This is a genomic window from Mycobacterium sp., from assembly GCF_965229265.1.
In the GTDB taxonomy this organism is placed as follows: Bacteria; Actinomycetota; Actinomycetes; order Mycobacteriales; family Mycobacteriaceae; genus Mycobacterium.
This window is the reverse complement of the sequence record NZ_CBDDIY010000010.1, coordinates 1,199,558-1,430,243: the sequence shown is the minus strand read 5'-3', so window position 1 is coordinate 1,430,243 and position 230,686 is coordinate 1,199,558. Positions and strand designations below refer to the sequence as shown.

General features: G+C 67.8%; 189 protein-coding genes, 5 tRNA genes and 1 pseudogene (2 of these 195 cut by a window edge). 119 read left to right on the top strand and 76 right to left on the bottom strand.

The window, feature by feature from the left end:
- Positions 1–1,154: the 3' portion of an Ig-like domain-containing protein gene (locus ADBZ9K_RS08700; protein WP_526619676.1), read on the top strand. Its footprint begins 208 nt before the window's first position; 1,154 of the gene's 1,362 nt are visible here — the last part of the coding sequence; its start codon lies beyond the left edge, outside the window; its stop codon occupies positions 1,152–1,154.
- Between the two features lie 13 nt (positions 1,155–1,167).
- On the opposite strand, the gene ADBZ9K_RS08695 is transcribed toward ADBZ9K_RS08700, so the two are convergent.
- Positions 1,168–2,589: a WS/DGAT/MGAT family O-acyltransferase gene (locus tag ADBZ9K_RS08695; RefSeq protein ID WP_526619675.1), complete on the bottom strand. Its 1,422-nt coding sequence runs from the start codon at positions 2,587–2,589 to the stop codon at positions 1,168–1,170.
- 277 nt (positions 2,590–2,866) lie between these two features.
- Here ADBZ9K_RS08695 and ADBZ9K_RS08690 point away from each other — a divergent pair, with 277 nt between their 5' ends.
- Complete coding sequence (locus tag ADBZ9K_RS08690) at positions 2,867–3,286, top strand: ChaB family protein (RefSeq protein ID WP_526619674.1); 420 nt, start codon at positions 2,867–2,869, stop codon at positions 3,284–3,286.
- Here the strand turns inward: ADBZ9K_RS08690 and ADBZ9K_RS08685 are convergent, their stop codons facing one another.
- The 5 genes from ADBZ9K_RS08685 to ADBZ9K_RS08665 all read right to left on the bottom strand — a co-directional run bounded on the left by ADBZ9K_RS08685 (position 3,287) and on the right by ADBZ9K_RS08665 (position 8,526).
- The gene (locus ADBZ9K_RS08685) at positions 3,287–4,582 is read right to left on the bottom strand and encodes an MFS transporter (protein WP_526619673.1); all 1,296 of its coding nucleotides are present in this window, start codon (positions 4,580–4,582) and stop codon (positions 3,287–3,289) included.
- A gap of 68 nt (positions 4,583–4,650) precedes the next feature.
- The gene (locus ADBZ9K_RS08680) at positions 4,651–5,451 is read right to left on the bottom strand and encodes an ABC transporter permease (protein WP_526619672.1); all 801 of its coding nucleotides are present in this window, start codon (positions 5,449–5,451) and stop codon (positions 4,651–4,653) included.
- Positions 5,451–6,272 carry an ABC transporter permease gene (locus tag ADBZ9K_RS08675; RefSeq protein ID WP_526619671.1) on the bottom strand — a complete coding sequence of 274 codons (822 nt, stop codon included), beginning with the start codon at positions 6,270–6,272 and terminating at the stop codon, positions 5,451–5,453. Before ADBZ9K_RS08675 ends, ADBZ9K_RS08680 begins: the two co-directional genes overlap by 1 nt.
- Before the next feature lie 9 nt (positions 6,273–6,281).
- Complete coding sequence (locus ADBZ9K_RS08670) at positions 6,282–7,475, bottom strand: ABC transporter substrate-binding protein (protein ID WP_526619670.1); 1,194 nt, start codon at positions 7,473–7,475, stop codon at positions 6,282–6,284.
- Positions 7,476–7,494: 19 nt separating this feature from the next.
- Positions 7,495–8,526 carry an ABC transporter ATP-binding protein gene (locus tag ADBZ9K_RS08665; protein ID WP_526619669.1) on the bottom strand — a complete coding sequence of 344 codons (1,032 nt, stop codon included), beginning with the start codon at positions 8,524–8,526 and terminating at the stop codon, positions 7,495–7,497.
- A gap of 161 nt (positions 8,527–8,687) precedes the next feature.
- Here ADBZ9K_RS08665 and ADBZ9K_RS08660 point away from each other — a divergent pair, with 161 nt between their 5' ends.
- The 4 genes from ADBZ9K_RS08660 (at position 8,688) to ADBZ9K_RS08645 (ending at position 20,910) form a co-directional block, all read left to right on the top strand.
- On the top strand, positions 8,688–9,410 hold the full coding sequence (locus tag ADBZ9K_RS08660) for a glycoside hydrolase domain-containing protein (protein ID WP_526619668.1): 723 nt from the start codon (positions 8,688–8,690) through the stop codon (positions 9,408–9,410).
- 508 nt (positions 9,411–9,918) lie between these two features.
- A complete protein-coding gene (locus ADBZ9K_RS08655) occupies positions 9,919–19,149 on the top strand; it encodes a fatty acid synthase subunit beta domain-containing protein (protein WP_526619667.1) in 9,231 nt (3,076 codons plus the stop codon).
- Between the two features lie 9 nt (positions 19,150–19,158).
- Positions 19,159–19,551, top strand: a complete 393-nt coding sequence (gene acpS, locus ADBZ9K_RS08650; RefSeq protein WP_526619666.1) for a holo-ACP synthase AcpS — start codon at positions 19,159–19,161, stop codon at positions 19,549–19,551.
- A gap of 21 nt (positions 19,552–19,572) precedes the next feature.
- Entirely contained in the window at positions 19,573–20,910 is a 1,338-nt protein-coding gene (locus ADBZ9K_RS08645; protein ID WP_526619665.1) for a dipeptidase, read from the top strand.
- 70 nt (positions 20,911–20,980) lie between these two features.
- On the opposite strand, the gene bcp is transcribed toward ADBZ9K_RS08645, so the two are convergent.
- Entirely contained in the window at positions 20,981–21,454 is a 474-nt protein-coding gene (bcp, locus tag ADBZ9K_RS08640) for a thioredoxin-dependent thiol peroxidase (protein ID WP_526619664.1), read from the bottom strand.
- Between the two features lie 87 nt (positions 21,455–21,541).
- On the opposite strand from bcp, the gene ADBZ9K_RS08635 reads away from it, so the two are divergent.
- Positions 21,542–21,769 (top strand): DUF3618 domain-containing protein, encoded by a 228-nt coding sequence (locus ADBZ9K_RS08635; RefSeq protein ID WP_526619663.1) that lies wholly within the window; start codon positions 21,542–21,544, stop codon positions 21,767–21,769.
- Here the strand turns inward: ADBZ9K_RS08635 and ADBZ9K_RS08630 are convergent.
- Together ADBZ9K_RS08630 and ADBZ9K_RS08625 are read right to left on the bottom strand one after the other, a co-directional pair.
- Positions 21,720–22,007: a hypothetical protein gene (locus ADBZ9K_RS08630; protein WP_526619662.1), complete on the bottom strand. Its 288-nt coding sequence runs from the start codon at positions 22,005–22,007 to the stop codon at positions 21,720–21,722. The genes ADBZ9K_RS08635 and ADBZ9K_RS08630 overlap by 50 nt on opposite strands.
- Positions 22,004–23,461, bottom strand: a complete 1,458-nt coding sequence (locus ADBZ9K_RS08625) for an MFS transporter (protein WP_526619661.1) — start codon at positions 23,459–23,461, stop codon at positions 22,004–22,006. Before ADBZ9K_RS08625 ends, ADBZ9K_RS08630 begins: the two co-directional genes overlap by 4 nt.
- 150 nt (positions 23,462–23,611) lie before the next feature.
- On the opposite strand from ADBZ9K_RS08625, the gene ADBZ9K_RS08620 reads away from it, so the two are divergent.
- The gene (locus ADBZ9K_RS08620) at positions 23,612–25,348 is read left to right on the top strand and encodes an MFS transporter (protein WP_526619660.1); all 1,737 of its coding nucleotides are present in this window, start codon (positions 23,612–23,614) and stop codon (positions 25,346–25,348) included.
- Here ADBZ9K_RS08620 and ADBZ9K_RS08615 read toward each other — a convergent pair.
- Positions 25,345–25,506: a hypothetical protein gene (locus ADBZ9K_RS08615; RefSeq protein ID WP_526619659.1), complete on the bottom strand. Its 162-nt coding sequence runs from the start codon at positions 25,504–25,506 to the stop codon at positions 25,345–25,347. The genes ADBZ9K_RS08620 and ADBZ9K_RS08615 overlap by 4 nt on opposite strands.
- 232 nt (positions 25,507–25,738) lie before the next feature.
- Complete coding sequence (locus tag ADBZ9K_RS08610; RefSeq protein ID WP_526619658.1) at positions 25,739–27,151, bottom strand: FAD-binding oxidoreductase; 1,413 nt, start codon at positions 27,149–27,151, stop codon at positions 25,739–25,741.
- Between the two features lie 126 nt (positions 27,152–27,277).
- Between ADBZ9K_RS08610 and ADBZ9K_RS08605 the strand changes: the two genes are divergently transcribed.
- Positions 27,278–27,544 (top strand): hypothetical protein, encoded by a 267-nt coding sequence (locus ADBZ9K_RS08605; RefSeq protein WP_526619657.1) that lies wholly within the window; start codon positions 27,278–27,280, stop codon positions 27,542–27,544.
- An 8-nt stretch (positions 27,545–27,552) separates the two neighbouring features.
- Here ADBZ9K_RS08605 and ADBZ9K_RS08600 read toward each other — a convergent pair whose 3' ends face one another.
- The 11 genes from ADBZ9K_RS08600 to ADBZ9K_RS08550 all read right to left on the bottom strand — a co-directional run bounded on the left by ADBZ9K_RS08600 (position 27,553) and on the right by ADBZ9K_RS08550 (position 38,549).
- Complete coding sequence (locus tag ADBZ9K_RS08600) at positions 27,553–28,317, bottom strand: mannan-binding protein (RefSeq protein ID WP_526619656.1); 765 nt, start codon at positions 28,315–28,317, stop codon at positions 27,553–27,555.
- A 17-nt stretch (positions 28,318–28,334) separates the two neighbouring features.
- Positions 28,335–28,928, bottom strand: a complete 594-nt coding sequence (locus ADBZ9K_RS08595) for an Rv1363c family protein (RefSeq protein ID WP_526619655.1) — start codon at positions 28,926–28,928, stop codon at positions 28,335–28,337.
- A gap of 20 nt (positions 28,929–28,948) precedes the next feature.
- Positions 28,949–30,199 (bottom strand): MlaD family protein, encoded by a 1,251-nt coding sequence (locus ADBZ9K_RS08590; RefSeq protein WP_526619654.1) that lies wholly within the window; start codon positions 30,197–30,199, stop codon positions 28,949–28,951.
- Positions 30,196–31,413 carry an MlaD family protein gene (locus ADBZ9K_RS08585; RefSeq protein ID WP_526619653.1) on the bottom strand — a complete coding sequence of 406 codons (1,218 nt, stop codon included), beginning with the start codon at positions 31,411–31,413 and terminating at the stop codon, positions 30,196–30,198. Before ADBZ9K_RS08585 ends, ADBZ9K_RS08590 begins: the two co-directional genes overlap by 4 nt.
- Complete coding sequence (locus ADBZ9K_RS08580; protein WP_526619652.1) at positions 31,413–32,537, bottom strand: MCE family protein; 1,125 nt, start codon at positions 32,535–32,537, stop codon at positions 31,413–31,415. Before ADBZ9K_RS08580 ends, ADBZ9K_RS08585 begins: the two co-directional genes overlap by 1 nt.
- On the bottom strand, positions 32,534–33,577 hold the full coding sequence (locus ADBZ9K_RS08575) for an MCE family protein (RefSeq protein WP_526619651.1): 1,044 nt from the start codon (positions 33,575–33,577) through the stop codon (positions 32,534–32,536). Before ADBZ9K_RS08575 ends, ADBZ9K_RS08580 begins: the two co-directional genes overlap by 4 nt.
- Positions 33,570–34,625 (bottom strand): MlaD family protein, encoded by a 1,056-nt coding sequence (locus tag ADBZ9K_RS08570; RefSeq protein ID WP_526619650.1) that lies wholly within the window; start codon positions 34,623–34,625, stop codon positions 33,570–33,572. The genes ADBZ9K_RS08575 and ADBZ9K_RS08570 overlap by 8 nt, the downstream gene beginning before the upstream one ends.
- Positions 34,622–36,124 (bottom strand): MlaD family protein, encoded by a 1,503-nt coding sequence (locus ADBZ9K_RS08565; RefSeq protein WP_526619649.1) that lies wholly within the window; start codon positions 36,122–36,124, stop codon positions 34,622–34,624. Before ADBZ9K_RS08565 ends, ADBZ9K_RS08570 begins: the two co-directional genes overlap by 4 nt.
- Complete coding sequence (locus tag ADBZ9K_RS08560; RefSeq protein WP_526619648.1) at positions 36,124–36,987, bottom strand: MlaE family ABC transporter permease; 864 nt, start codon at positions 36,985–36,987, stop codon at positions 36,124–36,126. The genes ADBZ9K_RS08565 and ADBZ9K_RS08560 overlap by 1 nt, the downstream gene beginning before the upstream one ends.
- Before the next feature lies 1 nt (position 36,988).
- Positions 36,989–37,870 (bottom strand): MlaE family ABC transporter permease, encoded by an 882-nt coding sequence (locus tag ADBZ9K_RS08555; protein WP_526619647.1) that lies wholly within the window; start codon positions 37,868–37,870, stop codon positions 36,989–36,991.
- Between the two features lie 346 nt (positions 37,871–38,216).
- Complete coding sequence (locus ADBZ9K_RS08550; protein WP_526619646.1) at positions 38,217–38,549, bottom strand: hypothetical protein; 333 nt, start codon at positions 38,547–38,549, stop codon at positions 38,217–38,219.
- On the opposite strand from ADBZ9K_RS08550, the gene ADBZ9K_RS08545 reads away from it, so the two are divergent.
- Positions 38,500–40,968 (top strand): PE family protein, encoded by a 2,469-nt coding sequence (locus ADBZ9K_RS08545; protein ID WP_526619645.1) that lies wholly within the window; start codon positions 38,500–38,502, stop codon positions 40,966–40,968. The genes ADBZ9K_RS08550 and ADBZ9K_RS08545 overlap by 50 nt on opposite strands.
- A 53-nt stretch (positions 40,969–41,021) precedes the next feature.
- On the opposite strand, the gene ADBZ9K_RS08540 is transcribed toward ADBZ9K_RS08545, so the two are convergent.
- A tRNA-Lys gene (locus ADBZ9K_RS08540) sits at positions 41,022–41,094 on the bottom strand.
- Positions 41,095–41,249: 155 nt separating this feature from the next.
- Between ADBZ9K_RS08540 and ADBZ9K_RS08535 the strand changes: the two genes are divergently transcribed.
- Positions 41,250–42,467, top strand: coding sequence for an Ig-like domain-containing protein (locus ADBZ9K_RS08535; RefSeq protein ID WP_526619644.1), 1,218 nt, complete (start codon positions 41,250–41,252; stop codon positions 42,465–42,467).
- Here ADBZ9K_RS08535 and ADBZ9K_RS08530 read toward each other — a convergent pair.
- The 3 genes from ADBZ9K_RS08530 to orn form a co-directional block, all read right to left on the bottom strand.
- The gene (locus ADBZ9K_RS08530) at positions 42,464–43,786 is read right to left on the bottom strand and encodes a hypothetical protein (protein ID WP_526619643.1); all 1,323 of its coding nucleotides are present in this window, start codon (positions 43,784–43,786) and stop codon (positions 42,464–42,466) included. The genes ADBZ9K_RS08535 and ADBZ9K_RS08530 overlap by 4 nt on opposite strands.
- Before the next feature lie 196 nt (positions 43,787–43,982).
- Positions 43,983–44,055: transfer RNA gene (locus ADBZ9K_RS08525), tRNA-His, on the bottom strand.
- A 32-nt stretch (positions 44,056–44,087) separates the two neighbouring features.
- Positions 44,088–44,723 carry an oligoribonuclease gene (orn, locus tag ADBZ9K_RS08520; RefSeq protein ID WP_526619642.1) on the bottom strand — a complete coding sequence of 212 codons (636 nt, stop codon included), beginning with the start codon at positions 44,721–44,723 and terminating at the stop codon, positions 44,088–44,090.
- 114 nt (positions 44,724–44,837) lie between these two features.
- Between orn and ADBZ9K_RS08515 the strand changes: the two genes are divergently transcribed.
- A complete protein-coding gene (locus ADBZ9K_RS08515) occupies positions 44,838–46,412 on the top strand; it encodes a helicase HerA-like domain-containing protein (protein ID WP_526619641.1) in 1,575 nt (524 codons plus the stop codon).
- Here the strand turns inward: ADBZ9K_RS08515 and cmrA are convergent, their stop codons facing one another.
- Entirely contained in the window at positions 46,413–47,219 is an 807-nt protein-coding gene (gene cmrA / locus ADBZ9K_RS08510) for a mycolate reductase (protein ID WP_526619640.1), read from the bottom strand.
- A 35-nt stretch (positions 47,220–47,254) separates the two neighbouring features.
- On the opposite strand from cmrA, the gene ADBZ9K_RS08505 reads away from it, so the two are divergent.
- Complete coding sequence (locus tag ADBZ9K_RS08505) at positions 47,255–48,580, top strand: MFS transporter (RefSeq protein WP_526619639.1); 1,326 nt, start codon at positions 47,255–47,257, stop codon at positions 48,578–48,580.
- On the opposite strand, the gene ADBZ9K_RS08500 is transcribed toward ADBZ9K_RS08505, so the two are convergent.
- On the bottom strand, positions 48,577–49,332 hold the full coding sequence (locus ADBZ9K_RS08500; protein WP_526619638.1) for an MmpS family transport accessory protein: 756 nt from the start codon (positions 49,330–49,332) through the stop codon (positions 48,577–48,579). The two genes, ADBZ9K_RS08505 and ADBZ9K_RS08500, sit on opposite strands and share 4 nt — an antisense overlap.
- Positions 49,333–49,469: 137 nt before the next feature.
- Between ADBZ9K_RS08500 and ADBZ9K_RS08495 the strand changes: the two genes are divergently transcribed.
- The 3 genes from ADBZ9K_RS08495 to ADBZ9K_RS08485 all read left to right on the top strand — a co-directional run bounded on the left by ADBZ9K_RS08495 (position 49,470) and on the right by ADBZ9K_RS08485 (position 51,820).
- On the top strand, positions 49,470–51,344 hold the full coding sequence (locus tag ADBZ9K_RS08495; RefSeq protein ID WP_526619637.1) for an alpha/beta hydrolase family protein: 1,875 nt from the start codon (positions 49,470–49,472) through the stop codon (positions 51,342–51,344).
- 62 nt (positions 51,345–51,406) lie between these two features.
- On the top strand, positions 51,407–51,616 hold the full coding sequence (locus ADBZ9K_RS08490) for a hypothetical protein (protein WP_526619636.1): 210 nt from the start codon (positions 51,407–51,409) through the stop codon (positions 51,614–51,616).
- A 48-nt stretch (positions 51,617–51,664) separates the two neighbouring features.
- Positions 51,665–51,820 carry a hypothetical protein gene (locus ADBZ9K_RS08485; protein ID WP_457224941.1) on the top strand — a complete coding sequence of 52 codons (156 nt, stop codon included), beginning with the start codon at positions 51,665–51,667 and terminating at the stop codon, positions 51,818–51,820.
- On the opposite strand, the gene ADBZ9K_RS08480 is transcribed toward ADBZ9K_RS08485, so the two are convergent.
- Entirely contained in the window at positions 51,817–52,494 is a 678-nt protein-coding gene (locus tag ADBZ9K_RS08480) for an SACE_7040 family transcriptional regulator (protein WP_526619635.1), read from the bottom strand. The genes ADBZ9K_RS08485 and ADBZ9K_RS08480 overlap by 4 nt on opposite strands.
- Positions 52,495–52,546: 52 nt before the next feature.
- Here ADBZ9K_RS08480 and ADBZ9K_RS08475 point away from each other — a divergent pair, with 52 nt between their 5' ends.
- Genes ADBZ9K_RS08475 through ADBZ9K_RS08440 form a run of 8 tightly spaced genes read left to right on the top strand, consistent with a single transcriptional unit; the run spans position 52,547 to position 61,781 of the window.
- Positions 52,547–54,097, top strand: coding sequence for a carboxyl transferase domain-containing protein (locus ADBZ9K_RS08475; RefSeq protein WP_526619634.1), 1,551 nt, complete (start codon positions 52,547–52,549; stop codon positions 54,095–54,097).
- A 2-nt stretch (positions 54,098–54,099) separates the two neighbouring features.
- Positions 54,100–56,070, top strand: a complete 1,971-nt coding sequence (locus ADBZ9K_RS08470; RefSeq protein ID WP_526619633.1) for an acetyl/propionyl/methylcrotonyl-CoA carboxylase subunit alpha — start codon at positions 54,100–54,102, stop codon at positions 56,068–56,070.
- 13 nt (positions 56,071–56,083) lie between these two features.
- Complete coding sequence (locus ADBZ9K_RS08465; protein WP_526619632.1) at positions 56,084–57,247, top strand: acyl-CoA dehydrogenase family protein; 1,164 nt, start codon at positions 56,084–56,086, stop codon at positions 57,245–57,247.
- On the top strand, positions 57,244–57,723 hold the full coding sequence (locus ADBZ9K_RS08460; protein ID WP_526619631.1) for a MaoC family dehydratase: 480 nt from the start codon (positions 57,244–57,246) through the stop codon (positions 57,721–57,723). The genes ADBZ9K_RS08465 and ADBZ9K_RS08460 overlap by 4 nt, the downstream gene beginning before the upstream one ends.
- On the top strand, positions 57,723–58,541 hold the full coding sequence (locus tag ADBZ9K_RS08455) for an HpcH/HpaI aldolase/citrate lyase family protein (protein ID WP_526619630.1): 819 nt from the start codon (positions 57,723–57,725) through the stop codon (positions 58,539–58,541). The genes ADBZ9K_RS08460 and ADBZ9K_RS08455 overlap by 1 nt, the downstream gene beginning before the upstream one ends.
- Before the next feature lie 60 nt (positions 58,542–58,601).
- Positions 58,602–59,657: a pyruvate dehydrogenase (acetyl-transferring) E1 component subunit alpha gene (gene pdhA / locus ADBZ9K_RS08450; RefSeq protein ID WP_526619629.1), complete on the top strand. Its 1,056-nt coding sequence runs from the start codon at positions 58,602–58,604 to the stop codon at positions 59,655–59,657.
- Between the two features lies 1 nt (position 59,658).
- Positions 59,659–60,675, top strand: coding sequence for an alpha-ketoacid dehydrogenase subunit beta (locus tag ADBZ9K_RS08445; RefSeq protein WP_526619628.1), 1,017 nt, complete (start codon positions 59,659–59,661; stop codon positions 60,673–60,675).
- On the top strand, positions 60,672–61,781 hold the full coding sequence (locus tag ADBZ9K_RS08440; RefSeq protein WP_526619627.1) for a 2-oxo acid dehydrogenase subunit E2: 1,110 nt from the start codon (positions 60,672–60,674) through the stop codon (positions 61,779–61,781). The genes ADBZ9K_RS08445 and ADBZ9K_RS08440 overlap by 4 nt, the downstream gene beginning before the upstream one ends.
- 3 nt (positions 61,782–61,784) lie before the next feature.
- Here the strand turns inward: ADBZ9K_RS08440 and ADBZ9K_RS08435 are convergent, their stop codons facing one another.
- A complete protein-coding gene (locus tag ADBZ9K_RS08435; protein ID WP_526619626.1) occupies positions 61,785–63,560 on the bottom strand; it encodes a DUF1214 domain-containing protein in 1,776 nt (591 codons plus the stop codon).
- Between the two features lie 45 nt (positions 63,561–63,605).
- Here ADBZ9K_RS08435 and ADBZ9K_RS08430 point away from each other — a divergent pair, with 45 nt between their 5' ends.
- Positions 63,606–64,889, top strand: a complete 1,284-nt coding sequence (locus ADBZ9K_RS08430; protein ID WP_526619625.1) for an HNH endonuclease signature motif containing protein — start codon at positions 63,606–63,608, stop codon at positions 64,887–64,889.
- Positions 64,890–64,891: 2 nt separating this feature from the next.
- Here the strand turns inward: ADBZ9K_RS08430 and ADBZ9K_RS08425 are convergent, their stop codons facing one another.
- Positions 64,892–65,638, bottom strand: a complete 747-nt coding sequence (locus ADBZ9K_RS08425; RefSeq protein WP_526619624.1) for an enoyl-CoA hydratase — start codon at positions 65,636–65,638, stop codon at positions 64,892–64,894.
- Between the two features lie 19 nt (positions 65,639–65,657).
- Positions 65,658–67,742, bottom strand: a complete 2,085-nt coding sequence (locus tag ADBZ9K_RS08420) for an acyltransferase family protein (protein ID WP_526620837.1) — start codon at positions 67,740–67,742, stop codon at positions 65,658–65,660.
- A 128-nt stretch (positions 67,743–67,870) separates the two neighbouring features.
- Here ADBZ9K_RS08420 and ADBZ9K_RS08415 point away from each other — a divergent pair, with 128 nt between their 5' ends.
- The 5 genes from ADBZ9K_RS08415 (at position 67,871) to ADBZ9K_RS08395 (ending at position 74,046) form a co-directional block, all read left to right on the top strand.
- Complete coding sequence (locus ADBZ9K_RS08415) at positions 67,871–68,530, top strand: cysteine hydrolase family protein (protein ID WP_526619623.1); 660 nt, start codon at positions 67,871–67,873, stop codon at positions 68,528–68,530.
- A 3-nt stretch (positions 68,531–68,533) separates the two neighbouring features.
- A complete protein-coding gene (gene fdrA / locus ADBZ9K_RS08410; protein WP_526619622.1) occupies positions 68,534–70,096 on the top strand; it encodes an acyl-CoA synthetase FdrA in 1,563 nt (520 codons plus the stop codon).
- On the top strand, positions 70,093–71,511 hold the full coding sequence (locus ADBZ9K_RS08405) for an oxamate carbamoyltransferase subunit AllG family protein (protein WP_526619621.1): 1,419 nt from the start codon (positions 70,093–70,095) through the stop codon (positions 71,509–71,511). The genes fdrA and ADBZ9K_RS08405 overlap by 4 nt, the downstream gene beginning before the upstream one ends.
- The gene (locus ADBZ9K_RS08400) at positions 71,508–72,872 is read left to right on the top strand and encodes a carbamate kinase (protein ID WP_526619620.1); all 1,365 of its coding nucleotides are present in this window, start codon (positions 71,508–71,510) and stop codon (positions 72,870–72,872) included. Before ADBZ9K_RS08405 ends, ADBZ9K_RS08400 begins: the two co-directional genes overlap by 4 nt.
- A gap of 79 nt (positions 72,873–72,951) precedes the next feature.
- Positions 72,952–74,046, top strand: coding sequence for a GGDEF domain-containing protein (locus ADBZ9K_RS08395; RefSeq protein ID WP_526619619.1), 1,095 nt, complete (start codon positions 72,952–72,954; stop codon positions 74,044–74,046).
- A 7-nt stretch (positions 74,047–74,053) separates the two neighbouring features.
- On the opposite strand, the gene ADBZ9K_RS08390 is transcribed toward ADBZ9K_RS08395, so the two are convergent.
- Positions 74,054–74,737: a TetR/AcrR family transcriptional regulator gene (locus tag ADBZ9K_RS08390; protein WP_526619618.1), complete on the bottom strand. Its 684-nt coding sequence runs from the start codon at positions 74,735–74,737 to the stop codon at positions 74,054–74,056.
- Positions 74,738–74,819: 82 nt separating this feature from the next.
- Between ADBZ9K_RS08390 and ADBZ9K_RS08385 the strand changes: the two genes are divergently transcribed.
- Positions 74,820–75,776, top strand: coding sequence for an NAD-dependent epimerase/dehydratase family protein (locus ADBZ9K_RS08385; RefSeq protein WP_526619617.1), 957 nt, complete (start codon positions 74,820–74,822; stop codon positions 75,774–75,776).
- A 37-nt stretch (positions 75,777–75,813) separates the two neighbouring features.
- Here ADBZ9K_RS08385 and ADBZ9K_RS08380 read toward each other — a convergent pair whose 3' ends face one another.
- Genes ADBZ9K_RS08380 through ADBZ9K_RS08360 form a run of 5 tightly spaced genes read right to left on the bottom strand, consistent with a single transcriptional unit; the run spans position 75,814 to position 80,305 of the window.
- Positions 75,814–77,046, bottom strand: a complete 1,233-nt coding sequence (locus ADBZ9K_RS08380; protein WP_526619616.1) for a bifunctional 3,4-dihydroxy-2-butanone-4-phosphate synthase/GTP cyclohydrolase II — start codon at positions 77,044–77,046, stop codon at positions 75,814–75,816.
- A 34-nt stretch (positions 77,047–77,080) separates the two neighbouring features.
- Positions 77,081–77,842: an SDR family NAD(P)-dependent oxidoreductase gene (locus ADBZ9K_RS08375; protein WP_526619615.1), complete on the bottom strand. Its 762-nt coding sequence runs from the start codon at positions 77,840–77,842 to the stop codon at positions 77,081–77,083.
- A gap of 2 nt (positions 77,843–77,844) precedes the next feature.
- Positions 77,845–78,978: an LLM class flavin-dependent oxidoreductase gene (locus tag ADBZ9K_RS08370; protein WP_526619614.1), complete on the bottom strand. Its 1,134-nt coding sequence runs from the start codon at positions 78,976–78,978 to the stop codon at positions 77,845–77,847.
- Positions 78,979–79,017: 39 nt separating this feature from the next.
- Entirely contained in the window at positions 79,018–79,461 is a 444-nt protein-coding gene (locus tag ADBZ9K_RS08365; protein WP_526619613.1) for a heme-binding protein, read from the bottom strand.
- Between the two features lie 49 nt (positions 79,462–79,510).
- Positions 79,511–80,305 (bottom strand): IclR family transcriptional regulator, encoded by a 795-nt coding sequence (locus ADBZ9K_RS08360; protein WP_526619612.1) that lies wholly within the window; start codon positions 80,303–80,305, stop codon positions 79,511–79,513.
- 228 nt (positions 80,306–80,533) lie between these two features.
- Here ADBZ9K_RS08360 and ADBZ9K_RS08355 point away from each other — a divergent pair, with 228 nt between their 5' ends.
- The 5 genes from ADBZ9K_RS08355 to ADBZ9K_RS08335 all read left to right on the top strand — a co-directional run bounded on the left by ADBZ9K_RS08355 (position 80,534) and on the right by ADBZ9K_RS08335 (position 85,680).
- Entirely contained in the window at positions 80,534–81,397 is an 864-nt protein-coding gene (locus tag ADBZ9K_RS08355; protein WP_526619611.1) for an isocitrate lyase/PEP mutase family protein, read from the top strand.
- Positions 81,390–82,649, top strand: a complete 1,260-nt coding sequence (locus ADBZ9K_RS08350; protein ID WP_526619610.1) for a 3-isopropylmalate dehydratase large subunit — start codon at positions 81,390–81,392, stop codon at positions 82,647–82,649. Before ADBZ9K_RS08355 ends, ADBZ9K_RS08350 begins: the two co-directional genes overlap by 8 nt.
- The gene (locus tag ADBZ9K_RS08345; protein ID WP_526619609.1) at positions 82,646–83,158 is read left to right on the top strand and encodes a LeuD/DmdB family oxidoreductase small subunit; all 513 of its coding nucleotides are present in this window, start codon (positions 82,646–82,648) and stop codon (positions 83,156–83,158) included. The genes ADBZ9K_RS08350 and ADBZ9K_RS08345 overlap by 4 nt, the downstream gene beginning before the upstream one ends.
- Positions 83,159–83,222: 64 nt before the next feature.
- Positions 83,223–84,197, top strand: coding sequence for a squalene cyclase (locus tag ADBZ9K_RS08340; protein WP_526619608.1), 975 nt, complete (start codon positions 83,223–83,225; stop codon positions 84,195–84,197).
- Positions 84,198–84,534: 337 nt separating this feature from the next.
- A complete protein-coding gene (locus tag ADBZ9K_RS08335; RefSeq protein WP_526620835.1) occupies positions 84,535–85,680 on the top strand; it encodes a Fic family protein in 1,146 nt (381 codons plus the stop codon).
- Positions 85,681–85,778: 98 nt separating this feature from the next.
- Here ADBZ9K_RS08335 and ADBZ9K_RS08330 read toward each other — a convergent pair whose 3' ends face one another.
- The 4 genes from ADBZ9K_RS08330 to ADBZ9K_RS08315 form a co-directional block, all read right to left on the bottom strand.
- On the bottom strand, positions 85,779–86,675 hold the full coding sequence (locus ADBZ9K_RS08330; protein WP_526619607.1) for a nucleotidyl transferase AbiEii/AbiGii toxin family protein: 897 nt from the start codon (positions 86,673–86,675) through the stop codon (positions 85,779–85,781).
- Positions 86,672–87,259 carry a type IV toxin-antitoxin system AbiEi family antitoxin domain-containing protein gene (locus ADBZ9K_RS08325; RefSeq protein ID WP_526620833.1) on the bottom strand — a complete coding sequence of 196 codons (588 nt, stop codon included), beginning with the start codon at positions 87,257–87,259 and terminating at the stop codon, positions 86,672–86,674. Before ADBZ9K_RS08325 ends, ADBZ9K_RS08330 begins: the two co-directional genes overlap by 4 nt.
- A gap of 202 nt (positions 87,260–87,461) precedes the next feature.
- Positions 87,462–87,535: transfer RNA gene (locus tag ADBZ9K_RS08320), tRNA-Arg, on the bottom strand.
- 84 nt (positions 87,536–87,619) lie between these two features.
- The gene (locus ADBZ9K_RS08315; RefSeq protein WP_526619606.1) at positions 87,620–87,973 is read right to left on the bottom strand and encodes a hypothetical protein; all 354 of its coding nucleotides are present in this window, start codon (positions 87,971–87,973) and stop codon (positions 87,620–87,622) included.
- A 305-nt stretch (positions 87,974–88,278) separates the two neighbouring features.
- Here ADBZ9K_RS08315 and ADBZ9K_RS08310 point away from each other — a divergent pair, with 305 nt between their 5' ends.
- The 13 genes from ADBZ9K_RS08310 to ADBZ9K_RS08250 all read left to right on the top strand — a co-directional run bounded on the left by ADBZ9K_RS08310 (position 88,279) and on the right by ADBZ9K_RS08250 (position 108,542).
- Entirely contained in the window at positions 88,279–89,484 is a 1,206-nt protein-coding gene (locus ADBZ9K_RS08310) for an alpha/beta hydrolase (RefSeq protein WP_526619605.1), read from the top strand.
- A 142-nt stretch (positions 89,485–89,626) separates the two neighbouring features.
- On the top strand, positions 89,627–91,111 hold the full coding sequence (locus ADBZ9K_RS08305; protein WP_526619604.1) for a wax ester/triacylglycerol synthase family O-acyltransferase: 1,485 nt from the start codon (positions 89,627–89,629) through the stop codon (positions 91,109–91,111).
- Positions 91,111–92,754 carry an HAD-IB family hydrolase gene (locus tag ADBZ9K_RS08300; RefSeq protein WP_526619603.1) on the top strand — a complete coding sequence of 548 codons (1,644 nt, stop codon included), beginning with the start codon at positions 91,111–91,113 and terminating at the stop codon, positions 92,752–92,754. The genes ADBZ9K_RS08305 and ADBZ9K_RS08300 overlap by 1 nt, the downstream gene beginning before the upstream one ends.
- The gene (locus ADBZ9K_RS08295; protein WP_526619602.1) at positions 92,751–95,087 is read left to right on the top strand and encodes a glycerol-3-phosphate 1-O-acyltransferase; all 2,337 of its coding nucleotides are present in this window, start codon (positions 92,751–92,753) and stop codon (positions 95,085–95,087) included. Before ADBZ9K_RS08300 ends, ADBZ9K_RS08295 begins: the two co-directional genes overlap by 4 nt.
- 15 nt (positions 95,088–95,102) lie before the next feature.
- Positions 95,103–97,109 (top strand): bifunctional copper resistance protein CopD/cytochrome c oxidase assembly protein, encoded by a 2,007-nt coding sequence (locus ADBZ9K_RS08290; RefSeq protein WP_526619601.1) that lies wholly within the window; start codon positions 95,103–95,105, stop codon positions 97,107–97,109.
- A gap of 120 nt (positions 97,110–97,229) precedes the next feature.
- Positions 97,230–97,718 carry a single-stranded DNA-binding protein gene (locus ADBZ9K_RS08285; RefSeq protein ID WP_526619600.1) on the top strand — a complete coding sequence of 163 codons (489 nt, stop codon included), beginning with the start codon at positions 97,230–97,232 and terminating at the stop codon, positions 97,716–97,718.
- A gap of 212 nt (positions 97,719–97,930) precedes the next feature.
- On the top strand, positions 97,931–99,190 hold the full coding sequence (locus ADBZ9K_RS08280; protein WP_526619599.1) for an ATP-grasp domain-containing protein: 1,260 nt from the start codon (positions 97,931–97,933) through the stop codon (positions 99,188–99,190).
- A gap of 88 nt (positions 99,191–99,278) precedes the next feature.
- A complete protein-coding gene (locus tag ADBZ9K_RS08275; RefSeq protein ID WP_526619598.1) occupies positions 99,279–100,097 on the top strand; it encodes an EamA family transporter in 819 nt (272 codons plus the stop codon).
- Between the two features lie 65 nt (positions 100,098–100,162).
- Positions 100,163–101,836: an energy-dependent translational throttle protein EttA gene (gene ettA, locus ADBZ9K_RS08270; RefSeq protein ID WP_526619597.1), complete on the top strand. Its 1,674-nt coding sequence runs from the start codon at positions 100,163–100,165 to the stop codon at positions 101,834–101,836.
- A gap of 53 nt (positions 101,837–101,889) precedes the next feature.
- Complete coding sequence (locus tag ADBZ9K_RS08265; RefSeq protein ID WP_526619596.1) at positions 101,890–106,770, top strand: NAD-glutamate dehydrogenase; 4,881 nt, start codon at positions 101,890–101,892, stop codon at positions 106,768–106,770.
- A complete protein-coding gene (locus tag ADBZ9K_RS08260) occupies positions 106,763–107,176 on the top strand; it encodes an acyl-CoA thioesterase (RefSeq protein WP_526620831.1) in 414 nt (137 codons plus the stop codon). The genes ADBZ9K_RS08265 and ADBZ9K_RS08260 overlap by 8 nt, the downstream gene beginning before the upstream one ends.
- The gene (locus ADBZ9K_RS08255; protein ID WP_526619595.1) at positions 107,173–107,808 is read left to right on the top strand and encodes a DUF8010 domain-containing protein; all 636 of its coding nucleotides are present in this window, start codon (positions 107,173–107,175) and stop codon (positions 107,806–107,808) included. The genes ADBZ9K_RS08260 and ADBZ9K_RS08255 overlap by 4 nt, the downstream gene beginning before the upstream one ends.
- A gap of 89 nt (positions 107,809–107,897) precedes the next feature.
- Complete coding sequence (locus ADBZ9K_RS08250) at positions 107,898–108,542, top strand: DUF1345 domain-containing protein (protein WP_526619594.1); 645 nt, start codon at positions 107,898–107,900, stop codon at positions 108,540–108,542.
- On the opposite strand, the gene ADBZ9K_RS08245 is transcribed toward ADBZ9K_RS08250, so the two are convergent.
- Together ADBZ9K_RS08245 and ADBZ9K_RS08240 are read right to left on the bottom strand one after the other, a co-directional pair.
- Positions 108,539–110,089 carry a glycoside hydrolase family 13 protein gene (locus tag ADBZ9K_RS08245; protein WP_526619593.1) on the bottom strand — a complete coding sequence of 517 codons (1,551 nt, stop codon included), beginning with the start codon at positions 110,087–110,089 and terminating at the stop codon, positions 108,539–108,541. The genes ADBZ9K_RS08250 and ADBZ9K_RS08245 overlap by 4 nt on opposite strands.
- Before the next feature lie 7 nt (positions 110,090–110,096).
- Complete coding sequence (locus ADBZ9K_RS08240) at positions 110,097–110,492, bottom strand: globin (RefSeq protein ID WP_526619592.1); 396 nt, start codon at positions 110,490–110,492, stop codon at positions 110,097–110,099.
- 131 nt (positions 110,493–110,623) lie between these two features.
- Between ADBZ9K_RS08240 and ADBZ9K_RS08235 the strand changes: the two genes are divergently transcribed.
- From ADBZ9K_RS08235 to ADBZ9K_RS08225, 3 genes are read left to right on the top strand one after another with little or no spacing between them, the layout of a single operon-like run.
- Positions 110,624–111,256 (top strand): HNH endonuclease signature motif containing protein, encoded by a 633-nt coding sequence (locus ADBZ9K_RS08235; RefSeq protein WP_526619591.1) that lies wholly within the window; start codon positions 110,624–110,626, stop codon positions 111,254–111,256.
- Positions 111,257–111,273: 17 nt separating this feature from the next.
- Entirely contained in the window at positions 111,274–111,513 is a 240-nt protein-coding gene (gene ctaJ / locus ADBZ9K_RS08230) for an aa3-type cytochrome oxidase subunit CtaJ (RefSeq protein ID WP_526619590.1), read from the top strand.
- Positions 111,500–111,979 carry a DUF5130 family protein gene (locus ADBZ9K_RS08225; RefSeq protein ID WP_526619589.1) on the top strand — a complete coding sequence of 160 codons (480 nt, stop codon included), beginning with the start codon at positions 111,500–111,502 and terminating at the stop codon, positions 111,977–111,979. Before ctaJ ends, ADBZ9K_RS08225 begins: the two co-directional genes overlap by 14 nt.
- A 107-nt stretch (positions 111,980–112,086) precedes the next feature.
- On the opposite strand, the gene ADBZ9K_RS08220 is transcribed toward ADBZ9K_RS08225, so the two are convergent.
- Positions 112,087–112,443 (bottom strand): HNH endonuclease signature motif containing protein, encoded by a 357-nt coding sequence (locus ADBZ9K_RS08220; protein ID WP_526619588.1) that lies wholly within the window; start codon positions 112,441–112,443, stop codon positions 112,087–112,089.
- Positions 112,444–112,529: 86 nt separating this feature from the next.
- Entirely contained in the window at positions 112,530–115,115 is a 2,586-nt protein-coding gene (gene pepN, locus ADBZ9K_RS08215) for an aminopeptidase N (RefSeq protein WP_526619587.1), read from the bottom strand.
- 85 nt (positions 115,116–115,200) lie between these two features.
- Here pepN and ADBZ9K_RS08210 point away from each other — a divergent pair, with 85 nt between their 5' ends.
- From ADBZ9K_RS08210 to ADBZ9K_RS08180, 7 genes are read left to right on the top strand one after another with little or no spacing between them, the layout of a single operon-like run.
- Positions 115,201–115,809 carry a mycothiol-dependent nitroreductase Rv2466c family protein gene (locus ADBZ9K_RS08210; RefSeq protein WP_526619586.1) on the top strand — a complete coding sequence of 203 codons (609 nt, stop codon included), beginning with the start codon at positions 115,201–115,203 and terminating at the stop codon, positions 115,807–115,809.
- 49 nt (positions 115,810–115,858) lie between these two features.
- The gene (locus ADBZ9K_RS08205) at positions 115,859–117,268 is read left to right on the top strand and encodes a purine-cytosine permease family protein (RefSeq protein WP_526619585.1); all 1,410 of its coding nucleotides are present in this window, start codon (positions 115,859–115,861) and stop codon (positions 117,266–117,268) included.
- On the top strand, positions 117,265–117,717 hold the full coding sequence (locus ADBZ9K_RS08200; RefSeq protein WP_526619584.1) for a nucleoside deaminase: 453 nt from the start codon (positions 117,265–117,267) through the stop codon (positions 117,715–117,717). Before ADBZ9K_RS08205 ends, ADBZ9K_RS08200 begins: the two co-directional genes overlap by 4 nt.
- The gene (locus tag ADBZ9K_RS08195; RefSeq protein WP_526619583.1) at positions 117,714–118,667 is read left to right on the top strand and encodes an isopenicillin N synthase family dioxygenase; all 954 of its coding nucleotides are present in this window, start codon (positions 117,714–117,716) and stop codon (positions 118,665–118,667) included. The genes ADBZ9K_RS08200 and ADBZ9K_RS08195 overlap by 4 nt, the downstream gene beginning before the upstream one ends.
- Positions 118,668–118,690: 23 nt before the next feature.
- Positions 118,691–119,164, top strand: coding sequence for a ribose-5-phosphate isomerase (locus ADBZ9K_RS08190; RefSeq protein WP_526619582.1), 474 nt, complete (start codon positions 118,691–118,693; stop codon positions 119,162–119,164).
- A gap of 3 nt (positions 119,165–119,167) precedes the next feature.
- Complete coding sequence (locus tag ADBZ9K_RS08185) at positions 119,168–119,959, top strand: Fpg/Nei family DNA glycosylase (protein WP_526619581.1); 792 nt, start codon at positions 119,168–119,170, stop codon at positions 119,957–119,959.
- 47 nt (positions 119,960–120,006) lie between these two features.
- A complete protein-coding gene (locus ADBZ9K_RS08180; RefSeq protein WP_526619580.1) occupies positions 120,007–121,698 on the top strand; it encodes a cation:proton antiporter in 1,692 nt (563 codons plus the stop codon).
- 68 nt (positions 121,699–121,766) lie between these two features.
- Here ADBZ9K_RS08180 and ADBZ9K_RS08175 read toward each other — a convergent pair whose 3' ends face one another.
- Both ADBZ9K_RS08175 and ADBZ9K_RS08170 read right to left on the bottom strand, forming a co-directional pair.
- On the bottom strand, positions 121,767–122,645 hold the full coding sequence (locus ADBZ9K_RS08175) for a DUF1542 domain-containing protein (protein WP_526619579.1): 879 nt from the start codon (positions 122,643–122,645) through the stop codon (positions 121,767–121,769).
- A 53-nt stretch (positions 122,646–122,698) separates the two neighbouring features.
- Positions 122,699–123,880 (bottom strand): serine hydrolase domain-containing protein, encoded by a 1,182-nt coding sequence (locus ADBZ9K_RS08170; RefSeq protein WP_526619578.1) that lies wholly within the window; start codon positions 123,878–123,880, stop codon positions 122,699–122,701.
- A 305-nt stretch (positions 123,881–124,185) separates the two neighbouring features.
- On the opposite strand from ADBZ9K_RS08170, the gene ADBZ9K_RS08165 reads away from it, so the two are divergent.
- From ADBZ9K_RS08165 to ADBZ9K_RS08150, 4 genes are read left to right on the top strand one after another with little or no spacing between them, the layout of a single operon-like run.
- A complete protein-coding gene (locus ADBZ9K_RS08165) occupies positions 124,186–125,814 on the top strand; it encodes a metallophosphoesterase (protein WP_526620829.1) in 1,629 nt (542 codons plus the stop codon).
- A gap of 55 nt (positions 125,815–125,869) precedes the next feature.
- Positions 125,870–127,447, top strand: coding sequence for a S53 family peptidase (locus ADBZ9K_RS08160; protein WP_526619577.1), 1,578 nt, complete (start codon positions 125,870–125,872; stop codon positions 127,445–127,447).
- Positions 127,444–128,628 carry a zinc ribbon domain-containing protein gene (locus ADBZ9K_RS08155; protein ID WP_526619576.1) on the top strand — a complete coding sequence of 395 codons (1,185 nt, stop codon included), beginning with the start codon at positions 127,444–127,446 and terminating at the stop codon, positions 128,626–128,628. The genes ADBZ9K_RS08160 and ADBZ9K_RS08155 overlap by 4 nt, the downstream gene beginning before the upstream one ends.
- Positions 128,625–129,362, top strand: coding sequence for a hypothetical protein (locus tag ADBZ9K_RS08150; RefSeq protein ID WP_526619575.1), 738 nt, complete (start codon positions 128,625–128,627; stop codon positions 129,360–129,362). Before ADBZ9K_RS08155 ends, ADBZ9K_RS08150 begins: the two co-directional genes overlap by 4 nt.
- 4 nt (positions 129,363–129,366) lie before the next feature.
- Here the strand turns inward: ADBZ9K_RS08150 and ADBZ9K_RS08145 are convergent, their stop codons facing one another.
- Both ADBZ9K_RS08145 and ADBZ9K_RS08140 read right to left on the bottom strand, forming a co-directional pair.
- Positions 129,367–131,037, bottom strand: a complete 1,671-nt coding sequence (locus ADBZ9K_RS08145) for a PecA family PE domain-processing aspartic protease (protein ID WP_526619574.1) — start codon at positions 131,035–131,037, stop codon at positions 129,367–129,369.
- 42 nt (positions 131,038–131,079) lie between these two features.
- Positions 131,080–132,828 (bottom strand): hypothetical protein, encoded by a 1,749-nt coding sequence (locus ADBZ9K_RS08140; protein ID WP_526619573.1) that lies wholly within the window; start codon positions 132,826–132,828, stop codon positions 131,080–131,082.
- A 304-nt stretch (positions 132,829–133,132) separates the two neighbouring features.
- Between ADBZ9K_RS08140 and ADBZ9K_RS08135 the strand changes: the two genes are divergently transcribed.
- The gene (locus ADBZ9K_RS08135) at positions 133,133–134,548 is read left to right on the top strand and encodes a hypothetical protein (RefSeq protein ID WP_526619572.1); all 1,416 of its coding nucleotides are present in this window, start codon (positions 133,133–133,135) and stop codon (positions 134,546–134,548) included.
- Positions 134,549–134,679: 131 nt separating this feature from the next.
- Here ADBZ9K_RS08135 and ADBZ9K_RS08130 read toward each other — a convergent pair.
- Positions 134,680–134,750 (bottom strand) — tRNA-Gly (locus ADBZ9K_RS08130).
- A 136-nt stretch (positions 134,751–134,886) separates the two neighbouring features.
- Between ADBZ9K_RS08130 and ADBZ9K_RS08125 the strand changes: the two genes are divergently transcribed.
- The 5 genes from ADBZ9K_RS08125 to clpX all read left to right on the top strand — a co-directional run bounded on the left by ADBZ9K_RS08125 (position 134,887) and on the right by clpX (position 139,421).
- A tRNA-Pro gene (locus ADBZ9K_RS08125) sits at positions 134,887–134,960 on the top strand.
- Between the two features lie 61 nt (positions 134,961–135,021).
- Entirely contained in the window at positions 135,022–136,482 is a 1,461-nt protein-coding gene (gene tig, locus ADBZ9K_RS08120) for a trigger factor (protein WP_526619571.1), read from the top strand.
- Between the two features lie 106 nt (positions 136,483–136,588).
- Positions 136,589–137,176: a ClpP family protease gene (locus tag ADBZ9K_RS08115; RefSeq protein ID WP_526620827.1), complete on the top strand. Its 588-nt coding sequence runs from the start codon at positions 136,589–136,591 to the stop codon at positions 137,174–137,176.
- Positions 137,169–137,831, top strand: coding sequence for a ClpP family protease (locus ADBZ9K_RS08110; protein WP_526619570.1), 663 nt, complete (start codon positions 137,169–137,171; stop codon positions 137,829–137,831). The genes ADBZ9K_RS08115 and ADBZ9K_RS08110 overlap by 8 nt, the downstream gene beginning before the upstream one ends.
- A 309-nt stretch (positions 137,832–138,140) precedes the next feature.
- The gene (clpX, locus tag ADBZ9K_RS08105; protein ID WP_526619569.1) at positions 138,141–139,421 is read left to right on the top strand and encodes an ATP-dependent Clp protease ATP-binding subunit ClpX; all 1,281 of its coding nucleotides are present in this window, start codon (positions 138,141–138,143) and stop codon (positions 139,419–139,421) included.
- A gap of 26 nt (positions 139,422–139,447) precedes the next feature.
- Here clpX and ADBZ9K_RS08100 read toward each other — a convergent pair whose 3' ends face one another.
- The 3 genes from ADBZ9K_RS08100 to ADBZ9K_RS08090 all read right to left on the bottom strand — a co-directional run bounded on the left by ADBZ9K_RS08100 (position 139,448) and on the right by ADBZ9K_RS08090 (position 143,402).
- A complete protein-coding gene (locus tag ADBZ9K_RS08100) occupies positions 139,448–140,104 on the bottom strand; it encodes a C39 family peptidase (protein WP_526619568.1) in 657 nt (218 codons plus the stop codon).
- A gap of 119 nt (positions 140,105–140,223) precedes the next feature.
- On the bottom strand, positions 140,224–141,048 hold the full coding sequence (fdhD, locus tag ADBZ9K_RS08095) for a formate dehydrogenase accessory sulfurtransferase FdhD (protein WP_526619567.1): 825 nt from the start codon (positions 141,046–141,048) through the stop codon (positions 140,224–140,226).
- Positions 141,036–143,402, bottom strand: a complete 2,367-nt coding sequence (locus ADBZ9K_RS08090; RefSeq protein ID WP_526619566.1) for an FdhF/YdeP family oxidoreductase — start codon at positions 143,400–143,402, stop codon at positions 141,036–141,038. The genes fdhD and ADBZ9K_RS08090 overlap by 13 nt, the downstream gene beginning before the upstream one ends.
- 222 nt (positions 143,403–143,624) lie before the next feature.
- On the opposite strand from ADBZ9K_RS08090, the gene ADBZ9K_RS08085 reads away from it, so the two are divergent.
- Entirely contained in the window at positions 143,625–145,799 is a 2,175-nt protein-coding gene (locus ADBZ9K_RS08085; RefSeq protein ID WP_526619565.1) for a glutamine synthetase III family protein, read from the top strand.
- 13 nt (positions 145,800–145,812) lie between these two features.
- Here the strand turns inward: ADBZ9K_RS08085 and ADBZ9K_RS08080 are convergent, their stop codons facing one another.
- Both ADBZ9K_RS08080 and ADBZ9K_RS08075 read right to left on the bottom strand, forming a co-directional pair.
- The gene (locus tag ADBZ9K_RS08080) at positions 145,813–146,580 is read right to left on the bottom strand and encodes an SDR family oxidoreductase (protein WP_526619564.1); all 768 of its coding nucleotides are present in this window, start codon (positions 146,578–146,580) and stop codon (positions 145,813–145,815) included.
- A gap of 130 nt (positions 146,581–146,710) precedes the next feature.
- The gene (locus ADBZ9K_RS08075; protein WP_526619563.1) at positions 146,711–147,217 is read right to left on the bottom strand and encodes a nitroreductase family deazaflavin-dependent oxidoreductase; all 507 of its coding nucleotides are present in this window, start codon (positions 147,215–147,217) and stop codon (positions 146,711–146,713) included.
- 183 nt (positions 147,218–147,400) lie between these two features.
- Between ADBZ9K_RS08075 and ADBZ9K_RS08070 the strand changes: the two genes are divergently transcribed.
- From ADBZ9K_RS08070 to ADBZ9K_RS08045, 6 genes and pseudogenes are all read left to right on the top strand, one after another.
- Entirely contained in the window at positions 147,401–148,213 is an 813-nt protein-coding gene (locus ADBZ9K_RS08070; protein ID WP_526620825.1) for a PfkB family carbohydrate kinase, read from the top strand.
- A gap of 285 nt (positions 148,214–148,498) precedes the next feature.
- Complete coding sequence (locus ADBZ9K_RS08065; RefSeq protein WP_526619562.1) at positions 148,499–150,442, top strand: 2-oxoacid:acceptor oxidoreductase subunit alpha; 1,944 nt, start codon at positions 148,499–148,501, stop codon at positions 150,440–150,442.
- Positions 150,439–151,515, top strand: a complete 1,077-nt coding sequence (locus ADBZ9K_RS08060) for a thiamine pyrophosphate-dependent enzyme (protein ID WP_526619561.1) — start codon at positions 150,439–150,441, stop codon at positions 151,513–151,515. Before ADBZ9K_RS08065 ends, ADBZ9K_RS08060 begins: the two co-directional genes overlap by 4 nt.
- Before the next feature lie 18 nt (positions 151,516–151,533).
- Positions 151,534–152,112: a molybdenum cofactor guanylyltransferase gene (gene mobA, locus ADBZ9K_RS08055; protein ID WP_526619560.1), complete on the top strand. Its 579-nt coding sequence runs from the start codon at positions 151,534–151,536 to the stop codon at positions 152,110–152,112.
- A gap of 1,064 nt (positions 152,113–153,176) precedes the next feature.
- Positions 153,177–153,401, top strand: a pseudogene (locus ADBZ9K_RS08050) (transglycosylase family protein); the annotation flags it as partial.
- Positions 153,402–153,582: 181 nt separating this feature from the next.
- Positions 153,583–154,074, top strand: a complete 492-nt coding sequence (locus ADBZ9K_RS08045; RefSeq protein ID WP_526619559.1) for a transglycosylase family protein — start codon at positions 153,583–153,585, stop codon at positions 154,072–154,074.
- Between the two features lie 26 nt (positions 154,075–154,100).
- Here the strand turns inward: ADBZ9K_RS08045 and ADBZ9K_RS08040 are convergent, their stop codons facing one another.
- Positions 154,101–155,267, bottom strand: a complete 1,167-nt coding sequence (locus ADBZ9K_RS08040; RefSeq protein ID WP_526619558.1) for an FAD-dependent oxidoreductase — start codon at positions 155,265–155,267, stop codon at positions 154,101–154,103.
- Positions 155,268–155,303: 36 nt separating this feature from the next.
- Between ADBZ9K_RS08040 and ADBZ9K_RS08035 the strand changes: the two genes are divergently transcribed.
- From ADBZ9K_RS08035 to proB, 13 genes are all read left to right on the top strand, one after another.
- A complete protein-coding gene (locus ADBZ9K_RS08035; protein WP_526619557.1) occupies positions 155,304–157,325 on the top strand; it encodes a S9 family peptidase in 2,022 nt (673 codons plus the stop codon).
- Positions 157,326–157,349: 24 nt separating this feature from the next.
- On the top strand, positions 157,350–158,606 hold the full coding sequence (locus tag ADBZ9K_RS08030) for a saccharopine dehydrogenase family protein (protein ID WP_526619556.1): 1,257 nt from the start codon (positions 157,350–157,352) through the stop codon (positions 158,604–158,606).
- Between the two features lie 93 nt (positions 158,607–158,699).
- Complete coding sequence (locus ADBZ9K_RS08025) at positions 158,700–159,308, top strand: DUF937 domain-containing protein (protein WP_526619555.1); 609 nt, start codon at positions 158,700–158,702, stop codon at positions 159,306–159,308.
- 75 nt (positions 159,309–159,383) lie between these two features.
- Positions 159,384–162,035: a valine--tRNA ligase gene (locus ADBZ9K_RS08020; protein ID WP_526619554.1), complete on the top strand. Its 2,652-nt coding sequence runs from the start codon at positions 159,384–159,386 to the stop codon at positions 162,033–162,035.
- A complete protein-coding gene (folC, locus tag ADBZ9K_RS08015; RefSeq protein WP_526619553.1) occupies positions 162,032–163,456 on the top strand; it encodes a bifunctional tetrahydrofolate synthase/dihydrofolate synthase in 1,425 nt (474 codons plus the stop codon). Before ADBZ9K_RS08020 ends, folC begins: the two co-directional genes overlap by 4 nt.
- The gene (locus ADBZ9K_RS08010) at positions 163,453–163,854 is read left to right on the top strand and encodes a DUF4233 domain-containing protein (protein WP_526619552.1); all 402 of its coding nucleotides are present in this window, start codon (positions 163,453–163,455) and stop codon (positions 163,852–163,854) included. The genes folC and ADBZ9K_RS08010 overlap by 4 nt, the downstream gene beginning before the upstream one ends.
- A 6-nt stretch (positions 163,855–163,860) precedes the next feature.
- Positions 163,861–165,312 (top strand): peptide MFS transporter, encoded by a 1,452-nt coding sequence (locus ADBZ9K_RS08005; protein WP_526619551.1) that lies wholly within the window; start codon positions 163,861–163,863, stop codon positions 165,310–165,312.
- Between the two features lie 111 nt (positions 165,313–165,423).
- Entirely contained in the window at positions 165,424–165,834 is a 411-nt protein-coding gene (gene ndk / locus ADBZ9K_RS08000) for a nucleoside-diphosphate kinase (protein WP_526619550.1), read from the top strand.
- A gap of 292 nt (positions 165,835–166,126) precedes the next feature.
- Entirely contained in the window at positions 166,127–168,979 is a 2,853-nt protein-coding gene (gene rne / locus ADBZ9K_RS07995; protein ID WP_526619549.1) for a ribonuclease E, read from the top strand.
- 169 nt (positions 168,980–169,148) lie between these two features.
- Positions 169,149–169,460, top strand: coding sequence for a 50S ribosomal protein L21 (gene rplU / locus ADBZ9K_RS07990; protein WP_526619548.1), 312 nt, complete (start codon positions 169,149–169,151; stop codon positions 169,458–169,460).
- Positions 169,461–169,478: 18 nt separating this feature from the next.
- Positions 169,479–169,745, top strand: a complete 267-nt coding sequence (rpmA, locus tag ADBZ9K_RS07985) for a 50S ribosomal protein L27 (RefSeq protein ID WP_526619547.1) — start codon at positions 169,479–169,481, stop codon at positions 169,743–169,745.
- A gap of 74 nt (positions 169,746–169,819) precedes the next feature.
- A complete protein-coding gene (gene obgE, locus ADBZ9K_RS07980) occupies positions 169,820–171,268 on the top strand; it encodes a GTPase ObgE (protein WP_526619546.1) in 1,449 nt (482 codons plus the stop codon).
- Positions 171,265–172,398: a glutamate 5-kinase gene (gene proB, locus ADBZ9K_RS07975; protein WP_526619545.1), complete on the top strand. Its 1,134-nt coding sequence runs from the start codon at positions 171,265–171,267 to the stop codon at positions 172,396–172,398. Before obgE ends, proB begins: the two co-directional genes overlap by 4 nt.
- 4 nt (positions 172,399–172,402) lie before the next feature.
- Here proB and ADBZ9K_RS07970 read toward each other — a convergent pair whose 3' ends face one another.
- The 3 genes from ADBZ9K_RS07970 to ADBZ9K_RS07960 are packed head-to-tail and all read right to left on the bottom strand — an operon-like array spanning position 172,403 to position 174,529.
- Complete coding sequence (locus ADBZ9K_RS07970) at positions 172,403–173,083, bottom strand: hypothetical protein (protein WP_526619544.1); 681 nt, start codon at positions 173,081–173,083, stop codon at positions 172,403–172,405.
- Positions 173,084–173,095: 12 nt separating this feature from the next.
- A complete protein-coding gene (locus ADBZ9K_RS07965) occupies positions 173,096–173,929 on the bottom strand; it encodes an NAD-dependent protein deacetylase (protein ID WP_526619543.1) in 834 nt (277 codons plus the stop codon).
- A 30-nt stretch (positions 173,930–173,959) separates the two neighbouring features.
- Positions 173,960–174,529: a YdcF family protein gene (locus ADBZ9K_RS07960; protein ID WP_526619542.1), complete on the bottom strand. Its 570-nt coding sequence runs from the start codon at positions 174,527–174,529 to the stop codon at positions 173,960–173,962.
- Between the two features lie 164 nt (positions 174,530–174,693).
- Between ADBZ9K_RS07960 and ADBZ9K_RS07955 the strand changes: the two genes are divergently transcribed.
- A complete protein-coding gene (locus ADBZ9K_RS07955; RefSeq protein WP_526619541.1) occupies positions 174,694–176,736 on the top strand; it encodes an NAD(+) synthase in 2,043 nt (680 codons plus the stop codon).
- On the opposite strand, the gene ADBZ9K_RS07950 is transcribed toward ADBZ9K_RS07955, so the two are convergent.
- The 4 genes from ADBZ9K_RS07950 to ADBZ9K_RS07935 are packed head-to-tail and all read right to left on the bottom strand — an operon-like array spanning position 176,737 to position 178,813.
- Positions 176,737–176,910, bottom strand: coding sequence for a hypothetical protein (locus ADBZ9K_RS07950; protein WP_526619540.1), 174 nt, complete (start codon positions 176,908–176,910; stop codon positions 176,737–176,739).
- A 10-nt stretch (positions 176,911–176,920) separates the two neighbouring features.
- Positions 176,921–177,577, bottom strand: coding sequence for a cation efflux transmembrane domain-containing protein (locus tag ADBZ9K_RS07945; RefSeq protein WP_526619539.1), 657 nt, complete (start codon positions 177,575–177,577; stop codon positions 176,921–176,923).
- Positions 177,577–177,906, bottom strand: a complete 330-nt coding sequence (locus ADBZ9K_RS07940; protein WP_526619538.1) for an ArsR/SmtB family transcription factor — start codon at positions 177,904–177,906, stop codon at positions 177,577–177,579. Before ADBZ9K_RS07940 ends, ADBZ9K_RS07945 begins: the two co-directional genes overlap by 1 nt.
- 52 nt (positions 177,907–177,958) lie before the next feature.
- Positions 177,959–178,813 carry a ribokinase gene (locus ADBZ9K_RS07935; protein WP_526619537.1) on the bottom strand — a complete coding sequence of 285 codons (855 nt, stop codon included), beginning with the start codon at positions 178,811–178,813 and terminating at the stop codon, positions 177,959–177,961.
- 734 nt (positions 178,814–179,547) lie between these two features.
- Here ADBZ9K_RS07935 and ADBZ9K_RS07930 point away from each other — a divergent pair.
- The 5 genes from ADBZ9K_RS07930 to ADBZ9K_RS07910 are packed head-to-tail and all read left to right on the top strand — an operon-like array spanning position 179,548 to position 191,069.
- The gene (locus ADBZ9K_RS07930; RefSeq protein ID WP_526620823.1) at positions 179,548–186,531 is read left to right on the top strand and encodes a PPE family protein; all 6,984 of its coding nucleotides are present in this window, start codon (positions 179,548–179,550) and stop codon (positions 186,529–186,531) included.
- Between the two features lie 57 nt (positions 186,532–186,588).
- Complete coding sequence (locus ADBZ9K_RS07925) at positions 186,589–187,473, top strand: TIGR04255 family protein (protein ID WP_526619536.1); 885 nt, start codon at positions 186,589–186,591, stop codon at positions 187,471–187,473.
- Positions 187,470–188,717: a glutamate-5-semialdehyde dehydrogenase gene (locus ADBZ9K_RS07920; protein ID WP_526619535.1), complete on the top strand. Its 1,248-nt coding sequence runs from the start codon at positions 187,470–187,472 to the stop codon at positions 188,715–188,717. Before ADBZ9K_RS07925 ends, ADBZ9K_RS07920 begins: the two co-directional genes overlap by 4 nt.
- Before the next feature lie 17 nt (positions 188,718–188,734).
- Positions 188,735–189,619, top strand: coding sequence for an AAA family ATPase (locus tag ADBZ9K_RS07915; protein WP_526619534.1), 885 nt, complete (start codon positions 188,735–188,737; stop codon positions 189,617–189,619).
- 4 nt (positions 189,620–189,623) lie between these two features.
- Positions 189,624–191,069, top strand: a complete 1,446-nt coding sequence (locus ADBZ9K_RS07910; protein ID WP_526619533.1) for a vWA domain-containing protein — start codon at positions 189,624–189,626, stop codon at positions 191,067–191,069.
- Positions 191,070–191,075: 6 nt separating this feature from the next.
- On the opposite strand, the gene ADBZ9K_RS07905 is transcribed toward ADBZ9K_RS07910, so the two are convergent.
- Genes ADBZ9K_RS07905 through ADBZ9K_RS07890 form a run of 4 tightly spaced genes read right to left on the bottom strand, consistent with a single transcriptional unit; the run spans position 191,076 to position 196,640 of the window.
- On the bottom strand, positions 191,076–192,323 hold the full coding sequence (locus ADBZ9K_RS07905; protein WP_526619532.1) for an NAD(P)/FAD-dependent oxidoreductase: 1,248 nt from the start codon (positions 192,321–192,323) through the stop codon (positions 191,076–191,078).
- The gene (locus ADBZ9K_RS07900) at positions 192,320–193,711 is read right to left on the bottom strand and encodes an NAD(P)/FAD-dependent oxidoreductase (RefSeq protein ID WP_526619531.1); all 1,392 of its coding nucleotides are present in this window, start codon (positions 193,709–193,711) and stop codon (positions 192,320–192,322) included. The genes ADBZ9K_RS07905 and ADBZ9K_RS07900 overlap by 4 nt, the downstream gene beginning before the upstream one ends.
- A complete protein-coding gene (locus ADBZ9K_RS07895; RefSeq protein WP_526619530.1) occupies positions 193,708–195,138 on the bottom strand; it encodes an FGGY family carbohydrate kinase in 1,431 nt (476 codons plus the stop codon). Before ADBZ9K_RS07895 ends, ADBZ9K_RS07900 begins: the two co-directional genes overlap by 4 nt.
- On the bottom strand, positions 195,138–196,640 hold the full coding sequence (locus ADBZ9K_RS07890) for an amino acid permease (protein ID WP_526619529.1): 1,503 nt from the start codon (positions 196,638–196,640) through the stop codon (positions 195,138–195,140). The genes ADBZ9K_RS07895 and ADBZ9K_RS07890 overlap by 1 nt, the downstream gene beginning before the upstream one ends.
- A gap of 139 nt (positions 196,641–196,779) precedes the next feature.
- On the opposite strand from ADBZ9K_RS07890, the gene ADBZ9K_RS07885 reads away from it, so the two are divergent.
- From ADBZ9K_RS07885 to ADBZ9K_RS07860, 6 genes are all read left to right on the top strand, one after another.
- Positions 196,780–197,541: a GntR family transcriptional regulator gene (locus tag ADBZ9K_RS07885; RefSeq protein WP_526619528.1), complete on the top strand. Its 762-nt coding sequence runs from the start codon at positions 196,780–196,782 to the stop codon at positions 197,539–197,541.
- A gap of 69 nt (positions 197,542–197,610) precedes the next feature.
- Positions 197,611–198,243, top strand: coding sequence for a nicotinate-nucleotide adenylyltransferase (gene nadD / locus ADBZ9K_RS07880; RefSeq protein ID WP_526620821.1), 633 nt, complete (start codon positions 197,611–197,613; stop codon positions 198,241–198,243).
- Entirely contained in the window at positions 198,240–198,623 is a 384-nt protein-coding gene (gene rsfS, locus ADBZ9K_RS07875) for a ribosome silencing factor (RefSeq protein WP_526619527.1), read from the top strand. Before nadD ends, rsfS begins: the two co-directional genes overlap by 4 nt.
- Positions 198,620–199,288 carry a glucosyl-3-phosphoglycerate phosphatase gene (gene gpgP / locus ADBZ9K_RS07870; RefSeq protein WP_526619526.1) on the top strand — a complete coding sequence of 223 codons (669 nt, stop codon included), beginning with the start codon at positions 198,620–198,622 and terminating at the stop codon, positions 199,286–199,288. The genes rsfS and gpgP overlap by 4 nt, the downstream gene beginning before the upstream one ends.
- Positions 199,278–200,090: a diglucosylglycerate octanoyltransferase gene (gene octT, locus ADBZ9K_RS07865; RefSeq protein ID WP_526619525.1), complete on the top strand. Its 813-nt coding sequence runs from the start codon at positions 199,278–199,280 to the stop codon at positions 200,088–200,090. Before gpgP ends, octT begins: the two co-directional genes overlap by 11 nt.
- 3 nt (positions 200,091–200,093) lie before the next feature.
- Positions 200,094–200,957: a DegV family protein gene (locus tag ADBZ9K_RS07860; protein WP_526619524.1), complete on the top strand. Its 864-nt coding sequence runs from the start codon at positions 200,094–200,096 to the stop codon at positions 200,955–200,957.
- On the opposite strand, the gene ADBZ9K_RS07855 is transcribed toward ADBZ9K_RS07860, so the two are convergent.
- Positions 200,944–201,495: a YceI family protein gene (locus ADBZ9K_RS07855; protein WP_526619523.1), complete on the bottom strand. Its 552-nt coding sequence runs from the start codon at positions 201,493–201,495 to the stop codon at positions 200,944–200,946. The two genes, ADBZ9K_RS07860 and ADBZ9K_RS07855, sit on opposite strands and share 14 nt — an antisense overlap.
- Positions 201,496–201,702: 207 nt before the next feature.
- Complete coding sequence (locus ADBZ9K_RS07850) at positions 201,703–202,770, bottom strand: NAD(P)H-dependent amine dehydrogenase family protein (RefSeq protein WP_526619522.1); 1,068 nt, start codon at positions 202,768–202,770, stop codon at positions 201,703–201,705.
- Between the two features lie 155 nt (positions 202,771–202,925).
- Here ADBZ9K_RS07850 and car point away from each other — a divergent pair, with 155 nt between their 5' ends.
- The 4 genes from car (at position 202,926) to holA (ending at position 209,830) form a co-directional block, all read left to right on the top strand.
- A complete protein-coding gene (gene car, locus ADBZ9K_RS07845) occupies positions 202,926–206,453 on the top strand; it encodes a carboxylic acid reductase (RefSeq protein WP_526619521.1) in 3,528 nt (1,175 codons plus the stop codon).
- Between the two features lie 96 nt (positions 206,454–206,549).
- A complete protein-coding gene (locus ADBZ9K_RS07840; protein ID WP_526619520.1) occupies positions 206,550–207,359 on the top strand; it encodes a ComEA family DNA-binding protein in 810 nt (269 codons plus the stop codon).
- Between the two features lie 3 nt (positions 207,360–207,362).
- Positions 207,363–208,817 (top strand): ComEC/Rec2 family competence protein, encoded by a 1,455-nt coding sequence (locus ADBZ9K_RS07835; RefSeq protein WP_526619519.1) that lies wholly within the window; start codon positions 207,363–207,365, stop codon positions 208,815–208,817.
- A 59-nt stretch (positions 208,818–208,876) separates the two neighbouring features.
- Complete coding sequence (gene holA, locus ADBZ9K_RS07830; protein WP_526620819.1) at positions 208,877–209,830, top strand: DNA polymerase III subunit delta; 954 nt, start codon at positions 208,877–208,879, stop codon at positions 209,828–209,830.
- Positions 209,831–209,845: 15 nt separating this feature from the next.
- Here the strand turns inward: holA and rpsT are convergent, their stop codons facing one another.
- Complete coding sequence (gene rpsT, locus ADBZ9K_RS07825) at positions 209,846–210,106, bottom strand: 30S ribosomal protein S20 (protein WP_526619518.1); 261 nt, start codon at positions 210,104–210,106, stop codon at positions 209,846–209,848.
- A 288-nt stretch (positions 210,107–210,394) separates the two neighbouring features.
- Between rpsT and ADBZ9K_RS07820 the strand changes: the two genes are divergently transcribed.
- From ADBZ9K_RS07820 to ADBZ9K_RS07810, 3 genes are read left to right on the top strand one after another with little or no spacing between them, the layout of a single operon-like run.
- Positions 210,395–211,936, top strand: a complete 1,542-nt coding sequence (locus ADBZ9K_RS07820; RefSeq protein ID WP_526620817.1) for a circularly permuted type 2 ATP-grasp protein — start codon at positions 210,395–210,397, stop codon at positions 211,934–211,936.
- Positions 211,936–212,913, top strand: coding sequence for an alpha-E domain-containing protein (locus tag ADBZ9K_RS07815; protein ID WP_526619517.1), 978 nt, complete (start codon positions 211,936–211,938; stop codon positions 212,911–212,913). The genes ADBZ9K_RS07820 and ADBZ9K_RS07815 overlap by 1 nt, the downstream gene beginning before the upstream one ends.
- The gene (locus ADBZ9K_RS07810) at positions 212,913–213,752 is read left to right on the top strand and encodes a transglutaminase-like domain-containing protein (RefSeq protein ID WP_526619516.1); all 840 of its coding nucleotides are present in this window, start codon (positions 212,913–212,915) and stop codon (positions 213,750–213,752) included. Before ADBZ9K_RS07815 ends, ADBZ9K_RS07810 begins: the two co-directional genes overlap by 1 nt.
- Before the next feature lie 223 nt (positions 213,753–213,975).
- On the opposite strand, the gene ADBZ9K_RS07805 is transcribed toward ADBZ9K_RS07810, so the two are convergent.
- Positions 213,976–215,523 (bottom strand): PepSY domain-containing protein, encoded by a 1,548-nt coding sequence (locus ADBZ9K_RS07805; RefSeq protein WP_526619515.1) that lies wholly within the window; start codon positions 215,521–215,523, stop codon positions 213,976–213,978.
- Between the two features lie 97 nt (positions 215,524–215,620).
- Positions 215,621–216,448 carry a ribonuclease Z gene (locus ADBZ9K_RS07800; RefSeq protein ID WP_526619514.1) on the bottom strand — a complete coding sequence of 276 codons (828 nt, stop codon included), beginning with the start codon at positions 216,446–216,448 and terminating at the stop codon, positions 215,621–215,623.
- Between the two features lie 360 nt (positions 216,449–216,808).
- Between ADBZ9K_RS07800 and glnT the strand changes: the two genes are divergently transcribed.
- The 3 genes from glnT (at position 216,809) to ADBZ9K_RS07785 (ending at position 219,737) form a co-directional block, all read left to right on the top strand.
- Positions 216,809–218,179, top strand: a complete 1,371-nt coding sequence (gene glnT / locus ADBZ9K_RS07795) for a type III glutamate--ammonia ligase (protein WP_526619513.1) — start codon at positions 216,809–216,811, stop codon at positions 218,177–218,179.
- Positions 218,179–218,937, top strand: coding sequence for a creatininase family protein (locus tag ADBZ9K_RS07790; protein WP_526619512.1), 759 nt, complete (start codon positions 218,179–218,181; stop codon positions 218,935–218,937). Before glnT ends, ADBZ9K_RS07790 begins: the two co-directional genes overlap by 1 nt.
- Positions 218,938–218,999: 62 nt before the next feature.
- A complete protein-coding gene (locus ADBZ9K_RS07785; RefSeq protein WP_526619511.1) occupies positions 219,000–219,737 on the top strand; it encodes a TetR/AcrR family transcriptional regulator in 738 nt (245 codons plus the stop codon).
- Positions 219,738–219,740: 3 nt separating this feature from the next.
- Here ADBZ9K_RS07785 and ADBZ9K_RS07780 read toward each other — a convergent pair whose 3' ends face one another.
- Positions 219,741–220,745, bottom strand: coding sequence for an aldo/keto reductase (locus ADBZ9K_RS07780; RefSeq protein WP_526619510.1), 1,005 nt, complete (start codon positions 220,743–220,745; stop codon positions 219,741–219,743).
- A gap of 109 nt (positions 220,746–220,854) precedes the next feature.
- On the opposite strand from ADBZ9K_RS07780, the gene ADBZ9K_RS07775 reads away from it, so the two are divergent.
- Complete coding sequence (locus tag ADBZ9K_RS07775; RefSeq protein WP_526619509.1) at positions 220,855–221,286, top strand: CBS domain-containing protein; 432 nt, start codon at positions 220,855–220,857, stop codon at positions 221,284–221,286.
- Positions 221,287–221,304: 18 nt separating this feature from the next.
- On the opposite strand, the gene ADBZ9K_RS07770 is transcribed toward ADBZ9K_RS07775, so the two are convergent.
- Positions 221,305–221,901, bottom strand: a complete 597-nt coding sequence (locus ADBZ9K_RS07770) for a type II toxin-antitoxin system PemK/MazF family toxin (RefSeq protein WP_526619508.1) — start codon at positions 221,899–221,901, stop codon at positions 221,305–221,307.
- Positions 221,902–221,970: 69 nt separating this feature from the next.
- On the opposite strand from ADBZ9K_RS07770, the gene lepA reads away from it, so the two are divergent.
- From lepA to ADBZ9K_RS07755, 3 genes are read left to right on the top strand one after another with little or no spacing between them, the layout of a single operon-like run.
- The gene (gene lepA / locus ADBZ9K_RS07765) at positions 221,971–223,881 is read left to right on the top strand and encodes a translation elongation factor 4 (RefSeq protein WP_526620815.1); all 1,911 of its coding nucleotides are present in this window, start codon (positions 221,971–221,973) and stop codon (positions 223,879–223,881) included.
- 5 nt (positions 223,882–223,886) lie between these two features.
- Complete coding sequence (locus ADBZ9K_RS07760) at positions 223,887–224,645, top strand: sensor domain-containing protein (RefSeq protein WP_526619507.1); 759 nt, start codon at positions 223,887–223,889, stop codon at positions 224,643–224,645.
- A gap of 39 nt (positions 224,646–224,684) precedes the next feature.
- On the top strand, positions 224,685–225,398 hold the full coding sequence (locus tag ADBZ9K_RS07755; RefSeq protein WP_526619506.1) for a sensor domain-containing protein: 714 nt from the start codon (positions 224,685–224,687) through the stop codon (positions 225,396–225,398).
- Here the strand turns inward: ADBZ9K_RS07755 and ADBZ9K_RS07750 are convergent.
- Positions 225,376–225,984 (bottom strand): TetR/AcrR family transcriptional regulator, encoded by a 609-nt coding sequence (locus ADBZ9K_RS07750; protein WP_526619505.1) that lies wholly within the window; start codon positions 225,982–225,984, stop codon positions 225,376–225,378. The genes ADBZ9K_RS07755 and ADBZ9K_RS07750 overlap by 23 nt on opposite strands.
- Before the next feature lie 81 nt (positions 225,985–226,065).
- Here ADBZ9K_RS07750 and ADBZ9K_RS07745 point away from each other — a divergent pair, with 81 nt between their 5' ends.
- The 4 genes from ADBZ9K_RS07745 to ADBZ9K_RS07730 all read left to right on the top strand — a co-directional run.
- Positions 226,066–227,001 carry a TIGR03564 family F420-dependent LLM class oxidoreductase gene (locus tag ADBZ9K_RS07745; protein WP_526619504.1) on the top strand — a complete coding sequence of 312 codons (936 nt, stop codon included), beginning with the start codon at positions 226,066–226,068 and terminating at the stop codon, positions 226,999–227,001.
- A 90-nt stretch (positions 227,002–227,091) separates the two neighbouring features.
- Positions 227,092–228,402 (top strand): NtaA/DmoA family FMN-dependent monooxygenase, encoded by a 1,311-nt coding sequence (locus ADBZ9K_RS07740; RefSeq protein ID WP_526619503.1) that lies wholly within the window; start codon positions 227,092–227,094, stop codon positions 228,400–228,402.
- Positions 228,399–229,802: an LLM class flavin-dependent oxidoreductase gene (locus tag ADBZ9K_RS07735; RefSeq protein ID WP_526619502.1), complete on the top strand. Its 1,404-nt coding sequence runs from the start codon at positions 228,399–228,401 to the stop codon at positions 229,800–229,802. The genes ADBZ9K_RS07740 and ADBZ9K_RS07735 overlap by 4 nt, the downstream gene beginning before the upstream one ends.
- A gap of 120 nt (positions 229,803–229,922) precedes the next feature.
- Positions 229,923–230,686, top strand: partial view of an amino acid permease gene (locus ADBZ9K_RS07730; protein ID WP_526619501.1) — the 5' portion only. The gene runs 790 nt beyond the window's last position; the window shows 764 of its 1,554 coding nt (coding positions 1–764); it begins with the start codon at positions 229,923–229,925; its stop codon lies beyond the right edge, outside the window.

The window sequence follows — 230,686 nt, the reverse complement described above, 5'->3', positions numbered from 1 at the left end:
CTCTCAACCCGTCACAGACCACCGGTCAGGTCAGCGGAACGATCACCGGCACCCTGGGGGCGGTTGATCCCGAAAGTGACCCGATGCTGTACGGAGTCCTCCAGAATCCCCAGGAGGGCACCGTCAGCCTCAACCCGGACGGCACCTACACCTACACGCCCGGATCAGACTTCGACGGTCGCGACGTGTTCATCGTCGCAGCCCGTGACATGGCCACCCCGGCGCTGAACGTGCTCGATCCCTTCGGTAACGGCATCACCGAAGCGCTGGTCATCGTTCAGCAGACCACCGGGCCCTTGGTGAACTACGAGTTCACCTTCAACCAAACGAGATACTGGTGGGGTGTTCAGCGGTGGACTCCGGAGGCCGAGCTCGGGCTGGAATGGGCCGCCTACAACCTGGCAGACGAAGTTGTGCCCGCCCAGCCCGTGACGCTGACCATCACGGCCACCGCCCAAAAGGTCGAGAAAGGCCTGGCTTCCGCCTCCAGCCCCCTCACCGCTAACACCGCCGGGTTTTTCCCCACGGTGGTGCAATCCCGAATCCAAACCGGCTCGCCCTCGGTGACCAAAGACGGTAAGCCAGTCCCCGACGGCAATGTCACGGTCAACTTCAACAACAGCTGGGGATATGAGGGCGTGGTGGGAGAGGGCCAGTACGACTACGAATCGGTGATGATGCACGAGCTGATGCACGCCTACGGTTTCTTGTCCGACGTCCGATCGGCCGGTAAGAACGGCGGCGCAAACGAAACCTGGTCAACCTTCGACAAGTTCATCACCAATATCAGCGGCGCACCCGCAATTGACCCGACCACGTACGCCTGGAAGGAGGCCTTCAATCCGAACCTGACCGGAGGAAACGGCGGCCTGTACTTCTACGGCACGAACGAGGCCGGCGCCTTCGGCGGAAAACCCGTACCGCTCTACACGCCCGCAGAATGGGATGCCGGTAGTTCGGTAACCCACCTCAATGACGCCTATTTTGACAACAACACCAACCCGAACGACCCGCGCTACATCCAATTGATGAATGCCAAGGACGAGGCCGGGATCAAAGCTCCCAACTATCTCAGTTCGATCGAGATCGGCATTCTCAAGGATCTTGGATACACCATGGCTGCGGCGGTGGTGACCGCACTCTCACCGCTCTGACCGGGGCGCCGGGCTAGCCGTTCGACAACAGCAGCAGATCACCCTTGCGTCGGGAGCGCCCGGCCGAGGTGGCCAGCTTGTGCAGCCGCTGCACCCCGCGCGCGATGCCGGCGGCGAGCTCGTCGACGTCGGCGGCGGTGTCGAAGTCGGCCAGTAACCCGAAGGCCAGCTCGTCGGCGTAGCTGAAGATGGCGATCCCGGTGCGGAAACCCGCCGCGATCGGCGGGATGGGTAGCAGCCGAACGACCTTGTGCCCCATGATCGTCAGGGGCTGGCGTGGGCCGGGCACATTGGTCACCACGGTGACCACCGACCGTTGCGGCAGCCGCGACAACAGCCGCACCGTCCACGCCGTTACCGGGAACGGGATCAGGCTGGTCGCCCACACCAGCACGCTGCCCGCCTGGCGCTGGCCGCTGGACTTGGCGATGGTCAGCCGGTCGTGCACGGCCCGCAGCCGCTGCAGCGGATCGGCGGTGTCGACGGGCAGCAGCGGCAGCATCAGGGACACGCGATTGTCCGAGACGTCCATGGCGTCGGTGGCCCGCACCGAGACCGGGACCAGGGTGCGCAGCGAATCCGGGCGGGGCTGCTGACCGCGACGCAGCAGCGCGGCTCGGTAGCTGTCGGCGACCGCGGCCAGCGCGACGTCGTTGATGGTGGTGCCGAAGGCGTGCGCGATCTCTTCGACATCGTGCATCTTCACCGCAGCCGAGCTGTAGCGGCGCAGATCACCGATCGGGCCGTTGAAGGACGACCGGGCCGCCGGGCGCAGCATGCTGGCGGTGATCTCGGCTGCTCCGCCCGCCGCCCGGAGCGTCACCTTGCCGGCGGTCAGGCCAAATCGCACCGAATCACCAACCCAGTCAAGGGGATTCAGACTTGGCATCGACACGCCGGTCCGCCGTGTCGATCGCTGGGCGGCACCGATCGAGCTGGCGAAGCTGGCGACGTCGGCCTCGTCGCACAGCCCGATGAGCAGGTTGCTGGCCGAGATGCCGTCGGCCAGCGCGTGGTGGACCTTGACCAGCAGTGCCCAGCGGTCCTGCGCCAAGCCCTCGATCACCCAGCACTCCCACAGCGGCCGCTCGCGATCCAGCCGGCGCTCCATGATGGAGGCGACCTCGGCGAACAGCGCCGTGTCGTCGCCAGGGTGCGGCAGAGCGGTGTGCCGCACATGGCGAGTCAGATCGAACGTCGGGTCGTCGACCCATTCGGGTGCGACCAGATCCAGGGGATGGGTGCGCAACACCTGGATGGCTCGCGGGTTGGTCAGGCAGCGCGCACCGATGGTGTCGCGCAGAACGCCGAATTCCGGTGCGGGGCCGGCCAGTACCGCGACGCCCCCGATGGCGAGACTGACGTGGTGGTCGGTGTCCTCGAGCTGCAGGAATCCTGCGTCCAAGGTCGTCAGGTGCTGGACCTTCGGAGCCATGTTCAGCCTCTCCCTATCCGCGTAGTCATCCAGTCTGCTGCTGGCGGCGCCGGGTCGGGAGGGCCGGAAGTCATCGGTTGGTGGGCCTGCGCGACGGCGGGTGATAGCTCGACGACGGCCGTCGGAAAAGGCCGAAGCCCGAGCTGCCGTGGAGTCGGGTTTCACGGCAGCTCGGGGCTGACTGGGATATCGACGGACGGGCCGTGGGCGTTACCGAGCGGAGCTGGAGTTTTTTTCCGGCGGGGCGCGGGTAGTCGGCGGGAACGGAGGTGACGACATGCCCAAGACCACCAAGAGCGGCGCCGCCAAGAAGCGCGAGCTGCCCAGCACGTTGCGAAAATCCGATGCCAAGGCGCAGCGGACCTTCGCCAAGGCCCACGATTTTGCGGCCCAGGAATACGGCGAGGAGGAGCGCGCGCATCGGGTCGCCTACAGCGCCCTGAAGCACAGTTACGAGAAGGTCGGCGACCACTGGGAGCCCAAGGACGCACCGGGCCCCTCCGACTCCCGCGCGCGCAGCGGCGGGCCCAACCCCAGCGGCGAGAGCGCTGAGGGCGTCAACGCCACCGCGACCAAGAAACATCTGCTCGAGGTCGCGCGGCGGCTGGATATCCGCGGTCGCTCGTCGATGGATAAGGCCGAGCTGGTGTCGGCGATCAAGAAGGCGAACCGGCGCGAGAGCAACCGCAACCGCTGATCAACGACTCCGACGCGGGGCAGCGGTGTCCAGTTCGGTGTCGGTGAAGAACTCCAGCAGGTATCGGCTCTCCTCGATGTCGCCGATGGTCCGGCGGGCTTTCTTGCGGGTGACCAGGATGCCGACCACGGCCAGCGCCCACACCGCGTACTGCACGCACCACGCCAGCCGGAACGAGTCGAACGAGTACCCGCCGTTGGCCCCGATGATCATGCCCATGGCCTGCATTACCAGCAGCGAGGCCAGGAAGCCGCCCATGTTGACCGCACCCTGCGCGGTGCCCAGCGTGGATGTCGGGTTGAAGGTGCGCGCGAAGTCGAAGCCCACCATGGACCCCGGACCGCCGACCGAGATCACCACGATCAACACAACCAGCAGCCAGTGCGGAGCCGGCGCGGGCAGCGCGATCACGACGGTCCAGATGAGCGCGTTGCTGGCGATGATGCCCAGCACGAGGTGCGAACGCCGGTGCGGGTGCCGGCCGGTGAGGACGCCGATCACCACCCCGGCCACGATCGCGGAGACCACCGAGACGATCAGCAGGGTTCCCGCGGCCTTGCGGGAAAGGTTTTGCGCCACCATCAAATACGGCACACCCCACATCAGCGCGAACACGGTGACCGAGAACTGAGTGCCCATGTGGGTGAAGAAGCCCAACCGGGTGCCCGGGCGCAGCCAGACCGTGCGCACACTGGCCAGTGTGTCGCGCACGCTGGTGACCGGGTCGTGCACGGTAACCCCGGCGGGGGTGTTCTTCACCAGCAGCGCGGTGAGCACCAGCGACAGCACGCCCAGTGCCGCGACGGCCGTGTAGGCCGTGGTCCACCCCGAGCCGGCCAGCAGGGACAGGAACGGCACGGCGGACAGCACCTGCCCCAGCTGACCGGAGATACCGGTCAACTGGGTGACCAGCGGAATCTGGCGCGGCTTGAACCAGTGCGGGACGAGTCGCAGCACCGAGATGAAGGTGAACGCATCCCCGAGCCCGACCACCGCGCGGGCGGCGATCGCGGCGGGCAACGATTCGGTGAAGGCCAAGGTGAGCTGTCCGATCACCATCAGGGCGCCGCCGGTCAGGATCATCACCTTGGATCCGTACCGGTCCAGCAGGACACCGCCGGGGATTTGGGCGCCGGCGTAGACGATCACCTGCAACACCACGAAGGTGGACAACACGCCGGGGCTCGCCGAGAACCGCGCGGCGGCGTCGAGCCCGGATACGCCCAGGGTGGTCCGGTCCAGAACGGCCACGACGTAGGCCAACAACCCGGCCGACCACACAATCCAGGCCCGCACTGCCCGTCACCTTTCGCCGATCCGCCCCTCCCATCATCTCCCGGCGACGCAAATCGATTCCCGGGCGGCTACACCCGGGTCGAGGCGGGGTCGCCGCCGAAGCGCTGGGCCAGCCACACCGGTATGACCGCCAGCAGCGTCAGCGTCGCGGCCACGACGTTGATCACCGGTGCCTGGTTGGGCCGGAACAGGTTGCCGAAGATCCAGATCGGCAGCGTCTGCACCGTTGGTCCGGCGGTGAACGTCGTCACCACGATCTCGTCGAAGCTCAGCGCGAACGCCAGGATCGCACCGGCCAGCAGCGCGCCGCGCATCATCGGGAACGTGACGTAGCGAAACGTCTGCCAGTTCGAGGCGCCGAGGTCGGCTGAGGCGTCCTCGAACCCGGTGCCCAGCCGGCGCAGCCGGGCCTGGGTGTTGTTGAAGACGATCACGATGCAAAACGTGGCGTGTCCGACGATGACCGTCGCCAAGCCCAGCGTGACCCCCAGCGCAGAGGTGAACGTCGCGTTCAGGGCGATACCGGTGACGATGCCGGGAAGGGTGATCGGCAGCACCACCAGGAAGCTGATCGTCTGCCGTCCGAAGAACTGGTAACGCTGCACGGCAAAGGCCGCCATGGTGCCCAGCACGAGCGCGAGCAGCGTGGCACACAGGCCTACCACCACCGAGTTGCCCAGCGAGTGCCACATGCCGGAGCTGTTCCAGGCGTCGGCCCACCACCGCAGGGTGAAACCGGTGGGTGGGAAGGCGAACGTCTTGGACGAGTTGAACGCGTTGAGGACGACCAGAAGCAGTGGGGCGTAGAGGAATACCAGAACCAGCACGGTCCAACCCCGGACCAGGCGGCGCATCGCTGTCGAGAGCATCAGACGTTCTCCAGCGCACCGGTGCGTCGCATGGCGAGCAGGTAGAGCACGATCGCGGCCAGCGGGATCAACGACAGCGCCGCCGCCAGCGGCTGGTTGTTGGCCGTGACCAGCTGCCCGTAGATAATGTTGCCCAGCATCTGGGTCTTGCCGCCGACGATGGTCACCGCGATGTAGTCACCCATCGACAACGAGAACGTGAAGATCGAACCGGCCGCGATCCCGGGGAACACCAACGGCGCCACCACCGTCCGCAATGTCGTCAGATCGGAGGCGCCCAGGTCGGCGCTGGCGTCGATCAGCGGGTTGGGCACTCGTTCGAAGGCGGCGAACACCGGGATCACCATGTAGGGCAACCACAGATAGGCCAGCGTGAGCACCGTGGCGATCAGCCCGTAACCCGGTGTGTAGCCCGCCGCCCAGTTCAGCGGGCCGGCCGGCGACAGCAGCATCCGCCAGGCATAGGCCTTGACCAGATAGCTCGCCCACAGGGGAGTGGTGACCGCGACCACCAGGGCCAACCGCACCCGGGGTGAGGCCACCTTGGCCATGTACAGCGCCAGCGGCACCGCCAGCACGATGCAGATCACGGTGACGCTCAGCGCGATTCCGAGGGTGCGCAGGGTGGCCGTGCGGAACACCGCATCGGTCACCACCCGCACGATGTTGTCGCTGGTGTAGGACCGAACCACCGCGCCGGTGAAGGTGTCAGTGCTCCAGAACGCCGAAAGAAGCAGTACGCCAAGTGATCCCAGATAGGCCACGACGAGCCAGGCCAGCGGCGGAACCAGCAGGAACGCGAGGCGGATTCGCCGGCTCACCGGAGTGCGTCAGCCCTTGATCTGTTGCCACTTGTCGACCCACTCGCTGTAGGCCGTGCAGTTGTCGCCGCTGCCGTCCACACACTGCTTCTGCGGTGTGGTCCAGTAGCTGATCTTCTCCGCATAGGCGGCGTCGGTGGCGTGGTAGGTGTCGCAGAAGGTCTTGTCCGCGGTGAACTCGCAGGCCTTGGTCTGGGCCGGGGCCTCACCGAAGTACTCGGCGACCTGGGCGTTGATCTGCGGCGAGGTGATCCAGTCCATCCACTGGTACATGCAGTTGGGGTTCTTGGCCTTCGACGAGATCATCCAGGTGTCCGACCAGCCGGTCGACCCCTCCTTGGGCAGCACGGTGGCAATCTTGACCTTGTTGTCGCTAGTGAGCATGTTGGCGATCACCTGCCAGCTGGTGCCGATCACCGAGGTGCCCGACTCGAAGGCCTGTACCTCCTTGGTGTAGTCCGACCAGTACTCGCCGATGTTGGCGTGCTGGGCCTTGAGCAGATCCACCGCGGCGCCCAGCTGATCCTCGGTCAGGGCGTACGGATTCTTGATGCCCAGTTCGGGTTTCGTCTTCGACAGGTACAGCGCCGCGTCGGCGATGTAGATCGGCGAGTCGTACGCGGTGAGCTTGCCCTGGTATTCCGGCGCGCCGGGGAACACCGCGCCCCAGGTGTCCGGAGCGTCCTTGACGACGTCGGTGTTGTACATCAACAGGTTGGCGCCCCAGCCGTGCGGGATCCCGTACATCGTGCCGTCCACGGAGTTCCACGCCTTGTTCTTGAGGAACGCGGAGATGGTGTCGTAGTTCGGCACCAGCTTGGTGTTGACCGGTGCGACGTCCCCGGCGTAGATCAGTCGCAGCGTGGCATCACCGGAGGCCGACACGCCGTCGTACTGGCCGGTCCGCATCAGCTGAACCATCTCGTCGGAGGTGTTGCCGACCTTGACGTTGACCTTGCAGCCGGTCTTCTGCTCGAAGGGGTGCACCCAGTCGACCTTGGGGTCGTTGGAGCCGTCCTCGGCGTAGCCGGGCCAGGCGATCAGGTTGAGCTGGCCCTCGCCCTGCCCCAGCGCCGACAGCGGCTCCATCTTGGGTGGCGCGCTGGAGCCGCCTCCGCCGGATGGGGTGGAACTCGAACAGGCGGCGACCAGTGCGGCGCACGCGGCCAGTGCAACCGCGAGCCGGCGGGTGGTGGTTGTCATGGCGAGCTCCTTCGTTGAATCATGCGGACAAGGCGCGCACGGCGGTGTCTGGCCAGGCCAGCACCACCGATGCGCCGTGGGTGATGTCGGTGGAGGCCTCGGCCGACAGCAGGGTGGCGGTCAGCCGCACGCCGGAGGCGTCGGCGGCGATACGGGTGATCGGACCGGCGTAGACCACCTCGGCGACGTCGGCTGTGACAGTGCGCATTCCGGTGGGAACGGCGTCGCCGGGGGCGAGCACCAGGATCCGCTCCGGGCGGACCGCGAAGGTTCCGGGCCGGCCAATCAACGCTTCGGCGGTGGCGCCGTCGACCACATTCGAGGTGCCGACGAAGTCGGCTACGAATCGGTTGGCCGGGTTTTCGTAGACCTCGCGGGCGGCACCGACCTGTTCGATGCGGCCGTTGTTGAACACCGCGAGCCGGTCGCACAGCGTCAGCGCCTCATCCTGATCGTGGGTGACGATCACGAAGGTGATGCCTACCTCGCGCTGAATGGCCTTGAGCTCCACCTGCATCTGCTCACGCAGCTTGAGGTCGAGTGCGCCGAGCGGCTCGTCGAGCAGGAGCACCTTCGGCCGGCCGACGAGAGCGCGGGCCAGCGCGACGCGCTGCTGCTGCCCGCCCGACAGCTGGGTGGGCCTGCGCGCGGCGTGCCCGGACAGCCGCACCATGTCCAGGGCCGCGCCGGTGCGCTCCCGCCGTTCGGCTTTGGGCACCCCTTTGACCTTCAGGCCGTATTCGACGTTCTGGGCCACGGTCATGTGTGGGAAGAGTGCGTAGTCCTGGAAGACGGTGTTGGTGTCCCGCTTGGCCGGCGGCAGGGCGGTGACGTCGACGCCACCGAGGTGGACGCTGCCCGCGCTCGGCTGCTCGAAGCCAGCCACCATGCGCAGCACGGTCGTCTTGCCGGACCCCGACGGGCCCAGAATCGCGAACAGCTCGCCGTCGTCGACCGTCAGGTCCGCGCCCTCGACCGCGGTCACCTCGCCGAACACTTTCCGCACCCCGCGCAACTCGATCTGCGGAGACGGAGAAGGGCCGGGCGGCATGGGTGGATAGTACGGATTGCGTTGTCGGGGCGCACCCCGATGACCGACATCGCCGGTCATGGCGGCCCTACGCCACCGGATTCGCCACCGTGCGCGCACAACACAGATGTGACCAGTGGCGATCATGTGGTTATTGGGGCAGTTGTCGTATTCTGAGGCGCGTGTCCGTGTCGCGACGCGACGTGCTGAAGTTGGCCGCCGCAACCCCGGCCGCGTTGGGTCTGGGGGCTCTGGCGTCGGTGCTTGCCCCGTCATCGGCATCGGCCGAGCCGCTGGGGGTGCTGCTGGACTACGCCGCCGGTGTGATCAGCGCGAGTGACCTGAAGGCCTCCGGTGCGCTCGGTGCGATCCGCTACGTCTCCGACCGCCGCCCCGGCGGGGATTGGATGCTCGGTAAGCCGATCCAGCTGCCCGAGGCCCGTGATCTCTACCAGGCCGGCCTGAAGATCGTGTCGAACTACCAGTTCGGCAAGGCGGACACCGCGGACTGGCTCGGCGGTCAGCAGGCGGGGATCGCGCATGCCAAGCGGGGCTGGCAGCTGCACACCGCCGCCGGCGGCCCGGTCGCGGCCCCAATCTACGTCTCGATCGACGACGATCCCACCCCCGAGCAGTACCAGCAGCAGGTCGCGCCCTATCTGCGGGCCTGGGAATCGGTGATCGGGCACCAGCGGGTCGGGGTGTACGGCAACTCCAAGGTCATCGACTGGGCGCTACAGGACGGCATCGGATCCTGGTTCTGGCAGCACAATTGGGGCTCGCCCAAGGGCTACACCCACCCGGCCGCGCACCTGCACCAGGTCGAGATCGACAAACGCCAGGTGGCCGGCATCGGGGTCGACGTGAACGACATCCTCAAGCCCCAATTCGGGCAGTGGGACTGAGCAAAAACAAAACTTACCGACTAGTAAGGTTTTGCCAGCAAACTTTCCAACGCCATTCTGGTGAACGATTGTCGACTGAAAAACCGAGCAAGTGCTTGGCTGGACGGTTTCGCGCGGCGCGGCTGGCAGGGAATTCGTAGGTAACGATTCCATAACAATCGTGCTTTGATCTGCGCAGTTGTTCCTACTCGACCGTAACCACCTGCATGCAGGACGTTTGTCCCGGATGGTCCGGTCGCCCGTTCGGCCCCGTGTTACCCAGCATGCTGTTACCCGCGCGTAGAACTCGTCAGTAACCAATATCCGGCGGAAAATGGTGGGCGTTCTTATGCCACTCTTAGTACAGCCGGTTTGTCCGCAGACCCCTCGCCCGCAGGGATCGCGCGGGCGCCGTGATTCGACGGGGAATCGCCGAGAACCGCCTCCGCCAGGCCAGCGTAGGTCCCAGGACACATGAAGCGATGCGCGACGACAACGCGATGATGAGCACGACAGGGAGACACACAAGGTGACAATCCACGAGCACGACAGGCTGTCCATGGGCGACGGATCACGGCGCGGCGATGCCACCCAGACCTCCACCCACGCTCTGGTCGACCGCCTCAACGCCGGGGAGCCCTACGCCGTCGCCTTCGGCGGGCAGGGCAGCGCCTGGTTGGAGACCCTCGAAGAGCTGGTCACCTCGGCCGGCATCGAATCCGAGCTCGCGACGCTGGCCGGTGAGGCCGAGCTGCTGCTGGAGCCGGTGGCCAACGAACTCGTGGTGGTCCGCCCGATCGGTTTCGAGCCGCTGCGCTGGGTGCGCGCGCTGGCCGCTGAGGAGCAGGTGCCCTCGGCCAAGCAGCTCACCTCGGCCGCGGTGTCGGTTCCCGGTGTCCTGCTGACCCAGATCGCCGCGATCCGGGCGCTGGCCCGCCAGGGCATGGACCTGGCCGCCGCCCCGCCGGTCGCGGTGGCCGGCCACTCGCAGGGCGTGCTGGCCGTGGAAGCCCTGCGCGCCGCGGGCACCAAGGACGTCCAGCTGCTGGCGCTGGCCCAGCTGATCGGCGCGGCGGGCACCCTGGTGGCCCGTCGCCGCGGCATCTCGGTGCTCGGTGACCGCCCGCCCATGGTGTCGGTGACCAATGCCGAGCCCGAGCGCATCTATGAGTTGCTGGAGGAGTTTGCTCAGGACGTCCGCACGGTGCTGCCGCCGGTGCTGTCGATCCGCAACGGCCGCCGTTCGGTCGTCATCACCGGAACCCCCGAGCAACTGTCCCGGTTCGAGCTGTACTGCGAGCAGATCGCCGAGGCCGAGGCCGCCGACCGCAAGAACAAGGTGCGCGGCGGGGCGGTGTTCGCGCCCGTGTTCGACCCGGTCCAGGTCGAGGTGGGCTTCCACACCCCGCGCCTGGCCGACGGTGTCGAGATCGTCGGCCGCTGGGCGCAGGCGGTGGGCCTCGATGTCGAGCTGGCCCGCGCCCTGGCCGATGCGATCCTGGTGCAGCAGGTGGACTGGGTCGAAGAGGTCACCGCCCTGCATGAGGCCGGGGCGCGCTGGATTCTGGACCTCGGTCCCGGGGACATCCTGACCCGGCTCACCGCCCCGGTGATCCGCGGCCTGGGCATCGGCATCGTGCCGGCCGCCACCCGCGGCGGGCAGCGCAACCTGTTCACCGTCGGCGCCGTGCCCGAGGTGGCCAAGCCCTGGTCCAGCTACGCGCCGTCGGTGATCGCCCTGCCCGACGGTTCGGTGAAGCTCTCGACGAAGTTCACCCGGCTCACCGGCCGCTCGCCGATCCTGCTGGCGGGTATGACGCCGACGACCGTCGACGCCAAGATCGTCGCCGCGGCGGCCAACGCCGGGCACTGGGCCGAACTGGCCGGCGGCGGCCAGGTGACCGAGGCCATCTTCGACAAGCGCATAGAAGAGCTGGCCGAGCTGCTGGAACCCGGCCGGGCCATCCAGTTCAACTCGCTGTTCCTTGACCCGTACCTGTGGAAGCTGCAACTCGGCGGAAAGCGCCTGGTGCAGAAGGCCCGCCAGTCCGGGGCGCCGATCGACGGCGTGGTCGTCAGCGCCGGCATTCCCGAGTTGGAGGAGGCCGTCGACCTCATCGACGAGCTCAACACCGTCGGTATCGCCCACATCTGCTTCAAGCCCGGAACCGTCGAGCAGATCCGTTCGGTCATCCGGATCGCCGCCGAGGTCCCGACCAAACCGGTGATCGTGCACATCGAGGGCGGCCGCGCCGGCGGTCACCACTCCTGGGAAGACCTCGACGACCTGCTTCTGACCACCTACTCCGAGTTGCGCGGCCGCTCGAACATCACCGTCTGCGTCGGCGGCGGCATCGGCACGCCCGAGCGGGCCGCCGAATACCTGTCCGGCCGCTGGTCGGCGGTCTACGGCTACCCGCTGATGCCGGTCGACGGCATCCTGGTCGGCACCGCCGCCATGGCCTGCCTGGAGGCGACCACCTCGCCGGCGGTCAAGCAACTGCTGGTCGACACGGCCGGCACCGACCGCTGGGTCGGGGCCGGAACGGCCGTGAACGGCATGGCCTCCGGGCGAAGCCAGCTCGGTGCCGATATCCACGAGATCGACAACGCCGCTTCCCGGTGCGGCCGGCTGCTCGACGAGGTCGCCGGTGACGCCGAGGCAGTCGCCGATCGCCGCGACGAGATCATCGCGGCGATGGCCGTCACCGCCAAGCCGTACTTCGGTGATATCGCCGAGATGACCTACCTGCAGTGGTTGACGCGCTACGTCGAGCTGGCCATCGGTGACGGCAACTCCACGGCCGACACCAAGACCGCTGACTCGCCGTGGCTGGACATCACCTGGCGGGACCGGTTCGCCGAGATGCTGCAGCGCGCCGAGGCGCGGCTCAACGCCGCTGACACCGGCCCGATCCCGACGCTCTTCGACGACGTCGCGCTTCTGGAGAACCCGCAAGCGGCCATCGCAGCCCTGCTGGCCAGCTACCCCGACGCCGAGACGGTGCTGCTGCACCCGGCCGACGTCCCGTTCTTCACCCAGCTGTGCAAGACGCCGGGCAAGCCGGTCAACTTCGTCCCGGTCATCGACAAGGACGTGCGGCGCTGGTGGCGCAGCGACTCGCTGTGGCAGGCCCACGACGCCCGCTACACGGCCGACCAGGTGTGCATCATCCCCGGCACCGAAGCGGTCGCCGGCATCACCCGGGTCGACGAGCCCGTCGGCGACCTGCTCGACCGGTTCGAGAAGGCCGCCGTCGACGATGTGCTGTCCACCGGCGCCCAGCCGGAGCCGGTCGCCTCGCGCCTGCGGGTCCGCACCGATGTCACCGGCCCGCTGGCCATCGTCCTGGATTCCCCCGACGTGCTGTGGGCCGGCCGCACCGCGACCAACCCGGTGCACCGCATCGCCGCGCCGTCGAAGTGGCTGGTTCACGACAACCGTTCTGCGACAAACCATTCCACCGGGGCTCGGCTCGAGGTGGTGGCCGCGGACCGCGTCGTGCTGAGCGTGCCGCTGTCGGGCACCTGGATCGACATCGCCTTTAGCCTGCCGGCCACCGTCGTCGACGGCGGCGCTCCGGTGGTGCGCACCGAGGACGCCGCTGCCGCGATGCGGGCGGTGCTGGCCATCGCCGCCGGGGTCGACGGCCCCGACGCCCTGCCTGCGGTGGTCAACGGTTCCACCGTGGTCACCGTCGACTGGGATCCGGAGCGGGTCGCCGACCATACCGGGGTCACCGCGACGTTCGGATCCCCGCTGGCGCCGACGCTGACGATCGTCCCCGACGCGCTGGTCGGTCGCTGCTGGCCCGCGGTGTTCGCGGCGATCGGCGGCGCGGTCACCGAGTCCGGTTTCCCGGTCGTCGAGGGTCTGCTGAGCCTGGTGCACCTGGACCACGCGGCCCAGCTGCTCAAGCCGCTGCCCAAGGAGCCGACCCACTTGACCGTCACCGCGACGGCTTCGGTGGCCACCGACACCGAGGTCGGCCGCGTCGTCCCGGTCACCGTGAACGTCACCGACGCCAACGGGATGATCCTGGCGGTGCTCGAAGAGCGCTTCGCCATCCGGGGTCGCACGGGTGCACGGGAACTCAGCGACCCGGTGCGGGCCGGGGGAGCGGTGTCGGAGAACGCCACCGACACCCCGCGCCGTCGTCGTCGCGACGTCACCATCGGTGCGCCGGTCGACATGCGCCCGTTCGCGGTGGTCTCCGGTGACCACAACCCCATCCACACCGACCAGGCCGCCGCGCTGCTGGCCGGCCTGGATTCGCCGATCGTGCACGGCATGTGGCTCTCGGCCGCGGCCCAGCACGTGGTGACCGCGACCGACGGCAAGCCGATTCCGCCGGCCAAGCTGATCGGCTGGACCGCCCGTTTCCTGGGCATGGTCGCACCCGGCGACGAAGTCGACTTCCGCGTCGATCGCGTCGGAATCGACTTGGGTGCCGAGGTTTTGGAGATTTCGGCCAAGGTCGGTACCGACCTCGTCATGAGTGCGACCGCCCGGCTGGCGGCACCGAAGACGGTGTATGCGTTCCCCGGCCAGGGCATCCAGCACAAGGGCATGGGCATGGAGGTCCGTGCCCGGTCCAAGGCGGCCCGCAAGGTGTGGGACAAGGCCGACAAGTTCACCCGCGACACGCTGGGCTTCTCGGTGCTGCACGTGGTGCGCGACAACCCGACCAGTCTGATCGCCGCCGGTGTGCACTATCAGCATCCCGAAGGCGTGCTGTATCTGACGCAGTTCACCCAGGTCGCGATGGCGACGGTGGCCGCAGCCCAGGTCGCCGAGATGCGCGAGCAGGGTGCGTTCGTCGAGGGCGCCATCGCCTGCGGTCACTCCGTCGGCGAGTACACCGCGCTGGCCTGCGTGTCGGGCGTCTACGAGCTGGAGGCGCTGCTGGAGGTGGTGTTCCACCGGGGCAGCAAGATGCACGACATCGTCCCGCGGGACGAGCTGGGTCGGTCGAACTACCGACTGGCCGCCATCCGGCCTTCCCAGATCGACCTGCCCGACGCCGAGGTCACCCAGTTCGTCGCCGAAATTGCTGAGCGGACAGGTGAATTCCTGCAGATCGTGAACTACAACCTGCGCGGCTCGCAGTACGCGATCGCCGGCACGGTGCGTGGTCTGGAGGCCCTGGAGGAGGAGGTCGAGCGGCGCCGCGCGATCAGCGGCGGCAAGCGGTCGTTCATCCTGGTTCCCGGCATCGACGTGCCGTTCCACTCCGAGGTGCTGCGCGTGGGTGTCGACGACTTCCGCCGGGCCCTGCAGCGGGTGATGCCCGAGGCTGCCGACCCGGCACTGATCGTCGGGCGTTACATCCCCAACCTGGTGCCGCGGCCGTTCACCCTGGACCGCGACTTCGTCCAGGAGATCCGGGATCTGGTGCCGGCCGAGCCGCTCGACGAGATCCTGGCCGACTACGACACCTGGCGTTCCGAGCGGCCGCGTGAGCTGTGCCGCCGAATCGTCATCGAGCTGCTGGCCTGGCAGTTCGCCAGCCCGGTGCGCTGGATCGAGACCCAGGACCTGCTGTTCATCGAGGAGGCCGCCGGCGGTCTGGGTGTCGAGCGCTTCGTCGAGATCGGCGTGAAGTCGGCGCCGACCGTGGCCGGCCTGGCGAGTAACACCTTGAAGTTGCCCGAATATGCTCACAGCACAGTGGAAGTGCTCAACTCCGAGCGCGACGCCCCGGTGCTGTTCGCCAGTGACGAGGATCCGGCCACCGACGAGCCCGACATCGATGACGCCCCGGCGGCGGAGGCGCCTGCCCCGTCCGCCGCGGTCGAGGCCGCGCCGGCACCCGCGCCGGCCGCCGCGCCGTCGGGCGGTCCGCGCCCCGACGACATCGGTTTCGACGCCGGTGATGCGACCCTGGCGCTGATCGCGCTGAGCGCCAAGATGCGCATCGACCAGATCGAGTCGCTGGACTCCATCGAGTCGATCACCGACGGTGCCTCCTCGCGGCGTAACCAGCTGCTGGTGGACCTGGGTTCGGAGCTGAACCTCGGCGCCATCGACGGTGCCGCCGAGGCCGATCTGGCCTCGCTGAAGGGGCAGGTCTCTAAGTTGGCCCGCACCTACAAGCCGTTCGGCCCGGTGCTGTCCGACGCGATCAACGACCAGCTGCGCACGGTGCTCGGCCCGTCCGGCAAGCGGCCCGCGACGATCGCCGAACGAGTCAAGAAGACCTGGGAACTCGGCGACGGGTGGGCCAAGCACGTCACCGCCGAACTGGCGCTGGGCACCCGTGAGGGCAGCAGCGTGCGCGGCGGTGCCCTCGGCGGACTCCACGAAGGTGCGTTGGCCGACGCGGCCGCGGTGGACAAGGCGATCGACGCCGCGGTGCTTTCGGTGGCCGCGCGCAAGGGCATTGCGGTGTCGCTGCCCTCGGCCGGCGGCGGCGCCGGCGGCGGTGTGGTCGATTCGGCCGCGCTTACCGAGTTCGCCCAGCAGGTCACCGGCCGCGACGGTGTGCTCGCTTCGGCCGCCCGCCTAGTGCTGGGGCAGCTGGGTCTGGACAACCCGGTGACGGCCGCGCCCGCCGCCACCGATGCCGAACTCGTCGACCTGGTGACCGCCGAACTCGGTTCGGACTGGCCGCGGCTGGTCGCCCCGGCGTTCGACGCCAAGAAGGCGGTGCTGCTCGACGACCGGTGGGCCAGCGCCCGCGAGGATCTGGTCACGCTGTGGCTGGCCGACGAAGGCGATATCGACGCCGATTGGCACAGACTCTCGCAGCGCTTCGAAGGTGCGGGCAATGTCGTTGCCACCCAGGCCAACTGGTGGCAGGGCAAGGCACTGGCGGCTGGCCGCAACATCCACGCCTCGTTGTTCGGCCGGATCGCTGCGGGCGCGGAGAATCCCGACAGCGGCCGCTACAGCGACGAGGTCGCGGTGGTCACCGGTGCCTCCAAGGGCTCGATTGCCGCGTCGGTGGTCGCCGGTCTGCTCGACGGCGGCGCCACGGTGATCGCGACGACCTCCAAGCTCGACGACACCCGGCTGGCCTTCTACAAGAAGCTCTACCGCGACCACGCCCGCTACGGCGCGTCGCTGTGGGTGATTCCGGCCAACATGGCGTCCTACTCCGATCTGGATGCGCTGGCCTCGTGGGTCGGCACTGAGCAGACCGAAAGCCTTGGGCCGCAGTCGATTCACATCAAGGACGCACTGACCCCGACGCTGCTGTTCCCGTTTGCCGCACCGCGGGTGGGCGGTGACCTGTCGGAGGCGGGTTCGCGCGCCGAGATGGAGATGAAGGTCCTGCTGTGGGCCGTCGAGCGGCTGATCGGTGGGCTGTCGTCCATCGGCGCGGAGCGCGACATCGCCTCGCGGCTGCACGTGGTGCTGCCCGGCTCGCCCAATCGCGGCATGTTCGGCGGTGACGGCGCCTATGGCGAGTCCAAGTCCGCACTGGACGCGGTGGTGAACCGCTGGAGCGCCGAGTCGTCCTGGGCGCAGCGGGTCAGCTTCGCTCACGCGTTGATCGGATGGACCAAGGGCACCGGCCTGATGGGCCACAACGACGCCATCGTCGGCGCCGTCGAGGAAGCCGGGGTCACCACCTACAGCACCGACGAGATGGCCGCGATGCTGCTCGACCTGTGCTCGGTGGAGGCCAAGGTGGCCTCGGCCAACGCGCCGCTGAAGGTGGACCTGACCGGCGGGCTCGGCGACGTCCAGCTCGACATGGCCGAGCTGGCCGCCAAGGCCAGGGAGGAGATGGCCACCGAGGCTGACGCGTCCGACGACGAGTCGGCTGCGGGCACCATCGCCGCCCTGCCGTCGCCGCCGCGCGGCTACACCGCGTCAACCCCGCCGGCGTGGGCCGACCTCGATGTCGACCCAGCCGACCTGGTGGTCATCGTCGGCGGTGCCGAACTCGGCCCGTACGGTTCGTCGCGCACCCGTTTCGAGATGGAGGTCGACAACGAACTGTCGGCGGCCGGTGTGCTCGAACTGGCCTGGACCACCGGGCTGATCAAGTGGGAGGACGATCCCAAGCCTGGCTGGTACGACGTCGCCAGCGGTGAGCTGGTCGACGAGGCCGACCTGGTGGAGCGTTACCACGACGCGGTCGTGGAGCGTTGCGGCATACGCGAATTCGTCGGCGACGGGGCTATCGATCCCGACCACTCAGCGCCGCTGCTGGTCAGCGTCTTCCTGGACAAGGACTTCAGCTTCGTGGTGTCGTCGGAGGCCGACGCCCGCGCATTCGTGGAGGTCGACCCCGAGCGCACCGTCGCCCTTCCGGTCCCGGATTCCTCGGACTGGCAGGTTATTCGTAAGGCGGGCACCGAGATTCGGGTGCCGCGCAAGACCAAGCTGTCGCGGACGGTGGGCGCCCAGATTCCGACCGGCTTCGACCCGACGGTCTGGGGCATCAGCCCGGACATGGCCAGCTCGGTGGACCGGGTGGCGCTGTGGAATATCGTCGCCACCGTCGACGCGTTCCTCTCGTCGGGCTTCACCCCGACCGAGTTGATGCGCTGGGTGCACCCCAGCCTGGTCGCCAGCACCCAGGGCACCGGCATCGGCGGTCTGTCGAGCATGCAGACCATGTTCCACGGCAATCTGCTTGGCACCGCCAAGCCGAACGACATCCTGCAGGAGGTGCTGCCGAATGTCGTTGCCGCCCATGTGATGCAGTCCTACGTCGGCGGTTACGGCGCGATGGTTCACCCGGTCGGCGCATGTGCGACAGCGGCGGTGTCGGTCGAGGAGGCCATGGACAAGATCCGGCTCGGTAAGGCCGATCTCGTGGTCGCCGGCGGGTTCGACGACATGACGCTGGAGGCCGTCACCGGCTTCGGCGACATGGCGGCCACCGCCGACACCGAGGTCATGCGGGCCAAGGGCATCAGCGACTCGAAGTTCTCCCGCGCCAACGACCGGCGCCGGCTGGGCTTCCTGGAGGCTCAGGGTGGTGGCACCATTCTGCTGGCCCGCGGTGACCTGGCGCTGAAGATGGGTCTGCCGGTACTGGCCGTGGTCGGCTACGCGCAGAGCTTCGGCGACGGTGTGCACACCTCGATCCCGGCTCCCGGGCTCGGCGCGCTCGGTGCTGGTCGCGGCGGCAGGGATTCGGTGCTGGCCCGCTCACTGGCCAAGCTCGGCGTCGGACCCGACGACATCGCGGTGATCTCCAAGCACGACACCTCGACGTTGGCCAACGATCCCAACGAGACCGAGCTGCACGAGCGGCTGGCCGACTCGATGGGGCGCTCGGCAGGCGCACCGCTGTTCATCATCTCGCAGAAGAGCCTGACCGGTCACGCCAAGGGCGGTGCCGCGGTGTTCCAGATGATGGGTCTGTGCCAGGTCATGCGCGACGGTGTCATCCCGCCGAACCGCAGCCTGGATTGCGTCGACGACGAGCTGGCCGGTGCTGGTCACTTCGTGTGGGTGCGCGAGACCCTGCGGCTGGGCGACAAGTTCCCGGTCAAGGCCGGTCTGGTCACTAGCCTGGGCTTCGGTCACGTGTCGGGTCTGGTCGCGCTGGTCCATCCGCAGGCTTTCCTGGCCTCGCTGAGCGAGCAGGAGCGGGCGGACTACACCAAGCGGGCCAACGATCGGGTATTGGCCGGTCAGCGCCGGCTGGCGTCGGCCATCGCCGGCGGACGGCCGATGTATGAGAAGCCTGCCGATCGCCGCTTCGACCACGATTCACCGGAGAAGCGCCAGGAGGCCGCGATGCTGCTCGACCCGGACTCCCGCCTCGGCGGTGCCGGCACCTACGTGCGTTAAGGTTCCCGCGTGGCGATAGTCGGTGTGGGTCTTGATCTGGTGTCCATTCCGGAGTTCGCCGAGCAGGTCGACCAGCCGGGAACGGTGTTCGCCGAGACGTTCACCCCCGGTGAGCGCCGCGACGCGGCCGACAAGAGCTCGGTCGCGGCGCGGCACCTGGCGGCCCGCTGGGCCGCCAAGGAGGCGGTGATCAAGGCCTGGTCGGGATCTCGCTTCGCGCAGCGCCCGGTGCTGCCCGAGGGCATCCACCGCGACATCGAGGTCATCACCGACATGTGGGGCCGGCCCAAGGTGCGGCTGACGGGGGCGATCGCCGACCACCTGGCCGACGTCACGATCCACGTGTCGCTGACTCACGACGGCGATACCGCCGCCGCGGTGGCCATCCTGGAGACCGCATAGTTTCGGGCTAACGTCGATGCCATGAGTGATCTCGTCGAACGTGTACAGGCCGTGCTGCCCTCGGTGCGAAACGACCTCGAGGACCTGGTCCGCATCCCGTCGGTGTGGGCCGACCCGGCCCGCCGCGACGAGGTGCAGCGCAGCGCAAACGCCGTTGCCGACCTGCTCACCGCGGCCGGTTTCGCGCAGGTCGAGATCGTCAGCGAGGGCGGCGCACCCGCGGTGATCGCACGCCATCCCGCCCCGGCGGGCGCGCCGACGGTGCTGCTGTACGCCCACCACGATGTGCAGCCCGAAGGCGATCCCGCGCAGTGGGATTCGCCGCCCTTCGAGCCGAGCGAGCGCGACGGCCGGCTCTACGGGCGCGGCAGCGCCGACGACAAGGCCGGGATCGCCACGCATCTGGCGGCGTTCCGGGCCCACGGCGGCGCCCCGCCGGTGGGGGTGACGGTGTTCGTCGAGGGCGAGGAGGAGTCGGGTTCGCCGTCGCTGGGCCGGCTGCTGGCCGCGCACTCCGACAAGCTTGCCGCCGACGTGATCGTGATCGCCGACTCGGATAACTGGACCCCGGAGATCCCGGCCCTGACGGTGTCGCTGCGGGGCCTGGCTGACTGCGTCGTCGAGGCCCAAACGCTGGACCACGGGCTGCATTCCGGTATGTGGGGCGGGGTGGTGCCCGACGCGCTGGCGGTGCTGGTGCGGCTGTTGGCCAGCCTGCACGACGACGACGGCAACGTCGCGGTGGCCGGCCTGCATGAGGCCAGTGCCGCCGACGTCGACCGCGGACCGGACTGGGTGCGGGCGGAATCCGGCGTGCTCGACGGCGTTCACGAGATTGGTTCGGGCACTGTGGCGCAACGGTTGTGGGCCAAACCCGCGATCACGGTGATCGGTATCGACACCACGCCGATCGCCAAGGCCTCCAACACCCTGATCCCGCGGGCCAGCGCGAAGGTCAGCATGCGGGTCGCCCCGGGCGGTGACGCCGCCGCGCACCTGGACGCGTTACGCCGCCATCTCGAGCAGCACGCCCCCTGGGGCGCGCACGTCAGCGTGACGCCCGGCGACGTCGGCCAGCCCTATGCCATCGACGCCAGCGGGCCGGTCTACCAGGCCGCCCGCGCCGCGTTCCGTCAGGCGTGGGGCACCGACGCCGTCGACATGGGCGTGGGCGGCTCCATCCCGTTCATCGCCGAGTTCGCGACGGCGTTTCCCGACGCCGCGATCCTCGTTACCGGCGTGGAGGATCCGGGCACCCAGGCGCACAGCGTCAACGAAAGCCTGCACCTGGGCGTGCTCGAGCGCGCCGCGATCACCGAGGCACTGCTGCTGGAGAAGCTGGGGGAGCTTCCGATCTAGGCCGGCGGGCAGGAGCGAAGCGACCCGGGAGATTTACACCGGCGGGCAGGAGCGAAGCGACCCGGGAGATTTACACAGCGATGTCCCGGCGCAGTTTCGCGACGTGGCCGGTGGCCTTCACGTTGTACTGGGCCACCTCGATGTTGCCCTTCTCGTCGACGACGAAGGTCGAGCGGATCACGCCCTGCACTTTCTTGCCGTACATCATCTTCTCGCCGTAGGCGCCCCACTCGCCGAGCACCTTCTTGTCCGGGTCGGACAGCAGCGGGAACGTCAGCTCGTCCCGGTCGCGGAACTTGGCCAGCTTCTCGGGCTTGTCGGGGGAGATGCCGACGACGTCGATGCCGGCCCCGTTCAGCTCGGCCAGGCTGTCGCGGAAATCGCAGGCCTGCTTGGTGCAGCCCGGCGTCATCGCGGCCGGGTAGAAGTACACGATCACCTTGCGGCCTTTGAAGTCGGACAACTTCACCGTCTCGCCGTCTGCGTCGGGCAGGCTGAACGCCGGCGCCTTGTCGCCGACGGCCAGGCGTGTTGTGTCGGTCACCTACTGGTTCCTTCCTCCACCGGTGCATCGTGGTTGGCCCGGGTTGCTCTAGGGTAGTTCGGCAGGGCGGCAGTTTGGAGGACGGAAGTGGTGGACCGGGATCCCGAGGTCATCAAGGCCGAGATCGACCAGGCGCGTGATCGGCTGGCGTTGACGGTCGACTCACTGGCTGTACGGGCCAATCCCCAGCGCATCGCCGACGACGTGAAGGCTGCGTTGCTGCGGTTCGTGAAGAAACCCGCTGTGACCGCGGCGCTGGCCGGGGTCAGCGTGGTGACGGTCGTGCTGGTGGTTCGCCGGATCCGGAACGGCTGAGGCGCGAGCGCGCCATCCGCCACAGCCGCAGCGGCAGCAGTCCGAGCAGCGGGGCCCGCTTTCCCAGATCGTCGGTGTCGCGCCGGTTGAAGGCCGCCGCGTAGCGGGCGGCATCCTCGGCGCTCGGGTAGGTCTTCTGTCCGTCGGTGTCGCACCCGCGTTCACAGTCCCAGCGCAGCACCGGCCCGTCGGCGACGAAGATGATCCGATGCCCCAGCAACCGGCAGGCCGCACTCACCGCTTGCCCTGGTCGGCGGAGGTCAGCGGGGCGGCGATGTCCTCGAGCTGGCGGCCCTCGGCCTTGACGCCCCACACCAGTTCCACCAGACCACCGATGGCCATCACGGCGGCCCCGGTCAGGAATGCCACGGCGACCAGGCTGCGCTCACCGGACTCGATCAGTTGCCCGAACAATAGCGGCCCGGTGACACCGCCGATCGCGGTACCGACCGCATAGAAGAACGCGATCGCCATCGCGCGGGTCTCCATCGGGAAGATCTCGCTGACGGTGAGGTAGGCCGCGCTCGCACCGGCCGACGCCAGGAAGAAGCAGACCACCAGCACCGCCATGAACAGCCACAGCCCGCCGGTCTCGGCGACGAACACCACCGTCAGCACCACGGTGATCACCGCCGACCCCAGGTAGGACAGCGTGATCATCGGTTTACGCCCGACGGTGTCGAACAGCCGGCCCATCAGCACCGGGCCGGCGAAATTGCCGGCCGCCCAGATGATGAAGAACACCGGCACGACCCCGGAGGCCACGCCGTAGAAGCCGTTGAGCAGGGTGCCGAGGTTGAACGTGACCGCGTTGTAGAGAAACGCCTGCCCGATGAACAGCGCCAGCCCGAGCACGGCGCGCTTGGGGTAGCGGGTGAACGCCACGTGGGCGATCTCGCGGAACCCGATCGTGTGGCGCTGGTGGATGGTCAGTTCGCGGTCCGGTTCGGCCAGTTCGGCACCGGTCCGGGCGGTGACGTCGCGCTCGATCCCGTCGACGATGCGTTCGGCCTCGTCCTCGCGGCCGTGGATGAACAGCCAGCGCGGGCTTTCCGGAACGTTGCGCCGCACCAGCAGCACCACCACACCGAAGATCGCGCCGATGCCGAAGGCCAGCCGCCAGCCGATGTCCAGCGGCAGCCAGGATTCGTTGAGCAGGACCAGCGAGCCCGCCGCACCCAGGGCCGCGCCCAGCCAGTACGACCCGTTGACCACCAGGTCGACCCGGCCGCGGTTGCGGGCCGGAATGAGTTCGTCCACAGCCGAATTCACCGCTGCGTACTCGCCGCCGATGCCGGCGCCGGTGAGGAAGCGGGTGAGGAAGAAGTACCACGGCGCGAATGAGAAGGCGGTGGCGACGGTTGCGGCCAGGTAGAGCGCCAGGGTCAGCATGAAGAGCCGCTTGCGGCCGAACCGGTCGGTGAGTTGGCCGAAGACCAGTGCGCCTAGGCATGCGCCGACGACGTAGATGGCCGCCGCGAGGCCGATCTGGCCGGCGGTGATGTCCAGCCCGCTGCCTGGGTCGGTCAGCCGCGCGGAGACGTTGCCGACCATCGTGACTTCGAGGCCGTCGAGCACCCACGCGGCGCCCAGCCCGACGACCACCCGCCAGTGGAATCGAGACCACGGCAAACGGTCGAGCCGCGCAGGCACGGCGGTGGTGATCGTCCTGGTTTCAGCACCCGTGGTCATCGTCGGCCCCTTGCGACTCACTGCTCCGGCAAGTCCGGGTACCCCGGCCGAAACGGCGTTAAGCGCCTCAGAGTGGCGCACACCACATAACTCATTTACATAGTTAATGAATGTTTTGGCTATCCCTGCACCTGGGCGAGAGGACAGGCGATGACCACAGATGCAACGGTGACCGGTTCGCCGGTCGTGGAATCCCCCCAGCAGGCGGTGGCCGAGACCGCGCTGCGCCGCAAGCGGATGGACCACCAGTACAAATGGGTCGCGCTGTCCAACACGACCTTGGGTGCGCTGCTGGCCTCGATCAATTCCTCCATCGTGCTGGTCTCCCTGCCGGCGATCTTCCGCGGTATCGGCCTCAACCCGTTGGCGCCCGGGAACGTGAGCTACCTGCTGTGGATGCTCATGGGCTACCTGGTGGCCACGGCGGTGCTGGTTGTCCCACTGGGCCGGCTGGGCGACATCTTTGGCCGGGTGCGCATCTACACGCTTGGCTTCGTCGTGTTCACCGTCGCGGCGATCGCCCTGTCCTTCGACCCGTTCCACCTCGGTGGCGGAGCGGTCTGGCTGATCGGCTGGCGGGTGGTTCAGGGTGTCGGCGGGGCGATGCTGATGGCGTGTTCGGCGGCGATCCTCACCGACGCGTTTCCCAGCCGTCAGCGCGGTATGGCCCTCGGCGTCAACCAGGTGGCGGCCATTGCCGGGCAGTTCCTCGGATTGTTGATCGGCGGGCTGTTGTCCGAATGGGATTGGCGGGCGGTCTTCTGGGTCGGGGTGCCGCTCGGCTTGGCCGGAACCATCTGGAGCGTGCGGTCTTTGGTCGAGGTGGGGGTGCGTACACCGGCGCGGCTGGACTGGGCGGGCACCGTCCTGTTCGCGGTCGGCTTCACCGTGCTGCTGGCGGCCATCACCTACGGCATCCAGCCCTACGGGGGGCACCCCACCGGCTGGAGCAACCCGTGGGTGCTGGGCGCGATCGGTTCCGGTGTGCTGATGCTGCTCGTGTTGTGCCTGATCGAGCTTCGCGTGCGCGCGCCGATGCTCGACATCCGGCTGTTCCTGTCGAAACCGTTCGCGTTGGGGAACCTCGCCGGGTTGATGGCCGCCCTCGGTCGCGGGGGCCTGCAGTTCATGCTCATCATCTGGTTGCAGGGCATCTGGCTGCCCTTGCACGGCTACAGCTTTGAATCCACCCCGCTGTGGTCGGGCATCTACCTGCTGCCGATGACCCTTGGCTTCCTACTGGCGGGTCCGCTGTCGGGTGCCCTGTCGGACCGGTTCGGGTCACGGCCCTTCGCGATCGGCGGCATGGTGCTGATGGCGCTGACTTTCGTTGCGCTGGTACTGATTCCGGTGAATTTCAGCTTCTGGGTGTTCGCGCTGTTGATCTTCCTCAACGGTGTGGGCGGCGGCATCTTCACCTCGCCGAACTCGGCGGCGGTCATGTCCAGCGTTCCGACGGCCGAGCGGGGCGCAGCTTCGGGCATTCGGGCCACGTTCACCAACGCGGGCATGTCGTTGTCGATCGGGATCTTCTTCTCACTGATGATCGCCGGGCTGGCCGCGACTCTGCCGGCGACGCTCGGGGCGGGGCTGACCCAGCAGGGCGTCCCGGTCGCCGACGCGCACCGCATCGCCGAGCTGCCGCCGGTGGGCAGCCTGTTCGCGGCATTCCTCGGCTATAACCCGATCGCCGAACTCATGGGCCCCACAGTGCAGCAGCCGGGCGTCAACGCGGCGGTCCTGACCGGCAAGGACTTCTTCCCGCACTTGATTTCGGGACCCTTCCACGCCGGCCTGTCGGTGGTCTTCGTCGTCGCCGCGGTCATGATGGTGATCGGCGCGGCCGCCTCGTGGGTCAACCCGGGGCGAAGCGCCGAGAGCGTCTAGCGCCGGCGCAGCCAGTCGCTGAGGGATCGCCGCAGGCCCGGGGGATTGGCCACCAGGCCCAGCCGGCTGCAGTTGCTCACCTGCACGGGCGCCATCTGCGCCGCAGGCGGCCGAGCTACCTCGGAATCGCGGTGTTCGACGGAGTTGTCCGGCACCATGTGGCTAAGTCCTCACTACATCACTGGACATGCTGTCCGGGGTGGCTGCTTGGTCAGTTCAGCTAACGCCGACTATAACACCGGGGCTGACATCAGTGCAGCGCAATGGGGCCGCCACCAAATTTCGACCATCCGTCGGTTATCTCCCTAGGTGGGCTCATCTGCATGTTCTTCCGGTTTCGACGGTTGCCAGCAATATTGACAGCGACGAAGATCACGGCGGATGCCGAGGTCAGCCGAACGGGGCCCCGGCAACGTCGCCTGCTGGCGCCTGGGTGAACACCACCCCGGGGTTCAGGATGCCCGCCGGGTCGAAGCTGGCTTTGATGCGCCGCATCAGCGCCAGCTTGGCCGGGTCTTCCAGTTCACAGAAGTAAGGTGCCTTGGCCCGCCCGACACCGTGTTCGCCGGAGATCGCACCTCCCAGCGACATGCCCAGGGCGAAGATCTCGGTGAGCAGCTTCGTACGCAGCTGGGGATCCTTGCAGAACAGCACGCCGTGGACGTTGCCGTCGCCGGCGTGGCCACAACCGCTCATCCCGGCGCCCTCGGCCAGTGCGATATCGCGGGCGCGGCGCAGGAACTCCGGCATCAAGGCCCTCGGCACCACGACGTCGACGATCTCGTCGACACCCATCGCCTTAGCGGTCCAGAACACGTTCTCCCTGGCCTCGATCAGCCGGCGCGCCGAGTTACCTTGCAGCACATAGGCATCGAGTGCACCCCAGTCGCTGAGCAGCCCGCCCAGCGTCTCGGCGTCCTCCGCGAGCCGGTCGGCGTGGTTGTTCTCCAGGGCCACCACAAGGTAGGCCTGGCACGATTCACGGATCTGCTCGGGGATGCCCAGCTCCAAGTTCTCGGCGTTGACGATCGCGGCCATCACCACGTTGTCGATGTACTCCACGATGGTCGGGTTGAGCCCGCTGGAGATGATCTTGGGCACCGCGGCCATCACCTCGTCGAAATCGCCGAAGGGGGCCAGCACGGTGGCGCCGTGCGCCAGCCGGGGCACCAGTTTCACGGTCACTTCGGTGACCAGGGCCAAGGTGCCTTCCGAGCCGATGATCAGCTGGGTCAGGTCGTAGCCCGTGGAGATCTTCGACATCTTGCCGCCGGTCCGGATGATCTCCCCGGTGGGTAGCACGGCCTGTAACCCGAGCACGTTGTGGCGGGTGACCCCGTATTTCACCGCACGCATGCCGCCGGCATTGGTGCCGACGTTGCCGCCGACGCTGGAGGACAGCTCACCCGGGTACACGGTATAGCTCAACCCGGCCTCGGCGGTCCTGGCGTCCAGCTCGGTCAGGGTGACACCGGGCTGGACCACCGCGACGTGGTTGTCGGCGTCGATCTCCAGGACCGCGTTCATCCGCTCGAACGAGATCAGCAGGCCGCCGGCCACCGGCTGGGCCGCACCAGACAGCCCGCAACCCGATCCGCGCGCGGTGACGGGCAGGCCCTCCTCGGTGGCCACGGTCAGCAGCGCGGCGACCTCGTCGGCGGTGGCCGGCTTGGCAAGGTAGGCCGGGCGCTGCGGCGGGATCGTCAGCGCCTCGTCGTGGCTGTAGTCCTCGGAGATCGCCTCACCGGCCAGCAGATGGGTCTGCCCCACGATCCCCGACAAGCGTGCCGCCAGCTCGGCCATGGCCAGCCTCCTTTTCCTTTAGACGGCAGCGTAGTACCGCCCGGGCGAGGGATCGGCGGCCCGGCTCACCCGCTTCGAGGCCGAAAGTCCCTTACCCCAACCGAGCCGGCTGGCCATGATGAAGCCATGAGTGATGAGGCGGTCGAAGTCGTTTCGTGGGATCCCGAGGAGCACACCGATCTACCCGGCTTCGCCCATGGGCTCAGCCGCTACGGCAGCCACTGGTTCGATGTCGGCGTGTCGATCGTGCCGGGGGAGACTCCCGCGCTGGAGGCTCTCGACAAGGTCTTCGCCAAGCTGAAGGAACTCATCATCGCTGAGTCCCCGACCATCTCGTATTTCAGCGTCGACGTGCGGGTCGCATCCCAGACGCCGGTGCCCCACCCGAAGTAAGCGCCGGGCTAGACGCGCAGCGCCGCGGCCAGCGCCGACAGCGGGATGTGGGCTTGGACGGTGCCGCCGTCCATGAACCACTGCATGGTCCCGGGCGCGAAATCGATTGGCTCGTCGTGGCCCACCGGATAGTCCGGCAGATAGAGGATCAGTTCGTCGGGGGTGATGGCCCACGCCTTGTAGCCACCGGAGTACACCTTGTCCGGAGTCCAGCGACCGGCGACGAACGGATAACTTCCGGGGGTGTGCGCCGGGGGTGCCTGATCGAGCGCGGCTTCGATATAGGGCCGCCCCAGCGACGGAATCGTGGTGTGGGGATCGGAGACCACGTCGGAGAGCCGCAGTCGCCGCCCACTGGCCGTGTCGAAGGTGAAGGTGCGATAGGCGTTGTTGGGCTGGGGTCCGTCGGCGTGATAGTCCTCGTGGAAGACCACGCTGAGCAGGGTGCCGTGGCGGTAGATCTGGTAGTTCTCCTCGCCGAAGCTGTCGGCCACCATGTGCGCGCCCACGGTTGTCCAGTTGGTCACCAGGGTGCGCAGATAGTCGCGCACCACCGGGCCTGTCGCCGGGTCGTCGACGAGTTCGCCGGGCACCGCAACCTTGATGTCGCGGACGGCATTTCGTTCGGAGGTCACCGCGGTGTGGCAGTACTGGCCGTCCCAGTCACCGCCCAGCTCGCCGCAGAAGGATGCGGCGGACGCCCACGCGGGGGCCGCACCGGAGACCACCGTGGCACCCAGCAGCACCACCGTCGCCGCGAGTCTGATCAGCATCGACACCGCGACCCGGCTCAGAGCAGCTGCACTTTGCTGGCCAGCCAGCGACCGTCGACCTTCTCCATGGTGATCTTGATTCTGCTGCGGTCGATGCGCGGATCGGGCACCGCCGCGTTGGTGACGGTCTGATCGATGAAGACCAGCACCACAACCTTGTTCGTGGACTCGGACTGAATCGCCGAATCCACCACCACGCCGTGTGCGGTCGCCTTGTTGTCGATCAACAGCTGCCGAAGCTGCACGCTGGATTGGGTGTACATGTCCTTGAACTCCCCGGTGGCGCCGTCGAGCACCTCGCGGAAGTTCTGGTCGACGTTGGTCGAATCGATGCTCGTCAACACCTGGGCGTAGGCCAGGGCGGCCTGCAGGGCTTGTTGACCGGCCTGCTCGACTTGGTGCTCCTGCCACTGCCGCCAGCCCAGAAAGCCGGAAACCGCAAGCGAGACAACCAATAACACCGGAAGCACACTGCGGCGCAGATACCGGCCCCACGGCCGGCGGGCCTTGCCGGGCCCATCCTCGGCATCCTGCTCGTCGGCGTCTTTGGTTGCGACGTCGGTCTGGTCGTCCTCGGTATCGAGGTCGTTCTCGGTCGTGGTAGCCACCATCGTCTCCTTGGCTGCGGGTCTCAGTGCGGCGGTTCTATCGGAAGGACGGGCCCGCCGTAGGGGGTGGGAATGGTGTAGCGGCCCGGTGGTGTCGGATCGGTGCGGCGCCCCAGGTCCGCCCCGGGCGGCGGACCGGCGGTGTCGTCACCGGCTGGTCGTGGTGCGTTCTTGGCGCCGCGTATCCCGACCGCGGGATCGTCGTCGCGGCAGTAGGTGTACATGAAGGGCTCGGGATAATCGGCGGCCGACGGTGGAGAAGCCGGTGTGCCGTAGTCGCAGGCGTAGCGGGGGTAGAAATCGGCCGTGGCCCAGATGCCGTTGTCGTGGATGGTGCTGTTCAGGGCGTCCAGCAGCGATCCGCGGTAGTCGGGGAAGAGCGCGTTGAGCGCCGGCACCCGCAGGTAGAGAAGCTGCGCACTGGTGACGGTGCTGCCCAGTAGTTGCACCATCGTCTCGGAATTGTCGGCGAAGAGGGTGTCGACGGCCGACAGGGTCTGCGGTGCCCGGTTGATCAGGCGGCGGTAGCCGTCCCGCATCCCGGCCACGCCGGTCAGCGTCTGATCCAGCTCGCTGGTCATCGCGGTCAGGCCGGCGTTCTTGTCGGCGGCCAGGTCCAGCACCACCCGGCTGGTCTTGATCAGGCTGGTGGTCTCGGGCAGCACCGAGTCCAGGGTGGAGAGCAGGAATGTGCCGCCGTCGACGATGGCGGCCAGCTTGCGCGGGCCCTGATCGGACAGGCTCAGCTCCCGTTTGATGACCGCCATCTTGCGGGGATCGACCTGCGCCAGCATGCCGTCGGCGTCGGAGAGGAACTGCGCCATGCTCAACGGGACGGTCGTCCGGTCCGGCCCGACGGTGCTGCCGCCGTGTAGGTAGGGCCCGTCGTCGGAGTCGGCTTCGAAGTTGAGGGTCTGCTCACCGCCGGCGGACAGCGCCGAGACGTGCACGACGCTGGACGCCGGAATCTTCACCGTCGAGGTGATGTCGGCGACGGCGTTCACCCCGCCACCGGTGATCTGCAGTGACTGCACCTGGCCGATGCGGACCCCGCGCAGCGCGACGTCTTGATGGGGAAGCAGCCCACCGGAATCCGGCAGCTGCACGGTGACCCGGTACGACGACGCGAACGGCGTCACCCGCAACGCTCCGGCCAGCAGGTACGCGGTCGCCAGGATCAGGGTCAGGCCCAGCCCGGCGACCGATAACCAGGTCTGACGCTGGTGGGCCGCCCGCACCACCCGGACGACGGCGTTGGCGATCGTGTCGATCATGGCGGCGGCGCCGGTGCTAGCGGGTCCGTCGCGGCGGGGGGCGGGGCGGTCGTGATCGCCCCGGGGATGTCAGGATCCGGAATCACCGGAACCTGAGGTGAATTCGGCCCGCGGCCCACCACCCGTTCCTGCAGACGCCACAGCGTGTACTTCAAGGAGCCGGCGAACTGATTCCAGTTGTAGCGATGGGGTCCGTGCAGGCCGCTGTCGCCGGGGAAGCCGATATCGGGTATCGATCCGAGCACCAGTCGGTCGAGGCTGCCGCTGCCGGCGACGGCGAAGCCGGACGTCGCCTTGATCAGCGGCGGCAGCATCCGGTTCAGTGCCAGCCAGCTGGTATCCGGGCTCACCGCAACGTCGTTGAAGGCTCCGGCGACGGTGTTCAGGTCGGCGATCATGCTGCGCCCGCTGGTGTCGGTGCCCCCGATCGACGGGAACCTGGCCAGCAGCGCCGCGGTGTCACCGGCTTGCACGGCCAAATCGGACAGTTGGGCGGTGTTGGCGGCCAGGGCGTCGGTGGCGGGGCCTGCGGCGGCCATCACCTCGGTGATGCTCTGTTCCTTGGCGTTGAGCTGGTCGGCCAGGCGCGATATTTCGGTCATCGCGGTTGACATCTGCCCGGACCGCGAATCCAGCGTGCCCAGTAGCTGATTCGACTTGCGGATCAGGTCTGCCAGTGCCTGGCCCCGGTCACCGGTCGCCCGGCCGAAACCGTTGATGATGTTGGTGAAGTTGCGGATCGATCCGCCGTTCACCAGCACTGCCGCCGAGCTCAGCATCGACTCGACCGTCGCCGCCGACGCCGTCGAGTCCAGCCCGATGGTGTCGCCGTCGCGCAACAGGGGTGTGTTCGGCCCGGGTGCCGGCGGCGGCTGCAGGGCGACGAAGACGTCGCCCAGCGGTGTCGCCGTCCGCAATTCGGCGGTACTGCCCACCGGCAGCTGCACTCCGGTGCTGATCCGCAGCGTGGTCACGGCGGTGTAGTTGCGGGCGACCATCGACTCGACCTGGCCGACGTCGGCACCGGCCAGTTTTACCTTGGCCTTGGCCGGCAGGTTCAGCGCGTTGCCGAACACCGCGGTCAGCCGATACCCCGCCGAATCCAGCCCGGGGGCCGGAAGGGGAACGCTGGCCAGCCCGTTCGTGGCGCATCCCGAACTGACGACGGCGGTGGCCAGGACAACGGCGAGCGCGGCTCGGCCCCGGGTGGCCATCACTTCTGTCCCATCGCAGCCATGCCGTCCAGCACGTAGGTCAGCCCGAAATCGGGCCCGAAGTCCTGCAAGGTTCCGGTGCTGCAACCCAGCTGCCGCAGGCCCATCAGGTTGCAGACCTCCTTGGTCCACTGGCTGTCGAAGACAATCTTGTCGACGAGCGCGTGGCCGCGCACGGCGCCGTTGGCCTGGTCGATGCTGTTGTAGATGTTGTCGGCGACCATCGGTGCCAGGTCAAGCAATTCGGCCATCTCGCGTTGGTTGTCGGTGGCGGTCTTGGCCAGCGTGTTGCCGTTGCGCAGGGCTTGTTTGATGGAGTCGCGGTGGGTGTCCATGAGGTCGGCGGCCTGCTGGGCCAGTTGGTCGAGTTTCTTTCCGGTGCTACCGGTGCCGATGTCCTCGTCGGCCAGGATCTGGCTGGCCAGGTGCAGGGTCGACGCGAACTCCCGCAGCTTGGCGTCGTTGGCGGCGGCAGCCGCGAATAGCGAGCTGACGTTGCCGACGATGCTGGTGATCTGCTCGCGGGTCTGGGCGCCGCCGTCGCTGCTCAACCTCAGCGCGGTGGACAGCTGGTCGAGCGCGTGCTTGATCTGTGCGCCGTTGCCGTCGACGGCCGCCGCGCCGCTGTTGATCACGTCGGCCAGCGGACCGCCGCCCTGGCCGTCACCGCCCAGCGATTTGGTCACCCGGTCCAAAACGCCGAGCACCCGGCTGAATTCGACCGGTGTCCTGGTGCGGGTCAAACCGATGGTGTCGTGGTTGCGCAGGGTCGGCCCGTCCCGGTAGGGCGGGGTGAGCTCGATCTGGCGGTCGGTCAGAATCGACGTGGACACCGTGACGGCCTGGACGTCCACGGGGATCTTGACGTCGCGGTCGACGGTGAATTCCACCTCGACATAGCCACCGCGCGGGGTGATCTTGGTGATGGTGCCGACCGGCATGCCCAGCACCGCCACCACATTGCCCTCGTACAAGCCTGAGGCGCTGTCGAATTGGGCGGTAACGGTGATCGGCTCTGGCTTGGCACCCCAATACCACCATCCGATGCCGACCGCGGCGAGCACGGTCAGCACGGCCGCGGCGATGGCGGCGATTCGGATTCCGGTTCTCGCCCTGGCGCTCACTTGCAGTCCTTGAAATACGGGATCATGCCGAACTGCTGTGCGCGGCCGCTGATCGCGCACATCCACGAATCGACGAGGGCGCCACCGGATGCGGTGAAGTTCACGGCGTTGCCGTCGCCGCTCATATTGGCGATCTGGCGCAGCATGACGGGACTGACCTGCAGGATGTTGCGCAACAGGTCGTCGTGCTCGGCGATGAGGTTGGTGAGCTCGCGGGTGTCCCGGACCAGAGCGTCCACCTGGGGCCGGTCGGTGACGACGATCTTGTCCAGGATCTCGACGAGACTGGTCAGCGATTGCATCATCGCGTGGAAAACCACACGGCGCGCGACGAATTGGCCCAGCAGGTCCTGCCCCTGGTTGACCAGGGTGCCGAGGTTGGCCTGCTGGCTGCGCAGCGTGTTGGTGACCTGCTCGGTGCTGCGCAGGAGCTGGCCGAGCTGGTCGCGGCGCTGCGCGATGATCGAGGACAGCGTGTCGATGTTGGCCATTGCCTGCGGCACCACGGCGGGCATGCCTTCGAGTTGCTTGCCCAGCAGGCTCAGTGACTGGGCGAACCGGTCGGAGTCCACCTGCTCGAAGGTGGTGGTGGCGTCCTTCAAGGCGGCCTGCAAGTCGTAGGGAACTTCGGTGTGCGCCAGGTCGAAGGTGCTGTGGGGAAGGGAGCCGTCACCGGCGGGCTCCAGCGCGAGGTACCGCGAGCCGAGGATGGTGGCCACCTTGATGACGGCCCTGGAATCGTCGCCCAGCGCAATGTCCTCGCGGATCTTCAAGCCTGCCTCGACGTGGTCACCGGCCAGCTTCATGCTGCTGATGGTGCCGACCGGTATGCCGGCGACGGTGATCGGGTTGCCGACCCGCAGCGCGGCCGCCTGCAGGAATTCGGCGGTGTAGTGCCGGAACCCGACGCCGACGGTGTGGACGATGACCATCGCCGCGATCACCACCGCGACCACCGCAACGGCGATGAACCCGAGCCAGGTCTTGTTGTAGCTCTCCAGCGGCCGGGATCGCCAGCGCCCCAAGCTTGATTCAGCCATTGCCGGTGTTCCTGCACTTCGGCGTGTGCTGGGCCTGGCCGCCCGGGGTGGCGGCGTTGACGATGATCGGCACGACGTCGTTGAGGCCGGGGAAGAATCCGAGGATGTTCGCATCGCAGGCGTACCCGTTGCCGTAGGCACCCTGGTTGCCCATCCGGGTGAGTCCCTTCAAGACCAGTGGGATGTTGTCGGCGAAGAACGCGACCTGGGGTTCGACGCTGAGCAGGTGCTGCACCGTGCCGGGCTGGCGTTCGATGAGTTGGGTGAACGACGGGTACACGTCGTTGGCCGATGCCGAGAGGCGGTTCATCACCCGCGCCATCGACCCAGCCGCCGCAACGAGTTCCGGCCGGCGCGCGTCGAGGGCGGCGACGGTGTCATGGGCGGAGGTGATGATGCCGTCGAGGTTGGCGTTCTGCATTGCCAGGTTGGACACCACCTGGTTGAGGTTGGTGATCACCTCGCCCAGCGCCTGATCCTTGCCGGCGAATGTCTCGGTGAGCGTGGTGGTCTGGGTGATCAGGGTGGCCAGCGAGGCGGTGTCGCCCTGGAGCGACTGGATCAGCGCCTTGGTGAGGTTGTCCGCGTCGCGGGGGTTCAGCAGGCTGAACAGCGGCTCATAGCCGTTGAGGAGCGCGGTCACGTCGAAGGACGGCTCGGTGCGCTCCGGCGGGATCACGCTCCCGGGTGCCAGCCGTTCGGGGCTGCCCGCCGAGCCCAGCGACAGGCCAAGGTAGCGCTGCCCGACGATGTTCTGGTAGGTCACCGAGGCCACGGTGTTGCCGAACAGCGGCTGGTCGTCCTGGACGACGAACGACACCCTGGCCAGTTTCCCGTCGAGGTCGATCTTTTCGACCCGACCCACGCGCACGCCGGCCATCCGGACGTCGTCGCCCTCCCGGAGGCCATACACGTCGGTGAACACCGCCGAGAAGGACGACGTGTTGCCGGCCACGTCCCGTCGCAGGCTGACGTAGACCAGCCAGGTGACGGTCAGGGCGGCGACCATGAACAGTGACAGGCCGATCAGCGGCGCGCGGAATTTCACCTCGGCCCTCCGGCGTCGGGGGAGTGGGTCAGCGACACCGTGGTGCCGCGGGCGACCGGGCCCAGCAGCAGTTCGGTGGCTGCCGTTGCGGGCCCGCCGGTGATGACGCTCAACGCGTTTCGTTCCTGTTGGCTACCGACGGGCCCGACGGTACCGCCGAACGACGATGGCGTGATCGAGGCGTTGCCGGGGTCGGCGCTGCCCGGCACCGGCGGGGAGGGGGTCATCCCGGGCGGCAGCGGCGGGTTGGGGTCTTGCAGGTTGGGGATCGGGTTGATCAGCGGTGGACCGACGGCGATCAGGTTGCCGTCGGCCCCGACGACGGTTCCCGGTGGCGGCGCGAGGTCCTTGGGTGGTTGATAGTTCTGCGGCAGAAGCACTTCCGGCAGATCCGGGCGGACCGCAACCAGGGGCGCGGTGTAGCAGCTGGGCCCCTTCAGTTCGCCGTACCGCGGGCAGTCGGCGCGGGTGTAGGAGTACGACGGGGTGAATGCGATGTTGACCCGCGCGTTGGCCACCGCACGGTCCGGCATCCACACCTCATTCATGAACCGGTCCGCCAGGTTATCCACCTTGACCGCGGCCGGCAGGAAGACGTGGGACTTCAATGCCAATACACCCAGGACGGGAGTGAAGTCGGTGGTGATACGGATCAGTTGGTCGACGTGGTTGGTGAGCGCCTGGTGGGTGGTGCCGAGAGTGTGATCCAGGCCGGACAGCAGGGTGGTCAGTTGCCCGCGCGTCTCGGCGAAGGTCTGCATCGGTACGACGGCTTGGTGTAGTGCGTCGACGAGGTCGGGCGCCGTAGCCTGCAGGCCGCGGGTCGCTTCGACCAGTGCGGACAGCGTCGAGGGGCCGGCGTCGGTACTCACGATCGAATTGAGTTGGTCGAGAAGGCGGTTCAGGCTCTTGCCGGCATCCACCAGCGCGACCCGGCGACGGTCGGTGGCCGTGGCGACCGCGGCCATGATTCCGACGGACTTGTCTTCCCGGCCGCGCCCGGTCGCGGCGAGCAGGTCGCGCAGCTTGCTGATGGTGGTCTGGAAGAGCACGGTCGGCAGCGCGGTGTCTTCGGGGATGTGCGCGCCGGGCCGGATCATGCCGTCGCGGCCCCCGGAACCGTTGTCCACCAACTGAACCGAGGACACAGCGAAGATGTTGCTAGGCACCACCCGGGCGCTGACCCCGGCCGGGATCGAGGCGGCATACTCGGGTTTGAGATCGATCCGGACGTAGTTGGGCCGTCCGTACGCGGCGGGAACCACGTTGTTGACCGTGCCGACGAGCAGCCCGTGGTATTTCACGTCGGACTTCTCCGGCAGGCCGTCGCCGACGTTGACCAGATCGGCGACGACGTGGACGTACTCGTTGAGCCGGCCGGTCGATTTGTACAGCAGCGCCGCGGTTATCAGGCTCGCCACCACGAGAACGGCTATGCCGCAGGCCAGTAGCTGTCGATCGGAGGGTCCGCGCCCGTCCAGCTCGAGGGAATTGGCCATCAGCCGCCGAACCTTGCGCCCGAGTCGACGCCGTAGAGCGCCATGGTGAGCAGCATGTTCACCATGATGATCACGGTGATACTGGCCCGCATACCGTGCCCGGCGGCCACCCCCACGCCCGCCGGGCCGCCGCTGGCATAGAAGCCGTAGTAGCACTGGATCGTGGAGGCAATCCACACGAAGACGATGGCCTTGAGCAACGAGTACACGATGTCCTTGCCGGCCAGCATCATCGAGAAGTAGTGCAGGTAGGAGCCGGTCGAGCCGCCGCCGGACAGGCTCACCACGAGTTCGGTGCTCAGGTAGCTGATCGCCAGGCACGCGGCGTAGAGCGGGACGATCGCCACCACCGAGGCCATCAGCCGGGTGGTCACCAGGAACGGGATCGGCCGAATGGCAAGGGACTCCATGGCGTCGATCTCTTCATTGATGCGCATCGATCCCAGCTGGGCGGTGAACCGGCAGCCGCCCTGGATCGCGAACGCCATCGAGGCCATCAACGGCGCCAGCTCGCGGGTGTTGACCAACGAGGAGACGAAGCCGGTCGCTGGCCCCAGACCGAGCAGGTCGAGGAAGTTGTATCCCTCGATGCCGACGAGCGCGCCGACGCTGATGCCGAGGACGACGGCCACCCCGGCGGTCCCGCCACCGGTGACCAGCGAACCGTTGCCCCAGGTGATGTTGGACAGCAGCCGCAGGAATTCGGCGCGATAGTGGCGCATGGCGATCGGCGCGGCGACCAGCGCCCGAATGAAGAAGACCAGCATGTGCCCGACCTTGACGATCGGTCGGGTGGCCCTGCGGTACAGCCGGGCCACGCGCTGTGCGATCGGCGCCAGGGGCAGGTAGGTGGAGGTCGTCACGTCACAGTCCGGTCCGGGGCGTGAGCATGACGTCGAGCTGGCTGATCGCGACGTTGACGATCATCAGCACCAGGATCGCCTCGACCACCGCGGCGTTCACCGAGTTGGCCACCCCGGTCGGTCCGCCCTTGGTGGACAGCCCTTTCTGGCTTGCGACGACGGCGACGATGGCGCCGAAGATGACGGCCTTGCACAGCGCCAGGGTCATGTCCGCCGGTGTCGCGAACGAGGCGAAGGTGGCCACGAAGCTGCCGGGGGCACCATTTTGGAAGTACACGTTGAACATGTAGCTGGCGAAGAAGCCGACGAAGCACACCACACCGGTCAGCGCGAAGCTGGTCATGATCGCCGCGGCGAAGCGGGGTACCACCAGCCGGCGGATGACCGAGATGCCCATCACCTCCATGGCGTCGGTCTCCTCCCGCATCGTCCGGGAGCCGAGGTCGGCGGTCATCGCCGAGCCGACCGCCGAGGCCATCAGCAGGGCGGCCACCAGCGAGGCGCCCTGCCGGACCACCGCGAGACCACTGGCTGCTCCCGCCAGCGAGGTGGCGCCGACCTGGCCGGCCATCAACGCGAACTGCACCGAGAGCGTCACGCTGATCGGCAGCGCCACCAGGATCGTGGGCAGCACCGCGGTTCCGGCCATGAAGGCGCTCTGCCGGACGAACTCCTGCCACTGGAAGCGGCCGGTGAACAGGTCCAGGAAGAAGTACTGGATGGTGCGCACGCCGAGGACGAATTGCTCGCCGACCGTCGTCAGTGCCGCGAGCGGGTGACGCCGGACATACCCGACGGCCCAATCCTCGATCGCTTCGATCCCGTCAGAGTCGCGATCGACAAGGACGTCGGTGAGGACAACGGGCTCTTCGCGGGCGGTCATCGTTCCGTGACCGGCAGTGCCTGTAGCAAACCCATCCTAACGATCATCCAGCGCTATGAACAGGGGTGATGCCCTCGCGTGAGCAAATTATTGCTGGCGGGCACCGGCGGAACAGTGAGCTGAGCTTACAGATTTGATGGGCACCGAGATGGCCTTTTGCCGAAGGTGGATGACCGGCGGTGGGCAGTTCCTGTCCGGTACCTCGGCGAGACGGCAACATGTGCGTCAATATGGTTTGCAGTTGCGAGGTCTCGGGCGTTGCGGGCCACCAGTACAGGAGTTGTCCGATGGTTCTTGAGCGGTCATCCGGCGGCAGCCCTGGATTGCTCCGGCGGGCATCGAGTAGCTATGTCGGCCGGGTCGGTGGGCTGGCGGTGGCCTTGGGCATCGGTGCGGCGATTTCCTCGATGCCCGCCGCGTGGGCGGATGCCCCGGGTCCGGCGGCCTCATCGTCCGGGTCGAGCGCTGGGCCGAGCGCCAAGCCGCACGTCGCGCCGTCGACGGCGGGACCGAAGCGGTCGCCGAGGTCCAGCGCGCGCGTATCGCGGTCTGCGGGTCCAGCTGACTCGTCGACGAAGGCGAAGTCGGGGACCGCCGCGTCGCCGAGGGCGAAGTCGGCGACCGCCGCGTTGCCAAGGGCAGCCTCGAATCCGATCGGGGATCTCGTCGGCGTCTTCATCGGCAACGGCACGGCGGCCCATCCTGATGCCGGGATTCTGGCAGGCAACGGCTACTCGTGGACGGCTCAGACGTGCCCGCAGGGCGGCTGTGCTGGCGGCAGGGCCGGGCTGATCGGCAACGGCGGTAACGGTTTCGGCGGTGGCAACGGCGGTTCGGCGGGCTGGTTCGGCAACGGTGGCGCCGGCGGTGCCGGGATCAGTGGCTACAACGGCGGCACCGGCGGGGCCGGTGGTACGGGCGGCGTGATCACCGGCAACGGTGGCGCGGGCGGAGCGGGTGCCAACGCAGCTGTCGCCGGGCAGGCCGGTGGCAAGGGCGGCAACGGCGGCGATTCCGGGTTGCTGTCGGTGGTCGGTGCCGGTGGCCGCGGTGGCGCCGGGGGCAACGGCGCCGATGGCACGACCGGGGCGGACGCCACGGAGCCCGGGGGTACCGGTGGCAACGGAACGGTCGGTGGGGCCGGGGGCGCGGGCGGCAGCGGCGGGAGCGGCAGCTGGCTGTTGGGCCTGGGCGGCGCCGGCGGCGCGGGCGGTAGGGGCGGCGTCGGGGGAGACGGCGGCAATGGCGCCGGCGGCACCGATGGGCAGCTGGCCGGCCCGAACGGCGGCCGGGGTGGTGCGGGTGGCACCGGCGCGGCGGGCGGGGCGGGCGGCGCGGCCGGCCAAGCGGGGACCGGCCGGATCCTGTTGTTGATCAACAACTTTGGCGTGGGTGGCGACGGCGGTGACGGCGGCCTTGGCGGCGCGGGTGCGAGCGGCGGGGTCGGTGGCAATGGCTTCGACGCCGCCCAATTGGCCGACGGTAGCCGGGGCGGCACTGCCGGCGCCGGCGGGAATGGAGGTAACGGGGGCGCCGGCGGCGCAGCGGGCGCGGCCGGCGGAAGCGGTGGCGCTGCGGGTGTCGACGGCAACGGCGGTGTCGGCGGCGACGGTGGCGACGCCGGTATGGCCGGTGACGGCGCCTCGGGGGCCTTCGGCGGGTCGGGGACGCAGTTCGACCGCGACGGCCAGAACGGCGGCAATGGGGGCAGGGGCGGCGACGGCGCCAGTGGGGGCGCCGCGGGCGCCGGTGGATTCGGCAACGGTGGCGCAGCGGCGGGCGGGACCCGCGGTGCGGCCAGCAACGGCGGCAACGGTGGTGCGGGCGGCGCCGGCGGCAATGGCTTCGATGCCACAGCCCTCACTGATGGCAGCCGCGGTGGACACGGCGGCCGGGGCGGCAACGGCGGCCAGGGCGGCAGGGGTGGTGACGGCGGCTCCGGCGTTGCGGGCAATGGCGGCAACGGCGGCGCTGGGGGGCTGGCCGGCAATGGCGGCAACAGTGCTGCCAGCGACCCGACATTCGCGCTCAACAACGGCAACGGCGGCAATGGCGGCAACGCCGGCATCGGCGGCGACGCCGGCTGGGGCGGTGACGGCGGTAACGCGGCTGCAGGTGGCACGAACGGATCCGGCGGTAACGGTGCCGACGGGGGTAATTCCGGTCTGGCCGGATCCGGGCGCGCCGGCGCCGACGGCACCGCCCTGCATCCCGATGGCGGCAATGGCGGCAACGGTGGCACGTACTACTCGTTGCCACCCTGGACCGGCCTTGCCGGGCAGGGTGGGGTTGCCGGCAAAGGCGGCACCGGGGGCGGTGATGGGGCTGCGGGCAACCTGGGCGACGGGCCCGACAACTACTCCCAGTGGCCCGAGACCGGTAATGGGGGCAATGGTGGCGACGGTTTCAGCACGACGTCGGGCGATGGAGGAAACGGCGGCAAGGGTGGTTCTGGGGGGCTCATCGGAGTAGGTGGCAACGGGGGCAACGGTGGTTCCAGCACCGACGGCAACGGTGGCAACGGCGGCGCCGGTGGGGACTCGTCGGGCGACCACACCGAGGGCGGTGCCGGCGGCAACGGCGGCAGTGGAACCCAGATCGGGCCCGATGTGCGAGTGGTCGGGGGCCGGGGCGGTCGAGGCGGCAGCGGTGGCGAGATCGGTGGCGACGGCGGCAACGGCGGTGCTGCGACAGCGATTGGCACCGGCGCCATCGCGATCGCCGGCGCCGGCGGTGACGGCGGGAGCCCGTTGACGGCCTATCTGGGAACCGAGGCCGGATCCGGCGGAACCGGCGGCCGGGCAACCGCGACCGGAATGAATGCGGTCGCCCAGGGCGGCGACGGCGGCAACGGCGCCAACAACAACGGTTCGGCCGGTTCGAACGTCGGGGAAGGTGTGGGCGGCTACGGCGGTGACGGTGGCAACGCTTCCGTCGACGGTACGTCCGCGCGCGCCAACGGCGGCAACGGCGGCAACGGCGGCAACGCGCTTCCCGACGGTGTCGGGCGGTCCGGCGGTAAGGGCGGCTCCGGTTCCGCGGTCGGCGTCGGCTCGAGTTCGAGCGACGGCAGCCCCGGCTCCAATGGGCAGCCGTGACGGCCAAACCCCTGAAATGACGGAAACCCTGCCGTGGCAGGGTTTCCGTACTGTGCGCCGTCAGGGTTTCGAACCCCGGACCCGCTGATTAAGAGTCAGCTGCTCTACCAACTGAGCTAACGGCGCGAACCGCGTCAGCGACAATAACAAACACCGCCGCCGAAGGTGAAATCCCGTGGTCAGCGCCGCCGGTATTTACGCCTCGCCAGAGGCGTCCCACTGCCCTTAGACTGTTGCCAAGTATCCCCAGCAATCACACAGCGAGCGAGGTAGAGAGCGGTATGTGGCAGGTCGGCTCGGTTAACCGGAGGCGGTATCGGGTCCGGCTGGCCGCGCTCGCGCTGATTCCAGCCCTTGTGGTCGGCCTCAGCGCCTGCGGCAGCGAGCCGGCGCCCGCGCCGGTCAAGGTCATCGCCGACAAGGGCACCCCCTATGGCGACCTGCTGGTGCCCGAGCTGACGGCCTCGGTCAAGGACGGGGCAGTCGACGTCGCCGTCGACCGGCCGGTAACGGTCAGCGCCACCGGGGGCGTGCTCGGCTCGGTGACGATGGTCAACGAAGCCGGCAATCAGGTGTCGGGCAAGCTCAGCGCCGACGGCGTGACGTGGTCGACCAGCGAGCCCCTGGGCTACAACAAGAGCTACACGCTCAGCGCCCAGTCCCTGGGGCTCGGCGGGGTTACGACCGAGAAACTCTCGTTCGAGACCCAGTCGCCGGAGAACCTGACGATGCCCTACCTGCTGCCCGGTGACGGGGAGGTCGTCGGCGTCGGGCAGCCGGTCGCGGTGCGCTTCGACGAGAACATCCCGAACCGGGCGGCCGCCGAGCGGGCGATCAAGGTGACCACCAACCCGCCGGTCGAGGGTGCGTTCTACTGGCTGAACAACCGTGAGGTGCGCTGGCGCCCACAGAATTACTGGAAGCCGGGCACCACCGTCGACGTCGCGGTCAACACCTACGGCGTGGACCTCGGCGACGGCCTCTTCGGCCAGCAGAACCTGACATCGCACTTCACCATCGGCGACGAGCTGATCGCCGTCGCCGATGACGACACCAAGACCCTGACCATCCGGCGCAACGGCGAGGTCATCAAGACCATGCCGATCTCGATGGGCAAGAACAGCACCCCCACCAACAATGGCGTCTACATCGTCGGCGACCGGTTGTCGCACATGATCATGGACTCGTCGACCTACGGCGTCCCGTCCAACTCACCGAACGGCTACCGCACCGAGGTCGACTGGGCCACCCAGATGTCCTACAGCGGCATTTACGTTCATTCGGCGCCGTGGTCGGTCGGTGCGCAGGGCTACTCCAACGTCAGCCACGGCTGCCTCAACGTCAGCCCGAGCAATGCGCTGTGGTTCTACAACAACACCAAGCGCGGCGACATCGTCGAAGTGGAGAACACCGTCGGCTCGATCCTGCCCGGCACCGACGGTCTGGGCGACTGGAACATTCCGTGGTCGCAATGGAAGGCGGGCAACGCCAACGCCTAGCGGTGGTGCGGCTCGCGGTACCTGCGCACGAAGGCAAGCACGCGGGGTGCCAGCCGCGGATAGGGCAGTGTGCTCCCCAGCTCGCCGATGCAGTCCTGGCGGCTCTGCAGTTCATGCACGCCTTTGCCGCCGTCGAACCTGCTGATCATCTCTTCGATGATCGCCACGTCGCCAGCGACGTCGGGGTACATGATCGAGTCCAACTGACCTTGCAGCGCAGTGATTTTGGGCTGGACCGCGGCGACCATGTCCAGCACGCTGGGATCGCCGGGCATCGCGTCCAGCTCGGTGCGGGTGAGCCCTCTGGTCTTCGTCTGCGCGGTGAAGCGCAGCATGGCGTTGCGGTCCATGCGGACATTCACCTCCGACTCGCCGTGCCGCCGCGGGGTGAACTCGTACCAACAGGCGTTGACGGCGCCGTCCTGTAGCGCGGTGCGCAGGATCTCCAGCCAGCGGTAGCCGAACGACGATCGGGTCAGGTCGGTGAACAGCTCCCTGACCGCCCGAGTCGGGGCGCTGTCGTGGCCGAAGGCCCGCACCGCGGTGTTGATCGTCTGTTCCCGGTGGATCTGCAGCGCGGTGGTGAAAGAGATCAGCGCCGAGCGAATCTTGCGCTCGCATTCGTCGGTGGCGTCCTCGTCCAGCACCGTTATCCGCTCGGAGCGCAGATCCCCGGCGATGGCGTGCACCACGGCCGTCAGCTCATCGTGCTGATCGCAGATGTGTTGCAGCAGCTCCCTGTCCAGCATCCGGCGAAGCCGGTCATAGGCCTCGCGATACCGCCTGTTCTCGGCCGCGCTCAGCAGGCAGGCGCGGTCGAAGAGGATCCCGATGTCCAGGCTCGAGTCGTCGCCTTGGTCAGCCGACTCCTTGGCGGAGCGCAGGCTGGCCAGTGCGGTCGCGCTGCGGGCGCGGACCGCGTCCGCCGGCGGCAGGCCCTCGGCCAACCAGCGCTCGCACTCGACTTTGACGTCGGTGAGCCGGCGGCTCAGCGAGGTGTGTACCGCCGACAGGGTGAGTCGGTCCCGGGCATCGGGTGTGCTGTAGTAGGCGAGGGTGGCCGACGCGGTCTCGTGCGCCAGAGCTTGGAGTACGTCGAGAACGACGAGCATGGCGGGGCTGGGTGCCGGCGGGGGATCGGCCACGACGGCGCTGTGCCAGATCTGCCGGGCGTCCTCGCACAAGGTGAACGGATCGTCGGCGTCGATGGCACCTAGCGCCGAAACCAGCGCGCACAGCCGGTCGTCCCATACGCCGAGAAGCTGAGTTCCTCCGGAATCCGGGAACCCCCCGGACACATCGATAGCGGTACCCGCCATGTATCCGCCCTCCCCAGCCGAACCATGTCGCTGATCCGACGGTAGTCCGACCAGTGCCGGCTATTCCGGTTACGACACAGTATTTCCAGAACGCGCAGTCTCAATCCTGTGCCACACCGCGTGTGACCACGTCGTGACCGGGCCCCGGGTCACAAAAAAGTCAGGGAGCCCACAAAGGGCTCCCTGACTTGGTAGGGGTGGCTGACGGGACTCGAACCCGCGACAGCCAGGATCACAACCTGGTGCTCTACCAACTGAACTACAGCCACCATTGCCGCCCCGAAGAGCGGCGCCGTCGATACTAGCCGCTTTCGGGCCCGACAGCCGAATCGGTATCGCCGACCTGGTCGATCTCGGCCGCTGCGACGGCAATCTCGCTCGTCGACGGACCCGGCAGCGGCACGAACGCTGTCCGCCGGTAGTACTTGAGCTCGCGGATCGACTCCTGGATGTCGGCCAGCGCCCGGTGCGCCAGTCCCTTTTCCGGCTGGCCGTAGTAGATCCGCGGGTACCAGCGCCGGCACAGCTCCTTGATCGAGCTGACGTCGATCATCCGGTAGTGCAGGTAGTTGTCCAGGGTGGGCATGTCGCGCGCGATGAAGCCGCGGTCGGTGGCGATCGAGTTCCCGGCCAGCGGGGCGGTCTTGGCCTGCTTGACCTGGGTGCGGATGTAGTCCATGACCAGGGCCTCGGCGGCGGTCACGTCGATGGTCGAGGCACGCACCTCCTCGGTGAGCCCCGATCGGTGGTGCATCTGGGCGACGACCTCGACCATCCCGTCCAGCGCCTCGTCGTCGGCGTGGATGACGACGTCGATCCCCTCGCCGAGCACGTTGAGTTCGGCATCGGTCACCAGCGCCGCGATCTCGATGAGCTTGTCGGTCCGCAGGTCCAGGCCCGTCATCTCACAATCGATCCACACCAATTCATCACGCACAGCGCTCAACAGTAAGCCCATCTCGGTCACCGCAGCGTTCCACCCGTTCTTGGCCGGGCCGGGCAAGTAGTGTCTTAGCGGCCATCACGTGAGCAATGACGGAGGTTGCGGCCCATGACCAGCGAATCGACGGCGACTCCTGCCCAGCAGATCGCGGCTGGCTACGCCACCACCGGCGACGCGCTCGAACTTGGCTCGATCATCGTCGATGGCGTCGTCGATCCCGCCGCGCAGGTCCGCATTCCGCTGGCCATGATGAACCGCCACGGCCTGGTCGCCGGGGCCACCGGTACCGGCAAGACCAAGACCCTGCAGGTGATCGCCGAGCAGCTCTCGGCCGCCGGCGTGCCGGTGATGATGGCCGACGTCAAGGGCGATCTGTCCGGGTTGTCCCGGCCGGGGGAGGCCAGTGAGCGAACCCTGCAGCGGGCCAAGGACACTGGCGACGACAACTGGACCGGGGCCCCGTTCCCGGTCGAATTTCTCTCGCTGGGCACCGGCGGCCTCGGCGTCCCGGTCCGCGCGACGATCTCGGCGTTCGGGCCGATCTTGCTGTCAAAGGTGTTGGGGCTCAACCCCACTCAAGAGTCGACGCTCGGATTGATCTTCCACTGGGCCGATCAGCAGGGCCTGCCGCTGCTGGACCTGAAGGATTTGCGTTCGGTGATCACCTACCTCACCAGCGATGAGGGCAAGGAGACGCTCAAGACCATCGGCGGGGTGTCGTCGCAGACCGCCGGGGTGATCCTGCGGGCGCTGGTCAACCTGGAGGCCGACGGCGGCGCGACATTCTTCGGCGAACCCGAACTCGATCCGGCCGACCTGCTGCGCGTCGACGCACAGGGCCGCGGTGTGATCAGCCTGCTCGAACTCGGCGACCAGGCCGCCCGTCCGGTGATGTTCTCGACGTTTCTGATGTGGGTGCTGGCCGACCTGTTCACCTACCTGCCCGAAGTCGGCGACATCGACAAGCCGAAGCTGGTGTTCTTCTTCGACGAGGCCCACCTGCTGTTCAAGGACGCGTCCAAGGCCTTTCTGCAGCAGGTCGAGCAGACGGTCAAGCTCATCCGGTCCAAGGGGGTGGGCGTCTTCTTTTGCACCCAGCTGCCCACCGACGTCCCCAACGATGTGCTGTCCCAGTTGGGTGCGCGCATCCAGCACGCGCTGCGGGCGTTCACCCCCGATGACCAGAAGGCGTTGTCCAGGACGGTGCGTACCTACCCGAAGACGCAGTTCTACGACCTGGAATCCGACCTGACGTCGCTGGGCATCGGCGAGGCCATCGTCACCGTGCTCTCCGAGCGGGGCGCGCCGACGCCGGTGGCGTGGACCCGGCTTCGCCCGCCCCAGTCCCTGATGGACACCATCGGCCCGGACTACATCAAGGCCTCAGCCCAGTCCAGCCCGCTGTTCCTCAAGTACGGCCAGACCATCGACCGCGAGTCGGCCTACGAGATGCTGGCCGCGAAGCTGGCGCCCCCGCCCGAGGAGCCCAAGGACCTGCCACCTTTGCTGCCGACCGGCGTCGACCTGCCACCGATGCCCAGGCGGGTGGAGAAGGCCGAGCCCGGCGTGCTCGACCAGGTGATGAACAGTCCGGCCTTCAAGAGCGCGATGCGCTCGGCCGGGACGGTCATCGGTCGCGAGATCACCCGCAGTATCTTCGGGACCGCCAGGCGCAAGCGCTAGTTACTCCCCGCCGAGCTTCTTGTAGACCGCACCCACGATCGGCGTGACGATGGCCCGGGGCGCATACCCCGACGCCACCGACATGGCCTTGGAGGTCACACCCGGTACGACGCGCATCTTGTTGTGCTCCAAGCCATCCAGCGACAGTCGCGCCGTGTACTCGGTGTCGATCCACAGGAAGTCGGGGATCAACCGTTCCACCAGTGACTGCTCGGCCGGGTCGGGCAGCTCGGTGCGCACCGGCCCGGGTGCCAGCAATGTCACGTGCACCCCGGCCTTTTTCACCTCACCGCGCAGCGACTCGCTGAAGGTGTTGGCGAACGCCTTGGTCGCGGCATAGGTCGCATTGTTCGGGATGGGGGAGTTGCCCGCCGCCGACCCCGAGATCAGGATGCCGCCGGCCCCGCGCGCCACCATCCGCGGCAGCACGGCCAGCACCAGGTCGTGCACACCGAGCACATTGAGCTGCACCTGCGCCTTCTCGCCCTCGGGGTCGAGCTTCTCGACGGGCCCGAACGTCGCCGTGCCCGCGTTGGCGCACAGGATCGAGATGTCCCGGCCGGACAGCTCGTCGGCGAACGCCGTCCGCGCCTGCGGGTCGGCCAGGTCGACCGCACGCACCTCGACCACCACGCCGTAGCGCTCGGTGAGCCGGGCGGCCAGCTCGGCGAGCACCTCGCCGCGCCGAGCCGTGATGATCAGGTTGTGACCGCGGGCGGCGAGCTCGGTGGCCAGCGCCTCGCCGATGCCCTGGGAGGCACCGGTGACGACGGCGCGGCTGTCCGGTGAGGGAGCGGGTACTGGCATGCGGCAATCGTAGGGGGCTGGATAGTGTGACCGGCATGACCACGCCCCCGTCGGTTGCCCAGACCGCCGGCCGGTCGAAGATCCTGGCCTGGGCGATGTGGGACTTCGGCGCCATCGGCATGGTCGCCATCGTGGGCACCTTCGTCTTCCCCGTGTATCTGACGAGCACCGTCGCCACCGGCCTGGGCGGTGACACGTCGCCGGCCAGCTGGCTGGGCCGGTCCCTGACGGTCGCGGGCGTGATCGTCGCGCTGTTGGCCCCGCTGACCGGTGTCCTGGTCCAGGCGCCGCACCGGCGGCGTACGGCACTGACCCTGCTGACCGGCCTCGCGGTGCTGTCGACGGGTGCGATGAGCCTGATCCGCGCCGAGCCGGCCTACTTTGCCGCGGGTCTGACGTTGCTGGCGCTGACGATGGCCTGCGGCGACCTCGCCAGCGTCCCGTACAACTCCATGCTCAAGCAGCTGACCACCCCGCAGAACGCCGGACGCATCTCCGGACTGGGCGCTGGTGCCGCCTTCTTCGGCAGCGTCGTCATGCTGCTGCTGGTCTACGTCGGCTTCATCGCCGGCAGTGGCCCGCACCGCGGCCTGCTGGGGATCTCCGCCGACGACGGCCTGAACGTCCGCGCGGCGATGGTCATGACGGCCGTCGGCTTCGCGCTCTGCGCCTTGCCCCTGTTGCTCACCGCGCACACGTTCACCGCGCCGGTCGACCCGGATCTGCGTCCGGTCAGCCTGCTCGGCGGCTACCGCCGGCTCTGGGAGGACCTGCGGTCGGAGTGGAAGCGCGACCGCAACCTGGTGTACTTCCTGCTGGTGAGCGCGGTCTTCCGGGACGGGCTGGCCGGGGTCTTCGCGTTCGGCGCCGTGCTGGGTGTCAACGTCTACGGCCTCTCGCAATCCGACGTGCTGATCTTCGGTGTCGTCGCCTCCACGGTGGCGGCGGCGGGCGCGGTGATCGGCGGGCACTTCGACGACCGGATCGGCGGCAAGCCGCTCATCGTGGGCTCGCTGACCGCGATGATCGTCGTCGCGGTAGCGATGCTGAGCCTGTCCGGACCGGTGGCGTTCTGGGTCTGCGGGCTGATGCTGTGCATGTTCATCGGCCCGATCCAGTCGGCGTCGCGGACGCTGCTGCTGCGCATGTCCAGCCACGGCAAGGAGTCGGTGGCGTTCGGCCTCTACACGATGACCGGGCGCGCGGTGGCGTTCCTGGCGCCGTGGATGTTCTTCGTCTTCGTCGACGCGTTCCACGCCGATCGCGCCGGCCTGGGCGGTTTGTGCATGGTGCTGGCCGCCGGGCTGCTCGGAATGCTGGCCGTGCGGGTGCCCGGCCGCGAGCGCGCGAGTCGGGTCTAACCCGCGCCGGTGCAGATGGTGAGCCCGCGGCCGGTGCGCTGGCGGACCGATACCCCGTTCACCGAGACGCTGCAGGTGACGTCGCGCCCGACGTTGACCACCGCCACGCTGGCCGAACCGCGCGCCGGCGCCGACAGGCTCACCTCTTTGCTCCACGGCAGCATCACGTTGAACTCGGTCTGCATGATGCCGCCGGTGTCGACGTAGGTGATGTTGATCGCCCGGCCATCGCCGGTGACGTTGTAGACGACGGTATCGGTGCCCGTCGGGCTGGCACCCGTGCCGGGAAGGGTCGGGGTGCCGGGGGCGGTGCTCGGCGACGGCAGCGGGGACAGTGTCGGTGACGGCAGCGAAGTCGTCGCCCGGGGGGTCGACGGCGTCTCCGAGAGCGGGGGCAGCGGGGCCACCACCGTGGACTCCCGGGCCGAGCTCATCACGATCACCAGGGCGATCACCAGCCCGATGACGAGCAACACCGCCACGGCGGCGGCGATCCACAACCACTTCGGCGACTTGGGCGGTCCCGGGGGCGGTTGCGGCGGCTCGCCCGGCGGATAGCCGCCATGCTGCCAGTAGGACGGCAACTGCTCGGTCGGCTGTGTTCCCGGCGGGACTCCGGGCTGACCGTAGGCCGGTGAACCGTAGCTGGGTCGGTAGTACTGACCGGCGTAAGCGGGATCGTTGCTCGGCGCGTAGCCGTTGCCGGCCGCCTGCGTCGGTTCAGACCACTCTGGTCGACGCGGATCGTTCATGCCCACCTCATGCTTGCAGGCTACGCGTGCGGCAGCCCCTCGTCTTGGCCTGTCGGCTCGACAATGTGTTTACCACCGGTGGCCTAAGTGGAACGTGGTACCCGGGCAACTGGCGGGTGATCAGAAAGTGAGGTGGCGTGGAACACGACGTACGGGCAACCTATGGCGCCTCGTTGTCGCCCGACGCGACGGCGTTCGCCCACATCGTCGACGACGGCGGCTATCCGCGTGCCGTCCAACGCTTCCTGCGGGGCTGGCGGGCCAGCTCCTCGCGTGACGTCGAACTGCCGGTCGAGGGGCCTGTCACCAAGGTCGTCCACTCCGCCGACGGTCATTGGCTGGCCTGTCAGGTCGCGCCCGAGGGCAGCACCCGAAGCCAGGTCTGGGTGGTCACCACCGATCCCGATGACCGGATGGCCCGCCGCATCGACGGGATGGACACCGACGGTATGGCTGGCACCGCCGAGCTGATCGCCTGGGACGGCACCCGGGTCTGCGCGATCCTCACCGGCGAGGACGGCATCGGTCAGTCCACCCTGATCGATCCGGTCGACGGCAGTGTCGTCGTGCTGGATCGCCGGTCGGGCGGCCAGCTCGTCGACGCCTGGGCCGGCTCGGCGCTGATCCGCGTTGGGCCCCGCGGCTACCGGGAGCTGATCATGCTCAAGGGACTGACCGAAATCGCTTTGCTCCCTTCCGATCCCGGATCCTGCACCGATGTGGGCGTGATTCTCGACGACCACCACCCGCGACGGTTGCGGACCGGCCCGGACGGCGAGCACACCGAGCTGTACCACCCCGCGCACACCTACGGCCCCAACGGCACCGACGGCTACGTGCGGGCGCTGATCCGCAGCGACAACGGGGCATCGCACAGCCGCCTGCTCGAGGTGACCGTCACTCCCGGCGGCGTGGCCTACCACGTGGTCGCCGAGCGGCCGGGCTACGACCTCGACGAGTTCGTGGTCAGCGACGACTTGTCGACCGTGGCATTGTTGTGGAACATCGACGGCTGCAGCGAATTACAGATTCTGGAGTATGCCGACTACACGTTGAGTGAACCGATCCCGCTGCCCAGCCTGGTTGCCGGTGAACTGTCTATCAGTGCCGGCGGGTCGATGGTCGCGATGACCGTCCAGGGGGCGGACATGCCGCGCACCGTCGAACTCGTCGACCCGCGCTCGCGGGAGTGGGAGCGCATCGACCGCAAACCGAGCATTGGACCGGTCTGCGCGCGCCCGCGGTTGCACACCGTCACTGCGCGCGACGGTCGGTCGCTGTCCGGGTGGCTGTACTGCCCGCCGCCTGGCGTCGAGCAGATCGGCATGATGATCTACCTGCACGGCGGCCCGGAGGGACAGGCCCGCCCCGGGCACAGCGAGATCTTCCCGGGTCTGCTCGACGAGGGCATCGCGGTGTTCGCGCCCAACGTGCGGGGTTCGGGCGGTCACGGCCGCGAATTCGTCCACGCCGATGACAAGGAGAAAAGGTTCGCCGCGATCGACGACGTGGCGGACTGCGCTATCTATATCGGCGGGCACGGCCTGGCCGATCCGGCGCGAATCGCTTGTGCCGGTTGGTCATACGGTGGTTACCTGACGATGGCGGCGCTGGCGTTCCATCCCGGTCTGTTCGTCGCCGGTGTCTCCATCTGCGGGATGAGCGATCTGGGCACGTTCTACCGCACCACCGAGCCGTGGATCGCGGCCGCCTCCTATCCGGAATACGGTCACCCCGTCGCCGACCGCGAACTGCTCGACGCGCTTTCCCCGCTGCAGCGGGTGGACTCGTTGGTCGCACCCCTACTGGTCGTGCATGGCGGCACCGACACCAATGTCGCGGTCAGTGAATCCGAGCAGATCGTCGAGGCATTACGCGCACGCGGCCGCGCGGTCCGCTACCTGCTCTTCGACGATGACGGGCACGAGATCGTCAAACGCGAGAACCACGCCGCGCTGGCGGCAGCGGTGGCCGACTGGCTGGCGATGGCCTTCGGCCGCAGCGATGTTTAGGAAACTTTCGAGCGGGTAAAACCTTGGGCGCCAAGTGCTGCGGACGATCAAGGAGGATCACCATGCGAGGGCGCGGAATCATAGGTGCAATCGTCATCGTGTGGCTGTTGATCGGGGTGTTCGCTACCTGGCAGCGCGGTTACTTCTCCAACAGTCAAGCCAACTGCGCGACTGCTGGGTCTATCGCGTTGACCGTCGTGGCAGGCCCGCTCAACTACGCGGGTGTCAATCCCAAGGTTGCCAGCTGCAACCTGCCACAACCTAGCCAGTAGCCGAAAAGTGTTCAAAAGAGTTCAGCAAGTGACTATCTGGAGGAAGCAATGATCGTACTCGGGGCAATCCTGCTCATTCTGGGCTTCGTTCTGAAGATCCAGATCCTGTGGACCATCGGGATCATTCTGTTGGTCATCGGTGCCGTGCTGTGGGTGCTGGGCGCCGTGGGCCGTCCGGTCGGCGGAAGGAAAGTCTGGTATTAGCTGCTGCGGCGTGAACGGTGGTCGGCGGACGTCGCCGAAGACAGTGCAGCCACCGTCATCGCCCGCAGCACCTCGCGTGAACGCCCCGGGTCGGCCGCCTTGGCCACCAGGGGCTTCATGCTGTGTGGGGTCGAGTTGAGCAGACCGAAGACCGCGTGCGCCATCAACCGGGCGTCGGCCTCCGGCAGGCCGGGATGCAGCTCGCGCAGCACCCCCACCCAGATTTCGACATAGCTGCGCTGAGCCCGCCGGACCTGACGCTGCGCCGCGGACGGTAGCTGCGCCAGATCGCGGTCCTGGATGCGAATCAGATCCGACTCGCCGAGGGCGAAATCGAGGTGAAACTCGATCAGTCCGTTCAGCGCCGCCGCCGGATCCTCGGCGCCGGACACAACGGCCTGCGCACCGGCCAGCAGTCGGGTACTGATGCCGACCAGCAGTTCGACCAGCAGCGCTTCCTTGTTGGGGAAATGCCGATAGATTGCCGGGCCGCTCACCCCGGCCGCCGCGCCGATGTCTTCCAGCCGCACCGCCTGGAAGCCTTTCTCGGCCATCAACCGTCCCGCGGCCGCCAACAGAGCCGACCGGCGGTCCGACTTCTGCCTGCTGCGGCGAGTGGACGTTTCGATGAGGACCCTCCGGGAACGTGTCTGGACGTTTCGGTTAATCTCCATTAACGTTACACGAGTTAGTCGTCATTAACTCAATCGTGACGGGACATCGACGATGGCATCACCGGCTGCCCACCGCGCGGCGCACCTGCAGCTCGTCGAGCGGTTGCGCGCCAAGCTGGCCGCGGCGGCGCTCGGCGGATCGCCGCGCGCCCGTGAGCGACACGTCGCCCGCGGCAAGCTTCTGCCCCGGGACCGGGTCGACGGGCTGTTGGATCCGGGCAGCCCGCTGCTCGAGGTCGCGCCGCTGGCCGCCGACGGCATGTACGACGACGAATGCCCCGCGGCCGGGATCATCACCGGCATCGGCCGGGTCTCCGGACGCGAGTGCATGATCGTGGCCAACGACGCCACCGTCAAAGGCGGCACCTATTACCCGGTGACGGTCAAGAAGCACCTGCGCGCCCAGGAGATCGCGTTGCAGAACCGGTTGCCGTGCCTCTACCTCGTCGACTCCGGCGGTGCCTTCCTGCCCCGCCAGGACGAGGTCTTCCCCGACCGCGACCACTTCGGCCGCATCTTCTACAACCAAGCCACCATGAGTGCGGCGGGCATTCCGCAGATCGCCGCGGTGCTGGGCTCGTGCACCGCCGGCGGCGCCTACGTTCCGGCGATGAGCGACGAGGCCATCATCGTGCGCAACCAGGGCACGATCTTCCTGGGCGGGCCGCCGCTGGTGAAGGCCGCCACCGGCGAGGTGGTGACCGCCGAGGAGCTCGGCGGCGGCGACCTGCATTCCAAGGTCTCTGGCGTCACCGACCACCTGGCCCACGACGACCGTGACGCGCTGCGCATCGTCCGGCGCATCGTCGCCACCATGGGCCCCCGCGAGCCGCGGCCATGGGATGTCGCGCCCACCGTCGATCCGATCGCCGACCAGCACGAGCTCTACGATGTCGTCCCGGTCGACGCCCGGGTGCCCTACGACGTGCGCGAGGTGATCACCCGCATCGTCGACGGCGGCGAATTCAGCGAGTTCAAGGCCGAATACGGCGCCACCCTGGTCACCGGCTTCGCCCGCATCCACGGCCATCCGGTCGGCATCGTCGCCAACAACGGCGTACTGTTCGGCGAATCCGCGCTCAAGGGAGCACATTTCATCGAGCTGTGCGATAAGCGGATGGTGCCGCTGCTGTTCCTGCAGAACATCACCGGCTTCATGGTCGGCCGCGACTACGAGGCCGGCGGCATCGCCAAGCACGGCGCCAAGATGGTGACCGCGGTGGCCTGCGCGCGGGTGCCCAAGCTCACCGTGGTCATCGGCGGCTCCTACGGCGCGGGCAACTACTCGATGTGCGGACGGGCATATTCGCCCCGGTTCCTGTGGATGTGGCCCAACGCGCGCATTTCGGTGATGGGCGGTGAGCAGGCCGCCTCGGTGCTGGCCACCGTGCGCGGGGAGATGACTCCCGAGGAGGAGGACGCCTTCAAGGCGCCGATCCGGGAGCAATACGAGCACCAGGGCAATCCGTACTACTCGACCGCCCGGCTGTGGGACGACGGCGTCATCGATCCCGCCGACACCAGAACTGTTCTGGGACTGGCGCTCTCGGTGACCGCCAACGCTCCCGTGGACCCGGTGTCCTACGGCGTCTTCAGGATGTGACGATGTTCAGCAGAGTCCTTGTCGCCAACCGAGGCGAGATCGCGGTGCGCGTTATCCGCACGCTGCGCGCCATGGGTATCGAGTCGGTCGCGGTGTACAGCGATGCCGACGCGGCCTCCCGTCACGTCGCCGAGGCCGACGTGGCAGTCCGGATCGGTCCGCCGCCGGCGCGGCAGAGCTACCTCGACATCGAGGCCGTCGTCGCGGCCGCGCTTGAGACCGGGGCCCAGGCCGTCCATCCCGGATACGGATTCCTCTCGGAGAACTCCGAATTCGCTGCGGCGCTGGAGCGGGCGGGGGTGGCATTCATCGGGCCGCCGACGGCCGCGATCGGCACCATGGGCGACAAGATCGCTGCCAAGGCCGCGGTGTCGGCGTTCGGCGTGCCGGTGGTCCCCGGCATCGCACGGCCCGGCCTGACTGACGCCGAACTCATCGAGGCCGCCGGCGGCATCGGCTACCCGATCCTGGTCAAGCCGTCGGCGGGCGGTGGCGGCAAGGGGATGCGGCGCGTCGACGACGCCGCCGAGCTGCCCGCGGCGTTGGCCTCGGCGCGGCGCGAGTCGGCGGCGGCCTTCGGTGACGACACCCTGTTCCTGGAACGGTTCGTCCTGCGTCCCCGGCACATCGAGGTCCAGGTGCTGGCCGATACGTTCGGCGCCGTGTTGCACCTCGGTGAGCGGGAATGCAGCCTGCAGCGCCGGCATCAGAAGGTCATCGAGGAGGCGCCCTCACCGCTGCTGGACGCGGCCACCCGGGCGCGGATCGGCGCGGCGGCCTGCGACACCGCTCGCAGCGTCGACTACGTCGGCGCGGGCACCGTGGAGTTCATCGTCTCCGCCGACCGGCCCGACGAGTTCTTCTTCATGGAGATGAACACCCGGCTGCAGGTCGAGCACCCGGTCACCGAGATGGTCACCGGCTGGGACCTTGTCGAATGGCAGGTGCGCATCGCGGCGGGGGAGAAGCTGCCGGTGACCCAGGACGACATCGAGATGCGCGGCCACGCGATCGAAGCGCGGGTGTACGCCGAAGACCCGTCGGCCGGTTTCCTGCCCACCGGGGGTCCGGTGCTGGGGCTGCTGGAACCGTCAGGGGTGCGGGTGGATTCGGGCCTGTCGGCGGGGATGACGGTCGGCAGCGACTACGACCCGATGCTGTCCAAGGTGATCGCCCACGGTGCAGACCGTTCGGCCGCGCTGCGCACGCTCGACCGGGCGCTGTCCGAAACCGCGGTGCTCGGTGTCGGTACCAACATCGAATTCCTGCGGTTCCTGCTGGCCGACGAGGATGTGGTTGCCGGACGACTCGACACCGGCCTCATCGATCGTGCGGTCTTCACCGCCGAGCCGGCCGGTGACCAGGTGTTCATCGCCGCTGCCGCGTATCGCTGGCTGACCCGCTGGCCCACCGGAGCGGCGGATCCGTGGGACGTGCCGTCGGGGTGGCGAATCGGGGCGCCCGCGCCGACCAGCCTGCGGCTGCGCTCCGGTGCGCGCACCGATCACGTCCACATCACCGGAACACCCGAGAACGCGTGGGTGCGGATCGAGGACGGCGAAAGCCGTTCGCTGTCAGCACGGTTGGCCGGTGCGAGTCTCTCGGTCACTGTGAACGGACTTCGCCGCACCTACACCGTCGCCACCGACGGCCAGCAGATCTGGCTGGCCGGCGGTGGCCGGTCGGTGCTGGTCGAGGAGTTGCGGGAAGCGCCGGTGCGCCCCGACGACGAACAGGGCGGCGATGCGGAGTTGGTTAGCCCGATGCCCGGAGCCGTTGTCGCCGTAGGCGTTTCCGACGGTGACACCGTCACGGCGGGAACCGTGGTGGTCGCCGTCGAGGCGATGAAGATGGAGCATTCGCTGGCCGCGCCGGTCGACGGCGTGGTCGAACTTCACGTCGCCGTCGGCGACCAAGTCAAGGTGGGGCAGCTGCTGGCCAAGGTCAGCGCCACCCCAGAAAATGGCGAGTAGAGAAAGCGCAATCATGACCGATTTCCTCTCCACCGGGACCCTTCCGGAGGAATACCAGCAGCTCGCCATGACGGTGCGCGACTTCGCCCGCAGCGTTGTCGCGCCGGTGGCGGCCACACACGATGCCGAACACTCCTTCCCCTACGAGGTCGTCGCCGGGATGGCCGAGATGGGCTTGTTCGGTCTGCCCTTCCCCGAGGAGTACGGCGGCATGGGCGGTGACTACTTCGCCCTGTGCCTGGCGCTGGAGGAGCTCGGCAAGATCGACCAGAGCGTGGCGATCACCCTGGAGGCCGGGGTCTCGCTGGGCGCCATGCCGGTCTACCGGTTCGGCAATGAGAGCCAGAAGCAGGAGTGGCTGCCGCAGCTGACCAGTGGGCAGGCCCTCGGGGCGTTCGGGCTCACCGAGGCCGGCGGCGGCACCGACGCCGGTGCCACCAAGACCACCGCGCGATTGGATGGGGCGAACTGGGTTATTAATGGCTCCAAGCAGTTCATCACCAACTCCGGCACCGACATCACCAAGCTGATCACCGTGACAGCGGTGACCGGGGGGGGCGGCGACAAGCGGGAGATCTCCTCGATCCTGGTGCCGGTGCCCACCGCCGGATTCACCGCAGAACCCGCCTACGACAAGGTCGGCTGGAACGCCTCGGACACTCACCCGCTGACGTTCGAAGACGTGCGGGTCCCCGAGGAGAATCTGCTCGGCGAGCGCGGCCGCGGCTACGCCAACTTCCTGCGGATCCTCGACGAGGGCCGCATCGCGATCGCGGCGCTGTCCACCGGCGCGGCGCAGGGCTGCGTCGAGGAGAGCGTGAAATACGCCAAGGAGCGCAGCGCGTTCGGGCAGCCGATCGGCAAGTATCAGGCCATCGAGTTCAAGATCGCCCGGATGGAGGCGCGCGCCCACGTGGCGCGTACCGCCTACTACGACGCCGCCGCCCTGATGCTGGCGGGCAAGCCGTTCAAGAAGGAGGCCGCGATCGCGAAGATGGTTGCCAGCGAGGCCGCCATGGACAATGCCCGCGACGCCACCCAGATCCACGGCGGCTACGGCTTCATGAACGAGTACCCCGTCGCCCGCCACTACCGGGACAGCAAGATCCTCGAAATCGGCGAGGGGACCACCGAAGTGCAGCTGATGTTGATCGCCCGAGAGCTGGGTGTGGCATGACGCAGGAGAAGGTCGTCGTCCAGCGCGGCTTGTGGTTCGAGGAATTCGAGTTGGGGGTGCGCTACGTGCACAGCCCCGGGCGCACCATCACCGAGGCCGACAACGTCTTGTTCACCACCTTGACCATGAACACCCAGGCGCTGCATCTGGACGCTGCGTTCGCCGACGCACTGCCGCCCTTCCATCAACGGCTGGTGAACTCGATGTTCACGCTGTCCACGCTGGTGGGGCTGTCGGTGGCGCAGCTGACCCAGGGCACGATCGTCGGCAACCTCGGTTTCTCCGACATCGCCTTCCCCAAGCCGCTTTTCCACGGTGACACGATGTACGCCGAGACCGTCGTCACCGACAAACGCGAGTCCAAGAGCCGCCCGGGCGAGGGCATCGTGACGTTCGCCCACACCGCCCGCAATCAGCACGGCGATATCGTCGCCACCGCGACGCGCAAGACGATGGTCAGGAAGAAGCCCGCCTGATGGCACTGGACAACCCGGGACCCGCCTGGCTGTTCTGCCCCGCCGACCGCCCCGAACGATTCGAAAAAGCCGCGGCCGCAGCCGATGTCGTCATCCTCGATCTCGAGGACGGGGTGGCCGCCAAGGATCGCGAGGCGGCCCGCGAGGCGCTAGTGGCAACCCAGCTCGACCCGGCCCGCACCGTCGTGCGGGTCAACCCGTCAACCACCGCCGACCATCCCCGCGACCTGGCGGCCCTGGCCCGCACGCCGTACACCACGGTGATGCTGGCCAAGACCGAGTCGGCCGAGCAGGTTAGGGCACTGGCACCGCTGGATGTGGTGGTGCTGATCGAGACGCCGCTGGGTGCGCTCGCCGTGGCCGAGACGGCGCGAGCGGACAACACGTTGGCGGTCATGTGGGGTGCCGAGGATCTGTTCGCCGTTCTCGGCGGCACCGACAACCGCTACCCGGACGGCTCCTATCGCGAGGTGGCCCGGCACGTGCGATCGCAGAGTCTGTTGGCGGCCAAGGCCTACGGCCGGCTGGCCCTGGACTCGGTGTTCCTCGATATCCGCAATCTCGACGGGCTGCGGGCCGAGGTGGACGACGCCGTCGCCGTGGGCTTCGACGTCAAGGTCGCGATCCATCCCAGCCAGATTGCCGTCATCCGAGAGGGCTATGCGCCCAGCGCCGAGGCTGTCGACTGGGCCCGACACGTGCTGCGGAAGGCCCGCGAGGAACGCGGTGTCTTCCAATACGAGGGCATAATGGTGGATGCCCCGGTGCTGCGGCGAGCAGAGCGCATCGTCCAGTTGGCGCCCGACCCCGGCCGTTAGCTGGCAGCTCGTACAACGGGTTGCTCTGGCCGCCTCCGCACTGAGCGGACTGGAGGCGGCATGGAAACGGTGCAGCTCATCGCGCCGGATGGAACCGCGACAGCGGATGACCGATACCGGCGCGACCCGCCGCCGGAAACCCTGATCTGGCTCTTCGAAAACCTGGTCGTCACCCGCGATCTCGACGCTGAGTTCGTCAACCTGCAACGCCAGGGGGAACTGGCGCTGTACGCGTCCTGCCGGGGTCAGGAAGCCGCACAGGTCGGAGCCGTCGGCTGCCTGCGCAAGTCCGACTGGCTCTTTCCGCAATACCGCGAGCTCGGCGCCTTTCTGGTGCGCGGCATCGCGCCGGCGCAGATGGCCGCCGTGTGGCGGGGCGCCTGGCACGGCGGGCTGGACTTCACCGGCAAGTGCTGCGCGCCGATCAGCATCCCCATCGCCACCCACGCGTTGCATGCCGTCGGTGCTGCCATGGCCGCTCAGCGACTCGGTGAGGACTCGGTGACCGTGGCCTTCCTCGGCGACGGAGCCACCAGCGAAGGCGACACCCATGAGGCGATGAATCTTGCTGCCGTCGAGAAAGCGCCGTGCGTGTTCTACGTCCAGAACAACCAGTGGGCGATCTCGGTTCCGGTGAGCCGCCAGCACGCCGCCCCGACCATCGCCCACCGCGCGCAGGGCTACGGGATGCCCGGTATCAGGGTGGATGGCAACGACGTGCTGGCCTGCTACGCGGTGATGGCCGAGGCCGCCGAACGGGCCAGGGCCGGGCAGGGACCCACCCTCGTCGAAGCGGTCACCTATCGCATGGGACCGCACACCACCTCCGACGATCCCACCCGCTACCAGCCCGCACAGGAGCTCGACGAGTGGGCGGCCCGGGATCCCATCGCCCGCTACCGCAGCCATCTGCGCCGCGACGGCGTCCTCACCGAGCGGGTCGAACAGCGGATCGCCGCCCGCTCCGAGCGGCTGAGCGCCGAGCTTCGCGACGCGGTGGTCGACGCTCCCGACCCGGATGTCGGTGAGCTCTTCGACACCGTCTACGCCGAGATCACACCCGTGCTGTCGGCCCAGCGCGAGCAGTTGCTCGCCGAGATGGCGAAGGAGGTGTGAGATGACGCAGATCGTCGAACGGCCGCCGAAGCTGACCGACCTGCCGCAGGTCACCACCGTGACCATGGTCCAAGCGATCAACCGCGCGCTGCATGACGCGATGGCCGCCGACGACCGGGTGCTGGTATTCGGCGAAGACGTGGCCACTCTGGGTGGCGTGTTCCGAATCACCGAGGGATTGGCCGGAACCTTCGGTGAGCAGCGGTGTTTCGACACACCGCTGGCCGAGTCAGCCATCGTCGGGATCGCCGTCGGCCTGGCGATCCGCGGTTTCGTACCCGTCCCGGAGATCCAGTTCGACGGCTTCTCGTATCCGGCGTTCGACCAGGTGGTCAGCCATCTGGCCAAGTACCGGATGCGCACTCGCGGGCAGGTCGACATGCCGGTGACGATCAGGATTCCGTCGTTCGGCGGGATCGGTGCGGTGGAACATCATTCGGAATCCACCGAGACCTACTGGGTGCACACCGCCGGGCTCAAGGTCGTCGCGCCCTCCACGCCGTCGGACGCCTACTGGTTGCTCAGGCACGCGATCGCCGCCCGGGACCCGGTGATCTTCCTGGAACCCAAGCGGCGCTATTGGATACGCGAGCACGTCGACTTCGCCGAGCCGGGTCCGCCGATCGGACAGGCCGCGGTCCGCCGGGCCGGCGACGACGTCACCGTGCTGACCTACGGCGGCTTGGTGGGTACCGCGCTGAACGCGGCCGAGCTCGCGGACTGCGATCTCGAAGTGATCGACCTGCGGTCGCTGAGCCCGCTGGATTTCGGCACCATCGCCACGTCGGTGCGCAAGACCGGCCGTGCGGTGGTCATGCACGAGGGGCCGCGCACGCTGGGCTTCGGGGCCGAGCTGGCGGCGCGGATCTCCGAAGAGCTGTTCTACGACCTCGAGGCACCGGTGTTGCGCGCCACCGGCTTCGACACCCCGTATCCACCGGCGAGGCTGGAGAAGGCCTGGCTGCCCGGCGTGGACCGGTTGCTCGACTGCGTCGAGAAGGCGATGCGACGGCCATGAGCGACTTCCTGGTGCCCGACCTCGGTGAGGGCCTGCAGGACGCCACCATCACCGCGTGGGCCGTGATGGTCGGTGACGTCGTCGAACTCAATCAGACGTTGTGCACCGTCGAGACCAACAAGGCCGAGGTCGAGCTTCCGAGCCCCTATGCGGGTCGGGTCGTCGAGCTCGGTGGTGCCGAGGGTGAGACGCTACCGGTGGGAACGCTGTTGGTGCGCATCGACACCGGGTCGGCGACGCTGCAGCGCACGCCGGTACTGGTCGGGTACGGAACTGACAGTGGCATGGACCGCAGCCGCCGACCGCGCGCGGCCCCCAAGGTGCGCAAGCTGGCCGCTGACCTGGCGGTGGATCTGCATGAGCTGCAACCAGGTTCGGGAACCGACGGCGTGATCACCCGCGACGACGTGCTCGGTGCGTCCGCGACGCCCGCCGAAACCGTCGCGGTGCGCGGCGTCCGCGCCCGGATGGCCACCCAGATGGCGTTGTCTCGCAGCAGGATTCCGGACGCCCACGCCAGCGTGCAGGTGGAGTGTTCGGCTTTGGTGCGGCTGTGCGACCGGCTGGATGTGACGCCGTTCGTGCTGACGCTCCGGTTGCTCGTCATTGCGCTGGCGCGCCACCCGATGCTGAACGCGACCTGGGTGGAATCCGAAGGGGAGGAGCAGATTCGGCTGCATCGCGACGTGCGGCTGGGGCTTGCCGTGGCTACCGAGCGGGGTTTGGTGGTCCCAGTGGTCACCGACGCCCACGCCTGTACGACCAGGCGGTTGGCCGCGGCCGTCGACGATCTGGTGCGGCGGGCGAGAGCGGGCACGCTGGCGCCGGCTCAGTTGGGCGGGTCGACGTTCACCGTGTCCAATTTCGGTGCGCTCGGCCTGGACGAGGGTGTCCCGGTGATCAACTATCCCGAGGCGGCGATCCTGGGCATGGGTTCGCTCGAACCGCGGGCCGTGGTGGTCGATGGCGAGGTGGTGGCCAGGCCGACGATGACGTTGACCTGTGCGTTCGATCATCGGGTTGCCGACGGGGCGCAGGCCGCGGCGTTCCTGACCGACCTGCGGGGGCTGATCGAATCGCCGGACACGGCGCTGCTGGACCTGTAGCGCTCAGCGTGCGTAGCGCTTGGCGTAGCCCAGTTGGCGTTTGACGATCTGCGCCGCGCGCTCCTGGGTGGTGACGTAGACGGTGCCGGCGGGCAGCACCGTGGTGAGATTGGTGAGCGCGACCACCTGCGAACCGACCCTCGGGTCGATATCGGAAGTCGGATCGAAGTCCTGGAACCGGATGGAAATCGTGCCCTGGTTCAGGCCGCCGGTGGAAACCCAGTTGGCCACACCGGGGTCGGTGGGCGAGACCACGATGGTGTAGGTGCCGTCAGCATTGGCAACGGACTGGCTGACGTTCAGGCTGGTCTGCTCGTCCCAGTAGTTGTCGGTGATCGTCCAATCATTGGTCACCGGCACGCTGAAATAGCGGGCCTTCCCTGGGTCGATCGTGATGACCAGTGCCTGGTCGTCGGTGAGCTGAAAGTAACCGGCGCTTTGCAGTTGGGTCGCCAGGAACGCGGCGTTGTGGTCGGGGCTGGAGAGCACGTTCGGGGTGGCCCGGGTGGCGACACCCATGTACCGGTCCTCACCGCTGATGCCGAGCAGCACCATGATGGCGGCCGTCTCGATCGACTGCAGAATCCGCGGCGCCGGCAAGGGTGGGACCAGCGACACCAGCGACGTCAGCAGCGGGCTACTGGAGACCAGTGGGCCGATGCCGGGGATCGCGAAACCGCCGAGCTGGCTGAACAGGCTGTCGGGCGGGCCGCTGACCCGCTGGATGGACAGGCTCATCGGTTCTTGGGTGGTCCAGTCCGACAAGGTGTTTCGCGTGGTGATCAGGGTGGCGCCGGGAGGGACATAGAGGTGGTTGGTCTGTCCGGGGGCAGTGGGGGTGGAATCAACGGTGATGGTGAACGTGCCGTCGGGGTTGACCGCCAGGTCGCGGCCGTTGATGTTGCTGGCCGTGGTGCCATTGAGTCCGGTGAGCACACTGAAGTTGGTGTCGGCGGGTAGTGCTCCGGTGAACGAGCCGGTGATCACGTACGACGACGCGTTGTTCACCCCGACGAATCGGTAGATGGTGTCCGGGTTGTCGTACCAGATTCGGGTCCCGGTGAAGCTCTGCCCATACCAGCTGTGGGCAGGTGCTACCTGTTGAAAGATCTTGGGGGCGTTGGAGTTCAGCAACAGCACTTCCATGGCTGCCTGTGTCGCATACTCGGTGACCGCCTGGTCGAGCTGTGCCATGTTCTGCCGGTCGGGGCCACCGACCATCGCGAAGTTCTTCTGCGCGGCCAGCCACCAGCCGACTTTGAGAACAGCCTTGGCCAGGCGGACGATCGGGGAGTTGGCCAGCTGGGTGGCGAGCCGTTCGCCGTCGAGTTGATCGGGGGTGGCCAGAACCGACGTCGTTTCGGCCGGTCCCGGGTTCTCCAGCATCGTCACCTCCGCGGTGGTGGTGCTGGCGCCTTCGCGTGCCTGGACGTTCTGGGCGGGTCGCTGCGCCTGCTGCTCGGCTTCGCGCCGGGCATAACCGAGGACATCGGAGACCGACGCGACATCACGGGGGGCCACCGGGCGGCTGCGCACCTGTCCGGCCACCCGCCTTGACGTGCTGGGCGAGACCACGCCGGCGACGGCCTGGGTTTGGGCGGCTTTCGGTGCCTTCGCGGCCTGCCGCGGTGAGTGGGCGGTCGAACTCGACCCGGTGCCGGTGTCGGCCGCCGCGACTCCGGGACTGCTGGCCACCGCCACGCCGACGCCGAGCGCGAACGCCAGTGCCCCAACTCGGCCAACGTACCGGGCATATCGGCTGGGTGTGGCGTGTGTCACACAACGGACTGTAAGACGTCGGTACCCTCGATTACTATCGAACGTATGTTCGATACATTGTTGGAGATCGATCTGGATGCCGATGAATCGGCGCTGGTCGAGCGGATCGCGGCGCTGGAGCGGCTCAAGGCGGCCGCGGCGGCGCGGCAGGCGCGGCTCACGGTCGCGCTGGACACGGCACGACGGTCCGCGGAGGCGGCGGCGGGAATGCCGGCAGCGCGTCGCGGCCGTGGAGTGGCCGCCGAGGTCGCGCTGGCCCGGCGGGATTCGCCCACCCGCGGCGGCCGCCACCTGGGGTTGGCCAAGGCGCTGGTGCGCGAGATGCCGCACACGCTGGCGGCCCTGGAAGCCGGGGTGTTGTCGGAATGGCGGGCCACCATCCTGGTGCGGGAGTCTGCCTGCCTCGATGTCGAGGACCGGCGTCGGCTCGACGCCGAATTGTGCGCGGATCCCGCCAGGTTGGAGGGGCTGGGTGATGCGGCGCTGGCCGCGTCCGCCAAGGCGGTTGCCTACCGACTGGATCCGCACGCGGTGGTGGACCGCGCGGCTAGAGCCGAGAGCGAGCGCACGGTCACCATTCGCCCGGCGCCGGACACCATGACCTACGTAACGGCGCTGCTGCCGATGGCTCAGGGGGTTTCGGTGTACGCCGCGCTCAAGCGCGAGGCCGATGTCACCTGCGACGGACGCTCCCGCGGCCAGGTGATGGCCGACACCCTGGTCGAGCGGGTGACCGGGCGGCCGGCCGACCAGGCGGTTCCGATCGCGGTCACCATGGTGATTTCCGATCAGGCGCTGCTCGGCGCGGAGCACGGCTCGGCCGTCATTGCCGGCTACGGCACCGTTCCATCGGCGGTCGCGCAGAAGATGATCCTGGACACCAAGGCCGATACCCGCTCGCGAGCCACGCTGCGCAGGCTCTACGCAAACCCGGGCAGTGGTGCGCTGGTGGCGCTGGAGTCACGATCGCGGCTTTTCCCGAAGGGGCTGGCCGACTTCATCGCCCTGCGAGACCAACGGTGCCGAACCCCGTACTGTGACGCACCCATCCGCCATCGGGATCACGCCGAACCACACCGGCGCGGCGGGCGCACCAGCGCCGCCAACGGTCTGGGCCTGTGCGAAGGGTGCAACTACACCAAGGAAGTGGCGGGGTGGAGCGTGACGACGGATGTCGACGAGAACGGTAGGCACACAGCTGAATTCACCACACCGACCGGGGCGCACTACCACTCGGTCGCGCCGCCGGCGCCGGGAACGCCGAAGATGCCGATGACCACGGCCGAGGTATACCTCAACGGCCGGTTGCTGCGGGTGCTCGTCGCCTGACCTCAGCGGCGTTGCGCGGCGGCCAGCCGGGCCTTGAATTCCGGTGACTCGATCGAGGCTGCCTGCGGGCCGAGCTCGATGTCCTTGGCGGCCTCGTGATGCTCGGTGTCCAGGAAGCCCGGGATGGCGGTGGCCCGCATCGACGCCTTGGTGGCCAGAACCACCTCGCGCGGTGCGGACGCCGGTCCGGCGGCCAGCTCCAGGGCGGCGGCGACCGGGTCCTCGGCGATGCTCAGGGCAAGTCCGTGCCGCACCGCGGATTCGGCGTCGAACCGCATGCCGAATAACAACGCCGCGCGAGCAACCTGCGGGCCGACCGCACGCTGCAGCATCCACGTCGCGCCGCCGCCGGGGTGGATGCCGAGCTTCTGGAAGCGCGGGTCGAAGATCGCGTGCGGACCAGCAATACGCACGTCGGCCGCCAGCGCCAGGTTCAGGCCCGCGCCGACCGCCGCACCGTTGACCGCGGCGATGGTCGGCAGGGTGCACCGGCCGACGGCCATGAAGCCGGCATAGATCCGTTCCAGGCCTTCCTTGGCCGCGGCACCGAGAGCGGACAGGTCGGCTCCGGCGCAGAACGCCTTGCCTGCACCGGTGACCACGACGGCGTTGGCCTCTGACTCGGCGGTCTTGACCGCCTCGCGCAGCTGCTGCGACATCGTGTCGGTGACGGCGTTGCGGCGGTCGGGGTCGTTGACGGTGATCACTGCGACGCGATCGACGAGTTGATAAAGCACCAGGTCTGCCACGGGCAGCAATCCTGCCACCTCAGCTGCGCGGAGCTATCGCCTGCTCGGTGATCATGCCGAGGACGGGCCCCAGCGTTTGGGCGTAGGCGATGGTGATGTGGTTGTCGTCGCGGAACACCAGATCCCTGCCGACGATCACCGGGCACACCGCCTCGGTGCAGAACAACGCCGACAGGTCGGCGTACTGCCCGCCGCCGGCCTGTACGGCGGCCCGTTCGGCCGCAATCCCGTTGGTGCTCATCGCGACCGGCCGCGCCGGGGTGCAGGCGCGGGTGTCGGTCAGGTGGGCGGACAGGCAGACCGGCACGGCGGAGTGTGGGTCGGGCACCGGACCCAGCACCAGTACCCGGGCGCCGGTGGTTGATCGCAGCTGGATGACCAGGGCCTTGAGGCTGTCCAGCCACCCCCGGTCATAGGTGGTGAACCCGAAATCAGCGCCGTAGCGCCGCGCCATGCTGACCACGATCAGCTTGGGTCGCTCGGCGCGCAGGCGGTCGAAGACCTGCGCGCGCCAGGTCCGGCACTCGGTGTATTCCCGCCCCAAGTAGGGGCTGGTGATTTCCGCGCCCTGGATCGGGCAGGTGATTTTCGCCATTGTTTCCAGGCGCCAATGCTGTTGGCGGGCCGTGCCTTCCAGGGCGGGTTGCCACATGGCGGCATGCGAGTCGCCGACCAGTGCCACCGTTGTCGGCGCCGCCGGATCCCCGGACGCGCATTCCGGCACGCCGGTCTCGAGCCAGGAGCGTACGCACCCGTTGACGAACACCGACGGCTTGTCGACGGCCGCGGCGTCCAGCGGGGGAGTGAGGTTGGAGGGGACGTCGTGCCGCTGCGCGGAGGCGGCCACCGCGGCGGCGATCCCGGTGATCGCATCGGCCAACGGATCCGAACCGCGGGCCTCGACCACCGCGGCCGGGGCCGGGTTGCCGTGCCCCACCGAGGCAGGAACGAACACCGGCAGCACCAGGGCCGCCGCGACCGTCGCGGCGGTGACCGCGCTACCCAGGGCCAGGCTGCGGCCGGCGGAGCGGCGCAGCGGGATCGAGCGGCGCACCGGAAGCTCGACATAGCGCAGGGTCAGCACGGCCAACGCGAATGATGCCGACACCGCCACCAGCCGCCCGATCACACCGAGCTCGCGACCGGCCAGGAGCGGCACAAAGATCAGCACCGGCCAGTGCCACAGATACCACGAGTAGGACAACCTGCCCAGTCCCCGCATCCACGGCAGTGACAGCCACCGGCCCGCCCCACCGAGCGGTGTCGCGCACCCCGCGCCGATCACAAGAGCGGTCCCCAGCACCGGCAGCAACGCCGCCGTGCCCGGGTAGGGCGTCTGCTCGTCGAGCTGCAGGCAGGTCGCGGCGATCAGCACCAGCCCCCCGATGCCCGACACCGCGGCAGGCCTGGGCCCCAGCCGCCGCCACAACGGCGCCGACAATGCCACCAAGCCGCCGGCGGCCAGTTCCCAGGCCCGCGACGGCAGCGAGAAGAACGCCCACGGCGGCGACGTCTGGGTCCACACCAAGGCCAGCGTGAACGACAACACGGCGACCAGCAGCAGCGCCGCCGCGAAGTACGGCACTGCCGAGCGGCGAGCCCTCCTCCGCACCAGCCACGCCGCCCCGAGGATCACCGCCGGCCACAGCAGGTAGAACTGCTCCTCGACGCCGAGTGACCAGTAGTGCTGGAACGGCGAGGGCAACGAGTCGGCAAGGTAGTCGGTGCCGTGCATGGCGAACCGGTAGTTACCGACGTAGAGCGCGCTGGCCAGCGCATCACCCAACACGGAGCGGGCTTGAACCGGCGGCAGCAGCACCGCCGCCGCGGCAGCGGTGACCACCGCCACCGTGCCGGCCGCGGGCAGCAGGCGGCGGGCTCGCGCACCGTAGAAGCGGGCCAGGTTCACCCGGCCGGTCGTCGACACCTCGGAGATCAGCAGCCGGGTGATCAGGAAGCCGGAGATGACGAAGAAGACGTCCACCCCGACGAATCCGCCGCCGATGCCCAGGCGGGCGTGGAAGGCGACGACTGCGACGACGGCGACCGCGCGCAGGCCTTCGATGTCCGGGCGGAAGTCGGTTCGCGACCTCCGGTGGGCCAGCGGCAAGAGCTCGTTTCTTTCGTGGTGGGCAGAAACTCGACACCCATTGTTGACGTCCCGGGAGCCGCCGCGGTGTTGCCACGCCCGCGCGGCGCGCGAATATTCGCCGGTTGCGTTTCAATCATCCAATGCCGACCATCGACTCAGAGCCCTTCCCGCTGGACTTCGATGTCACGAGCACCGCGCTGGTCATCATCGACATGCAGCGCGATTTCGTCCTGCCGGGCGGGTTCGGCGAGGCGCTGGGCAACGACACCTCGCTGTTGCTGGCCGCCGTGGAGCCGATCGAGCGGGTGCTGACGAGGGCCCGCGAGATCGGGATGCTGGTGATCCACACCCGCGAAGGGCACCGCCCCGACCTGACCGACTGCCCACCGGCGAAGCTGCACCGCGGCGGCAAGACCTTCATTGGCGAACCCGGCCCGATGGGTCGCATCCTGGTCCGCGGCGAGCAGGGCCACGACATCATCGAGCAGCTGTATCCCATTGACGGCGAACCGGTGATCGACAAACCCGGCAAGGGCAGCTTCCACGCCACCGACCTCGCCCAGATCCTGTCCGACCGCGGCATCAAGACCCTGGTGGTGTGTGGGGTGACCACCGAGGTCTGTGTGCACACCACGGTGCGCGAGGCCAACGACCGCGGCTACGAATGCGTGGTCCTGTCCGACGGCGTGGCCTCCTACTTCCCGGAGTTCCAGCGGGTGGCGCTGGAGATGATCAAGGCCCAGGGCGGCATCTTCGGCTGGGTCTCCGACGCCGACCGTTTCCTGGCCGCGACGTCCTGACCGATGAGCACGGGCTCGCGCTGTTACCCCAACCTCTACAAGGACTCGGTGTCCTTGATGACGGTGTCGGCCCAGGTGACCTCGGTGCCGGGCATCGAGGCCGCCTCGGTGGTGATGGCCTCGGCCACCAATGTCGACAACCTGGCCCAGGCCGGTCTGGGCACCTTCGAGGTCCGTCCCAACGACCTGCTCGTCGCCGTCGCCGGCAGCGAGCAGGCCTGCGACGAGGCCCTGGCACTGGCCGACAAGCTGCTCTCGGCCGCACCCGCCGACGGCGGGGAGCAGACCGGTGCCGCCGCTCCGACCACCAGCATCCAGATGGCCGTCGCCAAAGACCCGGCGCTGAACCTCGCCCTGATCTCAGTACCTGGCGACTATGCCGCCGCCGAGGCGATGAAGGCGCTGCGGCTGGGCCTTGACGTCGTGGTGTTCAGCGACAATGTCAGTCCCGCAGCGGAATTGGCGCTCAAGGAGTATGCCCGTGACGCCGACCTGATGGTGATGGGCCCGGACTGCGGCACCTCGATCGTCAACGGCATACCGCTGGGTTTCGCCAACGTCGTGCGCCGCGGCCCGATCGGCGTGGTCGGGGCATCCGGCACCGGCACCCAGGAGGTGACCGTCCGGATCCACCAGAACGGATCCGGGGTGTCGCAGGCACTGGGAACCGGGGGCCACGACCTGGCCGACGCCATCGGCGGCATCTCGATGCTGCACGGGCTGGCTGCCCTCGACGGTGATCCGGCGACGAAGGTCATTGTGCTGGTGTCCAAGCCGCCGTCGGAGGCGGTGGCCGCGAAAGTGCTGGCCGCCGCTGGGGCCAGCGTCAAGCCGGTGGTGGTCATCTTCCTCGGTGCCGACCCGGCGTCGATCACCGGTGACGGCGTGTACGGCGCCGCCTACCTGGCCCAGGCCGCCGATATGGCCGCCGCACTCGCCCGCGGGGAACAGCCCAGTGCCGCCGAGATCACCATCGCCGACGACATGCGGCGCACCCTGGGCGATCTCGCGCGCGCGATGGCGCCGAGTCAACGCTACGTCCGGGGCATCTTCTCGGGCGGGACATTCTGCTACGAGGCGCAGCTGGTGCACCGCTCCCACGGCATCCCCGCCCACTCGAACACCCCGGTGCGCGGCAACACCGCGCTGCCCGACATCAGGACCAGCCTGGAGAACACCATCGTCGACATGGGTGACGACGAATTCACTCAGGGCAGACCGCATCCCATGATCGACCCGTCGGGCAAGGACGCCCGCATCCGCGACGAGGCGGCCGACCCGGCCACCGCCGTGGTGTTGTTCGACGTTGTGCTGGGCTACGGCTCGGCCGCCGACCCGGCGGCCGGCCTGATCTCGGTCATCGCGGAGTCCACCGCCACGGCCCGGGCCGACGGCCGGACGGTGGCTTTCATCGGTTACGTGTGCGGCACCGACCTGGATCCGCAGGACCGCGCCGGCGTTGTCGCCGGCCTGCAGGCGGCCGGAGTCCTGGTCGCGTCGAGCAACGCCGAGGCCGCGGTCTGGTCGGCCGCTGTGATCGCCGAACGCAGCGGAGGCGGGCAGTGAAGAAGCTCTTCGATCAAGATCTCAAGGTCGTCAACGTCGGCTTGCAGGGATTCGCCGCCAACATCACCGCTGCCGGCGGGCAAGTCACCAACCTCACCTGGGCGCCGCCCGCCGGAGCCGATGCGGCCCTGGGCTGGACGCTGGCCACCCTGGTCGGCGACCCACGCATCGAGGCGGCCAACCGAACCGCCTACGACCGCTATCTCGCTGCCCAGCCGCGGCTGGTCGACCTGGTGCGGGCCGGCGAGGCGATGCCAGGGCTGGGACCGGGGGAGCGACGAATCCTGCACTCCGGCCCGCCGATCGCCTGGCCCGACATGTGCGGACCGCAGCGCGGCGCCATCGCCGGCGCCATCCTCTACGAGGGGTGGGCCGAGGATCTCGATGCCGCCGAGAGGCTCGTCGACAGTGGTTTCGTGGCACTGGAACCCTGCCACGAGCACGGTGCGGTCGGCCCGATGGCGGGCATAATCAGCCCGTCGATGCCGGTCTGGGTGGTGGAGAACACCGCCGCCGGCAACCGGGCGTTCTGCAATCTCAACGAAGGGCTGGGCAAGGTGCTGAGGTTCGGCGCCAACTCACCCGAGGTGCTGGACCGGCTGCGGTGGCTGGGCAGCGACTTTTTCGCCACCATGCAGGCCGCGGTGCGCGGGCTGGCCGACCCGGACCTCAAACCGCTTATGGCGCAAGCACTTCACATGGGCGACGAACTGCACAACCGCAACGCCGCCGCCTCGGCGCTGCTGTTCAAGCGGCTCACGCTGTCGTTGCTGGAGTGCGGGGTGCCGTCGGCCGCGGTACACCGGGCGCTGGAGTTCGTCGCCGGCAATGACCACTTCTTCCTCAACATCTCGATGGCGGCGTGCAAGTCGATGACCGACGCTGCCGCCGGTGTGCCGGGCAGCAGCATGGTCACGGTGATGGCCCGAAACGGCGTCAACTTCGGCATCAAGCTCAGCGGAACCGGCGACCGGTGGTTCCAGGCCCCAGCCAATCCCGTTGACGGTCTGTACTTCCCGGGTTACACCGTCGACGACGCGGCCGCCGACCTCGGCGACTCGGCGATCACCGAGACCAGCGGGCTCGGTGGTTTCGCCATGGCGGCGTCACCGGCCATCGTCCAATTCGTTGGTGGCACACCGGCTGACGCGACCGCCAACAGCCGCCGGATGCTGTCGATCACGCTGGGCGCCAACCCGGCCTTCACGCTGCCCCCGCTGAACTTCGGCGGCACTCCCGCCGGCATCGACGCGCGCCTCGTGGTCGACTCCGGGGTACTGCCCATCATCAACACCGGAATCGCCCACCGCAAGGCCGGTGTCGGACAGATCGGGGCCGGCATCACCACCGCGCCCATGGAGTGTTTCACCGACGCGCTGGCTGCACTGGCGCCTGGCCTGGAAGCCGAAAAATGAGCATCGCGATCGTCGCATTCGGCGGCAACGCCCTGGTCACCGACGCCGACCACGACTCCATCCCGCAGCAGTACGACACCGTCAGTGCCACGGTTCCGCCGTTGATCGACATGGTGGAGCAGGGCTGGAAACTCGTTGTCTCCCATGGCAACGGGCCGCAGGTGGGGTTCATCCTGCGCCGCTCCGAACTAGCCAAGGACGAGGTCGATCCGGTACCGGTCGACTATGCCGTGGCCGACACCCAGGGTGCGATCGGCTACATGTTCGTCAAGGCGCTGCACAACGAACTGGCCCGGCGCGGACTGACCCGCCCTGTGGTGGCGGTAGTCACCCACTCGGTGGTCGGCCTCGACGATCCGGCGTTTGCCAACCCGACCAAACCCGTCGGCGTCTTCCTCGACAAGGACAGGGCCGAGGCGATGGCGGCAGCCTTGGGCTGGACCATCGCCGAGGATGCCGGTCGCGGGTGGCGCCGCACTGTGGCATCGCCGCGGCCGACGAGGATCCTGGAAACCGATGTGATCCGCCGGTTGCTCGACGACGGCGCGATCGTCGTCGCCGTCGGCGGCGGCGGAATCCCAGTGGCCGTCTCGGCCGAGGGCACTGTCTCCGGGGTGGAAGCCGTGGTGGACAAGGACATTGCTTCGGGGCTGCTGGCCCATGAATTGGGCGCCGGCCTGTTGATGATCCCGACCGGGGTGCCCCGGGTCGCCGTCGGCTTCGGCACCCCCGACGAGAAGTGGCTCGACACCATCACCGTCGAGCAGGCGCGCGACTACATCGAGGCCGGCCAGTTCGGCAAGGGCTCAATGGAACCCAAGGTCCAGGCCGTCGCCGACTTCGTGGCCAGCACCCCCGGCGGGGTCGGCGTGATCGGCGCCGCCGAGGAGATCCCGGCCATTCTCGCCGGCACCTCCGGGACTCGGATCGTCGGCGACACCACCGCAGTGCCGGTCGCCGACAATGACGGTGGTGCGGTGTTGTTGGCGGTCAACGGCACCCTGATGCGTGGCTTGAAGCTGTCACCGAACATGGCCGCGGCCGGGGCCACCTTCGTCCGCGAGGCCGTCACCGAACCGGTGTATCGGCTGTGGACGATCAACGACCAGCACCCCGCGATGATCCGGGTGACCGACGGGTCCGGCGTGGGCGTCGCCGTCGAGGTCTGGTCAGTTCCGGCGGCGGGACTGGCCGGCATCCTGCTCAGCGAGCCGCCGGGGCTCTCGATCGGCAAGGTTCGGCTCGACGACGGGTCGACGGTGCTCGGGGTGATCGGTGAGCCTGCACTCGTCGAGGGTCAGCACGAGATCAGCCGGTACGGGGGCTGGCGGGCCTACACGGCGGCCGAAGGCGTCTCCTGACCCGCCCGCTCTAGTCAGCATCGGCTGCTCCCCGTACCATCCGTCACACTTGTATCGGCCACGACCCGAGGGCTTACGCATGGGTGAACGAGAGTTCGCCATATCGTCGGCGGTGCTGCGCGCGACCGGCTATCAGTGTGCCATCCGGGTCTTTATCGGCGTCGCGTGCATCGGCCTGGGACTGCTCAGTGCCGTGGAGCAGTTTCACACCGTGCAGCCACTGGGGCCGCAGGGTTGGGGACCGCGGGCCGTTCATCTGGTGCTGCTGGTGTCGGCGATCGTGATCGGCGGCCGGTGGCTGCTGCGCCCGTGGCCGGGGTACCGGCTCGCGATCGCGTTCGTGGTGTGGGGTGATGTCGCGCTGGCGGTGTCGGCTGCGGTGCTTACCGCGCCCCAGGCGCGGTTGTCGGGCACGGTCTACATGTGCCTGCTCGGGGTGTTCGCCGCGGTGCTGCTGGGCTATCGGGTGCTCGCTGTCCATTGCGCGTATGCGACCGCGACGATTCTGGTGTTCACCTGGGCGGGTGTGCGCTATGACGGTGCCAGCCTGTCGGAGCTGTCGCTGTACTTCCTGCCGGCGCTGACAACGGTTGTTGTGATGCCGGCGGTCGCCGCCGTGGCCATCGAGGGCACTCGCCGTGGTTTGAGCGCCACGGCCGACGCGGCCAATCGCGACCCCCTGACCGGGCTGCTGAACCGGCGCGGCCTCTTCGTCGAAACCGAAGCGACCGTGGCCCGGTGCGCGCCGGGTGCGGTGTTGGTGGTGGTGGTCATCGACCTCGACGGGTTCAAGCAACTCAACGACGACCACGGGCACGGCACCGGGGATGCCACCCTGCAGGTGGTGGCCCGACAGCTTGCGGCGACCGTGCGCACCGGCGACATCGCTGCGCGAGTTGGGGGCGACGAATTCGTGCTTATCGCCGGGATTCCCGCCGACACCGAACTCGACCGGTTCGTCGACCGGCTGCGCGGCCTGAAGCTGCGCGATGCGCGTGGGTCGCGGTTGCGGGCGAGCGTGGGCGTCACCTGGGAGCGGGTCGAGGCCGCCGAGCTGGATCTGGAACCGATCCTGCACCGTGCCGACGCCGCGATGTACCGCGCCAAGCGGGTGGGCGGCACCGCCGTCGTGGTGGAGCCCCCGCACGTCGGGGGAGAGCAGTCCACGGTGTGACCGCGGGCTATCGCGGGTATAGCTGCGCGACAGTCGATTCGAGCTCGTAGCCGAACAGCAGCGCCGCATCGACGGGCATGTGGGTGAACTGCCCGACCAGTTCCAGGCTGATCAGACCGTGGATGCGGGTCCATACCCGCACGGCGATCAGCAGGGCGCGTGCAGACACATCGGGATGGTCGGTCTGTGCGAGCGCCTGGAACTGCGTCTCGAGATCGGCGGGGACGGGGGGATTGGGCGAGGCGTCGGGCAGTTCGGCGGCGATGACGGCGAAGACCCGCAACGCGCGATTGGCCGCGTCGAGTGTGTCCATCGGCGCCCGATATCCCGGCACCGGGGTGCCGAACAGCAGAAGATAGCGTTGCGGCTCCCGCAGCGCCCACCCGCGGACCGCCGCCGCGACGCTGAGCACGCGATCTGCGGGTGGTTGCCCGGCAGCCTTCTGCGCGGCGTGTTCGGCGGTGTGGGCCAGCTCGGCATATCCGTCCCGGATCAGCGCGGTCAACAGCGCGTCCCGGCTGGCGAAGTACCGGTACAGGGCCGGACCGGTCATCCCCATCTCCTTGGCGATGGCCACCATCGAGATACCGGCCGTGCCCGATTCGGCGAGCTGCCGTGTCGCGATCAGCTTGATCTCGGTGGTCGCCTCCTGCCGTAGGCGCTCCCGCCGGTTCACCGTCGGATGTGACATCGATCTCCCTCGTCGTGCTGTGACTCCACGGTACGGTAGTTATAGACCATTACGTTGTTTGATCTCATTACAAGGAGGCCGCATGACCGAGACGGTTGTGGTGTTCGGTGCCGGCAGCGGCCTGGGCGCCGAGATCGCCCGCCAGTACGTCGAGCAGGGGCGCCCGGTACGCGGGGTGACCCGCTCCGGCAAGGGCATTCCCGACCACGTCGACAACCACCGGGCTGACCTGCTCGACCGGGATGCGGCGATCGCGTCGTGCCGGGGCGCCTCGGTCATTCACCTCGCCGCCAATGTCCCGTACCCGGACTGGGTCGCGATGTTTCCCGTCATGGTCGACAACGCCATCGCGGCCGCCGCGGCGACCGGTGCGAAGCTGGTGTTCAGCGACAACCTGTACGCCTACGGGCCCGTCGACGGGCCATTCGATGAGCAGACCCCCGAGCGGCCGGTCGGGCCGAAAGAGAAACTGCGCTCGCAGCTCGGCCGGACCCTGCTCGATGCGCATGCGCGCGGTGTTGCGCGGGTGACCATCGGACGAATCAGTGACTACTACGGCCCCGACGCCCGGATGTCGCTGCCCGACGAGCTCATCCTGGAACCCCTGGCGCGTGGCAGAAATCCGATCTGGTTTGCGCCACTGGACATGCCGCACACGTTCGCCTACTCGATAGACACCGCCCGGTCGTTGATCGTTCTGGGCGACGACGAGCGCGCCGATGGCCGGGTCTTCCACACACCGGCGGCCGAGACGCTGACAGTCGCGGAGTTCAGCACGCTCGCCGGTGCGGTCGCCGGACGGGTTCGCCGGCCAATCCGCCTGCCTGCGGCGACGATTCGGCTGATGGCCCTCTTCGACCGCAGGCTCAGGGGCTACGACGAACTCGACCATCAACGGACCCAGCCGTGGATCGTCGACCACTCCGCCTTTGACCGCACCTTCGGACCGTTGCCCGTGACCAGCCACGAGGAAGCCATCGCCCACACCATCGCGTGGTATCGGACAGCGGGACGCGATGCGCGCGTACAAAATCGCTGAGCTGAGCGGGTCCGACGGGCCGCGCCGGCCCTCGATATCAGCTGTGCGGCAACGCAATATCGTGGTGCATGCGTTCCCGCTTGGTGCGCAGGTACCGCACGTTGTGCGGGGTTTGCGCGGTGGGCAGCGCCACCCGGCCGGTGATGGTGATTCCGTACCCGGCGAGCCCGCCGTACTTGGCGGGGTTGTTCGTGATCAGCCGCAGGCGGTGGACACCCAGGTCACCCAGGATCTGCGCGCCGACACCGTAACTGCGGGAGTCCACGGGCAGCCCTTGAGCGGTGTTGGCGTCAACGGTGTCCAACCCTTGCTCCTGCAGGGCATAAGCACGGATCTTGTGTCCCAACCCGATGCCCCGGCCCTCGTGGCCGCGTAGATAGACCAGGGCCCCGACACCTTCCCGGGAGATCGCCTGCAGGGCCTGCTCGAGTTGAGCGCCGCAATCGCAGCGCAACGAGCTCACGATGTCGCCGGTCAGGCATTCAGAGTGCACGCGAACCAGCGCACCCGCGGCCGTCTGCCCCGCGGCGACGACGTCGCCCATCACCATGGCCAGGTGCTCGGTGCCGTCGAGGACACTGCGATAAGCCATGGCCCGGAAATCGCCGAATTCGGTTGGCATGTGCGCAGTTCCGACCAGTTCCACGAGGCGTTCGGTGGCACGGCGGTGGCGGATGAGGTCGGCGATAGCGACGACGGGCAGATGATAGGTGGCCGCGAATCGCGACAGTGAGTCGCCGCGGCGCATCGAACCGTCGTCGTCGACGACTTCGGCGATCACCGCCACTCCGGACAGGCCAGCCATTGTTGTGAGATCGACGGCGGCTTCGGTGTGTCCGGCGCGCCGCAGCACGCCCCCGGCGCGGGCCCGCAACGGAAAGACGTGCCCGGGGCGGCGCAGTTCGCCCGGCGCGGTGCGCGGATCGGCCAGGGATCGCAGGGTCCGGGCGCGGTCATCGGCCGACACTCCGGTCCCGGTCGATGTGTGGTCCACGGTGACGGTGAACGCGGTGCCGTGCGAGTCGGTGTTGTGGTGGACCATCGGCGGCAGGTGCAGGGCGTCGGCGCGTTGTTCGCTCATCGGTGCACAGACGATGCCGGTGGTGTGGCGGACGAGAAACGCGACCTGGTCGGGGCTGATTAGCTCGGCCGCGCATACGAGGTCACCCTCGTTCTCCCGATCGACGTCGTCGACCACCAGGATCAGTCGACCGTCACCGAGGGCCGTGACCGCCTGTTGCACCAATTGAGTGGCCTTCTGCCCGTTCATGTTGCGCCTCCCGTTGGCGTGTCTCGTCGCCGCATCACACCGCGGTCGCCCCACCGTCGACGTAGAGCGCACTCGCTGTGACGAAGGAGGATTCGTCGCTGGCCAGGAAGAGGGCTGCGGCCGCGACCTCGTTCGGACGACCCAGGCGCTGGGTCAGATGCTGGGCCTTCATGCCGTCCAGGACGGCGGTCTTGTGCTCGTCGGGCAACGACGAGACGAAGCTCTGCGGCATCGCCGTGTCGATCAGTCCGGGAACCAGGGCGTTGACCCGGATCCCGGGTGCCAGGTCGACGGCTGCGGCGCGGGACAGCAAGATGACGCCGGCCTTGGCGGCCCCGTAGAGGGCCATGTTCGCAATCGCGACGACGCCGCCACCCGAGGAGGTGTTCACGATCGACCCGCCCGGGTTGGTCATCCTGGGCGCGAAGGCCCGGATCATCAAAAAGGCCGACTTGGAGTTGATGTCATGGATTCGGTCCCAGTCCTCGACCGACGACTCCAGGATGTGCTTGCCGAGGATGGCTCCGGCGTTGTTGTAGACGATGTCGACGTGGCGATCGGCGGCGATCTCGGCGGCCAGGGCGTTGACTTCGTCCTCGACGGAAACGTCGACCGTGCGGAACCGGAAATCGTATCCTTCGCTGCGCAATTCAGCTTCCAGATCGCCACCGGCCGCACCGTCGATGTCGACGCCGACCACGGCCGCCCCTTCGACACAGAACATGCGGCAGGCCGCGCGTCCCACCCCGCCGGCCGCGCCGGTGATCACCGCGTACTTGTTGTCCAGGCGCCCCATGGTCAGGCGCGCAATCCGGCCTGGCGGAGCAGCGGCAGGATGGATTCGTCGAATTGGCGCAACCCCTCGGCGTAGTCGAGGAAGCCCAACGTCATTCCCGACACACCCGCTTTCGCCATCGCGATGAACTGGTCGGCGATCTGCTCGGGAGTTCCCACGAACGGCACTCCGCCATAGCCGGTGATGAAGCGATCCTCGGCGGCCTTGGCGATGAGGTGATCAAACGAGCCGCTCTGAATGCCGAGGACCTGCATGAGGTTTCGGACGGCCTGGCGATCGCCGCCGTCGATGATCGACTGCAGAATCCGCTGCGCCTCCTTTTCGGTATCCGCGCACACGACGTAAGCGCCGGAGAACACCAGAGGCTGGCGCCCGTACTCCTCGTAGGAGTGGTTCTTGAAGTTCGTGATCGAGGCGGCGGCGCTGTCGGCATCGTCGACGGCGATGAAACTGATGTCGGCGTTGCGGGCGGCGAAGTCGCTGCCTGCCGGCGAGGCGCCGGCGTTCATGATGACTGGATGCGGCGATTGCACCGGCTTGGGCCAGGATTCGGCGTTGTTGACGGTGTAGTAGTCCCCGGCAAAGGAGAACGGTTCACGCTCGGCCCAGAGTCGCTTGACGATCTGGACCCATTCCTCGCCGACCTGGTAGCGCTCGTCGTGCTCGCGCAGTGCGGAGCCGAACATCTCCATCTCCGGCGTGAACCAGCCCATCACCAGGTTCAGTCCGAACCGCCCGTTGGAGATGTGGTCGACCGTCACGGCCTGCTTGGCGGCGACGATCGGATGCACGACGGGGACGTGGGTGGTGGCGAATACCATGATGCGCTCGGTCGCCTGCGCCATGCCCGCCGCCCAGGTGTAGGTCTCGAAGCTCTCGCCGTTGAAATTCGTGGTGCCGCCGAACCCTTTCCACCTGCCGAGGGGGATGAGCATGTCGAGTCCCATGTCGTCGGCTTGTCGGGCCAGCCCGACGGTGTGGTCCCAGCTCACTTCGTAGGAGGTCGGGGCGTCGCTGATGCTCACGCCATAGCTGACGTTGGTCGCGAAGGTCCCGAGTTTGAGGGTGTTCTTGTCGTCGTAGAGCGCGAGGTGCGAACGCGCACTGTCGAGTTCATCGGTGCTGAGGACAGGCATGGTAAGGATCTCCTTGGTTCGTTGCAGGCAGTCGAATGGTCAGTGGGCGAAGCCACACGCGGTGAGCGCGGCTTGCGCGACGGTCATGTCCTGGCTGTAGTGACCTCCGCTGATCCCGATCGATCCGACCAGTTGGCCGTCGGAGTAGATCGGGTAGCCGCCGCCATAGGTGACCAGTCGCGGGGTATGCACGATGCCGATCTTGAGCGGCTCGTCGTTGCTGATGATGTCGTGCCATTGATGGGTGGGCAGTCCGAACGCGGCGGCGGTGTAGGACTTGTTCTGTGCGATCTCGATACTCAGTACGGACGCGCCGTCCATGCGCAGGAATCCCGCGAGGTTTGCGCCCGCGTCATGGACGGCCACCGATATCGTCAGCCCCTGGTCCCGGGCGGCCGACACCGCCGCCTCGATCAGTGACTGGGCCCCGGTGCTTGTCAGGGTATGGACTACGCGAGTGGCGGGTACGGACGCGTTCGACATAGGGATGTTCTCCGGTTCGGTATGGAATTCTGCGGTGACGGGACGGGCTTCAGCTGCGGTGATCGATGGGTGCCGGTGCGTCGCTGAGGTGGCCGACGTATCCGAGTCGCTGCGAGATGGACATGCCCGCGGTGGCGACAAGTGGGCCGAATTCGGCCGCGGCAGCGGCCGTGAGGCGGAATGTCGGGCCCCCGACAGCGATGGCGGCGGTGATCTCTCCGGTCGAATCGAGGATGGGTGCGGCAAGTGAGCTCAGGCCCGCCTCGCGCTCCTCGGAGGTGTAGGACCAACCGTCGCGGCGGACGGTTTCCAGTGAACGGCGAAGCTCGGCGGCATCCGTCGTGGTGGCGTCGGTGTAGCGGGTCAGTCCGGCGTCGAGGGCTGAGCGCAGCGCGTCGGGATCGAACGCCATGAATGTCTTGCCCGCCGCACCCGCGTGCAACGGCATCACCTGGCCGACATATCCGTTGTAGACGATCGACCGATCCGACAGTGCCGCGGCGACCGCCACCCGGACCGCGCCCTGGCGGACGTAGATTCCGGTGGTTTCCCCGGTCAGGTCGCGGATGTGGTCGATGACAGGGCCGGCGGCCACGATGAGATCGGATGCCGCCTTCGCCGGAGCCGACCACACCAGGACCCGCAGTCCGAGCCGGTAGTGGTTTCCCTCGCGTTCGAGCAAGCGTTGTGAGACAAGGCTTTTGACGATCCGTCCCACGGTGGTGGGGGGCAAGCCGGTGAGGTCGCGAAGGTCACCCACCTGCAAGCGTGGCCGTTCCTTGGAAAAGCAGTCAAGGACGAGACACACCCGCTCGATCACGCGTACAGAGCCCTCGTCGACCATCGCTACCTCCTGAGATATCCGCTAGATGGAAGGCAAATCCGTAGAATGGTGTGACCGTAGTCACCGGGATTTGCCGTTGTCAAGCCCGGAATCACGGCTTTCCGCCACCTCGTTGATGTCTTGACAGGGCGGGAGCAGCGGTTCTAGCGTCTCCACTGTGTGGATATTAAAACCATCTAGTGGGGTCTACGGGATGCGCCAGCTGTCTCAAGCCAATCTGGGGTCACGGTGACCGCGGCCCTCCTGCGGGAGTTGATCCAGGGCCCGGACCTTGTGGTCGCACCGGGCGTGTACGACGGAGTCTCCGCCGCGCTGCTTGAGCAATCGGCGTTTCCGGTCGCCTACATGTCCGGCGCCGCGGTCTCGGCGTCGGCCGTCGGGCTGCCGGATATCGGCCTGGCCACCATGACGGAGATGGCCGCGCAGGCCGCGGTCATCACCCGCCGCCTGACCAAACCGCTGATCGCCGATGGTGACACCGGGTTCGGCGACACGACGAACGTCTACCGCACGGTGCAGGAGTACGAACGCATCGGCGTCGCCGCGATCCAACTCGAGGATCAGGTATTTCCGAAGCGGTGTGGTCACCTCGACGACAAAACCGTGATCGACGTCGACGAGTTCACCGCCAAGATCCGTGCCGCGGTCGAGGCCAGGACCGACATGCTCGTCATCGCCCGGACCGACGCGCGTGCGGTCGCCGGGATGGACGAAGCACTGCGTCGCGCGTCGCTGTACGCCGCAGCGGGCGCCGACGTCATCTTCGTCGAAGCGCCCCAGTCGGTCGACGAGATAGCCCGCATTCCACGAGAAGTCGATGCACCCACCCTGTTCAACCTGGTTCCGCGGGGAAAGACGCCGTTGGTGACGCTCGACCAGCTGCAGGAGTTCGGCTATGCCATCGCCATCGCGCCGGGAACCGGTATCGGCGGGGCGGTCCGCGGGATCCAGGATGCGCTGTCGGCGCTGAGCCGGGGCGACACCACCCAGGAAGGTATGTCCTCGCCGCGCGATCTGTTCACCGCGCTCGGTCTGCCCTTCTGGGAACGCATCCGCGCGATCTCCGCCGCCGGTGGTGATCTCGATGGGTAAGACCATCATCGAGAACATCCTTGCCGCCGCGTCCGGGGTCGATGACCCGGTGCCAGGTCAGATCGTGACCTGCGATGTCGATATGACCGTCATCATCGACGTGCAGTTCGCCCAGTTGCGGCTGGGCGACGTGATCGCCGTACACGACCGGGACAAGATCGCGATCGTCATGGACCATGCCGTGCCAGCGCCGACGGTCCGCGACGCCGTGCATGGCACCCGCGCGCGGGCATTCGCCCACGAACACGGGATCGAACGCTTCTACGATGTCGGACGCCACGGCATCGTCCACCAGGTCATCGATGAGCAGGGGCTGGCATTGCCGGGATCGGTGGTCGCCTGCACCGACTCGCATACCTGCGCCGCCGGAGTGATGAACTCCGCAGCCCGTGGGCTCGGCCCTGCCGAGATCCTGCAGATGCTCTGCACCGGGCGGACCTGGTTCCGGGTGCCGCCGACCATCCGGTACGAGCTGGTCGGCACGAAACCGTCGCACATCAACGGCAAGGACATATTCCTTGCCATCGCAGCCCAATTCGGCGACGCCACCGACCATGCCCTGGAATTCGCCGGGCCGGGACTGGCGAGCGTCCCGATGAGTGACCGGCGAACCATCGCCACACAGGGCGCCGAGGTGGGCGCCGACTTCACCGTCTTTCCCGCCGACGACGTATGCCTGCAACACCTGGCGCGCACCGCACCGGGCGCCAGCTTCACGCCGCGGCACCCCGACCCCGACGCGGAATACGCCGCGGTCCGCGTCATCGACCTGGACAGCATCGAGCCGATGGTCGCCCGTCCTGGGACCGTGATCCACAACGCCGTGCCGGTCACCGAGCTGACCGATGTCCACATCGATCAGGCGTTCATCGGCTCCTGTGCCAATGGACAACTCGCCGATCTGGCGGTGGCCGCCGAGGTACTGGCGGGCCGCCACGTGGCCGACGGGGTCCGCCTGATCGTCACACCGGCCTCGCAACAGGTGTACTTGGACGCGGTCAAACTCGGCTACGTAGCCACCCTGATTGAGGCCGGGGCCGTCGTCACCAACTCCACCTGCGGTGCCTGCTTCGGCTACCACATGGGGGTGTTGGCGCCCTCTGAAGTGTGTATCACCGCGAGCACCAGGAACTTTCGCGGACGGATGGGCAGCACCGAGGCATCCATCTATATGGCGTCGCCAGCCACCGTTGCGGCATCGGCGATCGCGGGCCGCATCAGCGCGGCCACGATGGCAGAGGTGGTGCGATGACACTCTCGATCGCGCGCGGCCGCGCCTGGGTCTTTGGCGATGAAGTCAACACCGACGACATGTATCCCGGCTTCGCCATGAAGCTGCCGCCGGCCCAGGCGGCCAGGCACATGTTCGACGCCACCCGACCGGACTGGCCGACGCTGGTCGAACCGGGCGACATCGTCGTGGCCGGACGCAACTTCGGACTCGGTTCCAGCCGTCCGGTCGCCGAGCTGTTCGCCGAACTCGGGGTCGGCGCCCTGATCGCCGAACAGTTCAACTCGCTGTTTCACCGCAATGTCCTCAACTATGGGTTGCCGGCGGTCACCATTCCCCACGCGCGGGCGATCATCACCGAGGGAGACCTCCTCGAGATCGACTTCCTGGCAGCCGAGTTGCGCAACCAGACCCAGCAATCCGTGCACTCCTTCGACCCGTTCCCGGCGTTCATCGTTGAGATGTTGTCCGCGGGCGGACTGATGAATCAGCTTGAGGCGGCGGGTTACCTGCGCACGCCGCTCACCTGAACCACAACGCGGTGGCCAGACCGTCGTCGCCCGATCGGGGGCCGTCGTCGGTTAACGTGATCCCATGACGGGAGGCCCGCTGGCGCAGTGGCTCATGGACTCCGATCCGGCGCTGCGCTGGCAAGTCGAGCGCGATCTGGTCGGAGCGCCGCCCGAGGTGTGGGAGGCGACCAGGGCGCGGGTTGCGACCGAGGGCTTCGGCGCTCGCTTGCTGGCTGTGCAGGACGGTGACGGCCAGTGGGCCGGCGGGTCGTTCTTCCCGGCGGACTTCGACTTCGAGGGCGCCGAGGCGTCCGAGGATGGTCAGCCGTGGACGGCGACGACGTGGACGCTGAACACGTTGCGCGAGTGGGGTGTTGACGGTTCGGTTCTGCGGGGCCGCCGCACGGCTGAGTTGCTCGCCGAGCACAGCCGCTGGGACTACGACGGCTCGCCGTACTGGTCGGGTGAGGTGGACTGCTGCATCAACGCCTGGACGGTGGCCAATGGTGTGTGGCTCGGTGCGGATGTGACGGTGATCGTCGACTGGTTTTTGGAACACCAGTTGCCCGACGGCGGATGGAACTGTGATTGGGTGGAGGGATCGCAGCGGTCGTCGTTTCATTCGACCCTGAACTCGCTCAAGGGCCTGCTCGCCTACGAGGAAGCCACCGGCGGCACCGTCGACATCCGCGCGGCGCGGCATCGCGGGCAGGAATACCTGCTCGAACGCCACCTCATTCGCCGTCTGTCGACGAATGAGCCGGTGGGACAATGGGTGTACGACTTCGCGTTCCCAATTCGCTGGTCCTACAGCGCACTCAATGCCTGCGAGTACTTCCGGTCGGTCGCGCTGCACGATGGCGCCGCGCCCGATCCCCGGATGGCTGCGGCGATCGACATCGTTCGTGGCGCCCGGCAGCCCGATGGAACCTGGCTGCAGACCGGTCGGCAACCCGGGCGGGTGTGGTTCGAGGTCGACGTTGCCGCCGGCGAGCCGTCGAAGTGGCTGACCCTGTACGGGACGCGAGTGCTCGACTGGTGGGACGCTGCGACCTAGGGGTGGCGGATGGAGCAGGGCCTTGCGGCCGATCACTGCTTTCGGTAGGCGTCGGCGCGGCTGAAGACACCATGGACCGTGACGCGTCGTTGCTCGCCGCCAATGCACTCTCCAACTCGACGAGCCTGCATCGCTGCAACCGTGGACAGGTTCGTACGTGCCACTTTTCGTGTCGCCGTGTATTCGACGGTCACCCGCGGGCCGACGGATGAGGGTCGCGCGAAGCGATAATAAGGATCCCTTTATTATCAGTTATGTATCTAAGTGATGATAATCTGGACGGGTGTCATCACATGGCGCTACAACCGCCGTCGAATACGAGACCCTGACATGGGGTATGCCGGCCGAGGCTGGATACGGGCGTCAGAATGTGCGCGCTGCGCTGCGGCAGTCCGGCGATTACCAGTCCGCAATTCCTGCAGAGGTCGCAAGTCTTGAGGTTTCCCTTCCCTCCCGCACCCTTGCCGATGCAGAGGAGGCCAGCCAGGAGATAGCCCGCTTCGACGCGGAACTTGGCGACGAGATTGCACCCTTCGCCTCCGTGCTGCTCCGGTCAGAATCGGCGGCCAGCTCCAAGATCGAGAATCTCACCGCCTCAGCGCGCGCCATCGCCGAAGCCGAGACTCTCGGAAGTTCCAGCCGCCGCAATGCCTCAGAGGTCGTCGCCAACACCGAGGCCATGCAAGCCGCCGTCGCACTAGCCGACCGCATCGACGGTGCCGCCATCCTTGCCATGCACGCTGCGCTAATGAGCGCCAGCAATCCGCACATCGCCGGCAAGTGGCGAACCGAGCAGGTGTGGATTGGTGGCGGCGACTTCGGCCCCCGTGGCGCAGACTTCATCGCACCGCAGCACAGTCGGGTCCCCGGCGCCATCGATGACCTGATCCGGTTCGCCGGGCGCGACGATATACCCGTTCTTCCCCTGATCGCTATCGCGCACGCGCAGTTCGAGACTATTCACCCGTTTCGGGACGGAAATGGCCGCACCGGCAGAGCGCTCATCCAGGCGATGTTGCGCAACAAGCGGCTGACTCGTCAGGTCACGGTCCCAGTCTCGGCGGGTCTGCTTACCGATACCGATTCATATTTCCAAGCGCTGACGGCATACCGTGAGGGTGACGCTGCCCCGATCGTCGAAAGGCTCTCTGCCGCATCGATCCTCGCAGTAGACAACGGCCGCCACCTCGTAAGTGACGTAAGAGCCACCAGGAAATTCTGGGCATCGAAGATTGCCGCTCGCCGAGATTCGGCCGCACACCGGATTGCCGACCTGCTCATCAAACGTCCTGTCATCAACGCAAAACTAGTGAGCCGTGAACTGAACATCCCGATGAGCAACGTCTACCGCTACCTGGACCCACTGATCAAGGCGGGGGTCATCGTCGAATTCACAGACCAGTCACGAAATCGCGCGTGGCGCGCACCTGAAGTGCTTGCTGCGCTTGACGGTTTCGCCGAACGCGTCGGGCGGCGAATCTGAGCTCAGTCTGAAGCCGAATCGGCCAGAAGCTAAAACCGCTGGTCCGGTGCGTTCCCGAGAAGTGCTTGTTGTGCTAGTAGACGTGTCAGTCGGACTTGCTACCGCCACGCCCCGTCGTCGGGGCTCCAGCTCAAGTTGGTGAGGTCGTCGGTGATCGCGGGTTCGGCGAAGGAAACGACGTCGGCGAGAAGGTCGGCGAACTGTTCGGGGAGTTCATCGCGACCCTGTCGGTTGCGCCACCCCGCCCAGCGGGACTGTGCGAGTTGGGGATAGCCGTCGAGCACGTCGGCGAGTGGTATCAACTCGGCTTGCCGGTGCTGCGCAACTTCCCGGATGGCCCTCTGAAGGTCTGTTCCGTCCTGGGGGTGGGCGCGGGAGAGAACCCAGATGTCACCGAAATCGCGCCAGCGCGTATTGGCGACACCGCGCTGGATCGCGGTCACGACCTTTTCGGCGTGCACCATGTGTAGCGGGTAGCCGTTGAGGGTGATGGGCTCGCCTCCGAGCAGCCGGGGCACGTATACCAGGGTGGGGCTGGGGACGATGGGGTCACCGACGCTCACGTCAACGTGGAACTTGTGCCGCGACGTGGCGAGCTGCGCGTCCGCGCTGACGCGGACGCCGGAATATTCGTCATCCTCGCGGATGATCTCCGAACGCACGGTATCGGCGTTGAACTCGATTCCGTCGTCTTCGGGTAGGCGCACCTCGAGCACGGATTTGATCAGGGCAACATTCTCGGCTTCTGAGTTGCCGAGGTCTTGCCCTGCGAGGTCGATGTCGCGAGTGGGCCGACGGCTGCCGAACGCCGCCAGGAGTACCCCGCCCTTGAGAACGAATTTCCCGCTGGACGGGCTGTGGCTCAGCCGGGCAAGGAATCCTTCGAGGATGTAGAGCTGGAGCAGCTCTTGGGTATTCCTTCTGCTCTCTTTTGCGCGCCGTTGGAGGTCGATGTAGGCGCGACCGCCGGCCGTCCCGCGCGAGATTGGACTCATAGCAGGATGGTCAGTGCCTGTTGGAGAGAGCGCTGCGCGCGCGGGAACGCGCGCGCCATGCGCAGTAGTTCGGAGGGTTGACCGCCTTGCCGCAACCATCGCTTGAGGGCATCGTTTGCGAGGTCGATCCCTTCGAGATGATGCAGGCGGTATGCATCGATGATGCTACGTGGGGCGGAGTAGATCCCGATCTGCGTGCCCGCGTCGGTCGGCAGGGTGTCGCGTCCGATGGTGAAGGTGTCCGGATCGAAGCGATGCCACCTGATCGGTGTGCTCAGTTTCGGCGCCCAGGTTCCTCGGGGGATGGCGATGTCCAACTGGTCGGGGATGTCGTCGATGAGGTCGTGTCGTGCGAGTGCTGATCGGAGGGCGATGGTGGCCTGGGGTGACGCGGAGCTGATTTCGGCGAGGTCTTCGTCGCCGTACCACGTGCTCTTGCGGTAGAGGCCGCGTGCGATCTGGATGATGCGCCCTTCGTTGCGAAGATTGTAAAACTGGCGCCTGTTCATGTGCTTTAGGGCGTCGGAGAATCGGAACGTGTCCGGCATGGTGCTCAAGCTGTCGATGCTTGCCGCGTCGTTCATGGTGATCACCGCCGTCCGTACCAAATCCTATACACAACTATCATCACTGTATAGGATTTGGTACGTATCGTCTATGAAGCTCTAAACCGTCATAGGCGTGAGGTGTGAAGTCGAGCGGGGACGCGCATGACTAACGAGGGCCGCGGGACCGCATATGAGCCGACTGACGTTATTCAGCAGGGCGAAAACCACCTCTGACCAGCGCCCCCGGCAGGAATCGAACCTGCGACCTAGGGATTAGAAGGCCCTTGCTCTATCCGACTGAGCTACGGAGGCAGCGCGCCGATAGTTTAGCCGTGCGGTTTGCCCGATCACCACGGCGCGGTTTCGGATCTCGGTGAGCCTAGGTCTGCCGGGCGCTCATTCCGCACCGAATCGGGCCTGCAAGCCGTGCAGCAGCTGCTGGGCTTCCTTGATCTTCTCGCGCAGCCGCAGCACCGGCTCAGGCGTGCGTGAGCTGCCCCAACCCGCGTCGCGTCGGCCTGACCAGCGGCGCTGTGCGATGGCCACAAGGTCTTCGAGATCGGCGATCTCAGCACGGATGAGGTCACCGAACACCCGAGCTTGAGCTGCGTCGTTGGGGTGGGACGGGCGGGTAAGCAGCGTGGCCGGCTCGTGCGGGCTGCTCGGTGCCGATGCGCCCGTGCCGGCCGGAGGCACGACGCGCGGCGACCACCCACTGATGGCGCCCGGATCCCGATCCTCGAGGAGCATCCACAAATACTCAGGTCGCCTCCTTGGGATTTCCTGGGAGTCGACTTACGTGTCGCTTCCGAGTCGACAGTTGTTCACTTTGCTGTCACGGCGTCATCGGAGCCCGAGCTATCTAGCCTGTGTCGCAATCTGCCGACCTCTGGCCTGCAGAAATGCGGCCGTCGCCCGTTGGGGCCCGCGAAATTTCCTTGTTATGGCCCTCTTTGGTCTATCGTGTGACGGTCGGCACACGCCAGCCCCGCGCGTTGCTGCCGCAACCTGGCAAATGCGTTAGGTCGGCTAAGGACGAGGGAGTCTGATAGCTCATGAGCAGTCCGATTGAGCAGGTCACCGCGCGGTGTACGCGGGCCTTCCACACCGGCTCCCTGCTGCTGCGCGGGTCGCCCGCGGCGGCCGGCTGGCTGCTGGGCTGGCTCTCGGCTGAGTTCGCCCCCCACGTCCTGACCGGGCACGCCCTCTCGGCGGTGCCGTCACCCTTGGAGAAGGTCGCCTCTGCGCTTGCCGTTCAGCGCGCCGACACGGTGCTCGACACCGCCCTGCAGGAGACATTCGGCGAGGGTTACACCGCCTCGGTGCACCACCCCCTCGAGCCCTACACGGCGCGCCGGCCCCACGTGGCCGCGGTGCTCGACGCCATGCGGCACCGCCGCCGGTACTCGGCGACGACCACCAACATCTCCTACGGCCCCGGCGGGCGCAGCCACCTGCTCGACGTCTGGCGCCGGCCCGACCTTCCGGAGGGGCGCCGGGCGCCGGTGCTCATCCAGGTACCCGGCGGCGGCTGGTCGGTCAACGACAAGCGCGGTCAGGCCTACCCCCTGATGAGCCGAATGGTCGAGCTCGGCTGGATCTGCGTTGCCATCAACTACAGCCGCAGTCCGCGCAACGCCTGGCCGGCCCACATCGTCGACGTGAAGCGGGCCATCGCGTGGGTCCGCGAGAACATCGCCGACTACGGCGGCGATCCAGACTTCATCGCCATCACCGGCGGCTCGGCCGGGGGACACCTGTGCTCACTGGCGGCGCTGAGCTCCGACGACCCGGGCTTGCAGCCCGGCTTCGAGGACGCCGACACCAGCGTGCAGGCGGCCGCGCCGTATTACGGGGTGTACGACCTGACCAACGTCGACACCATGCACGGCCTGATGATGCCGCTGCTTGAACATGTGGTGATGCAGCGCCGGCTGGCCGATGACCCCCAGCTCTACCGGGACGCCTCACCGACGCACCGCGCGCACCGCGACGCGCCGCCGTTCTTCGTGCTGCATGGTGACAGCGACGCCGTCATCCCGAGCTCGCAGGCGCGGAACTTCGCCGCTGCCCTGCGCGGGGCCGGTGCCCACACCGTGTCCTACGCCGAGTTGCCCAATGCCCACCACGCGTTCGACACCATCGCCACGCTGCGCTGCCAGCTGGCCGCCGAGGCGGTCGCGACGTTCCTCGGCATCGTCTACGGGCGGCATCTCAGTGCAGGCAAGCGGGGCAGACGGGCCGTCGGTTCGGCCAGCTGACCGCCGACCTCACCACGTCACGGCGCTGTCGCCGCTGCGCACGCACAATCACCCACCGCCACCGGCCCGTGCCGACTAGCGTGGTCCTGGCGTTGATGGATCCGCGAACAGGAGGGGAGTCGGTGTCGATGAGGAGGGATCGATGAGCGGCCCTGTCGATGCGAACGGGTTGCCGACCGAACTCGGTGCACTCGACACGCTCCTGCATCGCGGGGAGGCCAACCCGCGAACCCGGTCGGGCATCATGGCGTTGGAGATCCTCGACACGACCCCGGACTGGAGCCGGTTCCGGGCCTGCTTCGACAACGCCTCGCGCAAGGTGCTGCGCCTGCGTCAGCGGGTCGTGGTGCCGACCCTGCCGACGGCAGCCCCGCGCTGGGTGGTCGACCCCGACTTCAACCTCGACTTCCACGTCCGCCGCGTCCGCGTCCCCGAACCGGGCACCCTGCGCGAGGTACTCGATCTGGCCGAGGTGAGCCTGCAGTCACCACTGGACATCTCCCGGCCGTTGTGGACGGCCACCCTCGTCGAAGGACTCGAAGGCGGCAAGGCCGCGACCCTGCTGCATCTCAGCCACGCCGTCACCGACGGTGTCGGCGCGACCGCGATGTTCGCCGAAATCTACGATCTGGAACGCGAACCCGCGCCGCGGCCCGCACCGCCCATGCCGGTGCCACAGGACCTCACGCCCAACGACCTGATGCGCGAAGGGATCAACCAGCTGCCCGGCGCCATCGTCGGTGGCCTGCTCGGTGCCGTCTCCGGCGGCCTCTCGGTGGTCGGGCGCGTTGTGCGCAACCCGGGCACTGCGGTCTGGGACGCCGTCGACTACGCCCGGTCCGGTCGACGGGTGATGGGCCGCGCGGCCGAGCCGTCGCCCCTGCTGCGGCGGCGCAGCCTGTCCTCCCGCAGCGAGGCCATCGAAATGCGGCTGGCCGATCTGCGATCGGCCGCCCACGCGGCCGGCGGATCCATCAACGACGCCTACCTGGCCGGCCTGTGCGGGGCGCTGCGCCGCTACCACGAGGCGCTCGGTGTGCCGGTCAACAGCCTGCCCATGGCGGTGCCGGTGAGCCTGCGGGCCGAGGCGGATCCCGCCGGCGGCAACCGATTCGCCGGGGTCAACCTCGCCGCACCGATCGCGGTCGCCGATCCCGCGCTGCGCATTCAGAAGATCCGCAAGCAGATGACCTCCCGGCGCGAAGAGGCGGCCATCGACCTGATGGGCGCCGTCGCACCGGTGCTCGGGCTGCTGCCCGACGCCGTTCTCGAGGCGATGAGCGGTTCGGTGATCGCCTCAGACGTGCAGGCCAGCAATGTTCCCGTCTATGCCGGAGATACCTACATCGCGGGCGCAAAGGTGTTGCGGCAGTATGGCCTTGGCCCGCTGCCGGGTGTGGCGATGATGGTCGTTCTGGTGTCGCGCGGCGGCTTTGCGACGGTCACCGCACGCTACGACCGGGCCTCGATCATGCATGAGGACCTGTTCGCGGAATGCCTGCGCGGCGGTTTCGACGAGGTACTGGCGCTGGCCGGCGACCCGCCGCCGCGCGTGGTGCCGGCGTCCTTTCCCGACCCCGTCGACGAATCCGCCCCCCACACCCCGAACGGATCGGTGGCCTACTGATGAGCGACACGCAGATGCGCCTGCCCGGATCGGTCGCCGAAGTACTGGCGAGCCCGCCGGGTGAGAAGATCGGCGCGTTCTTCGACCTCGACGGCACCCTGGTGGCCGGATTCACCGCCGTCATCCTCACCCGTGAGCGGTTTCGCAGCCGCGACATGGGGATTGGCGAGCTGATCACGATGATCGCCGCCGGACTCAACCACCAGCTCGGCCGGCTCGAGTTCGAGGAGCTGATCACCAAGGCGTCGCAGGCCCTGCGCGGCCGCGCGATGTCCGACCTGCAGGAGATCGGCGAGCGGCTGTTCGTCCAGAAGATCGAGAAGCGGATCTACCCCGAGATGCGCGAGCTGGTGGCGGCCCACCTCGAGCGCGGGCACACCGTGGTACTGAGTTCCTCGGCGCTGACCATCCAGGTCGAACCGGTCGCCCGCTTCCTGGGCATCCAGAGCACGCTGACCAACCGCTTCGAGGTCGACGAGAACGACGTGCTGACCGGCGAGGTGGTCCGCCCCATCCTGTGGGGGCCCGGTAAGGCCAACGCCGTGCAGAAGTTCGCCGCCGAGAACGACATCGACCTCAAGAACTCCTACTTCTACGCCGACGGCGACGAGGATGTCGCGTTGATGTACTTGGTGGGCAACCCGCGCCCGACCAACCCCGAGGGCAAGATGGCCTCGGTGGCGCGCCGGCGAGGCTGGCCGATCCTGCAGTTCACCAGCCGCGGCAGCGGGGGACTGGTGGGTCAGGTGCGCACCTTGCTCGGTGTCGGCGCGCTGGTGCCCGCCGCGACCGGCGCCATCTGGTGGGGTGCGCTGACCCGCAGTCGGCGGCGCGGCCTGAACTTCTTCACCACCGCGTTCCCTAACCTGTTGCTTGCCATCAACGGTGTGCGGCTCAACGTGCTCGGCGCGGAGAACCTCCGCAAGCAGCGGCCCGCGGTGTTCATCTTCAACCACCGCAACAACGCCGACCCGGTCATCGTGGCGTCGCTGTTGCGGGACAACTGGACCGGGGTCGGGAAGAAGGAACTCAAAGACGATCCCGTTGTCGGCACCCTGGGCAAGCTGACCGACACCGTGTTCATCGACCGCGACGACCCCAAGGCCGCGGTCGAAACCATGCACGAGGTCGAGGATCTGGTGGCCAAGGGACTCTCGATCATGATCGCCCCGGAGGGCACCCGGCTGGATACCCGTACCGTCGGCCCGTTCAAGAAGGGACCATTCAGGTTGGCGATGGCCGCCGGCGTTCCGCTGGTGCCGATCGTGATTCGCAACGCCGAGGTGATCGCCTCCCGGGATTCGTCGACCCTGAACCCAGGAGAGGTGGACATCGTTGTCTACCCGCCCCTTTCGGTCGCGGACTGGACGCTGGACAGCCTGTCGGACCGCATCGCCGAGGTGCGCCAGCTGTATCTGGACACGTTGAAGGACTGGCCGACAGGCAAGGTGCCGGTGCCGGAGATCTACCGGAACGCCACGGCGAAGAAGGCGCCGGCCGCGAAGAAGGCACCCGCCAAGAAGACGCCCGCCGCCAAGAAGGCACCCGCCAAGAAGGCGGCGGCTAAGAAGGCACCCGCCAAGAAGACGCCTGCGAAGAAGTCGCCCGCCAAGAAGGCGCCGAACGTCGAGGGCCGTGCATGACCCACACCGACCACCTGACCGACTTCAGCACCACCGACGACGCGCTGGTGCTGGCATCGGTGTCGTCAAAGGCCGAGTTCGAACTGCTCAACGACTGGATGCACGCCCAGCGTCGCGCCCACCCCGATACCAAGGTCGAGTTGCTGCAGCTGCCCGCGGGGGACCCGCCACCCGGCGCGGTGGCCCAGCTCGTCGACGAGCTCGGCATCGGTGATGACCGGCTGGTCGTTCCGGTCCGAGTGTTCTGGGTGCCCGGCGGGCTGCCCACCCGAGTCAAGATCGTCGGCCTGGTGTCCGGTCGCGACACCTACCGTCCGCCAGAGATCTTGCAGCGCAGCATCCTTCGTAAGGACCCGTCGCGAGCGCGCATCGTCGCCGGCGAGCCGGCCAAGGTATCCGAGCTGCGTCAGCAGTGGCAGGAGAAGACCGTCGGCGGCAGTCCCCGTGACTTCGCCCGGTTCGTGTTGCGCCGCGCGACATTGGCCATCGAGCGGATGGAATTGCGGCTGCTCGGGCCCGAATACAAGTCGCCGCGGCTGATCACCGACGAACTGATGTCCTCCACGCGCTTCCGGGAGGGCATGGAGAAGATCCCCGGCGCCGACGCCGTCAAGGCCGAGGAGATGCTCAACGAACTGGCCACCGGGTGGAGCAGGTTCTCCGTCGACCTGATCCCCAATCTTGGCCGGGCCATCTTCAGCCGGGGTTTCGATCCCCGGATCGACTACGACGCCATGGAAATCGAGTCCATGCGCCGCGCGCTGGAAGATCACCCGGCGGTGTTGCTGTGGTCGCATCGGTCCTACCTCGACGGCGTCATCGTCCCGGTGGCGATGCAGGAGAACAAACTGCCTCCGGCGCATACCTTCGCCGGCATCAATCTGTCGTTCGGCTTCATGGGCCCGCTCATGCGCCGGTCGGGTGTCATCTTCCTGCGCCGCAAGCTTGACGACCCGCTGTACAAGTACGTGCTGCGCCAGTTCGTGGGGTTCATCGTAGAGAAGCGCTTCAACCTCAGCTGGTCCATCGAAGGCACCCGGTCGCGTACCGGAAAGATGTTGCCGCCCAAGCTCGGTCTGCTCGCCTACGTCGCCGATGCCTACCTCGACGGACGCAGCGACGACATCCTGTTGCAGCCGGTGTCGATCAGCTTCGATCAGCTCCACGAGACGACCGAGTACGCGGCCTACGCCCGCGGCGGCGAGAAGACCCCCGAGGGCGCGGAGTGGCTCTACAAGTTCATCAAGGCGCAGGGGGAGCGCAACTACGGCAAGATCTACGTCCGCTTCCCCGATGCGGTGTCGATGCGCCAGTACCTCGGCGAGCCGGGTGGCCCGATCGCCTCGGATCCGGCCGCCAAGCGACTGGCCATGCAGAAGATGGCGTTCGAGGTGGCCTGGCGCATCCTGCGGGTGACGCCGATCAACGCCACCGGACTGGTGTCCGCGCTGCTGCTGACCACCCGGGGGCGTGCGCTGACCCTGAGCCAGCTGCACCACACGATGCAGGATTCGTTGGATTACCTTGAGCGCAAGCAAAATCCGATGACCAACAGCGCGCTGCGGCTGCGCACGCCCGAAGGGGTGCGCGCCGCCGTCGACGCGCTGTCCAACGGACATCCGGTCACCCGGGTAGACGGTGGTCACGAGCCGGTGTGGCGGATCGCGCCTGAGCACGAACACGAAGCAGCGTTCTACCGCAACACCCTCATCCACGCGTTCCTGGAGACGGCGATCGCCGAACTGGCGCTGGCCCACGCCGGGCGAGCACCCGACGGCGATCGGATCGCGGTGTTCTGGGATCAGGCGATGCGGTTGCGCGATCTGCTGAAGTTCGACTTCTACTTCGCCGACTCCACCGCCTTCCGCGAGCATCTCGCCGAAGAGATGTCGTGGCAGCAGGATTGGGAGATTCAGGTCGCCGCCGGTGGTGACGCGGTCGACAACCTACTGCGCGGCAAGCAGCCGCTGATGGCCCACGCCATGCTGCGGCCGTTCTTCGAGGCCTACGAGATCGTCGCCGACGTGTTGTGCGACGCACCCACCGACATCAGCGAGAAGGAACTGACCAACCTGGCCCTGGGCGTCGGTGCGCAGTACGCGGCCCAAGGCCGGGTCCGCAGCAACGAATCGGTGTCGGCGCTGCTCTTCGCCACCGCTCGTCAGGTGGCCTCCGACCAGCATCTACTGGAGCCGGGACCCGGCCTCAAGAGCCGGCGGCGGGCCTTCCTGAACGAGCTGCGCAGCATCCTGAAAGACATGGATCGCATCAGCGCGCTGTCCGCCGAGCAGTTCTATGCGCGCGAGCTGAAGTTACGCGAGCAGGACGACTGACCATACGCTGAGGCCATGACCGCGCCCGCCGCCCGCAGCACCGCGGTGTGGCCCGTGCTGTGGATGGTCGCGGTGATGGCCGGCATCACCGCCGCCGGCATCGGTGCCCTGTCGTTGGCCGACGCACTGACCGCCACCGGACTGCCCGACCCCGGCCCGGTCACCACGCTGGGCCTGCCGTTCGTGCGGGCCGCCGGTGAGATCGCGGCGGTGCTGGCCGTGGGTGCGTTCCTGTTCGCGACGTTCTTCGTGCCTCCCCAGGACAGCGGGGTGCTCGACGCCGCCGGCTACCGGGCACTGCGGTTGGGTGTCGCGGCGTCGGCGACGTGGGCGGTGTGCGCGGCCCTGCTGGTGCCGCTGACCGTCTCGGACGTATCGGGTCAGCCGCTGCGCGATCATCTTGACCCGGTTGCGCTGTGGTCGGTGGCCAGCCTGGTCGACACGGCCAGCGCGTGGCGGTGGACGGCGATTCTGGCGCTGGTCGTCGCGCTCGCCGGACGGGCGGTGCTGCGCTGGTCGTGGACGCCGTTCCTGCTGGCCGGTTCCCTGCTCACGTTGGTGCCGCTCGGACTGACCGGGCACTCGTCGGCGGGCGGCGCCCACGACGTGGGCACCAACAGCCTGATGATCCACCTGTTGGCCGGGGCGATCTGGGCCGGCGGGTTGCTGGCGCTGCTGGCGCACGCCATTCGCGGAGGCGAGCATGCCGACCTGGCTGCGCGCCGGTTCTCCGCCGTGGCGGTGTGGTGCTTCCTCGCGATGGCGGTGTCCGGGGTGCTCAACGCGTCCATCCGCATGCGATTCGGGGACCTGTTCACCACCGAGTATGGCTGGCTGGTCGTGGCCAAGGTCGTCGCGTTGTGCACGCTGGGGGTCATCGGCTGGCGGCAGCGCCGTGGACCGCTGGCCGCGCTGCAGGCCGACCCGCAGGCCCGCGGTCCGCTGGCCCGCCTGGCGTTGATCGAGGCGCTGGTATTTGGCCTGACGTTCGGCGTGGCCGTGGGCCTGGGGCGCACCCCGCCGCCCGCGCCGGTGAACACCAATCCGTCGATTCCGGAAGTCGCGATCGGCTACGACTTCGCCGGGCCGCCCACCGTGGCCCGGATCCTGTTGGACTGGCGCTTCGACCTGATCTATGGCACGGCCGCCATCATCGTCGCCGCGGTGTATGTGGCCGCCGTGATCCGGCTGCGCCGGCGCGGTGACCAGTGGTCGGCGGGGCGGACTTCGGCCTGGCTGCTGGGTTGCGCGGTGTTGCTGTTCACCACGTCATCGGGGTTGGGCCGCTATATGCCGGCCATGTTCAGCATGCACATGATCGGCCACATGCTGCTGTCGATGCTGGTGCCCATCCTGCTGGTGCTCGGGGCACCGGTCACGTTGGCACTGCGGGCGCTGCCCACCGCCGGCAAGGGCAACCCGCCCGGCCCGCGGGAGTGGCTCCTGGACGCGTTGCACAGCAGGTGGTCACGCTTCTTCACCCACCCGGTCGTGGCCACCGTGATGTTCGTCGCCGGGTTTTACGGCCTGTACTTCGGGGGCATCTTCGACGCCGCGGTAAGCAACCACGGGGCGCACGTGCTGATGAATCTGCACTTCCTGATGAGTGGCTACCTGTTCTATTGGGTGGTCATCGGGGTGGATCCCACGCCGCGGCCGTTGCCGCCGGTGGCCAAGATCGGGATGGTGTTCGCCTCGCTGCCCCTGCATGCGTTCTTCGGTGTGGTCCTGATGGGCACGCCGCAGGTGCTGGGGGAGAGCTTCTACCGCTCGCTGCGACTGAGCTGGCATACCGACCTACTCGGCGACCAGCATCTCGGCGGCGGAATTGCTTGGGCTGCAGGTGAAGTCCCGCTCGTGGTGGTGATGATCGCGCTGCTGATCCAGTGGAGCCGCAGTGACCGGCGCACCGCCACCCGGGTCGACCGCGCCGCCGACCGTGACGACGGCGCGGAGATGGCCGCCTATAACGCGATGCTGGCCGAGCTGGCCCGCCGCGACGGCGGCGGCACAAACCACTGATCCACAGTTCGTCTTCCATCCACAGCCGGCCTACGGCCAGGGCCGATTCGGGCTCGGCTGTCGGGGGTCCGGGGCTGACTGGGGGCACAGATCGCAGTGAATGGAAAGGAACCCTCAGTCATGTTCGAAACCCATCTGACCGTCGTCGGCCGCATCGTCACCGACCTGCGCCGCAGGATCGTCAACAATCAAGAGCTGATCAGCTTCCGGGTGGCCAGTAACTCCCGGCGCCGCAACGGGGAAGGCACCTGGGAGCCGGGCAACTCGTTGTTCATCACGGTCAACTGCTGGGGCAAGCTCGTCACCGGCGTCGGCGCCGGGCTCTACAAGGGCGCCCCGGTCATCGTGGTGGGCGATGTCTTCACCAGTGAGTACGAGGACCGCGAGGGGGTCCGCCGGTCGTCGCTGGAGATGCGTGCCACCGCCGTGGGCCCCGATGTGTCGCGGGCCATCGTGCGCATCGAGCAGCCCCAACCCAAGCCGGTCGAGCCCAGCCGTGACCCCGACGACGTGGCCGCAGTGCCGGCGGCGCTGCCGTCGGTTGCCGACAACGGTGAGGCCGGCGACCCCGAGGATCTCGACGCGGACGAACTGACGTTGTCTGCCTGACCTGAGCGCGGGTGGCCGCGTCGCTGCGGCGCGGCCACCTCGCCGGGTGGTGCGCACGTCGGCGCGGGCGCTCCGGCATGCAGGCGGACCCGCGGCTCGATAAAGTCACGCCACCTGAGATTCTCCTGGTGGTTATCTCAACGTCCGCTGTCCGAACCATCGATCAGTAGCGTGAGGCCCCCGGAAATATGTCGGGAGGGAAGGGGTGGCCGGTGAGCCAAAGGTCGATCTTGCTCATCGATCCGTTTCCGAGCGCGAAGTATCTCTCGGACACCTTCAGACGGCTCGGGGTTCACACCACCGCGCTCTATACCGCCGCCGATGTGAGCGCACTCGCGCCTTACCTGCGGCCCCACCCCGATTACTTCGACGAGCAGATTCTTGTCGGTTCACGAAGGGTCGAGGACATTCTTGCCGCCGTCGGTGAACGCGGCGTCGACTACGTGCTCAACGGAGACGAAGGTTCGGTCGACGTCACCGACCAGGTCGCCCACCATCTGACGCCTGGTCTGGGCAATGACCCCGCGACGTCAGCGCTGCGGATGGACAAACTCCTGATGCATCAGGCCGTCGCGAGTCGGGGTCTGGCCCACATCCGCCAGCAGCGACTCGGTCCGGACGGGGTCGACCTCGACGGGGCCGACATCGCTGATGTGCGCTGGCCGTGCTTCATCAAGCCCGCGCGCGGGATGGGGTCCAAAGGAGTCGCGAAACTCACCAGCCATGCGGATTTCGTCTCCTACTTCGACACCATCGACATCGTCGATCTGCTCGGCAAAATTGGGACCGCCACGCCCGATGAAAGTGCGCTGACGTTTCTGCTGTGCGAGTTCGTGGAGGGCACCGAGTGCTTCGTGGACACCTTCTCCCACCTGGGCACGCACTACATCGCCTCGGTCCAGCACTATCGGAAGGTCATGGTCGACGGCAGCCCCATCTACCGGTACGCGGAGCTGGAGACTGATCGCGAATTGGCAAGCAGGGTAGGCGACTATGTGTGCGATGTCTTGACCAGCGTCGGCGTGCAGAACGGGTTTGCCCACACCGAGGTGTTCGTCCGTGCCGACGGTGAGCCCGTGCTGATCGAAGTCAACCCACGGGCCAGCGGCGCCCAGGGATTCGCCAACCGACTTGTCCCGTACGAGGGGCGGCTCTCTCAACCAGAACTGCTCAACGCCGTCCTGTTCGAACACCTCCGCGACGCGAAATACGTCGCACCCGAGACCCGGCACGGGCGAATGTTGTTCTTGTTCCACTTCTCCCAGGATCCGCTGCCGGACCTTGCCGAAGTCTTCAAGCGCTACCGCACCGTCGAGACGTTCAAGCAGATTGCACCGACGGGCCAGGTTCACTCCCAGATGCCCCGCTCGGTGTTCGAGCTGGTGGCGTTGGCAGCGTGTCGATCCGATGACCCGGCCCAAATGGTCGAGGAGTCCGACGCGATTCTGGCCCACGATCTCGCGGGCTGGTGAGACGCACATTCTGAATCTCGTTCTCTACATCCTCACAACGGCCGCGTCCGTTGTCCTGATTCGCGTCGTTGGGCTCCAACTGCCCGACATGCTGATGGTGTTCCTGACCACCAGCTACGCGATCGTCCTGCTCCATCTGGTCAACGCACGCGGCATCGTCGGCGTGTACCGCCGGCTGATCAGCGACCACAAACTCGCCTACCTGCGGCTCAACATTGCGCTGCTGGTGGTGTGGATAGGTACGTTCCTGATACCCATCTACTTCACGCCGTCGTCGCTGCTCATCGCGGTGATGGGACTGTCGGGTCTGTGCGGTCTCATATCGCGCTACATCGCGGCACGGCAGACATCAACATTGGTCAACACCGTGCTTGTCGGCCTGACGTTGGCGCTCTACTACCTGCTCTATCTTCGCGTCTACTCGGGGTGGACGTACGCAGCGTTCGTATCGTCAACTCTGGTTGTCGGGCTGGTCGGGTATGCCGCCCTGCGGTTCTCGGCGGACATGCTCACCTACGGGTTCAGTTCGCCCCAGATATTGGCCGTCCGATTCTGGTTGCTGTGGTTGATTTCGCTGGTGTTCGTCCTCGTCGGCCATCAATACGAGCTGGTTACGGTGCGCAGCGCGCTGTACACCGGCGGTCTGGGCCTGGTCTCGATGATCCTGCCGATATTCTTCCTGCAGAAAGCGATCGAGAAACTCGGTCCCAACCGGACCGGTGTTCTGCTCGGCTTCACCCCGCTGGTGGTGGTTGTGCTGGAATTCATCTGGTTCCGTGAGATGACGGACATCGGCGTTGTGCCCGCCTTGCTGATGCCGGCGATCACCATCGGTTTCGCGATCTACGACCAGCGTCGAGCTCGTCGGGCCGTGGCGGTCGAGGGCGCGTTGCCCCGAGAAAACTGACCCCGGCCGGCGCCTAGGATGGTCGCGAGCAACAAACGCAAAAGACGGAAGGCGACACCGCGGCAATGGCGGAATTCATCTACACCATGCGGAAGGTCCGCAAGGCGCACGGCGACAAGGTCATCCTCGACGACGTCACGCTGAGCTTCCTGCCCGGGGCCAAGATCGGCGTCGTGGGCCCGAACGGGGCCGGCAAGTCCAGCGTCCTGCGGATCATGGCCGGCCTCGACCAGCCCAACAACGGCGACGCATTCCTGGCCACCGGTGCCTCCGTGGGCATCCTCATGCAGGAACCCAAGCTCGACGAGTCCAAGACGGTCCGTGAAAACGTCGAAGACGGTGTCGCGATCAAGGCCAAGCTCAACCGGTACAACGAGGTCGCCGAGCTGATGGCCACCGACTACACCGACGAGCTGATGGATGAGATGGGCAAGCTCCAGGAGGAGCTCGACGCCGCCGACGCCTGGGACATCGACTCGCAGCTCGAACAGGCGATGGACGCGCTGCGCTGCCCACCGCCCGACGAGCCGGTCACCCACCTGTCCGGCGGCGAGAAGCGCCGGGTGGCGCTGTGCAAGCTGCTGCTGAGCAAGCCCGACCTGCTGCTGCTCGATGAGCCGACCAACCACCTCGACGCCGAGAGCGTGCTGTGGCTCGAACAGCACCTGGCGGCCTATCACGGCGCGATCCTGGCGGTCACCCACGACCGCTACTTCCTCGACAACGTCGCGGAGTGGATCCTCGAACTCGACCGCGGCCGGGCCTACCCGTACGAGGGCAACTACTCGACCTATCTGGAGAAGAAGGCCGAACGCCTCGAGGTGCAGGGCAAGAAGGACCAGAAGCTGCAGAAGCGGCTCAAGGAGGAACTGGCCTGGGTGCGTTCGGGCGCCAAGGCCCGCCAGGCCAAGAACAAGGCCCGGCTGGGGCGCTACGAGGAGATGGCCGCCGAGGCCGAGAAGACCCGCAAACTCGACTTCGAGGAGATCCAGATCCCGGCCCCGCCGCGGCTGGGCAACCTGGTCGTCGAGGTCGACCACCTGGACAAGGGTTTCGACGGCCGCGTCCTGATCAAGGACCTCTCGTTCACCTTGCCCCGCAACGGCATCGTCGGCGTCATCGGGCCCAACGGCGTGGGCAAGACCACGCTGTTCAAGACGATCGTCGGACTCGAGCAGCCCGACAGCGGCACCGTTCGGGTCGGCGAGACGGTCAAGCTGAGCTACGTCGACCAGAACCGGGGCGGCATCGACCCGAACAAGAACGTCTGGCAGGTGGTCTCCGACGGGCTGGACTACATCGAGGTCGGCCAGAACGAGATTCCGTCGCGGGCCTACGTCTCGGCATTCGGATTCAAGGGCCCCGATCAGCAGAAGCCGGCCGGCGTGCTCTCCGGAGGTGAGCGCAACCGGCTCAACCTGGCGCTGACCCTCAAAGAGGGCGGCAACCTGATCCTGCTCGACGAACCCACCAACGACCTGGACGTCGAGACGCTGTCGTCGCTGGAGAACGCGCTGGAGAACTTCCCCGGCTGTGCGGTGGTGATCTCCCACGACCGGTGGTTCCTGGACCGCACCTGCACCCACATCCTGGCCTGGGAGGGTGACGCCAACAACGAGGCGAAGTGGTTCTGGTTCGAGGGCAACTTCGGGGCTTACGAGGAGAACAAGCTCGAGCGATTGGGAGCTGAGGCGGCACGTCCGCACCGGGTCACCCACCGCAGGCTCACACGCGACTAATGTGGTCGGCTGCGGACCAGCGCGGGTTCGCGAGCTGATCAGGAGTGGCAGGTATGACTGTTGACCCCAGAACTACCAGCCTCGACTTACCGGTCGAGTGGAGCCATCTCAGCCGAGATGCCGTCGATGAGCTGACGGCATCGTTGGGCGAGGTCTACGCGGCCACCTACCGTGGCCCGCACGGCGGTGCGCCCGGGACCGACGCCGATGCCGCCGACACCGGGCCGCTGGTCGCCGCTGCCGCACAGCGCGTCGTCCCGCCGGCCCTGATCGCCGCGCACGAGCGCCTGGCGCACGGCCGGCCGGCCGGTGAGACCCTCGTCGCCGCCTACGGCGCCGACGACCCCGCCGGGTTCGGCCCGGCCCTGCAGATCGTCACTGACCAGGCCACGCTGCTGCTGGACTCGGTCACGGTGCTGATGCACCGCCTCGGGGTGGCATACGTCGCTCTGATGAACCCGGTGTTCCAGGTGCGCCGCAACCCGGCCGGTGAACTGCTCGACGTGCGGCCGCTGTCCGACGGGCCGGCGGGCGACGCCATCGAGGAGTCGTGGATCCACATCCAGCTGTCGCCGTCGGTCAACCGCAAGGCGTTGGCCGAGGCGCAGCGGATGCTGCCGATGGTGGTCGCCGACGCGCGCCAGGTCGCCCAGGATTCGACCGCACTGAACGCCGCGCTGTGCGACCTGGCCAGTGGGCTCGACACCGATCCGGGAACGCGATTCCCGGGTCGCGACCGCAGCGATGTCGCCGATCTGCTGCGCTGGCTGTCCGAGGGCAACTTCGTGCTGCTGGGCTGCCAGCGGTGCACGGTCAGCGACGGCATCGCCACCGTCGAGGAGTCCAGCCGCCTCGGTGTGGCACGACTGCGCACCGAAGTACTGCCGCCGCTCACCAGCCAGGGTGAGTTGCTGGTGCTCGCACAGGCCACCATGCCCAGCTTCCTGCGCTACGGGGCGTACCCGTACATCGTGGTGATCCGCGAGCAGGGCACCGGCGGGCAGGTGGTCGAACACCGCTTCGTCGGGTTGTTCACGGTGGCCGCCACCGGAGCCAACGTCCTCGACATTCCGCTGATCTCGCGGCGGGTCCGCGAAGTACTGACACTGTCGCAGAACGACCCCAGTCATCCGGGCCAGCTGATGCTCGACATCATCCAGACGATCCCGCGCTCGGAGTTGTTCTCGCTGACCGCCGAGCGGCTGCTGGACATGGCGACCGCCGTCGTCGACCTCGGCTCGCGGCGGCGCGCCCTGCTGTTCCTGCGCGCCGGCCAGCTCGGCCACTTCGTGTCCTGCCTGGTCTACCTGCCCCGCGACCGGTACACCACCGCGGTGCGACTGGCCATGCAGGACATCCTGGTGCGCGAATTCGGCGGGCTGAGCATCGACTACACCGCCCGAGTCAGTGAATCGCTCTGGGCCGTCGTGCATTTCACTGTTCGATTGCCGGACAGCTCCACCCGTCAGTCCATCGATGACGACGCGACCAACCGCGGCCGCATCCAGGGACTACTCACCGAGGCATTGCGCACCTGGGGTGACCGGCTGATCGGTGCGGCGCAGACCGGAACGATCGACCAGCTGATCGCCGAGCACTACGCCGAGGCGCTGCCCGAGGAGTTCAAGCAGGTCGTCAGCCCGGCCGAGGCCATCACCGATATCGGATTCATCGAAGCGCTGCAGGAGAATTCGGTCAAACTGCAGTTCGAGGACGGCGACGAGGGCCGGGACGCCTTCCTCACCTGGTATCTGGGTGGGTCGACCGCAACGTTGAGTCACCTGCTGCCGATGCTGCAGTGCATGGGCGTGCTGGTGCTCGAGGAGCGCCCGTTCACCGTCGTGCGCCCGGACGGGTTGAAAGTCTGGATCTACCAATTCAAGATCCGGCCCGACGCCTCGATCCCCGACACCGCCTCAACCGACGAGTGGGAAGACACCGCGCAACGGTTCGCCGACGCCGTCACCGCGATCTGGCAGGGACGCGCCGAGATCGACCGGTTCAACGAGTTGGTGCTGCGCGCCGGGCTGACCTGGCAGCAGGTGGGGGTGCTGCGGGCCTACGCAAAGTACCTGCGGCAGGCGGGTTTCCCCTACAGCCAGGCGCACATCGAGTCCGTGCTGAACGGGAACGCCGGCACGGCGCGTTCCCTGGTCGCGCTCTTCGAGGCGATGTTCGACCCGGAGTCGGCCGCCAAGGGCTTGGACGCCCACGCGGCGGCCGCCGCGGTGACCGCCGACATCGACGCGCTGGTCAGCCTCGACACCGACCGCGTGCTGCGGGCGTTCGCCGCCATGATCGAGGCCACCCTGCGGACCAACTTCTTCGTCGAGAGCCCGGATTCCGCGCGCGCCCAGAACGTGCTGTCGCTCAAGCTCAACCCGCAGCTCATCGACGAACTGCCGCTGCCCAGGCCCAAGTTCGAGATCTTCGTTTACTCGCCGCGGGTGGAAGGTGTGCACCTGCGGTTCGGCCATGTCGCCCGCGGCGGCCTGCGCTGGTCGGATCGCCGTGAGGACTTCCGCACCGAGATCCTCGGGTTGGTCAAGGCCCAGGCGGTCAAGAACGCCGTGATCGTGCCGGTCGGCGCCAAGGGCGGGTTCGTCGTCAAGCACCCGCCCGCCCCGATCGGAGACCCCGCCACCGACCGGGATGCCTTCCGGCTGGAGGGCATCGCCTGCTACCGGCTCTTCATCGCCGGCCTGCTCGACGTCACCGACAACGTCGACCGCTCCAGCGGGCAGGTCATCACCCCGGCACGGGTGGTGCGCCGCGACGGCGACGACGCCTACCTCGTCGTGGCCGCCGACAAGGGCACCGCGACGTTCTCCGATATCGCCAACGACGTCGCCAACTCCTACGGCTTCTGGCTCGGCGACGCGTTCGCCTCCGGCGGTTCGGTGGGTTACGACCACAAGGCCATGGGAATCACCGCCAAGGGCGCCTGGGAGGCGGTCAAACGCCACTTCCGGGAGATGGGGGTGGACACCCAGAGCGAGGACTTCACCGTGGTCGGCGTCGGCGACATGAGCGGCGACGTCTTCGGCAACGGCATGCTGCTGTCTGAGCACATCCGGTTGATCGCGGCCTTCGACCACCGGCACATCTTCGTCGACCCCGATCCGAATGCGGCGCGATCCTGGCAGGAGCGGCGGCGACTGTTCGACCTGCCGCGCTCGAGCTGGGAGGACTACGACCCCGGCCTGATCAGCGCCGGCGGCGGGGTGTTCAGCCGCCAGCAGAAGTCGATCCCGATCAGCCCGCAGATGCGCGCGGCACTGGGTATCGAGGACCCCGCCGACGAGGTGACTCCGCCCACGCTGATGCGGGCCATCCTGCAGGCCCCGGTCGATCTGCTGTTCAACGGCGGCATCGGCACCTACATCAAGGCCGAGTCGGAGTCCGACGCCGACGTCGGCGACCGCGCCAATGACACCATTCGGGTCAACGGAAATCAGGTGCGGGCCAAGGTCATCGGCGAGGGCGGCAACCTCGGCGTGACCTCGCTGGGTCGCATCGAGTTCGACCTGTGCGGCGGGCGGGTCAACACCGACGCCATGGACAACTCCGCCGGCGTGGACTGCTCCGACCACGAGGTCAACATCAAGATCCTGGTCGACGCACTGGTGACGGCGGGCAAGGTCAGCGCCGACGAGCGCACCGACCTGCTGGCCTCGATGACCGACGAGGTGTCGCGGCTGGTGCTGGCCGACAACATCGACCAGAACGACCTGATGGGCACCAGCCGGGCCAACGCCGCGGCGCTGCTCAACGTCCATGCCCGCCAGATCCGCGAGCTCGAGGAGCGTCGGGGCCTCAACCGCGGGCTGGAGGCGCTGCCGTCGAACAAGGAGATCCGCCGGCGCCAGGAAGTCGGAATCGGCTTGAGCTCACCGGAACTGGCGACCCTGATGGCGCACGTCAAGCTGTCCCTGAAAGAGGATGTGCTGGCCAGCGAACTGCCCGATCAGGAGGTTTTGGCCGCCCGGCTGCCGCGGTACTTTCCGAGCCAGCTGAGCGACCACTTCAGCGGTGAGATTCGCAACCACCAGCTGCGCCGCGAGATCGTCACCACCATGGTGGTCAACAACGTCGTCGACACCGGGGGGATCACCTACGCCTACCGGGTCACCGAGGACGTCGGCGTGGGCTACGTCGACGCGGTGCGTACCTTCGTGGCCACCGACGCGATCTTCGGTGTCAGCGAGGTATGGCAGCGGATTCTGGACGCCAGCCGGCACAACGGCCTACCGGTCAACATCTCCGACCGGATGACGCTGGACCTGCGCCGCCTGCTGGACCGGGCCTCGCGCTGGCTGCTCAACTATCGTCCGCAGCCGCTGGCGGTCGGCGCTGAAATCAACCGTTTCGCAGCCAAAGTCGCCGAACTGACCCCGCGGATGCCGGAATGGCTGCGCGGTGACGACAAGGCCATCGTCAACAAGGAAGCCGGCGAGTTCGCCGCCCACGGTGCGCCCGCGGAACTGGCATACACGGTGGCCACCGGCCTTTACCAGTACAGCCTGCTCGACGTGATCGACATCGCCGATATCGTCGAGCGCGACCCTGCCGAGGTTGCCGACACCTACTTCGCGCTGATGGACCACCTGGGCACCGACGGGCTGCTGACGTCCGTGTCCGGCCTTCCCCGCGATGACCGCTGGCATGCCTTGGCGCGGTTGGCTATTCGTGACGATATCTACGGGTCGCTGCGGGCGCTGTGCTTCGATGTGCTGGCGGTCGGCGAGCCCGAGGAGACCGGCGAGGAGAAGATCGCCGAGTGGGAGCACACCAACGGATCCCGGGTGGAGCGGGCGCGGCGCACGCTTTCTGAGATCTACTCCGACGACGAACGCGATCTGGCCACGCTGTCGGTGGCCGCGCGCCAGATCCGGAGCATGACCAGGACGAGTGGAACAGGAACAAGTGGGTAACGGCTTCACCACCGGCGTGCAGGTGCGCTGGTCCGACATCGACATGTACCAGCACATCAACCACGCCACCATGGTGACGATCCTGGAAGAGGCGCGGGTGGACTTCCTGCGCGAGCCGTTCGCCGAGGACATCGCCACCATCGGTTTGCTCATCCACGAAGTTCAGGTGCTCTACAAAGGCCAACTGCGTCTTGCCGATTCACCGCTGCAGGTGACGATGTGGACCAAGCGGCTGCGGGCCGTGGACTTCACCCTCGGCTACGAGGTGCGCTCGGTCGGCGCCGACCCCGAATCGCGTCCCTCGGTGATCGCCGAGACGCAGCTGGCCGCGGTTCACATCGAGGAACAACGACTGGTCCGGCTGTCGCCCGGGCACCGGGAGTATCTGCAGCGCTGGCTTCGATGAGCCTGACCATTGTCGATCCGGTTCAGCGCAATGACCTGGGCGCTTTTGTCGAACGGGCCCTGCGCCTCGACGATGCGGCGGTGGTGCGGCTGCGGCAGCGCTCCGACGGCCTGGTCGCAGCCTGGGTGGGTACCGGTCTGGATGTGCTGGCGGTCCGGGTGGTGGCCGGTGCGGTGAGTCCGGCCGACGTGTCCTGTGCCGCCGATCAATTGGCGCGCGGCCTGCGGGAGGCCGACGCGGTCGGGCAGGTCGACACCGGCTTTCCGATGGACTCCGCCTGGCGTGGTGTGCTGCCGCCCGACACCGGCTTCATGCACCTGGACGACGTGCCGGCCGCGGTGCTGGTCGATCTCGCGCGACGGGGATCCGAGCTGGCCCGGGATCAGGCCGGTCCGCATGGCCCGCCCGCCTCGCTGCTTGACCAGGATGTGTTGCAGGTCAGTTCGGCCGATGTGATGACCGGTGTGCCGATGCGGTGCGTGTTCGCCTTGACCGCAATGGGTTTCGTACCCGAGTCGCCGTCCGCCGAGGAGATCGTGCGGGTGCGGGTACTGCCGGCGTGGCTGCGCATCGACGCCCGCTTCGGGTCGGTGTTCCGCCGGCGCGGCGATCCGGCGTTGGTGCTGCGGTGAATCTCACCAGCGCCGCGACAGTAACGCCACGGTGGTGAAACCGGGCCCGGATCTCCGTGAGGTTACTGTCGGCGACAGATTGGGGAGCGATGGCTGAGAGCGGACCTCGCCGGCTGCCGTTCTGGCACAGCCCGGCCGCGCGGGTCACGGTCGGGGGCGTGGCCGGTGCGATGGTTACCGGCATCCTCTGGGGACGCGGGGGGCCGCTGTCGCTGCTCGGAGGATGGACCGCGGTGGCGGCCGTCTTCACCGGCTGGACGTGGCTGGCACTGTGGCGATTCGACCATCGTCGCACCCAGACGCATGCCGGGCGAGAGCAGCCGGGGCACCCCGCTGTCGTCACGTTGGTCCTGGGCGGCGCGGTGGCGAGCCTCGGTGGCGTCGGGGTGCTGTTGGAGCGGGCTCACGACGATCCAGTGCGGTGGTTGGCGGTCGGCAGCGTCGTGCTGTCGTGGCTGACGATCCACACCCTGTTCGGGCTCATCTACGCCAAGCACTACTTCGACCCGAGGCGGCCCGGCGGCATCGACTTCAACGATCCCCACCACAAGGACCGGCCCTGCTACTCGGACTTCTTCTACGTCGCGTTCGCGGTCGGCATGAGCTTCGCCATCTCCGACACCAACCTGACGTCGACGCGTATGCGGAGAACCGCGCTGGGACACGCACTGTTGTCGTTCGTGTTCGGAACGATCATCATCGCCTCGGTGGTCAACGTGCTCTCCTCGGCCTAGACCGTCAGCAGCCACGCCGCCGCGTCGGGGGCCAGCGTGCCGTCGGCCACTGGGGCGCTGGCCATCAGCAGCTCACCGTCGGGCAAGGGCAGCGCCGACGTTCCGGTGTTCAGCACGCACAGCACCCCGCCGGAGAAGAACGCCAGAACATCGGAGCCCAGCTCCAGCCATTCGACGTCGTTCTCGGTGACGTGGAATGCGCTGCGCCGCAATCCGAGGACCTTACTGAAGAACGCCAGTGTGGAGTCTGCGTCGGCGAGCTGGCGTTCGACGGTCAGCGAGGCCCACTCCGGCGGCATGGGCAGCCAGGTGTCGGGATTGGACGAAAACCCGAACGGGGGAGTGGTTCCCGACCACGGGAGCGGCACCCGGCAGCCGTCGCGGCCGCGTTCGGTATGTCCGGAGCGCTCCCACACCGGATCCTGCAACACCGCATCGGGCAACTCGACGTTGGGCAGGCCCAATTCTTCGCCGTTGTAGAGGAATACCGCACCGGGCAGCGCGAGCATCACCATCGCCATGGCGCGGGCGCGGGCTAGCCCCTGGGCGCCACCGCCGTAGCGGGTGACTTCGCGCTCGACGTCATGGTTGGACAGGGTCCAGGTAGGACTGGCGTCTTCGATGGCCGCTGCTGCCAGCGCATTCTCGATCGCACCGTGGATGCTCGTGGCGTCGAATTCGGCTCGTACCAAACGGAAGTTGAACCCCATGTGCAGTTCGTCGGGGCGCAGGTACTTGGCGAAGTCCTCGTTGTCGAACACCCAGATCTCGCCGATCGACACTGCGTGCGGGTAATCGTCCAGCACCGAACGGATTCCGCGGTGGATGTCGTGCACACCTTCGTGGTTGAACCGCGGATCGTCGTCCTGGGAGGTCAGCATCTCGATGTTCGGATTGGTCATGTCCGGCAGCCCCGGCGGTTTGGACATGCCGTGGGCGACGTCGATGCGGAAGCCGTCCACCCCGCGGTCCAGCCAGAACCGCAGGGTCTTCGCCAGGTCCTCGAACACCTCGGGGTTGTCCCAGTTGAGGTCGGGCTGTTCGGCGTCGAACAGGTGCAGATACCACTGGCCGTCGGCTACCTGTGTCCAGGCCGGGCCGCCGAACACCGATACCCAGTTGTTGGGCGGGGCGTCGCCGCGACCGTCGCGGAACAGGTAGCGCTCGCGCTCGGCGCTGCCCGGCGTCGCGGCGAGCGCCGCCTGAAACCAGGCGTGCCGGGAGCTGGTGTGGTTGGGCACCAGATCCATCGTCAGTCGGATGCCGCGAGCGTGTGCCTCGGCGATGAGCCGCTCCAGGGCCGCCAGCCCGCCGAACAGCGGGTCGACGTCACGCGGGTCGGCGACGTCGTAGCCGTGGTCGGCCATGGGGGAGACCATCACGGGGTTGAGCCAGATGGCATCGACGCCGAGCCGGCTCAGATGGTCGAGGTGGTCGGTGACGCCGTCCAGGTCGCCCACGCCGTCACCGTTGCTGTCGGCGAAGGAGCGGGGATAGATCTGGTAGAAGACGGCGTTGGTCCACCACGGGGTTGCCGGGTCAGTCATCGGGCGCTCAGAGCGGCGAGTTGACCATGGCCTGGGCGGCCATCTCGAGGTAGGCCACCAGCTCCGCGCGATGCGCGGCATCCAGGGTCTGCGCGTCGATCGAAGCCACCGCGGTGTGCATGCAGCGCAGCCAGGCGTCCCGCTCGATCGGGCCGATCCGGAACGGGACGTGGCGCATCCGGAGGCGGGGGTGTCCGCGCTGGTCGGAGTAGGTGCGCGGGCCGCCCCAGTACTGCTCGAGGAACATCCGCAGGCGGTCCTCGGCGGCGTCGAGTTCGTCGGGCGGGTACAGCGGAAGCAGCACGTCGTCCTCGCGAACCAGCTCGTAGAAGCGGGACACGATCTTGCGGAACGTCTCGGCGCCGCCCACCGCGTCGTAGAACGTCTGCGGATCTTCCGTCACCTCACCATTGTGTACACCCCCGCATGAGTCGGCAGACGTCACCCAGAGTTCACGGATTTGACCTGCGAACACAGGCCAAATTGCCGTGCAGGCCGCGGCGATCCGTGGTGGACTGGTCAACGGAGGAACGCATGGCTCAGCGAAACCGGAACCGCGGTCACCGCGCCGCGGCGGGCCCGATCGGGTCGCTATCGGGTTCTGGGCTGCACGCGGACCCTCACATACCCAGCCCGGCCGACGGATCAGTGTGGGGGCGTCGCCGGGTGCTGTTGCTGAATTCGACCTACGAACCGCTGACGGCGCTCCCGATGCGCCGGGCGGTGATCATGTTGCTGTGCGGCAAGGCCGACGTGGTGCACGACGACCCCACCGGCCCCGTCATCCACTCCGCGACCCGGGCCATCGTCGTGCCGTCGGTCATCCGGTTGCGCAGCTACGTGCGGGTGCCGTACCGGGCGCGCATCCCGATGACCCGGGCCGCGCTGATGCACCGCGACCGGTATCGCTGCGCGTACTGCGGCAACAAGGCAGACACCGTCGACCATGTGGTGCCGCGCAGCCGCGGCGGCGAGCACTCCTGGGAAAACTGCGTGGCCGCCTGCGCGGCGTGCAACCACCGCAAGGCCGACAAGCTGCTGGCCGAATTGGGCTGGTCGCTGCGGCTGGTCCCGTTGCCGCCGAAGGGCCAGCACTGGCGGCTGCTGTGCACCATCAAGGAACTCGACCCGGCGTGGGTGCGCTACCTGGATGAAGGCGCGGCCTGACTGCTACGGTTTGCATCGTGAGCGCTGCTGTCACCCACCTTTTGTTTGTGGGAATCCCATTGGGACTCGTGGCCGTGTTGGCCCTATTGATCTTCTCGCGCAAGGGCAACCACCCTGCGACGTATCAGTTGTCCGAGCGGTGGACGCACGAGCCCATCCTGTGGGCAGCCGTCGACGAGGTGGTTCCCGGCGGTGGCCACCACGGCCACGGCGCGACCGAGACGACTGTGGGAGGTGGAGCAAGTGGCAAGTGGTGAGCACGCTACCGCGGTAGCGACCATTGATCCGGCGGAGCTGCCCTACGGCTGGGCGGTGACCGCCAGCGGACGGCTGTCCGGCGTCACCGAGCCCGGCGAGCTGTCGGTGCACTACCCGTTCCCGATCAATCAGCTCGTCGAGCTCGACGACGCGCTGAAGTACGGCAGCCGGCAGTCCAAGGCCCGTTTCGCCGTGTACATCGGCGACCTGGGTAGCGACACCGCCGCCCGCGCCCGCGAGATCCTCGCCGAGGTCCCGACGCCGAACAACGCGGTGCTGCTGGCCGTGTCGCCGGACCAGCGGGCGATCGAGGTGGTCTACGGCGCAGATCTGCGCGGCCGTGGCGCCGAGTCCGCCGCCCCGCTCGGGGTGTCGGCGGCCGCGTCGGCGTTCAAGGAGGGCAACCTGATCGACGGGTTGATCAGCGCCGTGCGGGTGATGTCGGCCGCCATCGTGCGGCCGTAGCGCCTGCCGCGTCACCGGATTGTCGCTCGAAGGCGGGCGCAACACCCAACCCTCCAGACACCGACTGACGGTGCCGATGGGGCTACTGCCCCCGGGTTCCCGCGGGCTCAGCCCGCCTCGGCGGCAGCGAGCAACCCCGCCCGGATATGAACGTAGCGTTCGAGGAAGCGGCGTTCATCGAGCCGCTTGCGGCGCAGCCAGCCCGTCACCTCGTCATTGCACTTGCTGGCATTGCACGCTGCACAGGCGGGCACCACGTTGTCCACCGTGTACCTGCCGCCCCGCGATATCGCCATGACGCAGTCCCGCTGTAGCGGCTTATCCGTCACACCGCAGTAGGCGCAACCGTTCCACGCGGCTTTGATGGCGACCCACTGCGCCTCGGTCAGGTCGTTGACCACCGCCTTGACGCGTCGGGTGCGCCTGCGGGCCGCACGGGCTCGCCGACTGTTGGGGGCAGCCACCGTCCGATCATCCCAGCGCGAGCGTGCGCGAACGCACTGCCGTGGCGGCGTGTCGCCGACCCGACACGCACGCTCGCGTCCGGCGGTCAGCTGGCGTCGAAGGCGCGCGCCTTCAGCGAGCGTTCGACACCGGCGCGGCCCTCGAGCACCAGCCGGCGAAGCGCCGACGGCAGCTCCCCGCCGAGGAACGTGTCGGCGGCCTGCAAGGCCTCCGCGCTGATGTCCCACGACGGGTACAGGCCCACAACCACCGTCTGCGCCACCTCGCTGGACCGGCGTTCCCAGACCCCGCTGATCGAGTCGAAGTAGCGCGCCGTGAACGGCTGCAGTAGCTCAGCCTGACCCGCCTGGGCGAAGCCGCCGATGACCGCTCGCGCGGTGGCGTTGGCCAGCGTGTCGTCCTCGACGACCTGCTGCCAGGCCTGCTCCTTGACCGCTGCTTGTGGGCGGGCCGCTGCGGCCGCAGCCGCGTGGCGCCGACCCGCGGCCGTCGGATCGCGCTGGGCCTCGGCGTCGATGAACGGGGTCGCCGGGCCCTCGCCGTCGATGTCGCCGGACGCGGCCAGCGCGGTGACGATCCGCCAGCGCAGATCGGTGTCGATCACCAGCCCCGCGAGGTTCACCTCGGCGGGTTCGTTGTCCAACAGCGTGGCCAGCACCGCGACGTGGCGCAGCGACAACGCCGAGGTGCACAGCGCATTGACGAACGCCAGCTGGTGATCCGAACCGGGGGCTGATTCGCGGGCCAGGTCCAGCAGGCGGTCGGCGAACGCGGGCCAGCCGTTGGCGCAGGCCCACTCCGGGTCGGCGTAGGAGTTCAGCGCCGTCTGCGCCTGCAGCAGCAGGCGCTGGGCAACGCCGACCTCGGTCTCGGCCTGGATGCCGCTCATCACCAGGGCCACGAAGTCGCGGGCCTTCAGCTCGGCGTCGCGGGTCATCTCCCACGCCGCCGACCACACCAGCGTGCGGGGCAACGGCTCATCGATATCGGCGATGCGGCTCAGCGCGGTCCGCAACGATTCCGGGTCCAGCCGCAGCGAGCAGTAGGTCAGGTCGTCGTCATTGACCAGGATCAACTTGCCGCGCGAAACACCTTGCAATGCAGGCACTTCGGTGGTCAGCCCGGACACGTCGAGCTCCTCGCGATGCACCCGCACCAGCTTGCCCGTGACCGGGTCGTCGTCGTAGATCCCGACGGCAAGACGGTGCACCCTGGTCTCGCCCGCGCCGGGCTTGGCCCCACCCTGGGCGATCGAGAACCGGGTGAACCGGCCGTCGGCGTCGACGTCGAACTCGGCACGCAGGGTGTTCAGGCCGGTGGTCTTGAGCCATTGGCGGCCCCAGTCGCTCAAGTCGCGGCCCGACGCCTTCTCCAGGGCACCGAGCAGGTCGTCGAACGTCGCGTTGCCGAAGGCGTGCGCGGCGAAATAGTCCCGCAGGCCGGCCAGGAAGTGCTCCAAGCCGACGTAGGCGACCAGCTGCTTGAGCACGCTGGCGCCCTTGGCGTAGGTGATGCCGTCGAAGTTGACCTCAACCGCGTGCAGATCCGGGATGTCGGCGGCCACCGGGTGCGTCGAGGGCAGCTGGTCCTGGCGATACGCCCAGGACTTCTCCACGTTGGCGAACGTCGTCCAGGCCTGGTCGTACTCGGTGGCCTCGGCCTGGCACAGCACCGAGGCGAACGTCGCGAACGACTCGTTGAGCCAGAGGTCGTCCCACCACGTCATGGTCACCAGGTCGCCGAACCACATGTGTGCCATCTCGTGTAGCACCGTCTCGGCCCGGCGCTCGTAGCTGTAGCGGGTGACCTTCGACCGGAAGACGTAGTCCTCCAGGAACGTCACCGCGCCGGCGTTCTCCATCGCGCCGGCGTTGAACTCCGGGACGAAGAGCTGGTCGTACTTGCCGAACGCGTAGGGCACGCCGAAGTTGCGGTGGTAGAACCCGAAGCCCTGTTTGGTCTCGGTGAACAGCCGCTCGGCGTCCATGAACTCCGCCAGCGAGGACCGGCAGAACAGGCCAAGGGGGATCTCGCCGTGCTCGTCGGAGTAGGTGTCGTCCCAGCGTGCGTACGGTCCGGCGATGAGCGCCACCAGGTAGGTGCTCATCATTGGGGTGGTGGCGAAGGTGTGGACCTTGGTCTGACCGGTCTCCTCGACGGACGTGGTCGCGCCGTTGGAGATCACCTGCCAGTGCGACGGCGCGGTGACCGTGACATCGAAGATGGCCTTGAGATCGGGTTGGTCGAAGCAGGCGAACATGCGCTTGGCGTCGGCGGTTTCGAACTGCGAGTACAGGTACACCTCGCCGTCGACCGGATCGACGAAGCGGTGCAGCCCCTCGCCGGTGTTGGAGTAGCGGCAGTCGGCCTCGACGACGAGGGTGTTCTTCTCGGCCAGGCCGCGCAGCGGGATACCGGTTGACTCGTCGTATCCCGAGACGTCGATGGGGCGGCCGTTGAGCACGGCACTGTGCACGGTGCCGGCGGCCAGGTCGATGACGGTGTCAGCGCCGGGCAGCGCCTCGAAGTCGACGGTGGTGGTGGACCGGAACGTCGTCTCGCCGGGAGCCCCGGAGCCGTCGGTCAGGTCCAGATCGATGCGGTAGGTGCCGACGGTGACCAGAGCGGCACGCTCGATGGCCTCGTCGCGAGTCAGGTTGGGAAGTGCCACCCGTCCAACCTAGCGGCACCGGGAACAGTGTTCTATGTGGATCAGTTGTGATGAAAGTCTTCGTCGAGCGCAAGGAGGAGCCCGCATGTCCGAGAAGGCCAAAGCCGGTTTTTGGTTTGACCCGCTGTGCCCGTGGTGCTGGATCACCTCGCGGTGGATCCTGGAGGTGGAGAAGGTCCGCGACATCGACGTCGACTTCCGGGTGATGAGCCTGGCCGTGCTCAACGAGGGCCGCGACCTTCCCGAGGAGTACCAGGAGGCGATGAAGAAGGCGTGGGGTCCGGTGCGCGTCGCGATCGCCGCCGAGCAGGCCAAGGGCCGGGAGATCCTCGCCCCGCTGTACGCGGCGATGGGAACCCGGATCCACAACGAGGGCATCAAGGACTTCGATGTCGTGATCGCCGAGTCGCTGGCGGAGGTGGGATTGCCCGCCGAACTGGCCGAGGCCGCCACCACCGACGCCTACGACGAGGCGCTGCGTGCCAGCCACCACGAGGGCATGGATGCCGTCGGCGAGGACGTCGGCACCCCGACCATCCACATCAACGGGGTGGCCTTCTTCGGCCCGGTGCTCTCCCGCATCCCGCGCGGTGAGGAAGCCGGCAAGCTGTGGGATGCCTCGGTGACGTTCGCGTCCTACCCGCATTTCTGGGAGCTGAAGCGGAGCCGGACGGAATCCCCCCAGTTCGACTGAATTTCGCCCTCCGGTTGCGCGCCGGCCCGCCACGTACAACCTTGTAGCCATGACAGTGGCTGACCCGGCTGAGCCGAGCGTGCAGACCGACGGCACCTACCGCGACAAGCTGGTGGCCGTCGAACCTGGCGGGAACGAATTCATCTCCCACGACGACCGGCACGGCCACCCGCGTCAGTTGTTCTGGACCTGGACGTCGCCGAACCTCGAATTCGCCACGATCTTCGTCGGCGTGCTCGCGGTCGCCGTCTACGGGATGACGTTCTGGCAGGCCGTCGCCGGGATCGTGATCGGCACCGGCCTGGGTGCGGTGGCCCACTATGTCCTGTCGGCCCGCGGCCCGCTGCACGGTGTGCCGCAGATGGTGCTGGGCCGGCTGGCATTCGGGTTCAAGGGCAATGCCGTTCCCTCGGTGCTGATGTCGGTCACCGCGGGGGTGGGCTGGTTCGCCACCAACAGCGTCAGTGGTGCGTTCGCGCTGGCCACCCTGTTCCACATCGGGCCGCTGCTGGCGCTGGTCATCATCGTGCTGATCCAGACCGCGTTCGCGTTCTTCGGGCACAACCTGGTGCAGGCCTTCGAACGCTGGTCCTTCCCGGTGCTCGCGGTGATCTTCGCGGTCGCCTCGGTGGCCATCCTGACCAAGTCGCACTTCGACGCACCGGCGGTCGACGGCGGTGTGGGCGGGCTGGGCGGCTTTCTGCTGACCGTGGGCACCGCCTTCGGTTACGCCGCGGGCTGGACGCCGTACGCGGCCGACTACACCCGGTATCTCCCCGCTACCGTCTCGACCGCCCGTACCGGGCTGTTCGCCTCACTGGGACTGTTCCTGTCCTGCGCGATCCTCGAGATTGTCGGCGCCGCGTCGGTCACGATCGGTCCGGCACTGTCCGACAACCCCACCGAAGCGTTCACCAGTGAGCTTGCCTCACCGCTGGCCAAGGCCACGCTGCTGGCCATCGCGGTGGGTGCCGTCGCCGCGAACGCGATCAACATCTATTCCGGGGCAATGGCTTTCGTCACCATCGGGGTGAAACTGCCGCACCACATCGCGCGTGCCGTGGTCACGGTGTTCTTCGGAGTCGCGGGCTTCGGAATCGCGTGGTGGGCGCTGGCCGATGCCGCGGCCAGCTACGAGGCGTTCCTGCTGATCATCGCCTACTGGATCGGACCGTGGCTCGGTGTTGTCTTCGCCGATCAGTACCTGCGACAAGGGCAGTCCATCGCCGGCTTCCTCTACGACCGCAGCTACACGAACTGGGGCGGGTTCGCCTCGTTCGCCATCGGTCTGGTGGTCTCGGTGCTGCTGTTCTCCAACCAGGAGAAGTTCGTCGGCTTCGTCGCCCGGGCGATTCCGCAACTCGGTGACGTGACCTTCTTCGCCGGCTTCCTGCTCGCCGCCGCGAGTTATCTTGTGCTATGCCGATCCAAGATCGCCGCCGAGCGAACAGCGGTATGACGACACCGCAGGAGATGCTGGAGGTCGCCTACCAAGAGGCCCGAAAAGGCTTGGCGGAAGGCGGGATTCCGATCGGGGCCGCGCTGTTCAGCGTCGACGGGGTGCTGTTGGGCAGCGGGCACAACCGGCGCGTGCAGCAGGATGATCCGTCCATCCACGCCGAGACCGACGCATTCCGGGCCGCGGGGCGCCAACGGGACTACCGCTCGACGATCATGGTCACGACGCTCTCACCCTGCTGGTACTGCAGCGGATTGGTGCGCCAGTTCAACATTGGCGCGGTGGTGATCGGCGAGAGCCGGACCTTCACCGGCGGCCACGACTGGCTGGCCGAACACGGTGTCGAGGTCACGCTGCTCGACGACGACCGGTGCGCGGCGATGATGACGCGGTTCATTGCCGAGAACCCACAGTTGTGGAACGAGGACATAGGAGTAGCGCAGACGTGATCGCGACCGTCGACATTTCCCGCTGGCACAGCGGGGGAGCCCAGGCCGACGCCGTCGCCGCTGAACTCGACGAGGGACTGCAGCAGGCGGGGTTCATCCTGGTCAAGGGGCACGGTATCGACCCGGACTTGGCCGCCGACGTGCGGTCCGCGGCGCGCCGGTTCTTCGCCCTGCCCGACGAGGTCAAGCGGCGTTACTCAGTGGCGGTGGGCGGCCACGGCTGGATCGCCCCCGGCGCGGAGGCCAATGCCTACGCCGAAGGCACCGAGACTCCGCCGGACCTCAAGGAGAGCTACAGCCTGGGTGCCGAGACCGCCGTCGGCGACCCCGACGTCGACCGGATCTGGTTTGCCCCCAACGTGTGGCCCGAGGAAGTCGCCGAACTGCAGCCGCTGGTGACGCGCTACACCGCGGCGGTGCGGCGGTTGGCCGACGACCTGCTGGCGCTGATGGCGCATGCCCTGCTGCTACCGGACAACCCGTTCGCCGCCCTGGCCGACCGGCCGACCTGGACGATGAACATCAATCACTACCCGCCGGTCAGCGTCGTCGGCGAACCGGAGCCGGGCCAGTTCCGGATCGGGCCACACACCGATTTCGGCACAGTCACGATCCTGGACCGTGAGCCGGGAGCCGGTGGGCTGCAAGTGTTCTCCGACGACGACGGCTGGAGCGACGCGCCCTACGACCCGGAGGCGCTGACGGTCAACATCGGCGACCTGCTGGAGTACTGGAGCGGCCGGCGCTGGCCCTCGGGCCGGCACCGGGTGCTGCCGCCGCAGCCACATGCGCCCGAGGAAGACCTGATCTCGCTGATCTACTTCTACGAGGCCAATCATGACGCGCTCGTCACCCCGCTGCAGCCGCCGGTCGGCAAGGTGGCGGGCCTGGCACCGGTGACGTGCTCAGCGTTCATCAAGGAACGGCTGGACGCCATCACTGTTGGCTGATCCGCTTCAGTAAGGTATGCGCCATGCGCGTGTACCTCGGCTCAGACCATGCCGGATACGAACTCAAGCAAGCCGTCGTCGAGCACCTGAAAAGCGGCGGCTACGAGCCGATCGACTGCGGGGCCTACACCTACGACGCCGAAGACGACTACCCCGCCTTCTGCATCGCCGCCGCCGAACGTACGGTGGCCGATCCGGGCAGCCTGGGCATCGTGATCGGCGGGTCCGGCAATGGCGAGCAGATCGCCGCCAACAAGGTGCCCGGCGCCCGCTGCGCGCTGGCGTGGAGCGTGGAGACCGCGCAGCTGGCACGCCAGCACAACAATGCCCAGCTGATGGGCATCGGCGGCCGGATGCACACCGTGCCCGAGGCGCTGGCGATCATCGACGCGTTCCTGACCACCCCGTGGTCGGAAGCCGAGCGCCACCAACGTCGCATCGACATCCTCGCCGAATACGAGCGCACCCACGTGCCGCCGCCGGTACCTGGCGCCTGAGTCGTGCCCGAGGGGCACACGCTGCACCGGCTGGCCCGGCTGCATCAGCGCCGCTTCGCTGGAGCCCCGGTCACGGTGTCGAGCCCGCAGGGCCGGTTCGCCGACGCCGCAATCGTCACCGGCCGGGTGTTCACCGGCGCCTCGGTATGGGGTAAGCACCTGTTCCACCATTACGAGGGCGGCCCGATCGTGCACGTGCACCTGGGTCTGTACGGCACGTTCACCGAGCTCCCGGTGCCGATGCCGCCGCCGGTCGGCCAGGTCAGGATGCGCATCGTCGGCGCCGAGTACGGCACCGACCTGCGCGGTCCGACCGCCTGTGCGGTGCTCGACGAGGCCCAAGTGTCGGCCATCGTGGCCCGGCTGGGCCCCGACCCGCTTCGCCGGGACGCCGACCCCGCGCCAGCCTGGGAGCGAATCCGCAAGTCGCGCAAGACCATTGGCGCCCTGCTGATGGACCAGAGCGTCCTGGCCGGGGTGGGCAACGTGTATCGCAGCGAGCTGCTGTTCCGCCACCACATCGACCCGTACCGGCTTGGTCGCGACGTCGCCGAGGCCGAGTTCGCCGACGCCTGGACCGACCTGGTCGCGTTGATGAAAGTCGGCGTGCGCCGCGGCAACATCGTCGTCGTGCGACCCGAGCACGACCACGGCGCGCCGTCCTACCGGCCGAACCGGCCGCGCACCTACGTCTACCGCCGTGCCGGGGAGCTGTGCCGGGTGTGTGGCACCCCGGTCCGCACCGCCGGGCTGGAAGGCCGCAACGTCTTCTGGTGCCCGAGCTGTCAGGTCTGACTCCTGCCAGTCGAGCATCGCCGCCCGCCACCCGGGACAATCGTCGGATGGAACTGATTCTCGTCGTTGTCGGCGCCATCGTGGTCTCCGCGGTCGCAAATCGGCGAGGTCTCGAGCCGGCATTGATGATCGTCGTCGTCGGCATCGCCGCGTCGTTCCTGCCCGGCTTCGAAGCACCCGAGCTGGATTCGCATGTGCTGCTGACCGTCGTCCTGCCGCCGCTGCTGTATTCGGCGGCGCTGGACTTCTCTTTCCCGACGTTCATCCGCAACATCAGGCCGATTCTGGGCCTCGGGGTCGGACTGGTGGTCATCTCCGCTTTCACCGTGGCTGTGGTGTCGGCGTGGCTGGCCCTGGTCCCGCTGACCTTCGGTACCGCGTTGATCCTGGGCGCCATCGTCGCACCGCCGGACGCCGTCACCGCTGTCGCCGTCGGCCGTAAGCTCGGCCTGCCGAAGCGGGTGATGGCGATCCTCACCGGGGAAAGCCTCATCAACGACGCCGCGGCCCTGACGCTGTTCTCGATCGCCGTCGCCCAGGTGGCCGGCAGCCACACGTTCATCGAAGATCCGTTGCTGCTGTTCGCCTACAGCGCCGTCCTCGGTCCGGTGGTCGGCGCCGTCCTCGGCTACGTCACGCTGTGGATCCGCGGGCGACTCGACAGCCCGAGCCTGGAGACCATCCAGGGCCTGGTGGTGCCGTTCGCCGCGTTCATCGCCGCCGAGCGGCTGCACGCTTCGGGGGTGCTGGCGGTGGTGGCCGCCGGATTCGTCGTCGGCAGCGGAACACTGCGCTCGGGCTATCAGACCAGGGTGCAGGAGCGCTATGTCTGGAATTCGGTCGACGTGCTGCTCGAAGCGTTCGTGTTCGCCTATATCGGGCTGCACCTGCGGTTCGTGCTCAAGGACCTGCAGGAGGCCCATGAATCGCTGGCCGAAGTCGCCGTCGCCTCGGCGCTGGTGCTGGCCATGGTGTTGGTAATCCGCCCGTTGTCGGTGTTCGTCATGTTCGGCCGCCGGATGCTGTTCCGGCACGTCGATCGCAAGCTGTCCGTCCCGATCCCCGAGGGCGGCGGACGTGGGGCGCTCGGCGTGCGCAAACGGTCCAAGCCGGCAAGCAAGTGGCGTTCGATGATCGACCACTCCATGTTGAGTTGGCAGGAGAACGTCGTGGTGTCCTGGACCGGGATGCGCGGCGTGGTGACGTTGGCTGCGGCCGCCGGTATCCCGCTGACCACCGCCAGCGGCGAGCCGTTTCCCGAACGTGCCACCATCCAGGCCATCGCCTTCGTCGTGGCCGTCGGCACCCTGCTGCTGCAGGGCGCAACGTTGCCCCCACTGATCCGGCGGCTGAAGTTGTCTGCGCCCGAAGAAGACGAGGCCTACGACCGCGAGGAGACGCTCAAGGCGGAGCAGGTCGTGCACACGGCCGCCGATGAGGTACTGGACTGTTTCCAGGCGAACCCGCCCGAGGGCCTAGACCCGTTCGTACTCACCGAGATCCGCAACCGGATTGCCCGCCATTCCCAAGACGCCGACGAGATGCCCGACCCCGAGGCGCATACGTTACGGGCCGAAGTGTTCTCGACGCTGTATCGGGACGTGCTTGCCGCCCAGCGTGCGGCACTGATCGGCGAGCGCGACGAAGGCCGCCTCGACGAAGAGGCCGTGCGCGCGATGCTCGAGCGGCTGGACCTGCAGGAGGCCAGCGTGTCGGCCCGGGTGCAAAGCCGGTTCTAATTCCCGGGTCGCTGCGCTCCTGCCCGCCGGGTCTAATCCCCGGGTCGCTGCGCTCCTGCCCGCCGGGTCTAGAAGTCGCCGCCGAAGTCGCCGCCTCCGAGATCCCAGCCGCCGCTGTCACCCAGCCCGCCGCCACCCCAGCCGCTGTCTCCGCCGCCCCAACCGCCGCCGCCGTCGCCGGCCCAGCCACCGCCGTCGCCGGCCCAGCCACCGCCGTCGCCGCCCCAGCCACCATCCTGGCCGCCAGCGTCGAGGCCTTGGTCATAACCCTGGTCGAAGCCTTGATCGAAGCCCGATCCGTAGCCGTTCTCGAAGCCCGAGGCGTCATAGCCGACACCGCCCATCCCGGAGAACAGGGCGTCGAACAACAGCACCGAACCGACGCCCCAGGCGCCGGCCACCAGCGCGGTCTTCCACCACGGCTCGGAGTACCAGCCGGCGGGCACCGGACGCCCGGCCACCCGGCCACCGGGGTAGTAGTTCGGGGTGCGCTCGGTCGGCACGGGGGAGGCCTCGATGTCGCGACCCTCGAACTGAACCCTGCGGTCCTCGGTGACGGTGCCGGCCGCCCGCTGGCCGGCCATGGTCTCCAACTCCGGACCCGGGTCCATGCCCATCGCGGTGCGGGCCGCGCGCACGTAGTACAGCCCCTCGATCGCGCTTTCCTTGGCCAGCAGGGCCTGCTTGGCCGTCGTCGCCTGTTCGATCTGCGATGAGGCGGCGGTGAACCGCTCAGACGCGTCGGCCATCGCCTGGGTGGAAGCCTCGTTGGTGCCGTTCAGATTGAGCACCTGGCCGCCGAGGCGTTCGATCACCCGGCGTGCGTCGGCCTTCGCGTCGGCCAGCGACGCCGCATTTCGATTGCCGGTGGCGCGCGACGAACTCCACACCGCCAGCGCGATCGCGGCAACGACGACCAGGATGAGCACCAGCAGCACACCGTTCATGGCGTCCACAGTACCGATCCTGTGAAGATGCTCCGCGGAGGAGAATCAGCTTCTCAGAGCACGCCGAGGACGCGGTAAACCTCGTCGCTCAATGCGGTGCTGCGCGGGTCGGCATTGCATTTGGTGGCGTCGAAGTAGTTCATCACGTAGGCGTAGCCGATCCGGTGCTCCAGGTCGACGAACCCATACGAGCCGCCGGAGCCGCCGTGGCCGAAGCTGCGCAGGTTCGGACCGGCCACCCCGCGCTGATTGAGCATGTAGCCCAGTCCCCAGCCGTGGTCGGCGACCCTGGCACCCAAGACCACGTCGGTGTCGAAGCCGCCCTGGCTGACGCGCACCTTGTCCAGCTGCTCGCGGCTCAGCAGCTTCTCCTGAGCCAGACCGTTGTAGAAGGTGGCCAGTCCCAGCGCCGAGACATGACCGTTGGTGCCGGGGAACTCGCAGGTGCGCCACAGCGCGAGGTCGTTGGAACCCAGCTCGTCATCGGGCACGAACCCCATGGCGACCGACAGGCCGGCCATCGGGTGTTCGTCGAGTGCGGTGGGATGCCCCGGAGCCTGGCCTTGGGCCAGCACCTCGCGTATGTGGGGCTTGTTGACCAGCTCGGCGCAGCGGTGATGTTCGGCTCGGGGCAGCCCGATGTGCACGTCGATGCCCATCGGCTCGGCGATCTCGGTGCGCAGGTACTGGCCGATCGTGCGGCCGGTGACCCGCCGCACGACCTCGCCGAGGATGAAGCCGAACGTCACCATGTGGTAGCCCTGGGCCGTGCCCGGCTGCCACCACGGCTCGGCGGCCGCCAGCTCGTCGCACACCCGGTCCCAGTCGGTGGTGTCGCGCCAATGCAAACGGTTGCGCGGGCCGATCACGCCGGAACGATGGCCCAGCACCGACGCGACGGTGATGTCCGCTTTGCCGTTGCGAGCGAACTCGGGCCAGTAGGCCGCGACGGGTGCGGACAGGTCCAGCTCGCCGCGGTCGGCGAGCAGGTGAACGCAGGTACTCGTCAGCCCTTTGGTGCCGGAAAAGACGCTGGCCAGGGTGTTCTCCCGCCAGCGCCGCCGGCCGGCGGCGTCGGAGTGGCCGCCCCAGAGATTGACCACGAGGTCACCGTCCACCCAGACCGCCACTGCGGCACCAACTTCGTGGCCGTCGGTGAAGTTCTTCTCGAAGGCGCCGCGGACCGCGTCGAACCCCGCGGCGCAGGTGCCGCCGATGGGGATGTGGTCGCGCAACGCGCCTCCTGGGTCGAAATCCCGCCCGGGCTGGCGTCGGGAACCGAACCTGAATCTACGGTCGCCGACGGTAGGCGAAGAAGCTGAGAGAAGTATTGGAGCCGAACCGACACCGCGTCGTGATCGGCGTCGAGGCAACAGCGACTCCCTTGGTGCGGAAGTTCACCAGGAATTTCCTGCCGGTTCCCCACCCCGCAGCGGCGCAGTGCCGACCGCTGCGTCACGATCAGGTGGTGACAGCGGAACCGCTGACCGGGTCAGCCGACATCCCCGATACCGGGATCCCGCACGCGCTGGCCAGCCGGATGACCATGGCCGAGCAGTACGAATGGCACCAGGGGTACCTGCGCCGCCATCGGGTCTCCCGGCGCAACTTCCTGCGCGGCTCGGCTGCGGCGGCGGCCGTTGCGACGCTGGGTGTTTCCCCGTTCGGGCGGCGCGCCTACGCGCAGGATGCACCGTTGGCGGTGGCCAACCGGCGGGTCGGCTACGGCACCGACGCGTCCAGTCAGTTGCGGCTGGCCGCTCAGCTGTCCCGCAACCCCAACGGCACCCGGGTCTTCGTCGACCACGGGCCGACACCGGCGCTCGGTGCGACGGTGCAGGCCGAGGTCCGCAATCTGGTGACCCAGATCCCGGACAGCGACGGCGGAGTGCTTGCGGCTGAGCAGTTCTACGTGCACGCCCCGGTGGACGGCCTGCCCGGGCGGATGCCGCATTTTTATCAGTGGCGCACCGAGGACGGATTCGTCAGCGATATCCGGTCGGCGGCCACCGCGATGCCGAGTGCCCGAAATGCGGTGGGCTGGTTCCGTTTCACGATGATGGGGGACCAGGGCACCGACGACACGCCGCTGCTACCGCCGGGCCTGGCCCGCGGTGTCTACGACGACAGCTACTACAAGCCCGATAACGACCCTTCGGTGGCCCACACCGCCAATGTGCTGGGCCAGATCGTCGCCTCGCGTCCCGACTTCCACATCCTTGCCGGCGACATCGCCTACGCCGACCCGACTGGATTCGGCAAGCCCGCGCAGTTCGTCCGAAAGGGCGATCCGCCTAAAGGCTTCGACAAGTTCAACCCCTACGTCTGGGACGTATACCTAGGCTCCATCGAGCCCAGCGCGTCGACCACACCGTGGATGTTCGCCACCGGCAACCACGATATGGAGGCCGCCTACCCGGTGCACGGCTACGGCGGGCACCTCGCACGGTTGGACTTCCCGGGAAACGGGCCGAAGGCGTGTCCGTCGGTCTACTCGTTCACCTACGGCAATGTGGCGGTGCTGTCGCTGGATGCCAACGACGTCAGCTACGAGATCACCGCCAACAAAGGGTATTCGGGCGGCACCCAAAATGCCTGGGTGGAAAGAACATTGGCGGCGCATCGGGCCAACCCCGACATCGACTTCATCGTCTGCTTCTTTCACCACTGTGCGTATGCGACGGTCGCCGACCATGCCAGCGACGGGGGGGTGCGGGCGGCCTGGGTATCGCTCTTCGACCGATACCAGGTCGACCTCGTACTGCAGGGGCACAACCACGCCTTCGAGCGATCGGATCCGATCCGCGGCGGCGCGCCGACGAGGACGGCCGAGGACAATGCGATTGTCTACCCCGAGACCGACGGCACCGTGTACTACACGGTGGGCTCGGCCGGGCGACCGCGCTACAACTTCCAGCCCGGTGAGCTGGAGAGCTACCGCGGCCACGAATTGCCCGACACCTACGTGCCCAACAGCTGTGTGTGGACCGCCGATGGTGGCAAGCAGGCCGAGGGTGTCGGCTGGTCGCGGGTGCGCTATCGCAACTACGCCTTCATCAGGGTCGACGTGCGGCCGGGCAGCCTGATGAGCGAGATGGATGTGACGGCCGTCGACGAGTACGGCGGGGAGTTCGACAAGGTGACCTACCGGCGGCCCGTGCGCGCCTGAACACCGGTCCAAGCGCGTCCGCGCCGCAGGCCGGTGCACTAAGGTCGGTTCACCCATGTCTCGTATCGTGCTGACCCTGCTTGCGGTAGGCGTAATTGCACTGTCCGCGTGCGCCATGCCGCCGCACGCCGATTCGCCGTCTGGGCAGCCGATTTCGGGCCCGTTCGGCCTGCTCCTTGGCGCTTCGACGGACCTGGGCGATTCGCGCGCCGACACGGTGCAGCTCACTGCCGAGCTGTCGGACGCCCGACGTCCCGACCGGCTGCTGGCCTGGGCGGCGGCCAACGACCTGTCGGTGCGGTGGCGCCCGGGCGATCGCTGGGCGGTGGTGCAGGGGCCGCCGGCCGCTGTCGCCGCGGCCCTGGGTGTTCGGGTGCGCGACTACCGCGCCGACACCGGGGAGCAGTTCTACGCATCCCCGGAGCAGCCGATGGTGCCTGCCGCACTGAGTAATTCGGTGACGGGGCTGGGGCGCATCCTCAGCTACACTCCGTATCACTCGAGCAGTCCGGTGTTGCGGCCATTGGACGTTCCCGATCACAGCCTGCCGCCGGCGTCGTTGCACACCATTTACAACGTGCGCCCGCTGGCGGCGGCCGGCTATACCGGCAGGAACACCACCATCGTGGTGTTCGCCTTCGACGGCTTCGATCAGGCCGATCTGGATACCTACGCCGACACCTACCGGCTGCCGCGGTTCATCCCGCAGGTGCTCGGCGGCATGCCGCAGGAACGCAACGGCGAGGCGTCGATGGACCTGCAGGTGGCGCACGCCATGGCGCCGGGGGCGCGCAAGGTCCTGGTCAACGCCCGACCCACGGTGCAAGGCGGCGGCACCTACGTCAAGATCGCCGAGTCGATGCTGGAGGTGGACCGGCGGTTCCCCGGCGCGGTGTGGAGCTTGTCGATCGGGTGGGGCTGTGACCGGCTGATCACCGGCGCAGACCTGGCCCCGGTGCGCGACGCGGTGGCCACCGCGATCTCCCACGGCACCAGCGTGTTCAACGCCAGTGGCGACCTGGCCGGCCTGGAATGCAAACGCGGTCACGACTGGGCGGCGCCGCCCGGGCCGGCCGACATAGGCCTGGACGCGGTCGCCTCGCTGCCCGAGATCACCACGGTGGGTGGCACGACGCTGTCCACCGACGAGAACTATCGCTGGCTCGGCGAGCAGGCCTGGAGTGACGGGCCGCTGACCCAGGGCAGTGGCGGCGGGGTCTCGGCGTTGTTCGACCGGCCGCCGTGGCAGACCGCGGTGCCCGCCGACACATTGCGCCGCCTGACCCCGGATGTCTCCGCCGTCGCCGACACGAACACCGGTGCCGTGATTGTGCTGAAACAGCAGCTGGTCGTCGGTGGCGGGACATCGCAGGCCGCACCGATCTGGGCGGGCATCGCTGCGGTGCTGAACCAGTTCCTGATCGACAACGGTGGACGCGCGCTGGGTGACCTCAATCCGATGCTGTACCGGGTTGCCGCCGGGGCCACCCGACCCGCATTTCACGACATCACTCTGGGAACCAACGCGGTGGCGATTGCCGGTCCGGGCTATGACATGGTGACGGGGCTCGGCAGCCCCGACGTGGACAACCTGGCCCGCGACATCCTCGATGTGCAGCGAGGTCTGGCGTGAGCGGTCAGGTCGAGGTCATGCCATGCCGCGTCTGCGGCCAGGAGGTGCCGGCCGGAAAGTTCTGCGGCCGGTGCGGTGCACGCCTGACGCGCGAGCCCGGCGGCGGGCCGGACTGGCTGCGAATGCGCAATTATGTTGCGGCACCGGGGGAGAACGTGTTCCAGCCGTCGATCGTCAGCTCGATGTTTCCGCACCTGCCCAGTCGCTCGCACGGCAGCTTCCGGTTCGGGCTGGTGTTCGTGCTGATCGCGTTGGTCGTGTTCTGCGTGCTGCACTGGTACGTGTCGATGGTGGCGGTGGCCACCTTCGCCCCGCTGCTGCTGTTCGTGATCTATCTGGCCGAGACCGGGGTGATCGCCGACCTGCCGTGGCGGGTGTGGGCGTTGACCGTGGTGCTCGGTATCGCGGCCGGGGTGGGATGGGCGCTGCTGACCGGCGCCATCGTCGCCGAGTCGTACAGTCTCGGGCTCGGCACCAACGTGCCCACCGCGCGCTTGCTGCAGACTGCGCTGGTGATCCCGTTCGGTGGACTGCTGGCGATGCAGCTGCCGACCGTGGGGGTACGTCTGACCCGGCCGCCGGTGCGGGAATCGTTGGACGGCTTCGTCATCGGAGTGCTGGGGGCGACGGTGTTCACGGTGTCGGTGACGATGGTCCGTCTGGTGCAGGAGATCGGGGCCGGCATCACCATCAGTGATCAAGCCGTCACCGACCTGTTGATCGAGGCCGGTGTCCGCGGCCTGACGATGCCGCTCACCGCGGCGGCGGTGAGCGGCTTGGTAGGGATCGGGCTGTGGTATTCCCGGCGGCCGGGCGGGTCCCGGGTGCGCCCGTTGGCGGTCGGCGGGCTGCTGCTGGTGGTGGCGGCTGCGGCCTACGCCAACGTCGGGTTGGTCGAGGTGCTGCGGATCGCCACGGAGCTGCAATTCCTCGTGCATGTGGTGCTGGCCCTGGCGGCGGTGATGGCCCTGCGGGTGGGGCTGCAGATGGCCGTTGTGCACGAGCCACAGGACCCGGGGCATCCCGAGCTGCCGATCCTGTGTCCGGGTTGCGGGCATGTGGTGCCCGATGTGGCGTTCTGCCCGGCCTGTGGTCTCGCCTCGCACGCCGCGTCGCGCACCTCGCGGGCAGCGCGGCGCCGCCACCGGCCGCAGCCGGGCACGGAGTTGGTGGACCGATGAGTGCCCCGTCCGCGCCCTGGGAGCTGGCGCCCGGGTACAGCATGCTGTCCGGGTCGTACACCGTATCGCCGCTGCGGCACACATCGGTGCGCCGCCTGCTGGTATTGCTGGCGGTGGGCCTTTCGGTGGTGGTGGCCGCGACGACGGTGTCGTCGATCCTGAGCGCCGCTCCGGCCGAGCGCTACGCCTGCCCGCCGGACTGCGGCCGGCCCCCGACGGGGGTTCCGGTGCAGGCCAATCCCCGCTACAGCCCCGCCGACGGCTCCTTCTCGGTGGCCTACCCGGGGACCGGATCCGCCTACGTCATCACCAAGGATGAGGACGGTGTTTCCGCGACATTCACCGGCGGCGACGGCGGCGCCATGGAGCTGTTCTCGGTAACGGCGAATGGCCGAAGGGCCGAGCAGATCGTCGACGACCTGATCCGCGAGCACGAGCCGGGCGCGACCGTGGCCTACGTGCTGCCGAACGCGACGGTCGGTTACCAGCTCGGCTACGGCGCCGTGCTCGACGCGTACCCGCAGGGGTCGACCGGCGTCGGGCGCCGCACCCGCATCGTGATCATGGCGGCGGTCAAGAACGACCTGGCGCTCGTCGGCGCCGCTGTCGGCCCCTACCGCGCGTTTCGCCCCGGCGACGGCCCGAATCTGCCGTCCGGAGCCAACCTGCAGCTCGCCCAGGATCTGGGCAAGTACGTCAACAGCTTTCAGTGGAAGGGCGACCCACCCCGCTAACCGGTCAGAAGAAGACGAAGTTGGTGCTGCCCAAGCGGTCTGGCGCGCCGTAGTCGAGGTAGATCGGGCTGAGCTGGAATGGGATGTTCCCGGTGTTGGGCCGTGAGGTCGAGGCGGTGCTGTCGTCGTAGAGGACCGGGCTGTTCGAGTCGGTGATCGTGTAGCTGTAGAGCAGTGTTTGGCCGTCGGCGGTGTACACCGAGACCCTGGTGCCCGGTTTGAGACTGGTCCCCTCTGCGGCCGACCCGGCCACCGAGGTGGGCAGGCCTCCGGTGACCCCACCGGAATCGATACTGGTCTTCAGCGGTTGCAGTGGCCCGTCGTCGATCTGCACCTGAACATCCCCGACCGGCGCGCCCGCGACCGACCCCTTCACCGGGAGCGGGTTCGGACCCATAACCACCAGACCCCATGGTCCAATGATGTTCTGGTACATCAGAATTCCGTCTTTGAGTTCACCGGGCAGCAGCGCGTTCAAGGTCGGGCCGGAGCCGGCGTTGACGCCGATCCCCAACGTGCCGACGACACCGGTACCGGCCGTCCCGTAGTTGTCGTAGACGGCTTCCGAGCCCGGATCCACCACCATGATGTCGAACGGGGAGGTCACCACGCCGTTTCCGAAGTCGACCGTTGTCCGGTACTTGGTGTAGGTGTAGCTCACCGACGTGCTGTCGTCCCCGTACGCGCTCGATCCGGTTCCCGTGGCCGGACCAAGGTTCTCCTGCCCGACGTACCTGCTCAGGATGGACAGGCCCGACGATCCGGTGTCAAGCAGCACGGGTACGACGGGACCGCCGTTGACGGAGATGTAGACAATCTGCTGTGTGGTATTGACCGTCCGCAGCAAGCGGACGGCATAAACCTGGGCATTGGACTTTGCGTCGCGGATAAGCCCCGCCGCCTGGGATGCCGCGGCGGGTGCGCCGAGGACTCCCACCAGCGGGGCGGACAGCGCCGCCGCATCCAGAGCTAGGCCAGCCGCGGTCGGCAGCATGAGCGTCGCCAGCAGTGAGAGCTGGGCCAGCTGGTGGGCCACCGGCACACCAGCGGTGGTGGCCACCGCCGCTTTGGCTCCTTCGATGGTGTTCTGCCAGGTGGTCAACGACCAGGCCGCCTGAGCCAGAAACACCTGCGGCACAATCGATGCCACGCCGGCGACAATGTTGCCGGTGCCCCAGGTCTGGGCGTGGAGAAGCTGCTGTGTCTGAGTGATCTCCTGCAACGCCAACCGCACCGCGCTGCCCGGGACGACCACCTCGTTGTCGGGCAGATAGGACTTTTGCCCCCAGTCGTCGGTGGGTTCGGCCGTGGGGGACTCGGCCACGTCGGTGGCCGACGTCGCCGCTCGTGGCTGGGCGGCCGCGACACCGCGGTTGCGGGTACGGGAAGCGGCCGGACTCGGTGTCGACGAGGCACGGACCGACCCCGACGACGACCCGGACGACACGGAGGCAGCATGCGGTCGGGTGTGCGCGATGCCGGCCCGGGGTTTTGTCGCCGAGGCCGACGTGCTGCCCGAGTCCGACGCCGTCCCGGACTGCCCGGTGTCGGCGTGGGCGACGGCGCTGCCCGATGCCAGTGCGGCACCCATGCCGAGCGTGACGGCCCCTGCCCCCAGCCATGAGTACGGCCGGCGGGCTCGGCTCTTACGGATCTTCGCCGACCTCTGGTTCACAGCTACCCCCAACTCGAGGCGGTCCCAAGACCGCCACCCGATTCAATGTGCAACGCCGTCGCTTCCGTTGCCGCCGTAGTCGCCACCGATGCCGCCGTAGCCGCCGCTGCCGCCCTTGCCGGGTTTGGCGGCCGGCGCCGTCGGGGCGGTCGCGTTGCCGCCGTCGCCGCCGTTGCCGCCCGTACCGGCGATCAGTCCGCCGTAGGCACCGGATCCGCCGGCCCCGCCTGTTGCGGTTCCGGAGCCGTCGACCACGGCGTTGCCGCCGGTGCCGCCCCGACCACCGGTTCCGAGAATGAGGCCGCCCGGGCCACCGGGGGAGGCGATGCCGCCTGTCGCGTTGCCATTTCCGCGGGAGTGGGCGTCGCCGCCGTTGCCCCCGCGGCCCCCGGTCCCGAGCACCGGGATGGCGCCGCCGAGATTGTTTCCGCCGGTGTTGCCGTTACCGCCCCACGCATTGCCGTCGGCATCGGCCTTGCCGCCGTTGCCGCCCGCCCCGCCGGTACCGACGACGGTGGCGCCACCGCCGCCGCCGCGACCGCCCTGTGCGCCGCTCTGGTTGGTCCCGGTGGCGGCTCCGCCGGTGCCGCCGCTACCGCCGGTGCCGATCGTGGTGTCGCCGCCCTGGCCGCCCTGGCCGCCAAAGGCGTTGGCAGAGCTGGTGCTGGCGGTTGAATCGGCCGCACCGCCGGTTCCGCCCGCGCCGCCGCTGCCGATGGTGGTGGTTCCGCCTGCCCCGCCGGCGCCGCCGATGGCGTCCCACTGCTGGGAACGGCCCACGCCGCCCGCGCCGCCTCCACCGGCGGAACCGCTGAACGATGACCCGCCGGTTCCGCCCGTGCCACCGGTGCCGCGGGCACTGGTGGATTCGCCGGCGCCGCCGATGCCGCCGGTGCCGCCGTTGCCGAAGACGGCGGCTCCGCCGCTCCCGCCGGCTCCGCCGACTGCCGCTTCACTGGTCGCCGATGCCTTGCCGCCGTCGCCGCCGTTACCGCCCTCGCCGTGCAGCCAACCGCCGCGACCGCCCGCGCCACCGGCTGCGGCGGTCGTGACCTTCACGACGTCGAACTTGTTGTCGTTGTCGCCGCCGGTGCCGCCGGCGCCGCCGTTGCCGAGGATGGCGCCGCCGGCGCCGCCGTCGCCGCCGTTGGTCGGTGTCGAGATCAGGTTCCCTACGGCGTCGTATCCGGCAGCCGCGCCGTTGCCGCCGTCGCCGCCGTTGCCGAGGAACAGGCCGCCGGCCCCGCCGTTGCCGCCGGCAACCGCAGCGGCGATCAGGGTTTGGCCGTCGTAGACGGCTTGAACGCCGTCGCCGCCGTCGCCGCCGTTACCGAAGAACAGGCCGGCGCTCCCGCCGTTGCCGCCGTTGGCGCCGTTGCCGCCGTTGCCCCACAACAGCCCGGCGTTGCCGCCGTTGCAGGCGCTGCCCGAGCAGTCCGAGGGGGCATCGAGCCCATTGCCGATCAGCCAGCCGCCGGGGCCGATGATCGGGGCAAGCGCGCCTGCCGCCGCCGCCAACCTCGACGCCGACACCGTCGTGGACCCGGCCGCGGGGTGCTCACCGCTGGAGTTGCCGTGCTCGAGAAGCCAGAACTGGTCGTCACTGGAAGGCTGAGATGGGCTCAGCGGGACGAGCGCTGAACCGGCCGAAAGCAACTGCACGCGAGCCGATATCGGGGTCGGCTCCGCGTAGGTCGAGAGCGTGAGGCCGCCCAGCACCGCGGCACCGGCCAACCCTGACAGGACGAACAGCGGAACCTTGACGCGAACAATCGGGTCGTGTTCGACCATGGCTTCCCCCAGTCCCAGTCACCCCGAGGAGCCACAAACCCCGAGATGTTGCCGCTGATGCCGCCGCCTCGGAATGATTCCGAAGCGGGGACAAACTGTGCGAAACGTTAGGGTGATCAAGCACTCCCGTCAAGCGCTAGGAGTTTGCTGACGACTCGATCGGTGGCCTACGGCCGGTTGGGCCATCACCCGAGGTGGCGCCACGTTCAGGGGTGCCGGTACGGCGATTGAGCATGCTTAGCCGGATCGGGGGCTACGTTTCGTCCCTGACACCCAGAGTCAACGACGTTCAGTCGGGAGGACGATGAGCACCGATACCGCTGTGCGCACCGCCGTGGTCTTTGTGCACGGCCTGCTCGAACGCCGACCGATGGACACCTTCGACGCCTTCGTCAAGACGGTGCTCGCCCCGCGCGACGGCCACCGGCAGTACCGTCCCGAGCCCATCGAGATCACCGACTCCTACGAGGCGCGCCGCTACGCCGTCGACTCGGTCGAAGCGGACCTGTTCGAGTACGACTGGTCGTTTCTCATGACGAGCAGCCGCTACGCCGGGTTCTTTCCCGCCGTCGTGCGGGTGTTCCTGCGCCGGCCGCGCCACGTTCCCGACCAGCTGTTCGGCATCTGGCGGCTGGCCTGGCTGGCACTGCTGGTCCCGGTGGCGGTGGGGGCGGGCCTGCTGCTCGTGGGTGGCTACTTCCTGCACACCGGGGTCGCCGGATGGATCATCGGGCTGGTCACCAGCGTGGTGGTGCTCAGCGTCGCGCTCGCCGTCCTTCGTACCGCGCCCCGGGCGTTGGCCCGCAGCTTCCTGACCACCGGCTTCGTCAACGTCGCCCGCTACTTCGACCCGGCGCCGGAATCCCATGTCGCCCGGCGCGCCATCCGCGGCGGGCTCGTCGACCTGCTGTCGACCCTGCAGCAGGGCCGCTACGCGCGTGTCGTCGTGGTGGGCCACGGCCTCGGCGGGTACATCGCCTACGACGCGCTGAGCGCCCTGTGGGCCGAGACGCACGAACTGCGTGCCCGGACCGCACCAGGGCTGACGTCATTGAGGTGTTTCGAGGCAGCCGCCGACGCGTTGGCGTCCGCGCCCGACCCCCAGGGGGCCCTCGATGCCTTCCGCGCCGCGCAACTGCAGCTGTGGCAAGACCTACGCTCGCAGGGAAACCCCTGGCGGACAACGGACTTCATCACCGTTGGAACGCCGATGGCGCTGGCGGATCTGTTCGTGGCGCGGCCGCCGATCGTGGCCGGGTTGCGCCGCACCGACCCGCGCCACGCGCTGTTGGACACCCTGGCCCGCCGGGGTGTCGTGGTCCGCTGCCCACCGCTTTCGGCGGCGTCGCCGGACACCACGAACACCCTGGATGGGTTGTCGCCGTTCGCGGTGACCCGATGGACCAACATCTGGTTCCCGGTCAGTCGGGGCAGCATCCGCGGCGACTGGTTCGGCGGGCTGCTGCGCCCGGTGTTCGGGCCGGGCATCCGCGACATCACGGTCAGCGGCAACCGGCCGCAGCGGCTGCGCCCGGGTGCGCCGCAGACCCAGTACTTCAAGTACCCCGACGCCGATGCCGACGGCGACGTGGCGATGCACCTGCGCCGGGCCCTGGCGCTGGACGACGACCAGATCATCGGCGCCTCGACGAGCGCGCCCGAACCCGACCCGGCCACCGTCGGGCGGGTGGTGCACCGATCCTGGCAGCGCAGCATGTGAGGCACGGTGTCGCGCCGAGGTGTTGTCGCTGGGAGGCGGGCACACATCAGCCCCGCCAGGATCGGGACTCGTGGGACTGATGAGGCGACACGTCGACCCGCCCCGAACGGTGTTCGGCGGCGGGTCGGCAGAGCGGGCGACGGGAATCGAACCCGCGTAGCTAGTTTGGAAGACTAGGGCTCTACCATTGAGCTACGCCCGCGTGCTTACGCGAGCCCAAATGTACCGGCGCCGACCAGATGAAATCCAATCGGCCCACCTGAAAGCGCGTCGTCGAGGTCGATTGCCGCTGAACAGGCTCATGCCCGTAGGATCGCGGGCGCAGCAATGCACAGCACCGGGGTGTAGCGCAGCTTGGTAGCGCATCCGCTTTGGGAGCGGAAGGCCGCAGGTTCAAATCCTGTCACCCCGACACGCCTGACCATGTCCCTATCAAGTCCCTACGTACGAAGACTGACCCGAGGAGTACCGAAGTGAAGAGCACCGTCGAGAAGTTGAGCCCGACCCGGGTTCGCATCAACGTGGAGGTGCCCTTCACGGAACTGCAGCCCGATTTCGACCGCGCATACAAGGAACTGGCCAAGCAGGTCCGACTCCCCGGCTTTCGTCCCGGCAAGGCCCCGGCCAAGCTGCTGGAGGCCAGGGTCGGCCGGGGCGCGGTGCTGCAGCAGGTCGTCAACGACGCCCTGCCCAGCCGCTACAGCGAGGCCGTCACCGCCACCGAGGTGACCCCGCTGGGCCAGCCCGAGATCGAGGTCACCAAGATCGAGGACGGCGAGGAGCTGGTGTTCACCGCCGAGGTCGACGTGCGGCCCGACATCGAGCTGCCCGACCTGAGCACCCTGACGATCTCCGTCGACCCCATCGAGATCAACGACGACGAGGTCGACGCCGAGCTGGAGTCGCTTCGCGCCCGCTTCGGCACCCTCAAGGGCGTCGAGCGGCCCGCCCAGGAGGGCGACTTCGTCTCCATCGACCTGTCGGCCACCGTCGGCGGCGAGGACCTGCCCGACGCGGCGACCGAGGGCCTGTCCCACGAGGTCGGCTCCGGTCAGCTGATCGACGGTCTCGACGACGCCATCGTCGGCCTGGCCGAGGGCGAGTCGAAGACGTTCACCACCAAGCTGGCCGCCGGCGAGCATGCCGGTGAAGAGGCCGAGGTCACCGTCACCGTCAAGTCGATCAAGGAGCGCGAGCTTCCCGAGGCCGACGACGAATTCGCGCAGCTGGCAAGCGAGTTCGACACCATCGCGGAGCTGCGCGAGAACCTCACCGAGCAGGTCAAGCGGCTCAAGCGCATCCAGCAGGCCGAGCAGATCCGGGACAACGCCCTGGAGCTGCTGCTGGAGAAGACCGAGGTGCCGCTGCCCGAGGCGATCGTGCAGGCCCAGGTCGACCAGACCGTGCACAACGCCATCCACGGCCTAGACCACGACGAAGACAAGTTCGCCGAGGCGCTCGAGGCCGAGGGCAGCTCGCGGGAGAAGTTCGACGCCGAGACCCGCGAGGCCGCCGAGAAGGCCGTCAAGACCCAGCTGCTGATGGACGCCATCGCCGACGACCTCGACATCCAGGTCGGCCAGAACGACCTCACCGAGCGGTTGGTCCTGATGGCCCGTCAGTACGGGCTGGAGCCCGCGCAGCTGCTGCAGATCCTGCAGCAGAACAACCAGCTGCCGGCGATGTTCGCCGACGTGCGCCGCGGGCTGACCGTGGCTGCCGTGGTCGAGGCGGCCACCGTCACCGACACCGAGGGCACCGTCATCGACACCACCGAGTTCTTCGGCTCGCCGGCCGAGGCCGACGAGACCGCCGAGGTCGATGAGACCGCCGAGGTCGATGAGACCGCCGGGCAGGACGAGGACGACACGAGTGAGGAAGCCGGCGAGTCTGCCGACGAGTCCGCTGAGCAGCAGGCCGAGAAGGCCGAATAACGCCGACAGCGAAAGCGCACTGTCTAAACCGTGCGCGGCGCGGCTGGTTGGTTAGGGTCGAGTAGTACGCAGTCTTGTAGAAAGCAGGTATCAAGTCGTGACTTATATGCGTTCGGGCATGCCAGGGCTGAACCTTTCTGACTCGGTGTATGAGCGGTTGCTCGCCGAGCGCATCATCTTCCTCGGCTCGCAGGTCGATGACGACATCGCCAACCGGCTGTGCGCGCAGATCCTGCTGCTGGCGGCCGAGGATCCGACCAAGGACATCTCGCTCTACATCAACTCGCCCGGCGGCTCCATCAGCGCCGGCATGGCGATCTACGACACCATGGTGCTTGCGCCGTGCGACGTCGCCACCTACGCCATGGGCATGGCGGCTTCGATGGGTGAGTTCCTGCTCGCCGCCGGCGCCAAGGGCAAGCGCTACGCCCTGCCGCACGCCCGCATCCTGATGCACCAGCCGCTGGGCGGCATCACCGGCGGTGCGGCCGATATCGCTATCCAGGCCGAGCAGTTCGCGCTCATCAAGAAGGAGATGTTCCGGCTCAACGCCGAGTTCACCGGCCAGCCGATCGAGCGCATCGAGGCCGACTCCGACCGAGACCGCTGGTTCACCGCCCAGGAGGCGCTGGAGTACGGCTTCGTCGACCACATCATCACCCGCGCCCACGTCAATGGAGTGTCCAATGCCTGATACAACGCCCTTTTCCCAGGCGGATCCGCGGTTGACGCCGCAGGCGCGCTACATCCTGCCGTCCTTCGTCGAGCACTCCAGCTGGGGTGTCAAGGAGTCCAACCCGTACAACAAGCTCTTCGAGGAACGCATCATCTTCCTCGGGGTGCAGGTCGACGACGCCTCGGCCAACGACATCATGGCCCAGTTGCTGGTGCTGGAGTCGCTGGATCCCGACCGCGACATCACCATGTACATCAACTCCCCGGGTGGCTCGTTCACCTCGCTGATGGCGATCTACGACACCATGCAGTACGTGCGTGCCGACATTCAGACGGTGTGCCTGGGCCAGGCGGCCTCGGCCGCCGCGGTGCTGCTGGCCGCCGGTACGCCCGGCAAGCGTCTGGCCCTGCCCAACGCCCGCATCCTGATCCACCAGCCGTCGCTGGGCGGGGTCATCCAGGGTCAGTTCTCCGACCTGGAGATCCAGGCCGCCGAGATCGAGCGGATGCGCTCGCTCATGGAAGAGACGCTGGCCCGCCACACCGGCAAGGACGCCGCGATCATCCGCAAGGACACCGACCGCGACAAGATCCTCACCGCCGAGGCGGCCAAGGAGTACGGGATCATCGACACCGTGCTGGCCTACCGGAAGCTCTCCGCGCAGAGCGCGTGATCGTCGGTCGCCCGGACCAGATCGCCGCGATCGCGGCGATCTGGTCCGGGCGTACACCGTCGCGGCACCTGGTGCGCTCTCAGTTGAATAACGGCGGCGACACGCCCAGGTGCAGCGGCGCGTCTCAGAGGGACGAGAGCCGCGTCAGGGGATATGTTCACCATCACGCACGAATACCACCGACGCGATTCCCCTTTATCTGTCGCACCGTGGCAGAGCAAGCGGGTAGCGTCGGAACCAGATGTCCGACCCAGACTCACCCAGCAACGATCGAACACTGACGGCGAAGGAAAGTAGGACCCGACGACCATGGCGCGCATCGGAGACGGCGGAGACCTGCTGAAATGCTCGTTCTGCGGGAAGAGTCAGAAGCAGGTCAAGAAGCTCATCGCGGGCCCCGGTGTCTACATCTGCGACGAGTGCATCGACCTGTGCAACGAGATCATCGAAGAGGAGTTGGCCGACGCCGACGACGTCAAACTCGATGAACTGCCCAAGCCGGCCGAGATCAGAGAGTTCCTGGAGAGCTACGTCATCGGCCAGGACACGGCCAAGCGGACGCTGGCGGTGGCCGTCTACAACCACTACAAGCGCATCCAGGCCGGCGAGAAGCACCGCGACTCCCGCTCCGAGCCGGTCGAGCTGGCCAAGTCCAACATCCTGATGCTCGGCCCCACCGGGTGCGGCAAGACCTACCTGGCCCAGACCCTGGCCAAGATGCTCAACGTTCCCTTCGCCATCGCCGACGCCACCGCGCTGACCGAGGCCGGCTATGTCGGTGAGGACGTCGAGAACATTCTGCTCAAGCTGATCCAGGCCGCCGACTATGACGTCAAGCGTGCCGAGACCGGCATCATCTACATCGACGAGGTCGACAAGATCGCCCGCAAGAGCGAGAACCCGTCGATCACCCGCGACGTCTCCGGCGAAGGTGTGCAGCAGGCGCTGCTGAAGATCCTCGAGGGCACCCAGGCCTCGGTTCCGCCGCAGGGTGGCCGCAAGCATCCGCACCAGGAGTTCATCCAGATCGACACCACCAACGTGCTGTTCATCGTGGCGGGTGCGTTCGCGGGCCTGGAGAAGATCGTCTCCGACCGGGTCGGCAAGCGCGGCCTCGGCTTCGGCGCCGAGGTCAAGTCGAAGGCCGAGATCGACACCCAGGATCACTTCGCCGAGGTGATGCCGGAGGACCTGATCAAGTTCGGTCTGATCCCGGAGTTCATCGGCCGTCTTCCGGTGGTGGCCTCGGTGACCAACCTGGACAAGGAATCGCTGGTGCAGATCCTGTCCGCGCCGAAGAACGCCCTGGTCAAGCAGTACACCCGGCTGTTCGAGATGGACGGCGTGGAGCTGGAGTTCACCGGCGACGCGCTGGACGCCATCGCCGATCAGGCCATCCACCGCGGCACCGGTGCCCGCGGCCTGCGCGCGATCATGGAAGAAGTCCTGCTGCCGGTGATGTACGACATCCCCAGCCGCGACGACGTCGCCAAGGTCGTAGTGACCAAGGAGACGGTCCAGGACAACGTCCTGCCGACGATCGTCCCGCGCAAGCCCGCTCGCCCCGAGCGCCGCGACAAGTCCGCGTAGGGCTTCTCGCTGAGCCTGCGTCTGTTCTAGTAGGCGACCACCATCGCGTGGCCGGTCGTCGCCCACGCTTTTTCGAAGGTGTCTATGGTCACCTGTTCGTCGGCGCCTTCGTCTGAACCGCTGTCGTTGAGGTGGACGATGCCGGCGTCCTTGTCGACGCCGGTGACGACGACGACGTGGTCACCGCCGGTCCGGTCACCGTCCTGATCCCAGATAGTCTCGGAGTTGACCGCGACGGTCACACCGTTGCCGGCGGCGAGATTCTGCTCCAGGGCCGGCAACCCAGTGGGTAGGCCAGAACTGGCCACACTCGCGTCGTCGGTGAAGACGGCGTGGATCCCGTAGTGCGCGAACAGAATCGGCTCGTCCTTATCGTCAGCGCCCTGCCCGGGGGTGTAGATCGGGGATCCATCGGATCCACTTGGGGTGGACTTGGCGAGCGCGATGATCTCCTCTTCGGAGGGTTTGTTGCCGGTCAGTTCGCCGACGACGTCGGCGACCGACATCATCACGCAGTCGTCGGCGGATTGCTGATCCCACCAGGTTGCGCTCGTGTCCGGATCGCCGGCAGGTTCGGCGTAGGCAACGCCGCCAGCCAGGCCCAGGCCGGCGATGCCGATCAGGACAGCGGCGGCGGTGGACCGGACGCCGTAGCGCCAACCGTCAGTGTTGTCAGCGAACACGTCGTCTCCTCGGGCTTTGGAGGTACGGATAGCCGAGACTCAACGCCGAGTCTCGCGACTAGCGTAACGGCGCGCGCAGCAAATTACCGTGCCTTCACCGCGGCTGTCCGGGAGCCCTCTCAGCCGGCGATGCGATCGGCCCTGCTGTAGACGTTCATCGATTCGCCCCGCAGGAAAGCCACCAGGGTCAGCCCCGACTGGGCGGCCAGGTCCACGGCCAGCGAGGACGGCGCGGACACTGCGGCCAGCATCGGGACGCCGGCCATCACGGCTTTCTGGGTGAGCTCGAAGGACGCCCGCCCGCTGACCAGCAGCACGGTGCCGCCGAGCGGGATGCGAGTGGTTTCCAGTGCCCACCCGATCACCTTGTCGACGGCGTTGTGCCGGCCGATATCCTCGCGCGCGGCCAGCAGCGTGCCGTCGGTGCTGAACAACGCCGCGCCGTGCAGCCCGCCAGTGCTGGCGAAAACCTTTTGTGCGGACCGTAATTGAGCCGGCATGGCGGTGAGAGTGGCGACGTCGACGGTCGCTGGGTCGTCGCCGGGTGGGTGCCGGCTGATCAGCCGGACCGCGTCGATGGAGGCTTTGCCGCACACCCCGCAGGATGAGGTGGTGTAGAAGTTGCGGGTGACGTCCACATCGGGCATCGGGACGCCGGGCCGCAGCGTCACGTCGAGCACGTTGTAGGTATTGGCGCCGTCCTCGCCGGCGCCTCGGCAGTAGCGCACGGTGAGCACGTCATCGCGGTCGGCGATGACGCCCTCGGTGAGCAGAAAGCCCTGCGCCAGTTCGACGTCGGAGCCCGGGGTACGCATCGTGACGGTCAGCGGCGAACCGTTGACCCGGATCTCCAGCGGTTCCTCGACAACGAGGGTTTCGGCCCGCTCGGTGGCGTTGCCGTCGGCGACGTGACTGGCCCGACGCCGGGCCGTCACCCGCCCCATGCCGCGCTGCTTCCCGGGTCCTGCTGGCCTGGCTCGTGGCCCCCGGGTTCCAGCCGGATCACCACTGCCTTGGACACCGGGGTGTTGGACTTGGCTGCCACGTGATCCAACGGCACCAGCGGGTTGGTCTCGGGGTAGTAGGCGGCGGCATTGCCCACCGGGGTGGAGTAGGGCACGACGAGGAAATCCTTGGCGCGGCGCTCCTGCAGATCGCCCCGGTGGTCGGCGAACTCGGAGACCAGATCCACCCGGCAGCCCGCGCTCAGCCCGAGCGCATCGATATCGGCCGGGTTGACGAAGATGACGCGGCGGCCGCCTTTGACCCCGCGGTAGCGGTCGTCGAGGCCGTAGATGGTGGTGTTGTACTGGTCGTGGCTGCGCAGGGTCTGCAGCACGAGCCGTCCCGGCGGCACCGGCACCCAGTGCATCGGGTTGACCGCGAAGTTGGCCTTGCCGGTCACGGTGTGGAATTCGCGGGAATCCCGGGGCGGGTGCGGCAGTTGGAAGCCGTCGGGCTGGCGCACCCGGGCGTTGTAGTCGGCGCAACCGGGCACGACGGCGGCGATCGCGTCGCGGATGGTGTCGTAGTCTGCGGCGAAGCTTTCCCACGGCACCGGGTGCGCGGGACCGAGCGCCCGGCGCGCCAGCTGGCAGATGATGGCCACCTCGCTGCGGACCTCGGCACTGGGCGGGGTGAGGCTACCCCGCGACAGGTGCACCATGGACATCGAATCCTCAACGGAAACAACCTGTTTGCGCCCGCCCACCACGTCGCGGTCGGTGCGCCCCAGGGTGGGCAGGATCAGCGCCGTCTGCCCGTGCACCAGGTGACTGCGGTTGAGTTTGGTCGAGACCTGCACCGTCAGTGCGCATGACCTCAGGGCGGCCTCGGTGACCGCGGTGTCCGGTGTCGCCGAGGCGAAGTTGCCGCCCATGCCGATGAACACCGACGCCTGCCCGTCGCGCATCGCCCGGATCGCGTTGACCGTGTCGAAGCCGTGCTTGCGGGGACTCACGATGCCGAACCGGGCATCCAGTGCGGCCAGGAAGGCCTCGGGGACCTTCTCCCAGATTCCCATCGTCCGGTCGCCCTGCACGTTGGAGTGTCCGCGCACCGGGCACACCCCCGCGCCGGGCTTGCCGATCATCCCGCGCAGCAGCAGCAGGTTGGTGAGTTCGGCGATGGTGGCCACCGAGTGCGTGTGCTGAGTGATGCCCATGGCCCAGCACACGATCGTGCGCTGAGAGGCCGCCAGCATGCCCGCGACCCGGTTGAGCTGTGCCGGCGCGATGCCGGTCGCCTCGGTGACCGTGTCCACGTCGACCGTGCGCGCTTCGGCGATGTACTCGTCGAACCCGTGGCAGTGCGCGGCGACGAATTCGCGGTCGATCACCGTGCCGGGGGCGCGGTCGTCGGCCTCCACCAGCAGCCGGCCCAGCCCCTTGAACAGCGCCAGGTCACCGCCGATGCGGATCTGCACGAATTCGTCGGCGATCGGCACCCCGTGCCCGACGACGCCGTTGACCTTCTGCGGATCCTTGAACCGGATCAGGCCGGCCTCGGGCAGCGGGTTGACGGCGATGATCTTCGCGCCATTGGCCTTGGCCTTCTCCAGGACCGAGAGCATCCGCGGATGGTTGGTTCCGGGGTTCTGGCCGGCGATGACGATGAGGTCGGCATGCTCGATGTCCTCGACGGTCACCGATCCCTTGCCGATGCCGATCGACTCCATCAACGCGGTGCCCGACGACTCGTGGCACATGTTGGAACAGTCCGGCAGGTTGTTGGTGCCGAAGCTGCGGACCAGCAACTGGTAGAGGAACGCCGCCTCGTTGCTGGTGCGTCCCGAGGTGTAGAACACCGCCTCGTCCGGGGAACTCAGGGCGCCCAGGTGCTCGGCGATGATCGCGAAGGCGCCGTCTTCGCCGTCCCAACTTATCGGCCGGTAGTGCTGGTCACCGGGCCGCAACACCATCGGATGAGTCAGCCGGCCCTGCTGGGACAGCCAGTACTCCGGCTTGTCGGCCAGCTCGGCCACCGAATGGCGGGCGAAGAAATCGGGGGTCACCCGGCGTTTGGTGGCCTCCTCGGCGACCGCCTTGGCCCCGTTCTCGCAGAACTCGGCCAGCTTGCGCCCGCCGTGCTCCTCCGGCCAGGCGCAGCCCGGGCAGTCGAATCCGTGGCGCTGATTCAGCCGCGAGAGCGCTTCCACGGTGCGTACCGCGCCCATCTCGGCCATCCCGCGTCGCAACGCCACCAGCACCGCCGGGACCCCGGCCGCCTCGCTCTTGGCAGCCCCCACCTGGACGGCGTGCTCGTCGTAGTCGGCGGGGAAATCGCGGTCGCTGCTCATAACCTTCAAATCTAGGCCTGAGCGGACGTTCAGCACTACTTGCGTCGACCGGTGCGGGCGCGGCGTCGTTTGCCCCGGCAGCGCCGTTGTGACGTTGTTCCCGATCAGCCGCATTCTGTCGGTGACGCGGGCGTAACAAGTTCGGCATCGAAGGTACCTACTGTGGGCCGGTCACACGTCCGCGAAGCAGACGCGGGTGTCTTGGGTGTAGAGGAAAAACAGTTGAGCGGAAACGCGGTGCGCCTTCAGGCGATCAACAACGTCGAGGCTTACGAGCCCCCGGCGATCAGCTTTGACCCGAGCGAAGAGCCGGGGGAGATCTTCGGGTCGAACGTCTTCACGCTCGCCGAGATGCGGCTGCGGCTGCCCAAGTCGGTGTACAAGTCCGTCGCCGCGAGCATTGAGAAGGGTGCCAAGCTCGACCCGTCGGTGGCCGACTCCGTCGCCTCGGTGATGAAGGACTGGGCGCTGTCCAAGGGGGCCACCCACTACGCGCACGTGTTCTACCCGATGACCGGCCTGACCGCCGAGAAGCACGACAGCTTCCTGGAGCCGGTCTCCGACGGCCAGACGCTGGCCGAGTTCGCCGGCAAGACCCTGATCCAGGGCGAGCCCGATGCCTCCAGCTTCCCCTCCGGTGGGCTGCGCAGCACGTTCGAGGCCCGCGGCTACACCGGCTGGGACGTCACCAGCCCGGCCTACATCCTGGAGAACCCGAACGGCAACACGCTGTGCATCCCCACCGTCTTCGTGTCGATGACCGGTGAGGCGCTGGACTACAAGACGCCGCTGCTGCGCAGCCAGCAAGCGATGGGCGCGCAAGCCGAGCGCATCCTGAAGCTGTTCGGCCACAAGGATTTCGATCACATCGTGTCGTTCTGCGGTCCTGAGCAGGAGTACTTCCTGGTCGACCGGCACTTCTTCCTCGCCCGCCCCGATCTGATCAACGCGGGCCGCACGCTCTTCGGCGCCAAGCCGCCCAAGGGCCAGGAGTTCGACGACCACTACTTCGGCGCCATCCCGGACCGGGTGCTGGCCTTCATGATGGACACCGAGCGTGAGCTGTTCAAGCTCGGTATCCCGGCCAAGACCCGCCACAACGAGGTCGCACCCGGCCAGTTCGAGATCGCCCCGATGTTCGAGCGGGCCAATATCGCCGCCGACCATCAGCAGCTGCTGATGACGACGTTCAAGACGATCGCCAAGAAGCACGGGATGGAGTGCCTGTTCCACGAGAAGCCGTTCGCCGGTGTCAACGGATCGGGCAAGCACGTCAACTTCTCGATGGGCAACGCACAGTTCGGCAGCCTGCTGGTGCCCGGTGACACCCCGCATGAGAACGCCCAGTTCCTGGTGTTCTGCGCGGCGGTGATCCGCGCCGTGCACAAGTTCGCGGGTCTGCTGCGGGTGTCGGTGGCCTCGGCCACCAACGACCACCGGCTCGGCGCCAACGAGGCTCCGCCGGCGATCATCTCGATCTTCCTCGGCGATCAGCTGGCCGACGTGTTCGAGCAGATCGCCAAGGGCGCGGCGACGTCGTCCAAGGGCAAGGGCTCGATGATCATCGGTGTCGACACCCTTCCCGAGTTGCCGACCGACCCGGGTGACCGCAACCGCACCAGCCCGTTCGCCTTCACCGGCAACCGCTTCGAGTTCCGTGCCCCGGGCTCGGGCCAGACCATCAACGTGCCGATGATCATTCTCAACACGATCATGGCCGACTCGCTGGACTACATGGCCACGGCGCTGGAGACGGCAGTCGAAGGTGGGGAGGCCTTCGAGTCGGCGGTGCAGAAGCTGCTCACCGAGATCATCACCGAGCACGGTGCGGTTGTGTTCAACGGCGACGGCTACTCGGAGAATTGGCAGATCGAGGCGGCCGAGCGTGGTCTGCCGAATCTCAAGACCACGCTGGATGCCATCCCGCAGCTCGTCACCCCGGAAGCCATCGAGGTGTTCGAGAAGTACGGCGTGTTCAACGCGCGCGAGCTGCACAGCCGGGTCGAGGTCCGCTACGAGACCTACGCTCTGACGGTCGGTGTCGAGGCCAAGCTGACGCTGGAGATCGGGTCGACGGTGGTTCTGCCCGCCGCCATCCGCTACCAGACCGAGCTGGCGCAGAACGTCGCCACCCTCAAGGCGGCCGGAATCGAGCCCGATACGACTCTGCTGCACGCAGTTTCGGCGCCGATCTCGGAGCTGACCGCGGCGTTGGCGGCCCTCAAGGAAGGGCTGGCCGCGCACGGCGGCGAATCCGCTGCCGAGGAAGCTGCGCACGCCAAGAGTCTGTTGCCGTTGATGGACGCGGTGCGGGCGGCGGCCGACGGCCTGGAAGGCATTGTGGCCGACGACCTCTGGCCGTTGCCGACCTACCAGGAGATGCTCTACATCCTCTGACGGTTCGGACCGCTCAACCTCGCCACGGGTTGGCCCCGGCATCCCAGCGCTTCTGGATGTCGGGGTACACCGTGGTCTGGTCGTTGGGCACCGCGTTCTTCGCCGCACGCGTGCGCTCGTCGGCAAGTACCTCGGGCGCTCCGCGTTCGATGGCGTCCATGGTCTGGGCGGCCACGTCTTCGGGTGCGATCTTCGGGGTGCTGATCACCGCGGCCATGTCGGTGTCGATGTAGCCGGCGTGGACGCCGACCACATGCGTGCCCTGGCCGTGCAATTCGATGCGCAGGGCATTGGTCAGCGCCCACTGGGCCGACTTGGAGGCGCAGTAGGACGCGTTGAACGGCGAGGCGAAGAAGCTCACCACCGAGAGCATGTTCACCAGCGCGCTGCCGTTGGGGTGCGCGGCCAGCACTGGGGCGAATGCCCGCGCCATCGCCAGCGTGCCGAAGTAGTTCGTCTCCATCTCGATCCGGGCAGCGCCGGGGTTCTCGGCGCTCAGAAATGGTGACTGCAGCATGGCGCCGGCATTGTTGATCAGGACCGACACGTCCGGGCACGCCTGCGCCGCGGCGCGCACGGCGTCCTCGTCGGTGATGTCGAGGGCGATGGGGACCACTCGCGGATCGTCGAACGCGACGCTGCGGGGGTCGCGCGCGGCGGCATAGACCTTGGTGGCGCCGCGGTCCAGCAGTGCCTGCGTGAATGCCCGTCCCAGGCCACGGTTGGCCCCGGTGACCAGTGCGATGGTTCCGTTGAGTGTGATGCCGCGCGCTGCTGCCATGTCTGCTCCCCATGTTGGCTTCCGGGACCAACAACGCGGGACACGCGGCAGGTGTTACCCGCGCGGGCGGAGTTTTTCGACGCGCTCCGTCATGGCCGCGGCACTTCGTGGGCGTCGGGTCTCGCAGGAACTAGCGGGGCGTCAACGCGAACAATCGCAGTTCCCGGTCGGTGCGGGTCCGATAGGACTGGTACATCGGATAGTTCAGGAAGCGCTGCAGTCCCCGGTCCCGCTCGGGCCCGGTCAGCGGGACGGCAATCACCGGTACCTCGACTCCGTTGATCGCCACGACGGCCTCGGGGTTGGCTAACAGGTTCGCCGTCCATCCCGGGTGGTGCTGCTGGCCGAAGTTGCTGCCGAGCACGAGTAACCGGTCGCCGTCCCGCAGGTAGCTCAACGCCGCCAGCCGCGGCTGGCCTGACTTGCGGCCTGTCGTGGTCAGCAGCAGCTCGGGTAGCGAGGTTGGGCCGAACAGGGTGTATTTCCCGCCGGTGGCCTTCAGCACGCGACGGTCGAGTGGCACCAGCAGCCTGATCACCCGCGAGCCCAGCGGCGAGGACGCGACCGCAAGGAACGGCTTGAACAGCGGTGAGATGGCTTCGTTGCCCCAGTGGGCATCGGGGAAGGAGTGCGGCACCCTGCCATGGTGCCCGACCCCGAGGCGGCGGAATGCCCGTCTCGATAACCTGCCCGGGTGAGCACGACGAGTCGTTGATTCGGTCAATTCGCGACTAGCATCTCGCGCCGACGGCGACGATGGATGCGCCGACGGTGATGAGGAGATCAACCGGTGCCTGCGCAGCGCGAGCTCGTCCCGGGCGTGACTGTGCTGGGCAACCTGGCCATCGACGTCATCAACGGCGGACCCAAGACCCCCGGCGGCTGTGCGTCCTTCGCCGGGGTCGCTCTGGAGGCCGCGGGTGTTCGCGGCGGCATCGCGGCCCTGGCCGCCGCCGTTGACCGGCCGCTGTTCAACCCGTTGCTCGAGCGGTTCGGCTCGATGATCCAGATTCTGCCCGCCGAACGGACGAGTTCGTTCCGGCTCGACTACGAAGACGTCGACCACCGCCGGATGTCCGTCGAGGCGATCGGCCCGGTGTGGGGCCCCGCCGAGATCGGATCCGCCGACCCGGCCACCACATGGGTGCATCTGGCACCGCTGCTGCGCACCGACTTCCCGGCGTCCACCCTGGCGCTGCTGGCCGATCGCGGCCATCGCGTCGCCTACGACGGGCAGGGCCTGGTGCGCGCCGACCAGCTGGGCCCCCTGGTCGTGGATCGGCACTATCCGGCCGAGCTGCTGCGCCACATCGACATCCTCAAGCTCGCCGAGGACGAGGCGGTCATCGTCGCCGACGGCCGGTTCGACGAAGAAACCGCGGCTCGACTCGGGGTCCCGGAGATCCTGGTGACCTACGGGTCCGAGGGGTGCGACATCTATACCGGCGACTCGTGCGTCCGGGTTCCGGCCGCCTGGCGGGTCGAGGGCGTGCAGACCACCGGGGCGGGGGACATGTTCACCACCTGTTACGTGGCCAATAGAGCGGCGGGCGCCGACCCGCGCGCGGCCGCCAAGGACGCCAGCGAGCTCGTTGCCACCGAACTCGAGAAGCGGTTCCCAGCCCGACCCTGACTCTGGCTTACTCCCGAGTAACCGTAAATCTTAGAGAACGGGATTCTCGGCGAGTGACGAACGACACACTTCTGTCTCATCCCGTTGTCGATCATGCGCGTGAGCTGTGGGTTCAGCGGATCTTGGGCGGCGTGTCAAACCGGGGCAGCGGTATAGCTTGCCTAAGAAAGTGTAATAATCGGTACTGCGAGTGACAGCAACTCCGGGGCTGTCGATTCCGTTGGCGCGCCCTTCCGACTGCGACGTGGAATTCGCCTCCCGGGGCACAGGACGAAAGGCGGGCACGTGGGTCCGAACGGCAACGGAGCTGCGGGGAACCGGCAAAAACTGGAAAAGGTCGTCATCCGGTTCGCCGGCGACTCCGGTGACGGCATGCAGCTCACCGGCGACCGGTTCACCTCCGAGGCCGCTCTCTTCGGCAACGACCTTGCGACGCAACCGAATTACCCCGCCGAGATCCGTGCTCCACAGGGCACGCTGCCCGGCGTCTCGTCGTTCCAGATCCAGATCGCCGACTACGACATCCTCACCGCCGGTGACCGTCCCGACGTGCTGGTGGCCATGAACCCGGCGGCGCTGAAAGCCAACATCGGCGACCTGCCGCGCGGGGGTCTGGTCATCGCCAACTCCGACGAGTTCACCAAGCGCAACCTTGCCAAGGTGGGCTACGAGAGCAATCCGCTGGAAGACGACAGCCTGTCGGACTACGTCGTGCAGGCCGTCGCCATGACCACGCTGACCCTCGGCGCTGTCGAGGAGATCGGCGCGTCCAAGAAGGACGGCCAGCGCGCCAAGAACATGTTCGCGCTCGGCCTGCTGTCCTGGATGTACGGCCGGCCCGTCGAGACCAGCGAGACATTCATCCGCGAGAAGTTCGCCCGCAAGCCTGACGTCGCCGAGGCGAACGTTCTGGCGCTCAAGGCCGGCTGGAACTACGGCGAGACCACCGAGGCGTTCGGCACGACCTACGAGATCAGCCCGGCCAAGCTGGCTCCCGGTGAGTACCGGCAGATCTCGGGCAACACCGCGCTGGCCTACGGCGTTATCGCCGCCGGTCAGCTCGCCGATATCCAGGTGGTGCTCGGTACCTACCCGATCACGCCGGCGTCGGACATCCTGCACGAGCTGTCCAAGCACAAGAACTTCAACATCCTCACCTTCCAGGCCGAGGACGAGATCGCCGGTGTGGGCGCTGCGATCGGCGCCTCCTACGGCGGTGCCTTGGGCGTGACCAGCACGTCGGGGCCCGGCATCTCGCTGAAGTCCGAGGCCATCGGCCTGGCCATGATGGCCGAGCTGCCGCTGCTGGTGATCGACGTGCAGCGCGGCGGCCCGTCCACCGGCCTGCCCACCAAGACCGAGCAGGCCGACCTGCTGCAGGTGATGTTCGGCCGCAACGGCGAGTCGCCGGTGGTCGTGCTGGCCGCCAGCACCCCCTCGGACTGCTTCGAGGTGGCCATCGAAGCCGCCCGCATTGCCCTGACCTACCGGACACCGGTCATTCTGCTGTCCGACGGTGCGATCGCCAACGGCTCCGAGCCGTGGCGGATCCCGGATATCGATTCCTTCGAGGCGATCGAGCCCAACTTCGCCGCGGCCGGCGAGGATTTCCAGCCCTATGCCCGTGACCCGGAGACGCTGGCCCGCCAGTTCGCGGTTCCCGGCACCCCCGGGCTGGAGCACCGGATCGGCGGCCTGGAGTCGGCCAACGGCTCCGGCGCGATCTCCTACGAGCCGGCCAACCATGACCTCATGGTGCGGCTGCGACAGGCCAAGGTCGCCGGGGTCAAGGTGCCCGACATCACCGTCGATGACCCGACCGGGGACGCCGAGTTGCTGATCCTGGGCTGGGGAAGTTCGTTCGGTCCGATCGGTGAAGCCTGCCGCCGGGCCCGTCGTCGCGGGATCAAGGTCGCCCAAGCTCACCTGCGCCACCTCAATCCCATGCCGGCCAACCTGGGCGAGGTGCTGCGCAAGTACCCCAAGGTGGTCGTCCCGGAGATGAACCTCGGTCAGCTGGCGCTGCTGCTTCGCGGCACATACCTGGTTGACGTGCAGTCGGTCACGAAGGTGGAGGGCATGGCGTTCCTGGCCGATGAGTTGGAGGGCATCATCGATGCCGCGCTGGACGGGACGCTGGCCGAAAAGGAAAGCGACAAAGCGAAATTCGCCAGGCTTGCGGCCGCTACCGTAAGCACTGACACAGTTGGCGCAGGAGTGAACGGATGACTGACCTGATCGGCTCGGATCTGCTGGCAGCAGGGGTGTCGAAGACGGCCTGGGTGCCGACCACCGACGAGCCGCAGAAAGCCAAGGACTTCACCAGCGACCAGGAGGTGCGCTGGTGCCCGGGTTGCGGTGACTACGTCATCCTCAACACGATCCGCAACTTCCTGCCCGAGCTGGGTCTGCGCCGGGAGAACATCGCGTTCGTCAGCGGCATCGGCTGCTCGAGCCGGTTCCCGTACTACCTGGAGACCTACGGTTTCCACTCGATCCACGGTCGCGCGCCGACCATCGCCACCGGCCTGGCGCTGGCCCGCCCGGATCTGTCGGTGTGGGTGGTCACCGGTGACGGCGACGCCCTGTCGATCGGTGGTAACCACCTGATTCACGCGCTGCGCCGCAACGTCAACATCACGATCCTGCTGTTCAACAACCGGATCTACGGCCTGACCAAGGGGCAGTACTCGCCGACCTCCGAGGTTGGCAAGATCACCAAGTCCACCCCGATGGGATCGCTGGACTACCCGTTCAACCCGGTTTCGCTGGCGTTGGGCGCGGAGGCGACCTTCGTCGGCCGGGCGCTGGACTCCGACCGCAAGGGCCTCTCGGAGGTGCTGCGGGCGGCCGCCGAGCATCGGGGCGCGGCGCTGGTCGAAATCATGCAGGACTGCCCGATCTTCAACGACGGCTCCTTCGACGTGCTGCGCAAGGAAGGCGCCGAGGAGCGGATCATCAACGTCCGTCAGGGTGAGCCGGTGACCTTCGGTGCCAGCGGCGAATACTGCGTGGTCAAGACCGGTTTCGGGCTGGACGTCGCCAAGACCGCCGACGTCGCGGCCAGCGAGATCGTCGTGCACGACGCCACCATCGAGGACTCCGCCTACGCCTTCGCGCTATCGCGGTTGTCCGACCAGAACCTCGAGCACACCGTCATGGGTGTCTTCCGCCAGGTCTCCCGACCGACGTACGACGATGCCGCCCGCGACCAGGTCCGCCTGGCGCGCGAAGCCACGCCGCACGACCGGCACGCGCTGCAGTCCCTGCTGCGTGGCCGCGACACCTGGACCGTTGACTAGCCGGGCCTAGACGCACCTATGGTTACGCCCGCCCCGCTGGCCGCCGTCGTGTTGGCTGGTGGGGCGTCGCGTCGGATGGGTAGGGACAAGGCCACCCTGCCGCATCCCCAGGCGGCGACGACGATGGTCGAGCGCACCGTCTCGGTTCTGGGTTCCCGCTGCGCGCCGGTGTTCGTGATCGCCGCCCCGGGGCAGCCGCTGCCGGAGTTGGCGGCCGAGGTCCTACGCGACGAGGTGCGCGGGCTCGGACCACTGCTGGCGACCGGCCGAGGGCTTCGCGCCGCGGCGCAGGCCGGCCGGCAGCGCGCGTTCGTCAGCGCGGTCGACATGCCGTTCCTGTCGGTCGACCTCATCGACGAACTGGCCGGCTACGACGGTGTCGACATCGTGTTGCCGTGGGATGGGCGCGACCACTATCTGGCCGGCGTCTACCGCACCGATCTGGCCGAGCACATCGACGGGCTGGTCGCCGCGGGGGAACGCAGTATGCGGGCACTGGCCGACACCGTCGTCACCCAGCGCGTCGTGATCCCGGCCAGCCACGCTCTGGCCAATGTCAATTCCCCCGCCGATCTCCAACAGCAAATAGTCGGATAATTCGCATCATTATCGCAATTCGTCGCGAGCCGACTGAATTCTATTTACCGAATAGCCTCACGCGGTGCCGCCGCGGTTTCGGGCGTCGCTAGATGCTTTGAGGCATAAGGCTTTTCGCCGCCAGCGTTCTCGATGGGCTGATCTCGGGCTGTGACGGCGCGGTAATTACCTGTATGACGGTGGATGCCCGGGCGGGTCCGTCCCGTTCCCGCCCGCGGGTGGCGGCGCGGGGCCGCGACGATGCGCGGCGGTGGCCGCCAAAGCCGCTGGCCGGCACGGTTTCCGGTCAGGGCCATGGCGCCCTGGGTGGCGCGCGCGATGGAACCTCGGCCGGGGCGGCCGCCCGATTCGGGATGAAAAGTGTTCTGCGGCAAGGTATTCGAACTTGGCCGATCGTCGCCTGAGTTGTCGGCGCCAGCTAAAGAAAATCGCCCGTCGATCCTCGAACGGGGCGCCGAAAGCCTGCTGCGGCGACCGTGTTTCCCCGCGTTCGCCGAATCGACGTCTTGCGTTATCAAGATCGGTGTGGGCCAGATCACAAATTGTGCGTGATTTGGCTCACTAAATCGACGCCCACGTCAATGTCGGCGCAGGCCAGGAATCGTGCTGCTGACCTGCACAGACAACTCATAGGTTTTGACCGTGATCGGCTCGTTATCTAACCGAGATGCGCGATTGGGTGATGTGACTTCGCCTGATTCGCTCCGTAGCGTCCTACCCGTTCCCTGTGGGAGCAAACAACTCCACATCATTTCAACCCTGCGTGTGTGCGGGGCCGGGAGGTTGCGAGACCTTCGTGGATCACCGGGTGGTCAAGCCCGCGGTGATGCCGGCCGCCGCTGTTGTGCCCGACCGAGACGGCGCGACCCGAATTCCGGCAGTCCTGAGTGGCTGTGCCCTGCCCGGCCTGGGCGGCGGCGTTCGGCACGTGCTCGGCGAAAGGAAAGCTGTTGAACAACCTCCGCAAGACGCTCGCACGGTCCTTCGGGATGACCGCGATCGGGGGCGCTCTCGTCGTCGCCCCGATGGTCCTGGGCGCCGGTACCGCTTCTGCCGATGGTGGCGTGAACTGGGACGCGGTTGCACAGTGCGAGTCCGGCGGTAACTGGGCGATCAACACCGGTAACGGTTACTACGGCGGCCTGCAGTTCACCCTGGGCACCTGGCGGTCCAACGGCGGCACGGGCTCGCCGCACCAGGCTTCGCGGGAGGAGCAGATCCGGGTGGCCGAGAACGTCCTGCGCAGCCAGGGTCGTGGCGCCTGGCCGGTGTGCGGCCGTCGCGGCTGAGACGACGCTCTCAAGGGTGGCGCCGGGTCGGATGACCCGGCGCCACCCTTGTCTCTGCTGAAACTCCTCTATCAAAGATCTCAGAAAAAACAATCGACACGCCTGTAACGGCTGCATCACAAGCTGCGATTCATCTCACAGCGGCACATCAGTGCCCCCTTTGTCGGGAAGGGAATCACCAATGAGCACGTTGCGCAGGATCGCCACCCTGGTCATCATCTCCGGGGCGTTGGCCCTCACCGGATTCGTTCTGAGCTGCGGAAACGCCAGCGCTGACAGCGGTGTGAACTGGGATGCGATCGCGCAGTGCGAGTCGGGCGGCAACTGGGCCGCCAACACCGGCAACGGCTTCTCCGGCGGCCTGCAGTTCAAGCAGGCGACCTGGGCCGCCAACGGCGGCGTCGGCGCCCCGCATCAGGCTTCCCGCGAGGAGCAGATCCGGGTGGCCGAGAACGTCGCCCGCAAGCAGGGCCTGGGCGCGTGGCCGTCCTGCGGCCAGGCCGCCGGCACCCCGGCCTTTGCCACCCCGGTTTCCGGCGGTACCGCCGCCCCGGCCCAGGGCGCCTGCGCCAACGTCCTGAGCGGCCCGTTCAAGTCGATCGACTTCAACAAGATGTGCCAGGCCATCCAGGACCCGGGCCGCGCCATCGCCAACGCCCTCGGTCTCCGCTGAGACAACGCTGACGACGCCCCGCCGGTTCACCCCGGCGGGGCGTCGTCGCGAGTGGGCAGCCGAAACGCCGAGCGAGCCGCGATCGAGGCGAGGTGGCGGGTGACCACCGCCTCGGGCAGTGCAACGGTCGCCCGGCTGGCCAGCGAGCTCAGGAACACCGGACGCAGGTTCACCACCCGGCCGATGAGACGCGATTCGGCGACGATGGCGCTCACCCGGCGGCGGCGGAACCGCTCGAACGCGGCGAAGGCACGGGGCAGGTCGGGGGACAGGTCGACTACCGCGCCGAGCACGGCGGCGTCCTCCAGTGCCTGGCAGCCACCCTGGCCGAGGTGCGGCCGCATCGGGTGGGCGGCATCGCCGACCACCACCACCGGGCCGGCCGACCACCGCGGGGCCGGGCTGCGGTCGTAGAGATCGTTGCGCAACACGGTGCCGGGATCGGTGGCGGCCAGCATCGACGGGATGGGCTCGGGCCACGACGCCAGCTTGGCGCGCAGGTAGGCCAGCTCGCCCTCGGGCGCGGCGCGGCCCTCGGCCACCTGCTCGGTGGCGAACCAGTAGGTGCGGTCGGCCCCCATCGGGACATGGCCCACCTCTTCTCCCGGTCCCATGGTCTCGCCGGCGAGATCGGGGTCGATGGCCATCGCGGCGACCCCGCGCCACGCGGTGTACCCGGCGTAGCGGTGCGCTAGCGGACCGTTGAGGTGCCGGGCCACCACCGACCGGGTGCCGTCGGCGCCGACCACCGCGTCCACGTCGCGGGTCGAGGAGTCCGACAGGTGCAGCCGCACGCCGCCGGCGGCGTCGCCGAGACTGCGAACGGCCACACCGCTGGTGACGGTGCCAGGCGCCAGCGCCGCGGTGAGGATGTCGCGCAACGCCACACGCTGCAATACGACCAGCGGCTCGCCCAGCGCGGTGACGATCCGTTCCGCCGCCGGGCGGCGCAGCCAAGTGCCGTCCTTCCAGCGGACCGCGCCCGCGCTGACCCGGCCGCCCGCGGCGCGGACCGCAGTGCCAACACCGAGCTCATCCAGTGCCGCCAGCGCATTCGGCCAAACGCTGATCCCGGCACCGGAGCTGGTGTCGGCGCGCTCCTCGAGGACGGTGACGCCGTGGCCGCGTCGGGTCAGCGCGATGGCGGTAGCGAGCCCGGCGATGCCCGCCCCGACGACGGCGATCTGGGCCATGGCGACAACCTAACCTGCGCTGTGCTACCAACGGTCATGAGCACAGGCCCCTTCGACGATCTCGACGACTACATCGCCTTGCCGCGGGTCTCCGGTCTGGCCGTGTCCCCGGACGGATCGCGCGTCGTCACCACGGTCGCCGAGCTCAACATCGCCAAAACCGAATACGTCACCGCGGTGTGGGAGCTCGATCCGGCCGGTGCCCGCCCGGCGCGGCGGCTGACCCGCGGCGCCAAGGGCGAATCCTCGCCCGCCTTCACCGCCGACGGGGATCTGCTGTTCATCGCGGTGCGGGCAGGCGAGGATGACGACAAGCCACCGGCAGCGTTGTGGAAGCTGCCGGCCGCCGGCGGGGAGGCCGTCCGATGGGCCGAGCTGCCCGCCGGGATCACCACGGTTCGGGCGGCCCGGACCGCGCCCACCGTCGTGATCGGCGCCCCGCTGCTGCCCTCGACGCAGACCGTCGACGAGGAACGCCGGCTGCGAAAACTGCGCAAAGACAACAAGATCACTGCGATCCTGCACGCCGGTTACCCGGTGCGGCACTGGGACACCGATCTCGGCCCCGACGAGACCCACCTGCTGCGCGTCGCCGCCGACGGTGGCCTGACCGACCTGACCCGCCAGCCCGGACCTGCCCTGGGCGACGCCGACTTCGCGGTCAGCCCGGACGGCAGCTTCGCCATCGCCACCTGGCGGGTCGCGGCACCGCGGGCGGCGCTGCGCTCGGTCCTGATGCGCATCGACCTGCACACCGGCGACCGTTTCGTGCTCGCCGAGGACCCGGCCGCCGACCTGGCGAACCCGGCGATCTCACCCGACGGCACCGCGGTCGTGTTCACCCGGGAGACTATCTCGAGCCCACAGCAGGAACCGCGAATCACGCTGTGTCACATGCGGATAGGATCGGACGGCTGGGATCAGCTGGCCACCGGGTGGGACCGGTGGCCGGCGTCGGTCGGCTGGACCGCCGATAGTGCGGCGGTGTTGGTCACCGCCGACGACAACGGCCGGTGCCCGATCTTCCGGGTCGGTCTCGACGGTGCGGTCACCACGCTCACCGACGACGACTTCAGCTACACCAACGTGATTGGTGCCCCGGGCGGGGTGATCTATGCGCTGCGGTCCTCGTATGCCGCCCCGCCGCATCCGGTGCGTATCACGGCCTCGGGCGCGATCACCGTGTTGCCCTGCGTGGAGCTGCCTGACCTGCCCGGGGAACTGACCGAGGTGCCCGCCACCACGGCTGACGGCACGACGGTGCGGTCATGGCTGGTGCTGCCGACTCCGGGGGATCGACCCGGCGGGCAGGAGCGAAGCGACTCGGGGGATCGACCCGCTCCGCTGTTGTTGTGGATCCATGGGGGACCGTTGAACAGCTGGAACGCGTGGTCGTGGCGGTGGAATCCGTGGCTGATGGCCGCGCGCGGCTATGCGGTCCTGCTGCCCGATCCGGCGTTGTCCACCGGTTACGGCCAGCAGTTCATCCAACGTGGTTGGGGCGCATGGGGTGGGGCCCCCTACGAGGATCTGATGGCCGCGGTGGACGCCGCGGTGGCCGATCCGCGCATCGATGCGACGCGCACCGCGGCGATGGGCGGATCATTCGGCGGCTACATGGCCAACTGGGTGGCCGGTCACACCGACCGGTTCCGGGCGATCGTGACCCATGCCAGCCTGTGGGCGCTCGACCAGTTCGGCCCGACCACGGACGGTGCCTACTACTGGGCGCGGGAGATGACGCCGGCCATGGCACAGGCCAACTCGCCGCACCGCTTCGTCGGCTCCATTACCACGCCGATGCTGGTGATCCACGGCGACAAGGACTATCGCGTCCCCATCGGCGAGGGACTGCGGCTGTGGTACGAGCTGCTGAGCGCCTCCGGGCTGCCGGCCGCCGACGACGGCACCACCGCGCACCGGTTCCTGTACTTCCCGTCGGAGAATCACTGGGTGCTCGCCCCGCAGCACGCCAAGATCTGGTACCAGGTGGTCACCGCGTTCCTGGCCGAGCATGTGCTGGGCGAACAGGTCGAGTTCCCCGAGGCACTGGGCTGAGCCCGTCCCGGTATGTTGGCGCCCATGACGGCAGCGCAGCGGGAATTCGACATCGTCGTGTACGGGGCCACCGGCTTCGTCGGCAAGCTCACCGCCCAGTACCTGGCCCAGGCCGGCGGTGACCTGCGCGTCGCGCTGGCCGGGCGCTCGCCGCAGAAGCTGCTGGCGGTGCGCGAGACACTCGGCGAATCCGCCCAGTCGTGGCCGATTCTGACCGCCGACGCCGGATCGCCGTCCTCGCTCAACGACCTGGCCGCGCGCACCCGCGTGGTGGTCACCACCGTCGGCCCCTACAGCCGCTACGGCCTACCGTTGGTGGCGGCCTGCGCCGCGGCGGGCACCGACTACGCCGACCTCACCGGTGAGGCGATGTTCGTGCGGCAGAGCATCGACGACTACCACAAGCAGGCCGTCGACACCGGGGCGCGCATCGTGCACGCATGCGGATTCGATTCCATCCCTTCGGATATGAGTGTTTTCGCCCTCTACCGGCGGGCCCAGCAGGACGGCGCCGGTGAACTCGGCGACACCAACTTCGTGTTGCGCGGATTCTCCGGCGGGGTGTCGGGCGGCACCGTCGCCTCGATGATCGAGGTCTTCCGCGCGTCGTCCAACGATCCCAACACCCGTCGCATGCTCGAAGATCCCTACACGCTCAGTCAGGACCGGGCCGTCGAGCCCGAACTGGGCGCCCAGCCCGACCTGCCGTGGCGGCGGGGCAGCGACATCGCGCCGGAGCTGGCCGGGGTGTGGACCACCGGCTTCGTGATGGCGCTGTACAACACCCGCATCGTGCGGCGCAGCAACGCGCTGCTCGACTACGCCTACGGGCGCCGGTTCCGCTACGCGGAGAACATGAGTGCCGGTTCGTCGGCCATCGCACCGCTGACCTCAGCCCTTGCCACCGCTGCAAACAATGGCGTCGTTGCTTTGGGCAGCCGATTCTTCCGCTTCCTGCCTCGCCGGCTGGTGGAGCGCGTCGCGCCCAAGCCCGGCACCGGCCCCAGCGAGCAGGCTCGCGAACGGGGCTACTACCGGGCCGAGACCTACACCACGACCAGCACCGGGGCGCGGTATCTGGCCACCATCGCCCAGCAGGGCGACCCTGGGTACAAGGCGACCTCGGTGATGCTCGGAGAGTGCGCGCTGGCGCTGGCGCTCGACCGGGACAAGCTGCCCGATCTGCACGGTGTGCTGACCCCCGCCGCGGCCATGGGCGACGCCCTGCTGGCCCGTTTTCCCGCAGCTGGGATCGCCGTGGAGACCGTTCGGCTCGGCTAGATGACGGTGCGCGGAATCCGTTCCGGATGCCGCGCCCCTCGACTAGTGTCTGCTGCGATTGCCGCAACTCCAGCAGCGAAGGTGGAATGCATCATGGCCGGACTCGACGACCTCTACAGCCAGATCCCGGTGGCGGATATCGCCAGCAAGCTCGGGGCAGACCAGGGCGAGGTGAACCAGGCGATCCGAACCCTGGTGCCGACGCTGCTCGGCAGCATCCAGCACAACGTCGTCTCGGGTGACATCGACTCGAGCAAACTCGAATCCGCGATAGCCGCTGAAGGGGCCAGCAACCTGCTTGACGGCGGCGTGAACGTCAACCAGGTCGACACCGGCCAGGGCGAGCAGTTCGTCGCGCGGATCTTCGGCGGCAACGACACCAACCAGGTCGCCTCCGCGCTGGCGGGCACGGGCGCCGGCGGTGGCGACCTGATCAAGAAACTGCTGCCGATCCTGACCCCGATCATCCTGGCCTACATCGGCAAACAGTTCAGCGGCGGCAGCGCCGGCGGCGCAGCCACCCAGCAGGCGTCCTCGGGCGGCGGTCTCGGCGATCTGCTGGGCGGAATCCTCGGCGGCGCCACCGGTGGCAGCAGCGGTGGCAACAACGCGCTCGGCAGCATCCTGGGCAGCGTTCTCGGCGGCAAGCAGGGCGGGGCGATCGGGGACATCCTGGGTGGGCTGCTCGGCGGGAAGAAGTAGCGCCGGCCGGGCCGGCGGGGAAGCGGCCGTCCGGCCGCCCGCCGGGTCCGATCCACTCGTTCCTAGAATTGACGGGTGACCACCACTGACGACTCCCGCGCCGATGCCCTGCCCAAGTCCTGGGATCCGGGGTCGGTAGAGACGCGGATCTATCAGGGTTGGGTCGACGCCGGGTACTTCACGGCCGACGCTGGAAGTACCAAGCCCGCCTATTCGATCGTGTTGCCGCCACCCAACGTCACCGGCAGCCTGCACATGGGTCACGCGCTCGACCACACGCTGATGGACGCGCTGACCCGCCGCAAGCGCATGCAGGGCTACGAGGTGCTCTGGCTGCCCGGTATGGACCATGCCGGCATCGCCACCCAGAGCGTGGTGGAAAAGCAGCTGGCCGCCGACGGCAAAACCAAAGAAGACTTCGGCCGCGAGCTGTTCGTGCAGAAGGTGTGGGACTGGAAGCACGAGTCGGGCGGCACCATCGGCGGCCAGATGCGCCGCCTCGGCGACGGCGTGGACTGGAGCCGCGACCGGTTCACCATGGACGAGGGCCTGTCCCGGGCGGTGCGCACCATCTTCAAGCGGCTCTACGACGCCGGACTGATCTATCAGGCCGAGCGACTGGTGAACTGGTCGCCGGTGCTGGAGACGGCGATCTCCGACCTCGAGGTCAAGTACGAAGACGTCGAGGGCGAGCTGGTGTCGTTCCGCTACGGGTCATTAGAGGACACCCAGCCCCATATCATCGTGGCTACCACCCGGGTGGAGACGATGCTCGGTGACACCGCGATCGCCGTGCATCCCGACGACGAGCGCTACCGGGACCTGGTGGGCGCGACCCTGCCGCATCCATTCCTGGATAGGCAGATCGTGATCGTCGCCGACGAGCACGTCGATCCCGAATTCGGCACCGGCGCTGTGAAAGTCACGCCCGCCCACGACCCGAACGACTTCGAGATCGGACTGCGGCACAACCTGGCGATGCCGTCGATCATGGATACCAAGGGCCGGATCGCCGACACCGGAACACAATTCGACGGTATGGACCGCTTTGAGGCCCGGGTGAAGGTCCGCGAGGCACTGGCCGCCGAAGGGCGCATCGTCGCCGAGAAGCGGCCGTACCTGCACAGCGTCGGGCATTCGGAACGCAGCGGTGAACCCATCGAACCGCGGCTGAGCCTGCAGTGGTGGGTGAGGGTCGAGTCGATGGCCAAGGCCGCCGGTGATGCGGTGCGCGACGGCGACATCGTGATCCACCCGAAGAGCCTGGAGCCGCGCTGGTTCGGCTGGGTCGACGACATGCACGACTGGTGTATCTCGCGTCAGCTCTGGTGGGGCCACCGGATCCCGATCTGGCACGGTCCCGACGGCCAGAAGGTGTGCGTCGGGCCCGACGAGACCCCACCGCAGGGTTGGGAGCAGGACCCCGACGTGCTGGACACATGGTTCTCCTCGGCGCTGTGGCCGTTCTCCACGATGGGCTGGCCCGACCGCACCCCGGAGCTCGAAAAGTTCTATCCGACAAGCGTTCTGGTTACCGGATACGACATCCTGTTCTTCTGGGTGGCGCGCATGGTCATGTTCGGCACGTTCGTCTCCGGCGACGACACCATCACCTCGGGTGGGACGCGCGGGCCCCAGGTGCCGTTCGAGAACGTTTTCCTGCACGGCCTGATCCGTGACGAACACGGCCGCAAGATGAGCAAATCCCGCGGAAACGGGATCGACCCGCTGGACTGGGTGGAGTTGTTCGGTGCCGACGCGCTGCGCTTCACGCTGGCGCGCGGGGCGAGCCCGGGCGGGGATCTGTCCATCGGTGAGGACCACGCCCGCGCCTCCCGCAACTTCGCCACCAAGCTGTTCAATGCCACTCGGTTCGCGCTGATGAACGGCGCCGCACCGGCACCGCTGCCGCCCACCGCCGAGCTAACCGATGCCGACCGCTGGATCCTGGGCAGGTTGGAAGAGGTTCGCGCCGAGGTGGATTCGACGCTGGACAACTACGAGTTCAGCCGGGCCTGTGAGGCGCTGTACCACTTCGCCTGGGACGAGTTCTGCGACTGGTATCTGGAATTGGCCAAGGTGCAACTCGCCGAGGGTGTTTCGCATACCACCGCGGTTCTCGCGACGGTGCTCGACACCCTGCTCAAGCTGCTGCACCCGGTGATGCCGTTCGTCACCGAGACGTTGTGGAAGGCGCTCACCGGCGGCGAATCGCTGGTCGTCGCCGACTGGCCGACGGGGTCCGGGACCGCACTGGATCCCGTTGCCGCCCAGCGGGTTGCCGATGTGCAGAAGCTGGTGACCGAGATCCGGCGGTTCCGCAGCGATCAGGGACTGGCCGACCGGCAGAAGGTGCCCGCGAGGCTGACCGGTCTCGACGAGGCGGGGTTGGCCGGGCTGGTCGCCCCGGTGACCTCGCTGGCGTGGCTGACCAGTCCCGCCGCGGACTTCGCCGCCAGCGCCCACATCGAGGTCCGGCTGTCGGAGGGCACCGTCAACGTCGAGGTCGACACCTCGGGCACCGTCGATGTGGCTGCCGAACGTCGCCGTCTGGAAAAGGACCTGGCCGCCGCGCAGAAGGAATTGGCCGGCACCACAGCCAAACTGGACAACGAGGCCTTCCTGGCCAAGGCCCCCGACGATGTGGTCGCCAAGATCCGCGGCCGCCAGCAGCTGGCCGGCGAGGAAGTCGAGCGGATCACCGCCCGACTGGCTGCGCTGACATGACCGCACCCCAGCCGCCCACCCCGGACGAGATCGCCGCGCTGCTGCAGGTCGAGCACCTGCTCGACCAGCGCTGGCCGGAGACCAAGCTGGAGCCCAGCACGGCGCGGATCTCGGCGCTGATGGAGATGCTGGGCTCACCGCAGCTGGGCTACCCGTGCATCCATATCGCCGGCACTAACGGCAAGACCTCGGTGGCCCGCATGGTCGATGCGCTGTTGACGGCGTTCAGCCGACGCACCGGTCGCACCATCAGCCCGCACCTGCAGTCCGCGGTCGAGCGCATCGCCATCGACAACGAGCCGATCAGCCCGGCCCGCTACGTCGAGGTGTACCGGGAGATCGAGCCGTTCGTGCAGATGGTCGACGCGCAGTCGCAGGCTGGCCAACTAGGACCGGCCGGACCGGCGATGAGCAAGTTCGAGGTCCTCACTGCCATGGCATTCGCCGCCTTCGCCGACGCCCCGGTGGACATCGCCGTCGTGGAGGTCGGCATGGGTGGGCGCTGGGATGCGACCAACGTGGTGGACGCACCGGTCGCGGTGATCACCCCGATCGGCATCGACCACGCCGAGTATCTCGGTGACACCATCGCCGAGATCGCCGCGGAGAAGGCCGGGATCATCAGCCCGCCGCGCGGTGAGCTGGTTCCCACCGACACCGTCGCCGTCATCGGCCGCCAGGCGCCCGAGGCGATGGAGGTGCTCCTGGCCCAGGTTGTGCGCGCCGACGCCGCCGTGGCGCGCGAGGACTCCGAATTCGCGGTGTTGGGCCGCCAGGTCGCCGTCGGCGGGCAGGTGCTGGAGCTGCAGGGCCTGGGCGGGGTGTACTCCGATGTGTTCCTGCCGCTGCATGGCGAGCATCAAGCCCACAACGCCGCTGTGGCACTGGCCGCTGTCGAGGCCTTCTTCGGCGCCGGCGCCGACCGGCAGCTCGATATCGAGCTGGTCCGCGCCGGCTTTGCGGCCGCGACCAGCCCCGGCCGGCTCGAGCGGATGCGCAGCGCCCCGACGGTCTTCATCGACGCCGCGCACAACCCCGCCGGCGCCGCGGCCCTGGCCGATGCGCTGGCCAGCGAGTTCGACTTCCGGTTCCTCGTCGGGGTGCTCAGCGTGCTGGGGGACAAGGACGTCACCGGCATCCTCACCGCCCTGGAGCCGGCGTTCGACCAGGTCGTCATCACGCACAACGGCTCACCGCGGGCGCTGGAGGTCGACGCGCTGGCCGCCCGGGCCGAGGAGATCTTTGGACCCGACCGGGTGCTGCGCGCCGACACCCTGCCCGACGCGATCGAGACGGCCACCGCGCTCGTCGAGGACTCCGCGGCGGAATCCGACGGATTCTCCGGGGCCGGGATCGTCATCACCGGCTCGGTGATGACCGCAGGTGCCGCCCGCACCCTGTTCGGGAAGGACCCGCAATGAGCGACGACACGCCCGGGGTCGCCCCGCCGCCCGACCCGTGGAAGAGCTTTCGTGGCGTTATGGCCGGCACGCTGATCCTCGAGGCGATCGTCGTGTTGCTGGCCCTGCCGGTGGTGGGACTGGTCGGCGGTGGTCTCACCGCCTGGTCGACGGCGTACCTGGTGGGCTTCGCGGTCTTCCTCGTGCTGCTGGCCGGGATGCAGGGCCGGCCGTGGGCCATCTGGCTGAACCTCGGCGTCCAGCTCTTTCTGGTCGCCGGGTTCGCCATCTATCCCGCGGTGGGGTTCATCGGTGTGCTGTTCGTGGTGGTCTGGGGCGTCATCGCCTACCTGCGGGCCGAGGTCCTGCGCAGGCAGCGCCGCGGGCTGCTGCCCGGACAGCAACGACTCCCGGACTGAGGCACCTTGGCCCCCGACGCTCCCGGCCGCACGACGTTCCTCGGGCATCCCATCGGCCTGGCCAATCTCCTCGGCATCGAGCTGTGGGAACGGTTTTCGTTCTACGGGATGCTGACCATCCTGGGCTACTACCTCTACTTCTCCGTCACCGACGGGGGACTGGGGCTGCCCAGGGCCGTCGCGCTGGGCGTCGTCGGCGCCTACGGCGGCGTGGTGTACCTGGCGACCATTGCCGGCGGCTGGATCGCCGACCGGTTGCTCGGCATGGAGCGCACCGTGTTCTACGGCGGCCTGGCCGTGCTGCTCGGTCACGTCGCCCTGGCGCTGCTGCCGGGCCTGTCCGGGGTGGCCGCCGGCCTGTCCCTGGTGGCGGCCGGCTCGGGTGCGCTCAAGGCCAACACCTCCACGCTGCTGGGCACCCTCTACGAACGCGACGACCCGCGGCGCGACGGCGGATTCACCTTCTTCTACTTCGGGGCCAACGCGGGTGCGTTCCTCGGCCCGCTGATCACCGGCATGCTGCAGACCCGGGTGGGCTTTCACTATGGGTTCGGCGCCGCCGCGATCGGGATGACCGCCGGGCTCGTGCAGTACAGCGTCTACCGGCGCAACCTCGAGACGGCGGCGCGCGGTCCGATCAATCCGTTACCGCGCGGCAGCTACTGGCGGGTGGCCGCGGCAGGGCTGGCGGTGGTGGCGGTCGTTGTCGGTTCGTTCGCCACCGGACTGGTCACCTTGGCCGACGTCGCCCAGGTCACGACCGCCATCCTGGTCGTCGCATCGGTCGGCTACTTCGCATTGCTGCTGACCAGCCCGCGGGTGCGGGGAGTCGAGCACTCCCGGGTGGTTGCGTTCATCCCGCTGTTCCTGGCCAACGTCGTCTTCGCGACCCTGTTCCAGCAGATCTTCACCGTGCTGGCGGTCTACTCCGCCGAACGGATCAACTGGTCGGTGTTCGGCTGGACCGCGCCGCCCTCGGCGGTCGCCTCGGTGGAGCCGGTGTGGCTGATCTTGTTCGCGCCGCTGTTCGCGGTGATGTGGACCAAACTGGGCTCGCGCGCCCCGTCGACTCCCCGCAAGTTCGGCTATGGCGTGATCGGCATCGGCGTCAGCTTCCTGCTGTTCGTCCCGCTGTCCGGCTCGCCAGCACATTCGGTGCCGGCGCTGGCGGTGGCCGCCATCATGATCCCGGCCGCGATGTCGGAGCTGATGGTGGCGCCGATCGGGATGTCGGTGACCACGCACCTGGCGCCGCAGGCCTTCCGGGGGCAGATGATGGCGCTCTATTTCTTCTCGGTGGGATTGGGAACCTCGATGTCGGGCCTGCTGGCCCGCTACTACGACCCGGCCGACGACCTGGCCTACTTCGGAATCAGCGGGACGGCCGGCGTCCTCACCGGTGTGGCCGTGGTCGCGGTTGCCCCCCGGATCAGCCGGCTGATGCAGGGCGTGCACTGACGGCGCACCCCAAGCTGGGTGGGAAAGTGCGTCGCCGCGGTGGGATACGCTGTGCGCCGTGACCGCGCCGGTGACGATGCGGAGCGAAGCGATGAGGAGGAACGGCGCTAGATGAGCGAGCGGACCCTTGTACTGATCAAGCCCGATGGTGTCGAGCGGCGCGTGATCGGCGAGATCATCAGCCGGATCGAGCGCAAAGGCCTGACCATCGCGGCCCTGGAACTCAAGCAGGTCGGTGATGAGCTGGCCCGTGCCCACTACGCCGAGCACGAGGGCAAGCCGTTCTTCGGCTCGCTGCTGGAGTTCATCACCTCCGGCCCGGTGGTGGCGGCGATTCTGGAGGGCCCGCGCGCGGTCGCGGCGTTCCGCCAGCTCGCCGGCGGCACCGACCCGGTCGAGAAGGCCACGCCGGGCACGATTCGCGGCGACTTCGGCCTGGAGACGCAGTTCAACCTCGTGCACGGCTCGGACTCCCCGGACTCCGCCGAGCGCGAGATCGCGCTCTGGTTTCCCGGCCTCTGACACTCTTGCCGCGCCACTGGGTCCGAACTGGCCCGGCGGTGTGGGATACTGGTGCCGGATGCGCCCGCAAAGGCGCATCCGGATGAAGACTCAAAGACGTGCGCGACCACCCCAACAGCGGTGCGGCGCGGACCGTCCACAGCCATCATTCAGCCAGGCGCCGACCGTGTTCGCAACGAACCGTTCGGAGCGGAGACCATAGACAAGCCCGGGGGAAGTAACCCGGGCGCATAGCGGAAGCCCTCGCGTGGCCGCGTCGATCAGGACGCGCCCGGGGGCTCAAGGAGACTACGTGGCCCACGATGACTTCAATCAGGATCTACCCGAAACGCCCAGCGAGCCGCAGCCCGCGGCCACTGCCGCGCCGGCGGGCGAGGACCTGCCCGATCGGCTGAGGGTGCATTCACTGGCTCGGGTGCTCGGCACGACGAGCCGGCGAGTGCTCGACGCGCTGAGCGAACTCGACGGCCGTACCCGCAGCGCGCAGTCCAGCGTCGATCGCACCGATGCGGTGCGGGTCCGCGACGTCCTGGCGGCCAGTTCGGAGACCAGCGCCGTCGCGGAGCCCGAAGCGACTGAGCCGCCGGCAGCAGCGACACCCGAGCCTGAGGTCATCGAGGTCATCGAGGAGACCGCCGAGCCGGAGTCCCGCCTGATCCTGGAGACCGCCACCGTTGAGCAGGCGGTGTACATGCCGCTGTTCGTCGCCCCGCAGCCCGTCGCAGCCCAACCCGCCGAGGACGAGGACGAGGACGACGACGAGGACGAAGACGCCCCCGCCGAGGTCGATGGCGACGGCGATCAGTCCGAACGTCCCGCCAACCGGCGCCGGCGCCGCGGCCGCCGTGGCCGTGGCCGAGGCCGGGGCGAGCAGGGTGGTCCCGACGCCGAGGACAGCGAGGACGCAGAGCCTGCCGAGGGCGCCGAGGAGACCTCCGACGCCGGCGAGGAAGCCGAAAACGACGAGGACAACGGCGACGACGAGTCGGCGACCGGTGAGGCCGCCACCCGGCGGCGCCGCCGGCGCAGGCGCCGCAAGTCCGGTGGCGGTGAGGACGGCGAGTCCGGGTCGACCGACGATCCGCCGAACACCGTCGTGCACGAGCGGCCCCCGCGCAGCGCCAAGGAGCGCGATCCCGATGCGATTCAGGGCATCAGCGGATCGACCCGGCTGGAAGCCAAGCGTCAGCGCCGCCGCGACGGCCGCGACGCCGGGCGCCGCCGCCCGCCGATCCTGTCCGAGGCCGAGTTCCTGGCCCGCCGCGAGGCTGTCGACCGCGTCATGGTGGTGCGCGACAAGGTCCGCACCGAGCCGCCGCACGAGGGCGCCCGCTACACCCAGATCGCCGTCATGGAGGACGGCGTCGTCGTCGAGCACTTCGTGACCTCGGCGGCGTCCGCCTCGCTGGTGGGCAACATCTACCTCGGCATCGTGCAGAACGTGCTCCCCTCGATGGAGGCCGCCTTCGTCGACATCGGCCGCGGCCGCAACGGTGTGCTCTATGCCGGCGAGGTGAACTGGGAGGCCGCCGGCCTGGGTGGGGCGAACCGCAAGATCGAACAGGCTCTCAAGCCCGGTGACTATGTCGTGGTCCAGGTCAGCAAGGACCCGGTCGGCCACAAGGGTGCCCGCCTGACCACCCAGGTGTCGCTGGCCGGGCGCTACCTGGTCTACGTGCCGGGTGCGTCTTCGACCGGGATCAGCCGCAAGCTGCCCGACACCGAGCGTCAGCGGCTCAAGGAGATCTTGCGCGACGTCGTGACCGACGACGCCGGTGTCATCATCCGCACCGCGTCGGAGGGCGTGAAGGAATCCGACATCCGCGGCGACGTCGAGCGGCTGCAGGAGCGCTGGAACAAGATCGCCGAGGAAGCCGAGCGGATCAAGGGCAACAAGGCCGGCGCCGCCGTCGCGCTCTACGAAGAGCCCGACGTGCTGGTCAAGGTGATCCGCGACCTGTTCAACGAGGACTTCTCCGGCCTGATCGTCTCCGGTGACGACGCCTGGGAGACCATCAACGAGTACGTCGAATCGGTTGCGCCGGAACTGGTTTCGAAGCTGCGCAAGTACGACCCGCCGAGTGGTCCCGGTGGCCCCGACGTGTTCGCGGTGCACCGCATCGAGGAGCAGCTGGCCAAGGCCATGGATCGCAAGGTGTGGCTGCCCTCGGGTGGCACGCTGGTGATCGACCGCACCGAGGCGATGACGGTCATCGACGTCAACACGGGCAAGTTCACCGGCGCCGGCGGCAACCTGGAGCAGACGGTCACCAAGAACAACCTCGAAGCGGCCGAAGAGATCGTGCGTCAGCTGCGGCTGCGCGATATCGGCGGCATCGTGGTGATCGACTTCATCGACATGGTGCTGGAGTCCAACCGCGATCTGGTGTTGCGGCGGCTGACCGAGGCGCTGGGCCGGGACCGGACCCGCCATCAGGTGTCCGAGGTGACCTCGCTGGGCCTGGTGCAGCTGACCCGCAAGAAGCTGGGCACCGGCCTGGTGGAGGCGTTCTCCACCACCTGCACGCACTGCGCCGGTCGCGGCATCGTGCTGCACGCCGACCCGGTCGACACCACCTCGGCGCCGGGCCGCAAGGCCGAGCCGGGCGGCCGGCGTGGGAAGCGCGGCAAGAAGACGACCCGCACCGACGAGCCCGCGGTGGCAAGGGTGCCCGTGCACACCCCGGGCGCGCATCCGATGTTCAAGGCGATGGCAGCGGCCAACGGCAGACCCGAGGACGACGACGCCGACGAGGAGCTGGCCGACGAACTCGAGCGGGAAGCGGTGGACGAAGCGCACGCCGAAACCGCCGAGGGGATCACCGAAGAAGTCTCCGACGACGACCTGGACGAGTCCGACGAGGACCTGGACGAGGACACCGAAGACGAGTCGGAGGACGACGAGATCGACGTCGACCTCGATGAGGACGACGAGGACCTCGACGAGGATGACGAGGACGACCTCGATGAGGACGACGAGGACCTCGATGAGGACGACGAGGACGACCTCGATGAGGACGACGACGAGGCGGACTCCAACGGCTATCACGCCGAGCGGCCCGTCGTGGCGTCGGCCCCGGTCGTGCAGGCAGGCAGGCCCCGGCGACGCGCCGCGGCCCGCCCGGCCGGCCCACCGACAGCGTGATCACCGGCGGTTGGGCTGGCGGTTTGACCCTCCCGGTGCTGGTCACGTAACCTTGAGCAGTTGTCGCCAGGCGTCCGACGCCGGTGGCAGCGGGCTCAAGATCCCGCACCCCAAGACCCGCGCACGCAGCTTCGGTTAGCGCGCGCCCACAGAGCAAGGCGAAGGACAGATGGCGACGTACGCAATCGTCAAGACCGGCGGCAAGCAGTACAAGGTTGCCGTCGGCGACATAGTCAAGGTCGAGAAGATCGAGATCGAGGCCGGCGGTACGGTGTCGCTGCCTGTGGCGCTGGTCGTCGACGGTGCGAAGGTGACCACCGACGCCGGCGATCTGGCCAAGGTGTCGGTGACCGGTGAGGTCCTCGAGCACACCAAGGGCCCCAAGATCCGCATCCACAAGTTCAAGAACAAGAGTGGCTACCACAAGCGGCAGGGGCACCGTCAGCCGCTGACCGTGCTCAAGGTCACCGGGATCAAGTAGTTAAGGGAGCGAACGGACATGGCACATAAGAAGGGCGCTTCCAGCTCACGCAACGGTCGCGAATCCAACGCCCAGCGCCTGGGCGTGAAGCGGTTCGGCGGCGAGGTCGTCAAGGCCGGCGAGATCATCGTTCGCCAGCGCGGCACACACTTCCACCCCGGCGTCAACGTCGGTCGTGGCGGCGACGACACCCTGTTCGCTACGGCGCCCGGCGCCGTGGAGTTCGGTGTCAAGCGCGGCCGCAAGACCGTCAACATCGTGCGGGTCGCCCGGCAGGACGCCTAAGCTCGCGGCTGTAACGCCACGGCGGCGTCGCGAGCGCTTTTCCGCCCTGGCGTTACATTCGAAGGAGTTCAGCGATGCCCCGGTTCGTCGACCGCGTCGTCATACGTACACACGCGGGTAACGGCGGTAACGGCTGCGCGTCGGTACACCGCGAGAAGTTCAAGCCGCTCGGCGGCCCCGACGGTGGCAACGGCGGCCGCGGCGGCAGCGTCGTGCTGGTGGTCGATCCCCAGGTCCACACGCTGCTCGACTTCCACTTCCACCCGAATGTGGTGGCGCCGTCCGGCAAGCAGGGGATGGGCAGCAACCGGGACGGGGCCAACGGATCCGATCTCGAGGTCAGGGTGCCCGACGGCACTGTCGTACTCGATGAGGCCGGCCGCATGCTGGCCGACCTGGTCGGTGCCGGCACCCGGTTCGTGGCCGCCGAAGGCGGTCGCGGCGGGCTCGGCAACGCCGCCCTGGCCTCGCGGGCACGCAAAGCCCCCGGATTCGCACTGCTGGGTGAGAAGGGCGCCGAACGCGAACTCACCCTAGAACTCAAGACCGTCGCCGACGTCGGGTTGATCGGGTTTCCCTCGGCGGGCAAATCCTCGCTGGTGTCGGCCATCTCGGCGGCCAAACCCAAGATCGCCGACTATCCGTTCACCACGCTGGTGCCCAACCTCGGTGTCGTGTCGGCCGGTGAGCACACCTTCACCGTCGCCGACGTGCCCGGCCTGATCCCCGGCGCCTCGCAGGGCCGCGGTCTGGGGCTGGATTTCCTTCGCCACATCGAACGCTGCGCGCTGCTGGTGCACGTCGTCGACTGTGCCACGCTGGAACCCGGTCGTGACCCGATCTCCGACATCGACGCCCTCGAGGCGGAGCTGGCCGCGTATCGGCCGACGCTGCAAGGGGATTCGACGCTGGGTGACTTGGCCGACCGGCCCCGCGCGGTGGTGCTGAACAAGATCGACGTCCCCGAGGCCAGGGAACTGGCCGACTTCGTCCGCGCCGAGGTGCAGACGCGCGGCTGGCCAGTTTTCGAGGTGTCGACGGTGAGCCGGGAAGGCTTGCGCGAGTTGACTTTCGCGCTGTGGGACATGGTTGACGCCTACCGGGCCGCGCTACCCGAGCTGGTTCCGCGCCGCCCGGTGATCCGGCCGGTTCCGGTCGACCAGTCGGGGTTCACCGTTGAGGCTGACCATGCGAATCCCGGCGGTTTCGTGGTGCGGGGTGTGCGTCCCGAACGCTGGATCGCCCAGACCGACTTCCAGAACGACGAAGCCGTCGGCTATCTCGGCGACCGGCTGGCCCGGCTCGGCGTGGAAGACGAGCTGCTGCGGATGGGTGCCAAGGCCGGCTGCGCGGTCACCATCGGCGACATGACCTTCGACTGGGAACCGCAGACACCGGCCGGTGTCGACGTCACGCCGACCGGCCGCGGCACCGATGCCCGGCTGGGACGCAACGACCGCATCGGGGCCGCCGAACGCAAGGAGGCCCGCCGCCAGCGTCGTGAGCACGAGGGCGAGGCGTGAGCGACGCTTGCGGAGCGAACCGACAGCCTGAGAGCCAGTACCGGGACGCCGTCCGCACCGCACGTCGGGTTGTGGTCAAGATCGGCACCACCGCACTGACCACCAAGGCCGGGCTGTTCGACGCCGGACGGCTGGCCAAACTCGTCGACGCCATTGAGGCGCGGATGAAGGCCGGCTCGGATGTCGTCATCGTCTCCTCGGGTGCGATCGCCGCGGGCATCGAGCCGCTGGGTCTGAGCCGGCGCCCGACCGATCTGGCCACCAAGCAGGCCGCGGCCAGCGTCGGGCAGGTGGCGCTGGTCAACGCCTGGAGTGCGGCGTTCGCCCGGTATGACCGCACGGTCGGACAGGTGCTGCTGACCGCGCATGACATCTCCATGCGGGTGCAGCACACCAACGCCCAGCGCACGCTGGACCGACTGCGGGCGCTGCATGCGGTGGCAATCGTCAACGAGAACGACACGGTGGCCACCAACGAGATCCGGTTCGGCGACAACGACCGGCTCTCGGCGCTGGTGGCTCACCTGGTGGGTGCCGACGCGTTGATCCTGCTCTCCGACATCGACGGTCTCTACGACGCGGATCCCCGCAAGGCCGACGCGCGGTTCATCCCCGAGGTGACCGGGCCGGACGATCTCGACGGGGTGGTGGCCGGGCAGGGCAGCGCGCTGGGCACCGGCGGTATGCGTTCGAAGCTGTCCTCGGCGCTGCTGGCCGCCGACGCCGGAGTGCCGGTGCTGCTGGCCGCGGCCGCCGATGCCGCGGCGGCGCTGACCGACGCCTCGGTCGGCACGGTGTTCGCCCCACGGCTCGACCGGATGTCGGCGCGACGGTTCTGGGTGCGCTATGCCGCCGAAGCCTCGGGGGTGTTGACGCTCGATGCAGGCGCGGTCCGCGCGGTGGTCAAACAGCGGCGTTCGCTGCTGCCCGCCGGGATCACCGGGCTGTCGGGCCGGTTCTTCGGCGGGGATGTCGTCGAGTTGCGCGGCCCCGACGCCGAGATGGTCGGCCGCGGCGTGGTGGCCTACGATGCCACCGAGCTGGCCACCATGATCGGCCGCTCGACCGCAGACCTGCCGGCCGAAATGCGCCGTCCCGCAGTGCATGCCGACGATCTGGTCGCGGTCTGACCGGCTAGCGACACAGCAGCCCGGTCACCCGCTTCTCCAGCGCGGCGAGCTTGGCTTTCAGCTGGTCGGCACGGTCGCCAGCGGCGTCCAACGGATCCTCGGCCGGTTTGCGCACCGTCACCCCGTTGGCTGTCGCGGTGGCGATCACGCACTCGCCGACCAGCGGGTCGGCCAGGATCAGCGTTGACAGCACGCCCGGCGAGAGCACCTTCTCGCGCCCCAGCAACCCGCGGTAGTGCACCTCGGCGGGGATGCGAGCGTCGGCGTGATCCTCGATCTGTTGACGGGCGGTGGCCATCAGCAACGTCAGCACCGCCGCCGAGGCCAGCCCGAGCAGCTTGCCGCGGCCGGGAAACCACGGCACCGGCAGTCGGTCCACCTGCTTCTCGACCGCGCCCGACAGCAGGTATTCCACCAGGTTGCGAGTATCGATCTCGGTCATCGTCGACCACGCCACGTCGTCGCCGTCGAACTCGAGGGTCTGCGGGCTGACCGCGACCCCGCCGAACCGGTTGAGCAGTCGCACCACCCCGCGTAGCCGCTCGGGCAGCCGGGCGGTGTCGGCGACGACGTCCCCGATACCCAACGCCCACCGCGTCGTGATCGGCCCGGCAGGCGGGCGGACCCGTCTCAGCAGGGCCTGAATCCGGCCGGCTTCCTTCTCGACGTCATCGGGGGTGGGCACGCCCCGAGCTTGTCATGCCGACATCAGCCCGGACAGTTCATCGGCCAACAGCGCCAACATCGGTGAGCAGCCGCTGTCCACCGTGACCGTCGCGAGGTCGTCGCCGCGGGTGGGCCCGCGGTTGATGATCGCGATGGGCAGCCCGCGTGCGGCGGCGTGCCGCACGAAGCGGTACCCGGAGAACACCGTCAGCGACGAACCGGCCACCAGCAATGCCTCTGATGCCTCTACCAACGAATACGCCTGGGCCACAATCTCAGAACGGACACTTTCGCCGAAGTAGACGATGTCGGGTTTGAGCATCCCGCCACACATCGGGCAGTCAAGGAAGCGGAACGAGTCGGTGTCGGTGACGACGGCGTCGGCGTCGGGCGCCACGGCGATGCCGCCGACCCGCTCGGCGCGTTCGGCGAATCCGGGATTGGCCGCCTCGAGCTTCTCGGCCAACGCCGCGCGCGACATCGTGTGGCCGCAGTCCAGGCAGATCACCTGCGCGTAGGTGCCGTGCAGGTTGATGACGTTTCGGCTGCCGGCCTTGGTGTGCAGCAGGTCGACGTTTTGGGTGATGATCCCGCTGACGACGCCGGCACGCTCGAGCTCGGCCAGCGCCCGATGCCCGGCATTGGGCTGCGTCTGGGCCTTGTGCCGCCAACCCAGGTGGTTACGCGCCCAGTACCGCTGCCGGAATGCGCGGCTGGAGGTGAACTGGCGAATCGTCATCGGATTGGCCGGTGGCGAGTCCGGCCCGCGATAGTCGGGGATGCCCGAATCGGTGGAGATCCCTGCGCCGGTGAGTACGGCGACGCGCCGGCCCGCCAACAGGGCGACGAGTTCGGGAGCGTCCACGCAATCCAGGGTAGGCGCACCCGGATCGGCCTAGCCGAAGTCGGTGAACGGGCTGATGGCGTCGCGGGCGAACTGGGCGACGTTGACCGTCGGGTTGCCGTCGGGATAGCTGACCGTGGCCAGCAGGTTGGCCCCGGCGTCGACGAAATCGCCGTCGGCGCGGCCCTGGTGCGTCGTCGAGGTGACCAGGATGATGCCCGAGGTGCCGGCCTGCTGGGCCAGCGGAACCGAGAACCTGGCGTTCTGCACGGTGCTATTGGCCTTGTCCTCCAAGATGATCCGGTTGTCGGGGAAGCCCAGCATCGTCAGCATGCGGCGCATCTGCGACGCCTCGGTCACGCCGTTCTGGGGGTTACCGCCGGTCACGATGATCGGCGAGCGCGGGAAGAATTGAGCCACGGCCAGACCAGTCAGTACCCGGCGGCGCAGGATCATGCGCATCGAGCCGTCGGGTTGCAGGCCGTAACCCAATATGACGATCGCTGGATTGGAGAAGTCCTTGGGCGCAGGTGCCGGCGCCGCCTGAGCGGGGGCCGCGCCGAGGATGGTGGCGACAACGAGGAGCAGTGCGCCGCAGGCGGCTTTCCATCGACGTCGCACGCTTCCTCCGCAGCTGTCGAACCGTGTTCACTTGCCATGCAGGTAATCGGTTGGGCGTGGTCTGTCGTTACCGTCAGCGTCGCTGGCAGCCGGTCGGGAATGACGGACACGCTCGACGTGGGTGGTCTTCGTTCCGACGGGTGGGCCTCGGGCGACAATGAGGCATGGATTTCTACTCCGCATACCGGCACGGGTTCGCCCGAGTGGCCGCATGTACGCACCACACGGTGCTGGCGGACCCGGCCGCCAACGCCGAGTCGGTGCTGCGGATCGCGCGCGCCTGCCACGACGACAGCGTCGCGGTGGCGGTGTTCCCCGAACTCACCCTGTCGGGTTACTCGATCGAGGACATCCTGCTGCAGGACGCGCTGCTCGATGCCGTCGAGGATGCCCTGCTCGACATCGTGGCGGCCTCGGCCGATCTTTTCCCGGTGCTGGTGGTGGGCGCGCCGCTGCGCTATCTGCACCGCATCTACAACACCGCGGTGGTGATCCACCGGGGTGCGGTGCTCGGGGTGGCCCCGAAGTCCTATCTGCCGAATTACCGGGAGTTCTACGAGCGCCGCCAGGTCGCCGCCGGTGACGACATGCGCGGCACCATCCGGATCGGCGGCGCCGAGGTGCCGTTCGGGCCGGATCTGCTCTTCGCGGCCCAGGATGTGCCCGGATTGGTGTTGCACGTCGAAATCTGCGAGGACATGTTCGTGCCGGTGCCCCCCAGCGCACAGGCTGCCCTGGCCGGCGCGACGGTGCTGGCCAACCTGTCCGGCAGCCCGATCACGATCGGCCGGGCCGAGGACCGCACGCTGCTGGCCCGCTCGGCCTCGGCGCGGTGTCTGGCCGCCTACATCTATGCCGCGGCCGGCGAAGGTGAGTCCACCACCGACCTGGCGTGGGACGGCCAGACGATGATCTATGAGAACGGCCGCCTGCTCGCTGAATCCGAGCGCTTTCCGAAGGGGGAGCGGCGTTCGGTCGCCGACGTCGACCTGGATCTGCTGCGCTCCGAGCGGATGCGCATGGGGACCTTCGACGACAATCGCCGGCACCACCAGGACGGGCTGAATTCCTTCCGGCGCATCGGATTCCGGCTCGACCCGCCCAGCGGTGACATCGGGCTGATGCGAGAGGTCGAGCGCTTCCCGTTCGTGCCCAGCGATCCGCTTCGCCTGCAACAGGATTGCTATGAGGCGTACAACATCCAGGTCGCCGGCCTCGAACAGCGGCTGCGCGCGCTGAATTACCCCAAGGTCGTCATCGGTGTGTCCGGCGGGCTGGACTCAACCCACGCGCTGATCGTTGCCGCGCGGGCGATGGACCGGGAGGGCCGGCCACGCAGCGACATCCTGGCTTTCACCCTGCCGGGTTTCGCGACGGGCGAGCGGACCAAAAACAACGCCATTTCACTGTCTCGAGCCCTGGGTGTCACGTTCGCCGAACTCGACATCCGCTCGACGGCCACGCTGATGCTGACTGAGATGGGCCATCCGTTCGGGCGTGGCGAAGCGGTATATGACGTCACCTTCGAGAACGTGCAGGCCGGTCTGCGCACCGACTACCTGTTCCGCATCGCCAACCAGCGTGGCGGGATCGTGCTGGGCACCGGCGACCTGTCGGAGTTGGCCCTGGGCTGGTCGACTTACGGTGTCGGTGACCAGATGTCGCACTACAACGTCAACGGCGGGGTGCCGAAAACCCTGATCCAGCATCTGATCCGGTGGGTGATCGGGTCGGGGGAGTTCGACGAGGAAGTCGGCCAGACCCTGCAGTCGGTGCTCGATACCGAGATCACTCCTGAGTTGGTGCCTGCCGGCGAGGGCGAGGAGGTCCAGAGCAGCGAAGCCAAGGTGGGTCCCTACCCGCTTCAGGATTTCTCGTTGTTCCAGGTGCTGCGGTACGGCTTTCGTCCCTCGAAGATCGCGTTCCTGGCCTGGCATGCGTGGAGCGATCCGGACCGCGGAACCTGGCCGCCCAGCTTCCCGCACGGGAAGCGATCGGCATACTCGCTGAAGGAGATTCGGCACTGGCTGGAGGTCTTCGCGCAGCGCTACTACTCGTTCAGCCAGTTCAAGCGGTCGGCTCTGCCCAACGGGCCGAAGGTGTCTCACGGCGGCTCGCTGTCGCCGCGCGGTGACTGGCGGGCCCCATCCGATATGTCCGCGCGCACCTGGCTGGCCGAGATCGAGCGGGAGATTCCGCAGGAGTAATCATCGGCGACGGTGGCGACGGACCACTTCGGCCACGCCGCCGACGGCGCCGCCGGCAAGCACTCCGACGGTCGACCACCACCAGTGGCCGCTGGAGGCCGCCAAGGCCACGCCGATGATGAGCCCGACGATCAGGGGGAAGTAGAGCCGGCCGGTGGTGTGCTCGGGTGCCATTGAATCCACGCTAGCGCGGTGGGCGGCAATCGTCGTCCTCGTCGACCGAGACGGGACCACAGCAGGCGTCACCTCGCCAGGCCTGCCGGCCCTCGCGGGCCGCCACCCCGGCAATCACCAACGCCGCCACCGGATCGGCCCACCACCAGCCGGCGAACGCGTTGAGCAATAGCCCGGCAAGAAGCACCGCCGACAGGTAGGTGCACAGCAGCGTCTGCTTGGAATCTGCTACTGCAGAACGTGATCCGTACTCCTGGCCGGCCTGCCGCTGGGTCAGCGAGAGCGCGGGCATGATCACCAGGCTGACGGTGGCCAGCCCGATGCCGATCGGCGAGTGGCGTGCTTCCCGCAGCCCGGTCAACGCCAGAATCGACTCGACGGTCACGTAGAGCGCGAGGGCGAAGAAGGAGACAGCGACGAACCGCAAGGCGGCCCTCTCCCGGGTCTGCGGGTCCGGCGCGGCGAATTGCCAGGCGATGGCGGCCGCCGAGGACACCTCGACAAGCGAGTCGAGCCCGAAGCCGATCAAAGCGGTCGACGACGCCCGGGCGCCCTCGGTGAGCGCGACTGCCGCTTCGATGAGGTTGTAGGTGATCGTCGCCGCGACCAGCAGTCGGATTCTTCGGGCCAGTTGCGCCCGGCGCGCGGCGGCAGGGGTGGTGGCCATCAGCAGCAGTCGGTGTTGCCGGCGGCCGGGCAGCAGCCGGGGTCGACGGTCAGCACGAGCCCGATCAGATCGTCGAGGGCCTTCGCGATCCGTGGGTCGGCCAGCTCGTAGCGGTTTCGCCGGCCTTCGGGCTCGGCGACGACCAGGCCGCAGCCGCGCAGGCAAGCCAAGTGGTTGGACAGGATCTGCCGGGAGACCCCGATCTTGTCGGCCAGCTCTGACGGGTAGGCGGGACTGTCCCGCAGTTGCACCAGGATTTCGGCGCGCGTCGGATCGGACAGGGCAGCTCCGAACCGGGACAGCGCGTCGCGACGGGTCGATGTCTGCATATCCAGACAGTACATCCAATGCTGTATTCAGGGAATTCTGTACTTTCTCGGCTCAGTCCCTTGCCAGAACGTCGTCGATCGCCTCGCGAAGCGGCGCGCAATCCCCGGCGCCGGGCACCAGGGTGGCCAGCGCTCCCGCCGCGCAGGCCCGCCGCAGCGCTCGTTGATGCCCGGATGCCCAGTCCGCGGCCAGTACACCGGCGAAGACGTCGCCGGCTCCGGTGGTGTCGACGGCCTCCACGGCCGGCGCTGCTATGTCAACGTCTCCGTGTGGGCCCCGGTAGGTAGCACCGCGCGCACCCCGGGTGATGACCACATGCGATGTGGGCCAGGTCCAGTGCGGTTCCTCGGCCTCGTTCACAATCACCACGTCAGTGGCCGCGGCGAGGTCGCGTAACGTCACTTCGGCGCTGGCAGGGGAGGCGTTGACGATCACGGTCGCTCTGCCCGAGCGAGCCTCGTGCGCCGCGGCCACGGCCGTCGCGATCGGGATCTCCAGTTGCAGCAGCAGCACGTCGCAGTCGGCGATCACCGCCCGCGCCCTCGCCGAGCTCAACGTCAGGTGGGCGTTGGCGCCGGGCGCGACGATGATGAGATTCTCGCCGCGGTCATCGACGAGGATCACCGCTGCTCCGCTCGGTGCCGACAGGTCGGTCAGGCCGTCGAGGCCGACTCCATTGGCGCTGAGGTGGGCGCGGAGGTCGGCACCGGCGGGGTCGGTGCCGACCGCCCCGACGAACTGAACGGCAGCACCGGCGCGCGCCGCCGCCACGGCTTGGTTGCCGCCCTTGCCGCCCGGGTTGGCCATCGTTGAGGACGCCAATACCGTCTCACCGGCGCGCGGCAGCGTCGCAACGCGGAAGAATCGGTCGACGTTCACACTGCCCACCACACAAACCCGCGTCACCCTACCCAGCCTAATTCGCTGGCGGAGCGTCGAGCGATAACACCGCCGAGAGCCGCCGGGCGACATTCGAAGCGTTTGCGGCGCCAACTCTTGTCGGCTATGTAAATTTGTCAGCCATGAGTGGCGGGCAGAAACCCAGGAAAAGCACGCACGGCTCATCGGGTCGGCATCGGAAGCCGTCACGGCGTCGAATCGAACCGTACAGCTGGCTGGGGGCGAGTGCCTTCACTCTGGCGATGGGTGCGGCGTTTGCCACGGGCACTGGGGCCGCGCACGCAGACAACCCCGATTCACCGGGTGCTTCGGCGCCCTCAGTCAAGGGCCCGAGTGCCCACGGTGCCCGAGCGAACAAACCAGGAGGTGCGGGCCCGCGTTCGGCCGCCGCCGTGCCGGGGCGTTCGGGTTCCCAGCCGGTTTCGAAGGTGCCCGGCCGCCCACCGGTGCTCACGGCGAACGTGTCTGCCGGACGCCGAGGCCCGGCCGAAGCGGCATCCGCGGGCAAAGGAACCGTCGCGGTCAGGCCAGCTGCAGATGCGCAGGTCGGGGAAGCGCCGGCGGTCGCCACGCCGGTGGCTCCGCCTAGTGCCGCCCTGTCACCCGCTGACCCCGCCGAGCACGGGGAACCCACGCAGCCGGTCCTCGGGGTACGGAAGACAGCAGTTGCAGGGTCCACCGCAGGGTCGACCACGGCGTCACAAACATTCCTCAACGAATTCCAGGCCCTCGGCGACGCGCTGGCTGCGTGGACGTCGGCTGCCGGCACCGGGATCTTCGCGGGCTTCCAGGGGATCGGCTTCGGCAACGTCGGAACCGGAAATATCGGCAGCGGGAATGTTGGTGATGGGAATGTGGGTTCGGGGAATGCTGGTGATTCGAATGTGGGGTGGGGGAATGCTGGTGATTCGAATGTTGGGTTTGGGAATTTGGGGAGTTTCAACTTTGGGTGGGGGAATGTTGGGTCGGGGAATGTTGGTTTCGGGAATTCGGGGACGGGGAATATTGGTTTTGGTTTGACGGGGGATCATCAGTTCGGGATTGGGTGGTGGAATCTTGGGACTGGTAATGTTGGGTTGTTTAATTCGGGGAACAATAATATTGGGTTCTTCAATTCGGGTGATAATAATGTGGGGTTCTTTAACTCGGGTGATGGGAACTGGGGGTTTGGGAATGCTGGGTCGCTGAATACGGGGTGGTTTAATACGGGTTCGGTGAACTCGGGTGTGGGTAATGCCGGTGATGGTAATACCGGCATCTACAACGCGGGGCGCCACAACAGCGGCAACTTCAACACCGGTGATGTCAACACCGGCAGCTTCAACAGCGGCGATACCAACACCGGCTGGGGCAACTCGGGCAATTCCAATACTGGTTTCTTCAATTCCGGAGATGGAAACACCGGCGCATTCAACTCGGGTAACTACAGCAACGGCTTCTTCGTCACCGGAGACAACCAGAACTGGGTGGGGATCAATCTCGGATTCGACATCCCGGAGTTCAGCTACACCTACCAACAGGCCATTCCGATCAATGAGCAGTTCGTCATCGACGGTCAGAGCATTCCGATCTTGGGGAACACGGTTGGACCACTGACGCTCGATCTCGCTGGTGGCGTGGTCGTCATCAACATCAACTCCGCCACACTGTCGAGCACGACGGTTACCGTGCCGGACCTGACGATCAACGTCGGATCACCCACAACGACGGTCGATGTGGATCTCACGGTCACCGTGGGCGGTGTCCACGTCACGTTGTTGGATGTGCCGGCGGGTCCTGGGTTTTTTAATTCTGGTGGTGGGTTGTCGTCGGGGTTCTTTAATTCGGGTTCTGGGTCGGGGTTGTTTAATTTTGGTGCGGGTGTGTCGGGGTTGTGGAATGTGGCGTTGGTGGGCGCTGCGGTGTCGGGGTTGGTGAATTACGGGTCGCGGTTGTCGGGGTTTGCCAATCTTGGTGATGCGGTGTCGGGGGTGTTCAACACGGCGTTGGTGGGTGTGGGGGCGGGGGTGTCGGGGTTGGCTTCTGCTGGTGATGGTGTGGCTGGTTGGTTCCGGGGGACTCCGTTCAATGTGGGGTTGGGCAATGTGGGGTCGTGGAATTTTGGTGGCGGGAATGTGGGGGATTTCAACCTGGGTTCGGGTAATGAGGGTGACTCGAATGTGGGGTTGGGGAATGTTGGTGATGGGAATGTGGGTTCGGGTAATGCTGGTGATTCGAATGTGGGGTGGGGGAATGCTGGTGATTCGAATGTTGGGTTTGGGAATTTGGGGAGTTTCAACTTTGGGTGGGGGAATGTTGGGTCGGGGAATGTTGGTTTCGGGAATTCGGGGACGGGGAATATTGGTTTTGGTTTGACGGGGGATCATCAGTTCGGGATTGGGTGGTGGAATCTTGGGACTGGTAATGTTGGGTTGTTTAATTCGGGGAACAATAATATTGGGTTCTTCAATTCGGGTGATAATAATGTGGGGTTCTTTAACTCGGGTGATGGGAACTGGGGGTTTGGGAATGCTGGGTCGCTGAATACGGGGTGGTTTAATACGGGTTCGGTGAACTCGGGTGTGGGTAATGCCGGTGATGGTAATACCGGCATCTACAACGCGGGTGGGCGTAACAGTGGCAGTTTCAATGTTGGTGATATCAATACTGGTGGGTTCAATGCCGGTGATACGAATACTGGGTGGGCCAATAGTGGGGATTCCAATACTGGGTTGGCCAACACCGGCAATGTGAATACCGGGGCGTTCATCACCGGTGACTACAACAACGGTTTCTTCTGGCGCGGCGACAACCAAGGCCAACTCGGCATCGACCTCGGCATCACCATCCCCGAGGTCCCGATCACCGTCACCGGCAACATTCCCGTCGACATCCCCATCACCATCGGCCTGGCCCCCGGCCAGATCGTGGTCGACGGATTTACCATCACCGGGGCCGGTGGCACGCTGACGATCGCCCCCAATGTGCCGGTCATTCCTGACATCCTGAACACGGACGTGAGCGTGGGCAACTGCGTCTCGGATGGGCGCAATCCGAGCTGCTCGGCGAGCTTCAGCATTCCAGCCATCACAATTTCGTTCCCTGATCAACTTCTGACCGGGCAGATCGGTGGGCCGGGTACGTCGGTGCCGGTTGATGTTGCTGGTGGTGTGGGTCCGATTCGTATTTCGTTGTTGGATGTGCCGGCGGGTCCTGGGTTTTTTAATTCTGGTGGTGGGTTGTCGTCGGGGTTCTTTAATTCGGGTTCTGGGTCGGGGTTGTTTAATTTTGGTGCGGGTGTGTCGGGGTTGTGGAATGTGGCGTTGGTGGGCGCTGCGGTGTCGGGGTTGGTGAATTACGGGTCGCGGTTGTCGGGGTTTGCCAATCTTGGTGATGCGGTGTCGGGGGTGTTCAACACGGCGTTGGTGGGTGTGGGGGCGGGGGTGTCGGGGTTGGCTTCTGCTGGTGATGGTGTGGCTGGTTGGTTCCGGGGGACTCCGTTCAATGTGGGGTTGGGCAATGTGGGGTCGTGGAATTTTGGTGGCGGGAATGTGGGGGATTTCAACCTGGGTTCGGGTAATGAGGGTGACTCGAATGTGGGGTTGGGGAATGTTGGTGATGGGAATGTGGGTTCGGGTAATGCTGGTGATTCGAATGTGGGGTGGGGGAATGCTGGTGATTCGAATGTTGGGTTTGGGAATTTGGGGAGTTTCAACTTTGGGTGGGGGAATGTTGGGTCGGGGAATGTTGGTTTCGGGAATTCGGGGACGGGGAATATTGGTTTTGGTTTGACGGGGGATCATCAGTTCGGGATTGGGTGGTGGAATCTTGGGACTGGTAATGTTGGGTTGTTTAATTCGGGGAACAATAATATTGGGTTCTTCAATTCGGGTGATAATAATGTGGGGTTCTTTAACTCGGGTGATGGGAACTGGGGGTTTGGGAATGCTGGGTCGCTGAATACGGGGTGGTTTAATACGGGTTCGGTGAACTCGGGTGTGGGTAATGCCGGTGATGGTAATACCGGCATCTACAACGCGGGTGGGCGTAACAGTGGCAGTTTCAATGTTGGTGATATCAATACTGGTGGGTTCAATGCCGGTGATACGAATACTGGGTGGGCCAATAGTGGGGATTCCAATACTGGGTTGGCCAACACCGGCAATGTGAATACCGGGGCGTTCATCACCGGTGACTACAACAACGGTTTCTTCTGGCGCGGCGACAACCAAGGCCAACTCGGCATCGACCTCGGCATCACCATCGGCGGGCTCGATGGTGGTGAGATCCCGCTGACCCTTACCGGCAACATCCCGATCAACATCCCCATCACCGCGGACCTCAGCGATGTCGTGCTCAACGGATTCAACATCCCGTCTTTCCTGATCTACTCCTACAACTGGTCTGTGTGCCCACCCTCGTGCTCGACGTTCTCCTTCAATCCCGGCGGTCCGACCATTGCCCCGATCTCGGTCGGCGAGGGGTGGACCTCGTCCGGTCTCCCTTACGGGAACGCGATCACGATCCCGACCATCACCGTCACGCTGCCCACGGTGGACGCCCTGATCGGTGGGCCGGGTACGTCGGTGCCGGTTGATGTTGCTGGTGGTGTGGGTCCGATTCGTATTTCGTTGTTGGATGTGCCGGCGGGTCCTGGGTTTTTTAATTCTGGTGGTGGGTTGTCGTCGGGGTTCTTTAATTCGGGTTCTGGGTCGGGGTTGTTTAATTTTGGTGCGGGTGTGTCGGGGTTGTGGAATGTGGCGTTGGTGGGCGCTGCGGTGTCGGGGTTGGTGAATTACGGGTCGCGGTTGTCGGGGTTTGCCAATCTTGGTGATGCGGTGTCGGGGGTGTTCAACACGGCGTTGGTGGGTGTGGGGGCGGGGGTGTCGGGGTTGGCTTCTGCTGGTGATGGTGTGGCTGGTTGGTTCCGGGGGACTCCGTTCAATGTGGGGTTGGGCAATGTGGGGTCGTGGAATTTTGGTGGCGGGAATGTGGGGGATTTCAACCTGGGTTCGGGTAATGAGGGTGACTCGAATGTGGGGTTGGGGAATGTTGGTGATGGGAATGTGGGTTCGGGTAATGCTGGTGATTCGAATGTGGGGTGGGGGAATGCTGGTGATTCGAATGTTGGGTTTGGGAATTTGGGGAGTTTCAACTTTGGGTGGGGGAATGTTGGGTCGGGGAATGTTGGTTTCGGGAATTCGGGGACGGGGAATATTGGTTTTGGTTTGACGGGGGATCATCAGTTCGGGATTGGGTGGTGGAATCTTGGGACTGGTAATGTTGGGTTGTTTAATTCGGGGAACAATAATATTGGGTTCTTCAATTCGGGTGATAATAATGTGGGGTTCTTTAACTCGGGTGATGGGAACTGGGGGTTTGGGAATGCTGGGTCGCTGAATACGGGGTGGTTTAATACGGGTTCGGTGAACTCGGGTGTGGGTAATGCCGGTGATGGTAATACCGGCATCTACAACGCGGGTGGGCGTAACAGTGGCAGTTTCAATGTTGGTGATATCAATACTGGTGGGTTCAATGCCGGTGATACGAATACTGGGTGGGCCAATAGTGGGGATTCCAATACTGGGTTGGCCAACACCGGCAATGTGAATACCGGGGCGTTCATCACCGGTGACTACAACAACGGTTTCTTCTGGCGCGGCGACAACCAAGGCCAACTCGGCATCGACCTCGGCATCACCATCGGCGGGCTCGATGGTGGTGAGATCCCGCTGACCCTTACCGGCAACATCCCGATCAACATCCCCATCACCGTGATGGCCACCCCGATCGAGATACCCGCCATCACGATCCCCGAAGTGAGCCTGGGACCGGCGCCGGTGGTCGGTTTCGCCCCGCCGAGCTGGGTCTGCTATGTGGCTTGTGCGCCCAACCAGGTCGGAGCCAGCGTCGGTCTTGGGGACATCACCGTCGACCCGATCACGATCGGCTTCCTCGACACCGCCAACGAGGCGTTGTCGGCGCTCATCGGCGGAGGAACTAGTGCGATCCATGTCTCCGGCGGTGCCGGTGTGGGTCCGATTCGTATTTCGTTGTTGGATGTGCCGGCGGGTCCTGGGTTTTTTAATTCTGGTGGTGGGTTGTCGTCGGGGTTCTTTAATTCGGGTTCTGGGTCGGGGTTGTTTAATTTTGGTGCGGGTGTGTCGGGGTTGTGGAATGTGGCGTTGGTGGGCGCTGCGGTGTCGGGGTTGGTGAATTACGGGTCGCGGTTGTCGGGGTTTGCCAATCTTGGTGATGCGGTGTCGGGGGTGTTCAACACGGCGTTGGTGGGTGTGGGGGCGGGGGTGTCGGGGTTGGCTTCTGCTGGTGATGGTGTGGCTGGTTGGTTCCGGGGGACTCCGTTCAATGTGGGGTTGGGCAATGTGGGGTCGTGGAATTTTGGTGGCGGGAATGTGGGGGATTTCAACCTGGGTTCGGGTAATGAGGGTGACTCGAATGTGGGGTTGGGGAATGTTGGTGATGGGAATGTGGGTTCGGGTAATGCTGGTGATTCGAATGTGGGGTGGGGGAATGCTGGTGATTCGAATGTTGGGTTTGGGAATTTGGGGAGTTTCAACTTTGGGTGGGGGAATGTTGGGTCGGGGAATGTTGGTTTCGGGAATTCGGGGACGGGGAATATTGGTTTTGGTTTGACGGGGGATCATCAGTTCGGGATTGGGTGGTGGAATCTTGGGACTGGTAATGTTGGGTTGTTTAATTCGGGGAACAATAATATTGGGTTCTTCAATTCGGGTGATAATAATGTGGGGTTCTTTAACTCGGGTGATGGGAACTGGGGGTTTGGGAATGCTGGGTCGCTGAATACGGGGTGGTTTAATACGGGTTCGGTGAACTCGGGTGTGGGTAATGCCGGTGATGGTAATACCGGCATCTACAACGCGGGTGGGCGTAACAGTGGCAGTTTCAATGTTGGTGATATCAATACTGGTGGGTTCAATGCCGGTGATACGAATACTGGGTGGGCCAATAGTGGGGATTCCAATACTGGGTTGGCCAACACCGGCAATGTGAATACCGGGGCGTTCATCACCGGTGACTACAACAACGGTTTCTTCTGGCGCGGCGACAACCAAGGCCAACTCGGCTTCTCGTACTCGCTGACGATCCCGGCCTTCTCCTGGCACTACGGCGTCGATGTCGTCGCCGACATCCCCATCACCGCGACGGTCAACCCGGTCTCCACCAACGAGTTCAGCTATGGCCTTCCGCTGGCGATCAGGACCTGGGACCGCCAGGGCCTCTGTGGTGCCGGCTACTGCACGTGGACCTCGTGGGGCGCCATGATCACCGTGAAGACCCTGTCGCTGGGCTCAACCGTGGACCCGATCAGCATCTATGACGGAACGACGATCAACTATCCCGTCAGCGAGACGCTGAACCAGTCCGGCAGCGGCACCCTCGGTCCGTTCACCGTGCTCGACTTCACCTGGCGCCAGGGGCCCGGGTTCGGCAATTCCACCGCGGCGCCGTCGTCGGGCTTCCTGAATTCCGGGGCGGGAGGTGCGTCGGGCGTCTACAACGCCGGAAGCGCCTCGGGCGTCGGCAACGCCGGCTCGCACACGTCCGGCCTGGACAACGCCGGTGACTGGCTCTCGGGCCTGGCCAATGCCGGCAACACCATCTCGGGCTGGTTCAACACCAGTTCACTGAGTTCGACCGAGCCGGCGCTCGACTCGGGTCTGGCAAACGTCGGCACCCGGGTGTCGGGTTTTTTCCGCAGATGACTCGGTACCGTCTGGGCGTGCCCTCGGCCGAATCGCGACTGAAAGCTGACTGATCCCATGTATCCCAAACGTGAGGTGTTTCGCACACCCCCGGTTGCGTTGGTCACCGCGCAGGCCCGGTTCACCGACGCCGCACGCCTGCGCCAGCAGGAGACACTCGACGCGATCACCATCGGCCTCGAAGGGCGATTCGGTGTCGCCGAGGTGGTCACCGACACCAGCCTGGATAACGTCGCGCCAGGTTTACCGCCCCGGGTGGTGGCCCAGAAGGGGCTGCGGCTGCGCAACGCCGACAGCACCGAGGTGCTCACCCTCACCCCGTCGGCCCTGACGTTCGAGACGACGGTCTACAGCGAGTTCGACGACCTGCTGGCGACCCTGACCGTCATCCTCCAGGCGCTGGTTCAGGCTCAGGTACGCCCTGCGCTCAAACGGGTCGGCCTGCGCTATATCGACGAGATCCGGGTTCCGGAGCCGGTTTCCGACGTACGCGCCTGGGACACCTGGATCGACGGCAGGCTCATCGGAGCGCTGGCGTTGGTGCCTGAGGAGGTGCCGGTCCGGGGTCTGCAAACAGCGTTGGGTCTCGACCTCGGCGAGGGCGCCGGCCTCAACGTCGGCTATGCGGTCTTGCCGGAGGGGTCGGTGGTCAACGTGCCGCACCTGCGGAAACCCGCGCCGCCCGCCGGCCCGTGCTTTGTGTTGGACCTCGATGGCTTCTGCGAGTTCAACGGTGAGGTGGCGGTTCTGCTCGATACCGTCGTGGTCACCGACATCCTCGCGGCCGTCCATGGTCCGATCGGTGCGGTCTTTCAAAGTTCGATCACCGACAAAGCCCGGGAGATCTTCCGTCGAGACGCCGCCTCGCGGGGTCCGCGGCACGGCCTCCGCACCGGCCCCCACCTGCCGGTTGGTCGGGACACCGATACCCTGGACGGATGAGTGTCCACGCGCCGTCGCTGGAGGATGTGCGTACCCAGGTGCACAACGCCGCTCGGCGGGCGCGGATCGCTGCGCGCACGCTGGCGTCGCTGACCACCACCGTCAAGGACCGGGCCCTGCACGCTGCCGCCGACGCCGTTCTTGCGCACACCCACCAGATCCTGGCTGCCAACGCGGCCGACCTCGAGACGGCCCGGGCTGCCGGGACCGCCGAGGCCATGCTGGACCGGCTGGCGCTCAACCCGCAGCGGATCGACGGCATCGCCGCCGGCCTGCGCCAGGTGGCCGGCCTGCCCGACCCGATCGGCGAGGTCCTACGCGGTCGGACCCTGCCCAACGGGTTGCAGCTGCGCCAGCAGCGGGTTCCGCTCGGCGTGGTCGGAATTGTCTACGAAGGCCGGCCCAACGTCACCGTCGACGCCTTCGGCCTCACCCTCAAGTCCGGCAATGCGGTCCTGCTGCGGGGCAGTTCGTCGGCGGCCAACTCCAACGCCGAACTGGTGCAGGTGCTGCGCGGCGCGCTGGCCGGCGAAGGCCTGCCCGAAGACGCGGTGCAACTGCTGCCCAGCGTCGACCGGTCCAGCGTCACCCACCTGATCCAGGCCCGCGGCCTGGTCGACGTGGTAATCCCACGCGGCGGCGCCGGGCTGATCGACGCCGTGGTGCGCGACGCCACGGTGCCCACCATCGAAACCGGTGTCGGCAACTGTCACGTCTATGTGCACTCCGCGGCCGATCTCGACGTCGCCGAGCGAATCGTGCTGAACGCCAAGACCCGTCGCCCCAGCGTCTGCAACGCTGCCGAGACGCTGCTGATCGACGCCGGTATCGCCGAGGTGGCCCGGCCGCGCCTGATTGCCGCGCTGGAACAGGCCGGGGTCACCGTGCACGGCACCCCGACCGAAGAGGACCTGCGGGCCGAGTTCCTCTCGATGGACATCGCGGTGGCGGTCGTTGACGGGCTCGACGCGGCCATCGAGCACATCAACACCTACGGCACCGGTCACACCGAGGCCATCGTCACCACCAATCTCGCAGCGGCGCAACGCTTCACCGAACGGGTGGACGCGGCCGCGGTGATGGTCAACGCGTCGACCGCCTTCACCGACGGTGAGCAGTTCGGTTTCGGCGCCGAGATCGGCATCTCCACCCAGAAGCTGCACGCCCGCGGCCCGATGGGTCTGCCGGAACTGACCTCAACCAAGTGGATCGTCTGGGGAGACGGCCAAACCCGACCTGCCTGACCACGACAGGAGAACCCGTGACTGAAACCCCGGCGCGCCCGGCTCCGGCACCGCTGTTCGCCGACATCGACGATGTCGCCAAGCGGCTGGCCGAAACCGGCTACCTGCCCGACACCGCGACGGCCACGGCGGTGTTCCTCGCCGACCGGCTCGGCAAGCCGCTGCTGGTCGAAGGTCCGGCCGGGGTCGGCAAGACCGAGCTGGCCCGCGCCGTTGCGCAGTGCACCGGGTCGGGTCTGGTGCGGCTGCAGTGCTACGAGGGCGTCGACGAGGCTCGCGCGCTCTACGAGTGGAACCACGCCAAGCAGATCCTGCGGATGCAGTCCGGGTCCAACGAGTGGGATCAGGCCAAGACCGACATCTTCAGCGAGGAGTTCCTGCTGCAGCGTCCGCTGCTGACCGCGATCCGGCGCACCGAGCCCACCGTGCTGCTCATCGACGAGACCGACAAGGCCGACATCGAGATCGAGGGCCTGCTGCTGGAGGTGCTGAGCGACTTCGCGGTGACCGTGCCGGAACTGGGCACCATCACCGCCACCCGCACCCCATTCGTGGTGCTGACCTCCAACGCCACCCGCGAGCTGTCCGAGGCGCTCAAGCGGCGCTGCCTGTTCCTGCACATCGACTTCCCCGCTCCCGACCTGGAGCGGCGCATCCTGCTGTCCCGGGTGCCCGAGCTGCCCGAGTCGCTGGCCGCCGAACTGGTCCGCATCATCGGCGTGCTGCGCGGCATGCAGCTCAAGAAGCTGCCTTCGGTGGCCGAGACGATCGACTGGGGCCGCACCATTTTGGCCCTAGGCCTGGACACCATCGATGACGCCACCATCGCCGCAACGCTGGGGGTGGTGCTCAAGCACCAGTCCGACCAGCAGCGCGCCTCCGGCGAACTGCGGCTGAACTAATCCGATGGCCGTCCGCAGGGTGCGCCCCCCACAGCCGCTGGCCCCGCACGGCCTGCCCGGCCACCTGGTCGGCTTCGTTGAAGCGCTGCGCGCGCAAGGGATTTCAGTGGGACCGTCCGAGACGGTCGACGCCGGCCGGGTGCTCACCGTGCTCGGTCTGGGGGAGCGCGAAGCGCTGCGCGAGGGGCTGGCCTGCGCAGTGCTGCGCCGGGCCGACCACCGGCAGACCTACGACGCCCTCTTCGACCTGTGGTGGCCGGCGGCGCTGGGCGGGCGCACCGTCGTGGCCGACGAGGACTCCGGGCAGCAGCCACCGCCGGAGCTGTCGCCCGCAGACATCGAAGCCATGCGCGACATGCTGCTCGACCTGCTAGCCGACAACCCGGATATCGGCGACATGGACGAGCGCCTGGTCGCGATGATCTCCCAGATCGTCGAGGCGTACGGGCGCTACACCTCCAGTCGCGGTCCGTCCTACTCGTCGTATCAGGCCCTCAAGGCGATGGCCCTCGACCAGCTGGAGGGCCGGTTGCTGGCCGGCCTGCTGGCACCGCACGGCGACGATCCGAGCCCGACCCAGGAGCAGATCGCCAAAGCCATTGCTGCGCAGAAGATCACGCAGCTGCGCCGGATGGTGGAGAACGAGACCAAACGCCGTACGGCCGAACAACTCGGTCGCGACCACGTCCAGATGTACGGCATTCCGCAGCTGTCGGAGAACGTCGAGTTCCTGCGGGCTTCCGGTGAACAGCTGCGCCAGATGCGCACGGTCGTGTCCCCGCTGGCCCGGATGCTGGCCACCCGGCTGGCGGCCAAGCGCCGGCGCCATCGTGCCGGTTCGATCGACCTGCGCAAGACCCTGCGCAAGTCGATGTCCACCGGCGGGGTGCCGATCGACGTGGTGTTGCGCAAGCCCCGCCCGGCGCGACCGGAGCTGGTGGTGCTCTGTGACGTGTCGGGATCGGTGGCCGGGTTCAGCCACTTCACCCTGCTGCTGGTACACGCCCTGCGCCAGCAGTTTTCGCGGGTTCGCGTCTTTGCCTTCATCGACACCACCGACGAGGTGACCCACCTGTTCGGTCCGGATGCCGACCTGGCGCTGGCGATTCAGCGCATCACCCGTGAGGCCGGCGTGTACACCCGCGACGGGCACTCCGACTACGGCAACGCATTCGTCTCGTTCACCGAGAACTTCCACAACGTGCTGTCCCCGCGCAGCTCGCTGCTGGTGCTCGGCGACGGCCGCACCAACTACCGCAATCCGGCGACCGATGTGCTGGCCCACATGGTCAGCGCCAGCCGGCACGCGCACTGGCTCAACCCCGAGCCCCGGCACCTGTGGGGCAGCGGGGATTCGGCGGTGCCGCGCTACTCCGAGATCATCACCATGCACGAGTGCCGCTCGGCCAAGCAGCTCGCCGGGGTGATCGACCAGCTGCTGCCGGTGTAAAGCCATTCAGGACAACGAGATTCGTACGTCGCCCCCGGCTGGGTCGGCCGCGGCCACCAGCGACCACGGCGCCCGGAAGACACGGCCAGGGGCGGCCGGCCAGGCGGTCCGGGCGGAGCCGATCACGCGACCGTCCTGGACGGCCCGCAACCTGGGCAACCGCCGATAGCGATCGACCCAGAACAGCAGATCGCCGCGGGCGGCACCGGTGTCGTCGGCCGACACCCACTGCGGGGCCACCCAGCGCAGCGGGGCTTCGGCGTGCAGCCGGGCCCGCTCGCCCAGCGGCGTCGGATTCTGCAACCAACGCTGGACCCGAGTGCTGACATGCGCGCCGTCCAGCGCCGCGGCGTCGGCGGTGTCGACCGGGTGCACGAGATTGCCCACCGCGAAAACGCCGGGCACCGAGGTGCGCAGCCCGGCGTCGACGAGCGGGCCGCCGGTGGCCGAATCCATGGCCAGGCAACCGGTTCGGGCCAGCTCGTGGTCGGGGATCCAGTCGCCGGTGAACACCACGGTGTCGCAGTCGATGGCAGTGCGGGCTCCAGAGTCCAGGTTCTCGACCAGTGCGCGCTTCACCCGATCGCGACCGTCGATGCTGACCAGCCGGCTGCGGGTCAGCAGCGGGCCGCGCATCATCAGCCGCCCGGCGGTCCGAAACGCCGCGTAGGCCTCCGAGTGCGGGTGGGAGCTGATCATTGCGACGGTGTCGCAGCCCGCCTCGCGCAGGGTCAGCACGGCCGACCAGCTGACCAGCTCGGCGCCGACGACCAGGGCGCGGCTGCCGACCGCGAGGTGGTGCAGATGCACGAGGTTCTGCAGTTGGCCGGTGGTGTATACCCCATCGGGGCGATCGCCAGGCACCAGCCGGGCCGGCCGGGGCCGCTCCCTGGCCCCGGTGGCGAGCACCACCGCGTCGGCCTGCACGACGGTGCGCCCCCGCGGTGAGGTGACCGACAGCCGGTGCTCACCGTCCCAGCCGGTGACCATGGCTTCGGTGTGCAGCACCGCGCCGGCGTCGAGCGCGCGCTCGGTGAGGCGGCGCGCGTAGGCGGGGCCGGTGAGGAACCGCCGCAGGTCCCGGATGCCGTAGCCGAGATGGTCGCTGTGGCGGGGGATCCCGCCGGCCTGCGCCTCGCGCTCGAGTACGAGCACCTCGCCGTCGACCTCGGGTGCCAGCGTGGCAGCCGCGGTCAGGCCGGACGGTCCGCCGCCGACGATCGCGACCGCGACCCGGCGCTGCGATTCGGTCATCGTTGTGCTCCCTGCGATTCCAGCAGTGCGCGCGTAGTCGCCCCGCAGTAGAACCCTTGGCATCGCCCGTTCATCACCCGGGTACGCCGGCGTAGGCCGTCGAGATCAGCTGGCGGGATGGGGGATTGGAAGGTGTCTCGAATCTCGCCCGCGGTGACCCGCTCACAGAAGCAGACGATGCGGCCGTACTCCGGGTCGGCGGCGATGCGGTCTGGGTCTTGGTAGGGGCGGATGCCGCACTCGCCGATGTTGGGCATCGTCGGTGTCGGCGGCAGATCCGGTGCCGGGACCAGGGCCAGGTCCGAGTCGGCCAGCAGCTGCTCGACGTACTCGGCGATGGCCATCCCGGAAGTCAGTCCGGTGGAACGGATTCCGCCGACCAGGAGGTAGCGTTGCGCCGGGTCGGATTCGATCAGGTAGTCGTCGTGGTCGGTGGCCGCGCGCAGGCCGGCGTAGGTGGCGGTCACTTCCTCGTCGAACAGTTTCGGCATCAACGCGCGGCCCTTGGTGACCAGGAAGTCGAAGCCGGCCTCCGAGGTGCCGGTTGCGGTCCGGTCGGACAGGTTCTCCGAGGTCGGGCCGACCATCACATTGCCGTAGATGGTCGGGCTGACCAGCACGCCCTTACCGCGCGAGGACGGGACGGCCAAGATGATGCACGGCACCATGGGGCGGGCGAGCTTGTCGAAGACCAGCAGTTCACCGCGGCGCGGGGTGACCGTGAAGCGCTGGTGGCCGAACGCGTTGTCCAGTTGGTCGGCGCCCAGGCCGGCGGCGTTGATCACCCAACGTCCGCGTACCTCACCGGAACTGGTCACCAGCGTCGTGTAATCGGTGCCGACCCGCACGCCGAGCACCCGCGTTGCGCGCAGCAGTCGGGTGCCGCGCCGGACCGCGTCGGTGGCCAGCGCCAGGTTCGTGGTCCAGGTGCAGATGATCGACTCGCCGGGAACGCTCAGTCCGGCCAATGCTCCAGGCCCCAGATCGGGTGCGCGGCGGTAGATCTCGGCGGCGTCGACGAGTTCACTGTCGTGATAGCCGTTGCGTTCTGCCTTGTCCTTGAGCTTGGGTAGCGCGTCGCGCTCCTCGTCGGTCCAGGCGACCAGGACGGCGCCGGTCCGCTCGACGGGAATACCGGTCTGCTCGGCGTACTGGCCCAGGAGCTGGTAGCCGCGGGCCACCAGCCGGGACTCCAGGGTGCCCGGGGTGGCGTCGAAACCGGTGTGTAGCAACGCCGTGTTGGCCTTGCTGGTGCCGTCGCCGACGTCAGCGCGGGCCTCGACCAGGGTGACCGACAGGCCGGCAGCGCCGGAGAGCTGCCGGGCGATCGCGCATCCGACGATTCCGCCACCGACGACGATCACATCGTCGACCTCGTTGGTGGTCATGTCGTTGTGGTCTCCTTCGTGGCCGATACCGTCCGCGTCCAGCGGTCGAGGAATTCCGCCGCCCGCTCGGGCGGCCAGTGCGGGTGGTAGGTCCGGCTGGGCTGCCAAGGCCCGACGGCGTCACCGACCTCGAGATCGGGGTGCAGTGCCAGGCGCGCGCAGATGCCCGTCCCCAGCGCCGTCGCGTGCGGCGACGGGTAGACGTCCACCGGTATCTGGGCCAGGTCGGCTTGGGCCTGCATCAGCACCGCCGAGCGGGTCAAACCACCGTCGACCCGCAGCCGGGTGAGCGGCTGGCCCAGGTCGGTGGCTACCAGTTCGGTGAGGGCGGCAACCTGGGCGGCGATCCCTTCCAGCAGGGCACGGACCAGTTCACCCCGGCCGGTGCTCAGGGTGAGGCCGGTGAACGATGCCGTTGCCTGCGAATCCCACCACGGCGCAGCCAAACCGGCCAACGCCGGCACGCATACCACCCCGCCGCTGTCCTGCGCGGCTGTCGCGTCGATCTGGTCTGCCGATCCCACCAGGCCGGCGTCGACGGCCCAGCGAACCGCCGAGGCGGCGGTGTACACCTGGCCGTCCACGCAGTACGACGTGTGATCGCGCAGCCGCCACGCCACCGAGGTGGTCAGCCCCGCCGTCGAGCGGGCCGGGTTGGCGCCGAGCTGGGCCAGCAGGAAGGCGCCGGTGCCGAAGGTGCACTTGGCGGTGCCGGGCTCGATGCAGCTCTCGGCGAGCAGGGCTGCCTGCTGGTCGACGATCAGGCCGGCGACGGGAATGCTCGGCCCGAAAACATCTGTCGTTCCGATGATCTCGTCACTGGCGACGATGGTGGGCAGCTGTTCGTCGTCCAGGCCGAACACGGCCAGCAGCTCCCGGTCCCACTGGGCGGAGTCGAGATCCAGCAGCAGCGAGCGGCTGGCGGTGGAGGCATCGGTGACGAATGCCCCGCACAACCGGTGCACCAGCCAGGTGTCGGTGGTGGTGACGACACCGTCGCGGGTCAGGTTCTGCCGGATCCAGGCCATCTTCGGCGCCGAGAAATACGGGTCGAGGACCAGGCCCGTCCGGGCCGCCACCAGTGCCGACGACGCCGACAGCGCGGTACAGATGGGTTCGGCCCGCCGGTCCTGCCAGACGATCGCCGGCGTGAGCGGCTGGCCCGTCGTGCGGTCCCAGGCCAGTACGGTTTCCCCCTGGTTGGCCAGGGCGACGGCCGCTACCGGCACCCCGGCCTCGGCAAGTGCCTGGCGCCCCGCCGCGACGACGGAGTCGAACAGGGCTTCCGGATCCTGTTCGACCCCGCCGCCGGGCAGGTACTGCGGCCGCAGCGCCACCTCGGCGATCGCGGTCACCTGACCGTTGTCGTCGATCACGGTGGCTTTCGTCGCCGACGTGCCTTGGTCGACGGCGAGCAGGTGCGGCATCAGCGTTCCTTTGTGGCTTCTCGGTCCAGGTGGGCGTCGATGGAGTGCATGTCCGGCATCGACAGGCCGTGCCGGCCCCGGGTGGCCAGTAGGTAGCCGAGGTAGAGCGCGCCGATGACGACCATCACGATGACGTATGCCCAGGCTTGCAGGAAACTCGAGTCCCGGAACAGCGCCAGCTCGAAGACCAGCCACACTACGGCCACCACCAGGATCGGCTTCTCCCATACCCCGAGGTTGAACTTGTCGCTGGCCGGCAGGGTCTTGCGTTTGATCACGTAGAGCGCCACCGTCGAGGCGTACATCACCGCGGGCAATAGCGTGGCCGCCCCGAACAGGGTGAACAGTGCGTGCTCGGAACCAGAGAAGATCGCCAGGATTAGTTCAGCGACAACGAGATAGAGGATCGTCGCCTTCAGCGGAGTGTGGAATCGCGCCGAGATCTGGTTCCACTGCTGCCAGCCGGGGAAGCGTTCGTCGCGCGACATGGCCCAGGTGACCCGTACGCCGGTCATCATGATGACCAGTCCGCACGCGAAGATCGCCAGCACGACCATGACCAGCAGCAGGGTGGCCACCACCGAGCCGAGGGTGCGCTGGATGACGTCGGCGATCGGCGTGCCGGATTCAGCGAGCGCGACGGGATCGCCGGCGGCCAGGGTGACCGCGATGAGGAACAGGAAGCCCAGGCCGCCCGAGGCGATCACGGCCTGGGTCATCGCCCGGGGTACCACCCGCTCCGGATCGTGGGTCTCCTCGGCCAGGTTGGCGGCGGATTCGAAACCCACGATGGTGAACGCGCCCAGCAGGAAGCCCAGCATCCACGGCCCGGCCGAGGTCCAGTCCCCGAAGCTCCAGAAGCCGGCGTCGGACACCGCACCCTTGCTGAACAGGTTGGCGACGTCCATCTGACCGCGCACGGCGGCGACCACGAGCAGCAGCACGGTCAGGGCCACCATGCCGATGAGTTCCAGGGTGACGAAGCTGTTGTTCACCCGCTCGGCCCACGGGGTGGACAGGCCCACCAGCAGGGCCTGGATCAGTAGAACCGCCGCCGTCACCGCCCAGGTGATCGCCGCGGTGCCGTCGTAGTGCAGCAGCACCGGCAGGATCGTCGAGGCGATGGTGTAGTCCACCGCGACCACCACGATGGCCAGGAACGTGAACGAGATCCAGCCGATGATCCAGCCCAGCACCGGGTTGGCCAGCCGCGACATCCATTGGTAGTGGTAGCCGGTCACCGGGATGCGCGCGGCCAGGGCGCCGAGCACGAAGGCCACCGCGAGCTGACCGATGCAGGCGATGGGCCAGGTCCAGATCCCGACCGGGCCGGAGGTGTTCAGCACCGACCCGTAGGTGGTGAAGATGCCGGTCGCGATGGAGACGAAGGCGAAGGCCACCGCGAACGACGCGAACTTGCCGGTGCGGCGTTCCAGCGACTGTTTGTAGCCGAACTGCGCGAGTTCGGCGGCGTCGTTGTCGGACGGGTTCGGTTCAGCCATGGATCCTCCAGTTGGTATATACCATGTGGTTGAACCGTAGTATCGGTGTGAGCCACGTCATCGTCAATCCCTGAAACGAACTGTTTACTCGGCGCGTGGCCTAGACCACCTGGTTCAGCACGGCGGTTACTCTGCAGAGATGCCTGCCGGCCCGCGCGGTCGAACCCCGCCCGCCACCCCTCGATACATCGCGATCGCGGCGCAGGTCCGGGATCGGATCGCGACGGAACGGTGGGGCCCACACACCCTGGTGCCCTCGGAACGGGAGCTGGCCGAGCAGTATCAGGTCAGCCGGATGACCGCCCGGCAGGCGCTGTCGCTGCTGGAGAGCGAAGGGGTGGTCTACCGCAAGCCACCGCGCGGCACGTTCGTCGCCGAACCGCGGGTGCGGTTCCACATCGGCAGCTTTTCCGAGGAGGTCTCCCGGATGGGCCGCCGCCCGGCCGCGCAGCTGCTGTGGGCCGAACACCAGCACCCGACGCCGGCGGTCTGCCTGGCGCTGGCCCTCGAGGACGGGGCGATGGTCAACGTGTTCCACCGGTTGCGCACCGTTGACGACGTCCCCTTCGCGCTGGAGACGACCTTCCTGCCCGCGGAGCTGACCCCGGGAATCCTCGACGTGCCCGAGGACGGCTCGCTGTGGGCGGTCCTGCGCGACCGGTACGGCATCGAGCTGGCCCGGTCCACCGCGGTGCTGGAATCGATCGTGCTGGACGACGCCTCGAGCGCTCAGCTGGGGGTGCGGGCCGGTTCGGCCGGCACACTGCTGACCCGGCAGACCCTGGATGCCACCGGCCGCTGCGTCGAGTACGCGCGCGACATCTACCGGGCCGACCGGGCTGCCTTCGAGGTTTCCGAGGTGCTGACACCGGCATCGATCGCCGCATTGACAACCGCCTGAGGGCCGCGAGTACCCCGGGCAGCTCCCGTAAGCTCGCTGTTCATGGATTCCCGGCGCAGGCTCGGCGTGATGGGTGGGACGTTCGATCCCATCCACAACGGCCACCTCGTTGCCGCCAGCGAGGTGGCCGACCTGTTCGAGCTCGACGAGGTGGTGTTCGTTCCCACCGGGCAGCCGTGGCAGAAGTCGCGTGAGGTCGCCCCGCCCGAAGACCGCTATCTGATGACCGTCATCGCCACCGCCGCCAACCCGCGGTTCTCGGTCAGCCGGGTCGACATCGACCGGGGCGGGCCCACCTACACCAATGACACGCTGCGCGACCTGCGCTCGCTGAACCCCGGCACCGATCTGTACTTCATCACCGGGGCCGACGCGCTGGCCTCCATCCTGTCCTGGCAGAACTGGGAGGAGCTGTTCGCGCTGGCCAAGTTCATCGGCGTCAGCCGCCCCGGTTACGAACTGAACGGCCAGCACGTCGTCGCCGCCTTCGATCAGCTGCCCGAAGAGGCACTCAGCCTGGTTGAGGTGCCCGCCCTGGCGATCTCGTCCACCGATTGCCGCACCCGCGCCGCCGAGAACCGCCCGATCTGGTACCTGGTGCCCGACGGCGTCGTTCAGTACGTGTCGAAGCGAAACCTGTACCGCCAGCCCAGCCCGGTGGGCGGGCTGAGGACCCCACCAATCGAGGAGACCCCTACGTGACCGCGTCCGCCGAAGCGCTTCAGATGGCCACCGTGGCGGCTCGCGCCGCCGCCGCCAAGCTCGCCCAGGACGTCGTCGTCATCGACGTCTCCGGCCAGTTGGTGATCACCGATTGCTTCGTGATCGCCTCGGCGTCCAACGAACGGCAGGTCAACGCGATCGTCGACGAGGTCGAGGAGAAGATGCGGCTGGCCGGCTACAAGCCCGCGCGCCGGGAGGGCACCCGGGAAGGCCGTTGGGTGCTGCTGGACTACGTCGACATCGTGGTGCACATCCAGCATCAGGAAGAACGTAATTTCTATGCGCTGGACCGGTTGTGGCGAGACTGCCCGCTGGTGAACGTGGACCTCGACGACGTCGCGACGGAGGAGGCCGAGTGAGGGTGCGCCGCCTGGTGATGTTGCGGCACGGCCAGACCGAGTACAACGCCGGCAGCCGGATGCAGGGTCAGCTCGACACCGAGCTGACCGACCTCGGTCGGGCGCAGGCGGTAGCCGCTGCCGAAGTGTTGGCCAAACGCCAGCCGTTGCTCATCGTCTCCTCGGATCTGCGCCGGGCCTACGACACCGCCGTCGCGCTGGGGGAGCGCACCGGCCTGCGGGTGCAGGTCGATACCCGGCTGCGGGAGACCCACCTGGGTGATTGGCAGGGGCTGACCCACCACGAGGTGGACGCCGTCGCCCCGGGCGCGCGGCTGGCCTGGCGCGATGACGCGACCTGGGCCCCGCACGGCGGCGAGAGCCGCATCGACGTCGCCGACCGCAGCGTGCCGCTGGTCGCCGAACTCGTTGCCGGGGAACCGGAATGGGGTGTCGAGGACCCGGATCGGCCCGTCGTGCTGGTGGCGCACGGCGGGCTGATCGCGGCCTTGTGTGCGGCCCTGCTGCACCTGCCTGTGGACAGCTGGCCGGTGCTGGGCGGCATGGGTAACGCCAGCTGGGCACAGCTGTCCGGGCACGGCCCCGACGACGCCGCGTTCGTCGACATCCGCTGGCGACTCGACGTCTGGAATGCCTCGGCCCAGGTGGCCAACGATGTCCTCTGAGGTGGACCGCCGGAGTCCATCCCCGGGTCGCTTCGCTCCTGCCCGCCGGAGTCCATCCCCGGGTCGCTTCGCTCCTGCCCGCCGGACCCTGCTGGTCTTCGCCGACTCACTGTCCTATTACGGCCCGCAAGGCGGACTGCCTGCCGACGATCCCCGGATCTGGCCCAATATCGTTGCCGGCCAGCTGGGTTGGGATCTGGAGCTGATCGGCCGCATCGGCTGGACGTCACGCGATGTCTGGTGGGCGGCCACCCAGGATCCGCGGGCGTGGGCAGCATTGCCGCGCGCCGGGGCGGTGATCTTCGCGACCAGCGGCATGGATTCGCTGCCCTCGCCGCTGCCGACGGCTCTGCGTGAACTGATTCGCTACGTCCGCCCGCCCCGGCTGCGACGGTTGGTCCGCGACGGGTACGGCTGGGTGCAGCCGCGACTGTCTCCGGTCGCGCGCTCGGCGCTGCCGCCCCAGCTGAGCGTCGAATACCTCGAGATGACCCGCGGGGCAATCGACTTCAACCGTCCCGGTATACCGATCGTCGCCGCACTGCCCTCGGTGCACATCGCCGATTCCTACGGCAATGCCCACCACGGGCGCCCCGGTACGGTCGCCGCGATCACCGATTGGGCTGTGCGGCATAACATTCCGCTGGTCGATTTGAAGGCCGCGGTGGCCGAGGAGGTCCTCGCCGGGCGAGGCAACCCCGACGGCATCCACTGGAACTTCGAGGCGCACGAGGCGGTGGCCGAACTGATGCTCAAGGCGCTCGCCGAGGCCGGCGTCCCGCGCGAGAAGACCTGCGACTGACCCATGGCTGTCGTCGTGGTCACCGACTCGTCGGCGCGGCTGCCCGCCGACGAGGTCCGCGCGGGCGGTATCCGCGTTGTGCCGCTGCATATCCTGATCGACGGTCGCGACCTGCGCGACGGTGTCGATGCGGTACCGGCCGACCTGTACCAGCGCGGGCATGTCACGACCGCGGGGGCGACACCGAGTGAGCTCGGTGCGGTCTACCGGCAGGCGTTACAGGACAGCGGTGGCGACGGCGTTGTGGCCGTTCACATCTCGGGGGAGTTATCCAGCACGCTAGGCGCGGCCGAGTACGCGGCACGCGAATTCGGCGGTGCCGTGCGCGTTGTCGACTCGAAGTCGACAGCGATGGGAACCGGTTTCGTCGCGCTGGCGGCCGCCCGTGCCGCGCAGGCAGGTGCCGATCTGGACACCGTCGCCGCCGAAGCGGGGTCGGCCACATCCCGGATCCACGCCTACATCGTCGTGCACCGGCTGGACAATCTGCGCCGCAGCGGCAGGATCGGCACCGCCGCGTCCTGGCTCGGCACGGCATTGGCCCTCAAACCATTGTTGCGCATCGATGAGCAGGGCCGGCTGGTGCTGGCTCAGCGGGTCCGCACCGCCTCCAAGGCGGTGGCGGCGATGGTCGAACAGGTTCTCGAGGTGGTGGGGGAGCAACGGGCCGCGCTGGCGGTCCATCACATCGACAACCCCGCTGCTGCAGAGGAAATCGCGGCCACGCTGGCATCGGCGCTGCCGGGCTGCGGACCGGCGATCGTCACCGACCTCGGGCCGGTGCTCGGGGTTCACGTCGGCGCGGGCGCGGTGGGTGTCGTCGTCGCGGTCGACCCCACCACGCCGCCGTCCGTCAGCCCTGCTTGAGCGCCTCGATCTCCAGTGTGATGGTGACCTTGTCGCCGACGACAGCACCGCCGGTCTCCAGCGGCATGTCGATGTCGATGCCGAAGTCCTTGCGGTTCAACACCACCGCCGCCTCGAAGCCGGCGACCGCGCCGTGTCCCATTCCGGGGTTCACACCGTTGAACTGCAGCGGGAGGCTGATCCGCCGGGTCACACCCTTGAGCGTGAAATCGCCCTCCAGCACGTAGTCGTCACCGTCGCCGGTCACCGAGGTGGAGGTGAAGGTGGCGGTCGGGAACTTCTCGACGTCGAAGAAATCGGCGGCCTTGAGGTGGGCGTCGCGCTGCTCGTTGCCGGTGTTCACCGAGGTGACGTCGATCTCTGCCGTCACCGACGGCGTGCCGTCCTCGGCGACGGTGATGGCACCGCTGAATGCGCCGAACGTGCCGCGGACCTTGCTGACGACGAGGTGGCGTACGGAAAAGCCGACCGACGAGTGGACGGCGTCGATCGCCCAGGTTCCTGCGCTGAGCTCGGTCGTCTGAACCGGTGCTGCCATGGTGGTGTCTCCTTGATCCGGGGGTCGGGCGGGGTGCCCGACGGTTTGCATCCGGATAAACGGACCACGGTCCGCATAAATTCCCGCGGCGGCGGTCCCCGCGTCGGCCGGCCTACGGCGCCGCGCGCGTCACCTCCGGCCGGCCTCGCTGAACCGCTAGATCGATGGGGCGGTCCCAGCGTCGGCCGGCCTACGGCGCCGCGCGCGTCACCTCCGGCCGGCCTCGCTGAACCGCCCGGTCACCGGCGGCAGGTCGGCCAGCGTCACGATGCCGGGCTTGGCCGCGACGACCGCTGGGACGGCGTTGGTCACCGGCAGGGCGGTGTAGATCATGCCCAGCCCCATGAAGCCGGGCTCGGTCCAATCCTTGGGCGGCAGGCAGTGCAGCACGGTGCGCATATTGGGCACGCCGAACACCTGGATGACGTGACCGTGCTCCAGCGGCTTGGGCGGAACCACGTGATCGCCCATCGTCCAGTTGAAGCCGACGCTGACGACATTGCGGTCGCCGACCCACCCCCGGTGATAGCCATAGACCGAGCCGACCGTGCCGGCGGGGATCGTCATAAACCCCAGGTCGGTGTCGCCGGTGGCGGCGGTGAACTGCACGTCGAAGGTCATCCGGTCCAGTTCGGCGCCGATCGCGTCGGCCATCATCGCCGCGGACTCGGCGAACACCTCGCTTTCGCGGCGCACGCTCTCGGCCAGCCCCGGGGTGTCGGGGTCGCAGCCGAAGCCCATGGCGCTCTGAGTTCCCGCCGATTCGTAGGTCGAGCAATCCACCGATTCAGTGATGCGGATCTCGTCGACCCGCTCGCACGCCCCGGACAGCACCATGCCCACCATGTTCGTCATGCCGGGGTGGGCGCCGCTGCCGAAGATCGTGGAGTTGCCGCGCTCGCAGGCCTTTCGGATCCTGGCCAGATCCTCCGGGGTCTGTTTGCCGCCGGTGATCCAGGCCGCCGACGAGCACACGTTGATCCCGGCCTCCAGCAGTTGCACAAGCTCGTCGATGCTGGGCCACAGCGGGTTGTAACAACACGCGTCCGGCTTGGTCGCCAGCAGCGCGGTGATGTCATTGGTCGCGGTGATACCGGTCGGCTCGGGCCAACCGGACAACTCGGCGGCATCCACCCCGACCTTGTCGGCGCCGTGCGCATACACCCCGACCAGTTCCAAATCCGGTCTGCTGATGATCGCGTGCAGCGATCGTCGCCCGATGTTCCCGGTGGTCCACTGGATCACCCGAAGCGGCCGGTCGGCGGTGGCGGTCATGGAAGCCCTCCTCGGCTGGCGAAAGTAGACACTCCTGAAGGGTTGTACACCATGGCCCGCATCCTGATGTGGGCGACCTCACATTCGACCGGCGAAATCAACGCCGCGTCCCCCGGCATTGACCACAAGTAGGGGCTTGTCGAGAGGTGTGATTCATGGTCGTCGCTGACGTGGGGTCGGAACGAGAGAACCGGGTGGCCGAACAGGTGGCTCTGTTGTACGCCAACGATGAACAGTTTCGACGCGCCGCTCCGGACCCAGCACTCGAGGATGCGGTAAGCCGCCCCGGTGTGCGGCTCGCCCCGCTGCTGGCGTCGTTGATTCAGGGATACGGAGATCGGCCCGCGCTGGGCGAGCGCGCCCGCGAACTACGCACCGACGCCGGCACCGGCCGCAGCACCGCCCATCCGCTGCCGCGATTCGAGACCACCACCTACCGGCAGCTGTGGTCACAGGTCCAGGCGGTGGCCGCCGAACTGCGCCACCATCGCGACGCTCCGGTCACCCCCGGCGACGTGGTCGCCACCATCGGATTCGCCAGCCCGCATTACCTGGCAATCGATCTGGTCTGTGCCTACCTGGGCCTGGTGACGGTACCCATGCAACACAACGCGGCCGCATCGCGGATGGCCCCGATCATCGCCGAAGCCGAACCCAAGATCCTCGCGGTCAGTGCCGAATACCTGGATCTGGCAATCGAATCCGCGGTGGGCAGTCAATCGGTGCGCCGGCTGCTGGTGTTCGACTACCGCGAGCAGGTCGACGAGCATCGCGAGGCGCTGGCACGCGCCCGGCAGCGGCTGGTCGAAGCCGGGATGCCGGTGGTCGTCGACGTGCTCGACGAGGTCATCGACCGGGGCTCGGCCCTGACGCCCGAGCCGCTGTACACCGACGGCACCGACGAGCGCCTCGCCATGATCATGTACACCTCCGGGAGCACGGGCACACCCAAGGGTGCGATGTACACCGAGGCGATGTTGTGCTCGCTGTGGACATCTGCCTACCTGCGGTCGGACACCCCGGTGTTCAACGTGAACTTCATGCCGCTGAACCACCTGGGTGGCCGGCTGCCGTTGGTGTCGTCGTTCCTGACGGGTGGCACGAGTTACTTTGTGCCGGAATCGGATATGTCCACATTGTTCGAAGACTGGGCGCTGGTGCGGCCGACGGATCTGCCGGTGGTACCGCGGGTGGTGGACATGTTGTTCCAGCGGTACCGCGCCGTGGCGGATCGACTGATCGCCGAGGGCATCGAGCCGCCCGTGGCCGAGTCACAGGCGATGGCCGAGATCAGGGACGGAGTGCTGGGCGGACGGGTACTGAGCGGATTCGTGGGCACGGCGCCGCTGGCCGCGGAGATGAAGGTGTTCCTCGACGAATGCCTGGGGGTTCATATCGGTGACGGGTACGGGTTGACCGAGCTGGGTATGGTCAGCCGCGACGGTGTGATTGCCCGGCCGCCGGTCACCGACTACAAGCTCGTCGATGTGCCCGAGCTGGGCTACTTCGGCACCGACAAGCCCTATCCACGCGGCGAGCTTCTGGTCAAGTCGGACACTGCGTTTCCGGGCTACTACAAGCGTCCGGAGGTGACGGCCGAGGCATTCGACGGTGACGGTTACTACCGCACCGGTGATGTTATGGCCGAAATCGGGCCCGATCAGCTGGTCTATGTCGACCGGCGCAACAATGTGCTGAAGCTGTCCCAGGGTGAGTTCGTCGCAGTGGCACGACTGGAGGCGATCTTTGCCGGCGCCCCGCTGGTACGTCAGATCTATGTGTACGGCAACAGTGAGCGAGCCAGCCTGCTGGCAGTGATCGTGCCGACCGTCGAGGCCCTGTTGCGCCATCCCGGCGACCCCGACGCCCTCAAAGCTGATCTGCACCAATCACTTCGCGATACCGCCAGGCTGGCTGAATTGCAGTCCTACGAGGTGCCGGCGGACTTCCTTGTCGAATATGAACCGTTCAGCGCCGACAACGGCCTGCTCTCGGGGGTGGGCAAGAACCTGCGTCCGCGCCTCAAGGATTATTACGGAGTCGAGCTGGAGAAGCTCTACGCCGATCTCGCCGCGGCCCAGGTCGACGAAATCCGTTCGTTGCGTGAGGATGCCGCTGACCGGCCGGTCGTCGACACCGTCGCCCGGGCGGTCAGGGCGCTGCTGGGAACGGCGGGGTCGGAGGTGAATGCGCAGGCCCATTTCACCGATTTGGGCGGGGATTCGTTGTCGGCGTTGACGTTCGCCAACCTGCTCGGTGAGGTCTTTGACGTCGAGGTGCCGGTCAGCACGATCATCAACCCGACCTCGACGTTGGGCGGTTTGGCCGAATCGATCGAGCGGCAGCGCCAATCAACCAGCAGCGGGCCCAGCTTCGCCACGGTGCATGGCCGCGGCGCCACCGTGGTGCGCGCCGACGACCTGCGCCTGGAGGCCTTCATCGATGCCGCCACGCTGGCAGCAGCGCCCGGGCTGCCGCACGTGGCGGGCGCCCCGGCCACGGTGCTGCTCACCGGCGCCAACGGTTGGCTGGGCCGGTTCCTGGCGCTGGAATGGCTGCAACGCCTGTCCGCCACGGGCGGCACGCTGATCGCCCTGGTGCGTGGGCGGGACGACGCCGACGCCCGCGCCCGGCTGGAAGCGGCCTTCGACACCGGCGATGTCGAGCTGCGCACCCGGTTCGCCGAGTTGGCCGCCGAGCATCTGGAGGTGATTGCCGGCGACATCAGCGACCCCGGCCTGGGCCTGGATCCGGCGACCTGGAATGCGTTGGCCCATCGGGTCGATCAGGTGGTCCACCCCGCGGCACTGGTCAACCATGTGCTGCCCTATACCGAGCTGTTCGGCCCCAACGTCACCGGCACCGCCGAAGTGATCCGGCTGGCCCTGACCGCCCGGATCAAACCGCTGACCTACCTCTCGACGGTGGCGGTGGCTATGACGCTGGACCCAGCCGAGTTCGCCGAGGACGGCGACATCCGCACCATCAGTGCGCGCCGGCCCGTCGATGACACCTATGCCAACGGCTATGCCAACAGCAAGTGGGCCGGTGAGGTTCTGCTGCGCCAAGCCCACGACCTGTGCGCCCTGCCGGTGGCGGTGTTCCGCTCCGACATGATCCTGGCGCACAGCCGCTACACCGGCCAGCTCAACCTCCCCGACGCCTTCACCCGGCTGGTGGTCAGCTTGCTGGCCACCGGCATCGCCCCGGGATCCTTCTACGCCGCCCATGCCGATGGCCACCGGCCCCGAGCTCACTACGACGGGTTGCCGGTCGATTTCATCGCCGACGCCATCACCACCATCGGCTCCCAGACCACCCGGGGATACCACTCCTTCGACGTGATGAACCCCCACGACGACGGCATCTCCCTGGACACCATCGTCGACTGGCTTATCGCCGCCGGACATCGCATCGAGCGCATCGACGATTACCAGAGCTGGCTCACCCGGTTCGAAACCAGCCTCAAAGGCCTGCCGGACAAGCAACGACAGCACTCGGTGCTGCCCCTGCTGCACGCCTACGCCCATCCCGAGCGCCCGGTGCTCGGCGCGATAGCGCCCACCGAGGTGTTCCGGTCCCGGGTGCGCGACGCCGGCATCGCCACCGGCGAGATCCCGCACATCACCGCCGAGCTGATCGGCAAGTACGCCAACGACCTCAGCCACCTGGGTTTGGTCTGACACTCCTGCGTCCCCAGACCGAGATTCGTCCACAGCCCGGTTCGCGGCCACATCGGATGGGGCCGCCGGGTCGGGCCGCGGCTCTATGGTCGCCGCATGCGAACCGAGCAGCCCCTGGCCAGCCTGCATCGCCGCCTTGGTCCGGCCGAGTCGGATGATGCCGACGCCCGCGGCGACGACGGTGACGAGGAGCTGCCCTTGCCCAGCTGGATCCCCGACGGGAAGGCCGACCGCGGTACCCGGTGGCTGGCAGCGATCCGAGCCGACCCCGGGCGTGCCGGGGGAGTTGCCCTGGCGGTCGTCGCCGTCGTCGCCGTACTGGTCACGGTTGTCACCCTGATGCGTGATGACCCGCCGCCGGTCGTGTCGGCGAAGTTGCCCCCCGTCGAGATGGTGTCCTCGGCGTCGCCGCGGGCCAGCGTCGCTGCGGATCAACCCGTCGTGGTCAGTGTGGTCGGGCTGGTCACCAAGCCGGGTCTGGTGACATTGGCGCCCGGCGCCCGGATCGCCGACGCCGTGTCGGCCGCCGGTGGCGCGTTGGGCGGGGCCGACATGCTCGGGCTGAACCTGGCCCGCCATCTCACCGACGGGGAACAGATCGTCGTCGGCATCGCCATGCCGGCCGGTCAGCCGGCCGCACTCGGCAGTTCGGTCAGCGGAAGCCCGGCCGCCGCCTCCGGCCCGCCCGCGGCACCGGCGACAGGGCCACCGGCGCAACCGGTCGATCTGAACACCGCCACGGTCGAACAGCTCGACGCATTGCCCGGCGTCGGGCCGGTGACCGCGGCTGCCATCGTGGCCTGGCGCGATGCCAACGGATCCTTCGGCAGCGTCGATCAACTCGGCGAGGTAGACGGGATCGGACCGGCACGGCTGGACAAACTGCGGCCGCTGGTGCGGGTCTGACCGATGCAGCCGGACGGCGCCCCGCACCTGGATGTGCGCCTGGTGCCGGCCGCGGTGACAGCGTGGGCGGCTACCGCGGCGAGCATCACCTGGGCCATCGGACCGCTGCTGACTGCTGCCTTCCTGGCCGCCGCACTCGGGTCGGCGGCGGGATCGCGGTGGAGCGGCCAGGCCCGGCCCACACTGCGGACGGTCGGTGTCGCGATGATGGGTGCGGCGCTCGTCGGTGCGGGTTTCGCGCTGGCGGCGGGGATGCGCAGTGACGCGGTCCGCGGCCACCCCATCGCGCAGCGGTTCGGCTCGGTGGCCGCGGTGACGGCCACGCCATCGGAGGACCCCCGGCCGGTGGGCAGTGGACGGCTGATGTTCCGGGCCGCCCTGACGGCGGTCGACGGCCGCGAAATATCGGGCCGGGTAGTCGTTTTCGCCCCGATGCCCGGTTACGGCGAGCTGATGGCGGGGCAGCCCGTCCGGTTCAAGGCCCGCATCGCCCGGCCGACGAGACGCGACCTGACGGTGGCAGTGCTCAACGCCACCGGCGAACCCGCCGTGGGCGACGCGGCACCGATCCACCGTGCGGCGCGGGCGGTGCGTGCCCGCTTCGCCGCGGTAGCCCGCGACGTCCTGCCCGCTGATCAGGCCGCGATCCTGCCCGGACTGGTACTGGGCGACACCTCCACCGTCGCCCCCGCCACGACCGCGCAGTTCCGCACCGCCGGGCTGACCCATCTGACCGCGGTGTCGGGGGCCAACGTCACCATCGTGTGCGGTGCGGTGCTGCTCTCGGCCCGATTCGTCGGACCCCGCGCCGCTGCCGGCCTGGCCGCGCTCGCGCTGGTGGTGTTCGTCTTCGTGGTGCAGCCGACCGCCAGCGTGCTGCGTGCCGCGGTGATGGGCGCCATCGCGCTGGTGGCGATACTGTCCGCGCGCCGCCGCCAGGCGGTGCCGGTACTGGCCGCCACCGTGCTCGGCCTGCTCGTGGTGGCCCCCCAACTGGCCGTCGACGCCGGCTTTGCGCTGTCGGTGTGCGCCACGGCCGCGCTCGTCGTCCTCGCCCCGGGCTGGTCGGCCAGGCTGACCGCACGCGGTTGCCCCAAGCCAGTGGCCGACGCAATGTGTATCGCGCTGGCCGCTCAGTTGGTCACCGCGCCGCTGGTCGCGGCGATCTCCGGGCAGCTGAGCCTGATCGGTGTACTCGCCAATGTTGCTGTGGGCGTAGTGATTCCACCGATCACCGTGCTGGGTACCGGCGCGGCGGCGATATGCTGGCTGTGGGCCCCGGGCGCCGGGCTACTGATCCGCTTCACCGGTCCGGAGCTGTGGTGGCTGCTGCGTGTCGCTGAGCACGCGGCCCGGGTTCCCGGTGCCGCAGTCCCGGTGCCCGCGGCACTCGCCGGGGTGCTCACCGCGGGTGGGGTAGGGCTGACCGTATTGCTGGCCGCTCGTCGCCAAGGTTGAGCGGCGATCGTGTCGGCGCGTCGTGGCAGGATCGTCGGGTGACGTCGAATACGGCTGGCCTGCATCTGGTCCTGGGTGATGAAGAGCTGTTGATCGACCGGGCCATCTCCGAGGTGCTGCGTGCCGCGCGCGCCGCGGCCGGCAACGACGACGTGCCGGTGAACCGGCTGCGCGCCGGTGAGGTGTCGGTCAACGAACTCGCCGAACTCCTCAGCCCGTCGCTGTTCGCCGACGAACGGGTGGTGGTGTTGGAGTCGGCCGCCGAGGCGGGCAAGGATGCCGTGGAGCTCATCGCTTCGGCGGCTGCCGAACTGCCGCCAGGCACCGTCCTGGCAGTGGTGCACTCCGGTGGCGGACGCGCCAAGGCGCTCGCCGATCAGCTCAAGAAACTCGGCGCCCAGGTGCACCCCTGCGCCAAGATCACCAAGGCGGGCGAGCGCGCCGATTTCGTGCGGGCCGAGTTCCGCGCGCTGAAGGTCAAGGTCGACGACGACACCGTCACGGCACTGCTGGACGCGGTCGGCTTCGATATCCGCGAGCTGGCCTCGGCCTGCTCGCAGCTGGTCGCCGATACCGGCGGCCACATCGATGCCGCCGCCGTGCGCCGCTACCACTCCGGCAAGGCGGAGGTGAAGGGCTTCGACATCGCCGACAAGGCCGTGGTGGGTGACATCGCCGGAGCAGCCGAAGCGCTCCGCTGGGCGATGATGAGCGGCGAACCGCACGTCGTGCTGGCCGACGCGCTGGCAGAAGCCGTCCACATGATCGCTCGGGTGGGCCCGCTGTCGGGTGACCCCTACCGGTTGGCGTCCGAGCTCGGTTTGCCGCCGTGGCGCATCCAGAAGGCGCAGAAACAGTCGCGGCGCTGGTCACGTGACAAGGTGGCGACGGCGATCCGGCTGGTAGCGACGTTGAACGCCGACGTCAAGGGTGCAGCAGCAAGCGCCGACTACGCGCTGGAAGATGCGGTGCGCAAGGTGGCGGAGCTGGCCGCGGGAAGCGGCCGGGACTGATCAGGCTTGCGGCGATCAGATCTTGCTGAAGGCCTGCGCCAGCGCGGACTTCTTGTTGGCCGCCTGGTTCTTGTGGATGACGCCCTTGCTGGCAGCCTTGTCCAGCTTGCGGCTGGTCGAGAGCAGCAGCTCCTCGGCCTTGCTCTTGTCGCCCTCGGCGGCAGCTGCCCGGAACCCGCGGATCGCCGTGTGAAGCGAACTCTTCACCGACTTGTTGCGCAGTCTGCGGCGCTCGTTGGTGCGGTTGCGCTTCTCCTGCGACTTAATGTTGGCCACGCGTTAGTTCCTTCGTTCTTTCAAGCTGGGATGTCTTGGCTCGCCGGGGCCGTCGGGCCCTCGGGCAGCGACTGTTGAGGGTACCAGTTCGGGGCACAATCTCCCAAAGTCGAGATCACTGGCCTGCCGAAACGGCGATCTTGGTGCAGCATGTGACGGGTGAGCCTACGCACCCTGCCTTCGGAAGCCAACCGGTCATCGCGCAACGGTTCGCGCCAGCCGCGCCAACACGACCACATCTTCGGCGGTTACAACAATCTGGGTTCCTACGCCAAGGCCTTCGACGAGATGTTCGACAACCAGGGCAACGTTCGCGGACCCTACAAGGGCATCTTCGCCGAACTCGCGCCGTCGGATACCGAGGAGCTCGAAGCCAGGGCCGAGGCGTTGGGCCGCGCCTTCATCGACCAGGGCATTACGTTCTCCCTCTCCGGCCAGGAGCGCCCGTTCCCGCTCGACTTGGTGCCCCGGGTCATCTCGGCGGCAGAGTGGTCCCGCCTGGAGCGCGGCATCACCCAGCGGGTCAAGGCGCTCGAGATGTACCTCGACGACATCTACGGCGACCAGGAGATCCTGCGGGACGGGGTCATCCCGCGCCGGCTGGTGACCTCCTGTGAGCATTTCCACCGTCAGGCGGCCGGCATCAACCCGCCCAACGGGGTGCGCATTCACGTCGCCGGCATCGACCTGGTCCGCGACGCGCAGGGCACCTTCCGGGTGCTCGAGGACAACCTGCGGTCCCCGTCGGGCGTCTCCTACGTCATGGAGAACCGCCGCACCATGGCCCGGGTCTTTCCCAACCTGTTCGCCACCCACCGGGTGCGGGCGGTCGCGGACTACTCCTCACACCTGCTGCGCGCCCTGCGCAACGCCGCGGCCACCAACGAGGCGGACCCCACGGTCGTCGTGCTGACCCCAGGCCCGTTCAACTCCGCCTACTTCGAGCACTCGCTGCTGGCCCGGCAGATGGGCGTGGAATTGGTCGAGGGCCGCGACCTGTTCTGCCGCGACAACGTCGTCTACATGCGCACCACCGAGGGGGAGCGGCAGGTCGACGTGATCTACCGCCGCATCGACGACGACTTCCTCGACCCGATGCAGTTCCGCCCGGACTCCGTGCTGGGGGTGGCCGGCCTGCTCAACGCCGCCCGCGCCGGCAACGTGGTGATCTCCAGCGCGGTCGGCAACGGGGTGGGCGACGACAAGCTGGTCTACACCTACGTGCCCACGATCATCGAGTACTACCTGGGTGAGAAGCCGCTGCTGGCCAATGTCGACACGTTGCGCTGCTGGCTGGACGCCGAGCGCGAGGAGGTTCTCGACCGCGTCGATGAACTGGTGATCAAGCCGGTCGAGGGTTCCGGTGGCTACGGCATCGTGTTCGGGCCCAGCGCCTCGGAGAAGGAGCTGGCCACGATCCGCAAGAAGATCGTGGGTGACCCCCGCGGCTGGATCGCCCAACCGGTGGTGCAGCTGTCGACGGTGCCGACCAAGGTCGGCGACGCCCTCGCGCCGCGCCACGTCGACCTGCGCCCGTTCGCGGTCAACGACGGCGAGGAGGTGTGGGTGCTGCCGGGTGGGCTGACCCGGGTCGCCCTCACCGAGGGCTCGCTGGTGGTCAACTCCAGCCAGGGCGGTGGCTCCAAGGACACCTGGGTGCTGGCGTCGCGGTCCTCGGTGGCGGCCCGTGAACTGGGAGCCGCCGAGATCGTGCGCAAGATCCCCAAGGCTGCCAAGGCACCGGCCGCGGAGAAGGGCCCCGAACAGTCCGGCCAGCAACAGCAAGGCCAACAACAACAGCAGCAACAACAACAGGCGGTGATCGACTGATGCTGGCGCGCAATGCCGAAGCGCTCTACTGGATCGGCCGTTACGTCGAACGTGCCGATGACACCGCACGCATCCTCGACGTGACCGTCCATCAGCTGCTCGAGGACTCCAGCGTCGACCCAGACCAGACCTCGCGGGTGCTGCTGCAGGTGCTGGGCATCGAGACGCCCAAACACCAGCTCGACCTGTGGTCGCTGACCGATCTGGTGGCGTTCAGCCGCGGTCTGCCTGGTGGCTGCTCAATCGTGGACGCCATCTCTGCGGCCCGTGAAAATGCCCGTTCGGCAAGGGAAGTCACGTCCAGCGACATGTGGGAGTGTCTGAACACCACCTACAACGCGCTGGCCGAGCGGGAGCGTGCCGCCCGACGTCTCGGGCCGCACGAGTTTTTCTCCTTCATCGAGGGGCGGGCGGCGATGTTCGCCGGACTGGCCGACTCGACGCTGTCCCGCGACGACGGCTACCGATTCCTGTTGCTGGGCCGGGCCATCGAGCGGGTGGACATGACGGTGCGGCTGCTGCTGTCCCGGGTCGGGGACAGCGCGTCCTCGCCGGCCTGGGTGACGGTGCTGCGCTCGGCCGGCGCGCACGACACCTATCTGCGCACCTACCGGGGTGTGCTCGATGCCAATCGGGTCGTCGAATTCATGCTGCTGGACCGGCTCTTCCCGCGGTCGATCTACTACTCGCTCAAGCTTGCCGAGCACAGCCTCGACGAGCTGATGCACCGTGCGCTCAACCGCGTCGGCTCCACCGCCGAGGCGCAGCGGCTGCTCGGCCGGGCCCGCAGCGAGCTCGAGTTCATCAGGCCGGGCGTGCTGCTCGAGTCGCTGGAGGAACGCCTGGCCGGGCTGCAGGCGACCTGCCGCGATGTCGGCGAAGCCGTGGCGCTGCAATACTTCCACTCCGCACCGTGGGTGGCCTGGTCTGATGCCGGCCACAATGGTGCGCTGGTGATCGAGGAAGGTGAGATCTGATGTGGCGCATGCGCGTTGTGCACGCGACCGGCTACGCGTACAAGTCGCCGGTCACCGCTTCCTACAACGAGGCCCGGCTCACGCCGCGCTCGGACTCGCGGCAGAACGTCATCCTCAACCGGGTCGAAACCATCCCGGCCACGCGCTCGTATCGCTACGTCGACTACTGGGGGACCGCGGTCACCGCCTTCGACCTGCACGCCCCGCACACCGAGTTGGAGGTGACCTCTTCCTCGGTCGTTGAGACCGAAAAGCCGGAAATTCCGGCCAAAGCCGCGTCCTGGGAGGAACTGGCGTCCGAGGCGGTCCGCGACCGGTTCGACGAGGTGCTGGGATCCACCCACTACACGCCGGCCAGCCGGCGGATCGAACGGGTCGGAAGGCGCATCGCCAAGGAGAACGACCCGAAGGACGCCGTGGTCGCGGCGGCTCAGTGGGTGCACAGCGAGCTGAAGTACGTTCCCGGCACCACCGGTGTGCACTCGTCCGGCATCGACGCGCTGCGCGAAGGCAAGGGAGTGTGCCAGGACTTCGCCCACTTGTCGCTGATCATGTTGCGCAGCATGGGAATTCCGGCCCGTTACGTGTCGGGTTACCTGCACCCCAAGCGCAACGCGGTGATCGGGGATACCGTCGATGGGCAGAGCCACGCCTGGATCCAGGCGTGGACCGGCAGTTGGTGGAACTACGACCCGACCAACGACACCGGAATCAACGAGCAGTACATCAGCGTCGGTGTCGGTCGGGACTACGCCGACGTCACCCCCTTGAAAGGCATCTACTCCGGCGAGGGCTCCACCGACCTCGACGTGGTGGTGGAGATCACCCGCCTGGCCTGACGGGCGGGGATGGTGGTTTCGCTGGCTCCGGTTCGATCGTCGTAGCAACAGGCGGGGAGTACCGATGGCCCGAATGCACTTCATCTCGGGCTTGCCGCGTTCGGGCTCGACGCAGCTGTGAAGGCCGAACCCCGAGAGACGCTGCTGCCGCCAGGTGGCTAACCCCGCGCCGCCGGCGCCCTGAAGCCGGCCGCCGGAGTCCGGCCGTACCGCGAGCCTGCTGTCATTGCTCGACCCCGACCCGCACCGGGTCGTGCTCGTCGTCGAGCGACTCTTCCGACGGCGCCCGTCGCGCGGCGATGATTCCCTCGACGGCGAGAACGACCAGCAGCGAAACTCCGAACACCGGGTAGAACACACCGAGTGCGACGGCCACGACGGTCACCGCGATCATCGCCCCCTTGGGGGTGTTGGCGCGGGTGGCGGCGCTGGCCGGGCCGGGCAGTCCGGTACCGCCGGCCGGGCGGCGCTTCCACCACATCAGGAACCCGGTCAGCACACTGGTCAGCACGCCGAGGCAGGCCAGCGTCGCGGTGACGCGGGTCAGCCAGCCGAGCTGGTTGCCCATGTGCATGGCGATGCCGAAACTGGTCAACCGAGACAGCGCGCCGTCCTGGGCGGCGGTCGCGTTGGTGATGGTGGCACCGCTGAACTGGTCGAGATAGAGGGTGCGCTGTTCGGAAACCCGTTGGGGCCAATGGTTGACCACGGTGTAGCTGCCGTAGACGGTGGTGCCGTTCTCGGTCGAATTCGAGGGCGGGAAGATCGAATAGCCGGGCACCATGTGCTCGTCTTTGGCGATTCGGTCGATGTCGGCGTACGACAGCGGCGCCGCGACGGCACCGCCCGGCGCCGACGCGTAGATCGGGTCGTCGGTGGCGGCCCAGGCGATGCGGCGGCCGAGCCGGTCGTAGTCACCCAGTTTGGCCGGTGTCGACGGCGCGTCGATCGTCGTGGACGGGGTGACTGTGGCGGCCACGGCGCGCCAGTTCTCACCCCAGTACCGGGTCCAGGTCATTCCGGAGACGATGTAGCAGATCAGAATCACCGCGATGACCACGCCGGTGAGGGCATGCAGGTCGCGCCAGCGGATCCGGCCGCCCTTGCCCCACCTGACCTTCAGCAGTGGCTTGGTCGCCTCGATGGCTCTGGGCCACCACAGGTAGATGCCGCTGGCCAGCAGCACCAGGATCCACGTCGCGGTCAGCTCCATCACCAGGTTGCCCACTCCGACCGGAATGGTGGCCTCGGGATAGGCCGACGGGTTGATCAGATGACCGAGGGACGGCAGCTGCACATGCGGGCCGTCGTTACCGAACATCCGGTGGAGCTGGTTGGCCCAGCCCACCAGTCCGGACAGCTGGCTGCGCTGGCCAAGATAGGTGCCGGTGTACGGGTCGAGAAAGACCTGAATGACGTTGGTCTCGGCCTGCGGGTACCCGGGAGCATTCGGGGCTAGGAAATCGACCCGGGTCGAGCCGTCCGCGTTGTCCGGCGGCGTCACCGCTTCGAGGGTGTAGTCGGCACCGACGTGCTGTTTGGCCACGGCGACCTGTTGATCCAGTGGGACCGTCGCCGGTCCCTGCTCGACGACGAAGAGATGCCGGTTCAGCACGGCGTCCAGCGGCTGGCTGTACAGGATGATCAGGCCGGTGCACGCCAGCACCACCAGGACGGGCGCCGCGAACAGCCCAACCCAGAAGTGCAACCGCCAGATCCGGCGCAAAACCGCTGCCTCACCGCGCCGCTTCGTCGTTTCCGTCGTCGTCATCGCACCCCTTGCACCAGTGGCCGGGCCGGCGTGGCCACAGCTCAGACATGGCTTTAGTCGGGGGCGACGGCGCTGGAGTTCCCGGGGTGTAAAAAAATCAGCCGGTCGACACCTTGTGTAGGTCGTTACCGAGTTCGATCGGACCGTTGAACTCGGTGGCGGCCAACGCCCGCCATTGGTCCTCTTGCCCGGGCGCCAGCGGCGGCACGTAGTGGGTGAGCACCAGGGTGTCGACCCCGGCGCGCGCCGCGGTGGCAGCTGCCTGTTCGACCGACGAGTGGTAGTCGAGGATGTCTCGGAGTCGCTGAACCGGAATCTGTGCCACCAAATCCGCCCGGATCACGGTGTGTACCAGCGCATTGGCGCCGCGAGCTAGTTCGTCCAGGGACGTGCAGGGCACCGTGTCGCCGGCGAGCACCACCGAGGCGCCCTGGTACTCCACTCGGAATCCCAGGGTCGGTTCGACAGGACGGTGATCGGTGGCGGCCGCGGTGATCCGAACCCCCTCGGCGTCCCACACCTGGCCGCTCGTGTACTCGTGCACCTCAATCGACGGCGGTTCGGTGATGTCGGGGTGGTGGCCGATCCGGTAGGAGATGTCGGGCGCCAGGGCGGCCAGTGTCGCTTCGACGACGGCTTTGGTGCCGGGCGGGCCGATGATCGGCAGCGGCGTCGGCACGAAGGTCGTCACCCAGCGGGTGGTGATGACATCGGACAGGTCGGTGATGTGGTCGCTGTGCAGATGAGTGAGCAGCAGCGCGGTGATGTTGGCCGCCCCGACCCCGGCCGCGGCGGCACGCATCAGCACCCCGCGCCCGCAGTCGACCAGAAACACCGAGTTGCCGGCTGTGACGAGGGTGGACGGGCCGGCGCGGTTGGGGTCGACCATCGGACTTCCGGTCCCGAGCAGCGTGATGTCGATCATGCGTCATTCCTACCGTGTGGGGACCCCGTTGCCGGGCAATTGGTGCGCGCGCTGTATCGGTGTCGTGTGCCATCGGCCCAACTTGGGCGCGTTCGCGTGCGCTCCGCGCAGGTGTGCACACCCAAGTTGGCGGGTGGCGATGGGCGGGCCGCCCACTGGTGATCGGTATTTCAATACTATATTGACCATAGTGATCAACCGTGAACAACAAAGTTCCTGTTCGGCTGGGCTTAGAACAACTTATTTCAATAGTTCATTCACTGATCGGAAACAGCGCCGCAACAGACCCTGGTTACGGTCGGTCTGTAACCACGGTGCGAGCCCCACCTCGGACGGGAGCCCGCCGGCTGAAAGGAAGAGATGATCAGCACACTCAACGGCCGCGTGCGGGGCTCCTCGGTAGAAGAGGTCGCCGAGAAACTGGCCGCGGCAGGGGTGCGGTACGCGGCGATCAGCTTCGTGGACATGCACGGCAAGTCGAAGGCGAAGATGGTGCCGCTCGGGCATCTGGAGCAGGCCGCCCGCGGATCGGAGATGTTCACCGGCGCCGCCCTCGACGGCGTACCCCAGGACGTCAACGACGACGAGGTCGCCCCGCACCCCGACCTCGACGGCGCGATCATCATGCCGTTCAACCGTGAGATCGCCTGGTTCCCCGGCGATCTGTGGATCGGGAGCACTCCGTTCGAGGCGTGTAGCCGGCAGATCCTCAAACGGGTGACCGCCGACGCCGCCAAGCTTGGCTACACATTCAACCTCGGTATCGAGACCGAGTTCTTCCTGCTGTCCGACCGCTCCGGTGTTCCCGAACCCGCCAGCCCGGACGACAACCTGGACAAGCCCTGCTACGACCTGCGTGGCATGTTGCACAACTACGGCGTCGTCGATGACATCGTCTCGGCGATGAACGAATTGGGCTGGAACGTCTACTCGTTCGACCACGAGGACGGAAACGGCCAATTCGAGACAGACTTCACCTACACCGACGTGGTCGCGATGGCCGACCGGTTCGTGTTCTTCCGGATGATGGTCGGCGAGATCGCGCGCAAACACGGATTGTTCGCCTCGTGGATGCCCAAACCATTCGCCGACCGGACCGGCAGCGGCGCCCATTTCAACATGTCGCTGGCCGATGCCGACGGGGTCAATGCGTTCGCGGCCCCTGACGATCCACGCGGATGTGGACTGTCCCAACTCGGCTACCAGTTCATCGCCGGCGTGCTGCGCCACGCCCCGGCGATCTGTGCGGTGATCGCCCCGACCGTCAACAGCTACAAGCGGCTCGTCAAACAGGGCAGCATGTCCGGGCTGACGTGGGCGCCGATCTTCGCCTGCTACGGCGACAACAACCGAACCAATATGCTGCGGATCCCCAAGGGCGGCGGCCGGGTCGAGTGCCGCGCCGCCGACAGCGCCAACAATCCCTACCTGGGCGCGGCGCTGATGCTGGCGGCCGGGCTGGAAGGCGTCCGCGAGGGGCTCGACCCGGGAGAGCCCAATCGGGACAACCTCTACCGGCTCTCCGAGGCCGACCTGGCCGACCGCGGGATCAGCTGGCTGCCCCGATCGCTGGGTGAGGCCATCGATGCGCTGGAGGCGGATCCGTTGGCCCGCACCGTGTTCGGCCCGGCGATGTTCGAGTCGTTCATCACCGAGAAACGGGCCGAGTGGGACTCCTACAACGCCCACGTGTCATCGTGGGAATCCGACCGGTACCTGAGGTTCTTCTGATGACGACCGGCGCGGTGAGCCGACGCTGGGACGACCTCAACTCGGCGCAGATCGCGCGGCGGCTGTCCGAGGATCCCGACACCGTGGCGTTGATCCCGGTCGGTGCCACCGAACAGCACGGACCCCATCTCCCGGTGGGTACCGACACCATCATGGCCACCGCCGTGGCCGAGGCCGCCGCGGGTGAGGTTGCCTTGGTGTTGCCCCCGCTGCCGTTCGGCGCCAGCTTCTTTCACGGGTCCGGGCTGGCCGGCACGGTCGCCTTCACCGGTGAAGAGACGGCGGCAGCGGCCGGTCGGGTCGCCCAGGCATGCGTGGACTCCGGGGTGCGCCGCATCGTGTTCGTCAACGGCCACGTCGGCAACGCCGCCCCGCTCTGGCTGGCCTGCGACCGGTTCCGCCGGGAGTACCCCGATCGGCGCATCGGCGTCATGCAGTGGTGGGATCTCACGCCCGATATCGCGCGCCGCGCCACCGAGGACGCGGTGGACTGGCATGCCAACGCCGCGGAAACCGCACTGATGCTGGCGATTCGACCCGAGCTGGTCGACACCGAGGCGATGCGCACGGCCGACGATCCCGACCGGACGGCGGGCACGGTGTTCCGCTACCCGGTCCATCAGGTTTCGACCAACGGCGTCACCGGATATCCGTCACGCGCGTCCAAGGCGCTCGGCCTGGAGCTGTGGCGAGATGTCGTGGCGGCCGCGCGCGACGTCGTCGAGCGCGCACACTGCGAGGTCCCACCACTGCAATGACCGCGCAGCGGGTCGGCCTCAAGCGCGCGCCGTTGGGGTCTGATCACCGTACAATTCGCCACGTGCCGACACCGGAGGGCCGGTCGCAGGGCCGATCCGTCGGGCGACCCCGTAACGACGCCGATTCGACGGCGACCGCGTCGCCGCGAGCCGGGATCGTCAACGCGGCCACGCGACTGTTCTCCGAAAAGGGCTACGCGCAAACCACGATGAGTGACATCGCGCGCGCCGCCGGGCTGCAACAGTCGTCGCTCTACTACTGGTTCCGCAACAAGGAGCAGCTGCTGGGGGAGACGCTGCTGGTGAACCGGGCACCGCTGACCTTCATCGCCGAGGTCGGTGCCGGTTCGGGCTCCCCGGCAGTGAAGCTCTATCGCCTGCTGCGCTTCGACACCCTGCAGTTGGCGTTGTCGCCGATCGATTTCAACGAGATTCAGCGCATCGCGCACGACCAGCGCGCCGAGTTCCACCAGTTTTGGACCGATTACGAACGGCTCAGGGACTGGGTGGCCGACCTGATCGGTGCGGCGATCGCCGAAGGAAAGTTCATCGACTGCGATCGGCAGGAGACGGCTGGGCTGCTGCTCAACTTCGATGAAGGCGCCCAGAAACGCACCCGGCTGCACACCGACGAGGGCGACCGGGTCGCCGAGGCCATTCGGGTCGCCGAACAGGTGGCCACCATCGCGGTGCGCGGACTGCTCAAGCGCCCCAGCGAGATCGGCCGGATCAGCAGCCAGGCCGGCCAGTTCGACGACGCTGCGCTGGCCCTGCCCGGCCAGGCCCCGCCGCGGACGTGAGGGTCACTCCCGTCCGGCCGACACCCACGACGGGTCGAGGGAGCGCCCACCGGACACGCTCGCGCCTGCGGCGTCCAGTGCCACCAGCTGATCGGGATTCAGCTGCACCGACAGTGATCCCGCGTTCTCGTCGACGCGGGCGGCGCGGCGGGTTCCCGGGATCGGGACCGACGCCACCCCCAGCGACTCGGCCCGCTGCCGCAGCCACGCCAGGGCGACCTGTGCCGGGGTGACGTCGAGCTCCTCGGCGATCGACGTGACCACCTGTACGACAGCAAGATTGGCGTCCAGGGCGCCCTCGGCGAAGCGCGGAATATAGCGGCGGAAGTCCGACGCCGACGCCAGGTCGGCGGTCGAGCGGACCGCTCCGGCCAGGAAGCCGCGGCCCAGCGGCGAGTAGGGCACGAAGCCCACGCCGAGTTCTGCGGCAGCCGGCACCACATGGCGCTCGACGTCGCGGCTCCAGATCGACCATTCGCTCTGGACCGCCGCGATCGGGTGGACCGCCACTGCGGCACGCAGTTCGTCGGCGGTCACCTCGGACAGCCCCAGATGGCGCACCTTGCCCGCGGTGACCAGTTCGGCCATCGCCCCGACGGTGTCCTCGAGCGGGACGGACACGTCACGGCGGTGCAGGTAATAGAGGTCGACGACGTCGGTGCCGAGCCGTTCGAGGCTCTCGTCGATGCAGCGCCGCACGTACTCGGCGTCACCGCGGGCCGCCAGCTTCCCGGTAGTCGGATCGCCGTCGATGCCGAACTTCGTCGCCAGCGTCACCTCGCCGCGGCGATCGGCCAGCAGCCGGGAGATCAGTCGCTCGTTGGCCCCGCCGCCGTACACGTTGGCGGTGTCGATGAACGTCACGCCCACGTCCACGCAGTGGTGCAGCGTCGCCAGCGATTCGGCGTCGTTGACCTCGCCGTACACCGGGGTCAGCGCCATTCCGCCGAAACCGATCGCACTCACCGTCAACCCGTCGCCCAACACCGTCCGCGGCACAGCACCCATTACCGATCTCCCTTCACTCATCTGCCCCAACCCCAACCATTGCGGATTGCTTCCGCGGCGCCCGGATAAGCCTTAGCCTGATGTGACATCCATCACAAGGGGGTGGGCGATGCGTATCGCGGACATTCTGCGGTCCAAGGGTTCGGCGGTGGCCACTGTCACCGAGACCACGACGGTAACCGGTCTGCTCGCCGAGCTGGTCATGCACAACATCGGGGCGATGGTGGTGGTCGGGCCCGACGGTGTGGTGGGCATCGTCTCCGAGCGCGACGTGGTCCGCAAGCTCTATGAGCACGGCCCTGAGCTGCTTCGGCACCAGGTCGCCGACATCATGAGCACCGTGCTAGTGACGTGCACACCCGAGGATCTGGTCGACGACCTCAGTGCGTTGATGACCAACAAGCGGGTGCGACACGTTCCGGTCATCCAGGGTGGCCGGTTGATTGGCATCGTCAGCATCGGCGACGTGGTGAAGAACCGGATGGAGCAGTTGCAGGCCGAGCAGGAACGCCTGCAGGCCTATATCACCCAGGGCGGCTAACCGGCGGGGACTGAGCGCTCAGCTCCAGGAGTACTCGGCGCGCAGGCGCGCAGCCACCAGTTCGAAGGTGGGCCGGTCCAGGATCGCGCCCTCGCGGCGGATGCCCTCCTCGGGCACGTCGAGCACCCGGTCCAGCCGCACCCAGCTGGGCCGCCCGTCGTAGTCCCAGTTGCCGGCGCCGATGCCGATCCAGTTCGGTTCGTCGGCGTGGTGGATCTGGCTCGACAGCATCAGCCCGAGCAGGGTGCGCCGGTCCCGGCCGACGACGAGCACCGGCCGGTCCTTGCCACGGGTCGGGTCGTCTTCGTAGACCACCCAGGTCCAGACCACCTCGCCCGGGTCGGCGCGGCCGTCGAGGTCGGGGGCGTAGACCAGCTTGCGCGCGCGATGGGCGGTTGGGACGCTGGCGCTGGTCACCGGCCTGCCGGCGGTGATCGAGGCGGGCTGGTCAAGGGTGACGGCACTGGCGACCAGCGCCTCGATCCCCATCTTGAGCCCCTGCTGGATGGTCCGCGGCACGACCTGCGGAATAGGCAGTTGCCGAATGAGCTTGGGCGCCTCGTTGAACACGAGGTGCTCTGCGAACTTCTGCAACGTCCTCCACTGCGACGCCATTCTCGACAGCATAGCGGCCCGCATCGGTGCGGACCCGGCGCGCGATTGTGTCCCTCGGCGGTGTAGTCGATACGCTGGACGGACCCGAGGGCCCCCTCGAAGCACCACCCGACCAGGAGAAACACAATCAGCAGTTTCGCCGACCAGACGTTCACAGCGCCGGCGCAGATTCGGAACTTCTGCATCATCGCTCACATCGATCACGGCAAGTCGACACTGGCCGATCGGATGCTGCAGTTGACCGGCGTCGTCGCGGATCGCGACATGCGCGCCCAGTATCTCGACCGGATGGACATCGAGCGTGAACGCGGCATCACCATCAAGGCCCAGAATGTCCGGCTGCCGTGGAAAGTCGGGGAGACCGACTACGTGCTGCACCTGATCGACACGCCCGGCCACGTCGACTTCACCTACGAGGTGTCCCGCGCGCTGGAGGCCTGCGAAGGCGCGGTGCTGCTGGTCGACGCCGCCCAGGGCATCGAGGCGCAGACGCTGGCCAACCTGTACCTGGCGCTGGACCGGGACCTGACCATCATCCCGGTGCTCAACAAGATCGACCTGCCCGCCGCCGACCCGGAGCGCTACGCCGCCGAGATCGCCCACATCATCGGCTGCGAGCCCGACGACGTGCTGCGGGTGTCCGGCAAGACCGGGGTAGGCGTGCGCGAGCTGCTCGACGAGGTGGTGCGCCTGATCCCGGCCCCGGTCGGCAACGACGACGCACCCGCGCGGGCGATGATCTTCGACTCGGTCTATGACATCTACCGCGGTGTGGTCACCTACGTCCGCGTGGTGGACGGCAAGCTCAATCCGCGCGAGAAGATCAAAATGATGTCGACCGGCGCGACGCACGAGCTCTTGGAGGTCGGCATCGTCTCGCCGGAACCCAAGGCCACCCAGGGTCTCGGTGTCGGTGAGGTCGGCTACCTGATCACCGGGGTGAAGGACGTCCGCCAGTCCAAGGTCGGTGACACGGTGACGACCGCCCGGCACGGCGCCACCGAGGCGCTGACCGGCTACCGCGAGCCCCGCCCGATGGTCTACTCAGGCCTGTACCCGGTGGACGGCTCGGACTACCCCGTACTGCGGGAGGCCCTGGACAAACTTCAGCTCAACGACGCCGCGCTGACCTACGAACCCGAGACCTCGGTGGCACTCGGTTTCGGCTTCCGGTGTGGATTCCTCGGGCTGTTGCACATGGAGATCACCCGGGAACGCCTCGAGCGCGAGTTCGACCTCGACCTGATCTCCACGGCGCCGAACGTGGTCTACCGGGTGGTCAAGGAAGACAACACGGAAATGGTCGTCACCAACCCTTCGGACTGGCCGGAGGGCAAGGTACGCGCGGTGTACGAGCCGGTCGTCAAGACCACGGTCATCGCCCCCAGCGAGTTCATCGGCACGATCATGGAGCTGTGCCAGTCCCGGCGCGGCGAACTCGGCGGCATGGACTACCTGTCGCCCGAGCGCGTCGAACTGCGCTACACCATGCCGCTGGGCGAGATCATCTTCGACTTCTTCGACTCGCTGAAGTCGCGTACCCGCGGCTACGCCAGCCTGGACTACGAGGAGGCCGGCGAGCAGGAGGCCGATCTGGTCAAGGTCGACATCCTGCTGCAGGGGGAGGCCGTGGACGCGTTCTCGGCCATCGTGCACAAGGACAGCGCCTCGGCCTACGGCAACAAGATGACCACCAAGCTCAAGGAGCTCATCCCGCGCCAGCAGTTCGAGGTGCCCATCCAGGCCGCCATCGGTTCGAGAATCATTGCCCGGGAGAATATTCGGGCGATCCGCAAAGACGTGCTCGCCAAGTGCTACGGCGGTGACATCACCCGCAAGCGCAAGCTGCTCGAGAAGCAGAAGGAGGGCAAGAAGCGGATGAAGACCATTGGGCGGGTCGATGTGCCGCAGGAGGCGTTCGTCGCAGCGCTGTCCTCGGACGCGGGCGGCGACAAATCGGCAGACAAGTCCAAAAAATAGGGGGCTTGATCAACGACGCATATGTCGTTCGGGGGCAATGGGTTTTGTGCGCCGCAGCGGCTGTCGCTGTGGTGGCCGGCTGCACCACCACGGTGGCGGGCACCGCGCATCGTGACATGCGCACCGCGCCGGTGCGCGATCTGGCCGCGGTGCTGCCCAGCAGCGCGGCGGTCAGCCAGGCGGTGGGCAACCGACTGGATGCCTCCCAACCGCCGGTAACCGGCGCAATCGACGCGCTCCCCAATGGAATTCGTGACAACGACACCGCCAACCCGATCGAATGCCTTGGGCCCGTCTCGCCATTCATGCGGATCGTCTACGAGACCGGCGAGGTGCGCGGCGTGGCCTGGCAGGAGTTCTCGCACTACGGCGGCAGCCAGACCGTCTCGAGCGCAGACGTCGGTGTCGTCGAGTTCAGCTCTGCCGCAGAGGCGCAACGGGTGTTCAGCGCCTTCGTGACGCGGTGGAAGGACTGCGAAGGCACCACCGTGACCACCGCCCTGCGCAACGCCTCCGACACCGAGCTCTACGAGTTGATCACCGACGTCCGCGTCGATGGTCCGGTGCTGTCGGCGACGGTGGTCAACTCCGACAACCAGCGTGACGCGCAGTTCCCCACCGAGCGGGCCATCGGCGTGGCCGACGACTGCATCGTCGACGTCGACGTCGCGGTCACCGACGGTGATGCAGCTCAGCAGCGCACCGCGGGCCGGGCGATCCGGGTGGCCACCGGCGTGCTGGACGCGGTCAACCGGCGGCGATGAACCTCGGTTGGCGCACAGGAAACTGACAGCTGGGGGACAATGTCGTCCGTGAGCCGTCGCCTGCCCGTCGTGTGCGTCGCCGCGCTTGTCGCCGCGACGTTGTCTGGGTGCGTCGCGGCAGTGGGCGGAACGGCCGTGCGAGCTCAGGACGACAGCCCGGTCGGGAGCGACATCCCGATGCTCGAGGAGTCCGATCTCGAGCGCGTGCTGCTCAGTGCCGGGGAGGTCAACGGGATCATGGGGTCCACGGGTATCCGGGTCACCGCGTCGTCGGAGAGCATGAGTGACAACTCCGACGGCGTGTCCGATGTGGACTGCCTGGGTGCGATCTACGGCGCGGAGGAACTCGTCTATCAGGGCAGCGACTGGACCGCCGTCCGCGACCAGGTGTTGCAGGAGCCGACCAGCGACAATCAGCACTGGGTCGAGCAGATCGCCGTGCTCTACCCGTCGGCGGTCAAAGCCCAGAAGTTCGTCGACGATTCCCGAACCACCTGGCAGCGGTGTGGCGGCTCGTCGATCGACATCGACAATTCCGACGTGCACTCGACGTGGCGGATCGACGATGCGGACGTCGGCGGGACGATCCTGAGCCAGACCTCCACTCAGCGCAACGCCGGCGGGTGGGGCTGCCAGCATGCGTTGACCTGGGCGTCCAACCTCGTCGTCGAAGCGTGGGCGTGCAGTGACGCGATCACCGACGAGGCTCAGAGCATCGCGTCGGGGATGCTCAAGAACGCCGCGAAGAAGTAGCACCCGCCGCCGTGCGGGGGGCGCGCAGCCCGTCGATGACCAACTCCACCAACCGGGACCGCTGCTCGCTGTCCCGGTCGGGCTGCTGTCCCACCCAGGCGATCCCGGCCGCCAGGTCAAGGACGTCGTCGGCGTCGAGGTCGTCGCGCAGGTCCCCGCTGCCGGCCGCCCTGGCCAGCAGCGCGGCTCCGGCCTGCCGGGAGCGGACACACGCATCGTGGGCGTCGTCGTCGGGTTGCGGCGTGACCACCAGGGTGCGGGCCAGGCCGTCGAACAGGCTGCCCTGCCCGATGTAGGCGGCCAGCCAGCGGCGCAGCGCAGCCACCGGGTCGGGGTCGTCCAGCAGTGATACGCCGAGGCGATGGAGATCGTTGAGGCCGTCCTCGATGACCGCCAGCACCAGACGATCGCGGGTGGGGAAGTGCCGGTAGAGCGTGCCCGGTCCGACGTGGGCGGCCTGCGCGATTTCGTCCAGGGAGGCCTGTACCCCGTTGCGCTCGAAGGCCGATCGGGCCGAGGCCAGCAGAGCCTGGCGGTTGCGGGCCGCGTCCGCACGCAGGGGACGGCGGCGTGGGGGTTCGGTCATATCCTCACATCCGTAGACAAACGGAGGGTTCCTCCGTATATTTGTCCGGAGGAAGTCTCCGAATTCTAGCGTTGGGAAGCCATGCAGATCACTCTCTCCGCGGTACCGGTCGCCGACGGGCCCGGCGGTTTCGGCGATGCACTGGCCGCGGTACGGGCCGCCGAGCAGGACGGCTTCGCCCGCATCTGGATGGCGCAGCTCCCTCCGCTGGCCGGGGTTGCCGGCTGGGATGTGCTGACGGTGTTCGCCGCCGCGGGCGCGCAGACCGACCGCATCCAACTGGCCAGCGGAGTACTGGTTGCCCACACCCAGCACCCGTTGGCGCTGGCCCGCCAGGCACTTTCGGTCTCCGCGGCCACCGGCGGCCGGCTGCTGCTCGGCGTCGGGGTCAGTCACCGCTGGGTGGTCTCCGATGTGTACGGATACTCCTACCAGCGGCCCGTCGACTACCTGCGTGAATATCTCGACATCCTGGCCCGGGCCCTGCGCGGCGAACCCGTCGACCACCACGGTGAACGGCTGACGGCGGTGGGGCAACTCGCCCTGGCTGGGGTCGCTGCGCCCGAGGTGGTGATCGCCGCGCTGGGGCCGCGCATGCTCGAACTGGCCGGAACGTTGACCGGCGGGACGGTCACCAGCTGGGTGGGCGCCAAAACCGTTGCGACGCATATCGTGCCGACGATCACCGCCGCTGCGGAGGCAGCCGGCCGACCGGCGCCGAGAATCGTCGTCGGCCTACCGGTCAGTGTCACCCACGACGTCGAGGGCGCTCGAGCCGCCATGCTGGCTGCCTTCGGCGCATCCGGCGATATGCCGGCCTATCGGGCGATGCTGGACAACGAGGGAGTCGACACCGTCGCCGACGTCTGCGTGATCGGCGACGAGGACGCGGTGCTGGACCAGCTGGCCCGGTTCGCCGGCACCGGTGCCACCGAGTTCGCGGCCATTCCCTTCGGGGACGCCGAGACCGTCGCCCGTACCGTCGCCCTGTTGGCCGCCCACCGGCGCGTGGACTGACCGCTACGGCCGCTTTCTGATGGGCGGCAATTCAATTCGCGGCGGGTTTAACCGGTGCACCGGCGCGGGATGCGGACCTAGTCTGCGCAAGTGTCCCGAGAAGTGCATCTCCTGACCTTCGGCAGCACCCGCTCGGCGGGGCCATGGCGACACCCGGAGATCGACAACAGCACCGCCGCGGCCCGCCGCCGGCTCATCGAGCATGCCCAAACCGCGGAGAAGGGCACCTTCGACGCGGTGTTCTTTCCCGACGGGGTCAACTACGGCCCGCGGCAAACCTGGGCGTACAAGACAACTGAGGACTTCGAACCATTGACGGCGACCGCGGCGCTGTCGTCGGTGACCGAGTACATCGGCCTGGTGGTCACCGGATCGGCGACCCTGGCGCATCCGTATCACCTGGCCCGACAGTTGCTTTCGCTGGATCACCTCAGTGGTGGCCGCGCCGGATGGAATCTGGTCACCAGCTTCGCCGCGGCAGCCGCCGACAACTTCAGCGCCCGGGGCGTGATCGACCACGACGAACGCTACGAGATCGCCGATGAAGCGATCGAGGTCGTCAAGAAGCTCTGGGACGGCTGGGGCCCGGACACCGTTGTCGAGGATCGCCGCCGGGGAATCTTCAACGAGGTCAGCACGATCCAGCCGGCCAACCATCGCGGGCGGCATTTCCAAGTGGCGGGGCCGATCGGTGCGGCCCGCTCGGTGCAGGGCCAGCCGGTCATCTTCCAGGCTGGATCATCACCGCGTGGCAGACAGTTCGCCGCGCGCCATGCCGAAGTCATCTTCACCGGGCAGGGGACCCTGAGCCGGGCCCAGGAGTTCTACCGCCAGATCCACGCCGAGGCCGCCCGGGTGGGTCGCTCGTCGCCGCCGCTGATCACGCCCTCGCTGCGGTTCATCGTGGGCTCCACCGATGACGAGGTGCGCCGGATCGAGCGGTCGTCGTTCGAGTACTTCAGCCCCGAGTACCAAGCCGGCTGGCTGCTGGAGGTCGACGTCGATGTCGTCGGCGCCGACCTTGATGGTCCGGTCCCGGAGTCGGCATTCCCCGACACCACCGAGACCCACCAGACCGCGCTTGCGGGCTACCGGGCACTGGCCCGGGACGGCAACCCCACCGTGCGGGAATTCCTCTACCGCACGATCAATGGCTGGGGTGCCCAGGTCATCGGCACGCCCGAACGGATCGCCGACGAGATCGAGACCTGGTTCGGATCCCGCGCGGCAGATGGTTTCGTGCTGACCGATTCCGGGCTTCCCGGTCAGTTCGCCGACTTCGTCGACCAGGTGGTTCCGGTGTTGCGCAAGCGGGGACTGTTCCGGCACGAATACACCGGCACGACCCTGCGTGCGCATCTGGGTCTGGATGTTCCGCAACGGCAGGAGATTTCGGCATGAGCGGTCGGCGTACCCGCGAACCATTCGTGTTGTCCGCGTTCACGATGTCGACGGTGTCGCACGGCAACTTCGGAATCTGGCGCCATCCGGCCGACACCACCGAGAACTACACGAGCCTGAACTATTGGGTGGACCTCGCCCGCCTGCTCGATGCCGGCGGTTTCGACCTGTTGTTCATCGCCGACGCGGTCGGACAGCTCGACGTGTACGGCGGCAGCGCGGATGCCGCGCTGACCCACGCGGTGCAGACCCCGGTCACCGATCCGCTGCTGGCTGTCTCGGCGATGGCGGCGGCAACGCATCGGCTGGGGTTCGGCGTCACCGTCTCGACTACGTACGAGAGCCCGTACCTGTTGGCCCGCAAGTTCAGCACGCTGGACCATCTCACCGGTGGACGGATCGGCTGGAACGTGGTCACCTCGCTGCTGGACAGCGCGGCACGCAACATCATCGGCCGGCAACACCAGATACCCCACGATGAGCGTTACGCCATCGCCCAGGAGTTCCTCGACGTCACCTACAAGCTCTGGGAAGCGTCGTGGGAGGACGGTGCGGTGGTGCGCGACCGGGCCAGCGGTGTCTTCACCGACGCCACCAAAGTGCACCCGATCGGCCACGAAGGCCGCTACTTCAGCGTGCCGGGGGCTCATCTGGTCGAGCCGTCACCGCAGCGGACGCCGGTGCTGTTCCAGGCCGGTTCATCCACCGCAGGAAGGGAATTCGCGGCGCGCAACGCGGAGGTGGTGTTCGTCTCCGATCCGCGTCCCGAGGTCATGCGGTCGCGGGTGGACGACGTGCGGCGCCGCGCGGTCCAGCACGGCCGCAGTGCCGACGGGGTGCGCTTCCTGAGCTCGGTGGAGATCGTGGTGGACAGCACCGGCCGGGCGGCGCAGGCCAAGGCCGACGAGTTGGCGCGCTACACCGACCTGGAAGGCGGGCTGGTCCTGCTTTCAGCGCTCACCGGGGTGGACTGGTCGACCTACGACGTCGACCGGCCGATAGAACAGTTCGAGACGCAGGCCTGTCAATCGATCCTGGCGGCGGTAGACGACACCGCCGATCCGGATCTCCGGCGCCAGATCACCTTGCGTGACTACGTCGGTGGTCTCGGCGGGTTCGGCGGTCCGCTCTTCGTCGGTGACGCGGCAACGGTTGCCGACGGGCTGGTGGACTTCGCCGACCGCACCGGTGTCGACGGGTTCAACATCGCCTACCAGCTCACGCCGGGTAGCTTTGCCGATGTTGCCGAGCACCTCATTCCCGAGCTGCGACGTCGTGGACTGGTCAGTTCGGACAGCGGAGAAACACTGCGGCAACGGCTGTTTCCGGCCGGCTCGTCATTGTTGCCCGCCGAACACCCCGGCTCGTCCTATCGGAAAAGAATCTCGGCGATCCGATAACTCACGCGGCGCCTTACTTTCCGGCACCGTATCCACTACGTCAAAAATACGTTAAAACCTCTGCGTGCCAAGCTAATGCGCGGCGCTGATAACGCACGCCGAGGCAAGGAAGGCGGCATCATGGCTACTCCACAACTTGGTCTCAGCGGCCGTTCCCTGACCTCCGCCGATTCCACCGGTCTCGAGCGGGAAGCACTGGGGCCCTGGGGCGTTTTCGCGCAGGGCCTAGCGGCAGCGGCGCCGAGCGTCGCCCTCGCCAGCGTCCCCTATTCACTGTTCGTCGCGGCCGGCAAAGGCGCCTCCTGGGCGGTGCTGGTCGGGTTGACGTTGACGGTTCTGATCGCGACGACGATCAGCTTCCAGGCCAAGCGGACCGTGTCATCGGGCTCGCTGGGCACCTATGCCGGTAACGGGCTGGGGCCTGGGTTCGCCTACGCCGCCGGATTCAGTTTGCTGTTGGGCTATATCGGCTTTGCGATCACCGGCACCCTTGGCGGCGTGCTGTATCTCGATTCCTTCCTGGAGTCGATCGGATTGGGCTCGCAAGCGGCGTGGTTCCGCACCCTGCTGGTGATCGTTGTGGTGGCCGCCGCCACCTACCTGCCCTACCGGGGTGTCGCGATCGCGGCAAAGTACGAGCTGGCTTTCGAGGTGATTGCGATCTCGTCCATCCTCGTGATCATCGTCGCCTCGTACGCCAGCTACGGCTGGCACATCGACACCGAGCAGTTCAATCCCACGTATCTGGGCACCAGCGCCACATTCATCGCCGCCGTCACCGCTGTCGGTTCCTACGCCGGCTTCGAGAGCGTAGCGTCGCTGGGCGCCGAGGCCAAGAACGCGCACCAGAACATCGCCCGCTCGTTGTTGCGGGTTGTGCTGCT

Excerpts from the sequence above, each read along its gene's own strand:
- nadD (WP_526620821.1), top strand. The coding sequence starts at position 197,611 with ATGGGTGGGACGTTCGATCCCATCCACAACGGCCACCTCGTTGCCGCC.
- ADBZ9K_RS08365 (WP_526619613.1), bottom strand. The coding sequence starts at position 79,461 with ATGTCGAACGCGTCCGTACCCGCCACTCGCGTAGTCCATACCCTGACA.
- ADBZ9K_RS08585 (WP_526619653.1), bottom strand. The coding sequence starts at position 31,413 with ATGGCCACCCGGGGCCGAGCCGCGCTCGCCGTTGTCCTGGCCACCGCC.
- ADBZ9K_RS08690 (WP_526619674.1), top strand. The coding sequence starts at position 2,867 with ATGCCCAAGACCACCAAGAGCGGCGCCGCCAAGAAGCGCGAGCTGCCC.
- ADBZ9K_RS08265 (WP_526619596.1), top strand. The coding sequence starts at position 101,890 with ATGACTGTTGACCCCAGAACTACCAGCCTCGACTTACCGGTCGAGTGG.
- ADBZ9K_RS08300 (WP_526619603.1), top strand. The coding sequence starts at position 91,111 with ATGAGCGACACGCAGATGCGCCTGCCCGGATCGGTCGCCGAAGTACTG.
- ADBZ9K_RS08160 (WP_526619577.1), top strand. The coding sequence starts at position 125,870 with ATGTCTCGTATCGTGCTGACCCTGCTTGCGGTAGGCGTAATTGCACTG.
- ADBZ9K_RS08360 (WP_526619612.1), bottom strand. The coding sequence starts at position 80,305 with ATGGTCGACGAGGGCTCTGTACGCGTGATCGAGCGGGTGTGTCTCGTC.
- ADBZ9K_RS07850 (WP_526619522.1), bottom strand. The coding sequence starts at position 202,770 with ATGACCGCCACCGCCGACCGGCCGCTTCGGGTGATCCAGTGGACCACC.
- ADBZ9K_RS08025 (WP_526619555.1), top strand. The coding sequence starts at position 158,700 with ATGGCCGGACTCGACGACCTCTACAGCCAGATCCCGGTGGCGGATATC.
- ADBZ9K_RS07920 (WP_526619535.1), top strand. The coding sequence starts at position 187,470 with ATGAGTGTCCACGCGCCGTCGCTGGAGGATGTGCGTACCCAGGTGCAC.
- ADBZ9K_RS08595 (WP_526619655.1), bottom strand. The coding sequence starts at position 28,928 with ATGGTGGCTACCACGACCGAGAACGACCTCGATACCGAGGACGACCAG.
- ADBZ9K_RS07885 (WP_526619528.1), top strand. The coding sequence starts at position 196,780 with ATGCCTGCCGGCCCGCGCGGTCGAACCCCGCCCGCCACCCCTCGATAC.
- ADBZ9K_RS08335 (WP_526620835.1), top strand. The coding sequence starts at position 84,535 with ATGCCGGCCGAGGCTGGATACGGGCGTCAGAATGTGCGCGCTGCGCTG.
- ndk (WP_526619550.1), top strand. The coding sequence starts at position 165,424 with ATGAGCGAGCGGACCCTTGTACTGATCAAGCCCGATGGTGTCGAGCGG.
- ADBZ9K_RS08695 (WP_526619675.1), bottom strand. The coding sequence starts at position 2,589 with ATGGCTCCGAAGGTCCAGCACCTGACGACCTTGGACGCAGGATTCCTG.
- ADBZ9K_RS08345 (WP_526619609.1), top strand. The coding sequence starts at position 82,646 with ATGACACTCTCGATCGCGCGCGGCCGCGCCTGGGTCTTTGGCGATGAA.
- ADBZ9K_RS08045 (WP_526619559.1), top strand. The coding sequence starts at position 153,583 with ATGAGCACGTTGCGCAGGATCGCCACCCTGGTCATCATCTCCGGGGCG.
- ADBZ9K_RS08625 (WP_526619661.1), bottom strand. The coding sequence starts at position 23,461 with ATGACCACGGGTGCTGAAACCAGGACGATCACCACCGCCGTGCCTGCG.
- ADBZ9K_RS07755 (WP_526619506.1), top strand. The coding sequence starts at position 224,685 with ATGTCGTCCGTGAGCCGTCGCCTGCCCGTCGTGTGCGTCGCCGCGCTT.
- ADBZ9K_RS08480 (WP_526619635.1), bottom strand. The coding sequence starts at position 52,494 with ATGGAGATTAACCGAAACGTCCAGACACGTTCCCGGAGGGTCCTCATC.
- ADBZ9K_RS08430 (WP_526619625.1), top strand. The coding sequence starts at position 63,606 with ATGTTCGATACATTGTTGGAGATCGATCTGGATGCCGATGAATCGGCG.
- ADBZ9K_RS08505 (WP_526619639.1), top strand. The coding sequence starts at position 47,255 with ATGACCACGCCCCCGTCGGTTGCCCAGACCGCCGGCCGGTCGAAGATC.
- ADBZ9K_RS07735 (WP_526619502.1), top strand. The coding sequence starts at position 228,399 with ATGAGCGGTCGGCGTACCCGCGAACCATTCGTGTTGTCCGCGTTCACG.
- ADBZ9K_RS08135 (WP_526619572.1), top strand. The coding sequence starts at position 133,133 with ATGAGCACCGATACCGCTGTGCGCACCGCCGTGGTCTTTGTGCACGGC.
- ADBZ9K_RS07780 (WP_526619510.1), bottom strand. The coding sequence starts at position 220,745 with ATGGGTGCTGTGCCGCGGACGGTGTTGGGCGACGGGTTGACGGTGAGT.
- ADBZ9K_RS07815 (WP_526619517.1), top strand. The coding sequence starts at position 211,936 with ATGCTGGCGCGCAATGCCGAAGCGCTCTACTGGATCGGCCGTTACGTC.
- clpX (WP_526619569.1), top strand. The coding sequence starts at position 138,141 with ATGGCGCGCATCGGAGACGGCGGAGACCTGCTGAAATGCTCGTTCTGC.
- ADBZ9K_RS08680 (WP_526619672.1), bottom strand. The coding sequence starts at position 5,451 with ATGCTCTCGACAGCGATGCGCCGCCTGGTCCGGGGTTGGACCGTGCTG.
- ADBZ9K_RS08255 (WP_526619595.1), top strand. The coding sequence starts at position 107,173 with ATGAGCCTGACCATTGTCGATCCGGTTCAGCGCAATGACCTGGGCGCT.
- ADBZ9K_RS08550 (WP_526619646.1), bottom strand. The coding sequence starts at position 38,549 with ATGAAGACGCCGACGAGATCCCCGATCGGATTCGAGGCTGCCCTTGGC.
- ADBZ9K_RS08180 (WP_526619580.1), top strand. The coding sequence starts at position 120,007 with ATGGAACTGATTCTCGTCGTTGTCGGCGCCATCGTGGTCTCCGCGGTC.
- ADBZ9K_RS08340 (WP_526619608.1), top strand. The coding sequence starts at position 83,223 with ATGACGGGAGGCCCGCTGGCGCAGTGGCTCATGGACTCCGATCCGGCG.
- ADBZ9K_RS08250 (WP_526619594.1), top strand. The coding sequence starts at position 107,898 with ATGGCTGAGAGCGGACCTCGCCGGCTGCCGTTCTGGCACAGCCCGGCC.
- fdhD (WP_526619567.1), bottom strand. The coding sequence starts at position 141,048 with ATGGGGCGGGTGACGGCCCGGCGTCGGGCCAGTCACGTCGCCGACGGC.
- ADBZ9K_RS08665 (WP_526619669.1), bottom strand. The coding sequence starts at position 8,526 with ATGCCGCCCGGCCCTTCTCCGTCTCCGCAGATCGAGTTGCGCGGGGTG.
- ADBZ9K_RS07895 (WP_526619530.1), bottom strand. The coding sequence starts at position 195,138 with ATGCCGCACCTGCTCGCCGTCGACCAAGGCACGTCGGCGACGAAAGCC.
- ADBZ9K_RS07835 (WP_526619519.1), top strand. The coding sequence starts at position 207,363 with ATGCAGCCGGACGGCGCCCCGCACCTGGATGTGCGCCTGGTGCCGGCC.
- ADBZ9K_RS07900 (WP_526619531.1), bottom strand. The coding sequence starts at position 193,711 with ATGACCACCAACGAGGTCGACGATGTGATCGTCGTCGGTGGCGGAATC.
- ADBZ9K_RS08600 (WP_526619656.1), bottom strand. The coding sequence starts at position 28,317 with ATGCTGATCAGACTCGCGGCGACGGTGGTGCTGCTGGGTGCCACGGTG.
- ADBZ9K_RS08040 (WP_526619558.1), bottom strand. The coding sequence starts at position 155,267 with ATGGCCCAGATCGCCGTCGTCGGGGCGGGCATCGCCGGGCTCGCTACC.
- ADBZ9K_RS08310 (WP_526619605.1), top strand. The coding sequence starts at position 88,279 with ATGAGCAGTCCGATTGAGCAGGTCACCGCGCGGTGTACGCGGGCCTTC.
- ADBZ9K_RS08475 (WP_526619634.1), top strand. The coding sequence starts at position 52,547 with ATGGCATCACCGGCTGCCCACCGCGCGGCGCACCTGCAGCTCGTCGAG.
- octT (WP_526619525.1), top strand. The coding sequence starts at position 199,278 with ATGTCCTCTGAGGTGGACCGCCGGAGTCCATCCCCGGGTCGCTTCGCT.
- ADBZ9K_RS08290 (WP_526619601.1), top strand. The coding sequence starts at position 95,103 with ATGACCGCGCCCGCCGCCCGCAGCACCGCGGTGTGGCCCGTGCTGTGG.
- ADBZ9K_RS07925 (WP_526619536.1), top strand. The coding sequence starts at position 186,589 with ATGTATCCCAAACGTGAGGTGTTTCGCACACCCCCGGTTGCGTTGGTC.
- ADBZ9K_RS08470 (WP_526619633.1), top strand. The coding sequence starts at position 54,100 with ATGTTCAGCAGAGTCCTTGTCGCCAACCGAGGCGAGATCGCGGTGCGC.
- ADBZ9K_RS08610 (WP_526619658.1), bottom strand. The coding sequence starts at position 27,151 with ATGGCCGAGCTGGCGGCACGCTTGTCGGGGATCGTGGGGCAGACCCAT.
- ADBZ9K_RS07945 (WP_526619539.1), bottom strand. The coding sequence starts at position 177,577 with ATGGCCACCACCCCTGCCGCCGCGCGCCGGGCGCAACTGGCCCGAAGA.
- ADBZ9K_RS07800 (WP_526619514.1), bottom strand. The coding sequence starts at position 216,448 with ATGATCGACATCACGCTGCTCGGGACCGGAAGTCCGATGGTCGACCCC.
- ADBZ9K_RS08620 (WP_526619660.1), top strand. The coding sequence starts at position 23,612 with ATGACCACAGATGCAACGGTGACCGGTTCGCCGGTCGTGGAATCCCCC.
- ADBZ9K_RS07940 (WP_526619538.1), bottom strand. The coding sequence starts at position 177,906 with ATGCAGACATCGACCCGTCGCGACGCGCTGTCCCGGTTCGGAGCTGCC.
- cmrA (WP_526619640.1), bottom strand. The coding sequence starts at position 47,219 with ATGCCAGTACCCGCTCCCTCACCGGACAGCCGCGCCGTCGTCACCGGT.
- ADBZ9K_RS08670 (WP_526619670.1), bottom strand. The coding sequence starts at position 7,475 with ATGACAACCACCACCCGCCGGCTCGCGGTTGCACTGGCCGCGTGCGCC.
- ADBZ9K_RS08390 (WP_526619618.1), bottom strand. The coding sequence starts at position 74,737 with ATGTCACATCCGACGGTGAACCGGCGGGAGCGCCTACGGCAGGAGGCG.
- ADBZ9K_RS08295 (WP_526619602.1), top strand. The coding sequence starts at position 92,751 with ATGACCCACACCGACCACCTGACCGACTTCAGCACCACCGACGACGCG.
- ADBZ9K_RS08305 (WP_526619604.1), top strand. The coding sequence starts at position 89,627 with ATGAGCGGCCCTGTCGATGCGAACGGGTTGCCGACCGAACTCGGTGCA.
- ADBZ9K_RS07840 (WP_526619520.1), top strand. The coding sequence starts at position 206,550 with ATGCGAACCGAGCAGCCCCTGGCCAGCCTGCATCGCCGCCTTGGTCCG.
- folC (WP_526619553.1), top strand. The coding sequence starts at position 162,032 with ATGACCGCACCCCAGCCGCCCACCCCGGACGAGATCGCCGCGCTGCTG.
- ADBZ9K_RS08245 (WP_526619593.1), bottom strand. The coding sequence starts at position 110,089 with ATGACTGACCCGGCAACCCCGTGGTGGACCAACGCCGTCTTCTACCAG.
- ADBZ9K_RS07890 (WP_526619529.1), bottom strand. The coding sequence starts at position 196,640 with ATGGCTGAACCGAACCCGTCCGACAACGACGCCGCCGAACTCGCGCAG.
- ADBZ9K_RS08035 (WP_526619557.1), top strand. The coding sequence starts at position 155,304 with ATGAGCACAGGCCCCTTCGACGATCTCGACGACTACATCGCCTTGCCG.
- fdrA (WP_526619622.1), top strand. The coding sequence starts at position 68,534 with ATGAGCACGGGCTCGCGCTGTTACCCCAACCTCTACAAGGACTCGGTG.
- ADBZ9K_RS08490 (WP_526619636.1), top strand. The coding sequence starts at position 51,407 with ATGCGAGGGCGCGGAATCATAGGTGCAATCGTCATCGTGTGGCTGTTG.
- ADBZ9K_RS07775 (WP_526619509.1), top strand. The coding sequence starts at position 220,855 with ATGCGTATCGCGGACATTCTGCGGTCCAAGGGTTCGGCGGTGGCCACT.
- ADBZ9K_RS08530 (WP_526619643.1), bottom strand. The coding sequence starts at position 43,786 with ATGGCGGGTACCGCTATCGATGTGTCCGGGGGGTTCCCGGATTCCGGA.
- ADBZ9K_RS07750 (WP_526619505.1), bottom strand. The coding sequence starts at position 225,984 with ATGACCGAACCCCCACGCCGCCGTCCCCTGCGTGCGGACGCGGCCCGC.
- ADBZ9K_RS08315 (WP_526619606.1), bottom strand. The coding sequence starts at position 87,973 with ATGCTCCTCGAGGATCGGGATCCGGGCGCCATCAGTGGGTGGTCGCCG.
- ADBZ9K_RS08285 (WP_526619600.1), top strand. The coding sequence starts at position 97,230 with ATGTTCGAAACCCATCTGACCGTCGTCGGCCGCATCGTCACCGACCTG.
- ettA (WP_526619597.1), top strand. The coding sequence starts at position 100,163 with ATGGCGGAATTCATCTACACCATGCGGAAGGTCCGCAAGGCGCACGGC.
- ADBZ9K_RS08175 (WP_526619579.1), bottom strand. The coding sequence starts at position 122,645 with ATGAACGGTGTGCTGCTGGTGCTCATCCTGGTCGTCGTTGCCGCGATC.
- ADBZ9K_RS08590 (WP_526619654.1), bottom strand. The coding sequence starts at position 30,199 with ATGATCGACACGATCGCCAACGCCGTCGTCCGGGTGGTGCGGGCGGCC.
- ADBZ9K_RS08500 (WP_526619638.1), bottom strand. The coding sequence starts at position 49,332 with ATGAACGATCCGCGTCGACCAGAGTGGTCTGAACCGACGCAGGCGGCC.
- ADBZ9K_RS08140 (WP_526619573.1), bottom strand. The coding sequence starts at position 132,828 with ATGGTCGAACACGACCCGATTGTTCGCGTCAAGGTTCCGCTGTTCGTC.
- ADBZ9K_RS08485 (WP_457224941.1), top strand. The coding sequence starts at position 51,665 with ATGATCGTACTCGGGGCAATCCTGCTCATTCTGGGCTTCGTTCTGAAG.
- ADBZ9K_RS08615 (WP_526619659.1), bottom strand. The coding sequence starts at position 25,506 with ATGGTGCCGGACAACTCCGTCGAACACCGCGATTCCGAGGTAGCTCGG.
- ADBZ9K_RS08375 (WP_526619615.1), bottom strand. The coding sequence starts at position 77,842 with ATGGGGCGCCTGGACAACAAGTACGCGGTGATCACCGGCGCGGCCGGC.
- ADBZ9K_RS08350 (WP_526619610.1), top strand. The coding sequence starts at position 81,390 with ATGGGTAAGACCATCATCGAGAACATCCTTGCCGCCGCGTCCGGGGTC.
- car (WP_526619521.1), top strand. The coding sequence starts at position 202,926 with ATGGTCGTCGCTGACGTGGGGTCGGAACGAGAGAACCGGGTGGCCGAA.
- ADBZ9K_RS07910 (WP_526619533.1), top strand. The coding sequence starts at position 189,624 with ATGGCCGTCCGCAGGGTGCGCCCCCCACAGCCGCTGGCCCCGCACGGC.
- ADBZ9K_RS08400 (WP_526619620.1), top strand. The coding sequence starts at position 71,508 with ATGAGCATCGCGATCGTCGCATTCGGCGGCAACGCCCTGGTCACCGAC.
- ADBZ9K_RS07855 (WP_526619523.1), bottom strand. The coding sequence starts at position 201,495 with ATGGCAGCACCGGTTCAGACGACCGAGCTCAGCGCAGGAACCTGGGCG.
- ADBZ9K_RS08200 (WP_526619584.1), top strand. The coding sequence starts at position 117,265 with ATGACGACACCGCAGGAGATGCTGGAGGTCGCCTACCAAGAGGCCCGA.
- ADBZ9K_RS08645 (WP_526619665.1), top strand. The coding sequence starts at position 19,573 with ATGAGTGATCTCGTCGAACGTGTACAGGCCGTGCTGCCCTCGGTGCGA.
- ADBZ9K_RS08080 (WP_526619564.1), bottom strand. The coding sequence starts at position 146,580 with ATGGCAGCAGCGCGCGGCATCACACTCAACGGAACCATCGCACTGGTC.
- ADBZ9K_RS08010 (WP_526619552.1), top strand. The coding sequence starts at position 163,453 with ATGAGCGACGACACGCCCGGGGTCGCCCCGCCGCCCGACCCGTGGAAG.
- ADBZ9K_RS08575 (WP_526619651.1), bottom strand. The coding sequence starts at position 33,577 with ATGGCTGAATCAAGCTTGGGGCGCTGGCGATCCCGGCCGCTGGAGAGC.
- ADBZ9K_RS08370 (WP_526619614.1), bottom strand. The coding sequence starts at position 78,978 with ATGCCTGTCCTCAGCACCGATGAACTCGACAGTGCGCGTTCGCACCTC.
- ADBZ9K_RS08165 (WP_526620829.1), top strand. The coding sequence starts at position 124,186 with ATGACCATGGCCGAGCAGTACGAATGGCACCAGGGGTACCTGCGCCGC.
- ADBZ9K_RS08395 (WP_526619619.1), top strand. The coding sequence starts at position 72,952 with ATGGGTGAACGAGAGTTCGCCATATCGTCGGCGGTGCTGCGCGCGACC.
- ADBZ9K_RS07955 (WP_526619541.1), top strand. The coding sequence starts at position 174,694 with ATGGATTTCTACTCCGCATACCGGCACGGGTTCGCCCGAGTGGCCGCA.
- ADBZ9K_RS08115 (WP_526620827.1), top strand. The coding sequence starts at position 136,589 with ATGCGTTCGGGCATGCCAGGGCTGAACCTTTCTGACTCGGTGTATGAG.
- ADBZ9K_RS08565 (WP_526619649.1), bottom strand. The coding sequence starts at position 36,124 with ATGGCCAATTCCCTCGAGCTGGACGGGCGCGGACCCTCCGATCGACAG.
- mobA (WP_526619560.1), top strand. The coding sequence starts at position 151,534 with ATGGTTACGCCCGCCCCGCTGGCCGCCGTCGTGTTGGCTGGTGGGGCG.
- ADBZ9K_RS07950 (WP_526619540.1), bottom strand. The coding sequence starts at position 176,910 with ATGGCACCCGAGCACACCACCGGCCGGCTCTACTTCCCCCTGATCGTC.
- ADBZ9K_RS08385 (WP_526619617.1), top strand. The coding sequence starts at position 74,820 with ATGACCGAGACGGTTGTGGTGTTCGGTGCCGGCAGCGGCCTGGGCGCC.
- ADBZ9K_RS07905 (WP_526619532.1), bottom strand. The coding sequence starts at position 192,323 with ATGACCGAATCGCAGCGCCGGGTCGCGGTCGCGATCGTCGGCGGCGGA.
- pdhA (WP_526619629.1), top strand. The coding sequence starts at position 58,602 with ATGGAAACGGTGCAGCTCATCGCGCCGGATGGAACCGCGACAGCGGAT.
- ADBZ9K_RS08415 (WP_526619623.1), top strand. The coding sequence starts at position 67,871 with ATGCCGACCATCGACTCAGAGCCCTTCCCGCTGGACTTCGATGTCACG.
- ADBZ9K_RS08380 (WP_526619616.1), bottom strand. The coding sequence starts at position 77,046 with ATGAACGGGCAGAAGGCCACTCAATTGGTGCAACAGGCGGTCACGGCC.
- ADBZ9K_RS08205 (WP_526619585.1), top strand. The coding sequence starts at position 115,859 with ATGACAGTGGCTGACCCGGCTGAGCCGAGCGTGCAGACCGACGGCACC.
- ADBZ9K_RS08090 (WP_526619566.1), bottom strand. The coding sequence starts at position 143,402 with ATGAGCAGCGACCGCGATTTCCCCGCCGACTACGACGAGCACGCCGTC.
- ADBZ9K_RS08110 (WP_526619570.1), top strand. The coding sequence starts at position 137,169 with ATGCCTGATACAACGCCCTTTTCCCAGGCGGATCCGCGGTTGACGCCG.
- ADBZ9K_RS08060 (WP_526619561.1), top strand. The coding sequence starts at position 150,439 with ATGACTGACCTGATCGGCTCGGATCTGCTGGCAGCAGGGGTGTCGAAG.
- ADBZ9K_RS07810 (WP_526619516.1), top strand. The coding sequence starts at position 212,913 with ATGTGGCGCATGCGCGTTGTGCACGCGACCGGCTACGCGTACAAGTCG.
- ADBZ9K_RS08445 (WP_526619628.1), top strand. The coding sequence starts at position 59,659 with ATGACGCAGATCGTCGAACGGCCGCCGAAGCTGACCGACCTGCCGCAG.
- ADBZ9K_RS08440 (WP_526619627.1), top strand. The coding sequence starts at position 60,672 with ATGAGCGACTTCCTGGTGCCCGACCTCGGTGAGGGCCTGCAGGACGCC.
- rplU (WP_526619548.1), top strand. The coding sequence starts at position 169,149 with ATGGCGACGTACGCAATCGTCAAGACCGGCGGCAAGCAGTACAAGGTT.
- ADBZ9K_RS08275 (WP_526619598.1), top strand. The coding sequence starts at position 99,279 with ATGCTGATGGTGTTCCTGACCACCAGCTACGCGATCGTCCTGCTCCAT.
- ADBZ9K_RS08515 (WP_526619641.1), top strand. The coding sequence starts at position 44,838 with ATGACCAGCGAATCGACGGCGACTCCTGCCCAGCAGATCGCGGCTGGC.
- glnT (WP_526619513.1), top strand. The coding sequence starts at position 216,809 with ATGATCAGCACACTCAACGGCCGCGTGCGGGGCTCCTCGGTAGAAGAG.
- ADBZ9K_RS07745 (WP_526619504.1), top strand. The coding sequence starts at position 226,066 with ATGCAGATCACTCTCTCCGCGGTACCGGTCGCCGACGGGCCCGGCGGT.
- ADBZ9K_RS08465 (WP_526619632.1), top strand. The coding sequence starts at position 56,084 with ATGACCGATTTCCTCTCCACCGGGACCCTTCCGGAGGAATACCAGCAG.
- ADBZ9K_RS08235 (WP_526619591.1), top strand. The coding sequence starts at position 110,624 with ATGGCTCAGCGAAACCGGAACCGCGGTCACCGCGCCGCGGCGGGCCCG.
- ADBZ9K_RS07860 (WP_526619524.1), top strand. The coding sequence starts at position 200,094 with ATGGCTGTCGTCGTGGTCACCGACTCGTCGGCGCGGCTGCCCGCCGAC.
- ADBZ9K_RS08460 (WP_526619631.1), top strand. The coding sequence starts at position 57,244 with ATGACGCAGGAGAAGGTCGTCGTCCAGCGCGGCTTGTGGTTCGAGGAA.
- ADBZ9K_RS07790 (WP_526619512.1), top strand. The coding sequence starts at position 218,179 with ATGACGACCGGCGCGGTGAGCCGACGCTGGGACGACCTCAACTCGGCG.
- obgE (WP_526619546.1), top strand. The coding sequence starts at position 169,820 with ATGCCCCGGTTCGTCGACCGCGTCGTCATACGTACACACGCGGGTAAC.
- ADBZ9K_RS07805 (WP_526619515.1), bottom strand. The coding sequence starts at position 215,523 with ATGACGACGACGGAAACGACGAAGCGGCGCGGTGAGGCAGCGGTTTTG.
- ADBZ9K_RS08210 (WP_526619586.1), top strand. The coding sequence starts at position 115,201 with ATGTCCGAGAAGGCCAAAGCCGGTTTTTGGTTTGACCCGCTGTGCCCG.
- ADBZ9K_RS07820 (WP_526620817.1), top strand. The coding sequence starts at position 210,395 with ATGTTCGACAACCAGGGCAACGTTCGCGGACCCTACAAGGGCATCTTC.
- ADBZ9K_RS08330 (WP_526619607.1), bottom strand. The coding sequence starts at position 86,675 with ATGAGTCCAATCTCGCGCGGGACGGCCGGCGGTCGCGCCTACATCGAC.
- ADBZ9K_RS08555 (WP_526619647.1), bottom strand. The coding sequence starts at position 37,870 with ATGACCGCCCGCGAAGAGCCCGTTGTCCTCACCGACGTCCTTGTCGAT.
- ADBZ9K_RS08150 (WP_526619575.1), top strand. The coding sequence starts at position 128,625 with ATGAGTGCCCCGTCCGCGCCCTGGGAGCTGGCGCCCGGGTACAGCATG.
- ADBZ9K_RS07770 (WP_526619508.1), bottom strand. The coding sequence starts at position 221,901 with ATGGCGTCGCAGTGGAGGACGTTGCAGAAGTTCGCAGAGCACCTCGTG.
- ADBZ9K_RS08605 (WP_526619657.1), top strand. The coding sequence starts at position 27,278 with ATGAGTGATGAGGCGGTCGAAGTCGTTTCGTGGGATCCCGAGGAGCAC.
- ADBZ9K_RS08455 (WP_526619630.1), top strand. The coding sequence starts at position 57,723 with ATGGCACTGGACAACCCGGGACCCGCCTGGCTGTTCTGCCCCGCCGAC.
- ADBZ9K_RS08535 (WP_526619644.1), top strand. The coding sequence starts at position 41,250 with ATGTGGCAGGTCGGCTCGGTTAACCGGAGGCGGTATCGGGTCCGGCTG.
- ADBZ9K_RS08325 (WP_526620833.1), bottom strand. The coding sequence starts at position 87,259 with ATGAACGACGCGGCAAGCATCGACAGCTTGAGCACCATGCCGGACACG.
- rpmA (WP_526619547.1), top strand. The coding sequence starts at position 169,479 with ATGGCACATAAGAAGGGCGCTTCCAGCTCACGCAACGGTCGCGAATCC.
- ADBZ9K_RS08190 (WP_526619582.1), top strand. The coding sequence starts at position 118,691 with ATGCGCGTGTACCTCGGCTCAGACCATGCCGGATACGAACTCAAGCAA.
- ADBZ9K_RS08030 (WP_526619556.1), top strand. The coding sequence starts at position 157,350 with ATGACGGCAGCGCAGCGGGAATTCGACATCGTCGTGTACGGGGCCACC.